The organism is Lachnospiraceae bacterium (assembly GCA_025758065.1).
Classification (GTDB): domain Bacteria; phylum Bacillota; class Clostridia; order Lachnospirales; family Lachnospiraceae; genus Enterocloster.
In genome coordinates this window covers 2418872-2649557 of the sequence record CP107199.1, presented here as the reverse complement: position 1 = coordinate 2649557, position 230686 = coordinate 2418872, and the positions used below count along the sequence as shown (strand labels likewise).

Below are 230686 nucleotides of genomic sequence, written 5' to 3'. Positions count from 1 at the left end.
CAAGACCAGTAAGAGTTGTGGACATGTCATATGCAGCTTTCTCACTGAAGCCAAATGCCTTTGCCATAGCTCCAAAAGTACCGGTAAACCGCTTTGCCATGGTCTCAGACAATCCAAACTGAGTGGCTGCATTCTGGGCAAACTTATCTACCTGTTTGCTCATCTGGGAAAATGTAACATCAACTACGTTCTGGACTTCTGCCAGATCAGAGCCTAATTCTATACAGGACTTTCCAAAGTCAAATACTTTTTTGACTGCAAAAGCAGCTGCAAGTGCTTTGCCAGCTTTTTTTGCCAGATTCTGTATCCCCAGCATCTGACTGTCAAACTCATTTTTATTTACTACCAGATCAAGCCCGATCTGGCCTACGCTGTCTGCTGCCATATATGTCACCTGCCCTTTTCGTTAAGACAGGCACATCGGCACAGCGTCTTAGATCTTTAACTCAAATATTTTCCTGCATTCCTTATTTTTACATTTAAAAAAGATGCCCTTGCATTTGGCATCTTCTGACTTCATTGCATTGACCGGATACCCGCAATACGGGCACCGGACTTTTTCATGCTTTACTTTTTCAATTTCAACCACCTCCGCATAATGCAGCGAACATCCTTTCCAGACCTTCCATTTCCCTGTCATAAGCCTCCGGAGTCATCTGCTCCATCTGATGTTTACGCCAGCTGTCATGGATTCTTCGCTGATCAGTGGTAAAATGTTTGATCACATTATCATCTGTTTCAGAACGTATCGCTACCACCCGTCCCAGGGGAGTTTCCGGTCCAAGTCCGACCAGCAGGGAACGGAACTCATCCCAGCTGACCGTTTCAAACTCTTTCGTCCTTATACGCAACCCGTACTGCGTCATGAAACTGGAAATGATCAGGTCCCAGTCTTCAAACAGGTCGTAGTACGGGTCAGCGCTCTCCCTGGCCTGTGATATCTCCTGTGATCAGCTTTATGGCCTCCTGAATGACAGTCATCCAATCTGGAACCAGCAGTTTCAACGAATCAATTACCTTTCTGGATTTTTCTGGAAATACCAGTTCGTATAATTCATTCATATTTTCTTCTGAAGTTCCACCATTTCTTGTAACATTAATTACTTTCATCATGGTAGGAGCATCTGCATTTACCTCCAGTTTTTCTCCATTGATCATCAGGCATGGATTCCCATCAAATGTAAGCTTATCTGTAATATCTACTACTTTTGCCATTGCTCATTGTCTCCTTTTACGCTGCCACTACCGGTGTATAGGTTGGTTTTCCATAACAAGTAACCTCAAACTCCAGGGCATCGATATTCGTTGTATCACCGCCTCCTGGGGTAGTCACATTTACTACTACATCACAAGCCAGCTTAGCCCCGGATGTCATGGTCCACTCAAACTTGGTCATTACATCCTGGCCAAATTTCCATGCAAGGCCTGCGATATAATCATTTCCGGCATCACCTACGGAACGCTTTCCCTTAAAAGCAAAGCTGAGTTTTTTGCCAGTCATAGCAGATTTGGCCCAGCCTTCTGCGTCCATGGCATACCATTCTTCTGTGGTACCGTCAATGGTTGGCGCAAAGTTCTCCAGATCCGCAGGCATTACCATATCGCCGTCCACGCTGTCCATACCCTTTGTACCAAATTTAAACACGTTATTGTGTACAGGATATACTTTTCCTCCTACTTCACTCATTACACATTCCTCACTTTCTTTGATAGATAAGATCCAGCCAGATCACATATTCATATACCCCATTATCATCCGTTCCTACGTCCTGGGGTTCAGGAACCATTAAACGAAGATAATTAATGTGGGTATCTCCTATGTCCAGACTGGATATGCTTCTAAGTTTCTCAAATAGTTGATAAGCAGCTTCTTCACTTTCCGGTTTGTCCCTGTTCCAATGGACCAGAAGAGAGAGCTGCTTTGTATCATAGGTAGTGTATTCCAGGCCACCTAAAGCAATATTGGGTGGTCCGGATCCACTTCGGTTATAAATACCTATGGATTTCTGCTGTTTATTATCCAGCTTGCCGATATAAACATGGCTCTCTTCTGCAATTCCAAGAGAAATGATCCAATCCTGTATGTCCGTTAACCGCAGCATCATACGCCACCCGCCTTTTTATAAAACTTCTTAAAAGCTTCCTTGCAAAAACCGGAGCTGACACCTCCCGGAAGCCATGGCTCAAACCATTTACCGCCTGCAAAAGGATTTTCATACTTCTGGAACTGATATTCCGGATGGTAATACAGCCGCCTTGCATATGGCGTGCTGGATACCAGGCTTACTTTTCCGCTAGAAGCTTCACTGGTGTCCACGAAGGTGCTTTCATTCTGCAGGTTGCCAGTATCAAACGGCATGACCTGTGCCTGTACCACTTCCGTATGCAGCGCTTCCGCCGTCTGCTCCAAAGCAACTACTGCTGCACGGGTCAGTTGGCTGATACGGGGCATGTTCAGCTTTATAGTTGACTTTACCTGCATCAGATCACCTCCAGACTGCAGTAATTTACCGTACCGTCCGGATTCCTGTTCTTGCATCCCTGCTCGATCCGGCGTTCTTCACCAAATACCGTTACTGTTCCGCCACTTAAAGACGGCATATCCGGCGCGATGTCTCCTGTAAAAAGAGCAGTACCAGTGATCTGCACCAGCTTCTTTTCCGCTGTCAGAATGGTCTTGGCTTTATCCTGGAAATTACACATCAGATCCGCATCCAGGCTGTACTTCGGCCTTCCCTTATTATCCAGTTCTTCCGATTCCAGATGAACATGCACAGGCGTCTTACAGAGCCGCTTTGGCACTAAACATGGATATTTCATAGTCTCACCTCGCTAAACGGCAGCAAAGGCCCGTCTGGCACAGCATAGCGTATACATCGCGCTTCATGGCAACACCTTTATCTGTAAACACGTTCCAGGAATTACCAAACTGCATGGACACACCGTTGATGCTGTAGCTCTGCAAAACCGTGTTGATCTCATCTGCATTTTCTGTCTCAAAGTCAGCCTGCTGGCAGACCACTTCCCGGATCAGGTCCTGCTGAAATGGTGTCAGGTTAGAAAATCCCTGACCTACGATACGGTTGTAAGTCAGGGAATCAATATGGCGGCTGGCCTGGCGGAGAGCCTTTTTAAGCTCATCCGTTGGCACAGCACTGCCTTCATATTCGGTCTGGTAATATTCCGGTGTTACATACGGCTCATAAGCCATAAGACCACCTCCGATCAGGCTCCGGTATACTCTGTAGTATCCACATCTACGTAGATGCTGTCTACCTTACCATCACGTCCATTCGGGAATACAAACACATCAGACAGCGAACGGTTCTGATACAGGTATCCGTCACCCTCTGTATGTGCTCCTGGTTCAAAGTAGTAGATGCTGGAGATCTTCGGAACGATCTTGCAGGTCTGACCGCACGCTACCAAAACATTGATCCTGTGCGCTCCTGTTACAGCAGCTACATGGTTTTCGGTATCCTCTGTCACCTTTTTCAGTGGTGCAAAACCGCCGTTTTCCGGCTCCCAGTCAAAGGCGTCATAGAAGCGCTCATCATCCACCACTTCCATGATCGGCACACCGTCAATATCGGTTACACGGGTCTCAATTCCCATGCCGCCCTCTGCGACCTGGGTCATCTCGATCTTACGTGTAAATTCGGTAGACTGCTCCAGGGCATCCATAATGGCACTGGATACATACATCATCAACGTACCATTTGCTTTGTATCTTCTCAGCTTCCCCTTCGCCAGGATATCCTTCAGCATTCCGAATACTTTTGCCTTGGTATAGGTAGCAGCTGCTGTAGCACTATGGTATCCCTCTGCCTTCTGTGCTGCCTGCGCTACCTTTGCAAAGAACAGCGCATCTGTTTCCGGAACGACCTGGGTCTGCTCAAAGGTGCGGGAAATGTTCTGGATGGATGCAGTCGCATTGGTCTCATCCACATCTGCCTTATCCACCAGGAAAGAAATGTCACGGTCATGGGTAAGGGTAAACGGTACATCCTTCTGGGTATAATCGCCCTTATTCCAGCCGCCATTTCTGTTGTGATTTTTATATCCGGAAGTGGACATCTGGGTAAAGTGGAATGTCTTGGCATCTAACCACTTTACATTACTTGTTACAAAGGGAGAAGTTAAAGTCCCCTGCATGAGGATCTCTAATAATTCAGGCTCCCATACCTGTGCATAGTTTAAATTTGGCATATGATCACCTTGTCCTTTCTTAAATCATTTGTTAGTTGTTCCAACGGTTCCAGCGTTTAGCCGGGACACCTGTCTGCTGGGTCTGTGTTGCCTGCTGTGCCTGACCCGCACCGGCATTCCCGCTTGCAGCTCCTACCTGTACAAAACCAGTAGTACCCGCGGCCTGTGGCTTCAATCCCGGAACGTCTTCCAGGACTTTATTCAGGGCTGCTTTTAAATTCTCTTCATTGACCTTTCCGTCCTGTCCTACTGTCTGACTGAGATCTGCCATTTTGAGGATGTATGGAATTGTCTTGGCATCAATACCCAGGCTTACTGCAGCAAGTATAGCAGCGTTCTGGATCTGTGCCTGTTTGGCTGCCTCCTGTGCCTGTGTCAGCTGGATCTGCATAGCTCCCACATCTGGAGTATTGGCGGCTTTCTGCTGCTTAAAAGCTGCGATCGCCTGCTCTACTTCCTGTTGGGAAAGTCCCTGCTGCTTAAAATAAGCTTTCAAGGCGGTATCTTCCTTAGCTGCCAAAGTGCCGTCAAGCATCTGCTGAATCTTTCCATAGTCAATCGCCGGAGCTGCTCCCTGCTGATTGCTCTGATTCTGCTGTGCTGTCGGTGTCTGCGCTTGGGCTGTACCTGCCGCCTGTTGTGTCTGCTGTCCCTGGTTCTGATTTGTTTCTGCCATGTTAATAGTCTCCTTTCCATTTTGGGAGTGTCACTCCTGTTACTGATCCATTCTCATCGGTGTCACCGGCCGCGCAGAGTTTAATGCCATGCTCGCGTTTGGGCATAAAAATAACACCCAGGACTTACCTGCGTGCTTACTGCTCAATCTTATTACATTTGGTACAACGTCTTACATAACCGCCATACGGACCGGAAGCCCGGCTCCAATGTTTTCGGTAGTGGTGGCAGCACTCTTTCTTTTTGAAAAACCTCTGCCTGATCCATGATAAAAGTCCCATAAGATCACCTTCTTTCATTTGCGACGTCGCAATTATTCTTAAAAATGGGTACAAAAATACCACCGGCCTACTGACTGGTGGTATTTACTGACCTTGTTCCCAAGCCCAATTCTTCACTTTTTTAAACGCTTCTACAGCTTCCTGTGGAACACCTTCAAGCTCGCCATCATGAATACATTTTGCATACGGCTTATAAGTTTCCATCGCCTTTTGAATCTCCTCCGGATACTTGCGAATTACCATGTTTCTTCCCTCTTCGATGTTTTACCATATATTCAGCTTCAACTTCATCATACCTATCAATCCAGAACATTTGATCTGCGTAACTACTTATGTCGCTTACATTGTACTCCGTGATACCTGCTCTGTCAATTGTCTTCTTTGCTTCTTTACAAGCATTCTCTATATACTTACCATAGTTTTCTCTTGTAATTTCACCGTATCGTTTTCTAAAATTTTCAGCCTGCTTCATATGCCACATCTCATGAAATTCAACATTTCCTTGATCTTTAATCACTTTACTGTCTGCAATCTGAGGGATATAGAAAACTACATTTTGTATGGCGTCATACTTCCCATACGCTGTAGGCATTTCATCTGGCGAAACTATAATAATTTTAGGCCTTCTCTCCAGCGAAACTTCCCACTCTTTTAAAGCCTGCTCCGTTCTCTGATTCAATGTATGCAACGCACGAGGTTTTATATTCGTCTGATTGGAAATGTAAATCTCTGAATAGCTTTCAACTCGCTTAATGTTTATTTTCTGCTGCTGTTTAATAAATATTGTTGATGCTTCACCTCTGGTAACTGGTCTGTACGCCTGGTCTTTCCACTCTTCCGCTTTTATCTGGTATTCTTTTTGATTCTCCTTATCCAGCGAATACTCTGCCAGTCTCCCATACTTTTCCACCTGGCGCTCTGCATACTGTTGCCTGGCTTCCTGCTGGTTCTGAAGTCCAATCTCTTCCAGATCTTCTTTAGTCCAGGTATCATCTGCGGTAGAAATACCAGGGAAATATGTAGTATGGCTGTCCTTGCATCTTGGATGATAAAGCCCTTTGCTGATTGCATAACTCATCAGCGGATATTTCTTCCCAGTCTCCGGATCCACGCCGTCCTTGCTACCACCGCTCCACACATCATCGATCAGGACCTTACCAACAAAAGGAAGGCACTTAGGACACGGGTTTCCACGCTTGGCCATGATAACTGTTGTAACTCCCCACTCCTGACGTTTTTCGCCCTCTCCCTGCAGGTAAGCTCTTTTACTGGCTGTCCGGATCGCCATATCTGCATAGTCTGAAAGCGTATGTCTGGCACCGTTGGCATACTCCACGCAGTTAAGACCACGGGACAGCATATCTTTGGTAGCCATGTCCACAGCCTTTTCATAGGTCCCGGCACCTGTATTGGCATATACCTGGGCATTGAAGATCGCTTTTCGGTAATCATCGTTAGCCTTGCGAAGCACCGCTGTTTCCACTTTCTCCATATCGTCTCTGGTGGCTTTGATCAGCGCTTCCAGTTTACGGTCATTCAGCTTAAAAAACTCTGCCGTAGCTCCCGAGCCAGTTTTCTTAGCCCCCTTAAAGCCTTTCTTAATCGCCTGAAGTATACGCCTTTCCTGCTGCATACCGCCTTTTGACCGTGACATCCGGATCAGACTGTCAATCTGGTCATTAATACTTTTAAACTGCTTGCTGTATTTCTTCTGGTTACGGACTTTGTACTTTTCCAGGGCTTTTAGCTGCTCTGTCTGCCACATAGACCAGTTATAACCTTCTTTGGTTTCCTCTGCCCGATGCCGATCCATATTCCGGATCATAGAAGCTATCAGCTCATCCTCTATCTTCTGGAAAGCTGCAGCAAGATCATATTCATTCTTCCTTGGCATCAGTATTCACCCGTTTCTGAATATTAGCTGCAATCCTTGCACAGCGCTTTCTGTTTATGCAACGGATATTATTCTGGCAGTTGGGTGCTCTCATAACGCAGCTATACTCGATTTTCTCTAACTCCGGTTCAAAATCCGGACAGTATGCGCAAAAGTCCTGCAATAATAACGTAAATCCTGGAATATCCATACTACTATCTCCTGTTCGCATATACCTTATAGCCTTGTGCCTTAAAGTTACGGGTAAGATCTTTAAGCTGAGTCATGCTGCTACAACGGTCCACCCTTAATTCTGCATAGCCTTTTTTCTCAATCGCATATATTCCAAAAGGTACCTGCTCACTGGCTATTTCCAGCAGCCCCTGATACTCCTTCTGGCTCATTCGGTAAACCCGGTTCATTACCTTCACCTGCATTGCCTTCACCCCCAAGATTGACATTAAAAAGCCCGGCAGCCATATTGACTCCCGGTTCTTCTACCTCTGTAATACCCTGTTCTGCTTTCAGACGTGCTATTTCTTCCTGTTTCCACTGATCATCTCTGGAATCTCCATACAGTTCTTCCACTTGGGCTTCCACACTCATCAGTGCGACGCCAGGCCGCGCTTTTGCCATTGTCTCAACCTGACTTTCAAAAGAAGGATTTGCGTACTCACCGAACGGAATATCCACCTTTACCTCTTCAATTGGATTTTTTAAGAGAATATTGTAGGCATTAATGGCAGCACTGACCAGTTTCGGAAGCTTCTCCTGCAAGGCTTCCACGATAGCATTCCTGGTGTAAAGAGTTGTCTTTTCCTTCTCTCGCTGTGCTTCTGCATTATCCAGCTTCTTAACATCAATTCCCAGTGTACTTGGGCTGATGATTCCCTGCAGGCAGAGATCCAATGCGGTCACATAAGAGGCCAGATAACTGTCATGAGGGATTGTTGGCTGATCTGTCTGTATCTTATTTTCAGCCTTTTCTGACATGTCATTGTCACCAGCAAAAAAGCGGCAGTCAAAAGAATTAGCCTTGAGTGGTGCGCCGGTCTCTGGGTTTTTAGGAACCAGGCATTCAGGGATGTATGTCTTAGCCCTTCCTGCTCTTAAAGCATCCATCCACTGGGACCATACCTCATCCAGCGCGTCGAAGCTGTCCAGTTTACCATCAAAGACTGATCCACCTCTGCCTTCATACTTCGCTGATTCGTATACGTTGATCGGTACTGCAAGGATCATCTGCTTATCAAATGAAACATCCTGAAGCGCTTCTGTTTCCCTAAGAAGGGCTTTATTCACAAGCGTATTGCCCTGATACAGTTCATTGGTTATATAACCATATCCGTATCTTTCATTTAATACATAAGTTTTTCCACCGCTTTTGTACAGCGTCTTAAAGATCACTTCCTGTATACGGTCACGTCTGCGTATGATCTCGATCCGTTCTCCCGGATACCATTCTAGGATAGGGAATTCACTTGCCTGCGTATCAATAGTCACTTTAAATGCACCATCTCCGATACAAAGGATCTCTTTTAAGGCTTTTTCCATTTTCTTACGGAAATCATTTGCCTGTGCTATGCTTTCCCACAGCTGTTCCTGCTGGTCACTGTCAAAATCAAAATCATTCATATCCGCCATGGTAATAGCTGCCAGTGTGCGGACGATCAGCCCTGGAAGGCCTGTATGTACCTTACGCATTTCCAAACCAGGCGTACACTTACTTGCCCAGAACTTATATTGATCAGCACAATCATGCACTTCCCTGTACAGCTGCTCCAGCTCATTACTGTCACCTCTGTACCAGATCCGGTTGCGGATCGCACTTGTCTCAAAGTCTAATAATTCGTTGATCTGTATGTTATATGGACTGGCTGGAATCACGTTCAACCAGCTTCGTATCCCCCGCTTGATATTCTCATTCATTTGTTCCAACCACCTCATTTCTTATCCTCCTCAAACCCGATCATGTTGCGATACGGTATCCAGCTGTACTGTCCCGCATTGATCGTATGGTCATTTCTGTCTTCCGGCTTATCCTTGTCTTCTTCCCAACTATATTTTTCAAGCTCAGCCAAATGTTCTGGGCACTCATCAACCACCAGGTAACAATCCTGCTGGATCCAGCCAAGCTGCAGTTTGATACGGTCCAGGATCTCCAGTTTCTTGTAAGCATCCCAGAAGTTATAAATGCAGCCATTCAGACGCCTGTATTTTTTAAGCTCCGTCATGGTTGCCTGGTCAGCATTGTCTATGTATACATCTTTTGCAAATCCCCACTCCTTCCGGCAGCGTTCCAAAAATCCCACAAACTTTACAGCCGTATCGCTGGGAGCAATGGGATTTTCCAATTCTGCATTGTTGTAAACCTTTTCTGCCAGCGTGATCAGCCGTCTGTCTTCTGTAATTCCCTGAAAGATCATTGAGATCGTATCTGGTGACTTGCTGGAATAAGCTGTATCCAGTCCGCAGGAAAACTTCTTCCAACGGATCCGGCCCACCTTTACCTCTGCTCTTACCCAGGCAGCAGTGACAACATGCTTTTTTCGGTCGAAGTTTGGAAACACCAGACCAGTTGCTTTTCCGCGCAGCCCCTGGATCTTATTCTTCCAGATCTTTGTACCCTTCGGTGTATTAGCCAGGATCTTGTCCAGCTTTTCCTTAGGCAGACCCAGATTATGGGCAAAAGAAAAGAACCAATGCACCCAGCCGTGCTTTGGCTCTTCTTTCAATTCATCTTTGATTTCCTGTGGTGTTTCCTCTTCCCACTCTGGCAGAGGCCGGGAGCAGTTGATGTACTCTTTATACACCGGTAATGACGGATCATCCGGATTAAGCGTAGCCATAAGATAATCACAACGCATGGCAGCTTCTCGTACAAAGTCTATATCAGCTGTGTTGATCTCATCAATATACAGGCAGCCATACTGACCACCCAGAGCCTTCTGCCATTTCTTCTTGTCACCGTAGCCCATCACGTATATGACTTTATCACCACCGGAAGTATGGAACAGGATATGGGGGATCTTATCGTCTTTGGTTCCGTTACCATTGTACTCAACGAGGACACCAAAATCATCCATGATGCCAAGATCTTTGTTGATGATGTTCTTCTCAGCGGTACCGGTATCCTTGGCTGCTATGATGTGCAGCTTCTTGGGAGACTCTGCCACTTTCAGCATGAACTTAAACAGCCCTACTGTGGTTTTTCCGGCCGCTGTTGTCCCTTCCAGGAACTCTACCGGCGCATCACATCTGAGAAAGGCTTTGTATTTATCTGATAACAACAAACGTTCTGCACTCACTATCCATCACCACGCATCTGCCGGATCAGGTCATCCAGCTTAGTCTGCTCTGCTTCCAATCCTGTAACTTCCAGCTTATCCTTAAACATGCCAAGATGCCGTCCCAGAAGCTCCAGAGCCTTTTCTTTATCATTCAGTTTGAGTTCTATACCGTTCTTTCCTTCTTTGATCCCGGCAATAGCCTTGATCTGATTCTCTGATAGCTTACTGGTGTCCGTCAGGATCACGTTTCCATGAGAGATCTGTACAAAGTCTGTAGCCTTGGCAAAGGCGATCGCAGCCAGTTCTTCAATCACGCGGTCCTGTGTGACCTCCGTCCGTTTCTGGCGCTCCTGCATGCGTTCTGAGATATAAGCCGCAACCTTAGCATTTCTTAGCAATCGACTTGCATTAGCCGCTGCTATATCATCATTCTTCACTCTTGGATAAGCGACCTTGTAAGCCCGCGTGGCATTCAGGTCAATGAGATATTCATCTGCAAAAATCTTCTGTTTTTTTGTCATTTGGGGCTCACCTCGCTTTCTTTTACATGCTAAAAAGAGCCCCGGTCTTTTCAACCAGGACTCTCAAAGGAAAAGGAAATACTGATAGCAGCAAAAATCATCGGAACGGAAGGACTCGAACCTTCGCTTAGGACACAAGCCATTGCTCTCCCAACTGAGCTACGTTCCAGGGGGGAGGCAACAAGCTTTCGCCTGCTGCCTGGTGGGGTTTAACGTAAGCCGCCGGCCGTATGCCTTTGGCTTCATGGTACACTATAACATTTTGAAAACGAACAGTGCAAACAATACGAACAAATTTTATTTTTCTTCCATAAATCTGATGTATTCCATTCTCACACCGTCTGCTGTAGCTTTTCTCCCCATTCTCACCGCTACTTCACTCCAGGTAAGCTCTTCAAAGATCTTATACCTGATAATGCGCTGCATTCTCTGCGGAATCGTATTCAACCACGCTTCCACATCATGCTTGATCCGTTCCGCAGTCTGCAACCGTTCTTTCAGGATCTCTTCCATCCGGTCCAGCTCATCTGGATCCTTTACTACAGGATATGCCAGACCTTCGATATGAAACGTCTGCGGTGTGTAAGGGAACTCATGCGAAGACCCTTTCACTGCATCCTGCTCAATCCTCTTCCTGGCTTTCTTAAACTTCAAGATCTCCTTTTTTGTATCTTCCACCTGGGCGCATGCATCTATGTACTGCACCAGAATCTGCTTGTCCAACGGTATCACCTCATTCCTGCTCTTGGTTTGTATGTACGTTCTCCCAGAAGATATTCCTCTTCCTTCCTCTGTTGACCTAGAAGCTGCCGTAACCGGTTTAAGGTATCCCTGTTCTTCTAATCCTCGAAAAACTTCACCAGCTTCTCGTTCATCTTTGCCATATCTTTATTAATTCGCCTGGCTCTCCTACTCTGTTGAAGCCTTGTCGCAACCCGGTTACGCTCGTTCCGGTCCTTGGCAAATTCCATTTCATGAAGGAAGTCCTGAAGACGTTTTTCCTCCTCAGCGACCTTATCACAAGCATACTTGTATTCCAACACACATTCATCATAGTAGCTTAGAAACTCTTCCAGGGCCTGTGCCGGTGTCTTTCTCTTACTCATCTGGTACCCTCCTGAATTTTGGATCTGGGCAGAGGCTTGTCCCGGCATAGGCTGGCATCCTGGCTGACCAGGTTGTAGGCTTCGGTCCATTGATTATATCCTTATCAGCTGCGGCTATGGCACTGCGCCTTTGTAACTGGTTTGCTTTCCTCTGGGCATCTGACTTTACTAATCCCATTGTATTCTCTCCCTTCTTACGCATGGCAGCTATCACATACTCCACGTTGGGATTTACTCGTTTCCACATTACGCGGCTTTGCCGGTATGTTTCCGGTCTTTTCTTTCCAAGTACAGCTTTACCAGCGTGTAGATCTGGCGAAGGAACAGGCTGTCTTCTGTATGGCTTATGTTCTGGATGATATACTGCTTTACATGTTTGTTATTCATAGACTATCTCCTTTAAATTTCAGTTTTACTGACTACCACATGTAGTATTTTTCCATTTCTCATAACATTTTTTACATCCGTAGGCAGGGAATTGTGCTATTTCTCCACTTTCAATATCTGTTTCAAAAAAATCGGTATCCTGTTCATAATTACCGCAAAGTGATTTTCCTCCTACAAAACAATGAAACTTTGCAAGAGGATGTACCCAGTTTGGCTTACCCACTAAAACTCTTTCTCTAACTGGCAATTGCCATACAGGCATCATACTACCCATAGTATTTTTCATAAATCTTTCCTCCCCTGATAGTTCCGAAAATCTTAATTCACGCAGTTTTTACAATCTAGTTCCATACGCCACCTCCTCGCACAATCTTAATTTACCTTCCTTGTGTTTCCACAACATTTAATATTTTTTCAACTGCCTTTTCCCAAAATTCCCGGGCAAAATCTTCAACTGTACAAACAACATCTTCGTCTAAATCTATAACGGTCGCATCATCGCATTGGCAGCTATGACAACCATTTTCTTGCAGAACTTCATCCGCTATTTCTCGGACAGTTTCTGCTGTTCCGCTGAATTCGCACCCCAACGAACAAAACTCTCTTAGTTCTTCCATATCCTTTTTTGATAATTTTGCCACTATTATTTCTCCCTCCAAATTCTTATTTATTACAACAAATATCATTCGTCCTCCAGCCATCTGTTATCCAAATAGCAGAATCCGTATACCGCCGCCCCTATAACAATAATCCACACTATCCAGAATCCAACTATCATCGCCGTACTACTGCTTACCATATAATCCACTGCACCGTCTATTGTGTCTGCCTGAATAAATGAGCTGCCATTGCTTATCGTGTTGTCTTTCAGTTCCGTATAAATAACACCATCGTAGGCGGTGTCTATGACATAATATTTATATCGCATACGGCTTGATTTCTTCTGTGTGTCGAGATGATAGTCTCCCGGCATGGATATTGTGCCGTATGGAAACTCTACGCCAAGAAATGATACCTTTTCACTGTGTTTTTCCCAACTATCGTAATAATCCCATGAATAGTAGACCTCTGTTGTGTAATATGTGTGGGATTTTCCGTTTACCGTGGTCGTATGCGCTACCTGTCTGGTGTGTCGGTTGTAATGTTCCTCCTGGACTTTGATATAGGCATACTCGCCCTCAATATCAGAGTCAGTAACCGGATCCACAACAGATATAGTTCCTTTCACAAACGCATTTCCGACATTGGTTCTCATGCCATATTGGAACTGTTCTGCATCATTATCGATCTTAATTGCCTGATAGTATTCCTCATTTTTGTTGTCACATGAGGAAGAAATCTTTTCACTAATGAAAAAACCACTCGTAAGCATGATAAGGATAATGACGATACTAAACATGAGTTCTCGAACCGTCAAATCCCAACCACTGCCGGAGTAGATTATCGTGCTCACTTTTCTCATAGGCTTATTCTCCAAACAGATTGCTTACCGATTGCCTGTCCTCTGCACTGTATTCCAGATATGAATAATTGATAACCTCATATCCCATCATACCTAAAATCTGTTTATGAGGGAATTTACGCACATATTTCTTGTATGCCCGGACTTCATTGTTGTAAGACTGTCTGTACTGTGCAATCAGATTTTCAGTCGTAGACAATTCATTCATAAGCTCTTTGTAATTTTCATTCGATTTCAGTTCCGGGTACTGTTCTGCAACCGCAGCAATGGAAGTTGTGACATTCTCAATATCCACGCCGCCATTATTCCTTGCATCAACAACTGCCAGAAGTGTATCCGCTTCGTGTTTGTCGTATTCTTTCACACAGTCTACCAGATTATAAACTAGGTCTGTTCTGCGTTTCTCCTGCGTCTGCACATCAGAATCTGCCGTAAGAACCTGTTCCTCTAATGAGATGGCTCTGTTGTTTGTGGTCACGAAAATTCCTGTAATCAGTACTACAAATGCGACTACAATTCCGGCAATAATCCATGTTCCTTTATTCTTCATTGATCTTCTCCTCCATTTTCTTAATTTATCCAATCCATTCTCCATTACTGTTATATTGCCAGCATTGCCCAGAAGCGTATTCAATCCACAGATTGCCACCAATTCCCCACCATGCTTTTACCGGCTCTCCAGCTGTCCAGATATCGGATGCCTCTTTATGTAGCTGGTAAAACAGACTTGTCAAATGTTCCATTCTTTCTTTTTCAGCCTTAAATTCAGCAATGGTTGCTGTTCCTTTAATTACCGCATGCATGCTGCAGCCTCCTTACTCAACTTTCTCAAACCGCCCCATGTAATGGCCTTTCCAGTCAGTGCTTACATCTGGCTTTTCTTCCACCTCTGCCCCGTATGGCTCAGGAAGTGGCAACCAGGCAAGCACTTCTGTCAATGGATAGCTCAAATCTTCCTGACTGCAGTCATCTGCTACGCTTGTCCATAAGCACTCATCATCCGATTCAAGATCTGAATACACCCATGTATTGTCCTTTTTTAGCTAGCCCATGGTGACATAGTTTTGTTCCGGGTGTTCTTCTTTTTCCTCGTCCGGAACACTTTTATCACCAAAATCACTGATCCACCGATGTCTCTTTACTACTACCTGTACCCATTTATCTTCTTCCGGAAGTCTCTCTTCCACCGGGATCCATCTGTGCTTCTTCTCTTCTGCATTCAGCTTTTGCACCAGTTTTACAGCTTCATTCTGTGTAAAGTCATTCAGACGTTCTACAGCATCCGGGTGTACGCCTGTATCTTCATATGCCATCAGCTTAAATAAAGCACCATACAGTTTCTCTGCCACATTTTTAGAAAGCACCTGGCCTGCTCTAAGCTGTTCCCACTTGACACCCTTCAGGCACCAGTTACCCAGATCATCCTTTTCTGTTAATCTTTTCATTTTCTTTCCCTTTTCTCACACACTCTCTATGCATGTGCAATACCGTCCCTCTCTTTGTCCTGATCCACTCTGCATCCCCATTGATCACCTTCTGGCAGATGCAGCAGACCGGTACAGATATCTTTTTGCTGTTATTCATTTTTCCCCTTTCCTGCTCCTGGCTTCCAGCTGATCCAAAAGATCCTGTATCTGGTGGACTATCAGCGGACAGGAATGATATCGTTCCATCAGGAACCGGGCCTGCTTTACGATCTCATCCCATTCCTCTGACTGCCAGGATGGTACTGCTTTGCTGTAGCGCTTCCAGAAGCCATTGTATACGTCATAATAAATCCCTTTGACCTGCTGGTCTGAAAGGATCACCACATCATCCAGTGTCATATCTCCTCTATCCTCACATAGATCCCTGGGATCTCTGCCCAGAACTTCTCTGCCATCTCTGCAGCTACCAGGGCATCATCTTTCCAAAAGCCGCAAGCTGTCATGCAGTCTTTTAAAAGCTTCTGGAGATTGTCTGTATCTGGCTTTGTGATCCGGTATTCACCGTCTGCATGTTTCCCCTTAGGGAAGCACCATTTGACCATCAAACGTATTCCCTGATCAAATGGCTGCTCCGGTCTGTGTCCGGCCAGATGCCCCATCAGTTTCTGCCTGGCAGCTTTCAGATCTGCCGGTTCGTAAAAAACAGGCTTGCCTTTTACCACATGTACCTGCTTCTCCTGGTGTGTCACTGTCGGTGGCACCATTGCCATAAAAAATGCTACCCCCTGTGTTCTCCACTTCTCACATGTATCATCCAAGCATCTAAATTCTGCTCTGTGATTGCTTTCACCATTGCTGCATATTCCTTCCCGTTCATCGTACCACTCACATGTGCTGCAATATTTTTTTCGTTCCATATTACTTTACCTCTTTAAAGTTTGAAATTGCAGTTTTGTTTTTCGTTCTGGCCTTGTCATCGGGGAAGGGGAAGGGAACGGGCGGGCTCTGCTTTCAGCCCGTCCATTCCTACCCCCGTGACCACGCGATTGCGGGGAAAATATTTACCCTTTAGGGTACAGTCTTCCCCGCACTTTCCCCGGGGAGGGAAAGACTGTATTTTCAGTCTTCCCCGCACTCGCACCTCATTGCGGGGATGTCTTATTTTTATGTCTTCCCCGCAAAATCCTTCTGACGGGAAAGACTTGATTTTTAGTCTTCCCCGCACTCCGCTTCTTTGTGGATCACACCATCTCGGATGCTGTATCCACCATGTTCATTCACCCTGTCACGGGCTGTTCGCTCCGATACACCCAAAAATTCTGCTACTTCTTTCAACGTGGGGGCATCACCGAAACTGCCATTTTCAACTGCTTCTTCCAATGCTTTTCTTCGTTCTGTCTTCCGATCAGCGGCGCTTTTTTTATTTTTTTCTGCTCCTTTTTTCCACGGTGGTTTCTCCGTCTCTGGCTGGATATCACTCAAGATCCCTACCTGATCAATGGTATGGACCGGATAATTGAACCACGCATTGACTGCCGGAAACTTCGGGAACTCTCTTAAAGTGCCTTCAATACGCCACGCTGTAACACTCCTGGCCCTTATCCTGGCTGCTTCCACCATCTTCTGAAGGTTTGCCCACTGCCACACATCCAGCTTGTTTTCGCAGTAATTGAGCATCTGGTAACTGCTGCAAAGATCATCCTGGGACAGGTCATCTTCCCATTTAAAATGGGAGTCCAGATACTGTTTGCACGCTTCACATACAGCTTTATTCTCTTCCTGTTTCAGAGCCTCTTCGGACAGTTCCAGCTCGATCATATCCAGCATTGCATCTGGATCGCGGGCAAATACACCGGAACCGGAAGCACGGTCCATGGACTTCTTGCTGCCCTGGCTGCCTTTTGAATGGTGATGGCAGTAGATCACGGCCACGCCCAGCTCCGTGCAGACCTTATCGAACTGATTACAGAAATTGGACATCTGGTCTGCACTGTTCTCATCACCTGTGATGACCTTGTAGATCGGATCGATGATGATGGCAATGTAATTCTTCTTGGAAGCCCTGCGGATGAGCATGGGCGCCAGTTTATCCATGGGCCGGGACTTGCCTCTTAAATTCCATATATCAATGTTATCCAGGTGTTCCGGACGGATCCCCATCGCCTGGTAAACATCCCTGAAACGGTGCAGGCAGCTTGCCCTGTCCAGTTCCAGGTTCACATACATCACACGCCCCTGTGAGCACTGCCAGGACAGCCATTTACGGCCTTCTGCAATGGCAATGCACATTTCTATCTGTAAAAAGGATTTACCCGCCTTAGAGGGCCCTGCGATCAGCATCTTATGTCCCTGGCGCAGCACCCCTTCGATCAGACACGGGGCCAGTTCCGGCAGGCTGTCCCATACATCTTCCAGGCTCTCCGGATCCGGCAGGTCATCATTGACTGACTCGATCCATTCCTTCCATTCAGCCCAGCTTTCCTTTCCGATGTTGGTGTCGATCAGGAACTGCTTATTCTCTCCACGCAGCACACCTGGCATACGGGACAGTCTGGACGGGTTCCGGTTCTGCTGGTCGATCTCCAGGCCGTTCTTGCGGCAGATATCATAGAGATAGTCCACACGCTTGCGGTATTCCCCATAGTCTGCGGCATCTACTTTTACAATGGCATGGAGGCTCTTCTTTCCGGAATGGACCAGGCATGCCACAGGAAGTTCCAGTTCCCGGATCAGCGCATGCTGCTTGTCGATCTCCATGCTGTCTGACTCTACCAGGGCATAACGGAAGTCTGTCACGTTGTCGTTCCTTACTCCCTTTCCATCCAGCGGGTTAAAACGGATCCAGGCACCAGCCTGAGGATCATAATCCCCCAGGACACTGCCGATATCACCGCCACAGGCAGAAAGTGCTTCTATCAGCTGTCCTGCAGTGCGGTCAAAGGATCCCTTATCTGCAGGGAGCCATTTATCATCCTTCTGCCAGCTCTTTACCACATAGCCTACATTCTCCCCTGCTTCAAACAGGGTCTCCAGATACCGGATCAGTTCCTTGGCCGGGTCAAAACGGGCCGGTTCCCGTACCTCTTTTCCCTCCACCCAGTTCCTGTCAATGAACACGCCTTCCTCACTGGAAATGGTATCTTCCCAGCCCAGGGCATGCCCCGGATCATAGGGCGGCGTCCACCCCTGTTCCCTGGCATACTGGACGATCGTCCCACCGGTCACGGGGGATCCGTTTCCCTTAAATCCCTTCCATTTTTTCTGGCATTCCCCAGGATGATACCTGCCGGGATCTCTCCGGCTCCAGTTGTCCCACACATCCACGCTGTATCCTTCCAGGTCCAGGGCCATGCCGATATTCAGCCACTGCTGGTAATCCAGTTCAGCCGGCTCTATATGATCTAAGACCTCCAACAGGTCATACTGGCTTCTTTCCATTTCCTGCTTACTCCTTAATTTTCAGGTACATAATTTCTTGGGTCCACACCTCTTGGGGCTCCTCTCCAGCCGCACGCAGCGATCCGGTCGATCATGTTCTTTCCTGCCTCAAACGTCCATGTCCCTACATGCTGGAAACCATATTTTTCCAGGCACCGGATCTGTTTCGGTGTGGTAAGCCCTTCCTCCTGCCGTTTATGCAGGCGGTCCAGGATCAGGTTTGCCTTTCCTGCATTGTCTATCTCATCCGGAAGGATCCCTCTCTTTTCCAGCTCCTGTTTCTGTTTATCAGAAGGCGGTGCCATCTCCCAGCCAAAAGCCGGGACATAACCGGACAGGTCTTCCGCCTGTATGCTCATCTCAAACTGTAATGGATCCACCAGTTTCTTCTTTCTGGTACGCATCTCCTGGAGCTGTTTTGCCAGGGATTCTTCCCTTTCTGCGATCACATCTTCCGATGCTTTTCTCTCAGCCTCTTCCAGATCCATAGGGCATCCGGCTGTTCCTTCCAGGTTCTCCGTCATCTTTCGGGCTACTTCCTTCTTCTCACAGATCAGGTCCGCCGGATGGCAGAGTTCATGGCGTTCTGTATGCCAGAGGAAATCCAAGAGCAATAGATGGCTCTTTCCTTCACACAGTCTGGTCCCGCGTCCTACCATCTGGCTGTAAAGACTGCGCACCTTTGTTGGACGCAGCACGATCACACAATCAACGGACGGGCAGTCCCAGCCTTCCGTCAGCAGCATGGAATTGCACAGGACGTTGTATTCTCCTTTATCAAAGGCTTCCAGGACTTCTGCGCGGTCTTTGCTCTCACCATTGACTTCCGCAGCTTTAAACCCCTTTTCATTCAGGATCTCTTTGAACTTCTGGCTGGTCTTTACCAGTGGAAGGAACACGATCGTCTTTCGGTCCCTGCAGTATTTCATCATCTCGTCCGCGATCTGGTGCAGATACGGATCCAGGGCTGTCGCAATGTCACCGGCTTTAAAATCACCGGATTGGATGGATACCCCGGACAGATCCAGCTGCAGCGGGATCGTCATGGCCTTGATCGGGGATAGATAACCCTCCCTGATCGCTTTCGGAAGGGTATATTCATAAGCCAGGCTCTCAAAAAATTCTCCCAGGTTACGCATATCGCCACGGTCAGGCGTTGCAGTCACTCCCAGTACTTTTGCAGACGGGAAATGCTGCAGCACCTTCTGGTATCCGTCTGATATGCAGTGATGGGCCTCATCAATGATGATCACATTGAAATAATCCTCTGAAAACTGGGACAGGCGTTTTTCACGCTGCATGGACTGTACAGAGCCTACTGTGATCCGGAACCAGCTCCCCAGACAGGTCTGCTCTGCTTTTTCTGTCGCACATCCCAGGTTCGTGCTCTTCTTGATCTTATCCGCAGCCTGTTCCAGGAGCTCGCCCCGGTGCGCCAGGATCAGTACCCTGTATCCTTGACGCACACAGTCTTCTGCGACTTTTGCAAACACGATAGTCTTTCCGCAGCCGGTCGGCAGTACCAAAAGTGTCTTCAATGTACCCTTATCCCACTGCTCAAATACGGCTGCTTTCGCTTCTGCCTGATACGGTCTCAATTCCATTTAGAACACACCCGCCTTAAACTGCTTTGGTTCATACTCCAGATAACGGCTGACACGGTTATTCCTGCGCTTATTGCCGTTCTTGTCCACATATTCATTGATCATGACTTCCACCTTGCCGGTAGAGCATGGCACTTCATTCCAGTTAGGCCGCAGTGCTTCCCCTTTCTTCTTCTGTCCAATGCATAAGAAGAACTGGCTCAGTCTCCACTCTGCCTTTGAGTTCAGGTACAGGCTGTCAAATACATGGTGTTCCTTGCCGTCCTTATCCTTGATCAGAAGGTCCAGGTTCGCCACGTTACAGGGTGCCATCTTCTCGCTTCCTCCGAAATGGGCGCGTTCCATGGATGCCACTGTAAATTCATAAGTCCCTTCCGGAAGGGGCTCAGTCCCTTCATTCTCGATTGCATCATCCCAGCCGATCTCTTTTCCTAAATCTGCCATTTCTTTCATCCTCCCGATTAATTAAATACTAAAGAATCCTTTTCTTTCATTTCCCTGATCGCCGCATACACCTGGTCCCAGGCACCTACCAGAACGCCGTCCACAAAGCCCGGATTGACCTCTTCATACATGTAAAGGGGCGTATCCACCGGTACATATCCCTTGGCTTCACATACGTTCTGTATATCCCATTCGCACACATCATTGGCGATCATCAGGTCCCGCAGTCTCTTTGGGAGACGTGGATCCAGTGCCGATCTTCCATCCGGCTTTACATCCCCTTTGCTGCCCTCCACAGGCGCAATGCCTTTCTTTTCTTCTGCAGGTTTTTCATTGCCCTTGTTACTACTGGCTGTCTCCGGATGTTTTACCGTTTCTACCGGTCTGACAGGTGGTGCTGGCTGTGTCTCCTGTATAGGACCTGGCTGTTTTACCTCCTGCCTCTCCTCTGCCCGGGCTGCTCCCGGTTCCAGGATCTGCCGGATGCTCTCATATGTAAAAGGCACTTCATCCGGAAGGCTGTAGCGGTTCTTTGCGTCCCAGCAGCTGTGGTGGGTGGTATACATGACACGTTTTCCACCCTGGGCTTTATTCTTTCCCTTCTGGACTCCCTGGCCGTCCACGTTCACCACCATGGTCTTATAATTTGCAAACAGTACCATATCCGCCCACTCTTTTACCATGGGCGCTACGCCTTTACTCAGCTTCATCTCCCAGCGGTCATAGGCTCCCAGCTCATCCGGCTGTTCAAACTTCCGCATCTTTGCATGGGCTGTAAGGACCACGTTTACCCCCACCTTGATCACTTCTGTGAGCAGGTTTAAAAGACGCCCAAATTCTTCCTGGACATAGGTATACCCTTTTCCATATCCAAACTCCTCAATGCTGCTCTTGTGGTTCTTATCACATATCTGGGAAATGCAGAGCATCTCAGCCCAGTCCGCCGTATCAATGACCAGGGTCTTGCAGATATCCGGATGGTTCTTTACATACATGACCTGCTCCATGAGCATCATCCAGCTGCTTGGCTCTTTGGTACGCGCGATATCCATATCCCTGGTGGAACCTTCTGTATCAATGAACAGCGGATCCGGGAAGCAGGAAGCCAGTGTAGACTTCCCGATCCCTTCCGGACCGTAGATCACGGTCTTCTTTGCTCCCGGCTGTTTTCCTCTGATGATCTCCATTTAAAAAACACCTGCTTTCCATTCTTTCTTTTCTTCGGTATGGGGCTGTCCTGCCACATACCCGTCTTCGATGATAATGCTGCACTCGTCCCCCGTAGATACCCTGGTAGCGATCGCCTGGAGACCTTCTGCCTCCAGCCACTTTCCAAACTCCTGCAGGGTATGCAGGTCCATCTGTTCCAGTTTGTCCATGAGCACAAAGCCACAGTTCGGATTTAACCGGCGTACGATCGCGGTAGATACCTTAAGCTGTTCGGATCCGGACATGTCGTCCCATTTCTGACCATTGTAGACCAGTTCCCCATCCTCAACCGTCAGTCCTGGAAGCGGCAGATCTGCTTTCTTTAACAGTTCCAGCTTTTTATCCCGTACCTCCTGGATCTTTCCGGTCAGTGCATTGTACTGTTCCCGGTATCCTTTGGCATCTTCTTCTGCCTTGTCTTTATCCAGGTTGGCCCGTACTTTCCGGTTGGTCTCTTCCACTTCTGCAATGTTTCGTTCCAGTTCTGCGGTAGACTCATCCTGCAGGTTCTCACTGGTCGACCGGGCGATCTTAAGATCCGCTTCCAGCTCTGCCTGCTTCCTTAAAAGCTCCTGGATCTGATCCGTGACACGCTGCATCTCCTGCTCCAGCTGGTGGCGCCTTTCACGTTTTCTCTGGTTTTCCCCGTTCTGTGCCAGGATCTCCTGCTGTTTGCGGATCAGTTCCGCTGCTGAGACTGGGACTGTTGGGACATCCGGATAATAAGGCTGTTCTTTTGCATACTTCTCTTTCTGGTCTGCCGTGCGCCCCACATAGGTACGCTCACTATAAAGTTCCTTTTCTTCCTTTTCCAACTGGGCCAGCTGGTCTCCCACACCGATGATGTTTAACAGGATACCTGCCTTTTCCCTGTCAGAAGCCTCCATAAATTTCGGAAGATCCAGTGCCAGCTGTTCCACAAACTCATTCAAAAGCTGCTGCCCGGCCTTCTGTCCCTGTGGATCTGTTACCTTTAACGTGCTGTTCTTACCCTTGCGTTCCACTACCAGACCATTGCTCATGACTATATGAAGGTTTGGCGGGATCACGGAGCCTTCCCTCTGAGCCTTGGACGGACGGTATTTGTCCCCGCCTAAAGCCCAGGCGATCGCATCCAGGACAGAGGTCTTGCCCTGGTTATTGTTTCCACCAATGATCGTAAGCCCATTTGCTGTCGGTTCGATCTTTACTGCCTTTACACGCTTGACGTTCTCAATCTCAAGCTTGTTAATTTTCATTGCCATCTTGCATTTCTCCTTCTCCCTCCGTATAATGAGGGTGTACAATTTTTTTGTTACCGGACCTTCCGCAGTTGCCGCTGCCTGGGTCCTTTTTTATGTAGCCTCTGCATGCCTGTAAGTGGCTTCTCTCCATGCACCGGTTCTTCCTGATGCAGGTACCGCACTGGTCTTCCCGCACAGCCATCACAGCACCTGGACCGCAAGCGCAGCCCCAAGCATCATGAAGACTATCACCCACATGCCACCGGCTATAAATGTCTCCGTGATGCCTACCCAGTCCACAGTTTTCTTCTTTGGCCTGGTTGCCTGTACTGCTACATAGGAAAGCTCCATGTCTGTCTGACCGTCATAGTTCTTGATCTTTGCCATTACTTCTCTCTCCTTTCCAAGCTCTATTCATATCCTGGCACACTGGATCCGGTAATCTGCTTTAACTTCTCCGGATAGATCTTGTACCGCCAGGTCTTAGTCCCTGTCTTTTGGGGACTTAATACCATTCCCAGGTCCATACTTCCATTGCGCATGTACTTTCTTACGGCCGCTGCCGACAGCCCCAGGAACGGAGCTGCATCTTCTGGTGAAAGATATCGTTTTTCCATGTAAACACCTCCTACTCCAACAGCTTCTCAATGGGTAAATGAGAACCGTTAATATGCTTGTTTTCCTTATCTCCCTAGTGCTATACTTTTCTTACAGGCTCCCGCCAGAGCCAAGTACAGATAAGGGAGAAATTTTTATGTTTAAAAATATTTCCGCATTAGAAAAATCCATGCGGTCCATTCTAACCACATTGAATGAGTCTGGTTCTGTTCCATATATTGAAAATAATCAAGACCTGGCATATTCTCTTTTCTGCTGTTGTGAAAAAAAGTACATTTTAAATCTTGAATACGGTCAGAATGCCAACCGTGACTACATCTTTCAAGCAACCGGAAATGTTCGTGTTTCAAAAAAGGGCTTGGAATTTATAAAAGAAACTTCTTTCTCCCATTTGTTCTTACGTAACCTATTTTCTTTTTTACACGGGGCTTTCGGTTTTCTTTTAGGTATTGTCAGCGCGCTCATTATCGCATTCCTTACTCGTCACTTTGGACTGACATAACTCTTCTTTGTGGAATCGCCCCTGGGATGGTGGCTCCAAACTGGATACTCTCTCCTCCCTTTACCGACAATGTTTCTTTGGTAAAAGGCAACTGTAAGATTGCTTCATCGCCTTCTGCCGACAATGAGATGCTGATTTTTTCAGTTTCTGGAGCTACTGCCCGAATAAATTCTCCGATATTTTCTCTGGAAAATTTTATTTTTTCTTTCCCATCCAGGGTTTCGCCCAAGATTTTTTTAGCTTTTTCGAACCACTCCGACGTCAGAATAAACTCGTTTATTCTTACCATGTAGTTCTTTTTTCTGATTCGAATCATACTCCTATACTCTTTTTTCTTTCCCAGAAGCAATCGGATCAATATGTTCTCTAATATCTTCGTTTTCCTCGCCTCCTCTCTTATTCCAGCAGGTCCTCGATTGCAACACCTAAACGATCAGCTACTTTTTTCAAGTTCCTCACCGTCGGACTTACTGAATTCCACTTACACACGCTACCGATAGCTAATCCACAATCTTTCTCCAGTGCATTTATCGAAGTCCCAGATTTCTTTGCCTCACGGCAAACATTGTCGTAAATCAAAATCTCGCTCAACTTGTTCACCTCCTGTCCTATAAAAAGAGTTCTGAAAAAATCACTCAAATATGTTGACTTGCTTCTGAAAATATCCTATAATCAAATTGTCAAGTAAGTTTATCGAAAAATTCAGAGGCATTATTTATATCTCCGTATTTTGCGATTTTTTCAGAACCTTATGGTTACATTATACGCGATTTATTCAGAATGTCAACAGGAATTTTTGCGATTTTTTCAGAGATTAGAAAAGGACGCAAAATAGGCATGAAAGAACGAATTAAAGAATTATGCAAAAACAAAAAAATATCTATGAATATGCTCGAACAAGAATTAGGATTCGGGAAAGGCTATATAAGTAAGTTGGGGCAAAGCACGCCTAACGCGGCAAAAATCAAAAAAATAGCCGACTATTTTGATGTGACAGTTGATTATCTCATGACAGGGAAAGAAGATGCTACGCAAGAAAAAGCCCCAGAGCTTACCGCCCGGGACGAAAGAGATATTGCAAAAGACCTGAACAACATTATGGAAAAGCTTACATCTGGCGAATCTGGACCAGCCAGTTATGACGGTGAACCTCTGGATCCAGAGGCCGCCGCTCTTTTTAAAGATGAGCTGGAAATTGCCCTTCGCAGACTGAAGCTGATTAACAAGGAAAAATATACTCCCAAGAAGTACAAAAAGTAGGTGGGCATTATATGGAAGATTTAATGCGGGTCAAACGGCTCGTTGCGTACTGTACCAAAAAGTGCGGTACATCTGATCCTTTTGAAATTGCAGACCATCTGGGGATTCTTTACCAAATTGGAAACTGTGAACATGAAGGCTGCTACATGTTTTTAAAAAACCACAGATATATTTTTTTAAGTAATCGTCTGGACCGGACTGAGTTGAACTTAGTCATGGCCCATGAATTAGGCCATGCTCTTCTGGACCGAAAGGCCAACTGCTATTTTATCCGGAATAAAACGTTGCTCCTAGTCTCCAAATTAGAGCGCCGGGCCAATCTCTTTGCGGCTTATCTACTAATATCAGATGATATGCTACAAGATTATACCGGATACACTCAGGATCAATTCTGCCAGTGTACGGGATACCCTAAAGAACTTATTGAATTAAGGTTAAAATAGCCTATGGCATTTTAATAAAACAAAAGAAAAGAGGGAAAATGTATGAAAAAAGTAAAGTTATTTTTCGCTGTCGGTGTTGCATCTGCTGCCCTTTCTATGACCTCCTTTGCAGGAGAATGGAAACAGGATGCTTCTGGTTGGTGGTACCAAAATGATGATGGAAGTTATCCAACAAACACCTGGAAAGAAATAAATGGAAAACAATATTATTTTGATAATAACGGTTACATTTTAACCAACACCTCTACCCCTGATGGTCAGAAAGTCGATGCCAGTGGTGCACTGATAACCCCACTTTTTAGTTTTGATACAGATGATGCCAAAATTACTTATACCGGTTGGAAACTTGCATCTGATTATGATGGCTATAGTTGCGTTATACTGTATTATGATTTTACAAATAAAAAATCTGAATCCCAGAGCGCACTCTTAGCTGATTATTACATTACAGCATTTCAAAATGGTGTTGAATGTGATACCACATGGCTTTCATACGATAATCGTGACGAAGCATTAGACAACTATTCAAAAAAAGTTACTCAGGGAACTACTATAAAAGTTGGAAAAGCTTATCGAATAAAGGATAAAACACCTTTAACATTAGAAATTAAAGAACTTTTTAAATGGAATAATCCCAACGTTCAAACGGTTACATTAAACATTGGCTAAAAATGTTATGCCTGGTAACAGTAATATCTATACAGGAAAGGATGTGCCCACATGCCACTCTTAAAAAACGATCAGTATACATCTGAAGACTACTGGAACCTGCCGGAAGGTACAAGAGCCGAACTCATTGACGGAAAACTGTATGACATGGCACCACCCAGCCGGATCCACCAACAGCTTGTTATGGAACTGGCCGGAACTATCCGTGAATATATAAAGAAGAACCATGGCAACTGCCAAATATACCCCGCCCCATTCGCTGTCAACCTTGACGCCGATGATAAAGACTGGGTAGAGCCAGATATTTCCGTGATCTGTGATCCAAATAAGCTCACTGATCGGGGATGCTCCGGAGCTCCTGACCTCATTTTCGAGATCGTGTCCCCATCCAGTCGCAAACTGGACTACGGGATAAAAAACGGCATTTATTCTCAGTCTGGTGTCCGCGAATACTGGATTGTGGATCCTGCGAAAGAGCGTGTTACTGTTTACCATTACGAAGATGATGCGGCTCCCGTAATCTACTCCTTCACGCAGGATATTCCGGTCGGAATCTATCCGGGGCTGACGATCAAAATTAATGAGCTGTTGGAAAACTACTAAGCCACCTAAAAATGTTTAAACGGAGGGTATGATGGACATCAATGAATATATTTCAACTCGACTTGATCCGCAAATTAAATGGTATGATGAAAAATCAGTACACGCGCAAAAAAGATATAAACAATTTCAAGTAGTCGAAATCATTCTTGCCGCGTTCATACCTCTATTGTCCGGTTACACCTCATTGTGTGATTTAATACCTATAATCATTGGTATTCTGGGTGCAATCATTGTGATTATCGAATCCGTTACAAAACTGTACAAGTATCATGAGAACTGGATTCAATACCGTTCCACCTGCGAAATGTTACTCTATCAAAAGCATTTGTACTTGACACGTTCTTTCCCTTACAATCCCAATGACGAGACTGTTGATAATATTTTTATCAAAAATGTGGAAGAGATCATGTCCGCAGAAAACCGCCATTGGAAAAGCATCAACACTGCAGAAAAAGGTAACTCAAAGCAGGATGCTAATTAATACGCTCATAAGTCTTTTCAAAAATATCCGGCTTGCAGGGATATTTTTCCCCGTTTACACCAGTAATGATCCAGTCTCCCGGGGATGCTTTCATATCGCCTTCTAATGTGTGAATTATTTCCTCATGATCGATTTGATAAGCATCAACGATTACTGGTTTTTTACGAAATTTCATATTTAATCACCTCATAATAATTGAAAGGAGAACCAAATGCCAACTTTATACGATTACAGATTATTTATCAGCCACGCATGGAAATATGGTGCCGATTACGACAATCTTGTTAAATTGCTGAATAATGCCAATTACTTTTCATATCGCAATTATTCAGCCCCACGTGAGAAACCTCTGTTCCCAGCAGGAACACCAGCCACAAATGCTGAAATCAGAAGGCTTATCACGCAAAAAATCGCCCCATCTCAAATAACAATCGTCATTGCAGGTATGTACACTTCTTATCGCGAATGGATGCAATATGAAATTGATGAATCTGTGCGAATGGGCAAGCCAATTCTCGGCATCCGTCCATGGGGCAATACTATGATGCCCGCATATGTATCTTTGTATGCCAATGAGACTGTTGGATGGAACACAGACTCCATCGTTTCTGCTATCCGCAGGCTCGTATAATTTATTATCTATACTTATAATATCATATCATTTAGTTATATACAACAATTTGTAAAGTAAATGAAAAACCGCCCGGTATTGGCGTACCGAACGGCTTTCACATAGATTTTCTCTTACCAGATTGCTCCGGTTATGATTAATCCAGCTTGAACACCTGAATTATATCATCTCCAGGGCGTCTGCGCAAGGGGCGTCTTTTTTGTACCCATTTTTACCTCAAAACAGAGGAATCCATCATTGCGACGTCGCAATCCAATCAAAGGAGAAATGATATATGCCAAGAAGAAAAAAGCATAGCCGCCTTCCCAACGGCTACGGCTCCATCCGCTACCTGGGAAAGAACCGGAAGAACCCATACGCAGTCCATCCGCCTGCAAATATCGATGGTGACCGCCCTGCAGCCCTCTGTTACGTTGATGACTGGATGAAGGGCTTCATCATACTGACCGCCTACAAAGCCGGTACTTATAAGCCTGGCATGGAAAAGGATCTGGAAGTATTATCTGAAGACAAAAAGGATCTGGATACTCTGGTCCAGAAGCTCATGGCAGACTACAGCCTGATCAAGGGTGTAACTCCACCAGAAAAGCCTAAGACATTTGCTGATGTTTATCAGCTTTTCTATGATTCCAAATACCATGCAGGAAGCACATTCTCACAAAGTAGCAAAGATTCCATGCGTGCCGCTTACAAAAACAGTGCTGTTCTGCATGACCGCCCCTGGAATTCTTTAAGAGCGATTGATTTTCAAACCGTTCTTGACAGCTGTCCTCTGAAGCGTAGCAGCATTGAATTAATCTTAAATCTTTTTCGCCAGATGTGTGACTTTGCTGTTGATATGGATATTTCAGACAAAAATTATAGTCGTAATCTTACGATAAACAAAGATGAGGATGATGAACATGGTATCCCATTCACACCACGAGACTTGATGACCTTATGGTGTCATTCTGATAATGATGTAGTAGAACTGCTTCTGATACTCTGTTATTCTGGCTGGCGTATCAATGAAGTACGAAAATTACACATTGACCTGGAAAACGGATATTTTGAAGGTGGAATAAAAACAAAGGCTGGAAAAAATAGAATCGTCCCCATTCATTCTGCGATCTATCCACTGGTACAGCACCGGTACAAATTATATGGCACCCTTCTATCACAATCTGCCCCAGCTTTCAGGCAGAACATGTATCAGGTTTTAGCGCAGCTTGGAATAGAAAAACATACTCCTCACGATTGCAGACACACTTTTTCCAAACTTTGTGAAGATAGCCATATAAATGAGAATGACCGAAAGCGCATGCTTGGACATTCTTTTAGTACTGATGTAACAAACCGTGTTTACGGCCACCGTGATTTAAAAGATTTGAAAATAGAAATTGAAAAAATTGATAAAGAATGTTTTGTGACTTTATTGTGACCAATAGACCCAAAGAATACTTCTTTTTTCTAAAGAGTTCTAAAGACTGGATATTGAAGAAAACCGCATAAAACCTTGCTTTTTACGCGATTTTCATTCAATTCCGTTTACTTCAAAACAGTAAAGTTTTTAAAATTCATTAAGGTTGCATATCCCTTTAGTATCTTTAAATTTGCAGATTAAATATTCACAATTTTATTTTTCTAAGTCACAAATTTTTGTCACTTTTTCGTCATTCCATTTTCTCTAAAAGTGCTATAATACAGTCAGTGCAAAAAAGAACTTCTTCATAAAAGCTCTCGAATCTACACAGCTACACAGATAGGAGGCAATCGTTATGATAACGTTAAAAGCAGAAAAAAGAGATCCCCAGGTAAAGGCAAAAAAATTAAGACGTGAAGGTTTTGTTACCGGTGTTTTATATGGTAAGGAAATGAAAGAAAATATCGCGTTAAAATTTGAAGAAAAAGAAGCATTGCGTTTTATGAAGGACGCAAAAGAAGGGGCACAGGCTGCTCTGGACATTGAAGGCGAGACTGTAAACGCCATGGTTAAAAATATTGATTATGACCCAATGCTTAAAAAGGTATTGGCTCTGGACTTTCAGGCACTAGTTGCCGGTGAAGTAGTATCCGCTACTGTTCCGGTGCATTTTCTCAACGAAGAGATCGTTCAGGGTGTCTTTGAACCGGAACTTTCTGAAATTCATTATAAAGCAGACCCGGCTCATCTTCTGGATCCTGTTGAGATCGACCTGGCAAAACTTCCGTCAGGTACAAAGAACATGTACGTAAAAGACCTGAAACTGGAAGAAAAAGGGGTAAATGTTTCCACTCCTGGTGATACCCAGCTGTTCCATATTGCTGATTTTGTCAAGACAGATGATGATGAAGAAACAGATGATACTGCCACAGCTGATAAAAAAGCTGCTGCCAAATAGAAATACGGATAAAAATTTAAAAGAGAAAGAAAATGACCATCGCCATTTTCTTTCTCTTTTTGTTTCTGTGAGTTTTTTATTTTATATGCAATTCTTTTTATTTTTCCATTTCCGCTTCAAAAATCATATCCCAGGAATCCCTGATATCATCCATCAATCGTAAAACTGCCAGGCAATCCTCTTTTGTATACCGGTCACTGGTACACATGCCCCGGCTGACACAGCGGCTGGTCTCTGCGATCTCATATTCAAAACCATTGATCTTAAATGGCTCTTTTACAATATAAGAAGTGCCATCTTTTAACTGTACTGTAAATTCCTGTAAAAACTGGAAATCTGCTATTGTAATAACGCCTTCGCTGCCTTCGATACGGGCATTACGATCCAGCTGCTTTCCAATAGCCTGGATGCAATGACCGCTGCAGCCGCCTGGATATTCCAGTTCTATTTCGCTGTAATCATCCGTTCCATATTCTGTCATATGGACTTCTGACTGAAAACCTTCCGGTGCTGTTTCTGTGATCATATGGAAAAATCCCAGATTATAGATGCCAATATCCAACAAGGCACCTCCGCCCAGTTCTGACTTAAATTTCCGCTCTCTCCTGGCGCCTTCTGCCACAAAACCAAACTGGGAAGTGATCCGGTTTACCTCTCCGATCACACCATCCCGAAGCATGGCACGAAGCTTATCGTAGGCAGGTAGAAAACGGATCCAGAAAGCTTCCATAATAAACAGGCCCTTTTCTTCTGCCAGATCAAACAGTTCCTGCGCCTGCTCTGTACTAAGGGTAAATGGCTTTTCGCAAAGAACATGTTTTCCTGCTTCCAGACACATACGGCAGTTTTCATAGTGAAGATTATTAGGAGTAGCGATATAAACTGCTTCTACTTCACTATCTGTCATCATTTCCCCGTAACTGCCATAAACCTTTGGAATCCCGTATTTTTCTGCAAAAGCTTTTCCATGCTCCAGATTACGGGATGCACAGGCTATCAGCTTTTCAGCTTCCGGATCCATATGGTTTACTGTGTCTGCAAATTTTCTTGCTATCGTTCCTGTTGCTAAAATTCCCCATTTCATAAATAGTACCTACCAATTCTTCTTTAATTTTGTATTCCAGCTTACAGAGTATGGATTCCACTGGCTGGCCTTAAGGTTTTCATACAGTTCTGCTCTTTCACCGGAGCTGTCACCTGTAGCATCCTCATATCCTTCCAAATAACTATCTACAAAATCATCCCATGAACCAAAGCATTCCTGGATCTCCTTTGCCACTTCCAGTGCCTTATCCAGTGCTTCTTTTTCTGTATAATAATCTGCCAGATAATAAAATCCCAGATTAGACTCCACACGGCTGTAATCCCAGGCAGAACCACTGTCTTTTGCAGAATCAAGAAGTTCTTCCAATGCTTCATCTGCTGATGCCCTGTCTGTAACCCCCCAGCTCTGCTTTAACATCTTTCTTGTCTGCTCTCTGGTGGTTTTATCCAGTTCTGCTCCGTTTTCCTCTTTTCCATCCAATTTCAGGCTGCCTCCAAATGCGCGGATATTTCCTGCATTATGCCTTGTAAGGATAGCACAGGTGGCATTGATCCACTGGATTGTCTTATTGTTCATATAAGGATTAGCTGTCTTATTCAGATACTGCTGTCTGCTGCTGATGGCGGAAAAATCAGAATCTGCGCTTTCTTTGCTCCCACCTGACTTTTTTGCAGCAGATGGAACAACAGCACCTCTCTCATTAAAAACATATACCTTACCATCGATCTCCCGCTCGCAGTTCTTTAATAAATGTCCATCCTCATCCAGATAGAACCACTGGTTTCCAGATTTGCGGAAGGCATTTACCACTCTGGTACCATCATCTTCATAATAGGCATAGGTATCGCCTTCTTTCTGCCAGCCGGCAAATGCAGTCACAGGACTTATCACTGCCAGACTACAGACCAGAAGCATCATACCTCCTATATGTCTGAAAAATTTTCTATCCATAAAATCTCTTCCTCTCGTTTATCCTCAAACACAGTATAACACAGGCTATCCTATTTTCCAACTTACACATTTCTGACGAAATTCTTTCAGTTCGTTCTTTCTTCGTTTATGCTTGTGTATTTTTTATCAATCTTTTCCTGAAAAATGTAAAAATGCTCTGTCTTGAAAATCTTATAAAGTAAGAGTATAATCGGGGATGTTGCGGATTTTTTCGCAATATCTCCCATTTTTAAGAATTTTTATTAATGAATCTACAAAAGAAAAGAGAGAATTGTTATGAATCAGAAAAAAGTCACTCTTCGCGGAGAACTTGCCCTGCTGATCGTTATCCTGATCAACAGCATGGGCGTTGTTTTAATGCTGCGCTCCGGCTCCGGCATTTCCGCTATTTCCAGCGTCCCCTATGCCTTTTCCCTTGTATTTCCGGCTTTGACCCTTGGAACCTGGACCTATATTTTCCAGGGGCTTCTGGTTTTAAGCCTGATGCTCTTAAAAAAGAGATTTGTTCCCAGCTATTTGTTCAGCTTTGTAGCAGGGTTTGCTTTTGGAAAAATGGTAGATATCCATGAAGTCTGGATCAACACTCTGCCTCTTACCATTCCCCTCCGGATATTTTATTTTGCAGCAAGTTATCTGATCCTCTGCTTCGGTATCGCCCTTTCTAACCGCTGCAAACTCCCGGTCATCCCAACTGACCTGTTTCCAAGAGACCTCTCCGGGATCATCAAACGCCCTTACCCAAAAGTCAAGATCACCTTTGACGTAACCTGCCTTTTTCTTACCGCCTGTATGACTTTCCTCTGCCTGGGACATATTTCCGGCCTTGGCATTGGTACTGTAGCCGCAGCTTTTACCATGGGAAAAACCATTGGACTGATCGGGGAAGCTATTGATAAGAAAGTGGAATTTGTGTCTGTATTAAGTAAATAAAACCTGTATGTACATACAGAAAAAGCCACCTGCTCTGGTGGCTTTTCCTATTTGAGGCAAAAAAGGCCCCAACCATCAGGTCAGAGCCTTCATTTCTTTAAATTTTGTCCGTTCCATGTTCTCTCTCAGAGCCATCCGGATATCTGCCAGATTTTCTTTTACCAGCCTTTTTTCTTCTACCAGGCACTTTCCGGATATATATACATCCCGTACATTAGACGCAAAGGCACTGTAGACCAAAGCTGAATAAGGATCATATACAGGAAACATATTAGAAGAATCTGTTTCGATGATCACCAGATCCGCCTCTTTTCCAAGTTCTAAAGAACCGGTCACATCTCCCAGTCCTAAAGCTTTTGCGCCTTCAATGGTTGCCATTTTTACAATCTCTTTTGCAGGAAAAGCGCTTCTGTCCTTTAAGGTGTTTTTGTGGAAATTTTCACACATACGCATCTGGGTAAACAGATCCAGCGTATTTCCGCTGGCAGGTCCATCCGTACCAAGACCTACATTCACTCCCAGACTGCGAAGCTGCGCTACCGGTGCCACTCCTTTTGCTGCCTTAGTGTTGGAACCAATACAGTGGGCTACATTGGTTTTCGTTTCCGCCAGCAGCCTGCAATCTGTCTCTGTCAGGCGGATACTATGGGCTGTCAGCGTATGTGCTCCTAAAAGCCCCAGGGAATTAAGGTACTCCACAGGGCTCATCTGGTATTTTTCTGCCAGATACGTTATTTCATAATCCATTTCCGCAGTATGGAGGGTAAAAACCGTATTTCCCTTTATATCCTCTTCCAACGCCATTTTCATATGTTCTCCACTGCAGGTAGTAGTTCCATGTGGGGTCAGTGCACCTTTCACTCTTGGATGGTTTCTGTAAGTCCGTATTAGATCCACCCCCTGTTCCAGAGCTTCCTCTGCACAAGATGAATCACATGTGGCATCTTCCATAACTGTCTCCCCTGCAATTCCCCGGATACCCATCTGATCCATGACATGGGCTACTTTTTCCTCAAAATAATACATATCCAGAACCGTAGTCACACCGGAAAGCAGCAGTTCACAAATGCCATATCTGGCAGATGCCGCTGCCAGCTCCCCGTCCATTGCCTGAGATTCCATAGGAAGCAGAAATACCCGCAAACGATCCTTACAGTCATCCCCCAAGCCTCTGAAAGGAATCATCCCCAGATGACTGTGGGTATTGATCATTCCCGGCATGATGATCCCTCTTCGGGCATCCTTTTCCTGCCAGATTTCTCCTGCCCGGGACAAAACTGCCTTTCTATCCATCAGCCCACTTTCAGGTCCTACTTCCACAATTTTTGTTCCGTCTATTATCACATAACCATGATCCCACACATGCATCTGCTGATCCATGGTCACTACAATTCCATTTTGAATGATCGTTTTCACTTTCAGATCCTCATTCCATTTTTATCAAAATAATTCTGGATTAAAGGCACTTTCTCCTGGGTCTTTACCTCTAACAATCCGAAATCCGTCAGCTTCAGTCTTGGCGATACCGGAAGGCACAATGTAGACATGGACATGATCACATTATTATTGTCATAGCCCAGATCTTCCATAGCCTTTCGCACCTGCCCCAGCTGTTCTCCCAGAACAGACATCGGCTGATCCGATAAAATGCCCCCTATAGGAAGAGCTGTCTGCGCCGCCAGCTTTCCACCAGCATACACCACATATCCTCCCTGAAGCTCTCTCACCTTTTTCTGGGCAAGTTCCATATCTTCCTCGCTATTTCCCACAACAAGAAGATTGTGGCTGTCATGAGACCAGGTAGTTGCTGCTGCTCCCGGCGTTTTTAAGGTGCCTTCTACCAGCGCTTTGGCTATATTTCCATTTTTTCCATGACGCTCATACACTACTGCCAGGGACAGTCCTGCTTCCTTCCAGCAGATATATCCGTTTTTAACAGATAATCTCCGTGTAACAGGTGTTGTGGCAGTGCCAAAATCCGATATTTTTATCACATTTACCTCTGCAAAAACAGCCGACCGATTTTCCACTTTGATCTGAAAATCCTCTTTTACAGCCGACCGGCAGTGGACCGAATGATAAAAATGCTCCGGGAAATCTCCCACAGAAAAAACCTTTTCTACTTGCTTTTCTGTCAGCTTTCCCGCCTGTATTTCTGCCTGTTCTTCTTCCAGTACACCTTTTTCATATACGCAGCTTCCACTTTTAAATACCATGACCGGCTGCATTTCTTCAAGAGATTCTAAAAGAGCAAAATCTGCAATCTTTCCCGGTGCGATCATTCCCCGGTCATCTAAATGCATCCTCCTTGCAGGTGTCCATGTAGCACAGTAGATTGCCTTTTCTACAGGCATACCAGCTTCTACAGCGTTCTTTACAATCCCATTTAACTGACTCTCTGCCAGCTTATCTGCCATGGTGTCATCAGTGACCAGAGCTACATTTTCATATAATACCTTATCACAGACAACCTTTACTACTTCCGGCCGCAAAGACTTAAGCTGCAGCTCCAAAAACATTCCAAGATCCGCTTTTTCTAATACAGTCTGAGTTGTCTGCTGAGTGTGGTCCGCATCCACCCCCTCATAGATAAAGCGGTTTAAGTCTTCCCCGGAAAGTCCCGGACAATGGCCTTCAATACGCATCAAAGGCGCCGCTTGCCTGCAAAGCCGGATCATCTCCCTTGTCTTACTGTACCCTTCAGCACAAAGATCCTTAAAGTTCATTATCTCTCCCAGGCAGAGCACCCCCGGAGCCGAAGCTATTTTCGCTGCATCCTCAGGATAAAGAAAGGCTCCCGGTGTCTCCAACATTTCATTAGTAGCCGGTACGCTGGAAGGGATCGCCCAGAAAATATCCTGTTCTGTTTTCTGGCTCATAAAGCTTTTTATGCCTTCCACGCCAAACACATTAGCTATTTCATGAGCATCTGCCACAACAGTAGTCACACCATAGGGAAGTGTGACTCTGGAAAATTCCACCGGTGTTGTCATAGAGCTTTCAATATGCATATGGATATCGATCAGACCAGGGATCATATATTTTCCTTTGGCATCAATGGTCTTCACCCCAGGATAAACAATTGCAGGGGAAACGCAATAAAACTTTTCCCCTGCAACTGCCACATCCCGCTTTTCAAAACACTGTCTGTAGGTCATAAAGACATTAGCGTTTTTAATGATAAGATCAGCGGTCATATATTCTCTCCTACTGGTTGATAGTTCTATTCCACTGGTCGATCCAGTTGTTTAAGATTGGGTTTACAAAAGAATAATCTACGATTTTTGCGTTATCAGCAGTTTCCCCATAGGTCATATCTTTTGCTTCTTCTTCATTAAAATCAACCTCTGTGTTTGTAGGAGCTTCATTTAATGCCTTACCAGTCTTAGTCTGCAGCTCTGGACTGATACGGTAATTTAAATATTCATAAGCCAAATCTATGTTCTTACAATTCTTGGTAATGTTAATGGTATTAAAGTTTGCATAAGTTCCTTCTGGAGTTACGTATACCAGATCAGGATTTGCTGCTTCAATGGTAGGAACACCGAAATCACCTACAACAGCTGCTGCTACTTCACCTGAAGTAAACATGTTGATCAGGTCAGAAGATTTTGTATAAGTCTTAACAAGATTTGGCTTTAACTCTGCCAGTGTCTCAAAGGCAGCCTTACCTTCATCCTCTGCCACAGGAGTACCTGCGTGATCGCCTGCTACATAAACCATAGCAGGTCCAAAGGTAGTTGTGATCTCAGGAATAGAAACCATTCCTTCCAGACGTGAATCCCACAGATCATCAAAACTCTTGATCTCAAAACCGGTCAGCTCCGGATTATAAATGATACCAATACTGTTAATGGTATATGGAATGCCCTGGCCATTTTCAGCCAGTTCTTTTGCAGCTGGGATCAGGTTCTTGGCATTTGGGATCTTACTTAAGTCAATGGTATCAAAAAGTCCTTCATCTACGCCCTTTGCAGTCATGGCCTGAGAAAGCTCGATCACATCAATAGAAGATTCGCTGTCTGCTGCCAGCTTGGTATAACGGTCATTGGTACCACCTGTTTCTGTTACGATCTTGCAGCCAAATTCCTGCTCAAACGGAGCATATACCTCATCCTCAGAAATATCTTCGCTCAGCCCATATGTAGAAAGGACCAGTTTTCCATCTCCCTTAGACGCCTCTTTGCTGTCAGCTTTAGAATCTGCTTCCTGTCCCTTGTTATCTGCTGCCTGATCAGAACCAGATGCCCCGCCGCAAGCAGATAACATCATTGCTGCACAAAGTACTACTGCTAATCTCTTTTTCATAATGATCTCCTTCTTAAAATAAATTCTTAATATATAAATATTTTAATCTCTCTGATACCGATCGCCGGGTGCTTTGCACTCCCGCAATCCTTATTTATCTTCTGACCAGGATCAGCTTATCCTCCGGAAGATACAGACGGAGCACATCTCCCTCTTTAAATACATGGTCTGTACCCATATTTACCTTTAAAATCCCGGCTGCAGTCTCCACTTCATACTGATAGCTCTTTCCAAGGAATGTGCGTACTCCTATTTTGCCGCCAAGTACATTTTCAAAAGCAGTCTCATCTGCCAGACAGATATCATCTGGACGGATGGTTGCTGCATATTCTTTCCCTTCTAAATCCATAGCTGTTTTAAATGCAGTTCCATCTACCAGAGTATATACGTGGTCTGCCTTTTTCTCCACATCCAGAAAATTCTCAAATCCGATAAAACGGGCTACAAACTCTGTTGCAGGTCTTCGGTAGATATTTTCCGGAGTGTCATACTGCTCGATCACACCGCCATTCATAACTGCTACTTTATCAGAAATTGAAAAACATTCCTCCTGGTCATGGGTTACAAATAACGTTGTAATACCTAACTTTTTCTGCAGGCGTTTGATCTCCACACGCATAGAGAGACGCAGCTTTGCATCTAGATTGGATAATGGCTCATCTAATAAAAGAAGCTTTGGCTCAATGACTAAGGAACGGGCCAGTGCTACTCTCTGTCTCTGACCACCTGACATCTGTCTTGGGAAACGGTTCGCCAGATCACTAAGGCCGCATACCTCCAGAATATCCTTTACTTTTTTATCAATCTGTTCCTTATCCATTTTTCTGGTGCGAAGGCCGAAAGCCACGTTGTCATACACAGAAAGATGTGGGAACAATGCATAACTCTGAAATACCAGTCCAAAGTTTCTCTTATGGACTGGAACCTTTGTCATATCTTCCCCATCCAGCAGAAAACTTCCACCCTGAGGATCAATAAAACCAGCTACTACCCGGAGTGTTGTGGATTTTCCGCAGCCGCTGGGACCAAGTAAAGATACCAGCTCTCCCTTTTCCACATCAAGACTCAAACCTTTTAAGATCTGTTTTTTCTTATCGTAACTAACATCAATGTCCTTTAAACTCATAAATGCCATTTTTATTTTCTCCTTTATCTGCCTGACCGGCACCTGTAATAACCTGTAGCTTATTTTGCCAGAGCTGCGATCCCCAGTGTACGGTCTACAATGACCATGATAATAACCGTTGCTGCCATTAAAAGTACAGATACAGCAGAAACCGTAGGATCATAATTATATTCAATATAATTCATCAGGGTTGACGGGAATGTGGAAACGCCAGGGCCTGATAAAAACATGGATACAGGGATATTATTAAAGGAATTGATAAATGCCAGCATAAACGCGGAAGAAATGCCGCTTGTTATATTAGGAAGCACTACCTTAAAAAAAGCAGCTGTTTTAGGACAACCAAGACTCCATGCTGCCTCTTCAATAGAAAAATCAAACTGCTCCATAGAAGAACCTACAACACGGATCACATATGGCAGTGTTACCATAAAATGACCTACTAAAAGCCCTGCAAATACCGGGATTCTTAAGGTTAAGATCAGGCACTGGTACATAATAAAACCGATAACGATCCCCGGCACAATAGTAGGGGACAGGAAAACAGATTTTAAAAATCCTCTTCCCTTCATACCAGATCTTGCCAGGGCATAAGCTGCGGGGATACCCACTAAAAGGGAGATAAAAGTTGCCAGAAATGCCACTTCCAGGCTGGTAATAAAAGACCGGCGGAAGGATTTTAAGGCAAATACATTGGCAAACCATTTTAGTGAAAAAGACTCTATCGGGAATGTAATGGCGCTGCCGCCTCCAAATGCTGTTACAGTAATGATAAACAGCGGAATGGCAAGAAATGCGAACACCAGCACTGCCCATATGGTCAAAAATTTATTTTTACGCATAATCCTCACCTCTTTGATCCAGTTTAGCTGCCAGCGCATTGAAGCCCCGGATAACAGCCAGTGTTACAACTATCATGATCAGTGCGATCACAGAAGCACCTGTCCAGTCACTGACAGACATTGCACGCTGGTAGATCAGGGTCGCCAGTACCATGTTGGAATTGCCTCCTAATAACTGAGGTGTTGTATAAGCAGTCAGCGTTCCGGTAAATACCAGGATACCTCCTACAATAATGCCCGGAAGACTCATAGGGAAGATCACCTTCATAAAGGCTTCCATGCGGGCCGCCCCAAGACTTAAGGCTGCTTCCATCATGTCATCATCAATATTTTCCATAACACCTGCTACTGTTACGATCATCAGCGGAAGAAACAGATATACAGAACCGATAATAATAGAAAAATCGGTATACAATAATTTTAATGGCTTTGGCACCATTCCCAGTCCAACCAGCACTTTATTGATAATGCCATTGCTTCCCAGAATATTGATCCATGCAAAGCTTCGTATAACAGAGTTGGTCATCATCGGGAAAATGGACGCTGCAAGGAGTATACCTCTCCATTTCTTGCTGCACCGGCTGATAAAATAAGCTGTGGGGATACCTCCCGCCATACAGACAAAAGTAGTGATCACTGCAATCTTTACCGTACGGATAAATATGTTTCTGTAATACTCATCCTGGAAAAATCCCACATAAGCATCAAACGGATATGCCCCGGAAAAGATGCTTGGAAACAATACCCGTAACAATGGGATCGCCAGAAATAAAAACAGTATCATCAGTCCTGGTATGAGCATAAACCATGCACTGCTCTTTTTCATTGCTTTGTTTCTCCTCTCTGATAAATATTAATTAATACTACTAATAAATATTTGTTTCTTAATGAAGTATGCTTATATATTTTACATTCATTATAAAAAGTGGTATGCTATAAGTCAAATATATATTTTCTATATTTTTTATGCAGTAAAGCTATGATATAAATCAGGAAAGGACAACTATGGAATTAAAAGAAGCCCGTTATATTCTCGCTATTGCAAAACACCAGAGTATCGGAAAGGCTGCGGAATCCCTGTATATCTCCCAGCCCTCTTTAAGCAAATATTTAAAAAACCTGGAGGAACGTTTAGGAGCGCCCCTATTTGACCGCCGGGAAAATCACTACTATCCCACTTACATGGGTGAACGTTATCTGTACTATGCAGAGCGCATTGCTGCCTTTGGTGATCAGTGGAGCCAGGAATTTGATGATATTGCCCACCAGGAAAAAGGACGTTTAAACATTGCTGCCCCTATTATGATGGGTACAACATTGATCGAACCATCCCTTATGGGCTTTCACAAGCGGCACCCTTATGTCACCTTAAATATTATGGAAGCCATCAATTTCGTAGCAGAAAACAGTCTTGGGGACAACTCCATTGACCTGACTATTTATAATGTACATAAATTTCCGGAAAATATGGATTATCAGATATTAAGAAAAGAAGAGATCGTGCTGGTCTTAAACAAAGACCACCCATTATGTAAAAAAGCCCAGACCAAGGAAGGCTTCCTCCATCCATGGCTGGACTTAAAAATGCTTGAAAAAGAAAACTTCATCCTTCTATATCCGGACCAGAATACCGGCGGCATCGCACAGTCTTTATTTAAAGAATATTCCATGGAACCAACAGTACTCCTTCACACCCGCAACAGTGCTATGTCCATCCGCCTGGCGATCCAGGGACTCGGAGCTGCCTTTGCCCCAGAAAGCTATTTTCGGGAAGAATCCCGCTTTTTTCCTGAAGGATGCTGCTTTTCCATTGGTACAAAACCGGTGCTCACCACTTCCATTGCTGCATACCAGAAAAAGAAATATCTTTCTCAGCATGCCAGAGACTATATGGAAATCCTGAAAAACTATGCTGCTTCCCTATCAGCTTCAAAATAGCCACCAGTGTACCCCCATCCATTCACTGATCGTCCATTTCAATAATGCTGAAGTTAAAAGATCAGAAAGAAATATGGATTTTATTTGTTCCTGCATAGATCCATGCTGCAAAGGCGACTGTAGCCGGAACACTTAATACGATCCCGAAACTGCCGGAAAGTCCCTGCATCAGGGCAATACCGATATTATTAGAATTGATGATCTGAAGATAAGGAAGATGATAGGCATAATCCATGATCAGCATTGACACACTGCTGCCTGCAAAAGCTAAGATCAGCGTATTGGAGTCTGTTCCCATCATATCCCGGCCTACGCGCATTCCTGCTCTGATCAGCTGCATACGGGAAATATCAGGGTTCTGGTCATAAATTTCTTTCATGGCACTGGATATGGACATGGCTACATCCATAACGGCTCCTAATGTACTGATAAGAAGACCTGAAAATAAAAGACCGCCTACCTGTATATTATTTGTTTCATAAAGGGTGAGCAGACTTTCTATATCTGATACATTCCACCCTGTAATTCCTGATAATTTTGAAAATACAGTAGCTGTGATCCCTGCGATCAGGACTCCTGTTATAGTCCCCGCAACTGCACAGACTGTCTTTTTCGAGGCACCTCCAATAAGGTACATGGTCACTGCTGTTGTGACTGCACATATAAATACGGCTGTCCAGAAGGGAGAATATCCCATGTAGACCACTGGAAGATAGATAAAAAGAATGGCTCCAAAAGTAAATATCAGTCCCAACGCACCTTTTACGCCCTGCATACCGCCAACCAGGCACAATACCAGAAGGTAAAGAATCACAAAACCGATGATAACTTCTTTCCGGTCCATGGAATATACGCTTGTGATCACAGAATCCCCTGCAACGCTCTGGAGAACCACTACCCGCATTCCTACTTTACAGGCTGCACCAAAAAGATAGCCTGCACTGCTGGTAGTTGTAAGTTCCTGTCCCTTTTTCACTCCACTCGTCATCTTTACGACTACAGACTGCTGCCCCACACGCATTCCGTCTTCCTGGATGTTGTCCTCCAGGATACGGATCACTTTCCCTGTTTCAAAAGTCTGTCCTGTACGGTTGACCAGCTGTGTCTTATTCACCTGATTCACTTTTATGACTGCCAGTGCCATGATAAGCATGATCACTGTCATAACTGCGTATTTTTTTACCTGTTTTTTTAGTGCCTGATCCATTTTCACTGCCCCGATCTATCCGATCAACGTCCCGCAAGGCTTTCTTTCAGCCTCCACGGGACGGAATTTGATCTCCTATGTCTTTGTCTTTGATGTCTTGTATGCCGTTTTAAGGCTTATCTGTTTATTATCTGCTTATTATTATCTGCTTACTGTCTTGTGGATGGTAAAGGTATTATCAATATTTTCTACCTTTCCTTCATCTGTGATCTGGTAAGTAGTGATCTTGAAATCATCCTTTGTCAGATCGATCACAGAGTAGCTTGGCAGCCAGTTCTGGCTTCTTACTTCAATGTAATCCTGCTGTGAATTAATAAGCTCATAATACTTGGAACCGGAAGCAGAGTTTGCTGTCATATAAAGGGTTCCTTTTGGATTGGTCACAACAGATTTTCCGGAGCTTTCAATGGTATAGCACTTATTATCTGCTGTAAATGCATCCTTTGCCTCCACTGCTGCTGTATCAGATGAAAGAGGATTTAAAGTAATACTGTCCCCTGTATTTTTGTTGTATGCATGATCCCAGTCATAATCCAGGCCTGTCTCATCCAGTCTGAACTCATAAGAACCATGTGTTTTTCCATCTCCATAAAGGATCTTGGAACGGCTGTATGTATGGTCATGTCCCTGAAGAACTACATCAATATCATATTTATCAAAAACAGGTGTCAGCTGGGTACGAAGGATCATGCCGTCTGTATCGGAGTGATCCAGTCCGGATCCGTAGATATCCTGGTGGATCGTCACAATACGCCATTTAGTATCCGGGAAGTTTTCAACTGCCTTTTTAATAGCCTGCTCATGCTCTGCCACATTGTAGTTGTTGGTATTTAATACGATGAACAGTCCCGGGCCATAGCTGTAGTAATAATCTCCCCCTGCTTCTGTCATTCCCAGATTGGTAGGATTCGGGTTATTAAAATGGTAACTGTAATCCTTGTTTAAAGAATCATGGTTTCCAATGGTAGTTGCCACCGGAATGTTCTTTAATGCATCAGCAGAAAGATACGCTGCATACTCTTCTTCCTTTGGCTTTCCTGTTTTATTAACCTGGTCTCCTGCTGAGATCACAAAGTTCAGATCCGGGTTCTGTGCAAGAGCTGCATCTAAGGTACGGTCCCATGCAAAACCGTCATTACGTGCTGCTGTGTTAGCCACACCTGAATCTGCACTTAATTTTCCTTCTCCCTGAGGCTGTCCCTTAGAAGCACCAACCTGTGGATCACCTACATAAAGGATCTTTACATTTTCAAAGCTTCCTGTTTTGTAAACTTCAGCAGGTGTTCTTACACCGCTTTTCTCTACAGAGTAATAATAGGTTGTATTCTCTTTCAGTCCGCCTACTGTTACATAATTGTAGCTATAAGCCTTTCCTCCTGTAAGAGATGTGTCTACATTACTTGCAGTTCCCTGACAGGCTTCAAGGTTATCTTTATCTGTTCCAAAATAAACCACTGGTGTTGGCTCATTTCCTTCACTGTACCATGCAAAATTCAGTTCAGATGCTGCACCGCCTGGAGTTAATGACACCTTGGTAAAATCTGTGGCTGTCTGATTCCAGTCTGCCACCCACTGCTGCCATGCCTGTGATCCTCCGGTTACGGAAGAGTCATTATAATGTGTGGTAGCAGCCCATACCTGCTGTCCTCCGATCACCAGTACACCTGCTAAAAGTCCTGCTGCAATTCTTCTCTTTCTCATATACATTCCCTTTCTTTTTATATTGCTTTTTGTATTGTTTTTTATTCTGATCATGATTTCAGTATAAAAAAGCCATGTAAAATCTACTACCATGGGAATGTATAGAAAATGTATGATTTTTGCAAACTAATCAGATTTTTCCAAGTTTCTTTGCTGTTTCCCACAACTGTCTGCAGGATTCCTGATAGGTTCCAAAATTTTCCAGACAGCAGATCACCTTTTCGCAGCTTTTTAATACTTCTACTGCTCTTTTAAATGTTTCCTCTGAAACCGGCTCAAAGGCTTTTTCACCAATGACCTGGGAAGCCAATGCCTCTGCTACCGGATATTCCCTGTCGTTCTCCCATAATATGCCTGCCGCAAAGGGGATTCCCTGTTTTTGCAGCTTTCTGTATATCTGGATCCCTGTTCCATTTCCACCTATAACAAAAACTTTCGGCTCTCCTTTTACAGCTTCTAACTCCACACTGCCATAATCGGAAAGATAAGTACCTTTTTCAATCTGAAACAGCTCTTTTATATGATCCCCACTGAAAACTTCCTCAGGAGTACCAAAATATCCAATAGAATTATCCCCTTTTACACAGATAATATGATCCGATATCTTCTGGGCCAGATCCAGTTCATGAAGGGACATAAGCACTGCCACATGCTTTTCCCTTACCATATTTTTAAGAAGATACAAAAGCTCTAATTTATGGCGGATATCTAAAAATGCCGTTGGCTCATCCAGCACAATGACCTGAGGCTCCTGACAAATAGCTCTTGCAAGAAGGACCCTCTGTCTCTGGCCGTCACTGACTGCCTCAAAATCCTTCCCCGCCAGATCCAGTCCCCGAACCAGTTTTAAGGAATCATGCACCACCTGCCAGTCCTTTTCTGTAAGGATGCCCATTTTCCCGGTATAGGGGTAACGACCCATGCTCACCACTTCTTCGCAGGTCATGCGTTCTGTTTTTACCCGTCCGGTCATCATTACAGACATACGAACAGCTATGTCTCTTTCCTTCATGGCTCCCATAGTGGTTCCATCCAGCCACACTGCCCCTTTTATCAGCTTTAACTGACCGATAATACTCTTTAATATAGTAGATTTTCCGGCACCGTTTGGGCCGATCAGGGTCAGTATTTCCCCCCGGTCCACATGAAAATGGATCTTTTCGATCAGTGGCAGGTCATGATAGCCTACACTCACGTCTTCTGCAGAAATATAGGTCATACTCTTTTCCTCTGCCATATCCTATCTCCTTCTCCCTTTTCCCTGTACCATCATATAAATGACCACCGGGGCTCCAAATACTGCTGTTACTGTGCTGATGCTTAATTCAACCGGTGAAAATAAGGTTCTTGCAATACGGTCGCAAAAGCTGCAGAACACAGCACCTCCTAAAAAGCAGGCCGGTATCATAATAACAGGCTTTGTTGTCTTAAACAGGCTTTTTACCAGCTGAGGCACTGCAATCCCCACAAAGGACACCGGGCCTGCAAATGCAGTGACACAGGCAGAAAGAATACTGGAAACCAGGATCAGAGCCAGCCGGAAAGCCTTAATATCCACTCCCATGCTGGCTGCATAAACCTCCCCCAGCTGGTAAGCCCCTGCAGGCTTTGCCAGAAAAAGGGCGCAGACCATACAAATAAAGATCACTGCTGCCATTACAGAAATATTATCCCAGGTAATACCGGAAAAGCTTCCCAATGACCAGTTATGCAGGTTTACAATATTGGAATCATCTGCAAAAGTCACTGCCAGATCCGTAACAGCAGAACAGATATAGCTGACCATAATACCACAGATCACCAGAATGGACATGTTGTTTACTTTGTTGGAAATAAGGATCACAAAGCCCATGGAAAACATAGCCCCTGCAAAAGCTGCCAGGATCAGCACAACTGAACCAGCTACCAGGCCTTTTCCCAATAAAAATATCATCACCAGCGCCGTCATAAGTTTTGCACCGGAAGAAATCCCCAGCACAAAAGGTCCTGCAATGGGATTTGCAAAGAAAGTCTGAAGGAGAAAACCAGATACTGACAATGCGCCGCCAAGAAGCATAGCTGCCAGCACTCTGGGAAAACGGATATCCCAGAGTATCCTTGACTGGCTGCTCTCTCCCGGCCCTTTGACCAGCAGCTGCAGCACTTCTTCTGGCTTCACACTTACGCTTCCGGAGTAGATGTTCCAGAAAAACAGAAGGACTAATGCTGCAAACAGGATCAGAAATCCCCCTGTTATATTTGCCCGCCTTTTTTTCATACCAGATATTTCCCTGCTTTTCAATCTGTGTTTCCCCTTTCTGTATACTTCGCTTTTCTGTATGCTCCGCCAAACCTGCATCCGGTCTTACCTGAATGTGCATCCTTAAACTCTATATCAGGCTATGTTATCTTAACTTGTGGATATAATGCATCTGCCCAGGATCCGGTTCTTCCTCTGTAAGCATCTTGTGGATATCCTGTATCATATTTCCCAGTCCCATAGTTTCCTGGAACAGGTTCTTTCCAGTACACCACACATGCCCCTCTTTTACAGCCTTAAAATCAGCAAGCAGGGGGCTTTTCGCCATAAGTTCCTTTAATGCAGATAATTCCCCGTCTATGGTACTGTTATAAATAATGTAGTCCGCATCTTTTGCCTGATCATAGAAGGCCTCCATTTCCATGTTCATGGTAGAAAGGGCATTTTCCTCTTCTTCTGCATTCTGTGGAACATAAGTACCTCCGGCCATCCGGATCATCTTTGCCACATAATCTCCCGGCTTTCGCACATTGACACTGCCTTTGGAAGTGATGTAGAAAAAAGCAACTGTTTTTCCAGTATCCTTCTGGTCAGAAATACCTTCCAGATTTTTTATTTCAGCTTCAAATAACTCCTCTGCCAGCCCTTCTTTTCCAGTAAGAACGCCGTACAGCTTCACCCATTCCATGCGTCCTAAAGGGTCAGCCTCATAGCTGGAACGCTCTACTAAAACCGGCACTCCCAGATTTTCCAGCTGCTCCTTTACCTTAGGACAGTGATAGATCATAGTAGACTCAATGGCAAGATTACAGGACTTATCTACAATGTACTCATAGTCTGGCGCACTGTATTTGCCTGCATACTCCATTTTTCCTTCTTCCATGGCCTTTTTCGGCTCTTCTAAATACCAGCCGGAACTTTCTGTACCTGAAAGAGTGATCTGATCCACTGCATCCAGATGACAGAAAAAGTCCATGGCAGAGGTTGCAGCCAGATACATATTGTTTAATGGTCTTACAAGAAGTGTGATATCTTCCGGCAGGCCATCTGGCACTGGCTCTTCTTCTGGTACTACCAGAAATTTTTCATCTTCCCCAATGGTGATCAGGGCATATCTTTCTTTCCCATAGTAGGCGACAGAAAACTGGCTGGCATATTTTAAATCAAGGGTATCTGTTGGCGCAAGACCTGACCAGGATACATCACCGGCTTCCCCGCCTTCTTCCCCTGTGTCCTGCAATTTAACAGCACTCTCTCTATGCTCTACGGCTCCTGTATCCGTTATCTTTCCTGCTTTCTGTCCGCATCCAACGCACATCCACAGTATCAGCACTGTTACAGCCAGCAAAAACACGGCTCTGGCTTTTTTTCTGTTAATCTGTTTTTTCATCTTCATTTTTCCGTTATCATCTCTGTTGCTTCTGCAGCCATGAAATCAATATTTGTTACTGTGGCTTTATGCTTTCTGAATCAAAAGTCAGTGTATATTCGATCTCATGAGGCGTACTCATGGCAATCGTATCTGCGATCACCTTCTGTTTGTAGTCAAATACAGTGACCGGGATCTCAAAAGCTGAATTGCCCTCTGTATTCACAGGCTCATATTTCTCATCACCGATCTTCATATAATCATAATGAGAACTACTCCAGGTGATAATGGCAGCTGCCTGTCCATTTTCAATCGTTAATGCTGCCGGAGACTCTATTGTAGTGCGTCCGGAACCGCCCTCTAATGTTACTTCTATTGTATAATCCCCATCTTTTAATCCCAGGCTTTCTACAGTCTTTGTATTTCCTTCTTTGTAAGCATCTGCAGGAAGGGAATCAGCCCGGACCACCAGGGTGCGGTCATACCAGGTCTCTTTCTTTTTACTGTAAGCAGCACATTCAATTCCCTTATCCAGGGCTTCTACCGGGATCTCAAATACATTTTTTCCATCCGCACTCTCTTCTGCCTGAATGTAATCTGCTTCATCAGCTTTTTCTGCATCTTCCCCGGTCCCCATAAATACTTTTCCATAACCGGAGCCGCTTAATGTCATGCGGACAGTCATTTTTCCATCTGCTACTGTAAGCTCTGCCTCTGTAATGTTAAACATAGAAGAGCTGGAGTCCACTTCTGCCGGATAAACACCATCTTTTAACGCACCGGCTTCTACCGGCACCATACCTTCTTCTACTACCTGTACTGTAGGTGATGTCTCTTTTTCCTTCTCTGAACCTGGATCCTGAGATATTTTTCTCTCCTCTTTTATATCTTCCCCTGAATCTGTTTTGCTGCTCTGGGCTGTTTCTGCCTGTTCACTTACCGCCTGCTCACCAACTGTCTTAGAAGCCTCTGGATTTACCGCTTTCTGTCCGCATCCGGCAGACAGTCCCACTAAACTAATGATCCCGGCACATAATACATATTTTTTTATCTTCATCTGATCCACCATCTTTCTCACTGTATGAACTGGTCACCAGACCTGTCGGCCCGGTCCCCATATATATTTTATGTTCTCCCGGAATCAGCCGCAAGTGCAAGTACATGAAAGGCTCCGGGAGGGCATTTTTAATAAAAGGCAGTCAGAGTCTTCTCTGGCCGCCTTTGGGGTGTTTTCATTTTGCATCCAACTGCAAAAGCATTATTTTGCAAGACTGTCAACAGCTGCCTTTGCATGCTCTACAAACAGCTGCTGGATTGGCTCTAACTCGCCTAAGCCTCTTACAAGGCATTTTACTTCATAACCAGCTTCTTCAAAAGTGGTCTTCCAGGAACCTTCTTCATCACCTGCCATATCATTATTTGCATGGTCGCCTGCAACGATCATTAATGGCTCTAACACAACTTTCTTATAGGAACCTTCTTTTACCTTTGCAAGTACATCATCCAGACTTGGGGTTGCTTCTACAGTACCTACATAGTAATGCTCAAAGCCTTCTTCTGTAAGCATATCCTGCATCTTTGCATATACCTGATTGGATTCAGCCTCTGTACCATGACCCATGAAGCAGATCGCAGTCTCACCGTCATCATACTCCTTAGTCGCATCTGTGATAGCCTGGATCACTGCCTTAAAATCAGCATCAGAAGTAAGTAATGGCTCACCTACAGCTACCTGTTCAAAGGAATCGGCATTTTCCGCTATCTCATTTACCAGATCTGTATACTCAAGACCATTCATCAGGTGGGTTGGCTGGATAACAAGGGTCTTTACACCGTTCTTTACTGCACGGTCAAGAGCCTCTGTTACATTATCAATAACAACATTATCTCTCTTCTTTACATGGTCAATGATGATCTGGCTGGTAAAGCCTCTTCTTACAGAAAAGTCAGGCTGTGACTTTTCAATGGCATCCTCAATAGCGCCAATGGTTAAACGGCGGCTGTCATTGAAGCTGGTTCCAAAGCTTACAACTAAAATTTCCTTTTCCCCAATCTCATCCTGGTTTCTTGCGTTGTCCAATGCTGCATCTCCTGTATCGTAGTTTTCTTCATCCTCTTCTTCAGCAGCTGTTTCCTCTTCCTTTGTTTCTTCTGCTGTAGTTTCTTCTTTTGATCCTTCGGCACTTGTCTCTGCTGCGGAAGCTGCTGTAGTTTCTTTTGCGCCTCCTGAGCATCCTGCTACGGTACCTGCAGCTACTGCTGCCGCTGCGAAAAGCAGCATTGCTTTTTTCAATTTCATTTTCATTTTCCTCCTTGTCCTAAGACACATAATAATTATGTATCGGTCCGGGAAAAATCCCGGCAGGGCGCAGGAGTCCATTTTCCTGTTGTGAGTCAGAAATCCTGATGAAAATGGTATGTTACCAGCATTATAAAACTGAAATCTGATACATACGACCATCTCCAGGACCGGCACGATCAATTACTCGTGACCCGGAATGAACCTTCTCCTGTACCAACAAATGGCAGGTTTCCTGACTTGCTGCTTTCCACATATAAAACTGCCTTCCCGGTTTCCCAGTGGCGGATATTTATCATCTCTATCCACGTTTTATATGAACAGATACGGAAAAATACATTTCCGGATCCCCTTTACAGCTTACAGTGACGAGATCGCGCAGGCACTTCCCCTGCTTCCCTTTTACCCCTTTATGAATGGAATGTACTCTCGGAGTCTTTCATGCACTTGCCTTTGCGGCCGATTTTCCGCCAGTCGCACCCGAATTTTATCACCGTACGCACCGCGTACGCCTCAAAAATTTGGGCACAACTGACAAAAAATCTTCTCGCAAAATCAAGTACAAAAAGATTCCGAGAGTACATTGGACAGAAATCATATAACTGTCCATTTATAAACGGCACCATTTGCTCTTAACTCGATATGGAATTATCCTAACACCTAACCATCTAAAAAGCAACGGAAAATTATTTTTAAGCTTTTATGATCCTTATACCCAGGAACAGATCAGGCTCATATTCCCTTCAAACCGGCAGTTTCCAAACCCAGCCGGAATAATAAAATGATCGCCCTTTTTGATCATTTTACCGTTTATGCTTCCTTCTCCTTCGATCACACTGACATTTACAAAACCAGCTTTAAAAACATGATCCCAGTTTCCGTGGATATCATATTTTTCCACTGTGTAGTAAGGGCATGTTTCCAGGTGTTCCAGATTAACTCCTTCCGTATGGGTAAAGCTTCTCTGGTCTTTTGCAGGCTGGAATGGGGTTTTGATCACATCCAGGCTCTGTTTTACATGAAGCTCTCTAAGCTTTCCGTTCCATTTACGGTCATAATCATATACACGATAGGTAATATCACTGGACTGCTGGGTCTCTAAAATAACAGTTCCCCCTTTAATGGCATGGACACAGCCGGGATCGATCTGGTAAAAATCACCTTTTTTAACAGGTACTTCCCTGATCAGGTCTTTCCACCGCTTCTCTTCTACCATCTGTTTTAATTCTTCCTTATCTTTAGCATAATGGCCAATGACGATCTTCGTTCCTGGTTCGCTGTCCAAAATATACCAGCACTCTGTTTTTCCCAGAGAACCATTTTCATGCTCCCTTGCATAATCATTATCCGGGTGAACCTGAATGCTTAAGTCTGATCTTGCATCAATGATCTTAATAAGGAGCGGAAATTCTTTCCCATACTTTCCATCCTCATTTCCAAACAGCTCCGGATGGTCTGTCCACAGCCTTGACAAATGTTCTCCCTTATAGGTTCCCTCTGCAATGGTACAGTCACCGTTTTTATGGGCACCAATACCCCAGCATTCCCCGGTACTGTCGCCTGGTATCTCGTATCCAAACTCGTCCCGAAGCTTTTTTCCTCCCCATACAGCTTCCTTGAAAACCGGTTTCATAAATAATAATTCCTTCATTATGTATATTCCCCTTTCTGATCTGCCGCCACCTGTGGCAGCTGCCCTCACAATCTCTTAACTCATTATAGCCCAAATGCACCTGCATGTCCATTTGACATTTTTCTGCTTTTGCTTATAATAAAGATACTTAATATCTGACAACAAATGAAGGGGTATAACATGGAATTACTACAGTTACGATATTTTCTGGTAGCGGCCCAGTATCAGCATATGACCAAGGCTGCCGAACACTTACAGATCGCCCAGCCGGCCCTCTCCCAGGCCATACACAGGCTGGAGGCAGAGCTGGGGGTTCCGCTGTTTGAAAGAAAAAACCGCAGTATTGAATTAAACGAAGAAGGGAAATTTTTACAGAAACGGCTTATTCCTTTATTAAGCAGTCTGGACCGGCTGCCGGAAGAGCTGCGAAAGGGAAAAGAAGCTTCTACCCATACAGTCCACCTGCGGCTGCTGTCTGCCTCTGCTCTTATCACCAATAAGATCATTGCCTACCGTAATCTCCGTCCGGACGTAAACTTTCAACTGTACCAGACACCCGGACAGGAAGATGATTATGACGTATGTGTAACAGCCCGGAGAGCGGATACTGCCCCAAAGGAAAATGATCCCGCTACGATCATGCTGGAAGAAGATCTGTATCTGGCCGTTCCTGTCCATTCCCCCTATGGTTCCAGGGAATCGATCCGTTTAACAGACACGAAAGATGCAGATTACATCTGTCTGGGTGGTTCCAAACCCATCCGTCAGATCACAAACAGCTATTTTATGGAAGCAGGATTTTCCCCCCATATCATTTTTGAAAGCGACACCACAGAATCTGTGCGCAACCTGATCGCAGCGGGAATGGGCATCGGTTTCTGGCCTGCCTGCTCCTGGGGGCCTCTTACCAGTAATTTTGGCAGTTCTCCCGGACATTTTCCGGTAAAGCTGCTTCCGATCACTGACCAGAAATGCCGCCGGCAGATCATCCTGACCTGTTCGGAAAAAGGAAAGAACAGCACTATTGTAAAGGATTTCTGTAATTATCTGGTAGAGCATAATAACTGGATGTAAGTCAGGAGGCTTCTTTATTGATACACAGAACGCACAAAAAGGCACGTCATATCTGGCGCGCCTTTTTATGTCTGCGTTATTTTCTGCATGTTTCTGTTAAAGTCCATGGTATTCACTGCCCTTATGCTGACTGGCCTTCAGCCTGCTTAATGCACGCGCCATGGATGCCTTTGACATATAATACTCCCTGATGCTCTGTTTCTGCCGAAGCTGTTCTTTTGCCCGTTCCAAAGCCTGCTTTGCCCTGACTTCATCTATATCTTCCGGCCGTTCTGCCGTATCAACCACCACGGTCACACGGTTATTTGCTACCTGAACGATCCCCAGGCCTACTACTGCATGGTGATATTCCTGTTCTCCCGGAATCCGGAATTTAAGTTCTCCTTCCTGGATTGCAAGGATCATGGCCTCTCTGTGGGGAAGGATACCTACCTCCCCGTCATGGGCCGGAACAACTAACGCTTCACAGTTTCCATTATAAAATACATGGTCACTGGCTATGACCTTAAGCCAGAATGTTGTCATATAACGCTCCCTGCTTTCGCTTTTTCCACTACTTCGTCAATGGTTCCCACATTAAAGAAAGCTGCTTCCGGATATTCATCCATTTCCCCGTCAATAATAGCTTTAAAGCCGCGGACTGTTTCTTTTACCGGCACATATTTTCCAGGAACACCGGTAAAGTTTTCTGCAACATGGAATGGCTGGGATAAAAATCTCTGGATCTTTCTTGCACGGCTTACAGTCAGCTTATCTTCTTCAGACAGTTCTTCCATACCTAAAATAGAAATGATATCCTGAAGTTCTTTGTACTTTTGCAGCATTTCCTTTACTTTGTTTGCTACTTCATAATGCTCTTTTCCTACCACATCTTCCTCAAGTATACGTGAAGAAGACTCAAGAGGATCTACAGCCGGATAAATACCCTGTTCTACGATCTTTCTGGAAAGAACTGTAGTTGCATCCAGATGTGCGAAAGTAGTTGCAGGAGCCGGATCTGTTAAGTCATCTGCAGGTACATAAACTGCCTGTACAGAAGTAATAGAACCGTTCTTTGTAGAAGCAATACGCTCCTGAAGACCGCCAAGGTCGGTTGCCAGGGTTGGCTGATAACCAACTGCAGAAGGCATACGGCCAAGTAAGGCAGAAACCTCTGAACCAGCCTGGACAAAACGGAAAATATTATCAATGAACAGCAGCACATTCTGGTGCTTTACATCACGGAAATACTCTGCCATGGTCAGTCCTGTTTCCGCCACTCTCATACGTGCGCCCGGGGACTCGTTCATCTGTCCGAATACAAGGGCTGTTTTCTTTAAAACACCGGACTCACCCATTTCTGTCCAAAGATCATTTCCTTCACGGGAACGTTCTCCAACACCGGTGAAAATAGAATATCCGCCGTGTTCTGTTGCAATATTGGTGATCAGCTCCTGGATCAGTACGGTTTTTCCTACACCGGCACCTCCAAACAGACCGATCTTACCGCCCTTTGCGTATGGGGCTAACAGGTCAATGACCTTGATGCCGGTTTCCAGCATCTCCACAACCGGGCTCTGGTCTGCGAAGCTGGGTGGATCTCTGTGGATGACCCATTTTTCTTCCCCTTCCAGGCTTTCACCGCCGTCTAAGGTATCTCCAAGTACGTTAAACAGGCGTCCCAGTGTTTTTTCACCAACAGGAACTGCAATTCCCTTTCCTGTTGCTACTACTTCCATATCTTTACACAGTCCCTCACTGGCAGCCAGCATAATGCAGCGGACTACATCCCCGCCAATATGCTGCGCTACTTCCATGACACAGCGCTTTCCATTGTTCATTACAGTCAGCGCATCCTGGATATGAGGAAGGTTTCCATCTTCAAAAGCCACATCTACTACAGGTCCCATTACCTGTACGATCTTTCCTTTATTCATGGCTTCCTCCTTCTTTTATTGATTACGAAAAACAAATGTCTCCTTGTTTTTCCCTGAACGCATTATCGTTTCTTCTTCCGCTGTGCTCTTGCACCGCCTACTACCTCTGTGATCTCCTGGGTAATGGCAGCCTGACGCACACGGTTATATTCTATTGACAGATCATTTAACAGCTCTGCTGCATTATCACTGGCAGACTGCATGGCCATCATGCGGGCATTCTGCTCACTGCAAAATGACTCTACCAGGGCGCCAAAGATAAATCCTGTAACATAGTTTGGCACCACATGATCCATAACTGCTGTTGGTGACGGAACCATCTGGATCTCTTCCTGGTGGATATCTGCGGGAATCGCCACATTGCTGAAATCCTCTTTTTTAAGAGGAAGCAGCTGTTCCATCTGTGCTTCCACCTTCATACTGTTTATCATCTGGGTATAAATGATCCACACTTCATCCAAGCGTCCTTCCATATAGTCTTCGATCAGGGAAGATGCTATAAGACGAGCCCTGTGCATAGTAGGATTCTGAACGGTATAATGGAATTGTTCTTCCACCGGCATATGGCGGGCAGCAAAATACTGCCTTCCTAACTCTCCCACCACATACAAACGGTTATTTTCGCTTTTTTCCAACCATTCATGAGCCAGCTTCAGCACATTGTGATTGTATGCACCTGCCAGTCCCTTATCGCCGGTAATGACCACCAGCCCCCGGATACGGTCCTCTTCTTTGATTTCTTTTCTTGCATTAAAGTAAGGATGTTCTGTATCTCCCATATGGCGCAGGATACGCCGGATCAGACTTTGCAGTGTGTAAAAATAAGGTTCTGTATCTTCCAGAAGCTTCCGGCTCTTTTTTAACTTCGTCGAAGAAATAAGGTACATGGCATTGGTGATCTTACGTGTGTCCTGAATACTTTTTATTCGGTTTTGGATCTCTCTTGCGTTTGCCATACTGCCTCCTTAAACTCCTTTGCAGCTTTTAAGATATCTTCTGTCAGTTCATCACTTAAAGCTTTCTTTTCCGTGATCTCATTTACAAGCTCCGGATGCTTATTTTCAAACCAGCCTAACAGATCCATCTGGAATGTTTTAATCTTCTTTACATCCACATCCAGCATCAGTTTATGGGTAGCCGTACATAAAGTAATGACCTGCTCGGCCATGGAAAGAGGACGTCCAAGAGGCTGCTTTAACAGTTCCATCAGACGTTTTCCATAAGCTAACTGCTCCTTGGTCATCTCGTCCAGATCAGAGCTGAACTGGGTGAATACTTCCAGTTCGCGGTACTGTGCCAGGTCTACACGTATGGTTCCGCTTGACTTTTTCATAGCCTTTGTCTGCGCAGCACCACCTACACGGGACACAGAAAGACCTACATTTACTGCCGGTCTCATTCCTGAAAAGAACAGATCGCTTTCCAGAAAAATCTGTCCGTCTGTAATAGATATTACATTGGTAGGAATGTAGGCAGATACATCTCCTGCCTGGGTTTCAATAATAGGAAGCGCAGTGATAGAACCGCCTCCTAACTTGTCAGAAAGGCGGCTGGAACGCTCCAGTAATCTGGAATGGAGATAGAAAACATCTCCCGGATATGCCTCGCGTCCCGGAGAACGTTCAAGCAGCAGGGACAATGCGCGGTAAGCCACAGCATGCTTGGAAAGATCATCGTAAACGATCAGCACATCTTTTCCCTGATGCATGAAAAATTCAGCCATCGCAGTTCCCGCATAAGGTGCAATATACTGTAAAGGCGCCGGATCACTGGCTGTAGAAGCCATCACAATGGTATAATCCATGGCGTCATTTTTCTTTAATGTATTTACCAGCTTTGCAATGGTAGATGATTTCTGGCCAATGGCTACATAGATGCAGATCACATCTTTTCCCTTCTGGTTTAAAATAGTATCTATTGCAATAGAGGTCTTGCCGGTCTGTCGGTCGCCAATGATCAGCTCACGCTGTCCGCGGCCAATAGGGAACATAGAATCAATGGCCAGAATACCGGTCTCCATAGGTACACCTACTGATTTACGTTCTGCGATCCCCGGTGCTTCCTGCTCCACAGGAAGATAATCCTCTTCCTTTGCCGGTCCCATTCCATCAATAGTCTCGCCTAACGCATTGACTACGCGGCCTAAAAAAGCGCTTCCTACCGGAACTCCGGCTCTTTTCTTTGTTCTGGTAACCTTTGTCCCTTCTGTGATGCCTGTATCTTTTCCAAAAAGGATACAGCCGATCTCATTTTTACGGATGTCCTGGACCATACCCTTGACACCGTTTTCAAATATAACGATCTCTCCGTACATGGCGTGATCAATGCCATAGACAATGGCGATACCGTCACCAACCCAGATCACAGAACCTGTTTCGTTGATCTGGCCTGCATGGGCATCATAATCTTCGATCTCACCTTTGATGATAGAGATGATCTCCTGAGAACTGATCGTACTCATAGTAATAACTCCTATCGTTTTCCATTCACATCATAAACATGTATTAAGCCCCAAACAGCTGCTTTAATTGTGCCTTAAGGCTGTAGTCATATTCCACATCTTCTGCTTTTAAGATAAAACCACCTAAAAGCTTCTGATCCTCTTCCATTGAAAGCTGCACCGTTTTTTTATGAAATTCCTTACAGAGAAATGACTGGATGCCTTCTAACTGTTCATGATCCGGTTCAGTGACATAAATAAGTTTCGCTTTTAATATACCAGATGCATCCAGTACACATTGATTCCAGACTGTGAGAATATCTTCTATCTCTCCAATACAGCCGGACTCACATGCTTTCTTTAAAAAAGAAGATATAAGGGGAGAAAAATCCGGTTCTTTCCATATTTTTCCAATTATATTTTTCTTTTTTTCTGCCTGTACCGTTGGATCATTTAAAAGAGTGGTAAGCTGTGGATTTTCTTTAAAAATACGTCCAGTCTCCTGTACCATGTCTTCCGGTATCTGTAATTCATAGAGAACCTTTCCGTATATTCTTGCCTGCTCAGTCATGTTTTTCACCTGCGCTTGCTAAAAATGTCTGGTAGCGTTTTCTGTCATTTTCCGGGCTGCTCTGCTCTGACAGCAGTTTTGCAGCTGCCGTCATTGCCAGACCGGTAACAGAAGCCTGAAGGTCATTTAATGCTTTTTCTCTTTCCAGTTCAATGACCTTTTTCGCCTCATCTGCCTTTTTGGCAGCATCTGCATCCGCCTTCTTTAAGATCCTGTCATATTCCTCAGAGGCTCTCACCTTTGCTTTAGTAACAATATCATCAGCTTCTGCTTTCGCATTTTCAAGGGAAAGCTCATATTTTTTCTTTAAAAGATCTGCATCCCGGCTGGAAACAGCTGCCTCATCTAATTCTTTTTCCACCATCTGCTTTCTCTCTTCCAGGATCGCCATGACCGGCTTCATAAGGAAATGCTTCAAAAACAGATATAAGACCAGAATGTTGATGATCGTAAAGGCAATATTCCAAAAATTGATATTTAACATATATAACTGCCTTTCTTTTCTGCGATGCCGCTTATTTTTCTTTTGAACTTTTTGGGCTCATTATTTCAAGAATAAAATGATCAGCAGACCGATTACAAAGCCGTAAATAGCAGTTGCCTCAGCCAGCGCGCATCCAAGAAGCAGTGCCTTTGTGATCTTGCTGTCTGCCTCAGGCTGTCTTGCAATGGCATCTACTGCTTTAGAAGTAGCCATTCCGATTCCCAGTCCTGCTCCGATTCCTGTAATTACTGCAACTGCAGCTCCAAGTGCGATTAATCCTGACATGATGTTTTCTCCTTTTTGTTTAAATTTTTTTGTTTGTCTGGTTTGTTTACTCAATAGCTTCTTTTATATATAAAGATGTAAGGAATACAAAGACATAAGCCTGTATCACTCCATCGAATATATCAAAATACCCGCTGAAAGGCAGAGGCACTACTAAAGGCAGCAGATATTTGATCAGCGCCATAACAACTACCGCTCCCAGCACGTTTCCAAACAGTCGCATGCAAAGGGACAAAGGACGGATAAATAATTCCAGCACATTAATGGGGGCGATAATGGGGATGGGCTCTGCAAAGCTTCTGATCCAGCCCTTTACACCTTTCTTGCGGATCCCGGCTGCCTCTACTAATACAATACTCATTACCGCTAAAGACGCAGTCACATTCAGGTCTTTTGTGGGGGATTTAAAACCTAACAGACCAATCATATTGGCAATGGCTATGTAGATGACCACGGTGATCAGATAAGGGATATAGTCTTTTCCTTCTTCTCCTAAAAGATCCAGGAAAAAGCGATATAAAAACGAAAATCCGCTTTCTAAAGCTGCCTGTTTTCCACTTATCTTTCTGACCCTTAAACCGTGGACCCAGACCAGGGAACCGGCCATGATAATGGCCATGATGATCCATGTGACCACCACCGATTCCAGTACATCGATCCCGCCAAACAAAGGAATGGTAAACACTGTATTGCAGTTTAATTCCTCCATCAGGGACTCTACCAGCTTGTCCAACTTTTTCACACTCCTTTCCAGCATTCTGATGATTTCTTGTTCTTTTTGTTTCGTCCGTTATTATAGTCACTGGTTTTTTCCTTTTCAATTCTGAATTTCTTATTATTTCATAACATAAACATTATCAAGTGAAATTTTGCATAATTATTGTTTATAATTTTTTTATTTTTTGGAACATTTCAGAATATATATTTCAAAGATGTTAAAATTTTCTCAGGCATAATTTTAAATGGATACAAAAAAAGCTGTTTCTATTTCCTCACTTTTTATGTGAGGACAATAAAAACAGCTTATCTCTATTTAATATCTTTTATTAGAACAGTCCCGGGAACAGAGTCGCCGGAATAGCCAGCCAGAAGTTTGGGAAGATAACTAACAGCAATAATACTGCGATGGAGGATAAGAAATAAGGAAGAGTTCCCTTAAATGCATCCTCGATGGTAATACCACTGATAGAAGAAGCGATCAGCAGGCACAGACCATAAGGTGGGGTTACCAGGCCAAGAGCCAGGGTAACAACGATGATCAGGCCAAGGATGATCGGGCTGATCTGCAGTGAAATAGCAGCCGGAAGAATGATCGGAACAAACAGGATCATTGCCGGTACAGCATCCATGAAAGTACCTACAAACATAAAGAATGCAACTACTACAAGAAGGAATACCAGTCTTCCGCCTGGCATATTAGCGAAGAAGTTCTGTACAACTACATTCAGCTGATAGTATGCTAATAACTCGCCTAATGCATTTGCTGTAGCCAGGGCGAACAGAGACAGGGAAGACAGCTTCATAGTCTCGATCAGGATGCGTGGCAGGTTCTTAACCTTAATGGTCTTATAGAAGAAAATACCAACTAATAATGCATATATACATGCAAATGCTGCAGACTCAGTAGGTGTAAACAGACCGCTGACAATACCGCCGATCAGGATGATAGGTGTAAGCAGTGCAGGCAGAGACTGGAATGTTCTGCGGCAGACTTCCTTAAATGGAACTCTCTCACACTTAGGGAAGTTCTTTCTCTTGGAATAATATTTAACAACTGCCATCATAGCCAAACCAAGTAAGATACCCGGAACCAGACCTGACATAAACAGCGCACCTGTACTTACGTTAGCAATACCTGCGTAAACGACCATGGTGATACTTGGAGGGATAATGGAACCTAATGTAGAAGATGCTGCGGTAACACCAACAGATGTTCCTTTGTCATACCCCTGCTTCTCCATTGCAGGAATAAAGATCTTACCAACACCAGCAGTATCTGCCTGGGAAGAACCGGAGATACCTGCAAAGATCATAGATACAAGTACGTTTGAATAAGCAAGACCACCACGAAGGTGTCCAACTAAAGAGTTGCAGCAGTCGATCAGTTTTTCAGTGATCTCACCTTCGTTCATCAGGTTTGCTGCAAGGATAAACAGCGGAACAGCTAACAGTGTGAAGCTGTTCAGACCATTAAACATCTTCTGGAATACAACTAAATTGGGGATCTGTCCCAGGGACGCGATACCGGTAAAAGATACAACACCAAGTGCGAATGAGATCGGCACACCAATGGCAACAAAAACGATAAACATTACTACTAATAAAACACCCATTACTTGTTGTCTCCTTTCGTAATAGCACCGATTTCTTCAATGATCTGCGCGATCAGGTAAATAGTAGAAGTCACGCCACAGATTGGAAGGCAGGTCCATGTAGGTCCACGCTTAAAGGACGGAATATTGGTCCATGTGTAGTTCCAGAACTTCTGTGTTAATTTATAACCATAATAAGCCATTAATACAGCAAACACCAGCATAACAAGAGAGATGATGATCGCTAATACGCTCTTAATTTTCTCATTTTTCAGCATATCGCTGACGGAAGTAAACGCGAAGTGACGTTTTTCATATACCATAGCCCCTGCGCCCATAAATACAGCCCAGATAAAGGAATACATAGATACGTCCTCAGTCCAGGTTGCTGCGATGCCTATATAACGTGATAGCATCTGGAATACTACTGTAAGAAGGAAAATGCAAAGGAAGAATCCTCCTACAGCAATCTGGATCTTCTGCATCCATTCAATTGCTTTCTTCATAATGTGTTCTCCTTTCAGGAAATCCTAACACCATATTAACACTCTTTTTAACCTAACATCAGCCATCCAGTGGCCCAGATGGCTGATATCCTCCGGATCAGGAACACCTGATCCATTTAATAATTCAGTTTCTTTCGTAAATCTGTATTCCGCTTTGCTGGAAGATTATTCTGCTGCTGCACGGATCATCTCTAACTCAGCTGTCATGTTGTTATCAGCTGCGAACTTATCCTGGATCGGAAGAGCCAGTGCCTTGAATGCGTCGATATCAACATCTTCAAAGTTGGTAACTTCTGCGCCATCAGCGATAACTTTCTCTTTGGACTCTTTGAACATACGGTAAACTACCTGACGCTCTTCTTCTGTACAAGCCTCAACAGCCTCATCGATCCAGCCCTTCTGCTCATCAGTCAGACCGTCATAGAAAGCTCCGTTCATCAGTAACAGACGGGTTGTGTAGTCATGATGTGTTTCAGAGATGTAGTGACCGTTTGGTGTCTTGTGATGCTCTTTTAACATAAAGCTAGTGTAATCGTTCTCAGCGGAATCAACAACGCCCTGCTGTAATGCCTGGTATAACTCGCCCCATGCTACAGATGTTGGGATAGCACCGCAAGCCTTCCAGAAGTCCTGCTGTACCTGGGAAGACTGTGTACGGATTGTCATGCCCTTTAAATCCTCTGGCTTGGTAACTGGCTTTTTGCCGTAGTAATCACGAACAGAGGAACTCCAGTAAGCCATAATACGGAAATTATTTCCGGTCTTTTCCTTAACAACGTCTTTCATCTTGTCACCGAATTCGCCATCTAAGCACTTCTCCCAGTGATCAAAGCTGTCAAACAGATATTCCAGTGAGAAGATATCTACTTCCGGAACACCGATAGCTGTCATGAAACCTGGTGAAGCAACTACCATAGATGCAGCGCCCATTTCCAGTTTCTCGATCAGCTCGTTCTCGTTCTCGCCTAAGGTTCCCTTATGAACAGTTACAGCGATCTTTCCGCCGGAAACATCCTCAACTACCTCTTTGAACTTGTCCATACCATAGGAATATGGATTATCTAAAGAAGTCTGGTTGGAAGCGATGATCAGATTTAACTCTGGAGTTACATCGGATTTTGCTGCCTCTGTTTTTTCTTCTTTTGCATCTCCTGCTGCTGCGGTTGTCTCACTAGCTGCAGCTGCTGCAGTTGTTGCTGCAGGCTTGGATGATCCACATCCGGCTAATGATGAAACCATCATAACGCCTGCTAATACTAATGCTAACCTTTTTTTCATACTTCTACTTCCTTCTCTCTTTTATTTTTACAGCCACTTACGTGTCTGCAAATCTCGCACCGCCATCGCATTTTTAATAATTTTTACCAAATTTTGTCGATTTGGCGTCCATTCTTTTGTGCTATTATTTTTTGCAATCGGTTGTGTTAAGAATATGTAAAGATATTATCATACTTTTTTGTTAATTGCAACCGATTTCAATCAATAAAAACCAACAAAATACAGTCTTTGTATTTGTATATAATTAACAAATGTTGTATACAAGTTAAAGGCTGCCAGGAAATATACTTACTATTTTTTCCCAACAGCCTTTTTTATTTTAACATTTTTTTGAATTGTAGAATTTCTAACATTCCAGTTTCTCTGAATCTCTGGATTTTTTCATTTTTGTTACTTTTTACAGTCTCCCGGTTTTACAGTCCTGTATTCTATCCTATTTCTTTAATCCATAATGATCAGCCAGCTTCTGCAATGCAGGCAGTGCTCTGTGGATCATTTCATTTGATACGCAGTATGCCATGCGCACATAGCCTGGACAACCAAAGCTGGTTGCAGGTACGATCAGCAGGTTAAATTTCTTCGCTTCTGCTGAAAACTCTGCGTCATCTCCTGTCGGCGCCTTTACTAACATATAGAATGCACCTTCCGGCTTCACACATTCAAAGCCCATAGCTTTCATAGCCTCATATAAGAGCTTACGGTTCCTGTCATAAAACTCTACGTCTGTCTTTACATCCAGACAGTCAGCTACAACCAGCTGGAACAACGATGGCGCATTGATATAACCGATGCAGCGGTTTGCAACCACCAGTGCATTGATCATGGTATCATATTCTGCGATCTGGGGACTGACAGCCATATATCCAATACGCTCACCGGACAGAGACAGTGACTTACTGAAGGAATAAACTACGATGCAGTTTTTAATATAGTCAGGTGCAAATGGAAGTTCACAGCCATCATATACCAATTCGCGGTATGGCTCGTCAGAAAGAACATAAATAGGATGCCCGATGCGTTCCTCTGCCTTTTCCAGCATTTTCTGTAAACGGATCAGCGTTTCTTTATTATATACAACGCCAGATGGGTTATTGGGGTTGTTGATGATCACAGCTTTGGTACGCTCTGTGATGTACTTATCAGCCTCTTCTACATTTAACTGGAACGTCTCATAATCAGCCGGAACTACCTTTAAATTGCCGCCAAAGTTCATAACATAGCTGTTGTACTCACCAAAGAACGGAGCAAAGCAAAGAACCTCGTCCTCCTGCTCCAACAGACAGCGCAGAACACAGTTGATGCCGCCTGCAGCACCTACTGTCATGATAATATCCTCTTTTGTAAAAGAAGAATCATATTTCTTATTTAAGTTTGCTGCTACTTTCTCCCTTACCTCCGGATAACCGGCATTTGGCATATAGCAGTGTACGAAATTGGCATTTCTGTTCTCAAGAATATCATAAATGCTCTTTTTTACCTCTTCCGGTACAGGAGCTGCCGGATTTCCAAGGCTGAAATCATATACATTTTCAGCACCAACTTCCTTTGCCAGCTCAATACCTTCTTCAAACAGTTTTCTAATAGTAGAACTTCCTGCTACCAGTTTCTGCATATTCTTTGAAAGAACCATCTCTCTACCTCCTACAGCGATCGTGCCTTTATCCCTTTGTATCCGCACCGGCTGTTCTTTTTATTAACCAAAAGTGTAACACAATAACTTATCCAGCGCAATGATTTTACAAAAAAATATTTTGTCACTGTAAAGTCATAAAGCAACCGCATTTCTCAGTTTATCATTACCTTTTCTTAAATCCCTTTGTATGTTATACTCACTAATAAAGGTTCCTGCTTTTTACCCAGGTAAAAGCATATATTCCCTGAACCTGCGCATACCATGATCTGGAGGTAATACCTTTATGAATACCGACTCATCCCAATTTATCACCGGCCGCGAAGTTACAGTGCCTGATATGTTAAATGCCCGTGACAGGCGCCACGCCATCCAGCAGGAACTGATCCGCACCCATGGTGCCACTGTCATTTCCTTTACCTTAAATATTCCCGGTCCCGTTAAAATCTTTCCCTTAGGGGAAATGACCTTTGAAGAAGGAGTACGTCTCATTGACTCCCAGCTTCACGCCTGGAAGATCCCGGTCCTGGAAAAACGGACCATCCGGGACTTTACAGGAAATGAACAGTTCTGGTCTGTAAAAGGAGATGACCTTTTTATCAAAGAAACACTCTGCCTCTTAGAAGACAGCTTATCCTTTGGACGTCTTTTCGACATTGATGTGATCCGGACCGATGAAACTAAAGTTTCCCGCACAGAGCTGGGCTTTCCAGGCAGAAAATGTCTTCTTTGCAGCAACGATGCCTTTGTATGCAGCCGTTCCCGCACCCATACAGTAAAAGAGCTGTTGGACAAAGCCTGTGAACTGATGAAAGACTATTTTGAAGAAAAGCAGGCCAAAAAACTGTCCTCACTGTCTATGCAGGCACTTCTTTACGAAGTAAGCGCCACTCCAAAACCCGGACTGGTAGACCGCAACAACACCGGTGCCCACAAAGATATGGATATCTTCACCTTTGAAGCCAGCGCTGTTTCCTTAAACCACTACTTTGAAAAATTCGCCCTCTGCGGCATGGAAAAAGAACATGAAAACGGCCACGAACCATTTTCCCGCATTTTCGCAAGGCTGCGCTCCTTAGGCATACAGGCAGAAGGTGCCATGATGGCTGCCACCAAAGGTATCAATACCCATAAAGGCCTTATATTTTCCCTTGCCATACTGAACTGCTCCTTGGGATACATGTATGCCAATCACATTCCATACTCACCAGATATGCTGCTTTCCATCAATCAGAAGCTGGTGGCTGACGTTCTTAAAGACTTCAGGGAGATCACTGCAGAAAATGCCCGTACCAACGGTGAACGCCTCTACGCCCTTTATGGTATGAAAGGAGCCCGGGGTGAAGCCCTTTCCGGTTATTCTACTGTACTGAAAACAGCTCTTCCGATCCTGAAAGAAGAGCTGAAAAAAGGCCGTTCTGTTAACGACGCCGGTGTGATCACACTGCTGTCCATTATCGCAACCTCTGAAGACACCAATATCGTAAACCGTTCTTCCTACGAAGAAATGAAAGAGCTTCAGGCCCGCATCCGGAATGTGTTAAAAGAAAAAGCCCATGATACTCATGAGCTTCTCTCTTATGCAAAGGAACTTGACGCTGAAATGATCCGCCGCAACATCAGCCCCGGCGGCAGCGCTGACCTTCTGGCACTGACCTATTTTATTTACCTGTATGAGCAAAATTAACAAAGAAGATCATATAATGGATAAGAAGCAGGCAATTTCAATGGATGGTGTCATGGACATGCATACTGTTCTTTGTCAAAAATCCTGATACACCGCCTGCAGCCAATAAAACAGCTATGGCCTTAAGCAATGTTTTCGTTTTTCTTTTCATAAACCACTCCCTCCTGTATCCTAAAACTTGTTTTTACAGGATACCGAGAGGGTGGTTTTTCTATTCTTTTTCACCAGGCCAACAGTGGCAGTTTCTTCTATTATCTCTTTCCAAAACGTTTCTGGATCAGGCGCCTGAGATGCTTTTAAAAGCCAATTATTTAAAATTGTCTGATCATCTTCTTTTTTCACTTTGCTTATTATCTGCTCTGTTAAAGTACCTTTTGATTTTAATATCGTCAAAATAGAATTAGCTAGTCCTTCTGTAATTCCCTGACGCCTTCCTTCTTCCTTTCCAATTCCGATACCGACTGACAGTAAACTCACTTTTACCGCCTCCCATTCTTCTGACTGTTTTACTTCTGTTACAATTTGATCTAATTCTGTTATCCGCTCGTCTTTTACAACGATATCTGGATTATTTAACGTAGTATTCTTCATATACTGCAATAAGCTTACCAACACAGGTTCTCCATTTTTGCTGGTCATATTCAAAAATATCTTTTTTGTTCCATCTTCCAGACGCAGATTTTTTACTTCTTCACATTGTTCTGTAAATGTATATTTTGCAAGATCTTTACAAAAAATATCATCTTGCTATTCTCTGAAAATTTTCTATTTCCACACCTCTTTTGCAATTTCTTTCACCAGTTTTAATTTTGCCCACTGCTCTTCTTCTGTCAGCTTGTTGCCGATCTCGCAGGAGGCAAAACCGCACTGCGGGCTTAAGTATAAACGGTCTAATGGCACGTATTTTGCAGCCTCATGGATCCTTGCGATCACATCTTCCTTCTTTTCTAATGCTGGGGACTTGGTGGTTACAAGTCCCAGAACTACCTTTTTGTCGCCGGAAACCTTGGCTAAAGGAGCAAAACCACCGGATCTTTCATCATCGTATTCCAGATAATAGGCATTTACATTTTCTTCACCAAAAAGCAGGTCAGCTACTCCGTCATATGCACCGGAACTGAAAAATGTAGAATGATAATTTCCGCGGCATACATGAGTATTGATCACCAGGTCAGCTGGTGCCTGAGCCACAACTTCATTGTTTAACTGAAGGAGCAGTTTCTTATATGCTTCCAGTGCCTCTCCCTTTCTGCCTGTTAATGCAACTGCCAGCTTTGGATTTACCATTCCGCCCCATACACAGTCATCAAACTGAAGGTTACGACAGCCAACTGCGTAAATCTCATTGACAAATTCTACATATGCCCCTATCACATCTTTTGCAAATGCTTCTTCGCTCCCATAGATATCCAGTGTAGTTCCAAGAAGCTCGGCACCTGTAAAGTAAGCATAAAACTGTCCAGGAGATGGAATAGTCTGCTTTGCTACTGTATTTTCATCTTCTAAAGCCTTTACAAACTTAAAATGCTCTACAAATGGATGGTTCTTTACAGAGATCTTTCCTACCATGTAGGTATCATCAATCATAGCAGCCTCTGCATCGAAAGTCGTATTGCCTTCTACTGTTTTTCTGTGTTCAATGCCCTGAAATCCCCACATGAAATCAAGGTGCCAGGTAGATCTGCGGAACTCACCGTCTGTGATCACATGATATCCCAGCTTTTTGATCTTTCCTACCAGGTCACGGATGCAGTCATCTTCTACTGCTGTCAGCTGTTCTTTTGTGATCTTTCCTTCTTCAAAATTTTTTCTTGCCTGTTTTAATACTTCTGGTCTTAAAAAGCTGCCTACATAGTCATAGCGAAAAGGTGTCTTTAAATCTGCCATTGTTTTATCCTCCGTTTTTATCATCTTATAGATCCATCCAGCATTTTGATCTGGTCTGTATCTTTTTTTATCTGAGGATAGTTTAACAGTGGTTTCCATTTTGGGATAATACTTTATATTTTAGATTATCCATAGTTTTAACCTATGGATACATATTTCTTCAACGCTTCAATATAAGTATCTGCATAACGGCTGAACAAAATATTTTTCTTTTTTACCAGGCCGATCCGCATCTGCACATCCATAGCCAGCGGCCTTGCAATGATCTGGGAACCGTTCAGTTCTTCGCTTATGACACCGGAACATACGGTAAAACCATTTAAACCAATGATCAGGTTAAACATGGTCGCCCGGTCCCTTACCTGGATATTTTTAGGCATGTCCAGCATACTTAAAAATTCTTCTGCATAGTAAAAAGAATTCCGTTCCCCCTGTTCATAAGTAAGATAGGGATATGGCTTCAGATCTTCTAACTGTATTTTCTCCTTCGCCGCCAGAGGATGTCTGTTGCTGATAAATACATGAGGCTCTGCTGTAAATAATTCTTCAAAGATCAGACCATTCTTTTTGATCAGCTTTGTCAGCACTTCCTCATTATGTTCAGACAGATAGATCACTCCCAGCTCACTTTTTCCATTTGCCACGTCATCAATGATCTCACCGGTCTGGGTTTCCCTGAGAATAAAATCATATTTTTCCGCATCATAAGCCTGAACCACATCTACAAAAGCATTTACTGCAAAAGAATAATGCTGGCAGGAAACAGAAAACTTGGGCATCCGCGCTTTTCCAACGCCGAAATGCTCTTTCATAATATCTGCCTGCTCCAACAGCATTCCCGCATAGGACAGCAGTTCTTCTCCTTCTCTGGTAAGGACCACACCTTTTTTTGATCTTACAAAAATGGTCACTCCCATTTCTTTTTCCAGGTTATGGATCGCTGCACTGAGGCTTGGCTGGGATATAAAGAGTTTTTCTGCTGCTTCTGTGATGTTTCCGCACTCAGCGGTCATTTTTATGTATGCAAGCTGCTGCAGTGTCATGGATGTACTCTCCTTTTGCACTCTAATGTACTCTCGGAATCTTTTTGTACTTGATTTTGCGAGAAGATTTTTTGTCAGTTGTGCCCAAATTTCTGAGGCGTACGCGGTGCGTACGTTGATTAAATTCGGGTGTAACTGGCGGAAAATCGGCTGCAAAGGCAAGTGCAGGAAAGACTCCGAGAGTGCATCTATACTCTCAAGGTCTTTAAATATTCCTTCTGCTCCGGCGTAATACGGAAGCTATCCCTTGCCTTCTGGATGGTCTTATTGTGGGTCCACGGCTCTAAAACCGGATTCTGAAGATAAGGGACTGCCGCATCCCACTGCTTTGCAAGGGCTGTTGCAAAGAACCATGCGATCATCATATTTACATAATACTCTTCTGACCGGACGGATGCAGGCATTTTAAGATATTCCGGTCTGAAATCTTCATCCAAAAACCAGCGCATCAGCATTTCCATGCCAAAACGACAGATATAGGTATGCTTAGAGGGGATCCACTGCTTTATTTTTTCCAACAGCTCCTGCTTATGGTCTTTAAATACCTTTGGTGAAAGGCCGTCACAAACAGCCCAGTTATCAATATAAGGCAAGAAAGCTTCTACTGCCTGTATGCAAGCAGCGTAATCCTTTATTTCTGCGATCAATAATCCATGAAGCATATACTCTTCATAGTAGGTATGGGGCAGCTGCTTTAAAAATACTTCTGCCTCTGCCTCCTTTTTATATTCTTTGGCAAACTTTTTAAGGACTGGTACCCGGATGCCGATAAAATGTTCTTTTGGCAGTTCTGGGATCAGCCCGCTGTGAAAATCCCTGTATGCCATATCTTGTAATTCAAATAAGCGTTTCTGAATGTCTGTCATATTATTAACCTTTCGGAGATAACGTAGCTTTTATCTTCTTCATTACGAAAAGATAAGATACACCTGTAAACAAGCCGGCACTGATCCATGCAGCCGGGTCGCAGAAGCAGGAAAGTGCATAGCTGTGGACTCTCATGGCGATCATTGCCACCAGCATTCTTGCCACCAGCTCTACCACTCCTCCCATCATAGGCAAAAATCCATAGCCACAGCCCTGCATGGTATTGCGGAAAATAAAAATCGTACTGAGGGGAATATAAAACAAAGTGCATATTGTAATATAGGTTCTTGCCCATGGCATCATGGCTGTAAGATCCACGTCTCCGGAGAAAAACAGCCCCAGTGTGACTCCTAATAAAAGAGAAACAGCCACTGCAGATACCACAGAATAAATAAATTCAATAATAAGAGCCGCTTTCACACCGGCACGGATGCGCCCATAATCCCCTTTTCCATAGTTCTGTCCGCTGTAAACTGCCATGGTCTGTCCCATTGCCACCATCCCCTGGGTCAGAAGGCTATGTACCTTGCAGGCTGCAGTATAAGCTGCCACTGCTTCTGAGCCAAACAAATTAATGGCTGACTGCATGATCATAGTGCCGGAAGAGGTAATGGCAAACTGTAAAGCCATAGGGATACCCATCTGCATCTGGTAACGGGTATCACCGGCAGTAAGACGCCAGTGTTTTTTTTCCGGCACCAGGGCAGGAACCTTACAATATATGTATACAATACATAACAAAGCGGAGATAGCCTGTGACAGATTAGTAGCCCAGGCAGCTCCTGCAACTCCCATTTTCAAAACAACAATAAAGAAAAGATCCAGACCTACGTTTAAGCAGGCGGAAAATACCAGGAAAAATAAGGGCGCTTTACTGTTTCCAACTGCCCGTAAATAGGAAGAAAACAGATTATAAAATACATTGGCGATCATTCCCAGACTGATCAAAGTGATATAAGTATAAGCCATATCAAAAATATCATCGGGAGTGTTCATCAGATGCAGCAGCGGATCCATAATAGCACAACCTAAAACTGTAAGTAAAATGGCTCCTATAATGGATAATAAAATACCATTGGTAACGCTTTGTTTTACTGCATCCTTTTTTCCTGCGCCAAATCTCTGGGCCGTTAAAACAGAGAAACCGGCAGTGATCCCCTGGGCAAAGCCATTAAGCAAAAACATAATCGTTCCCGTGGAGCCAACTGCTGCTAAGGCATCTGCTCCAACAAAGCGGCCTACAATGATGGTATCTGCCATATTATAAAGCTGTTGGAAAATATTTCCAATTGCAAGAGGCAATGTAAACATAAAAATAACTGACAATGGGTTGCCTCTGGTCATATCCTGTTCCATAATCTTCTACCTTTCACCTTCAAGACTGATCATTTACATTTTACTGTGCACATTATATTAGCACAGTGTCTGCCCGCTGTCATTGGTTTTTTCTCTTTTTTTCGTATATTTTTCCTCTTTTTGATCCATACTGTCTAATGTACTCCCGGAATCTTTCTGTGCCTGATTTTGCGAGAAGATTTTTTGTCAGTTATGCCCAAATTTGTGAGGCGTTGGCGTTGCGTCCGCTTCTGAAATCCGGGTACGACTGGCGGAAAATCGGCCGCAAAGGCAGGTGCAGGAAAGACTCCGAGAGGACATTCTACGTATAAGGAGGTAAACTACCATGAAAAATACGGCACTTGACGCTGTAGCTCTCACCTTATCTATCATCGGAGCTGTAAACTGGGGGCTGATCGGTCTTTTTAAGTTTGATCTTGTTGCATTTCTATTTGGAAGCATGACATTATTATCGCGGATCATCTATACTATTGTGGGCATATGTGGTGTATATCTTATCAGTTTTTATGCAAAAAAAGAATAAGGGGCCATTTCTGACCCCTTTTCCTGCATTTATCCTTTTATCCTTCAATCTCTGTTCTTTTATGTCTTTATCCGTTCATTCTCTTATTATAAGCATCTTTCAGGCTGCATTTTAAGGTAATTCCTAAATCCGCAAATACTTTATCCAGTCCCGACATAACTGCTTCTACTTTTTCAGGATAAGCATTTTCTCCCACATGGCCGATACGGATCACTTTCCCTGCAAAAGCACCAAAGGAACCGGCTAACATGATATTGCATTTTTCCTTCATAGCCGTAAGGATAGCTGTGTCTGTGGTCCCTTGCGGAACATTAAATACAGTGACTGTATTGGAAAAACCGGTCTCCTGATATAATTCCAGTCCTGCTTCCACTACCGCAGCTCTTACTGCTTCACCGATCTTTCTGTGACGTTCTAACATGTCCGGATCATTTTTAATATTATCAAAAGCCTGACGCAGACCATAGATATCACTGATGGGCATTGTATATGGAAACCACTGCTTCTCATAATAGCCATCAAACGCCAAGATATTTGCATAAAAAGATGCAACCGGTGTCTTTCTGGAGCGCATTGCCTTATATGCATCATCACTGATGGTCACAAAGCTTAATCCCGGAGGTGCTGAAACTGCCTTTTGGGAGCCGCCGCAGAGAAGATCGATCTGGTAATCATCCACACGCATTTCTTCTCCGAACATGGCAGAAACCGAATCCACCAGAGTCAGGATACCATATTTCTTTAACAGCGGACAAAGCTTTGAAACATCATTTAACATACCGCTTGGGGTATCGCAGTGTACTAAGGCAGCATATTTAAAATCATGGTCTTTTTCCAGATATTTTTCTAATGCCTTTACATCAAAGGCGTTATGGTAGTCCGTGGAATAAAGGACTGGTTCTCCACCATACATGGTCACGAAACCGGCAAATCCCTTTCCATATTCTCCATTATCCATTACCAGCACCCGGTCACCTTTTTCTGTGAGAGTGGCACAGGCTGCTTCCAGTCCTAAAATGCCTTCCCCGTCCAGGATCAGGGTCTCATTTTTTGTATAAAGGAGTTCACTGATCTCTTCACAGGTCTCCTTATAAAAATCGTAAAAATCCGCATCCAGGTCTGGATTAGTGCAGGCAAGCGCACGGGCCTGCCGTACATTTTCCCTTACCTGTGTGGGGCCAGGTGTCATGATATCGTACATAGCAGTGTCTCCCTTCTCTTATATATGTTCTCTCGTACGTATATACTTCTTTCGTATATATTTCTCCCGAAAGGTCCGTCTTATTTAAGAATAGGACGAAGTACCTTACGAAGCTGCTCTACACATATAAGAACGATCACTGCTGCTGTACCGATCTGCACCAGATTTCCGGGAATAGAAGCTACAGGAGCAAACAGATTGTGGTAAATGATCACTTCTGCAATATAATAACCTGCTACTTTGATCACACAGGCTGCTGCAATGGCTGCTGCATCTCTTGCTGTACTGTGGTGACCTTCTGTCATGGCACCTACTACGTAACCCATAGCACCTACAATGATAAATGTAAATGGCGCCCATGCAGTCCAGCCGGATAACAGGTCAAATAATCCCATACCAAAAGCACCTGCTAACATACCAGTGCGCTTTCCTAACAGGATCGCACAGATAAATAAGGGTACATTTCCTAAATGGATCAGCCCGCCGTTTGCTGCAATAGGCAGTCTTACATTTACAAATGCTGTAAATACATAGGTCAGTGCAATAAACATTGCATCTAAAACAAGTTCTTTTGTGTTGTATCCGCTTTTTGAAACCGCAGCTGTCTGTTTTGTGTTCATACTCATCATCCTTTTCCTCTCTTCCTGACGGGTTCTCAGGGCCCTGGGAGAATGACATCAGGCTTTCTTTTTCTTTTATTTTGCCTTATCAGCTTGATATAAGGATAAAGGATAAATGGGCTTTTTAAAACATCCAGTTTCTAACTAATTGACCAGTCCAGTTTTGTTGCTTAACCCAACAGTTCCCGAACCATTTTTCCGTCAAATACCACTTTATCCACATGGTTTACCTCGATCTGATAAAGTGCATTGGCAGCAATATGCTCTGCTGCCTGCTCCAGATCACGGATGCCGGTAGTATCAGAATAACGGCGGACCACTTCATCTAAGGCTTCCGGAAGGATCACACATTCTTCTTCCTTCATGCTCATCCTCTTCAGTATCTTCGGAAGAGCAAATTTTGTGAAAATGATCTTCTTTTCATCTTCTGTATAATCCGGAATATCGATCACTGCAAAACGTGACATCAATGGCGCACTGATGAGAGAACGGTCATTTGCTGTAGCAATTGGGTATACACCGGCTGTAGGCACCATACACTCCATATAATTGTCTGTAAATCCAAGATTATCCAGTAAGGTCAAAAGCACATCGGCTGGATTGCCGTTTCCTTTGCCGGAAGCAGCTTTGTCTAATTCATTGATGATAAATACAAGATTAGACTGGCCGGACAGTGAAAATGCCTCCATAATGATACCCGGCTTTGCATTTGCATATACACGGGAACTTCCTGTCAGCTGTTCCGGATCATTAATAGAGCTCATATCCAGAGTGGTCCACGGCAGTTTCAGGATCCTTGCTACTGCATAAGCGATCTGGGACTTTCCTGTTCCTGCAGGTCCGATAAGAAGAATACCATAAGCAGGCAGTGTATGGGTACGGTTGATCTGGATAATAGTTTCGATGATACGTTGTTTTACCCGTTCCATTCCGTATAATTCTTCATCCAGGATCCGTCTTGCTTCATCAGGATCAATGGCCTCGAAATAATTGCTCTTCCACTGGATGTTCATCATAATAGATAAAGCTCTCTGTGCATGCCGGCGTTCTTCCGGTGAGACCTCATGGGAATTGGCAACTGCCAGGTTTCTTCTTGCCCAGAGACGGATATTGTCAGGAAGTGTCCTTCCTGCGCAGGTCATAAAGTCCGTAATACTCTGCAGGCTGGTCAGCTTCATATGGTCGCCATCTTTTTCTGCATCTTCTTCCCTGCTCTCTTCTGCCGGTGCGCTGCTGGCCTGAAGACGCCCGATCATGTACTGTAAAAATCCGTCCTCTGCGGAAAGCTTGGTACCGCCTCCAAAGGCGATCTCGCGGATCTTGTATACAGCATACCCATCTGCTTTATTAGAGCCGGAAAGGCGCACATTGATATGGCTCTCCCCCAACCATTTAAGAAGGCTTACAAAGCGTGCATCTACTTTTAAGATATCAGCACTGACTGTACCACCGCCTTCTGTCTGAAATTCAAACGCTGTTTTTCTGACCGGGTTTGTAAATACACCCCAGGAATGGTGCTCCCATTTTCTGCTGCTGTTGTCAAGGACCAGGATCGGATGTTCTGGGGAAGCCTCAGTTTCATTGGATCGGATCACTGTGTATGTACACTCCGGTGCTTTCTTTTCTTCTTTTGGTTCATCATTAAAATCAAAAACTGGCATTTTTTTCTCCTTACAGTTAAAATATACTCTTGGAATCTTTACTCCCATTTTTTACAAACCTGTTTCCAGTTTACCACGGTTTTATCATATCAACAACACCTCTTTTTGACCCTTCCTGTAAAGCAAAGACACAAAAAACAGCCCAGGATCAGTCACCCTTCTTGCACAGTAACGTAAAAGCACCCCTGAGGGTGCTCCTACTCTAAACCGTATTTTTCTTTCAGCCTGTCACGGATCTGGGGAAATCTTTCCGGATAGGCCATATGGGTCTGATGTTCTCCAATGATATGCTCCATCCATACCATATTGTACCAGCGGTCAAATTTATAGCCACATTTTTTAAACTCACCTACCATGCGGTATCCCATATGGGCATGGAACCGGGCGCTGTTTTTGTCCAGATATCCGTCTTCTTCTTCAGGATAGCCGATGCAGGCTTCCATATTCAGAATGCCCTGCTCTTTTAAAACAGTTTCCAAAGCCTCATGAAGCTTTCTTCCAACGCCTTTGTGCTTTACATTTTCATCTACATAAATAGAAGTTTCCACAGCCCAGTTGTATGCGGCCCGTTCTTTAAAAGGACTTACATAGGCATATCCAAGTATCTTACCTGCTTCTACTGCTTTCAGATATGGGAAGCGTTCTAAAACATGGGCGATCCGTCCTTTGAATTCTTCTACAGACGGAACTTCATACTCAAAAGTAATGGCTGTTTTTTCTACGTAAGGAGTGTAAATTGCCAGCAGTTCCTCTGCATCATCCACAGATGCCACCTGGATCTTTACATTTTCATTTTTCTCTCTCATGCTTTTTGCCTCCTGTATTCCGATATGTTCTCCCGGAATCTTTCTGTGCTTGAATAACAATACCACTTCTTTTCTGGCTTGAAAACCCTTTTTTTAACTAGTACATCGTTTTCAAAATAACTATACCACTCACTTGTCTGCGAATCTGATTGCACAGGCCTAAAAGCCTCAGCGTAGCCCGCTACGCCTGCGTTTTTAGACCTGCACACTCAAATCCGCATCCTACGTGATTAGTACAGTTATTTACGAAACGATGTACTAGTTTTTACTGCTCTTTTGATAATAACCTTCCTGTCTTTATTTTCTAATATCCAGGCGCCATTTCCACCGGTCTCATAAAAAGAAATATTTTGTTTCTTCATCTGTTCTGTAACTGCGGGAGATGGATGACCGTAGGAATTATCTTTTCCATAGGAAATAAATGCAGCCTTTAAAGGCATTTTCCCTAAAAAGCCGGGACTGGAAGAGCCTTTAGAACCATGATGGGCAGTTTTCAGGATCTGTACATGTTTTAAATGTTCCTGCTGGATACTGCCTTTTATTTCTGTCATTTTTAAAAGTTCTGTTTCTTCTGATATTCCCATATCACCGGTAAACAGTATATGCAGATCTTTATAGTGGGTACAAAGCACCAGTGAATGAGCATTGCGCTCTTTTTCTGTTTCTTTTTCAAAAATACAGGTAAATTCCATTTCTCCGGCTTTTATCCTATCTCCCTGATGCATGTAATACGTCCTTCCCCCGGCTTCTGCCTGCATCTGTTCCAGCTTACCGTAAATATCTCCTCCCTTTCCCCCGGCAGGCAATATTAATATGTCTATAGGCATTTTCTGTTCTAAAAGATATAAAAGCCCGCTTATGTGGTCATTATCCCCATGACTTACAATGGCTATGTCTAATCGTGAAATACCTTTAGATTTAAGGCATGGCTCAAGGGTTCTGCTTCCCAGCTTCTTTTTATCAGAACTTCCGCCATCTATAAGGATACTGGTCCGGCCAGACCTGAGAAGAAAGCCATCTCCCTGACCTACATCCAGACAGAGAAGTTCAAACCCCTTAACCGGACGGGGAGAAAGAATAGTAAAACCAATGAGAACTGATATGATCAGAACAACAGCTGCAAATACTGCTCTTCTTTGTCCTTTTAGCTTTCTTCCCATAAGCCATTTCAATGAAGCTATCCCTATTCCCCATACCACAATATAACCCATGATCTGTCCCGGACCAGGACGTCCCGTTATCCTCACTGCTCCCGGCAATTTCATGGAACATCCACATATCCACTTGTAATAGACAAGGATCACATGTCCCACCTTGGCAGCGGTTTCTGCTGCAAAAGGCCAGAATCCCCCGGTAAGCAATATCATGATACCTGACAGCATTAAAAAAGCTACAAAGGGCAATACCAGAAAATTTAAAAACATCCCATACAAAGGATACTGGTAATAATGCCAAGCCATAACAGGCAGAAGAATGATCTGCACCCATAAGCTGATCACTACTATCTTTTTCCAGTTTTTCCCAATATTAAACTCCCGGATCATCCATTGTCCCGGTCCGGAAATTGCCAGAACTGCTGAAAAGGAAAGCTGAAAACCACTGTGAAAGATCAGATAGGGATTTTTTCCAAGAAGACTTAAAGCTGCAAACCCCAGGGCTGAAAGACTGTCATAGGTACGCCCCCGTTCTGCTGCCAGCCACAGGCAGCAGATCATAAGGACTGCCCGGACAGCAGACCCTCCAGAACCTGTAAATATGCCATAACTGATCACAAAGCTGCCGCCTAATATTCCCGCAGCTTTAAATCCGCCTATCGTCTTTCTAAGGAGCAGATATATCCCTCCGCCGATCAACGACAAATGCTGTCCGCTCACTGCCAGCAAATGAGCGATCCCGCTGCTGCGGTACAGATCCAAGGTATCTGCTTCCATAAAAGAAGTATCTCCCAGCAAGACCGCCTTATAAATACTGCTGTCTTCCTTTTCACAGTATTGTTCCAGAATGCGGCTGCAATATTTTCTGAACCTGAGGATAACACGCATAAAGGGCCGGTCCGCCCCCCAGCTTTCCTTTAAAGCTTTTATATATCCGGTACACACCACTCCCTTTGACCGGTAATACAGTTTTGCATTAAATTCTCCCGGATTTTTTTCAGATTCCGCCAGATTTAATGAACAGGCTATTTTCACTTTTTTTCCAGGAAGAAGACTCTCTTCCCAGTTTTCCAGCTCTCCCGGCACTCCATATAGCTGTACCGGAAATTGAAGGGTCAGCCACTGTATCTTTACTTTATTTACAATTATTTCCAGTTTTTCGCTTTTTTCCCGTACATCCATTACCTGTCCGGTCAGCTGCACCACATCCCCAAATTCTGCCTGTGCGATCCGGTCTTCCTCCCGGTCCATCTGGTTTCTGAACTGTACTCCTAAAAAACTTCCTGCTGACATTCCACTAAAAATAAACATAAAAATAAGCAGAAGTATCCTGTATGTGACACTCCTGCCTGAATTTCCAGCCAGATCCCGGTTCTGGTCTCTTCCCAGATACCGGTCCTGGTCTTTTCCCAGAAAATGCCTGGCAATAAGCGCTGCTAAAAACAGCGCTCCTGCAAACCAGAAACATTTTCTGTATACAGCCTCCTGTAAACACAGGGCAAGCACCTCTCCAAGTACAAAACCTGCGGTTATCACCACAAGGGGCCGTTTCATATTCTTTTTTCTCCGGTTTATCTTATTTTTTATTTCTGCTCAATATAATCTGTATTCCGCTCAAAAGCAGTATTTAAAGATACCACTTCGCGGAACATTACATCCTGTGAACCATTTACCATGATCTGTACCTTGGAAACAGAAGTCTTATCCACCAGCGAATTAACAATTGCGTAAATAGGGATGTATTCATTTACACTCTGGCTGCTATTTAAAAAGGCAGAATCAAAATTGATATAGCACACATTATCTGTCACTGATACACTGAGTATCTTACAGTCAGAAGGAAGTACCGCCTGATGGCCATTGCCTGACGGTCCTGCGATCAGCTGTTCCACGATCAGCTGTTCCATGGAAGTATTTATATTATGGGCCACGTCCCGCTTTTCCTCTACCAGTTTATCTCCTGTACTGTTAGCAAAATACAAGGTCAGTTCTGTTTTCTCGTAGGCATTTACATTACTTGTATTGATAATGAAATCTCCTGCTGAGATAAAGCCCACAGGATTTCCCTGACGGTCCATAAGAGGCTGGTCTCCACGGTAAATACTGATATAATCGATCCCCGGTATCTGGGTCATTGTCCTTGCCAGAGCTGCACGGCACAGGATCTCCTGTTCCGGCTTCATAGATATATAGCTGCCGTCAAAATACAGATACAATACCTGTTCATCAATCCTGCAGGTTTTAAAAGATACCTTTTCATTTACAGCAGGCTGACAATCCAGATCTCTTGGTACATGGAGCAGCTGGTCCATCAGTTCTTCTGCCAGATCTGCCTGATCCTTTGTTTCTGTTTCATATTCCTGTGCCACCAGCTTGGTCAAAGAGGAATTCAGGTAATATATGAGATATTTTCCTGAACCTGGGTCAGGTTTTGGCTCTGCCTTTGCACCGCACCCGGAAAGAACTGCCATGGTGACCATAAGGATCCCCAGAAATACACCCAGAAGAAACTTATCTTTTCTATGTTTCATGAACGTTCCTCCTGTCTTGATACATAATTTAAAGGAATACGCATGCTGAAGGTAGTCCCTTCTCCCTGCGTACTTTCCACATCGATCACACCATGATGCATCTGTATTACATTTTTAGTAATAGAAAGCCCCAGTCCGGTACCGCCAACCTCTCTGGAACGTGCTTTATCCACACGGAAGAAACGCTCAAAAATGTGATCTACACTGTCCTCCGGTATACCAATACCAGAATCTGCAACCTTCACGTAAAAGTATTTATGGTCAGCATCCAGTGTCACCCGCACCCATCCGGAATCCACATTATATTTAATTGCATTTTCCACCAGATTGGTCACTGCCAGGTTCAGCTTCACCTTGTCTACATCTGCTGTAACTTCCCTGATGCTCTCTAAGATCAGTTCCACATTGCTGCGCTTGGCAATAGGCCGCAGTCTCTTTAAGATCATTTCCAGTTCGTGATTAATATGCACCTGTGAAATTTTCATCTGGCTTTCTGCTGATTTATCCATGCGGACTAAAGTAAGCAGATCTTCTATGATCTGGCTTTCCCTGTCGATCTCATCAGAAATATCAGACATAAACTCCCGGTACAGTTCCACCGGCACCTCTTCCATTCCCATAAGGGAATCTGCCAGCACACGAATGGACGTGATCGGTGTTTTTAACTCATGGGACACATTGGAAACAAACTCCTGACGGGACTGGTCCACAGCCTTCAGTTTGCGAAGGGACTTCTGCACAGCATGGGACATCTGTCTTGTTTCGCTGTAAGCATCTTCCCTGATATCTGCATCCAGATCCCCCTGTGCCACCCGGTCAAAGGAACGCAAAAGCCGCTTAAAGGGCTTTACCAGGAAGTAAGCTGACACTATAGAGAAAAGAACTGCCATTAAAGCCATACACATGAAAAACAGCTGTGCGCTGCTTTTTACACGCTTGGTCACGGAAGCCACATTTTCCATGGAAGCTGTCACTGCTATCACTCCCTGGATTTTTTTATCATCAGCCGGATTATAAACAGGAATGGTCTGATAAAAATAACCGGCATCTTTATTAAACCTGTTGCTTATCTCTCCCTTAAAACAGCGTATGACTTCTTCAGATATATAATATTTTCCTGTTGACAGATTAAAGGTATCTGTCATGATCTTATAACTGCTGTTGACGATAACAATACGTCCGTTATACAGATCTGCGATCGTCTGCATCTGAGCATCCAGGCTGACATTATTGGTCTTATCTGCTGTCAGATACCCTGAACGGGTCATTCGGTTGCTTAAGATCACACACTGATTCTGTATCTCAATGCCTCTGGCCTCTATCTGGTTCTGTTTAAAAGAGCCTATGAGTATCCAGGTCTGCAGCAACAGCGGGATGACCGCCACTGCGATCATTAAAAGCGTCATGGGGACAGTAATGCTCTGTCCCCTTGTTTTCAGCTTTTCATACCATTTTTCTTTATTCAACTGTTTGCTCCTATTCCAGCTCCTTTAACTTACCGGAGCAGGCTACTGCAAGGCTTCCTGGTCCAATATGACAGGCAATGCTTAAAGAAAGAGGTGCCATGGTGATGTCTGCTCCCGGATACTGCTCTTTTAAAGCTGCTTCCAGCTCTTTTGCATCTTCTTCATTGCAGGTATGGGCAATCTCCAGGTAAGTATGTTCTGCATTCTTGTCATGGAAACGCTCATCCAGATCCTTAGCAAGGGCTGTGAGCATAATGGACCTTGCCTGCTTTGCAGTACGTGCCTTTGAAAAAGCATCTAACTTTTCGCCCTGAATGGTCAAAACAGGCTTAATACGCAGCAAAGTTCCCAGTGCAGCTGCAGCCGGAGTGATACGTCCACCCTTTTTCAGATATTTTAAAGTGGTAAGGGTAATATAAATACTGCTCTCATACTTAACCCGCTCTAAGATTTCTTTGATCTGTGCTGCCTCATAGCCCTTTGCAGCCAGGTCTCTGGCATCTAATGCAGACTGCTCCTGAGTAACGGAAATACGCTGGTTGTTTACAACCTGTACCTTGCCGTCATAATCATCTGATAACATAATAGCAGTCTGGCAGGAACCGCTTAAACCACCGGACATAGGAATATAAAGGATCTCATCATATTCCTTTAACAGCTTATCCCAGAAGTCAGTTACTTCTCCCGGTGATGGCTGGGAAGTGGTGATATCTGCTCCTTCTTCCATCTGTCTGAAAAATTCTTCATGGGTCAGATTTACACCTTCATAAAACATTTCCCCATTGATCATAAAAGGCATAGGCAGCACGTAAATCCCTAATTTTTCTGCCTGCTCCTGTGTAATACCGCTGTTGCTGTCCGTAGCGATCGCTGTTCTCATATCTGTCTCCTTGCTATTTATCATTTCTTATCTTCTTTAAAAGCATTTCCTTCCTGGTAATGCTCTCTGGCTAACTGCATGCCGGACTGGTAATGCTGTTCCATGAGTATTCTTGCTTTTTTATAATCCCCGGACTGGTACACCTTAGTGATGTTCCTGTGCTGTGCGATCCCCAGTTCCCTCTCTTCTTCTGTACGGATGGCAAAACGGATCAGAAGAGTCCGGATAAAATTGTATTGTTTATAAGTTTCTTTCATAAAACGATTACCGCAATAATCAAAAAAAACTTTGTGATAGCGGAAATCTGCCTCAAAATATTCTATTGATGTTTTAGCTCTTGCCATTTCTTCTTCATACATCAAAAGCTTTTCCACCAGAGTTTTCTGATCCGACTCTGTTCCGGAAAGCATCACCGCTTTACTGGCTAAAAAAGTGATAAAGTCATTAAGTTCGTTGGCATAGGAATAATCGAAGGTGATAAGCTGTGCTCCGCTTTTTGATACTTCCTGAGTCAGTCCATCTTTTGAAAGTCGGTTGATGGCATCACGCACTGGTGTGGATGAAACCTGAAACCGCTCCTGAAGTTCCCTATTAGTAAGCTTATCGCCCATTAAAATCCTGCCACACAGAATATCTTCCTTCAAAATATTATAGATCTGTTCACTAAGTGTCTGCTTGACAATTTTTTCGGGCATAGCCTCGCCTCCTTTTTTCTTGGTTTTGTTTTTCCTGTTTTCCTTATTCTGTTGTATTGTTATCAGTGCATCACAAATGGACACATTCATATTTTCATGATACTACACTTTTTACAAACGGTCAAAATATATTTACCTAACTCCCGGCCCTGCACAGTCTCTCTTTTATTTTGCATAAATATTTTCAAAATAGGTATTGACTTTTATGCAAAATAGTGTATTATATGAATTACAAGATACGTGATGCATCACGCATCACGCAATAAGCATCATCTACAGAATCAGCCGCCAGCGGTTCCTGCAGATGTATGATCGTGAAAGACATGTCAGAGGGCCCTGACAGTTTGACGCAAACGTAAACTTATACATCACAAAAGGAGGTGTATCTCATCAACCGAATACTCCACATGATCATCAAACTTGTGGGAGCTGTCAACGATCTGTTATGGGGAGATTTGATTATTCTGGAATTCTCAGGGGGAGATATCCAGTTTGGACTTTCACTTCTGGTACTGATCCTTATTCCAGCAGGATTATACTTCACCTTTAAAACCAGATTTCTTCCATTCCGCCTGTTCCCGGAAATGATCCGGGTCACATTGGAAAAAGATGAAACAAAAAAAGACGAAAACTCTATATCTGGTGTTCAGGCACTTATCGTTGCTACTGCTACCCGCGTAGGTATGGGAAACTTAGCCGGTGTTGTTGCTGCTATCTCATTTGGCGGCGCTGGAGCTGTTTTCTGGATGTGGCTGACCGCACTCATTGGCTCTTCCAGCAGTTTTATCGAATCCACGCTGGCACAGATCTACAAAGAAAAGGATCCTCTCTACGGCGGTTATCGCGGCGGTCCGGCTTACGTAATGGACCGTATCCGACTGGTGACAAAAATCAAACGAGAAGATGCTTTCGTAAAGAACGTAAAAGAAGAAGCCGAATATGTGGCAGATGATGAACAGACTTATTACACCCGTGGCTGTAAATACGGTCTCTTAGGGACCGCATTCGCACTCTCCGGACTGCTTTGCTGGGCTGGTATCAGTCAGGTGATCGGAAACTCCGTTACCACTTCCTTCCAGAATGCATTCGGTATCCCGCAGGTTGCAACCGCTCTCGTACTGGTAGCTATGTCCGCAGTCATCGTTCTTCGCAAAAATGCAACTGTTAAGGTTTTAGACATGGTAGTTCCTGTTATGGCAGGTGCTTACTTCTTAGTAACTCTGTTCGTTATCTTCAAAAACATTACACTGCTTCCATCTGTTATAGGAAACATTTTCTCCCAGGCATTTGGTATCAGACAGTTTGCCGGCGGCGGACTTGGTGTGATCGTTATGAACGGAGTAAAGCGCGGACTTTTCTCAAATGAAGCAGGAAGCGGTTCTGCTCCATGTGCTGCAGCGGCAGCAGAAGTCAGCCATCCGGTAAAGCAGGGTCTCATACAGGCACTTGGCGTATTTATAGATACGTTAGTGATCTGCAGCTGTTCCGCATTCCTGATGCTTTTAGCTCCGGCTGAAAAAATCGAAGGTCTTATGGGAATGGATCTTTTACAGGCAGCTATGAACCATCACCTTGGATATGCAGGTGTTGTATTTATCGCAGTTGTACTTTTCCTGTTCAGCTTTTCCACTTTCCTTGGCATTCTTTATTATGCCCGCTGCAACGTATCTTACGTTTTCGGTGATACATGGACAGCTCAGACAGGATATAAGATTTTTTTACTTATCATGCTCTTTATCGGCGGTGTGGCAGCCTATGAATTTGTCTGGGAACTCGGCGACCTTGGCGTAGGCCTTATGACAGTATTTAATATGATCGCGATCGTCCCACTCTCCGGCCAGGCCATCAATGCCTTAAAGGATTACGAAACCAATTATAAGAAGAAAAAAATATAAAATATAATAAAAGCGTAATGTTGCGCTTTAAAACAAAAAACTATATAACAAAACTATATAATAGGAGGATTTTTTAATGGAGAAGAACATGGATATGATGAAATTTGCACCGGAGCCTTTCAAGATCAAAATGGTAGAAAACATGGCACGTTTAGACAAAGAAGAGCGTAAACAGGCGATCAAAACTGCTGGCTACAATACATTCTTGTTAAAGTCTGAAGAATGCTTTATCGACCTTTTAACTGATTCCGGAACCAATGCAATGAGTGATCATCAGTGGGCTGGTCTTATGTTAGGTGACGAAGCTTACGGCGGATCCCGCAACTTCTATCACCTGGAAGAGACCGTTCGTGAACTGTTTGGCTTTAAATATGTAGTTCCTACTCATCAGGGACGCGGTGCAGAGAACATTCTTTCCTCTCTGACTATTAAGCCAGGCGACTATGTTCCAGGCAACATGTATTTTACTACTACCCGCTTCCATCAGGAACGCAATGGTGCTACATTCCGTGATGTTATCATTGACGAGGCTCATGATCCAAGTGCGATCCTTGACTTCAAGGGTAACATTGACTTAAATAAATTCCAGGCACTGATCGATGAAGTTGGCGCAGAGCATATTCCTTATATCTGCCTGGCTGTTACTGTAAATCTGGCAGGCGGACAGCCTGTTTCCATGGCTAACATTAAAGCTGTTTCTGAACTGGCTCATAAATACGGGATCAAGGTTATGTACGATGCTACCCGCTGCGTTGAAAATGCATACTTCATCAAGACCCGTGAACCTGGCTACGAGAACAAGACCATCAAAGAGATCGTTCATGAAATGTTCTCCTATGGCGATGGCTGTACAATGTCCGGCAAGAAAGACTGCTTAACCAACATCGGCGGATTCCTGTGTATGAACGATCATGACCTGTACGTTCGCGCAACCGGAATGGTTGTACAGTTTGAGGGAATGCCTTCTTACGGTGGTATGGCAGGAAGAGATATGGAAGCAATGGCTATTGGCCTTCGTGAATCCATGAACTTTGATTACATCAGCCACCGTGTAAACCAGATCCGTTACCTTGGAGAAAAATTAGACGCTGCAGGTGTTCCAATGGTTAAACCTTACGGCGGACATGCGATCTTCGTAGATGCAAGGGCATTCTTAGATCACTTAAATCAGGAAGAAGACTTCCCGGCTCAGGCACTCTCCGCAGCTATCTACGAGTTCTCCGGCGTTCGTACAATGGAGCGCGGCATCATCTCTGCAGGACGTGACCCACATACCCGTGAAAACCACGTTCCGAAACTGGAAACTGTTCGTCTTACCATTCCACGCCGTGTTTATACATATGCTCATCTGGATTACGTTGCTGACGCTATCATCGGTCTGTATGAAAGAAGACATGACATCAGCGGTCTGAAATGGGTTTACGAACCAGAAGTTCTCCGCTTCTTCACCGGACGCTTCGAGCCAAAGAACGGCGAACTTATTAAGGGATTCTAATGAAAATGCACGTAACCACCTCTTATTTATAGCAGTTACTCCTAAAAAATCCGGGGGCGGCCCAAATGGGCTGCCTCCGGATTTTTGTGTCTTATGCTGTTTTTTTCGGCACTTCCGGCATCCATCTGCCATCTGTTCCTACGAAATATCCATCAGGTGTATATTCATTGCTGTACATTGCACCTTCCGGACGTTCTGCCTGTCCTGTTAGATTAAGGTAATACCAGAAACCGTTGATCAGGTTCCAGCCTGCTGCCATAGAGCCTTCACCAGGTATCAGATAATACCAGCGGTTTCCGTAAAGGAACCAGCCAGTATGCATCCGGCCATCTTCATTAAAGTACCACCAGTTACGTCCAAGTTTCAGCCATCTGCTCTCTACATATCCCTGAAGGGTTCTGTATTTCCAGCTTCCGTCTGTCATCTGGATCCATTTTCTGGCTGTTTTAATTGCATTGCTGCTTGTTCCACGGTATGTTGGGAAGCCGATGCAGGTGATATTTCCACTCAGGCTGCTGATATTGTAATCCCTTGTTGCAAAGGTATAAGTCTGTCCTTCTTTATCTGTTACTTCAAAAGTATATCTTATGAAGGTATCATTTCCCATACCGCCTGTGAGATAGAATTTTTCACCACTCATCCAAAGATGCCAGGTATTGGATCCGCCTTCTGTGGCAATATCCAGTCTGTGAAGATTTCCTGCACCCATAAAGCCATTTTCATCTTTATACTTATAGGTGTACTCTGAATCTTTTTCATCTTCCACCGGTCCGCCCAGGATAAATGTATCATCTCCATTTCCTGTCTGGATGTCTGTAGGAGCCATGGTAGTGGTAACATTTATCAGATTATTTCCACCTGGAACTCTTACTTTCAGTCCTGCAGGCGCCTTTGTGAAGTTTAAAACAGCATTGTTTGCTCCACCAATTACCTGGATACGGTCTGCAAAGAAGTCGATGATCTCATCTGCTTCTGTGGTAGTAAGTCTGACTTCACCTGGTGTAGTGATGTTAATGTCCTGGCTTCTGTCACAGCTTTCCAGCTTAATATCTGCAGAAGAATCTTCACGGTCAGATGTTTCCACACCCAGATTTCCCATGGTGTCCTTTACAGTTACGATGATCTTTGCCGCACCTCTTAAAAATGTATTAGCTGCATGGATAGTTCCACTTACAGTAATGTTTCCATTTTCTGCTGCCTGGATGCTTACATCCTCACCTGCTGTCAGTGTGCCTGTTACAGTGATGCTTCCCTTATCTGTTACAGAAATGCTTCCTGTTACATTTCCGGAAAGATCTTTCACATTTGTGGTCAGGTCTGCATTATCTGCTGTAATATGAAGGTTATCTGCTTCTAAAACTGCTCCGTCAGATGTGGTCACATCTCCGTTTACATCCAGGTCTGTGCAATATCTGCCTGTTACCCCTGAAGATGGAGAGTTAAACTTTCTCATTGGTTCCTGCTATATGAACCTGAAGCAGGAAAATGAGGCAGAAAGTTATCTTTTAACTGCCTTAAACGGAACCAGCTACCTGCCGGAAACCAACTTCTATCTGGGTGCTATTTCTATGGATAAAGAGGACTACGAAAAAGCGATCCCTTACTTCACCACCGCCATAGAAGGCCAGTGTTTCACAGATTTCTCTACCTACAACCGGGGTATCTGCTATCTGAATACCGGACAGACTGCCCTGGCAAAGGAGGATTTCCAGTATGTAACAGAACACAGTGAAGACACCAGTCTGGTTTCTGACTCCAAGGATGTTTTAAAGACGTTATGATATTAAGGGCAAAAGGTATTTTGACCCTTCTGATACCGAATTGCTATACGCTTTGCACTCCCTGATACTAAATTGTTACATGCTTTGCACTCCCACAATTCTAAAAAAATCCGGAAACACTCCTGCCTGGACTGTTTCCGGATTTTTATTTACGGCAAAGGTGCCAAAAGGCGCGCCTGCTTATTTTAAATTCAATTACTTTCTAAGGATCAGTGACTTACCAGTCATTTCTTTAGGCTGCTCCATACCCATTAATTCGATCAGGGTCGGGGCAATATCACACAATGCGCCGCCTTCACGAAGCTTCATGTCAGCGTCTGCATTTACCAGGATAAATGGAACCGGATTAGTAGTATGAGCGGTGTATGGTTCACCTGTTTCATAATCTACCAACTGCTCTGCATTACCGTGGTCAGCACAGATGAACATAACGCCGTTTACTTCCTTTAAAGCCTCTACAGCGCGGCCTACACACTCATCTACTACTTCAATTGCCTTAATGGCAGCTGCTTCTACTCCGGTATGGCCAACCATATCCGGATTAGCAAAGTTAATGATGATCACATCATATTTACCAGACTTGATGGCTTCAGTCAGCTTGTCGCATACACCGTAAGCACTCATTTCCGGCTTTAAGTCGTAAGTAGCAACTTCCTTTGGAGAAGGAACCAGAATGCGGTCTTCCCCTTCGTTTGGCTCCTCTACGCCACCGTTAAAGAAGAAGGTAACGTGAGCATATTTCTCAGTCTCGGCGATTCTTACCTGCTTCTTGCCGTTTGCTGCCAGGAATTCACCAAAGGTATTGGTAATGGATTCCTTCTTAAATGCAACCAGCTTATTGGTAATGGTCTCATCGTAATCAGTAAAGCATACATATACCAGATCTAACTTCTTCTCTCTTGGAAAACCGTCAAAATCATCATCGCAGAATGCATGGGTGATCTCTCTTGCACGGTCCGGACGGAAGTTGAAGAAGATAACAGAATCGCCATCATTGATCGTTGCCAGTGGCTTTCCGTTTTCAGTCACTGTAAATGGTACAACGAACTCATCAGACTTTCCTGCATCATAGGAAGCCTGGATGCCTTCTGTTGCACTTACTGCTGTATTTCCTTCACCCTTTGTAAGCGCTTTGTAAGCTAACTCTACACGGTCCCATCTCTTATCACGATCCATTGCATAATAACGGCCCATAACAGATGCCACTTTACCTGTGCCAAGCTCCGCCATCTTTGCTTCCAGCTCAGTAACAAATTCCTTGCCGGATTCCGGTGGTGTATCACGGCCGTCTAAGAAGCAGTGTACATATACCTTTTCCAGGCCATTTCTCTTTGCCAGCTCTAACAGGCCGTAAATATGATTTAAATGGCTGTGTACACCACCTGTAGATACCAGGCCAAACAGGTGCAGGGCAGAATTGTTTTTCTTGCAATTTTCTACTGCTGTTAAAAATTCTGGTACGTTAAAGAAATCACCATCGTTAATAGCCTTGGTAATTCTGGTCAGCTCCTGGTATACAACACGGCCTGCGCCCATGTTTAAATGTCCTACCTCGGAGTTACCCATCTGTCCTTCCGGAAGTCCTACTGCAAGGCCGCTTGCCTGGCCTTTAACAAATGGACACTGGCTCATTAACTGATCCATAACAGGAGTTTTTCCTTCGCATACTGCGTTGTGCTCACAGTTATCATTCAGTCCATAGCCGTCCAGGATCATTAATACTACTGGTTTCTTGCTCATATTTGTTTTCTCCTCTTAAATCTGCCTTTGTACAAAGACTTTATAAAATGGATACAAATGCCCTGAGACCCGTTTTCACGACCCCAGGGCTAGATTCCGCAACCACCCGGACAACGTATTTTCTTACGCGGTTTTGCCACACAAGAAGCATCGGATATCACTCCAATGTGAAATCTGCTCCAAAAAATACTTGCAAGCAAGCCTGACGTTCCTTTTCGGGTCAAATTTCCTGCTGTCCTGAGTAATTATCTGTTGTAATTAACAATTTTTCCAAAATCTGGCTTTAAGGAAGCACCGCCTACCAGACCGCCGTCGATATCTGGCTGTGCAAACAGCTCCGGTGCACTTGCTGCGGATACAGAACCACCGTACTGGATACGGATGGCCTGTGCAGTTGCCTCATCATAGATCTCGCCGATGCATGCACGGATTGCTGCGCATACTTCTTCTGCCTGCTCTGTGGTAGCTACCTTACCGGTTCCAATAGCCCAGATCGGTTCATAGGCGATAACAGCTGTCTTTGCCTGATCTGCTGTTACATTTAAGAAAGCGATTTTGATCTGCTGACGGATCCAGTCAATGGTAATGCCCTGCTCTCTCTGGGTTAAAGACTCACCGCAGCAGACAATAGGAGTAATTCCATGCTCAAAAGCCTTTAATACTTTCTTGTTCACTGTCTCATCTGTTTCTGCAAAGTACTCTCTTCTCTCAGAATGGCCGATGATAACGTACTTAACGCCTGCATCATTTAACATATTAGGGGAAATCTCGCCTGTATAAGCACCCTTTTCCTCAAAATACATGTTCTCAGCACCAATCTGGATGTTGGTTCCCTTTGCTGCTTCCATTGCCGGGATAATATCAATAGCCGGTACACAGAATACTACATCTACATCATCATTTACTACTAATGGTTTTAATTCATTTACAAGAGCAACTGCCTCAGAAGGTGTCATGTTCATCTTCCAGTTGCCTGCGATGATCTTCTTTCTTGCCATAATGTTCTGTCTCCTTTATACACAAATACGCATATACAACACGATTCACAGGCGGTCTGTTTTATCCCCAGTTATTTTCAAAACAGCCGCCTGCAATATCAATTGTCCTTATTTATCATCTGCTGCAGCTACGCCTGGCAGTTCCTTTCCTTCCAGGAATTCCAGGGAAGCACCGCCGCCGGTAGAGATGTGGCTCATCTTATCAGCAAATCCTAACTGATTTACTGCTGCTGCAGAGTCACCACCGCCGATAATAGTGGTTGCATCCGTATCAGCTAAAGCCTGAGCTACTGCAATGGTTCCCTTTGCAAGAACAGGATTTTCAAATACGCCCATCGGTCCGTTCCAAACAACAGTCTTAGCGTTCTTAACAGCCTCAGCATACAGCTTTGCACTTTCTACACCGATATCCAGACCCATTTTGTCATTTGGGATAGCGTCTACAGAAACATTCTCTACAGGGATCTCAGCATCAATAGGATCCGGGAAGGAAGCTGCTACTACAGCATCTACAGGAAGTAAAAGCTTCTTACCAAGCTTCTGCGCCTTTTCCATCATTTCCTTGCAGTAATCTAACTTAGTATCGTCTACTAAAGATTTACCGATCTCTTTGCCTTCAGCCTTTAAGAAGGTAAATGCCATACCGCCACCGATGATCAGTGTATCGCACTTTTCAAGGAGATTGGAGATAACATTTAACTTATCAGCAACCTTAGCGCCGCCTAAAATAGCAACGAAAGGTCTTACTGGATTTTCAACTGCATTTCCTAAGAAATCGATCTCTTTCTGCATTAAGTAACCAACTACGTTGGAGCCACCCTTTGCAGTGATGAACTTGGTAACGCCTGCTACAGAAGCATGTGCTCTATGGGAAGAACCAAATGCATCGCATACATAGTCATCAGCCAGATCAGCCAGTTCCTTGCTGAACTCTTCGCCATTCTTAGTCTCTTCAGCGCCGCGGAAACGTGTATTCTGCAGAAGAACCACATCGCCTTCCTTCATAGCCTCTACAGCCTTGGTAGCTGCTTCGCCGGTTACATTGTAATCAGATACGAAAACAACTTCCTTGCCTAATTTCTCAGACAGTCTCTTTGCTACAGGAGCTAAAGACTCACCTTCGTTAGGACCATTTTTAACTTTTCCTAAGTGGGAGCACAGGATAACCTTTGCACCATCATTGATCAGCTTCTGGATAGTTGGCAGAGCTGCTACAATACGGGTCTCATCTGTGATCTCGCCATTCTTTAACGGTACGTTGAAGTCGCAGCGGACTAAAACTCTTCTTCCCTTTACATTGATATCATCAATAGATTTCTTGTTTAACATTTTAGATATCTCCTTTCAGTAAACTGGCAAACTTGTAAATGTATTTCACGAAAAAAGGGCCCGGTCCTAAAGACCGGACCCCTTATGAGTCTTTAAAATCTGGATTATGCTAACTCAGCGAAGTACTTGATAGTTCTTACCATCTGGCTGGTGTAAGAATTCTCGTTGTCATACCATGAAACAACCTGTACTTCATACAGATCATCAGCGATATGGGAAACCATAGTCTGGGTTGCATCAAACAGAGAACCAAATCTCATACCGATAACATCAGAAGATACGATCGGATCCTCGTTGTATCCGAAGGACTCAGATGCAGCAGCCTTCATAGCAGCATTGATCTCTTCCTTGGTTACGTCTGCCTTCTTAACAACAGCTGTTAAGATTGTGGTAGAACCGGTTGGTACAGGTACACGCTGTGCGGAACCGATCAGCTTGCCGTTCAGCTCTGGGATAACCAGACCGATTGCCTTAGCTGCACCAGTAGAGTTAGGAACGATGTTAGCTGCGCCTGCACGTGCTCTTCTTAAGTCGCCCTTTCTGTGTGGTCCGTCAAGGATCATCTGGTCGCCGGTGTAAGCATGAATGGTGCTCATGATACCGCTCTGGATCGGAGCGTAGTCATTTAATGCCTTAGCCATAGGTGCTAAGCAGTTGGTGGTGCAGGATGCAGCGGAGATGATGGTATCTTCTGCTGTCAGAGTCTTCTCATTTACAGAGTAAACGATGGTCTTTAAGTCGTTTCCAGCTGGTGCTGAAATAACAACCTTCTTAGCACCTGCATCAATATGAGCCTGTGCTTTTTCCTTAGAAGTATAGAAGCCAGTGCACTCTAATACTACATCTACGCCAAGCTCGCCCCATGGAAGGTCAGCAGCCTTTGGCTCTTTGTAGATAGTGATCTTCTTGCCGTCAACTGTGATTGAATCTTCTCCAGCCTCTACAGTGTGCTTGCCTTCACCAATGTGTCCAGCATATCCACCCTGTGCTGTATCATACTTTAACAGATGTGCTAACATCTTAGGATCGGTTAAGTCATTGATTGCTACTACCTCGTAACCCTCTGCTCCGAACATCTGACGGAAAGCCAGACGTCCAATACGTCCGAAACCATTAATTGCAACTTTTACTGCCATGATTCAATTCCTCCTAGATTGTTAAAAAAATATTATTTGTTAAATATTAATCAACTGTCTACATTGTACTCAATTTTATCCAAAATAGCAAGTCTTTTTTTCGTTTCTACCATTCTGACTATTTTCTCTCATAAATTCCAGTAATTTTCAGCGGATTTTTATTTCGTTACATTTCAGCCATCGCTGGTTTGAATGGGAAAGTGTGTTTATTGTCGGGTACAGACTTGTTATTACCGTCATTTGTAATTATAATGTGAGAAAATAAAGATTCTGAGAGTACATATAACAAAAAAGGAGACTTATCACTATGGATGCTATTTATGACTACCATCTCCACACAGAATTTTCTGCAGATTCCGAAACCCCGGTACGGGATCAGCTGGAAAAAGCCATTTCCCTGGGGATGAAAGAAATCTGTATTACAGATCACCATGATCACGGAAGCCAGTTCTGTCCTGATGACTTTACTTTAGATCTTCCTACTTATATAGAAAGCTTACGCAAAATAAAGGATGAATACGCAGACCGGATCCGTTTAAATATTGGAATCGAACTGGGTCTGCAAAACCATGTGGGTGATTATCTCCATGATTTTGCAAAAACCTGGGGGAAAGAATTTGATTTTGTTATTGGTTCCAGCCATTTTGTAGACCAGATGGATCCTTATGAAAAAGCATTCTGGGACCGTTTCGGAGAAAAAGAAGGTATGGAAGCCTTTTTTAAGGTATCTCTGGAACGCATAAAAAAACTGTGTGATACTTTTGACTCCTATGGACACCTGGATTATTCTTTAAGATATGCTCCCCATAAAAATGAGTTTTATTCCTGGAAGGATTACGAATCCTATATCCGTCCGATTTTGAAGCTGCTCATTGAAAACGGAAAATGTCTGGAGTGTAATACAGGCGGTATCCGATACGGACTGGGAGATACCAATCCATGTGCTGATGTTTTCCGTTTCTACAAGGACCTTGGTGGAGAACTGATCACTATCGGTTCTGATGCCCATACACCAAAAACTCTGGGCATCGGCTTTGAACAATGCCGCGAAATGTTAAAAAGCTATGGTTTTCGCTATTATACCGTATTTCATGAAAGAAAAGCAGAGATGCTCCCGCTGTAGGGGCATCTCTGCTTTTTATGCAGCCAGACTTCCAGTACATCGTTTCGTAACTGTGCTGGCATATCCATTAATCTGCCTTCATCTGCTCTTTTACATCTTCTTTTAACTGTTTCCAGGCTTCTTTATCTTCTACATAATATTTTGGACACTTTTTTCCATTTATATCATAATGGCGTACTACATCGGAGCTTTTTAATTTCAGCTGCCTGCAAAGCCAGGCAGTCAGCTTTACCACTGATTCATAGGAAGCATCGTTAAATTTGCCGGTATCATCTGGATGACATACTTCTATAGAAATGGTATCATCATTTCTGGGGGCATTTGCATAGGCTGTCTCATCAATAGGAATGCACTGTATTACCTCCCCATCCAGCCCTACTACGAAATGGCTGCTGGAAGAAATCCCCTCTTTCTGTGCATCCTGGTCTGCCAGGCTGTCAAAATAGTTTCTGGTAGCCTTTGCACTGGTTCCCGGATTTCCCACATAATGGATCACTATATTTTTCACCTGCTTGCGGGTCACATCCGGACGTGAAAAAATATTTTTCCGTAAAAAATCCTGCTGTACCCAGTCAGGAACTTCTACTGCTTTCAGATCAACTGTATTTTCAGGCTCTCTTCCCCATATATAGTAGCCGCTGCCAAGACCGGAAAGAATGCCGATCATCATTGCCATAAAAACAGCTGCCATGGGAAAAGTTATCGCCTTTCGTTCTCGCTTTTCCAAATTATCTATCCCCTGTATCTTATTTTTTCCAATATAACATTATTCCCCGAAAAACTCAATGAAGAACTTCTTAAGGACTTGCAGTAAATTTTATGAAGAGTATACTATTTTCTGCAACTTTTTTCCCATTCCATGCGTCTAATAAGTGTAAGACACAAAAAGACGTACTGATACAGTTATTTTGAAAACGATGTACTAGTACATCGTTTCGTAAATAACTGTACTAATCGCGTAGGATGCGGATTTGAGTGTGCAAGTCTAAAAACGCAGGCGTAGCGGGCTACGCTGAGGCTTTTAGACCTGTGCAATCAGATTCGCAGACAAGCGAGTGGTATAGTTATTTCGAAAACGGTGTACTAGTACGCAGATTAAAATTGGAAAGGAGAATGCGTCATGAACCATTCTGATCAAGCAGAAAAAATCCGGCTGCAAACGGAAAAAATGCTCATTGACCAATATGAACGTTTTTACCGGCTGGCCTACAGTTATGTACATAATGAAGCAGATGCTTTGGACGTTGTCCAGGAAAGCGCCTGCAAAGCCATTATCCAGTGCAAAAAATTAAAGGATACTACGAAGCTTCTTCCATGGCTATGCCGGATCGTAGTAAACACAAGCCTGGATCTGCTGCGAAACCAGATAAAAGAACAGCCTGCCGAAGAGCTTCCTGAAGCTGCAGCAGAAGATAAATACGAGGAATTGGATCTTAAAAAGGCTTTGAACCGTTTGGAGCCCGAGAACCGCACCGTCATCATCCTGAGATATTTTGAGGATATGAAGATCGAGGACATTGCCCTTGTGGTCGATGAAAATGTAAATACCGTAAAGACCCGATTGTACCGGTCATTAAAAAAACTTCGCATCCAGCTGGATGATACAGCAGCTCTGTAAAAGAAAGGAGACCATATTAATGAAAAAACAGGATCGTAATTCAGGATATTTTGATAATTTAGATAATTTAGATAAACTTGAGTCTTTAAAGCAGGAATACAATGAAATCCCGGTTCCTGATGCTGCAAAAGCCCGGATCTTAGCCGGGATCAAAGAAGGGAAGCGTAAACACAGCCCATTTCTTCGCATTTTACGCACAACCGGCACTACTGCCGCTGCTGCTGTGGTCGCTCTTGCTATCATTACCAACGTGAGCCCAACTATTGCCAATGCCATGACAAACCTGCCGGTGATCGGTGCCATTACAAAAGTAGTTACTTTACGTACATATGAAGATAAGACCAATCATTTTGAAGCCAAAGTAGACATCCCGGAAATTGACTCCGCACCAGAAGCTGTGAACCGCTCTATTGGGGATTATGCAAATGAACTGATCGCCCAATACGAAAAAGAGCTTCGGGAATCCCAGGGAGAAGGCAGCTACTCTCTCACTTCTACTTATAAAGTAGTAACTGATACAGATAAATATCTGTGCCTGCGCATTGATACCACACTTGTAATGGCAAGCGGAACAGAATATACCAAGGTATTTACCATTGATAAAACTACCGGAAATATTGTTCCCCTTTCTGCTCTTTTTAAAGACAGACCGGAAATGCTCACTGCTATCAGCGACAATATTAAAGAACAGATGAAAGCACAGATGGCGGCAGACTCTTCTGTTACTTATTTTATTGAAAGTGATATGCCTGAATGGGATTTTAAGGAGTTAAATGGAGATGAAAGCTTTTACTTTAATGAAAAAGGTGAACTTGTGATCACTTTTGACGAAACAGAAGTGGCACCTGCTTACATGGGAGCTGTTGAATTTACCATTCCACAGTCAGTAACAGGAAATTTTAAATAAATGCCGGTAAACATTGCGGCCGGCGAAAAACCGGCCGTAACAGCAAGTGTATGAAAGACTCCAAAAGGGCATCATACTTACGGAGGAAAAGGGATTTGAACCCTTGCGCCGGTGTTACCGACCTACTGGTGTTCGAAGCCAGACCCTTCAACCACTTGGGTATTCCTCCTGTTATTGCTAACTATACAAGTATACAATATTTTTCCGGTTTTGTGTAGTAGGCAAATCATTTAATTTCTTCTATATAATAGATGTAATCCAGAGAACGCAGTGCTTCAATGATGTCACTGTGTTTTTTTTCTTTCTTAAGTTCCTGGCTGTCTACAGTCAGGGAAACTGTATACACACTGAGTCCGGAATTTAAATAAGCCGGATTTGCCTCAATATCATCAATGCGGATACCAAGTTTCCGGATCGTTGCCACGAAATCCTGAAGCTTAAAGCTGCTCTTTAATTCCAGATGTACTTCAAAATGGTTAGAGCGGTCTTTTAAATAACGCTCTGCTGATGGGAACAGTGAAATACCGCAAAGGAGAGCCATGAAAATAGCAAACGCTGAAATATACATTCCTGCACCAAGCATCAGTCCCATAAAGCCGCATGCCCAAAGAGCTGCAGATGTAGTCAAGCCCTTGATCTGGTTCTTAGAGCTGAAAAGAATGGAATTTCCGCTTATCATGGCAATGCCTACAACAGCTGCCCCGGAAATAACAGGGATTACAAAAGAAAATTCCCTGGCCAGATACATATCTGTCAAAACTGCTGCTGTAGCAGATACACTGACCAGCATAAAAGTCCTCATACCTGCAGAATGACGCTTGCTGGACCGTTCACAGCCGATCACAGCCGCCAGTGCCAGTGACAAAATGATCCTGAAGATCACCTGCTCTCCCACGCCTTCCATCATCCATCCTTTTGTCAGTTCTGCTGCTATATATCCCATATTAATACGTCCTCCTTGCTCTTAAATGATTTCTTAATGCCCCCACTGCTTCGTACTGTTCATTGGCAGCTTCTAAAAATGCCTGTTCCTCTGGTGAAATAGTTTCTTCTGTCTCCGGTATTTCCTGCTGGATCTCGTGGATCCGCCTGATCAACAGCTCCAGGCGGGTCACCGGATCCTTTTCTTTAGCCTCCTTTGGCAGTTCAATATCCCCATAGGATCCGGACAGATATAAAGATATCTTGGCACAGGCGGGACCAGTAAGCTCATACAGCACACTGGATGCCAGAATAACAGTCTGCAGGTCAATGCCCATCTGTCCGCCTAAGGTTCTTGCCCCAAGAGCTGCCAGACCAATCGCTACACCTGCCTGGGGAACCAGTGCCAGACCTAAGTAATTACGTACCTGTTTTTTCTTATGTACTGCCATACAGCCTAAATACGCACCTGCATATTTCCCTATGATACGTGTAAGGAAATATGCTACTCCGATCACTAAAAGAGAAGCCCCATCTTCTCCTGCTGACGGATTAAGAAGTGCATCCAGCCTGAAAGAAAGACCTGATCTGACGAAAAACAAAAGCAGAATGGGCGGACTGAAATAATTCAACTGCTTAAACAGCTTATCATCATCAGATAAGTTAATATAAATGGTTCCCATAGACATACATCCCAGAAGTGGTGATACATCAGCCAGAGAACAGATCCCGCAAAAAGCAAATAGCGCTGCCACAGATATGATCAGGCGATTATCTTTATATTTTTTCTTTGGCATCATGCATTTTAGCAGCCATCCAAAAATACCGCCAAGTACCAATACCGCACCGTTAACAAAGATCGGCTTTAAAATATTCCCCACCTGGAAGCCGCCCCCTGAAAGCGCCGCCAGTGCAATGGAGATAGCTGCACTATATTCCACAAGACCAACTACATCATCTAAAGCCACTACCTGCAAAAGAGTATCTACAAAATCACCTTTTGCCCCAGTCTGGCGGATCGTCATGATAGTAGATGCAGGAGCTGTGGCTGACGCCAGAGCCGCCAGCACAATAGAAAATGACAGATTCAGATGAAGAACTCCATAAACCACTGCAAAAACACATACCGATGCCAGCACTGCTTCCATGACCGTGATCACAACCACCTTCCAGCCGTTTTTCTTCAGAACCGAAAAACGGAAAAACTCACCTGTACTGAAAGCAATGAAAGCCAGTGCAATATCTGATAGAAAATCCATGCCATCTATGACCTTTACCGGCACCATATCCAGACAATAAGGTCCCATAAGGATTCCTGCCAGAATGTACCCCGTTACATTCGGCAGCTTAAATTTTCTGGTGATACGGGTCATAAGATATCCTGTAAACAACATCAGCGCAATGGTGATGATCACCACTGATGCCTGGGATGTTGCATGGTAAAATAAAAATGACTTCATGTTGTAACCCCCTTGTTTCCCCTTGTATGTCATGTTTCTATATGATATACTTTTTTACAATAAAATCAAATTATTTTATTTTTATGTATGATAATTTTTCTTTATAGGAGAATCTATGCTTGGTTCAAAAATAGAAACACTTTTAGCTGTAGCTGAATATCAGAATTTCACAAAAGCTGCTGCTTCTCTTTCTCTGACCCAGCCAGCGGTCAGCCACCACATCAGCCAGCTGGAGGAGGAACTTGGCGTTACCCTGTTTGTACGTGGAAAAGGTAGTTTAATGCTGACTCCGGAAGGGGAGATCGTCTTAAAATACGCACGAAGGATCAAAGCCTTATATGGAAAAATGGAAACAGAGATCAACAATTCCCGAAAACAGCTGACCAAGGTCCGCATCGGCATCACACACACCTCCGAAAGTAATCTGATCACGGAAGTGCTGGCCCGCTGCAGCAATGCTGATAATAATTTTTCCATAACGATTATTACTGATACCATAAATAATCTTTATGATATGTTGGATAATTATGAGATTGATCTGGCCATCGTAGACGGCACTCCAACCGGGCATTCCCTCTGTTCCCTGATGCTGGCTACAGATTATCTGGTGTGTGTTATGTCCATCCGTCATCCTTTGGCTAAACGTGCCATGGTCACTTTATCAGAATTAAAGCAGGAGCGGATGATCCTGCGCCTGCCTACCTCTGATACTCGTATACTTTTTGAGTCCACCTTAAAAAGCATCGGTGATTCCATTGACAACTTTAATATTACTTTGGAAGTTGACAACATTGCTACTATCAAGGATCTGGTACGAAAGGGACTGGGTGTATCCATTCTGCCCCAAAGTGCCTGCGCCAGAGAACAGAAGAAGGGAAAAATGGCAGTTTTGCCTATTGAAAATCTAAGCATGATGCGGGAGACCAAAATTGTATATAAAAAAGATTTTATCCATATGGATATCCTTCAGGAGATCACCCGGGTGTATCATGAAACAGCCAGAAGTTATCAGTGACTAAACCTACATTTCACCTGATGGTAACATCCACGTAATAGACTTTTTTACATTTTCATAGGCAATAGACTTTTTACATTTTATAGTTTTACAAATCAATGAAACCTGTCTTTCGGAGTTGAACTGAAGAAATAGTGCTAAGCCATGGACTAAAATCTATGGCTCAGCACTTTTTTAATATCGGTATTACCCATAAAATAAGAGGTTAATGGAAGTCCGGTATGATCGGAAAAAAACTTTATAAAAGAAGAATTCCGTGATAAGTTTATATATTTTCGGTCAGATATTTTTGCAACTCTGAAGTCACGTATGAAATCAAATATCTCTTCGGTACCATACTGGTTTTTTAAGATGTGTATCTGTAAGATCCTGGTCAGCAGTACCGCAAGGTAACAAATGAGGAAATGTCCGGTGATCGTTTCCTGTTTTTGTAAATATACAGGTCTTGCATCAAGCTGGGATTTCATGACACGGAAAGATTCTTCAATGCGCCAGAGATTATGGTAGGCAGCATACACCTTGGACGCAGCCATGTGGATCTCTGAAGTAACGATCATGTTATAACCTGCAAATTTGCGGGCATTCTCAATGGATTTTTCGTTTATTTCAACTTTTACAGCACCCTCTGTTTCTTCTCCCTTTTTATTAGTGGGAATAAAAGAAACATATTTAGAACTATCGCCATATTCGGATCTTTTTGCCTGACTGGCTTTGAGCTTCTTTGCTTTCTCGACCTGCCGGTTTATTTCATATTTCTGTTTTGCGGCAAGTTTTGGATTGAATGTTACGATCCGTTTTTCTGTAAGTTTTACTGTTTTTTTATGTCCAGCGGTATCTGTGTAGGAATAAGAAAAATCATCTACGCATTCCTTGATACGGTACAGTATCTCTCCTCTTTTGTTCTTAACGTCTGCATAGTCATTTTCAAGCAGGACCCATGTTTTTTCCGTCTCAGGAAGAGTTTTTACAGATTTGGAGAAGATGTATCCATCGCCAGCTTTCAATGCGTGTGCGATGTTATTAAAGCAGTTAAGTCCCTTATCCGCGATCTGGATCGTTCTGCCGGATATGTGACTGCGTTTTTTAAGATCATCAATGATGTTGCGTATAACGGGTTTTTCACTTTCATTCCCAGGATACATTTTCATACCGATAGGGATCTGGTTGGCATCCAGGAGCAGGCCCATACCGACGATCGGTTCCCTGCGGTTTTCTTTTGAGGGGCCTTTCAGTCGGAAATCATCTTCTTTATCAATCTCAAAGTAAAAGTTTGTACAATCAAAGTATGTGTGGACCGTATCAAGCGGATATGTCTGATTGATCTGGTGGTTATAGATCTCGATCACCTTTTCGTATTCGGAGCCAATGTACTCCAGACCGGAATACAGCTGGTCCAGTGAAAAATCGTGGTTTTCAAAGAGATTTGGGATAACCTCATCATAAGTTTTTGATTTCGAACAGGGATGGACTGTTCTTGCATAAATTAAAGCAGACATCATATCAAAAATGTTAAATCTGAAATTAGTTGCCGTCTGCATGAGATCAATAAACCGCTTACAGCCGAGAGAGTCATTGATATTTTTTAAAGGAAAATACCCCAGATGTTTTTCGGGAGACACATCGGAGATCTGTTGTTCTTTTTCTGCCTGTTTTTTCTGTTTGCATTTCTGATTAAGTTTCTGGACCTCTTTGGTAAAAACAGCAATCGGATCCTCAATGCCGGTAGCCTGAAGTTCGTGTACATACCCCAGAGGTTTGTAAGAACGATGAGCACCGCATTTTCGAGTAGGATCATAATAACTTTCGTAGATCTGTAAATAAGTACCCTTTTTATTGTTTGTTTTCTTTAAGAAATAAGACATATAAATCACCCTTCTCCATTATAACACTATAGCACTATATATGCAAAGGGTAAAAACAAACTTTGTCAAATATTTTTAGCAACAAAAAAACCAGCAAATATGTCGGTTTATAATAAAAGGGGGATTTTATTACTCCCAAAAGTAATAGTGCTAAATCCTAAAGACGGGATTCTGCCCCAAAGTGCCTGCGCCAGAGAACAGAAGAAGGGAAAAATGGCAGTTTTGCCTATTGAAAATCTAAGCATGATGCGGGAGACCAAAATTGTATATAAAAAAGATTTTATCCATATGGATATCCTTCAGGAGATCACCCGGGTGTATCATGAAACAGCCAGAAGTTATCAGTGACTAAACCTACATTTCACCTGATGGTAACATCCACGTAATAGACTTTTTTACATTTTCATAGGCAATAGACTTTTTACATTTTATAGTTTTACAAATCAATGAAAACGTTGTACAATAGATAGACTGGCTCTTTAAAGCGTTTAAGTGTGTTCAGGTACTTTTACGCTTTTAAAAACCGGAAATGAAAAATGACTGGAGATAAGTTATGATCGTTCATATAATCGAAGCTTTTTACCGTTTTCTGTGGGGTGATCTATTCACTCTTAAATTCGGGGCATTTTCCATGGGAATCCCCCTGCTTGTACTTCTTCTGATCCCAACAGGCATTTACTTTACCTTCCGCACAAATTTCGTATCCGTACGTCTTTTCCCGGATATGGTGCGCTCATTATCAGAAAAGAAAGGAAAGGACAGCAGTTTGTCACCGCTGCAGACCCTTTTTGTATCTACTGCTACCCGGGTTGGTATGGGAAATCTGGTAGGTGTAGTGGCTGCTGTTTCTGCCGGAGGTGCAGGTGCTGTGTTCTGGATGTGGCTGACTGCCATTTTAGGTTCTGCCACTGCTTTTATAGAAGCAACACTGGCCCAGATCCATAAGGAAAAAGATCCTTTATACGGCGGTTATCACGGCGGACCTGCTTACTATATCCACTATTATGCAGAAAAAATGCGTGGACAAAAACTGCGCCATTCTGTAATTGCTGTTTTATTTGCCTTTTCCGGCCTGTTATGCTGGTGCGGTATCAGCCAGGTGATCAGTAACTCCGTTGCTTCTGCCTTTGAAAATGCCTTTTCCATACCACCTATTATCACTACTGTGATACTGGTGATCTTATCTGCTGTGATCGTGCTTCGGAAAAATGCAACTGTAAAGGCACTGGACATCATTGTTCCGGTAATGGCCGCTCTCTATTTTATTATTACTGTTTTTATTATCATAACCCATATTGGACAGCTTCCAGGGGTATTTTCCAGAATTTTTAAAGAAGCTTTTGGTCTTCGTGCTGTAGCCGGCGGTGGTTTTGGCGCTGTGTTGATGAATGGTGTAAAACGCGGACTTTTCTCCAATGAAGCTGGCTCTGGTTCTGCTCCCTGTGCAGCCGCTGCTGCTGATGAAAAGGAACCTGTAAAAATGGGACTGATCCAGGCTTTAGGTGTATTTATTGATACCATTGTGATCTGCAGCTGTACCGCCTTTATCCTGCTCCTGGTTCCGGATGAACTTACATGCGGACTTATGGGAATGGAACTTTTACAGGCTGCCATGAACTACCACCTTGGAAGCTTCGGTGTGGTCTTTGTAGCTGTTATCCTGGCACTGTTCAGTTTTTCAACTTTTCTGGGCATCCTCTTTTATGCCCGGTCCAATGTATCCTATCTTTTCGGAAACCGCTGGCTTTGGCAGACTCTTTATAAAATTTTAGCTCTGGTCATGCTCTTTGTGGGCGGCATCCAGACGTATACTGTAGTATGGGACCTGGGAGATGTAGGCATCGGGCTGATGACCATTTTTAATCTAGCTGTTCTTATCCCGCTTTCCGGTGAAGCATTATCTGCACTGGCAGAATATGAGAAACTGCGTACACACCAATAATGCGTACGCAGCTTTTTATAGAATTCCCCTGTATCTATTTTGAAATTTGGCCGAAACGACCATGATCATCAGATACTTAATACAAATAGATTTTGTCATTCAGACAAAGATGGTCCACAAGATATGGACCTGACTTTTTAACATTATACACAGACTGTATAACGACGGATCCTGATCTTGAACATCAGGATCCTGTTTTTTCTAATAGCTGTTTCAGATATTCCGGATCGTCCAGTGCCCGCTGCAGGTCTGACGAACGGCCAGATGCCAGAAGACTGGCATATAATTTATTCAACCTGGCCATTTCTGCTCGCCCTTCTGCTTGCCCTTCCGCACGTCCTTCTGCACGTCCTTCCTCAAGACCTTTCGCACGCCCTTCTGCAAGGCCTTCTTCTCTGGCTTCTTCACGGATTTCATCTGCATGTTCCTGAACATATTCTTTCATATACTGTTCAAACATCATATAGCGTTCCCCCATCTTCCGGCTTCTTTTGACCCGGCGCATGGAATCCTGAAGCTGTTTTACCAGTGTATCTTCATATTCAGCTTCACTTCCTGCCAGATCTGCCTTCACAAAATCAAGCAATGCTGTCAGTTCTTTTGGTACTTCTCCGCGGTTTTCTCCGTTTGTGTTCAGAAAAATAGTGCAGACTCCATCTCCAAATGCATTCCCGGTTTCTTCACAGTATTTGCGGATGGTATACCGGCACTTTTTTTGACCAAGGGGATCAAAGTCGCAAATGAAAATGACATATGCATCTGCCAGTTCGCTGTAACTTCTTCCTTTTTCCAGCATTTCCATATCCATCTGGCTGTGATAATAGCGGCTGCGCCTTTCCAGGCTGTCTTTTTTTACCAGCTGCATCTCAATATCATAATGCGTCTGATCCTCATCCTTTGCAAATACATCCATGCGGATGCTTTTGTTTTCCGGATTAAAGAAGAAACCATGTTCCCTGCTGATCTCTACTCTTCCTATTTTCATTTCCAGCACGCGCTCAAGGAAACACCTGCAGTTTTCCGCATCCATCATAACAGCTGCGAACATAAAATCGTCGTGAAATACCAATTCTTCCAGTGCTTTTTTACCCATTTTCTTCCTCCGTGATACAGAGGAATCCTATAAGGATAGATTAGCACAAATCCCCCTCAGGTGCAATGTTTTTTTCAGAGTACCTGCTGGAAATGATTTCAGAACACCCACCGAAAAAATCCCAAAGTGTTTCTTCACAGTATTTGAAAATACTATATAAGCAATTTGCTTTTTTCTTCAACTGCTTTTTGACCAAGGCAAAAACCATCCTCCTTACTCCATGCTGATACAATGTGGGCCACCTTCCCATCTCCTCTTTTATTGGAACGCATGGTTTTTCCATCGATACAGATGATCTTCTTCAGCAGTTCCCCATCGTCCTGATTTAAACGATCCTGCTATTTTCCATAGAGCTGCTGCAGGATTTCTGGTGATATCATTCCCATTACGCGTCTTATTGTATCATGAGATGGTATTCCGTTTTTTAACTCTATATATTTGCGAAGATAATCCTGATAATTTTCTGCAAATAATGCCATTTCTACCCAGTCATCTGCATTTGCTAATGTTGCAAACAACACAATAACAAGAATATCCTTTAATGTATGACGAACTTTTCTTTGCTGGCGATCATCTTCAATATATTCCATCCAATCTAATAATTCTTGCATATACTAACACCCCTTTTCTTTTAATTTTAACAAAAAAGGGGGCGTGTTCACAATTTATTTACTCATGCGTTTGTCGTGCTTTCGCCTCACGACAAACACACGAACGATCATCTGACATCAATTCTGCTTTCTGTTATTTTTTAAGCTTCTAAAAGTTCTTCTAGATACTGAATTTGGCGTAAGCTAAGTACAAACCTTTTATTTCTCATCGACAACTTATGTCTTGTTATTTGTGCCGGTTTCAAACATCATGCGTAAAAGTAACATTGTGAGCTTAGATGCTCTATATGCTAGAGGCGACGTGGATACGCCTGTAAGAATAAGGATTGCCTGAAGTCAGGTGGAAACTTAAATATCAAACTTCTTAAACTGGAGTCAAAAGACTCCTCAGAAGCCCCCACTTCAAATTTCATCAGAAATTAAGTGGGGGGTAATTCACGTACATTAATTTCATCAAATCAATTTCATAACTTCATTTTTCTTTGTTGCAATAGTACATAACCCTCAAATAACGCAAGATCTTCTTTTGTTGTAATTTTAATATTTGTCTGATCTCCATACGCCTGATACAATCTATCTCCAAGAGCATACATCAAAGAAGTTGTATGCGGTTCGACCTTTTCAATTAAGCCTTTCTCTTTTGCCCTCTTATACACATTCAGAAGATAATCAAATCTGAACCCATAAGGACATGCGATCTGAATATATTTATCCCTATCAACCCAGGTCTTGCTAGTAGCATTTTCGTCATTACTTCCTAACAACTGATAACATGGCGTAGCTGTAATAGCTGATCCTTTATCTTTCATCACACGGATCACATCATTGACAATTTTATCCGATGTAAATGGTGCTGCTCCATATTGTATCATAACATAATCATCAGGCTTGATTTTGTCCTTTAAATTATTGATACCGCCCATTACAGAATCTTGAAAAGTATCTCCGCCATCTGCAATCCACTTTACTTTGCTCAGACCATATTGTTCGATCATTCCCGTAAGATACTCTTTCCATTTCTTATGGCAAACAACCTCTATAGCGTCTATCTGAGGATTGTTCTGAAAAATTTCAATTGTGTATGCCAAAACTGGTTTTCCAAGTACTTCAACAAACTGCTTCGGACGCCCTGCACCCACACGAGAACCAACTCCACCCGCAAGAATTATTGCTGTGACCATTATTCCTTTTCTCCATAACTTTCCAATGCGAAGTCAATAAATCTCACCAAATTTCTGTAAGATGGCAAGAAGAAAAAACTGTCATCATCGCCAACGCTACCTTTATAAAGCCCCCAACAGAACCAATAAAACGCTGAAATAGGGATAAATGCAATATAATACCGATGTTCATCTTCCGTTAACGTTCTACCAACAAAAGCCTTTAGGTATCTCTCTATCTGCTCATCCGACCAATCATAACGACATAAAATACATCCAATATCATTCGCCGCATAGTTTAAACCAGTGTATTCCCAATCAATCAGGTATATTTCTCCTTTTTCATCATAAAGATAGTTTGGTTCATATGTATCATTGTGGCAGAGAACTAAACCATACCCTAATCTTTTAGCATCGGCCTTTAACAATGGATATAGCCTTTCTACTTTTTCAACAAGATCAGCAAACTCTTTTCGCAGATTTCCTTTTGTTGCAGATGCAATGTCCATCAATTTTTTACCTTCTGCAACATTATCAAAGATTTTTACGCTTTCATCTGGTTCGACCTCATGCAAACGATGCAAATACTTCATTGCAACTGTCAGCTGTTCATTTGATTTTTCAAAGTTACAGTTTTTGGCATTCTGAACATAATGTGAAATCTTCCATCCTGCCATTTCCATATGTATCACGGATTTATCAATACCTATCTTTTTTGCTGCCAACTGTGCAAAAAGTTCTGATTGACGATCAGTCAAATTTCCTGCTGTTCCACCCGGATGACGATAGACATACTTTTCTCCATTGCACTCAAATGCAAACGAAATATTGGTAAGTCCTGCATTAATCACAGATATATCAATAATTGAATTAGGATTGCATTTTAAAGTCTCGCAGATATTTGTAATTATTTCCGAATCAACATTCAAAAGAAACTCCGAATCAAACGTTCGTAGATCGTCGATGCTATCAAATTCCAAAATTGCATTTGGCGAAAACTCTTTTTTATAAAATGTGAGCTGACGCATATGTTTTGCATAAAATTCTTCCCAAAACATTGAAGCGACACCAAAGTCATTTATTTCAGATTCCATAAGTTTCCGAAATATTTGGCTAAACCCCTCATTCATATATGCGTGTCCAACCATGGCTAGTGAGTCTTTTCCACCTATAGTTAAATCGGTGATCGCATCTGCATCTGAACACATAACTCCAAATTCCCGGAATTTCCCAGTCTGATATGATACTGCACGGTATGAACGGTTGTCCGAATTTTCCTCAATAAACGGGTTGGTGACAAAATAATGATCAGCACAACAAATAAATGAATTTGAAAGGTATTGTCTAACCACATAAAGTGAATAGAGATTTCCCTTCTTGCCAAACTCATTATTTACAACTAAATGAACACCATACTTCTGCTCCAAATAGAAAAATTTTTCCTTCATATAGCCAATAACTATATAAATGTCTTCTATTCCTGATTCTTTTAGTTGCTCTATCTGTCTTTCTATGAGAATTTCGCCCTTTACCCGAAACAAGCCTTTGGGTTTTTCATATGTAAACGGAGCAAAACGATCAGATTTTCCTGCTGCTAGTATAATCGCATTTTTCATTTTACCTTCTCCCTATCAACGCTTTTACTTTGAACATTAAAGTTAAAGCTAGATACAGAAGCATGGGAGGTTCTCTTTTCCTTTGGTGGCAATGTCATATAATCATTATAGACATATTTCAAAAAAGCATCATAGTTCTTTGTTCCGTAAAATTTATGTCCCTCAAAATCATACTCCGCTCTATCCAAAAACCAACTCTTTGGCATTCCATATCGTATTTTTGCTGGATGTGCATTTTTCATATAGAGTTTCCCAAATGTCGGAAACAACAAGGTTCTCACTCTGTTTGGTGTACTATTATTGCTTCTGCTCGCCATCTTTTCAACTCTTCCATATATCCACTTGACCGGAATCACCGAGAGAAAGCTATAAATTGCTTTTTTCATGCCTGTCTCATTAACTTTTCCTACACGAGAATACAATATTTTCCTTAAAAAGAAGCACCATAAATCTTGTAGTTCCATTCCGAGCACACTTTTGGGGCAATCATCAAGAGCAAAAATGTCTACACAGACGCCGTTTTTTCCTTTCATGTGTTCCTGTCCTGCTCGGACAAATGAAGTTCCGGTCCTACGCAATTTTCCATATTGCCAAAGATATTCTGGATCATTATAGTGATCTTGAAAGTAGCAAACAGAAGCATCCATTTCATCCGCAACTGCCCTGAATTTCTCATACTCTTCCCGAAGCATTGCAATATCTGAATCGTCATCCCATGGAATATAACCTTTGTGCCTAACAGCACCTAGTAATGTTCCGCAAGTAATGCAATATTTAATACCATGCTTTCTACAAACACGATCGAACTCAATTAGTAAATCTAATTCTAACAACTGCATTGTCCTGAATTCTTCCGGTGATAATTTTCTTGGCTCTGCCATTTTTCAGTTTCCTTTCCAACTTTAATCAAGCCCACAACAGAAAATAAAATCTGCTGTGGGCTCATACACACTATCTATTCTTTTTAAACCAAAGCCTTAGTATTTGTCATTATCTCCGTAAGAAATCATAGATGACGGTTCAGATACATCCACACTTTTCCTGGCCGGCTGTGGTGCTGGATCCGCAGAACCATCCTTTAATGTGAATTTACTTACCAAATCCTTTAAGAGCTGTGCCTGGCTGGAAAGCTCCTCACTGGCTGCAGCACTTTCTTCTGCCGTTGCAGAATTGCTTTGTACAACGCTGGAGATCTGGCTGATGCCCTCATTTACTTGCTTTACAGAAACTGCCTGTGACTCGCTGGCAGAAGAGATCTCCTCAATGGTCTGTGCTACTCCCTGAACGCCTTCGGTCAGCTGCTGCAATGCCTTAGCCGTGTCATTTGCAATCTTTGTACCACGGTCAACTGCGTGAAGAGAACCTTCAATGAGAGCAGAAGTATTCTTTGAAGCTTCTGCTGATTTTCCTGCAAGATTACGAACCTCGTCTGCTACTACTGCAAATCCTTTTCCTGCTGCTCCTGCACGGGCTGCTTCTACGGCTGCGTTCAAAGCAAGAATATTAGTCTGGAATGCAATATCCTCAATCGTCTTGATGATCTTTCCAATCTCACTGGAGCTGTTGCTGATGTCCGTCATGGCAGAAAGCATCTCCTGCATACGCTGTCTGCTTTCTCCTGCCTGTTCTCTTACATTATCAGCCATGTCGCTGGCTGCCTTTGCATTTTCAGCATTTTTTTCAACATTATTGGAAATCTCATTAATGGTAGCTGCCAGTTCTTCCACGGAAGAAGCCTGCTCGGTAGCACCCTGGGATAATGCCTGTGCTCCGGAGGATACCTGATCGGAGCCTGCTGCCACCTGATCAGCTGACTGGGTAACACTCGAAAGCGTACTGCTTAAATTATCTCTCAGAAGAACCATAGAGTTATAGATCGCAACAAAGCTTCCTACATAATCCTTTGACATAGAAGAATAAACATTAAAGTTTCCGCGGCTCATCTCTGTAAGGATATTTGTCTCATCTGCCACTACCGCGTTCAGGAACGCTGCTACAGACCGCAAATCATCGGAAAGCTTTCCAAGCTCATCTTCTGCCTTGTACTCGATATCAATATCCATATTACCGCGTCTCATTTTTTCCATAGCTTCCTGCAACTGTTTTACCGGCTCTACTACGGAACGTATCAGGATCGTTGCCATAATAACGGTAAGGATCAGTGCAACGATAACAATTATGATCCCTACAATAAACAGGATGGTTCTGGTCTTCATGGAAGAATTGTAATCATTACCAACAAGGTCTGTCACCTGATCGCTAAACTGATCCAGAATTCCTTCCAGCTTGGACACTTCCGGGTCAAACTCATTGATAAACGTGAGCCTTGCCTGCTCTTTCGCACGGTCAGAACCAGTGGACAGATACTCTAAGACCTTGTTTGTGACCTCAGAAGTTACCTGAAGCTGTGTATGAAACTGGTTTACCAGTGTCATATCTCCATTATAACGCTCCATGAACCAGCCTGCGTTCTCCGCAAGGCCGTCTCTATACGAATCAACGTTTGAAAGATATGTTTTTGTGGCGGTGGGGTCATCATCAATCATAGCCTGCGTCAGATTCTGGATTGTTGCCAGCATATAGATTTTTACCTTGTCTACACGTACGATCGCTTCGTGGTTATTTTTATAGAACTGGTTATACTGTGTGCTGATGTTGATCATTCCATAAAACAGCGCGCCAACTGTTACAAAAAAACAGATGACTACTGCTCCAAAAGCAATCGTGATTTTTTGCTTCATATTACGGTTCTTCATGTTCCTTCCCTCTCTTTGTTATTTCTTTCGTGGAATATTGTGGAATTTAATCCCTACTTTTATTATTCGGCAAGTAGCGAAAAATCATAAGGGATATTTGGTTTTTCATTTTTCTTTTCTATGGTTCTTTTTTCCTGTTTCTTCCAGTGTTTCTTTCCATCCTGCAGACTCTTTTTTATTATGAGCATCTATAAATGCACAAAAATCTTCAAACGATACTGGCTTCGAGATCAGATAACCCTGAAGGAAATCACAGCCCATATCCGAAAGTTCTTTCGCCTGGAGCTGGTTTTCTATCCCCTCAGCCGTGATCTGAATCCCATATTTGTGAAAAAAATATATGATCTCCGAAATAAGGTCTTTTGAAAAACTTGTTGTATCTATAGTCCATGTAACTGCCTTGTCTATTTTCAACACAGAAAACGGCATCTGCATAAGCCGCAGGAGATTTGACTCTTCTTTTCCAAAATCATCAATAGCTATGTGGCATCCTCTTTTCATCAGTTTTTCTGCCAGCTCAATGACTTGCTGCATATTCTGTATTTGATTACTTTCTGTGATTTCAAAACATATAACAGATATATCTGATGTACATTGATCTAGCATGGCAAAGATTTTCTTTTCTGATTCCACGCTGGAGCATGTGACCGGGGACAGATTTACATTTATTCTTTCAATGTTTCTTTTTTTCAGCTCTGGCAGCTGTTCTAACACTTTATTTAAAACCCACAGATCAAAACAGCTGACATAGCCCATTTCCTCTGCTTTGCGGATCACCTGTTCAATATTCTGATGGTGGCCATCATCATATCGTAAAAGTGCTTCTGCAACATTCAGTTTCTTTTCATTTAAATTGTAGATCGGCTGATAAAAAACCTTAAGATAAGGCAATGCACTTTCAAAATAACTTTGCATAATTTTTCTCTTTTCATCCATTTGCAAGCTTGCTTTTTACATAGTCCTTGATCATTTCTCCGCTGTGTCTATCATCTGGTACTGGCATCTGGATCCGGTCACAGAGAGAAAGCCATTTGTCCAGCGTGAGGACTTCATTTTCCTCCTCTACATAATACAGATCTGTGGGAAGGATATCCTTATAAATTGCTGCTGACGGAGAATTCCATTCCTGATATTCCTGCTCTGTAAAACGGATATCACAGTTTTTTTCTCCTTCTGTAACTTTCCTAAATCTGCTGCCTAATACGGTCTTTTCTTCTTTCCGTTCCTTTCTCCAAACCACTGTTCCATCCAGACAAAACTTTAAATAGGTTCCTGATCCCAGATCATCTGCGATCACTTCATTTTCGGATACTGCATATAGCTGTATTTCGTTGCTGTCAATATATAAAAGCTCTTCTATTTTTCCCTCTTCTCTGGTTTCTTTCAGGATGCATCCTGTTCTGGCATCGAAAAATACCAGAGTATCACCACAAACTGTAACCGAAGTGATTTCCCTTTCCGGATCTGCAAAACTGCACCAGGATACTTTTCCTGTATCCGTGTTCAGGATCAGCCATCGTTTTTTATAAGTCTGCGGACATAAAATGTTTCTGCCTATAGAAACAGCCCCGCCAAATACCCCCGGAATACCACGTACTTTATTCTTGTCCACCATTGTATAGGTCACATGCCCGGAAGTAAGATCGATGCAAAGGATGCTGTTGTACCATGCAGGCATACAATATAGTACATTACCTCTCTGAAAGCCTTTCAGGAATAACGGCTGTTCTATAAAATGCTCTGCATCACGGATCTGTACGGACTCAAACTGATCCTTATCTATATGGTAAATGGCCAGGTTTCTGGCAAAATATGGGACAAGATACAGTCTGTCTTCTACCCGTACAACAGAACGGAACAGGTCTCCCTTAAATGCCAATTCTCCCGGAATCTTTCCTATGCAGGAAAGTCTGTCCATTTGTTTATCATAATGAAACAGCAGGTTTACTTTTCCGTGAACAAACCACACTTCTTTTTCATCTTCCCAAAAAGCTCCCGGCCAGCATGGTATCTTACATTCCTTTTCTCTTACCCGGGAATCCTGATATAAAACCGGTTTTCCTGTTTCCCAGAACAACTGGGCTACAGAGCTGTAATCCCCGTAATAGCAGTCGCAGGAAGCAATGGCAAGATCAAGATCGTATCCGTTGTCCAGGATTCCCCAGCCTTCTTCTTCATAAGAAGCCAGAAGTTCTCTATATTTCTGTAAAAGCTGGGGCCGCATCACCTTCAGTGTCTGTTCATACAGTGGGTGAGGACGCAGCCACAAAGCAAGGTCTTTTCTTGTTTTAAAATAAAGTAAGACTTCTTCTATTTTTTTCATCATATCCGGCTGGTTTAAAAGTGCCTCAATGGAAAGACCGTAAAATACTGTCTTTTTCCTGGATCCGTCAGGACTGTAAAGACATTCCTGCCATTTTTCCGGAAGAGATCCATCTTGTCTTTTCGTATCACGAACACGTTCAATCTTTGGTGATCCAAAGTTTTGTACCTTCTCTTCCCATTGTTCTGCCTGAACTCCTTTAATCCAGGAACACAGGATATTGATAAAAAGCTCCCTCTCCTGCTCTGTTGCCGTAACAATACAGTCTGCATTAACAGGCCCCGATAAAGTCACAAAACCGGCGCTTCTCTCCTGACATTTCACAGACTCCACATTATCTGTGCTTGCTGTGGTATAATAAGGAAGATATACCAGCTGATCTGCATATTTCTTCAATCTGCTGCTATAAAAATCAGGATGGACACTGGTCAATATATTGTTCTGGTCATATGGATTGTGGATAAACACCGCATCCGGTTTTTTATCTTCCAGGCGGAATGTGCGGTAATCTGTGACAGGAACATCTGGTGGATACTGATCTCCCTCGTAGTGTTCTACTGCAAGATTTCCTTCCTGGTCTTTATCAAAATAGGGGATCGGTACAACATAAGCATCACAATCCGGATCCTTATCTGCCGCTTTCCAGACGGTTTCCATAGAATCCCACATAGACACTTTATATGGAAGAAAGACAAAACAGAGACGGTCTGTTTCAATCTCGTTCTCTATATGGTCATATAAGAGTTTCAATTCTTTCTTTATTTTTTTGTACAGCTTCGCCATCTGTTTTTTACTGTGAAGGTTCTGGCTCATCTCATAAAGATCTTCACAATATACTTCCAGAAGGGGGACCAGATCTGCTTTTCCCACATTTTCCAGCTCTGTTCCCAACCAAAGGGCTGTTTCCTGAGATTGCGAAAGCGCATCGATCATCACTTCTTCTGTATTCTGGCCAAATCCCATGTACACTCTTTCATTTGCTCGCATTAAAAGGGCTGCTGTCTGTAAAAGTCTTCTTTTTTCTCTTCTTTTGATGGACATTTTTACGGTTTCCTCCAAAAATGATCAGATATCCCATTTCATAAAATTTTATCGGCGTTTTCTTTTTTTTTATAACTGTTTTATCAATTCACTGTTTCTTTTTTGAATTTCCCTTATCCATTTTCAACCACCGCCGATAAGGTTTAAAGAAATACTATTCTGATTATTATGAAAAAAGGCGGTGTACAATATGAGCAGTGGTATGGACAGCAGTATTCTGGATACATACCTTTATGAAGAAAACAATCTTTTAGACCAGTTAGACGAAATGCTGGTTGCTGATGAGAAAAACGGTGATTTTTCCGCCGATGACGTAAATGAGATCTTCCGTATCATGCATACGATCAAAGGCTCTTCTGCAATGATGGAATTTAATTCGATCTCCACGATCGCCCATCATATTGAAGATGTATTTTTTTATATCCGTGATAAAGGGATAGAAACTCTGGATCCTGAGCATAAGAAAGAGCTTTTCAACCTGATGTTCCGTTCAGAAGATTACTTAAGGAGCGAGATTGAGAAGGTAGAACAGGGCGTACCTCTTTCTACTGATATTGATGCGTTCTCCAATGAGATCAATTCTTTTTTGAAGAAGATCAGTGGTACTGCACCTGCACAGCCGGAAGCTTCACAGGCTGCACCTGCAGCTTCTGGTGCTGCTGCTCCTTCTTCTCTTCCTGATGATAAGGATGCAGCCTGCTTTTTCCATGTTTTTCTGGAAGAAGGCGTGGGAATGGAGAATCTGCGTGCTTACATGATCGTAAACGCAGTAAAGGAATGTGATGTAAACTTCCGTTTTTACCCCAGTGATATGGAAACAGATCAGGATACTTCCCAGACGATTGCAGAAAATGGATTTTTCCTTGCCTTTAACTCCAGGGAAGATGCTTCCAAAGCTGAAGGGATCTTAAAGACACAGAACCATATCCGTTCTTACGAGCTTGTAGATGACCCAAAAGCAGCTCCGGCTCCGACAGTCGAAACAAAAAAAGTTTCCCCTTCCAAATCACCTGCATCAACAGCTTCATCCCCGGATACAGCTGCAAAAAAAGTGGCTCCGCAGCTTACTCATACCCCGGTCAAGCAGAATCTGATCAGTGTCAACCTGATGAAGCTGGACAGCCTGATGGATATTGTTGGTGAGATCGTTATCACAGAATCCATGGTCACATCTTCCCCTGAATTAAACCTGCTGCCAAGGGACAACAGGGATAATTTTATGAAATCAGCACGCCAGCTGCGTAAACTTACCAATGATCTGCAGGATATTGCCATGTCTTTACGCATGGTCCCGATTTCCGGCGTATTCCAGAAAATGAACCGTATTGTGCGTGATATGAAGCAAAGCCTGGGAAAAGACGTCCGTCTGACCATTGTAGGTGAAGATACTGAGGTAGATAAGACGATCGTAGACAATATACAGGATCCTATCATGCATATCGTGCGTAACAGCATGGATCATGGGATTGAAGAAACAGCCCAGGAACGTATTGCTGCCGGTAAGGATCCCCAGGGCGAGATCGTTCTTTCCGCTTCCCATACCAGCAGTGAGGTTGTTATCTCCGTTAAAGATGACGGATATGGCATGGATCCCCATAAGATTCTTGAAAAAGCCCGGTCAAAGAACATGCTGACCAAGCCTGATTCTGAATACAGCCAGAAGGAGATCCTGGGGCTGATCATGCTTCCCGGATTTTCCACCAATACAGCGGTAACTGAATATTCCGGTCGTGGTGTTGGAATGGATGTTGTGAAGAAAAATGTAGAATCCTTAGGCGGTATCGTTTCTGTATCCAGTACCTACGGAGAAGGAACTACTATTTCCATGAAGATCCCGCTGACTCTGGCTATTGTAGATGGAATGAAAGTAACGGTAGGTGATTCTATTTTTACTATACCTATCGCCAATATCCGTCAGTCCTTTAAGGTAAAAGCAGATCAGGTGATCAAAGATGAATATGGCAATGAAATGGTAGAACGTGTTGACCATTTTTATCCTATCGTCCGTCTCCATTCCTTCTATCACCTTCCAACTGAGGTTACCCAGATGGAAGACGGTATCCTTTTATGGGTGGAAGCAAATGACCGTTCTTACTGCCTGTTTGTAGATGATCTGATCGGCGAGCAGCAGGTGGTAGTAAAGCCGCTTCCTGCTTTTCTCAGTGAATTTAACCTGAAAGACCACGGCATCACCGGCTGTACCATTATGGGTGATGGCAATATCAGCATCATTCTGGATATCCTCAGCTTATATTCCATAGCTGTAGAGAATGCGTAAACAGGAGGTTTTAAAATGGCTGAAGTAACAGAAACAAATATCCAGACAGACGTACCGGCTGAAAACCAGTCCGTTGAACGCTGTCTTACCTTTGAGTCGGGAGATATGACTCTGTTTTTAAGTATCAATAACGTAACGGAGATCATCAATGACTGTGCGATCACTCATCTTCCACTGGTACCTGATTATATTAAAGGAATCATCAATCTGCGTGGTCAGATCCTTCCGGTAGTAGATATACGGCTCTATATGGGCAAGCCTGCTTTGGAATATAACAGTAAGACCTGCTTTATCGTTTTAAATGTAGACGATCTTCCTGTATGCATCGTTGTGGATTCTGTGCAGCAGGTGATCGATATTGATCTTCAGGATGTACGTCCGATCCCTATCAAACGCAGACAGAAGCTGTTAGATGGTATGATCACACTTGAAAATGGGACTGTGCTTATGTCTTTTGACTGCAAGTCCCTGGTCAGCTCTTAATGTACTCCCGGAATCTTTTTGTACTTGATTTTGCGAGAAGATTTTTTGTCAGCCGCAAAGGCAGGTGCAGGAAAGACTCCGAGAGTACATCCGATTCCTAAGGAGGTCATACAATGCTTACATTAAGTGACGGGGATTTTAACCGTCTTTACACTTATATCCAACAGCACTATGGCATCAATCTGAGCCACAAAAAACAGCTGATCACCAGCCGTCTTACTAATATGCTGCAGCAGAAAGGGTTTCATAGTTTTACAGAATACATAGATGAGATCATCTCAGGTAAAGATCCTGAGATGGTTTCTGTTATGTTAAACAAGCTGACTACCAACTATACCTATTTTATGCGGGAAAAAGAACATTTTGACTTTCTCCAGAAGCAGATTCTTCCTGAGCTTGCAAACAAGCATTCCCGGGACCGTTCTATTGCGATCTGGAGTGCCGGCTGCTCCTCCGGTGAAGAACCTTATAACATTTCTATGTATCTGAAAGAATATTTTTCCGCTATTCCCGGAAGCTGGGATACACGTATCCTTGCTACGGACATTTCCCAGCGTGTTCTGGATTCTGCCATGGATCCCAGATATTCCCTTGAAAGCTTAAAAGAGCTTCCGCCTTCCTGGCAGGAACGCTATTTTGTTCCCATAGGATATAAAACCTATACTGTTTCAGATGCTTTAAGAAAAAATGTGATTTTTCGTTCCTTTAACTTGATGGATCCCATCCATTTCCGCAAAAAGTTTGACCTGATCTTCTGCAGAAACGTGATGATCTATTTTGATCGTCCTACGAAGGCGGCACTAGTAAGGCGCTTTTATGATGCTACCGCTCCGGGAGGCTACTTATTTATCGGACATTCTGAAAGCCTGGATAAGGAAAACTGCCCGTTTTCCTATATTGAACCGGCTATTTACCGAAAGATCTGATCCCGTAGGTTATCTCATACGTTATTACAGTTATCTTATTAAGGAGGCATTATGATCATGGATCATAAATTAAAATTAATGGTGGTGGATGATTCACCCTTGTTCCGCACCTGGCTGATCCGTTCTCTCTCTGAGGATGACCGCTTCCAGGTTGTAGGATATGCTATAAATGCCTTTGATGCCCAGGAAAAGATCCCCAAGCTGCAGCCGGATATGCTTACCCTGGATATTGAAATGCCGGGAATGTCAGGCATTGATTTTTTAAAGCAGCTGCTTCCTGTCCACCCTATCCCGGTGATTCTGGTATCTTCCCTGAACCTGAGGGTTTTTGATGCCCTGGAAGCAGGAGCTGTGGATTTTGTACGGAAACCGGATGAAGCCAATGGACTGTCTAAAGAGATCTTTCTTTCTACACTCCGCTCCAAACTTGTGGTAGCGGCTGCTTCCCACGTACACCTTCCTTCTGCTCCTGCAGACCCTCAGGCAGGCGGTATCCGCAAGGTTTCTTCTTTACCTCCTGCCAGAAATACTTTCCTGCAGAAACCAAAGATTCCTCTGGGTGCTTCCCCTGAAACAGTGATCGCTATCGGAGCATCTACAGGCGGTACAGAAGCCATTCTCGAGGTAGTAAAGAATTTTCCTGCAGATACTCCCGGAGTTGTTATCACCCAGCACATGCCTGCCGGTTTTACAGCCATGTATGCAGAGCGCTTAAACAGGATCTGCAAAATGGAAGTACGGGAGGCGAAAAACGGGGACCGGATCCGCAAAGGTCTCATGCTTTTAGCTCCCGGAGGTCTGCAGATGCGTGTGGTACCTCTTGGAAACTCCTATGCAGTCAGTGTACAGGAAGGAGAAAAGGTAAACGGACACAGACCTTCCGTGGATGTGCTTTTTGACTCAGTTGCATTACATGTGCGGGAACACGCCATCGGCGTTCTTCTCACAGGAATGGGAGCAGATGGAGCTGCCGGTCTTTTGCGCATGCGCAAAAACGGCGCCTATACAATTGGTCAGGACAAAAACAGCTGTGTTGTATACGGCATGCCTATGGAGGCACATAAGATCGGCGCTGTATGCCAACAGTGCCCTTTAAGTACCATTGGACAGACTGTGCTGGCCCGTGTATCCCTTCGTTAATATATTTAGAAATGAATGGATAAAAAATGAAAGGTGTAAATTCAAAGAACCAAAAGAAATATATGAATAAAACATTGAAGCAGTTCCGATTTGCGAAAAGGGTGATACAGCTGTCTATCACCGGTACGGTTTCAGTGATCACTGCCAGCCTGAGCTTTTATTTCTGCCCGGGCTTTTCTTCCCAGGTCGTAGATGAGGTCAGATCTGGCATTTACTTTGTACAGAATGCCAGCCACCGTAAATTTCAGGAGCTGGAAGACTTTTTTAAAAAACAGAACCAGACAGAACAGGAAGCACAACCAAGGACAGAGCTTTCAAAGGATACTTCCGGAACACAGGGAGTCCCAGATACATCTTCTATCACCTCAAAGACCTCTCCGGTAATCCTTGGTAAAGCAGAAAACCTGGATATGGAGGCAAAACCGGGATCAGACGGCAATTCTTTAGATGCTGCCATCCTGGATACCTGTATGGGACCGATGTACTACTATAATCAGGGAGATACCCGCTGGAGCAGTTATCTCTACGGCGGTTCAGATCCCATGCTCCAGTATGGATGTGGTCCTACTGCTGCTGCCATGCTCATCTCCAGCTTCACAAATGGCGGAGAAGCCATTACCCCGGTAACTATCGCAGACTGGTCTGCTGCCAATGGCTATTATGCCCCCCAGAGCGGCTCCTATCACAGTCTGATCCCATCTGTCCTTACTGCCTATGGCTTTCAGGTAGAATCTGTAACAGACCATTCTCCCCAAAACGCAGCTTCCCTTCTTTCTTCCGGTCATATCCTGGTCGCCCTTATGGGTAAGGGAAGCCTGACACAAAACGGTCACTTTCTCCTGATCACAAAACTCCTTCCTGACGGAAATGTTTCTATCGCAGATCCTAACAGCTTTGATAACAGCACCTGCGAATGGGAGCTTCCTCTTCTCATGGAAGAGTTGAAAAAAGTCTATGACAGCGGTGCCCCGCTCTGGGCCGTTTCCATGGCTGCATCAAACTCTTCCCTCTCCTGAGGAAGGAGGATGCCCCTGAACATCCGCTCCAGGTCTTTTCTGCCCATCGCCATAGCCACCCGCAGAAGGATCACCTTGTCTTTTATATCTGAATAATCATAAATCTTCCCTAAAAACTGAACTACCTCTTCTGCGCCGACATTGCTCTCTGTAAAACAGTTGATCAGAGTCAGCAGCGCATTCATATCTTTGTGGTCAGTATTCAGTACGATCACACAATAGCGGACCGCTTTCTGGTAATCTCCCAGCTTCCTGCAGCCTTCTCCCAGACACTCATACATCTGGATCAGCATGGAAGTGGTAAAGATCCCCCTGTTCACTGTTCCATAGGTTTCCAGCTTTGCTATAGCCAGTTCATACATCTGTACCGCTTTTTCATATTGCCCCTTTCTCCAGTACCAGTCCCCCATAACACAGTCAAAATCAGGCTCTTTCGGAAGCTTTTCCACTGCTTCTTTGTAAATAGCTTCCACCTCGGCTTCCAGTGCGTTCAGGCACTGGGAGACCCTTAACAGGTTTGTATAGGTATAAGAACTTCGCTGATCATATACCCCCAGTTTTTCCGGCATGGCTGCCACCGCCTTTTTGTATGCATCCCTTGCTTCTTCCTTTTTTCCGCCTGAAGAATAGGTATCTCCCAGATATCCAAGATAATCACAATTTTCAGGCTCCTGCTTCAGGATCTCCAGGATAATGTTCAGATTCCTTTCAAATTTGGACTTATCCTTCTTCTCCTGTTCCTGGTAACCGGTATGGAGGAAAGCCAGCTGCTGTGTAGCATCTGTCAGATGCAGTCCGGATCTTCCTTTTCTGACCAGGTGTTCATGTATTTTTCCTACATAGCGCAGCTCCGGCCGGTTTACAAAGAATCGGATCATAGTACCGCCGTTTGTGATATTGTTATTTTCATCCAGATTTGCGATCCCTGTAAGAAGGCCGTCTACATCTTCTCCCACATATTCCAATATCTCCGGAATCTTCGCTGTTTCCTCCGGAGTAAAGCTTTCATCTGCATCAAGAAAGGCGATCCAGTCTCCTTTTGCCTGGTCAATGGCAAAATTTTTGGCAGCAGCAAAATCATTGATCCATGGGAAAAAAAATATCTTTGCCCCCATTTCCCTGGCAATCTCCACGGTACGGTCACTGCTGCCTGTATCTACTACGATCTGTTCACACATAATATCCTTCCCCCAGGAAAGGGCGCGGCGGATATTTTTTTCTTCATTTTTCACGATCATACACTGTGATATGGTTTTTTTCATCATCCGTTACCTTCTTTTTAAGTTCTAAAGGACATATTTAAAATCATAACCACCCGTCCAACGGGTGGTTTGCACTAGGGCTATAAGCCCTTGTTACTAGGCCAGCGTCTCAAGGCGCTGGCTTTCTCTTTAGACTGTGGGAATTCTGTTTACACAGCCTTCCCACAGCTCCGTTCAAGCCATATTGCTCTTGACTCGTCGCTACCCCTTAAAGGGTATTGTTACTACTTGGCATTAACCCTTAAAAGGGTCTTCATATTCCTTTACACTTAGCTTATCCATTGCTATATCATGCTTTTCCTGCTCTTGGATATATTTTTTTATTGTAGCCTCATTTAATCCTACTGTGCTAACATAATATCCTTCTGCCCAGAAATGACGATTTCCAAATTTATACTTTAAATTTGCGTGTTTATCGAATATCATAAGCGCACTTTTCCCTTTTAAATATCCCATGAATGATGATACACTTATCTTTGGCGGAATACTTACTAACATATGGATATGATCTGGCATTAGATGACCCTCAATAATTTCAACACCTTTATAACTACACAATTGTTTTATAATATCTCTTATATCCGCTTTGTATTGATTGTAAATTATTTTTCGTCTATACTTAGGTGTGAAGACGATATGATATTTGCACATCCATTTCATATGCGCAAGTGAATTTTCTTTCTTCGCCATAAATTACCTTTCCTTTCTGCAATACAGCCTGAACAACTCTATTGTAAACGGAAAGGTGATTTTTTGTATAACAATCGACGCGCACCCGCATAGCGGGTGGTTTATTGTTTCGCCCATCTCCATTTTTCGGAACAACGAAAAACTCCAATGGGCTCAACAGACTAAAGTCCATAAAAAGAGGATCTGCGCAAAGCAGATCCCCTAAAAGATGCAGAATCAATTTCAAGATTACTGCAGCATGCTTAATACACCCTGAGGCATAGCGTTGGACTGGGAAAGCATAGACTGAGCAGCCTGTAAAAGAATGTTGTTCTTTGTATAAGCTGTGATCTCATCTGCCATATCTGTATCACGGATACGGCTTTCCGCAGAGGTAATGTTCTCAGAAGTAACCTTCAGGTTGTTTACCGTATGCTCCAGACGGTTCTGGGCAGCACCAAGCTGTGCACGGTAAGTAGATACTTTCTCAATTGCAGCATCTACAGATGCCATTGAATTGAATGCCTCAGTTGTGTTAGATACCTTAAGATCATTAACCTTTAATTCTTCAGCTGTCATATTCTGCTGTTCAACGGTCATTGCGTTGGTCGAATCTGCACTAGCACCGATAAAGAATGTAAGTGGGGTATCCTTCTTTGCAGGCTTTAAAGGTGTCTCACCGTTGAACGCTGTAGTAGTAGCGATACGAGTAATCTCTTTGTTCAGTGCATCAAGCTCAGCCTTGATGTTGCCTCTTGCAGTTGAGGTATAAGTACCGTTTGCTGCCTGGGTAGTCAGAGTCTTCATACGCTGAAGCATGGAGTGGGTCTCTGTCATAGCACCTTCTGCTGTCTGGATCAGACCAACTGCATCGTTTGCGTTGTTTACAGCCTGGTTTAAACCATTAATCTGGGAACGCATGGTCTCGGAAATAGCCAGACCTGCTGCGTCATCGCCTGCACGGTTGATCTTGTAACCGGAAGACAGCTTCTCTAAGTTTTTGCTCAGTGCGTTCTGGTTGATACTTAAGTTTCTGTAAGAATTGATCGCTGCAATATTATGCTGAATTACCATAATGAATTCCTCCTTTTATAAAAGAAAATATGGCAGTGGACTCCTTTCCTCTGTCTTCTATTGTCCCAAGGGCCCATTCTGGAACAGCAGAATTTTCTTTCTATATATATATCGTCTTATGTAAAAAAAACATAAGCCTGTTTTTCATTATTTCTTTCATTTTTATTTTAAAAGTTCAAGTATGGTCTGAGGGAGATTATTTGCATTTGTAAGCATCATATTAGAGGACTGTAGGACGATGTTACTGCTGGTATATTTTGTGATCTCCTCTGCCATATTGGTATCACGGATCTGGCTTTCTGCCGCCTGCATATTTTCACTTGTAACACTTAAGTTATTGTGAGTATGCTCCAGATGCATATAAGCAGCTCCAAAGGATGCCCTGACTTTAGAAACAGCCTCTATCGCGTTTTCAATGTATCCCACAGATTCTTGTCCCTTTTCTACTTTAGAAAAATCTGTCTTATCCAGCTTAAGCTCCTTTTTTCCTATATAATAGCGTTCTACATCCAGAACTTCTCCAGTCTGAGCAGAACCGCCGATCTGGAGCGGGATCGTATCATCCAGCTTTGGCGGCTGCCAGAGCGTTGTATCTGTCTTGGCATCTGCCCTGGAAAACAGGGAGATTTCTCCAAATTTAGTGGTAGAACCAATCCTGTCAATCTCCTCAAGGATCTGGTCTTTTTCCATGTTCAAGGTTTCCCTGTTGGATTGATCGTAAGTTCCATTTGCAGATTTTAAAGCCAGAGTCTTCAGTCTCTGGAGCATGGAATGGACCTCTGTCAAAGCGCCATCTCCTACATTGGTAAGTCCGATGCCGTCATCAATGTTTTTCATCGCCTGGTTCAGGCTGTTGATCCTGCTGCGCATACCTTCCGAGATCGTCAGGCCAGCTGCATCATCTCCTGCACGGACGATCCTAAAGCCGGAAGACAGCTTTTCAAGGGACTTTTTCAGCTTTCCTGTTTCGATCCCCTGATTTCTGGCAGCATTTATGGATGCTATGTTATTCTGCACCTGCATGATGTTTCACCTTCCTTTGTATCTTCTATGAATATCATTAAATAACCATTTGTTTTTATTATCGGCAAAATGCCTTATTTTATTGATACCAGGGTCAAAAGGCCGGAATTGCGGGAGTGCAAAGCACGCAGCAATCCGGTATCTGTCTGTCAGATCAGCGTACCCGTATCCTTACCCATATTCATCATCATCTGAAGACGGAGGATCTGCACCATATTAGACCAGTCTTCCCCGGAAAGGTTCTCTCCCTTTCCTGCTGCCAGAAGTGTACCAAGGCTGCCGGCGCCGGACAGACCGGCATTTCCCGCAAAGCTGCCTAAAAGACTGCCTGCTGTCAGGCTGCTTGCCGTGAAATTGCTTCCTGTAAGGCTGTTCACTGCTGCATTTACGGATGTTTTACCATATGTTCCGGTGCTCACCGTACGTCCTGCCAGGATCGTATTGTTTCCCGTATAATCTGCCATGATCTTTTTTACATAATTCTGGGTTTCTTTATATGGTGGGATGCCTCCGTATTTGGTCACACTGCCCGGTCCAGCGTTATAGGCTGCCAATGCAAGGCTTACGTCTCCTCCGAACCGGTCCAGATTTTGTTTTAAGTATTTTGCCCCTCCAAGGATATTTTGTCTGGCATTGTAAGGATCGCTTACTCCAAGAGAACGGGCTGTTCCCGGCATCAGCTGCATCACGCCCATAGCCCCTGCTTTGGATACAGCCTTTGGATTAAACCCTGACTCCGCCTTTGCCACCGCCCTGAGAAGTTTAGAAGGGATCTGATATAAAGCAGAAGCTTCTTCGAAAATAGAATCCATATCTTCTTTTATGGTATTCAGCCCATTTTTCAGTATCCCCTGAAATTCCTGGACCGGTGTTGTCTTTTGTGTCTGATCTGCTGCCTGTGCAGCTAACTTTACTCCATCTCCTGTTATCGGTGCTAAACTCATATTTTTTACTCCTTTCGGCCTGCGCCGTCTGCTCCAAGGTACCAGCCATCCTGAGAACAGTTTACTGCCATAGATCCATCGTTATTTAGATAATACCAGATATTTTTATCATACAGCCAACCGGTCTTCATATCCCCATCCGGGTTTAAGTAATACCATTTTCCGTTTCCTGTGTCCACCCATCCGGTCTTCATACATCCATTTCCGTCAAAATAATACCATTTTCCACCATACGGGAACCAGCCCCTGGTACGGTTTCCTTCAGCATTAAAGTAATACCATATACCTCCCACCAGCTTCCAGGTATTGACTGCCAGAGTCCCATCCGGCATAACAAAGTTGTCTCCCTTTAGAGAACCTGCTATGCCGGGACCAGTACTGCTGCTCTGGGAAGTTGCTGCATGTTTTTTTTCTTTCTCCTCTTCCTCACTGTCATCTACATCCTGTTCCTTTGATGTAATAAATTCCCCTTCTTTTAAGTATTTTTTCTGTTCTGCCGTAACCGGGACCGCTTTTACCTGATAATAGTAGATCTTGTCCGGATCTGTCATGTACTCCTTTAAGCTGACAGAGTTATCTGTAACTGTCATCCGTTTTACCACTTTATCATTTCCATATAAAGTCAGGGTATAGCCCGGAGCATAGTCTACCTTCTTCCACACTGCCTTTTCTGAGTCAAGTGAGCTCCAGCCTGCTAAAGCTGTGTCACCCAGAACAGTGACCGGCGTATAGTCCACTTTTACCTGCATGGTGGTATTATCCAGGGCTTTCGCCGATACAAAATCCGCCCCGGTCACACGGCATTTGGATCGTCCAAGGGACACAGGAAAATACTTTCCCTGTGCAGCATCCACAGTGATCTCCATCCGTACCTTTTTACCAGGTTTCCAGTTTTCATATTCTGTTTTGTAATAAATATCCCCAATGGATACCCCTGATCCGTTGATGGTGATCTGGGGCTGTGGTATTTCCTCCGGATCTCCATAAGTGGTGTTAAATTTAATACTCATGGTCTCGATGATGCTGCTGTCTGCCCCATAAGCTGTATACACTGTATACATATGAAAGATTCCCCCTGGCACAGACGGTAAGCTTCCTGTTCCAAGCAGCAGTCCTGTTCCGGCACAAAGGAGTATTTTTCTGATCATTTTCATATCCATTCCTCACATATCTTTACCTGTACCAGATTCCGTCCTCATTAACATAGAATCCATTGATATACTGGTTTTTTGCCATTTCACCTGAATCCGGCCAGAAATAATACCAATTCCCGTCAACCTGATACCAGCCGGTAGCCATAACTCCGTCAGCATCCAGGAAATAAGTTTTCCCTTCACGGATCAGCCAGCCGGTAAACATGGCTCCCTGAAGGCTGTTGTCCAGTGTGTTTAAATAATACCAGGAACCATTCTGTTCCAGCCAGCCGGTATATAAGGAGCCGTCTTCTCTGAAAAAGTAATAATCCGCCCCTATGATTTTCCAGCCTCCATAAGCCATGGTTCCCTGTATATGCCCATTTTCCGTAAATGGCCAGAAATAATACCACTGACCATTGATCTTTGCCCATCCGGCCGCCATTTCCCCAGTATCATACAGGTAATACCAGTCATTTGCTGGCTTCTGCCAGCCGGTGAGCATCGTGCCATTGACATCAAAATAATACCAGTATCCGTTGACCGACTGCCATGCACCACGGCATATAGAGCCATCCGGAAATCTGTAATTCCATATATTGTCTTTTTTTACCCAGCCTACTGTATCTGTGGTTCCGGACTTTGCCGAAGGATTTTTTGTCTGCTGGCCTTTACCATCTGATACATACCGGTCTGTAATGGAAAGCTCCCCGGATTCTATCCATTCACTTTTTCCACCATATTTTTTTTGTGAATCCGTTCCCGGTACCGTGCGCACCTTAAAGGTATACTCTCCTGTTTTTGTCATATATGGATAAAAATTATACTGGACTGCACTGGTCTGGGAGACGCTGTAAACTTTCGATTTTCCTCTGTAAAGCTGTACCTCGTAATAACCGGAGGTGTTATCCGGCTTTTCCCATTTAGCCTGTCCCAGGCTTTTTTCATTCCACCAGGCATCTTCCGGAGCAGCATAGTCTCCTTTGATCCCGTTTATCCGCAGGGTAACTACAAGATCATCCCCGTCTCTCCTGGCAGACACAAAGGTTCCCCCGCTGATCTTTACATTGGCTTTTTTATAGCTGGAAACAAAATAATCTTCGCTGACATCTTCCGGTTCCAGGGTGACTTTCATCTGAGGTTCTTCAGAAGCCTTCAGTTCATTGGAGCTTTTGTCTGTCCATTCTGCCTCGGAAACGCTGTATTTACTTCCGCCTGCATCTACTGCTACTTCCCCATCTGAAACCGTGGTCGTTTCCAATTTTATATCCGGAAGCTTGCTGCCTGCTTCCAGCTTGGATGTAACACGGATATTTACTGTTTTTATCTCTTTTGCTGCTGCAAACGCATCTATCTTTCCCCATTGGAACAGCAAAACTCCTGAAAGGAGGAGCAGAAGCATTTTATGTCTGTGTCTGAACTTTCTGTCAGGTATTTTCGGATTTTGTTTCATTCTCTTTTTCCTCCGATGACGGCACATATCCTAAAAAATAAATGTAGATTTCTATGATCGCCTGATATAATTCTTCCGGCACAGCCGCTCCCAGCTGTAATCTGCTTAAAAGAGTTGCAAGGGAATCATCCTCATAAACAGGAACTCCTGACTTTCTGGCTGCTTCTGTGATCTTTTCTGCCATATATCCCATTCCAGAAGCAACGATCACCGGGGCGCTGTCCTTTTCCGGTGAATATTGAAGTGCAACTGCTTTTTGTTCTAATAACCGCTCAAACGCTGACATTGATTCCATTCTCCTTTTTTCTAATCTTTGGGAAAACATCCAGAAGACGGTAATGAGCTTTTCTTTCCTGTACCTGCATCATTTTCACGCGCATCCCGTTTCTGGCACATATTTCCTGAAGCTTTGCCTGTATCTCTCCGGCACCGGCAGAAAGATTTTTAGGAATTCCCAATTCCATGGATATTTTATGATCCTGGAGATCTGCCAGAAGCTGGAAATCTCCCACCCCCCTGATCTCAAAGTCCACCAGAAGGCGTATTTTCCTGCCTCCATCTTTCTCTTCTTCTTTTTTCTCTGCATCCGGATCGATCCAAAATTCAGATACAGCTTCTTTTCCCTGATATTGAAAAGGAAGGATAAAATGATTGACAGGCATATATACGCTTTCGTTTACCAGCATCCCACGCATCAGCTGGTAAAAATCCTGTACCTGTTCCAGCCCGGCTTCTCCTTTTGCTCCTCTTTCCACAAGTGCGCCAAAGATATCTCCATAAATATTTCCTTTTTTTCCTTCTGAACCGGTAAGTACAGCATACAGTTCTTCAGGCTCTGTTTCAAAAAAACGTTTAAAATCCCTATTAGCTGCCATTTGTTCAAAAAGGCTCCTGAGAAGGACACTGCTTCCGTTTTCATAACGTGCCCCATAAAGGATCAGCTGGATCACGCTGCTTCTTACACTGCCATAATCATGGGTACGGGAAATATATTTTGAAAGAAAGGGAACCAGCTTCTGAAACAGAACCTGGGCATTTTCTTTCGTTTCCCCATTTTCTGCCTTCCAGTCCAGCTGATCCAGAATTGATGCATATTCCTGTCTTGCAGAGGTGTAAAGCATTCCTTTTATTTCATCTGTCAATTCCTGCATCTGCCCTAAAAGATGCTCACCGCTGGAATAATTATTGAATACCTGAAGGAATTTAAGGGCTGTTTCCTGCAGGCCTCTGTTTCCTTCCTGCTGCAAAAGAGTTCTCAGGTTTTCAAAGAAAGTACCGGAAAATTTAGTCTGTCCCTGCATTTTTAAAAAATCCAACAGCTGGCCAGGATCTTCAAACCTGGCAGAATCCAGCAGCTGCTGCACCATTTTTCCCAGGTCTTCATCACCTTTAGCGATAAAGGCTCCATCCCGGAACAGGATCCGGCCCAGGGAATCCTTTATTTCATTTTCCTGCCCCAGCTTCTGAAGAAAGTCAGTATAATTTCCATTATAATTGCGGATGCTGAAGCCACTTTCATTTTCCTGGTCACCAGCGGTACCGCTTTTCTGTCCATCTGCCCGCACTACACGAGATGGGTCAGAAGGATTCTGGATCTGGGAACTGTTCAGGGCGCTTTGCTGCTCCTGGCCTGTATGGACATTTCTATTATCTATATATGTAGAAGGATCTGTTACCTGTAATATATTAGACATGTTTTATTCCTTTTCTTTTTGATTCTATATATTATAATAATATGAGTTTATCCTGCATACTTCCATATGCATATTTAGTCGTCGTTTTCCCGTTTTTTATAATTATTATTTTTCTTATATTTTCAAGAAAAAAGGCGATAATTTACATAGATTCAGTAAGCATGTGAAAATCACAGGATACTTTTGTGGTCCTGCCGTTTTATTTTAAGGTGAGGAGTAATTGTATGAAAATTCAAGATTCTATCCAGGAGCAAATACACATGGAACATGTATCAATGAGACAAAGCAATATTGCTTTGTCTGATAATATTTCTACAAAACCGGCTGATCTTGACCGAGCCAGTTTTGAATATACTGAAGGTATTTCGGCTGATGAAACACTTTTTGCACGATCTCTGGCTCACAGCATTACAGAAGATGTCTGCCGCGAGAAAGGCGTTTCCGTTGAAAAGGTTGCCCAATTAAAAAAACAGGTTGAGGAAGGAACCTACGAACCGGATCCCATGGCCATTGCAAGGGCCATGTATAATCTATGAGGGCGCCTGAAAGCCTGATCCCGGTATTAGAACAGCTGTGTACTGTATTAGAACAGCTATGCCAGGTTGAGGCTGATAAACTAACCGTTATTTCAGCTGATCATCCCGATCAGCTGGAATCTCTTTTAAATGATGAAAACATGCTTTTACTGCAGCTGCGCGGACTAGATAAAAAACGAAGTGATCTTCTTCGCAGGTCGGGTCTTGAGGGTCTTACTTTCCGCCAGATCTTGATGCAGGAGGACAGCGAGGAGGCTGTGGCACTTCTCTCTCCGATCTTGGAACGGTTATCCAGCCAGGCTGAAAAGCTGAAAAAAGTAAAAGGTGGCACAGACCGTCTGATCCGGATCCGCATGAAGCAGTTAGAACAGCGCCTTTCCGGTGCGAAGCAGAGCGATCCTCATGTTTATGACAAATATGTCTGATAAAACTGTGGGGACTGCAGGATATTTATATTTTGGAGGTAATAATACTTTATGGTAAGAGCAACTTTTTCCGGTTTTAATACCGCTCTGTCCGCTCTCCAGGCCAACCAGAAACGTCTGGATATTACAGGACAGAATTTGTCAAATATGAATACTGCCGGATATACCAGGCAGCAGTTAGAGGCATCCAGCCTTAATTATACGAATCCTGTTTCCCATTATTCTAATGGGAATGAAACTGCAGTAGGCTTTGGGGTAAGCATGGACCGGGTCTCACAGATCAGAGATCCTTATCTGGATATCCAATACCGCAGCCAGTCTGCTGACTGCAGCTATACCAATCGTTTACAGACTGCCCTTAATTCCCTGTCAAAGGTACTGGATGAAACAACCATTTCCGGCATCCGTAAGGCATTTGATGATGTCCAGTCTACCCTTACAAGCATGCAGGATCCTGCAAAAGTGGCTGATCCCATCTATGAAAGTGAGCTGCGCTCTAAAATGCAGTCTGTATGTAATCTTTTTAACCAGGCATCCAGACAGATCTCACAGGCTGAACAGAATGAATTTCAAAGGCTCACAGGGGAAGGCAGCAGTGAACAGGGCGATGTGCAGAAGATCAATGACATTCTCCGCCAGATCGGTGACCTGAACGTGCAGATCAAACGTAACCAGGTTGCCGGTCATCCTTCCCTGGAACTGCAGGATGAACGAAATCTTCTTCTGGATGAGCTTTCCGGTTATATTCCTGTTGAAACCAGATATTACAAGGATGATGCCCATTCCGGGAATAACGCCTATGACTATGATGCAAATGGTGCTGTGATCGGCAAAAAGGACTGGCCTGATGACCTGGAAGTGAGCATGAATTATATTGATGCCCAGGGAAAGAGCCAGAAGCTGATCCTGGTAAACGGATCCGACCTTGGTACTAACGGTCTCACAAAAAACTACGGTCAGTTAAGTGTGTTAAAAGGCGATCACCAGACAGCTGCTTCTGTTTCTGATCCTGCAAACATTTCCATCAAGTTTGAAAAAGCCCCCAGCTATAAAGGGAATGGACAGGCTGCAAATGATATATACGCAGAGTTAAAAGGCATCCATTTTGAAGGCGGCTCTCTTCAGGCAAGCCTGGATATGCTCCAGAAAACAGGTACCGGCAATGTGATAAATGGATCTACTGCTGTGGATGATGTCCGTGGATACCAGTATTACTCAGAAAAACTGGATCAGTTAGCTTTAACTTTCGCAAATTCCATGAATGACATAAACAATGGCAAAAACCACACGGATAAGAATCTTTTATCTAATTCCACCAATGACTCAACAACTGGTATAACAGCCGGAAATATCGGTATCAGCAAAGGCTGGACCAGTGGAACGATCCATATTTCTACAGACGGCACCAACCGCACAGATACAATCCTTGATATGATCGCAGCTATGAAGGATACCAAGAAATTGAACGGAAAAACATTTGCTGATTATATGAATAACCTTTCCACCCAGCTGGCATCTGATTCCAGCTCCAACCAGACTGCATTAAAGACGGGCACAACTGTTTTAAACAGTATCCAGGACTCCAGAGACTCTCTTTCCGGTGTCAGCCTGGATGAAGAAGCAACCAATATGATGGCCTACGTTTCAGCCTATAATGCTGCTTCCCGTCTGATGACTGCCCTTGATGAAGTGTTGAATACCCTGATCAGTAATACTGGTGCATAAATATAAGGAGGATTAATAAATTATGAGAGTTGTACGTTCATCTGTTTACCGCAGGTATACTTCTTCTTTAAATGATCTTCAAAGCAATCTGAATAAAAGCATGAACAAGGTTTCTACCGGCGCTGCTTATGAAACAGCTGCTGATAATCCTCTTGCTTATTATCAGGGAAAGAAAATGGATCATTTATATCAGGATGCAAAGAGTAAAAGTTCTATTTTAGGTGATATTAAAAACCGTCTGTACCAACAGGAGCAGGGCGCAAGGGATATCCAGAAAACTTTAAGCAACAGTAAGACTTCCATGCAGTATGTGCTGGATTCCTCCCATAACAGCTCAAAAACTTCTGTCCAGACAAAAAGAGATGCTCTTCTTCAGGATGTGCAGAGCATGGTCAGCAATCTGAACAGCCAGTATCAGGATTTTTATATTTACGGCGGAAATGATATTACAACAGCTCCGTTTTCTTTAAGCGGAGATGGAAAAACCCTTACTTATACCCATGAGTATTCAGACGGTACCACAAAGACGGTCAATATGACCATGGCTTATGATAAAGATAAAAATACTTACAGTTATAATTTAAGCGATGATGACCTGAACAACCTTGTGACAGCTATGAGAGAACAAGGCCGGGTAGATATCGGTTATGGCGATATTTCCAACCGCCAGTCTCTTTTAGATACCTATACCGGAGGACTTAATATGCTAAGCTTTTGATCTCCAGGATACTGTCCAAAGAGTACATGGCACAGCAAACATTTCTGGATCAGGAAACAGCTTTTGTGATCCATTTTCTGGCAGCCCTGACAATAACGGACTGTATACACTTCAGAGAGGAGAATTTGAATTTCGTGTGGCATCTGGCAATCTGGAATACATACCAGCCCTGGAAATGACCATCATAACCTCTTACCCTGAAGTAGAATTTATATATACCGGCACCCCCAATTATGTTCCACCAAAAAAAGAGCCAGATCCCCCTGCTCTTAATCTTACCATATAAAAACTGACCCCCGGAGGCTTATACAATCATGAAGATTGATACAAAATATTACGGCGAGATGGATTATACCAAAGATGAACTGGTTGTATTTCCAGATGGTTTATTTGGTTTTTCCCAGTACCATGACTATCTTCCCCTCTCTATGGAGGAGGATGACAGCTCCATGCTGATACTCCAGTCTGTAGACGAACCGTATGTGGCATTTTTCCTCATTGATGCAGCCACACTCTTTCCTTCTTATTCACCGGTTCTTCTACCGGAAGAATTATCCTTTCTGGAAGTAGATTCCAGTGATGAATTATCCTATTATGTCATATGCACTGTAAAGAAGGATTATCTGGATGGAACCGTCAACTTGAAATGTCCTCTTGCCATTAATCCGGATACCCGCAAAGGGATCCAGGTGATCTTATCCAACGCTGACTATGATTACCGCCATACCTTACGTTCTCTTCTTGGTAAAGAGATAAAGGAACAGGACACTAAAAAGGAGATAAATAGCCATGCTGATACTGAAACGTAAAAAAAATGACAGTATCCTGATCGGGAATGACATACGCATCACTGTACTTGACTGCGACAATGGATCTGTCAGCCTGGCTATAAATGCCCCGAAGCATATTTCTATTTTGCGGGAAGAATTGACAGAAGCAGAACGCAGCAACCTGGATGCCTTATTATCTGATACAGATTCACTGCGCTCTATTGAAAAAGGACTGAATTCTTATATGAAGAAATAGACCATGTACATCATGTACGTTTAGAAAGTGGATTTTAAAGATGGTATATAACCTGTTTCCTGAAACAGAAGTGATACTTAATAAAATGGGAGAACAGATCAAAATGGCCCGTATGCGCAGGAATATTCCTGCTGAGCTTATGGCAGAGCAGGCCGGGATCAGCAGGTCTACCTTACATAAGATAGAAGCCGGAAGCCCTTCGGTTTCTCTTGGCAATTACGCATCTGTACTTCATATGCTGGATCATATGGAAAGCGATTTTCTTTTTATTGCAAAGAATGATGAATGCGGGCGGAAATTACAGGATTTAAGCTTAATGACCCGCAAACGGGTGAATGCTGATAAAATGACTCTTATCGGCTAAACCAAATATCATATAGCTCTTTCAGCTGCCGGCGTACGAGAGAAAAAAACTCTCTCAGACGCCGGTAAAATAATGCTCTTTTTTCCATGCGGTTTTCCCACTCTTCTTCTTTCAATATGTCTGATCTAAGATCCAGCGCCTGTTCATCTGTTTCCGGCCCAAATTTCCCCGTCATGCCATAGAATACATTTTTCTCCAGTATATCAAATACCTGTAATTCTTCTTCCTTTGTCTCCATGCTGGCACATTCTTCCCGTGTTCCAAACCACATATAGCTTAAATGCAGAAGCTTCTGCGCCAGTATATTTACTTTAAATTCCTTTAACCGGTCCTCAAGATCCTGAAGCTGGTTTTCTGCTGCTGTTTTTCTGTAAAATACATATAAGTCTGCCAGGTGGCGTATCTGCAGATGTCCTGTTACATATAGGTAAGAAGACTGCACCATAAGGTATACCAGCTGGTCTATGATTTTCCATTCATAAATGTAGTTTTCATTTTCTTTCAGGAAAGTACGCTGGAGCAGTTTTCCCATCCCCTTCTGGTATACCTGGGTTTTAAAAGGAAAAGTATCATAGATTTCAACAGAAAAGCGGCCTGGTATACGCATCTTTTCACCCACTCCCGGATAGAGAGTATCCGTTTCGTAGCCTATATTGACCAGATAGCCTTTTGCAAAAAGATAATCTTCCGGGTCAAGAAAAAAAAGCTTCAGAGAGCTTTCCCCCGCCATTTCCTCTCTTGGATACAGCTGTCTGCGGCTGCTGGAGGAAAGGACGAGTACCGGGATTTTTTTTAATTCCAGAAGGACCAGTATCTCCCGTTCTCCTTCTGTGCAGCTTTCGTTGAATTTCAGAGTATCACTGTAGCGCTCATAAAAGCGTGTTTTCCACCGTTCCGGTATTTTTTCATTATTTCCCAGGATTGCAAGATAGATCAGGTTTGAAATTTTATTATAATCTGCAACCCGGAACAGCTTTTCCCAGTCCAGATTTCCATGAAGCGGCTTTAAATCATCCTGGCGCATAACAAATGCAGCCATATTTACCAGTATGCGGCCTTCATAAAAGTTTTGATTTTCCATTTAACTTCACCTGTTTTTTGATATTCTTCTGTTAAGTCCCCCATCGATCCTGCGTATCTTATCTAAAAGCTTTTCTGTGCGGCAACGCAGATCTTCAATACGCTTCTCCAGCATTTTTTCCCGCTCTGTCTTTCCTTTAAAACAGCTTTTTACATTCTTTAATGGACCTTTAGCCAGATCTCGTAGATACCGGGCCTGAAGGCTGTTTCCCACAGTCTGCAGGATGATCTGTTCTTCACAGTCTGCATGGCGCTGCAGCTGTTCTCCCCTCATATCTAAAAGAAGAGAAGCGGAGACTGTGTCGCCGCGCTCCACTGCCTCCGCCAGTTCTTCCGTCAGACTACAAACTTCTCTTAATATATTATATCTCCTTTGAAGATATACCAAAATTGTTTCCAAGTCTGCGCTCATATATTCTCCTTTAACCGAAAACACTTCGTTCTCTCACAATATGCTGATCGCCGGAAATCTTTCCTGCCTGGTTAAATGCATCTCTTAATTCAGAAAGTATGTGGCTGATCCTTGGAATCTCTTCTGCCCTGCGTTCCCTTCCTGTTTTAACACGGCTGATATCATAGATCAGGTACTCATAGATACGTTTCAGATCCTTACTGATGGGATACTGCATATCCAGTATCTGTATTAAATACCGGACGATCCGTCCTGCTTTTTCGAGACACTCTTCAAAAGTCTCATATTTTTTATCCTCAAGTGCGATTTGTGCCATTTTCAGACGCTTCACTGCTTCATCATACAATAAAAGCAACAACTCCAGATTGCTCATAGAATAGATCGTACTTTCCTTGTACTGCTTAAACTTTTCATACATGTTTCCTTACCCCCATCAGCCACCTAACTGTGACAGGTAGCTGGACTGTGAATTCATCTGATTAATCAGCCTTTCCATCTGCGTAAACTGGCTGATATAACGGTCCTGCTCAGTTGACAGCTGGGACTGCAGGTTTGTGATGGTTTCCTGCATATCCTTTAATTCTTTATAAATACTGTTGTTAGTCAGGGTCAGGCTTAGTTTTTCAGATCCTGCCTCTTCAATAAGCACACCATAGGAATTTCCATTCCTGCTTGCATATCTGGTGGCATAAGTAGAAAGAGTACTGTCTATGGTGTTTACAATACCATGCGTGCCTGTGAACAAGTCTGATACCTTTTCCGGATCACTGTCCATGGCCGTTTTAAACTTTTCTTCATCAAATACGATCTTTCCACCTGCTGTGTAATCATCTGAGAAGGAAATTCCGATCTTTTCAAGATCGTCATAAGAAACACCATTTATCATCATTGAAGAGAAAATGCCCTGGGTAGCATTGTCCAGATCTTTTAAAGCGCTGCTGTTGTACAGAATACCCTCTTTTGCCTTCAGTCATGTGATGTTGCGGTGTACATAAAATGCGCCGCTTCTGTATACTTTGTCCCTGTAATCCTATAGATTCTATATACATATTTCGGCGCAGCATGAAAATTTATAAGATATAGGAACTGCCGTCTGTTTTCTGCTTTTTCTTGCCATTTAACCCACCATCCTTTCTTCATTTTTTGTAGCAATCTGTTTTGCCAAAAAGATTGCTTTCTGATATTCATCCTGGTAATTAAATTCAATATGCAGTTCATCTTTACCCATTACCCGTATGCTTCGGATAAGCTGCATGACTGCCCGACGGTCAATATCCTCCATAGTAGAAAATTTCATAAAATGGTTGATCCAACGGTTTCGTTCGCTTCGGTTTTCTAATACATCTGTAAGTTTTTCGTTCCATTCAGCGATTGCTTTTTGGAACAGTTCAATATCTGCATTGTATTTTCGCTTGTAAGAGAGAAATTCTTCCTTTGTCAGAATTCCACTTACCAGATTTTCATAGAGTTTTGCCTTAAAGCCCTCGGTCTGTGCCACACGCTTCTCATTTACTCTGATCTGTGCGGCATATTCCTGCGCCAATTCCCGGTTAATCCGTTCTTGACTGATACTGGACAGCAGGGCATCCAGAGAAGCAACATTTTCAATATGTCCTTTCAAACTGTCCTGTACACATTCAATCAGATCCGACTCTTTCAGCATGACCGACGATGTGCAGCCATTCTTTTTGCCGGTCGGGCAGTAATAATAGTGATACTCTTTATCTTTATAGCGGTTCGTCTTGCGGGTCATACGGCAGCCACAGCAGCCGCAGATCAAAATGCCGGAAAACAGGTAAACCTTATCCGATTTGGGAGAAGTCCTTGTGTCAATCCTGCGGAGCCTTTGCACCAGATCAAAATCGTGCTTTTGTATGATTGCCTCATGGGTTCCCTCCACACGAATCCATTCCGAAGAAGGTTTGTCCTCACGCTCTTTTAATTTGAAATGGGGCGTTGTCTGCTTGCCCTGGACCAGTGTTCCGGTGTAAGTTTCATCTTGTAAAATGCGGATGATTGTAGTTGCAGACCATTTGCAATCCTTTCGGTCTGTATAGCCACCTTTTGCATGAGGCATTCCGTGATTGCGCTTATACGCCAACGGTGAAAGAATTCCTAATCGGTTCAGTTCATCCGCTATATGGGAAGCGCTGAATCCTTCCAGCCGTTTTCTGAAAATATCCCGCACAACATTGGCAGCATATTCGTCTACTTCCAGGCTCTTGTGTTTATCGCCGGCTTTCACATAACCATAGATGGTAAAAGCACCCACAAAATCCCCGCTGCGCCGTTTTACTTCCAGGGCGCTCCGTGTCTTAACGGAAATATCCCGACAGTAAGCCTCATTCATAATGTTTTTGACAGAAACTGTGAGATCATCGGCAGCGTCATTTTCCGTATCTACATTATCGTTAATTGCGATAAAACGCACTCCATAGGCTGGAAATACTCTGCGCATATAACGGCCTGTTTCTATGTACTCACGACCTAAGCGGGAGAGGTCTTTGACAATCACGCAGTTAGCTTCGCCTTGTTCGATCATCCGCATCATTTCCTGAAATGCCGGGCGATCAAACAAAACTCCACTATAACCATCGTCAATTTTTTCTGCCACAACCTCAATTTCCGGGTGTCGGGCTATGTAATCATCGATCAGGCGCCGCTGATTGGCAACGCTGTCACTTTCTACTGTTTTATCATCCGTATAAGAAAGACGGATGTACTTAATCGCTTTGTAAACCTGCATAAAAAAACACTCCTTTCGTTGCACAGAAAAATCCCCGCAATTCAAGAAGTGTGGTTATGCCATATTCAATTCCTTTTCCGATTCTTATTCTACCATGCTTTTACGGAAAAGTCAGCCCCTTTCTTAAAATTGCGCCTATCGTAAAATACCCTTGATACATTCTTCCAGGGTAGCTCCTTCAGCAGAAAAGCTGGCCTGTACAGTAAAACGGCCACACTTAAAATGGTATGGATTTTTTATCTGCTGAACAAATTCTGCAATCCGTTCATCACGGGAAAGTTCTTTGTTGACAGAGACATCCCGAATGTCTACCAGCGTACCCACTTCACTGACAATGGTGTTCAATTCCATAGTATCAACTCCCTTCTGAAAACTGTGTTATCAAAACCACATGAATAGGTCGGATCTATGGTTATTGCACACATAAATCCGGCCCATTATATCTGATTTCGATTTTACTGCCGTATTTGCCACGCACCCCGGCAAGTCCTTCTGTTATAAGGACGGGGCTGTTACAGGCTGCGGGTAGCGTCACCGCATCATAGTCCCACATACGCCGCCGCTTTGCCAGAGCAAGCAAACGCCGCAGGAACTCTCCCCAAGTCTTTAGGAAGCTGTGAAGAAGTACCATTATGATCTGTGTCGTTATCGCGTCCGGCTTGCCACAGCCGGTTTCGTAGGTTGCGTTTATCGCTCGGACAGCTTGGATTCATCACCTCCTTAGGCTGCCTGTCACCGCGCCGCCCCATCTGCCGCTCGGAACACAGAATGAAGTACCTGTAACAGCGTATATTCGGTTGTCAAGGAACAAGCAAGGGGCATGGCAGACAAATTGATATTGCAGTTGGGGTGGGAGGATGTATATGCTTCCTTACCACACCCGTCCAGCTTGTCCCACCGAATATGTCCCTCTACTATTCAGTACATTTTTAGGGGCAAAGTTGCCGTCTGTTATAAAATTTCTTTGAAATATTTTTCCAGACTACGCAATCCGGCTTCAATAGAACGGGTGATCCGGCTTTTGTGTGTTCCTTCCGCTTTGGCAATATCTGCTTTGCTCATGCCAAGAAAAAAGTGTGCATAGATCCGTTGGCGCTGCTTTACCGGAAGTTTGGAAAGACCTTTATAAATCAACTCCGTCATTTGACGCTGTTCCCAAATTTCTGCCGGGTTAAGAGGCTTTTGCAATATCTCACGCTCAATACCTTCGTCTCGATCCAGAGAGTAAAATGCTTTATAGCGGTATGTACGAATCCGATAGGCTTCTTCCAACAACATATATTCCCGAAGCAACAAAGCAACTTCATCCGGCACCTCAACGATCATGTCCTGTGTATAATACGGGTAATAATCCCGAAGATTGATTTTCTTCATAGTAATTTCCTCCAATTTCGATGTTTGAGTTGATGGCAAAAATCGAAACCAGAGGGTGGGCTGCGGCAGCGATAAGGTCTAAGTCTCTTTCTGATTAAAAAAAGGGTACAAAAAAGCGCGCCCGTACAAAGAACAGGCGCGCCAAAGCAACAGTATGAAATTTTTCCGGGAGGTTGACAGCGAAAATGCTCAAACTTTGTCGAAACCAAAAACGCCACAATCCATACGAGCTGGACTACGACGTATAGGTGACTGAATGTAAAGCAGTTTATCTGCGGATCTGTGTTGCATAGACGCATAGGCATTTCCTCCCATCAAGGAGGGGCCTGAATCGGCTGCTTGATACCTCCTTGGGAGAAAATTATATCGATTATGTTTCCTGTATCAGTCCGCAGACATTCGCTTTTTACTCTTTATATTCGCAATTTTCTACATATTCTGCTCCTTAGAATATATGCTGCAAAAAGCAAGCCCACAAGGGGAACCGACACCTTGTGGGCTCATATTATAGTTGTTCAAATTTATAGCCGATCCCGGCGACACTCTCAATGTAGTTTGGAAGATCCGGTTCAAAACGCAATTTCTTACGCAACTTACTCATATGATTATGAATCGCTTTTCTCGAATAGAAATCACAATCCTCTTTCCAAACCAAATCGGTAATCAGTTCGTAAGTAAAAACACGTTTGGGATTGGCAATGAGCAATGCCAGTATATCAAACTCCTTACTTGTCAAGTTGATAATCCGTTCCCTAACCCTGACAGTGCGGTGTTCCAGACATAGATAAAGCTCGCCTTCTTGTATTTCTGTAAGAGGATTCTTCTCTGCTGCGGAGAAAGTGTGACAGGAATTGAATACTGTTCCATGACTGACTCCTTGTTCCAAAATATATTGCATTAGAGCATTCTTTTGTTCCTCGTTAAGAAGCAGAAATAACTTTTCACCAATCTTCTTGCCGGATTCTTCAATATCAAAAACAACTAATGTCCCATCACATCATCACCTCCATATTTTGATAAATTTATTGATTAGAGCTCAATTCTTGCTTTCGATGGCTTATCTTCCCAATAGGTAACTTTAATCGTTGTTCCCTTGTCAGGAACGTTGTTTCCTGCACCAATCCATTTTCGGCAGATGTAATCTTTACCGTCTATCGTATATTTGACCTTGATAGTATGCGGAAAGGCTGCGCCATCCATCGCATGAACGCGGGCAGGTTTACGATTCACTTTTAACCACCATTGTTTTGTAACTGAAATTACAGTTCCCATTGTTTCTTTTTCCATAAGTTATACCTCCAATGATATTTTTGATTGATGATACCTATTTTCTATTCAGCCTTTTCTTTGTTTGTAGTAAAAGCGGAACGCTGCTGCGCCGGTGGCCGCCAACTGTACCAGAATCAGCACAGCAAACAGACCGAAGCTCTCATAGTAGAACAGTTATTTTAAAAAAATATAGTCTGTTCAAATGATGCCATTTATTGTATTCTAAATTTGTAGGTAAGCTGAACGGGTAACTTACCAAGGGATAGCGGCAACAGATGTCTATCTAACCATACTACCATTGAGATCGAAAAGTATGAATTGAAGAGTACAATAATAGGGTTGATTGAGGATCAACTTTTATTTTTTGTACCTTCATGTTAGAAGCCGTTGTGGACTATTACCTAAAAATAATAGATATAACACAAAGAGAATTATTCAATCTGTCCAAGCATAACAGGAAGGAAAAGATTGAAATTCCATAGGTAGTGGCTTCGTTGACGCGACTAAGTTCAATACGGAAAAATCGGTCTGCAGGTGTGTCAAACAGAAGACACTATTTTTTTATATCTGAGACCGATTGTTTCCGATACAATTTATGGAACATTCAGCACATCATGGACAAACCAAGTCTGAGCCGTGACCATAATGGCAAATGTGCAAATAGCAAAGAGAAGTACTTCAGCCACAGCATTGACACGGCTGGATTGAAGTTGCTTTTTCAGATTGGCAGGCAAGATTCTTGACAGCAGACAATAAACTAAAAATCCAATACAGGCTCCAGCGGTATTTGTCATCAAGTCATTGATGTCGGAAGAACCCCAGCCAAACATCTGGACAATTTCAACAGCCAAAGAAAACAGAAAGCCAGTCAATGCAACCGTCTTCATGTGATGATATTTCTTGTACAGCAGCGGCAGGAAAAATCCCAACGGGACAAACAGAATAATATTCAGAATGGTATCAATTGGCCCAGTTATCATACCGATAAATGGAGTCCAAGAAATGTTCGGGCGAAAGGTCATTGTGCTTGTAAAGCCGATGCCTGTGACGGTCAAAAGTCCGAATAAATAATAACCAAAAACAAACACTGCAGCGGTATGGAGAAAACTTTGTGTTCTCCCCAATTTTTTGAGCCACAAGAAATACAGTACGAAGACTGGAACCATAAACACATACCCACTAATTGAGCGGATGAGAATATCAGAAATTGGTATCATTATTATCTCCTTGTCAAATTCAAATTTATTGCCCATTCCAGCATTGAGCATTTTCTCATAAAGCAAACAGAATACTGTCATTAGTAACGACGGTATTCCCATAATGCTAATCGTAAGTCTAATTGTTCAATGTCGATTAGACATTCACTTTTGCATTTTGGACAAAAGAGAGGAAAATTTTTAAGTACGGTATCTTCCCGAATTTTGTCGCGTGTTTTATTCCCGCAGACTGGGCAGCGGATGAACTCTGTTTTCTCCATATTGTTCACTCCGAATTGCGATCATTCTTTTTCTTATCCCGATATTTCCGTATGAGTTTATTACGGATAGGAACGCCAACACCAAGCAAAAGCACAACTACCAAAATTGTAAAATCCATACAATCACCTCACATTTCTTTGTTCTTCATAATCCGAATGGACAAGAAGATTGAAACCGCATACATCACAACAATAGCAAAAACCGCAAGGAAAACGAGAAGTATCGGAGAAGATTCAACGACTGAAATAATTGAGTTCCCGATAGCTGGCATTTTAGAGAGAAGAAGTAAAGTCACCAAAAAACCGGCCACTGGAATATACATAAATACCCGTCCTTTGATTGAGCCGTACTTGTAATATCCCGGAATCTGGAACACGGTATAGAGTGCAAATAAGAATACTCCTGCAATAGCGGCAGTTACAATATCAAATACGCCAACTGTTTCACCCAGCACTTTCAAGACAAGCGGCTGTGCAATCAAAGAAATAATCAAGGAAAGAAGCCCCATTGCAAGGACAAAAACATAGCGTCCGATCACAAGCTCGCTTTTACGAACAGGTAAAATACCAAACAGACGATCCATGCTGTTTTTTTCTGTGATGGAAAAGGTATATCCCGTCGTCATGGCAATAAAGCACATAGCAAATGATACCCCTGTCAGCAAAGAACGATTGATTGCGGCAAACACAATCGGCAGGAGCAGGGTAAAGCAAATCGTCTTAAAATATGGTTTTACCAATGCAATATCTAATTTTGTGGATTTCAAAATATTACTCATAATCGTCACCTTTCTTGCTTGTAAACACTACAATTTCATCAATGGTGGCAGGATCAACGGTCAGGTTAGGGAAACCGCTAATATCTTCGGTTTTCATCAGAGCCTCAAATCCCGTAGGGAATGTACGAATACCAGCCGCCTTATTTTTCAGATCATCGGACAGTTCCTCAATTCCACCTTTTACAATGCGGAACATATCTACAAAATCATCTTTGCTGCCAGTAAAGTACAGCTCGCCATAACTGATGTAGGTAATATAATCGGCTGCACGCTCCAAATCGCCTGTGATATGGGTGGAGAACAAAACACTATGCTCGCCATCTTCAATATACTCTGAAAGAATTTTCAAAAGTTCATCTCTGGAAACCGGATCAAGTCCACTGGTCGGCTCGTCGAGGATCAGCAGTTTGGCGTCGTATGAAAACGCACAGGCAAGCATTAACTTCATCTGCATACCTTTGGAAAGTTCTTTTACCTTTTTGGTTGGTGCAATGTGAAATTTCCGTAACATATCCGCAAATTTCTGGCTGTCCCAATTTGGATAAAATACCGAAATGGATTTTTCAACCTGCGACACTTTCCAATCATCACTGAAATAATTTGTATCGAAAACAACGCCCAGCTCTGATTTTACTTTTTGTTCTTCTGCGATATTATCCAGCCCCATCACTTTGACTGTGCCACCGGTGCGCTTGAGCATATTCAAAATCAGTTTGATTGTCGTTGTTTTGCCAGAACCATTCGGGCCAATCAAGCCCATAATATATCCCTTTGGCAAAGTAAAGCTGATATTGTGAAGCTGAAAAGAATCAAAAGATTTCGAAAGATTCGTTACCTCTAAATAATTAGTCATCTGTTTTTACCTCCGTTAAAATGTCCAAAAGGCGATGTAATTCCTCTGTGGATAGATTTGCCATTCTTGCAGCTTTTATTGCTTCGGTGAGATTGTTTTCTACTTTGCAAATAAGCTGCTCCTTAATCAGTTCTGAACCAGACCCCATTACGAAACATCCACGCCCCTGCACATTTTTAACAAAGCCCTCTTGCTCTAATTCTGTGTATGCCTTTGTCACTGTTAAGACGCTGATCTTTAAGTCTTTGGCAAGTGTTCTAAGGGAGGGCAAAGTTTCTTCGGCTTGAAGCTCGCCAGATAAAATAGCCGCCTTGATCTGCTGTTTAATCTGCTCGTATATGGGGACGCCAGATACATTTGAAATAATCAGTTTCATTTCTGCATCCTCCGTGTGTTTTAACTGTTATGCTGTTGTGTATAACAGTATAACACAAACGCGGCTAAGATGTCAATACATGGAGCTAAACTTACTGGCAAGCAATGCAATCTTACGTAAGATTGCGTATTTAGCAGAAATCCCGTTCCCGGAATTCCTGCTAAATGCTTGTTGGTGACATATCCCCAAACCCCTGAGATCATTGCGGGTGGCAATGGCTGCGCGTTCCGTTGGAACGCTGAAAACGAAAAGCTGACAAACCTTATTGACGTGATTTTTCTGTGCTGCGCTGCGGTAGCGGTGGGGAAGAAATCTCTAATAGATATTCCACATTAGCCCGAACATTATGAAGTTCTTTCATATCATTTTTGGCCTGCTTATAGGCAGAATAGGCTTTCCGTTTTTGTTCCAGAAGATCGGTGTATTCCTCCCGGAGAGATTTAACAGAGGGGAGCTTTTGGATTCCTAGCTCGTCAAAATGATTCTTTGCCGCCTGGTGCAGCAGAATTTCAGCCTCATGTACTATTCGGTATTTTTTGCTGTACCCGGCTTTGCGATATTCTACATAGACAGCCCGCGTTTTCGCATAGTTTACGATCTGCTTTTGTAGCTCGGCATTGGCGTTCATTCTTGACTCTAAATCTTTAATTTGAACGGATAAGGTATTGAAATTAGTGGTAGCGGCGTTGGCTTTTTCCAGAAGATCCTCATAACCCATATCGCCATGTTCTTTTAAGTAGAGCACTGCCTGGGAAAGCTGTTTTAAGTTGAACACTTTTGCCCAACGCTCATAACCGGGACCTTTGCCGGAACGGATTGCAGCCTCTATATCTACCAGCAATCCAACTTTGGAAACCGGTTTTTTTGAAAAAGTATGGCGGGATTTTACTGTCCGTGTACCGGCAATTCGTTCTTTGATGGCCTGTTCTGTATAATCGCCTTTGAGCGTATCGCATCGGGTATAATTTTCTTGTCCCGGAACTCGGAACCGAAGATGTTTTCTTTCACGGTTAACTTCAATCCCGGCAGCCTCCAGCTTCTTTAGAAGTTCCTCAAAATCTTTTGGCATTTCCTCTAATGCAGCATCAATAGCAATACGTATCTGCTCCTGAAAGGAAGGCTGCTTTTTATTTCCCAGCCATGTGCCATAATGCTCCCGGCTGGGTTTCGGATTTTCAACAATCGAAAGTCCATGCTCCAAACACAGCTTGTCATTCATTCGCCGGATTGCCCAGGTAGAGCCCCAGAAGTTGCGAAATTTTTTCTGACAGTCCAGTGTAGTAGAGTTGATAATGATGTGATTATGGACATGGTGCTTATCTACATGGGTACAGACGACAAAGGCATGTTTTCCTTTTGTGAGTTTTAGCGCCAGCTCCCTGCCGATCTGATTGGCTTCTTCCGGCGTAACTTCGCCGGGCTTAAATGCCTGACGGAGATGGTAGGCGATCACATCATCCGCCCCCTGGTTTCTGCCGGTCAGATTTGCATACTGTCGTTTAGAAAGAAGAAACTCTGCATCAGCAAGCCGGGTATCACACTCATAGCCATAAATGAATTTTCCAAAATCGGTTTTCTGCGGATTTTCTACATAATCAATAATATCTGCAATCGCAGTAGAGATATTCCGACCTTTTCCTACATGCAGAGGCATCAGTCTTGTGGTCGCTATTTTCGTCACCTCCTTAACTTAATTTCAATCAGAGAAGTTATAATTGCAGAAAAAGAGCGGGGCTGCCTATGCGCCCCGCCAAATCTGCTTAACCAAATATAAAATCCTTTAAGGCACTGTTTGCCCCGCCAATGATCCCTACCAGCCATGCAGCCGCCAGAGGCAGACCGTATGGACTGATAAGAAAGGCGATCATAAGCCATGCAAGACCCGGCAAAAAACCTGCGACAAAGAACAGCACCAATGCCGCCAGAAAGATGATCCCGGAAAGAATCCCAAGTACCGCACCGGAAAAAACCACTAAAAATTTACATACCAGATAAAGAATCCCCGTAACCAGCATAAAGGGAAGTGCCAGTAATTTACCTATCAAACGCATACGCTTTGCCTCCTTTCAGAAGGGCATCTGCCCTTATAAAAATTTTACCGTGACGGCAAAAAGAAAGCAACGGCTTTCCGGTTGTTTATGAAATGTTTGCAAATCCCCGGATTAGTTTATCCATGCCATCCCAAAGGCTGTCCAGACGGGTGCGGATGTCCTCTATATCTGCGGCATAAATACTGCCGGTCTCATTGGCCCGTCTGGTATATTGGTTTAAGTTATTGGAACAAATGCGGAGAAGTCGGATCATTTCTTGAATGTCTCCCATATCAAGGTGAATGATGTAACCGTCTACGGCCATCTTTCGCAGATATGCCGACAGGTTGGTAATGCCAAGTTCCGCCATGCGTTCTTTTACCAGTTCGGCCTCCGCTTCGGACATGACAAATTCGACGCGGACGGATTTTTTGTTATGCCTGCCCTTCATCGTTCCAACCCTCTTTTATGAGATGAGACCTCCTGTGTTGAAACCACCGTCTTTGCTCTTTTGAGTTTTTCCCGCAGGGTGGTCTTTTCCAGCTTATCAAGATATTCCTCCAGATTTCCGGCTGTCGCATGATAGCTGCGTTTGAAGCGTTCCCGTTTTAGGATCATCATCAGCTCCGGCTCATTTTCCGGCAGATAAGTCATTGTTTTAGGGACTCCATGCTCTGGCATAAGCCGGTTCATAAGCTGTCTCCGTTCCTGATAGGGAATCGTGATAACATTTCCATCCTCAAATGCAACGGCTACATTTCCGATTGGACAGGTCAGCTTTTTCATCCGTTCCACATGTTCTCTGTAATTTAGCGGATAGAGATCGCCAAATATTTTTCCGTCCCTGACTTCTTTCGAAGAGATGGCATAAGCCAAAACTGGATCATTTGTCTGTTCATGGTAAAACCGCCACACTTTATTTTCATGGCTTCCATCCAGATAAACTTCCCGTTCGCGCAGGGTATAGGTTCCGCAGGAGCGTGACATCCAAAGAAGCTGTTTATCCTCTGAACGTTCTGACACAGCCAGTTTTGAGATTAGTTCTTTATCCAGGTCAAAGTCCTCTTTATAATGTTGGGTATGAAGATCTACGATACGGGAAAGAGCACCCAGAAGATCTACATCCTCAAATCTTACCTCGGCCATCAGCGTTCCCTTTCCGGCACAGGAGGGATCATCTGCCTTGCTTCGTGCTCCGGTTTGTCTGCTTTCAGACGGTCCATCAAAGATGGCTTTGCTTCCGGCACCAGCTCCCGGATTTCTTCATCCGTCTGTCCATCTGTCAGATCCGGACGCACAGGTGGTTCGTTATTTAGCCTGCCATCCAGCATATTGTAGTTGCCGGTCTGACCTTCCTCATAAAGTTCTGCATTGCGCAGATAACTCTCCGGCGCCTGAAATGGCTGTCCGGCAAACAGAATTTCTCTTTGGGTGGTAAACTGTGCAAGGACCCCATTTTGCAGTCTTGCAAATTCTTCATACTGGCGCAAGGTAAGCCCTCGTTCCAGCATTTCCGTCTGGGTATGCGCCCAGCCTTCTCCATAAAGAAAATAATACATGTCGGGCTGATCACAGACAAAACACAGGGAACCGTCCTGATTGTCATAGTAAGATGGCTGCATATCCTGGTAATGGCAACGTTCCTCACGCCCCAAATACACACGGTTGTCCGCACCCAGCATAGCGACCATACCCGCGTAATTACTATGGACCGCAGAGCGGATTTCTACCAGCGGATCTGTTTGAGAAGGAATCTGTCGGCCCGGAATCTCGTTTTGTTTTTCCGCTGCATCATTTCTTGGTATTACTTCTTCATGGCTGCGCGCATCCAGTTCCGGTTGAGATGTTCCTTTCCGAACAGCGCCGGGTTCCGGTTCTTTTTCTTTCACATAGTATCGGACATTTGCTGTCGTATGCTCGTTGGCTTCCTTTGCATAGTTTTCAGCGTCGGCTTTGCTATCAAACTCCAACGGTTTTCCATTTTCCTTGCACCAGCTTTGTGCCGGTCCGAAAATAGAAGTGCTGCTTCGTACTGCCCATACACCATAGGTCCGTTTCCTTTCCATTCCGCATCCCTCCTTATCGTTCCTGCTGTTTGGAAGTTTGTTGCTTTTTTACTGGGTCTGCCGGTTTTGTTGCCTTTAGCTGCTGACGGAGAGAATTCTTATGCTCCGGTTCGGAATCTGTGATGTTGACATATTCGCCAATGATACAGAGCGCTTCTCCATAACTGCCGGAAGCAAATACCCGGTCAGACATTTCTTTTGCCTGTTCTTTTAGACCATGCTCCCGCAAAGTACGGGAAGCAATACCAAGCAGATTAAAAATGTTCCCATCTGCTCCGATCAGAGGGCAGTCCGGTTTATCTGCCAATGGTTCCGGTGTTTCTATAAATCCGCCTAAATAATTCGGCACAAAGTCCGACAGCCATGTGCCGCCATAGACTTCATGGGTCTGTAAACGCCACAGGGCAAGTTTCCCTATATCCAGTTTCACATCATCAAAAGGGTAAAGCAGACAGGTCAGTTCTCCGTGCTGAAAAGCAAACACATTTTCAAACTGGCTGCCATCTTTCAATATGCCTGCATTTGTCAGCATTTCGTTGATCCCGTCCACCCATTCTGTCAGATCTCCGCCGCAGCCCTGTAAAATCAGTCCTTCCTTATCCGGCATACGGCGAAGATCCTCTGCAGTAATCGTGTTGATATTCAAAAAATCGCCTCCTATCGTTTTTGTTAAAATATAAGTTTTGTCCGCAACTTAACCTCATTTCAAAGCACCGGAGTATTCTTATACAGCTCCCTTAAAAACAGATGCGAATAGCCATTGAAAATCAAGGACTTTTGGGGCTAAGTTGCGGACATATCATGGTTGGTTTTGCCGCTGCCGGCGTTTGCGTTTCCGCTCGGATTTCCGTCTTGCATAGACCCGGCAGGCATCGGAGCAATATGCCTGGCTGGTTATAGGAAGATATGATTTTCCACACACAGGGCATATTTTCTGTCTCATGGAGGTGTCCTCGCCGGTAATGGCTGATTCCAGTGCTGCATCCACCGGCAGCACCGCTTTTTCAAAGTACCGGCAATAAGCACCGGTCCACCATTTATTCAGCATGTAGCAAGGGCTGTCCAGGGGAAGGCAGATCTTATCCTGAGAGTCATAGTTGGCGCAAAGCTCTGTAACCAGCTTTCGGATTGCAGACTGCTCCGAGCGTTTTAATTCCCTCTCTGCCATAATGCCTACCTTTCCGGGTCACTGCTTTGTCTGCCGCCGGAAATTCCGGTTGCATCAGTAACATTCCTGGACTGTGAAAGGGCATCGGCGATAGAGTTCCGCTTTTTCTGTTTTGGTTCATGGTAAATAAAAAGTTCGTTTTTTCCCGGTACATACAACAAGCCATTTTCTTCGCAGCGGAAAATATCACATTCTTTGTCAGTTGAAACAGCATAAAACCCTCTATAATCAAAGGGTACCTTTTGCCGCTCCTGATAGGTACACAGCCCTAAGTTGGGGTCACTTGCCAGCCGTTTCGATATGGCGAAAAAGTCGCCTTCTTTTTTGTAAAATTTTCGTATGGGCGTGAAGTGATAACCTCCATATTCAAAGGTTTTTCGATCAATCATTTGCGCCTGCCTTTCTTTACGGGAAATTCCAGCTTGAAATTCACATATTTACCGCCGGTATCATCCAGGATCACTTCCGCATCATAGGTCCTTCCTGTTTTTTCACTGTAAAGCCCGGACATAGAAATGCGGCCCTCTTTCAAAAGAGCCGCTGCCACAGACTTTGTGATAGATTTTTTCTTGCTGGAAAAGAAACGGTTATCTTTCCAAAGAGCAAAAGAACATTCCCTGTTGCCGCAGAAAAAACCTTTCTTTCCTTCAAATACCGGGGCACCGCAGCGGGGACATACCCCCACGGCTTCGTGTGCAGTTCCTTTGGAAGAAGGAAACAGATCCGCAAAACGTTCTTCCGGGGTAGTATGTTCTTTTACCAGCGTCCGGCTCATATCTGCAATCTGATCCATAAAAGATGTTGCCGACAGTTCGCCATGTTCCACTTGTTTCAGCATGGATTCCCATTCTGCAGTTAAGATGGGAGATTTGATATTGTCCGGCAGGACTGCGATCAGGTTCTTTCCTTTTTCCGTAGGAATGAGCTGCTTTTTCTTTCGCTGTACAAATCCGGCAGAAACCAGCTTTTCCAGTGTTGCCGCACGGGTAGCCGGAGTACCCAATCCTTTACGCTCGGCATCTTCCGGCATATCTTCCGCACCGGCAGTCTCCATAGCGGACAGCAGTGTGTCCTCCGTATAATGTTTCGGCGGTGAAGTTTTCCCTTCACGGAGACTTGCTGACACAGTTTCAAAAGTCTGTCCTTCCTTCAGCACAGGGAGAGCGGCATCTTCATTTTCTCTGTGTTCCGTTTCACTCTGCCTGATACTCATACGGTGAATCCGTTCCACCTCTTTCCAGCCGGACTGTAAGATGGTCTTTCCTTTTGCCGTAAAAGTATATCCCTGGCAGTCTAACATAGCGGTGACCGCTTCAAACCGGTTTGCCTGCGTTGTGGCACAAAGCAGTCTGACGGCAAGCAGGGTAAGCACATCCCGCTCCCCGGAAGGAAGCTCCGACAGGTCTGTCCGTGCAATCTCCACAGTTGGGATGATGGCATGGTGGTCGGTCACTTTGCTGTCGTCTGTTACCCGGTCAATGTCCGGCTCTCCGGCGCAGCCTTTTCCAAAGGGCATATTGTCACGCAGCCATAGGATCAGGGAAGCGGCGGTTGCCTGCATGTCCTTCGTCAAATACTGGCTGTCCGTTCTCGGATAGGTTGCCAGCTTCTTTTCATAGAGAGATTGCACATAATCAAGGGTCTGTTGAGCCGTATAGCCATAAATACGGTTACATTCCCTTTGCAGAGTTGTAAGGTCATAAAGGCGGGGAGGCTGTATAGTTTTTACCTGCTTTTCCGCAGAACGCACAAAAGCGGAGTTGTGGTCACAGTCCATACGGATTTTTTCAGCCTCGGATCGTTCCGTCATTTTTTCGCCGGAAGCAGTAAAACCTCCGCAGGTGATTTCCGGCACATAAAAAGGCTTGCTGATGAAGGATTCAATATCCGACTCACGCTGTACCAAAAGTGCCAGCGTCGGTGACATAACACGGCCGACATTTAGTGTGACACCATACAGGACAGAAAAAAGCCGGGTGGCATTGATCCCGATCAGCCAGTCGGCTCCTGCCCGGCATACTGCCGCATCATAGAGTTTATCGTAATCACTGCCGGGACGGAGATGGTCAAAACCCTCACGGATCGCCGCATCCTCCATACTGGAAATCCAAAGGCGTTCCATAGGCTTATTACATCCGGCATATTCATAGACCAGACGGAAGATCAGTTCTCCTTCACGCCCGGCATCCGTAGCGCATACCACAGAATCAACCCGTTTGTCCTTCATCAGCCGGCACAAAAGGGCAAGCTGCTTTTTCTTATCCTTTGGAACTTCATATTTCCAGTTTTCCGGTAGGATCGGAAGGTCCTCATACCGCCATTTGGCGTACTGTTCTTTGTAAGCCTCCGGCTGTGCCAGTTCCAAAAGATGTCCCACGCACCAGCTCACCAGATAACCGGAACCTTCGAGATAACCGTCTTTTCTTTCCGTTGCGCCTAATACTGCTGCCAGTGACATAGCAACAGAGGGCTTTTCTGCAATCACAAGTTTCAATTTTTATTCCTCCTTCATAGTTTCACATTCTTTATCCGCAAGTTTTCCGGTTTGCATAAGACACATCAACATAACGCCGGAAGCCATTCCTCCGGCAAAGGTAAGGAAATGTGAAATCAGGTTCCACATAAGCATTCCTCCTAAAAATGGGTAAAGAAAAACGCCCACTTCAAAGTGAGCGCATCAACAGGTATCTATTTTGTTTTTGGTTTCAAGTGATCCGGCAGGACGATCTCTCCAACCGGGATTTCCCGCAGTTCCTTTTTCATCCGATGGGTGAAGCGGATCGTCTTTGCCGTACCGCCGGTTTCCCGTCCGTCATATACAGCGATCACTCGGTCGGAGTGCTCCACCATATAGCGGTTTCTGTGGGAGTAGACGCTTGGGAGATATTTTTCCTGTATGACAACAACATCCGCACAAGCCTCCAGCAGTTCACGGGTTCTTGTTTTCTTATTCAGGCTGTCCAGACGTTTGCGGTAAGGGATCACTGCGATCAGCTCCAGCGCCGGATTAGTCTGCTTTCTTTCCAACACCAGCTCTGCAAAATACTGATCCACGCCATCTGCAAAGCCACTCATAAAACAGGTAAATCCATCTGTAACGGCAGCATCGATCTCATGTTCCAAAGCGGCTTTTATTTTGTTGATCTCATTCTGCGGCAAATCCCTGTGTCCGGTAACACAGCAAGTCTTTCCTTTCATCGGTCATCCCTCCATCTGATAGGTAAATTTCTTCACTTTTCACATAGTAATAGATTTTATTTATCAAGTCAACGATAATACCCTTTTTCTCTTTGCGGATAATAAAGGGGTGTAAGGTACAATCTATTACAGAATGGGAGGTGAAGGCGATGTATGAAGATTTTGTCCCGGAACGATTAGCGAAGCTGCGGACACAGAAAGGAGTTTCCGCACGCGATATGTCTTTATCGTTAGGTCAGGCAAACAACTACATCAATAATATTGAGAATAAAAAGTCACTTCCCGCTATGCAGTCTTTTTTCTACATCTGCGAATATCTGGGTGTGACTCCGCAGGAATTCTTTGACGAAGGAAATACTTACCCGGAAACCTTGAAGGAATTCATTGCAGAGGCAAGACAGCTTGATCCTCAATCCATGCAATATATCCTTGGTATTATGAAAGAACTCAATAGCAGAAAGTAGGCGGTCACGGTAATGGCCGCTTTTTTCGTGACTTTCTTTATTATATTTTATAATGTTCTCGAAATGTCCGCTCCCTATACCGATAAGTATTCAAAAACTGTTCCCCAAACAGCCTTTTTCTATTCGCCGGTACTGCCAAAGCTGCCGGTTCCTCGCTCTGTTCCCAGATCTGTTACAAAATCCGCAATGACAGTCGGCGTGATCACAAGCTGCCCGATACGGGCTCCCTTAAAAAGAGACTGCGCCTGATTGCTTACATTGCTGATGATCGCATGGATCTCTCCTCGGTAGCCGGAATCCACAGGCGGCAGTTCACAGACCAGACCTTTTACCGCCATACTGGTACGGGGAAAGATATATCCCGCATACCCATCCGGTATTTCCAGTCCAAAACCCAAAGGAATTTTGGCGATTTCTCCGGGCTGTAAGGTGCAGTCATAGGGCAGATAAACATCTGCTCCGGCATCATTGCCATGAGGACGGTAAGGACGCTGGTGCTCCGGCACGCCAAAATCGATTAGTTTTATTTTCATCGGCAGCCTCCTTTCCAAAGAGCGGGATAGTCTTTTTCTAAAATATCCTCTGGCGTCATATCTGCCTGCAGTTTTCGCCCGCAGGTCATTTTCCCTTCCAGACATCGATCCAACTGACAGAAAGGCCCGGTCAGTGACGGGGCAAACAAGGCAGGGCTTAGGTCATAAAGTTCTTTCCAGACCTTTAACAGCACGATCCTTGTTTCATCTGTATTTCTTCGGCATACCCGCTGGCCGATGATATGTTTCCACTGATAAGGGGTGGCGCTGATGAGCAGTACATTCCGTAATCCCTGGGGCGTGGCATAGCCGGCCGCATCGTGCCCGCTTCCGGCAGTGCACAGGGCTTCATAACATTTCATGCTTTCATTACAACTTTTTAAGTACAGCTCCTGTACCACAGCCGGAGCCGTCATAATAGAATACGGGACAGCGAAATCCGCCTGTCCCGTATAGTTGCTGTACTGCAGCGATGCACTCATAAATTTTACTTCGTTCTGGTGGCGGGTGATCTGCGCCAGAAAACGCCTGCTGGCGCCGACAATGGCTACCGTGATCACCGCAAATTTCTGGATGGTAGGATGGGGAAGCGCCCCCATAGCTGCTACTGTCTGAACGCTGAATGATTTTTCGTAGAGCTCCATCAGGTCGTCCATTGAGGCAATCTTATGTCCCTGCTGGGTAAGTCTTGCCGCAAAGACCATGTTTTTTTCTGCTTCCGCTACCGCCTGGCAGTTCAAAATTTTTACTTCAATCTGTTTAATTGGTATGTCCCTCCTTTACAATCGCTTTCAGTAAGAACAGATAGTTAAGACTGTCTGTGATCTTTTCGTCCCATGTGTCCATCGGATAAACTGTTTCCTCGGCAAAGCACATATCGTATAGAGAAACAATATGCTTTGCCAGCATACCGGCAAGGGCACGCTGGGGCGTTGTGTGCTGTAAAGCTGCCGCTGCCTTAAATGCACCCAGCCGGTCCGGATCATCCCCGGTGTATTCTTTGGTTTTCCGTTTCAAGGTATCAGCACAGAGCCGCACCTGTTCGTCAAAAACGGCATTGACTTCATTTTGCGTAATATAGCATCCCTCCTTTGAAAACAAGAAACCGGCTATTCTAAAGCATCTTAGAATAGCCGGCAAATAAATGGATATGTAATTGTTTATAGTGTATTGATCTCTTTTTCCAGTTCCTGGACCGCTGCTATGACTGTCTCAAATGTCGGAATATCCCCATACAACATATCCTGCATAGAGTTATAGTCCGTTTCCAATGCTGCGAACCGATATTCCGGCGGGAGTAATTTTAATGTGCCCGGCACAGCCTCCGGGTACTTCGCCCATGCTCTGGGATAGAATTTCATTTTGAAATCTACAACTTTCTTCAGGAGATCCAGCCTGGAAAAAGCAGCTTCTTTGACCGGTGTTGCAGCCATGCGGTAGAGATCATAATAATGTCTGGAATACCGCTGCGGCATTTCCAAATGTTCCGGTCTGTTCGCTTCATGGTGCAGGATTGTGGCTTTTTCCCAGAAGGTCCGTTCCGGGGCAACGGTAAGGATTGCGGTTTCTTTTTGCTCAAAAATCTTCGGATAATATTTTGCCGCGTATGGTTCGATCAGCGCTGTTTTTGCAGGAGTCCACGCTGCCAGCGCACCAATCTCTAAACGGATCACCTGTAAAGTCGCCGTATTCGTAAAAAGGTGCGGATAGGCGAAAATGACCGTCTGTTTATCCTTTTCATCTATGTAGACATTTGCTTCACAACCGATTTCCTGGGATAAGCCGGCTTTGACTGCCGGGCAGAATGTTTCGGACAGAAATACCTCTGCACGCACATTGGCTTCTTTGTTAAAAGCATCCTGTTTTGTATTGGAACGTTTCTCCCATGGTTCATCTTTGCCATATCCCAATACACGCCAGTCCAGAATCAAATCAATATCTTCTGAAAACCGGCTGATCAGGTGAAAGGCTTTTGAAAGGCTGGTACCGCCCTTAAAGGTAATGGACTCTTTCCATGGTGAGCGGTGAAATAAATAATCCAGCGTAAAACATACCCAAAAGTCTTTTTCCACGATGGCATCATTCAGCCCCATTTTATCTGCTGTATTTCTGAACAGTTCCCTGCGGTCGTTATCTGAAAGTCTTGCTATATTTCTCATTGTACCTTTTCACCTCCACAAATCTGCCGTATCGTATCGTAAACCCAATCCGTAGACTCTGTTGCTTCCTTCAAACAAGCCTGTTTATCTTTGTCTGTCAGTTTTTCGGAAAGCATCTGTATGACTTCTGGCGTAACATTCGATTTGCCAAGCGTTTTTAATGCCTGTATAACCAAACTTGTCATATAGGACAATCCGGTAATCTCTTTATTGGTCCGGTGCTTAAATTCCAGCTTTGTAGAGTTCCACTCGTAGGTCTTATATGGACCATCGCTGATATAGGACCATACTGCTGTTACCTGTGTTGAAAGACCTAACAGGTTCAATGCTGTATTCCCACATGGGGCAATCGTCCAGTGATAACTTCGTGCCAATGCGTTCGCCACCGCTTCCGGGTCTGCCGCCACATATTCATCCAGAAGTTTGCTATATTTTGGTTTTTCATAAACACCTTTCAAAATGCGGCGAAGCATACCTGCCTGTGTAAGCCGGTTTAAGTTCCGTCTTATGGTTTCCGTATCGGCAATATCCGCAAAATCAGAACTGATGAAAATAGTTCCTTCCGCCGCTGCTTTTATCTGCTCCTGAATCTGTTTGGAATAGCCATTTGCCATATTGCTCACCTCCTTTTGTCCCGAATATTATATATTATTCGGGACAAATTTTCAATAGGCTTCAAGAGTTTTAGCAATAGTATTCCACATAGAACAGAATTTATACATCAGTTTCAAATTCTATATCAGGAGATGGGAACTATCGTATTCTCATTTTGTCCCGAATATTGTGTATTATTCGGGACATTTTAAGCACTCGGCAGGTAGATCCAGTCGTGCATCAGGCACACGCTGGGTTCGTCCTCCCTTGGAACCAGACGGTAGGTACATTCCCCATAGACCGTGCGTTTGTCCTCGATCTCCATGCCATAGGCTTTATAAAAGCGGTATTCCAGATTGGAGATGATACAGCGCAGGGTTTGCAGAGCCTCCCTCTGAGCTGATACGATCAGGTCACGGTCAATGCTGCGCTTCAAAAACAGCAGCGACTTGTAAAGCTGTACCTCTGTGCGGTAAGGGCGGCAGTCTTTCGTTTCCAGCCATCCGCAAAAAGCGACCGGTCCGCTCTGGATCACACTGCGGTCCGGGTGATAATACTCGTAGCAGTCCAGGTTTGCCGTATTCAGAAGATAGAGCATTTCCCGGACTTCATTTTCCGGCATGTCGTAAAACCGCAAAAGTGAGCGGTAAAGATGGACATAGCCGGGAATGGAAATAATGGTATTTACCATAAAATAAAATCCTCCTTGTAAACAGCAGGTGCGGGAGCTTTTGCCCCCGCACCGTCTAAAATCTATATTTCGTTATCTACTTTCACGAGTTTTCCCATGACAAGGAAGCGTCCTGTGCCGCCCGGCGTACAGGTAGAAAGGGTCAGTACCTTATCGCTGCAGGTCACAGTCACATCACTTTCCACCGCAGAACGTTCCTTCATAGCTGTAAGCCAGGTAGTATAAGCACCGTCATCCTTCCAGGAAAGCTGCCAGGGAGAAGTTTCACTGCCGGATTCTTCCGGCTTTGCTGCAAAAGCCGCAAAGATCTCCATGACATAACCACCCTTCGGAGTAACGAGATACATCTGCCTGTGAGCATCAAAGTAACTTTGTTCATCGTACCGGTTCAGCAGCGCAAACATGGAACCATCCCGCATATTATGACCATAAATGATCGTATTGCGGTCTGAAAAATCTGCCCGGTTTTCATAATCGGCAAACAGGCAGCCAACCTTGTTATAGGTTCCGTCATAAAGATGGTTCAGGTAATATTCGTTGTTGTCGGTCTGCGTTACCGGATAATTGAGCACCGTATCAGGAAGGGAAAGCCATCCGATGATGTCCGGTCCATTTTCACGGAGCGTTTCAAAGTCTACCGAAGGCAGGACAATATCGGCATCGTCCCGTTTTGGTTCTGTCGGATCGGGTGCCGACTCCGGGGAAGCTGTCTGCTCCGGTACTTCCACATATCCGGCAAGATCTCGATAGGCATCTTTACTCTCAGCATACTGGTTCAAGTCACGGAACACCAAAAAACCGCTGCCAAGAGCCACCAGAACGCAGAGTGAAAGGACAGAAACCCCGACAGCCGTTCTTTTCAGGGAAGTCCTGCTGTATTTTCCCTTTTTGAAATAATACACAGCAAATACGCTGCCGCCGATCAGTGCGGCTGCCAGCAGTCCGCCATACAGGAAAATATACGGATCATCCCCGGTCTGCGGTACCGGCTTTTGAGGGGTGGAAGGATTGGAGGGAACAGAAGGCTTTTCCGGGTTCTTTGGGTTATCCGGCTTTTCCGGTTTTTCATTAAAGAACTGGACCGTAGATGTCTGATCTGCCTTGATCTCCACCGTAGCGGCATCAGGAATGATGTAATCCTTGCTTGCCCGGTTTGCAACTTCTGTTACGGTATAAATACCGACACGAAGGCCCTTAACTTCAATCACGCCGGATTTTGGAGTGGTGAATGTCTCGCAGTAGGAGCCGTCCGCACTCTTAACCTCGATGGCAAAACCATCTTTGCGCCCGTCGCTGGAATCCTTTGTGATCTTTAAGTTGCCGCGGTAAGCCTCATTGGTAAATCCGTGCCCGGCTTCTCCATTTTCCACAACTGCGACCTGTCCATCTTCTGTGATGGAAAAATAGTAAGCGTTTGAGTCAGGCTGATAGCCCTCCGGCGCTTTGCTTTCTTTGATAAAGTAGCCGCCAGCCAGAAGGTTTTCCGCCGTATGATAGCCTGCATCGGTTTCTTTCAGCGTACCGATCTTTTGATCGTCAGGATCATATTCCTGGTTGGCGTTGGAATCCGCATACAGGTCGAACACTGCACCGGGCAGGAAGCGCAGGAAAGAATTCTTGTCTTTCTTATCCTCCTTTTCCACAGGGGACGGTTCCTCCACAGCTTCGGTTTTAGTTACCTGCACACTGCCGCGGATCAGGGTGTTTTCCACACGGATCTCGATATGCTGTCCGTCTGCACCGATATATACATGGTGCTGCTGCGGGCTTACCGTATAAAGGTCAGGGGCAGAGATCTCCTTGACGATCCAGTGTCCGTAAGGAATGTTCTCAAAGGAAAAACTGCCGTCTTTTCCGGTAATAGCAGTAAGCAGCGCATTTTCTTCAGTAAATTCTTCGGTATCAGGTCTAAACAGACCCATGAGCGCACCGGCAAGCGTGACATCCTCGCCGCCTTCCGGGTTTTCCCCGACTTTTACACCGTCTACACGCCCACGGAGAAGTTCATTGGAAACAGCCTCGCCTTCATTGACAAGGATCTGTACCAGGGCGGTTTCCTGACCAGCATACTCAAAGACAACCGGATATTCCTGATTCGAAAGGATATAGGCGCCGTTGGTTGTGCGTTCCTTGACATAATAGCTGCCAAAAGGCAGGTCGGAAGCGAAGGAAGCGCTGTAACCGCCGGATTCCTCAGACGAAACAGAGACCACTTCCAGAAGTCCACCTGCCGGGATTACGCTGCCATCTGCCGCCGTCAGGTCTGCGGAAGCATAAAGTCCAAAGGAAATATCCTTATATTCCTCGTTCATGCCAAGACCGAACAGGTCATCGGTCTCCATTGCCTTGAAAAGTGTGACATCCACTTTCTGGCGTTCGTCATAAAGACCGGCCGCTGTCTGTGTAACCTCTACGGTCTCACCCGCATAGGTCAGTTCCACATATTCCGGTTGAGGATTCAACACACAGCCGGAAGGCGCCTGACGTTCCTCCAGACGATAACGGCCAAGATAGAGAGACCCGCTTTTCGCTGTGCCGTCCTCGCCGGTCGTAAGTGTTTCCACAACCGTATCTTTTTCTGCCCGCAAGGTACCGTCACCGGTATAAATATCTTCATCTGCGATCACATCATAGACCGCTCCAGGAAGTCCGGCAACCTCATATACCGGTTGGTACAGTCCGTCGTTTTCCTGGACAGAAGCAAATACTTCTCCGGTCTTTGTGATGGTAAGCTGGCCTTTCTGCGGCATATTGTACTGAGTGACCGTCACAACCGCCTCGCTGCCGTCAATGGTAAACGGTACCGGCTGATCGGAAAGCACATAGCCATAAGGGGCAGCCACCTCATAAAGTTCATAATCCCCGGCGGCCAAAGGCTCCGGCAGCATCAGCCAGCCCTCGTCAGAAACATAGAAGGTATCCAGTGTTTCCGGGTTCGGATAGTAGACGGTCTGGGTGATAAATTCCCCGGTGGAAAGATCCTTGATCTGAAAACCGGTTCCGGTCACAGGGATAATCTTTCCGGTCTCTGCGTCACATTTTTCAACTTTCAGACGGGCTGTGATGGTGCGGTTGTTCAGGATATAGCTGTAAGTCTTTCCGTCAGAGGAAATGAATACCGTAAAGTCCGGGACAAAGGCTTTGCCTTCCTCGCCTGCGATCTGATGGACCGTATAATGTCCATAAGGAAGCGGTTTACTGGAAGCAAAACCATCCGCATCCGTGGTAAGAAGGTCACGTTCACTTTCCTTTGCCGCGTCATAGCTCCCGGCTGCCTTTAAGTAAACTTCAAAGACTGCGCCTGCTTCCGGGCGTTCGATGATACCAGCATTGGGATCGTCGGTATTTTCGCCCTCAGGCACATCCGGGTCCAGGTCATCGGTGTGCTTGACAAGCTGGATATTTCCGTAAATAACCGTTTCCGTCACCTGATTTTCTGTGGTATTGAGTTCCACTTCATACAGGGAAGGGGATGCACCCACTTCATAAATGGTTTCATTCAGAAGATACCCGGTGCTCGGTTCGATTTCCCGGATCGTCCAGCCATCCCCGCATACATAATAGCGGGTCATAAAGCTGCCATCCGGTCCGGTAGTATAAGTGTCGATCAGTTCGCCATCACGGAAGATCCCATAGGCCGCCCCTGCAAGCGTGGCATCCCCCTGAGCATTTCCGGTGTCAGCATCACTCTTTACCACATGGACGCGAAATTTCTTCAGAATATTGCTGAAATGTACCGAAGAAGTCTGCCCGCTTTCAATGGTCACGTACTGTGCGGAAGGGGTCACATAGCGGTCCACCGGAAGTTCTTTTACCAGATAGGTTCCCGGCAGGAGCTTCTTTTCAATCTGGCCGTTTTCTCCGGTCGTAACTTCCTCATTGACTTCATTTCCCAAAATGTCCGTACCGGAGATATGGAAGGTGATACCGGAAACAATGCCGTCCTCACTGGTCTTGACAAGTTTTGCGGTACCGTAAGTTTCCGTTTTGAATTTTACAAAGAAGGAAACCGGATCGCTGGCGCCGGTCATCATGGTCTGGTAGCCGGGTCTGCCCCAGATCAGCATGTCGTTTGCCACCGGGATATTCTTTCGGAATTCAAACAGCACCGGGTCCATCATCATCTGCCTGCTGGTAAAGGTGTATTCATTTCCGTTTCTTGTCACAGAAACGCCGCTGCCTTTCAAAGCCTCCAGATCGATCTTCAAGTTATTGGTATCTGTGACCGTCAGGGTATAGACCTTTTTTTCTACATCCCATTTCAGTTCCAGTTCCGGTGCTTCGCTTTTCTTAGAAGAAGTAAAGGAAGGTACTGTGGAATGGGAAGCGACCTGTGCAAGAATCCAGTCATAGGCTTTTTCTGCCGGTCGTCCGGCGATCACGCTGAAATACTGGTCGGCGTCTGCGTGGCCGTTTCCGTGGCGGCTGTACGGATCGCTTCTAAGTTGCTGCTGGTATTCCCAAAGGATGATCTGGGTTGCCATCTTATAGTCATCCTCGTTGATTCCGGAAACAGGGAGCGCCGCACCGGGTTTCCAGCCATAGATCGCAGTCAGGGTGATCCCCCTCCTTGCCTCGGCAGGAAGCAGGTTCAGGTATTGGCTGTTGGTCCCGCTTTCCGAAACATAGGTATTTTCCGAAGTATGGTAAGGAATCCCGCTCTCCACACAGTAAACCTGGTGGCTGATCCCGTCAGAATCCGTCAGCATATAGTGCCGGTAAGCATTGCCCCCGGAACTGGTGTGTACATCGATGGTTCCGTCTGCATGGTATGCAAGATAGGTGTAAGGCGCCGGGGCACGGTAGTGGTTCCCATCAGAGCCCACATACTGGTCGCCCAGCCAGGAGCTTGCCGTCTGTCCGACAGACATGGCAAAAGCCTGAGCCGGAAGAAGCCCCAAAATGCTTGCCATACAAAGCAAAAACGCCAACAGCTTGCGAAAGCCGCGGCGTCTGGTTATGATATGTTCCATGAAAAAATCCTCACTTTCATAAAATCATAACCACCCGTCCAACGGGTGGTTTGCACTAGGGCTATAAGCCCTTGTTACTAGGCCAGCGTCTCAAGGCGCTGGCTTTCTCTTTAGACTGTGGGAATTCTGTTTACACAGCCTTCCCACAGCTCCGTTCAAGCCATATTGCTCTTGACTCGTCGCTACCCCTTAAAGGGTATTGTTACTACTTGGCATTAACCCTTAAAAGGGTCTTCATATTCCTTTACACTTAGCTTATCCATTGCTATATCATGCTTTTCCTGCTCTTGGATATATTTTTTTATTGTAGCCTCATTTAATCCTACTGTGCTAACATAATATCCTTCTGCCCAGAAATGACGATTTCCAAATTTATACTTTAAATTTGCGTGTTTATCGAATATCATAAGCGCACTTTTCCCTTTTAAATATCCCATGAATGATGATACACTTATCTTTGGCGGAATACTTACTAACATATGGATATGATCTGGCATTAGATGACCCTCAATAATTTCAACACCTTTATAACTACACAATTGTTTTATAATATCTCTTATATCCGCTTTGTATTGATTGTAAATTATTTTTCGTCTATACTTAGGTGTGAAGACGATATGATATTTGCACATCCATTTCATATGCGCAAGTGAATTTTCTTTCTTCGCCATAAATTACCTTTCCTTTCTGCAATACAGCCTGAACAACTCTATTGTAAACGGAAAGGTGATTTTTTGTATAACAATCGACGCGCACCCGCATAGCGGGTGGTTTATTGTTTCGCCCATCTCCATTTTTCGGAACAACGAAAAACTCCAATGGGCTCAACAGACTAAAGTCCATAATCATAACCACCCGTCCAACGGGTGGTTTGCACTAGGGCTATAAGCCCTTGTTACTAGGCCAGCGTCTCAAGGCGCTGGCTTTCTCTTTAGACTGTGGGAATTCTGTTTACACAGCCTTCCCACAGCTCCGTTCAAGCCATATTGCTCTTGACTCGTCGCTACCCCTTAAAGGGTATTGTTACTACTTGGCATTAACCCTTAAAAGGGTCTTCATATTCCTTTACACTTAGCTTATCCATTGCTATATCATGCTTTTCCTGCTCTTGGATATATTTTTTTATTGTAGCCTCATTTAATCCTACTGTGCTAACATAATATCCTTCTGCCCAGAAATGACGATTTCCAAATTTATACTTTAAATTTGCGTGTTTATCGAATATCATAAGCGCACTTTTCCCTTTTAAATATCCCATGAATGATGATACACTTATCTTTGGCGGAATACTTACTAACATATGGATATGATCTGGCATTAGATGACCCTCAATAATTTCAACACCTTTATAACTACACAATTGTTTTATAATATCTCTTATATCCGCTTTGTATTGATTGTAAATTATTTTTCGTCTATACTTAGGTGTGAAGACGATATGATATTTGCACATCCATTTCATATGCGCAAGTGAATTTTCTTTCTTCGCCATAAATTACCTTTCCTTTCTGCAATACAGCCTGAACAACTCTATTGTAAACGGAAAGGTGATTTTTTGTATAACAATCGACGCGCACCCGCATAGCGGGTGGTTTATTGTTTCGCCCATCTCCATTTTTCGGAACAACGAAAAACTCCAATGGGCTCAACAGACTAAAGTCCATAATCTAAAAGGACAGCCTTATTTGCTGTCCTTGTCGTCAAAATCATCCTCGGAAAGATATTCCGGTTCCCCGTATGCCTCATCCGGGTCAAAGCCTTCGCCATAACCGTCATCCTCAAATTCCGCATCGTCCTCGGCCTGCTGTTTCGGACGCACGATTTTTACATAGTAACCGATCCCGCCGACCGCAAGTAAGGCAGCAAGGATAAACAGGATCGTGCCGACGCTGCCGGTTTCTTTCTTCGGCTTTTCCGGTTCTGCCGGTTTTTCAGTTTCCGCCGGCTTTTCTTTTCCTTTGCAGCCATTTAAGTCATTTTTGCAGACCGGACAGCCGGTATTAACCTTTCCTGCCTCACATTTTTCTGTGCAGTTACAGCTTTCTTCCTGGGGGATCATGCTCATGCTGCCATTGTTCTTTTCTGCAAGTGCCATCAGGTCGGACTCTGTGACGCCGTTTAAGAAGTAGACATTGTTATCTTCCCGTTTCCCGTCGATCACCAGATAAAAGACATTGCCCGCGTCCGTAGTGATGGTGTAAAACTGTTTTTCCCCATCCGTACCGCTGATGTTGTCCTGTACCGTTCCGGTGCCTTCCGGGGTAAATGCACCTTCCGGGATCGCAGAAATATTTTCCTGCTGTCCGGTACTGTTATCTGAACCGGAAGAATTTCCGCCGCCGGAAGGGGTTGCAGCGTTTGAGCCGGAAGGTTTTTCTTCCTTAGGCGGTTTTGTCTGTGTACCGGACGGACTCTGGGGTGCTGTCGTAGCAGGTTTCTTTTCAGGAGCCGGTTCTTTGTAATACGGATTATCCAGCTTTACCACATCAGAACGGTTGCCGGCATAATCTTTTGCGTATATGCTTACCTGTTTTTCTGTTCCGGCATAATCTTTCAGTGCGACCGACGCTTTCCCGTCGGTGAGGGAGTTGATACGGTTTTCATCAACAAAGACCGCCTCCACGCCGGATAGATCGTCACTGCTTTCTATTTTCAGGGCATCGCCCTCCATGGAAGCAGTCAGCGTTGGCGGTGTGGTGTCTTTGGAACCGCCGGCATGAGCCGTTACAGGTAATGCGCTGACACTTACAAGAAGCGTAAGCGCCAGCAGCAGGGAAAGTTTTTTAAGCCTCATGCACATCCTCCTTCTCCTGCGGTAAAACAGTTTCCGAAGGGGCTGCCTGCTGTGATTTCAAAAAATCCGCAAGCTGCTGGGGCGTCAGTTTGAAACTGCGCGCCACCGCTACATAATCGGTATTTTCCAGCTCTGTTTTCTGTTCCTCCAGCTTATGGAGCTTTGCCTGCATTTCCGCAATCTTTGTTTTGGTCTTTTCAATTTCCTTTTCCAGTTTTTCAATTTTAGGATTCAATTTATTACCTCCAATCTGTTAAGGCAGACGCCCAAATGTATAAAAATGCTGCTGCCAGTAGCTTGTATTGATGTTTGCATAAGAAATCGGGTCTCCACAGTGGATCATCATTCCATTTCCCACATAGATCCCTACATGGCTTGCGCCGCTGGTGTTGTAGGTCCCCTGGAAGAAGATCAGGTCGCCCGGTTTTGCATCCGCACTTGATACCGGCGTACATACACCTAAAAGACCATCCGCGGTCAGCCTTCCGAAATTCCAGCCAACGCCGCAGTTGTTGATCACCCAGGACACATAGCCGGAACAGTCAAAGGAAGTGGAAGGGCTTGCGCCTCCCCATACATACGGATAGCCAAGATATTTTTCCGCCTCGGCCATCATTGCGGCAAACTGTTCATCCGCAAGGGCTTCCGGTGGAATATCATAATCGAAGTAGTTTCCTGTGCCGCCTGAACCAACTTCCGGCAGGTGCCGTTCGCTGGTATCGCCGGTATCGGCAAAATACAGGGGATTCAAATACTGGCCGTCAACCAGGACTTCTAAGTGCAGGTGGGCCCCGGTAGAATTTCCGGTATTCCCGACCTTTGCAATCACATCCCCGGCTTTGACCTCCTGCCCGGCAGAAACAAGGATCTGGGAACAGTGCCCGTATTTGGTCGTCAGGGTATGTCCTTCGTATGCCTCGCCTTCAATAGCGACACACAAGCCATAACCGCCGGCATTTCCCGCAAGGGTGACCGTTCCGTCATGCCCGGCAAGGATCTCTGTGCCCTCCGGCATCCCGATGTCCACACCGGTGTGATAGTTCTTTTCCCCACTGATGGGATGTACCCGGTAGCCGTAATAACTGGTCACATAAGGGAGCCAGTTGGTGCCAAAGACATTTTTGACATACTGGCGGTTTCCTTTTGTCTGCAGCAGGATCTCGCAGATCTCTTTCTGGTCTGCGTTCATCCGGGAAACGACCAGGTTTTCTAGAGGTGTGACTGTGAGCTTGACATTTAAGATGCGCCATTCATAAGGCACTTCCTCCTGGGTTTCTTCCCCGGTTTCCGGATCAACGGAAGTTTCGGTGCGGTAACGGATCTCGGTTTCTTCTGAAAAGGACAGGGTATATTGTTCCTGGAAAAGCTGCCGCAGCACGCTTTCCACTTCATCGTAAGTAAATCCCTGATAAGCAGAAGTCAGATACCCCATCAGCACATACGGGTCATGCTCGATTGCGCCCAGGTTATACCGGTATTCGTCATAGCCGGGGCGGTCTGATTCCACCCGGTCTATTTCCATTTGCAGATCCGTTTCCCATTCGGTATAGGTAAGCTCCGCCTGGTTGATGTCCTGATCATCTGCAAGATAGGTAGAAGCAGCCAGACTTCCCAAACCGCCGGTCCCGATATTGGAGAACGTGGAAAACAGGGATGTGATCAGGAAAATTACCAAAAGGAGAAGCAGGAGGACAAGGCAGATTACAGGGTGCCGTTTGACCGCATGGACAATACCGACGCTGACCCTCTCTGTTGCGACTGCGGCATTTTTTGCCTGTTTCCCGGCTTCACGGGCAGCCTTGGCATACTGCCTTTTCAGTTTTTGTTTCTGCCATATCCGGGCAATCGCATGTTTCTTCAGCTCCGGGTGGTCGCTAAGAGCCTGCCGGTAAGCAAGTCTTGCGTTTGCTTTTGCTGATTTTTGCTGTAATTTCGCTGCCTTTCGGTAGGGGGCAGTTTTATGCCGGTGATATGCCGTGCGAAGCCCTGCCTCGCCCACAAGTTCAGAGCGGTGGGCTGCCTTGATGCCCACATTTTCATCCTCTGCCTCATAAATCTTTTTATGAGCGTAACCAATGGCAGTATTGGCGCCCGCCTTGACCGGACGCAGGGGTACAGGTCCTTTTACATGGACCTTTTGGGATTTGACCTCCTTTTCAAATTTTAAGTGTTTTTTGGCTTTTCCGGTCTCCGGGTCGGAAACCGTCTCCATGCGCAGTTTCTTCCGGGCAGGTAGACGATTTTGCGCCTGCTCTGCTTTTTGTGCAGTCCGTTCCGCCTTCCGTCTTGCATGGGTGAGCTTTTTATCCTTTGTCTCCAGCGGTAGTTCATCCGCAGTAAATTCCAGCTTGGATGTTTTCGGCGGTTCGCTATCCATACCCTTTTCCTTCTGCGCTGCCTGTTCCTCCGCCTGTGCCGCTTCCTGAAAACGCTGCTGATATTTGTTCCCATGCTGGTGTGTCCGGTAACGGTGTTCCTGACCGGATCTGTCTGTGCCGTTCGGTGGGGCTGAGCCTTCGGAAGAAGGAGCATATTTTCCGGTATCATGGTCTGTCACATCCTCTGTTACAAAAGAACGCCTGGAAGCCTCCTGCCGGAAATTGCTTCGCACGTTGTCCTGTATCGGGGGCGCTGTCCTGGTAGCATCCGGTGTCTCAAAGTGTTCCGAAAAACCATCCAAAGCGGTTGCATACGCTTCGCCCTGTTCCAGCAAGGACGCCGGTGTTTCCGGTGACAGATGGGAAAATTCCGTCTGTACAGGGATGTCCTGCCTGTGTGTCTTGCCGTTGACAGAAGAAGGGGTGTCCCGTGCCCTGCGCAGGTCAAAATCCTGTTCGGTCTGCCTGGCTGCCGGTTGATCCTCCCCGTGGGAATCACGCACCGGCATCCGGGTATCTTTGCGCCTCCTTTGAAATTCCCTGTCGTGTGCCATTGTTCTCACCTCCGATCCATTTTAATTTTTGTCTCACGCTTTGGTCCCCGCTACTTCATCCGGTCTTGTGGTAAGCACGCTGTACAAGAGTGTGTCCTTCGGGAAGTGGTCCACAAAAGGGATGATCACATTTCCAAAGAACAAAAGCCCCTCGCCGGGACCGGAATGGGTCACATACGAAAGCTGGTGCGGGGAGATTCCCAACTGCTTTGCCAAAATCTGACGGTCTCCCTGGGCCTGGTTGAGCATATAGATAAAGTCCGAGTTCTCAAAAATATTTTCGATCTCACGGGAAGCCAGAAGGTCCTTGACATTCTGCGTTAAACCTGATGGAATTCCGCCCCATTTACGGAAGCGTTTCCAGATCTCCACGCTGAAACTTCCTGTCTGCCCTTTCAAAAGAAGATGGAATTCGTCGATATAGAACCAGGTTGTTTTATGTTTGGAACGGTTGGCCGTGACACGGTTCCACACCGCATCCTGCATGATCAAAAGCCCGATTTCCTTTAAGGCTTTTCCCAGTGACTTAAGCTGGAAACACAGTACCCGGTGTTGATCCATCTGGATATTGGAACGGTGGTTGAACACGTTAAGGGAACCATTGACATAGATTTCCAGCGCCGTTGCGATATTCTGTGCCTCCGGTTCAGACTGTTTCAAAAGCAGCTCGTAAAGATCACCTAAGATCGGCATATTTTCCGGGCACGGGTCCTGCAGGTATTCCCGGTACACCAGTCTGGTACAACGGTCGATGATCGTCCTTTCAATGGGGGAAAGTCCTTCTTTGCCGCCGATGATAAGGTCACACAGCGACAGGATAAAATCACTTTTCAAAGTGATCGGGTTTTCATCATCGGAATAGTCCAGATTGATGTCCATCGGGTTGATGTAGTTCGTGGAAGTAGGGGAAATATCAATGACCTGCCCCTGGGAACCGAACTGCTGTACCAGCGGCCCATACTCATTTTCCGGGTCGGCGATAATGATGTCGTCCTCCGTCAGAAGGAACACATTGACGATCTCACGCTTGGCAGAGAAAGATTTGCCGCTTCCTGGGGTACCGAGAAACAGCCCATTGGGGTTTTTCAGCGTTTTTCTGTTCGCCATGATCAGGTTATTGGAAAGGGCGTTCAGGCCGTAATACAATGCCTCGCCCTCCTGGAACAGTTCACAGGTGGTAAACGGTACAAAGATCGCTGTGCTGCTGGTCGTAAGCCCGCGCTCAATCTCAATCTGGTTCGTACCAAGAGCAAGCGAGGACATAAGCCCCTGTTCCTGCTGGTAATCCAGCCGTTTTAAGGCACAGTTGTATTTCTGTGCCACACCCGAAGCGGCAAAAATATCATTGAACAGCTTTTGGCGTTTGGCAGCGATATTTTCCACCAGTACCGTCACAAGGAACATGCGCTCATTGCGGCTCTGTAAATCCTGCAAAAGATTTTTGGCTTCTTCTCCATAGGTGGCAAGGTCGGTGGGAATGATGTATAGTGATAGGTAATTCTTTGAAATTATCTCCGAATTTTCCCCCACTCCACACCGTGCGTGCGAGCTTTCCCCGCACACGGCGCTCCAACAAAATCTAGTTTGCGTTAGCTACTATTTCTAAATTTCCTGCTGATAGTCTTAAAGAATTAACCTTTTTCAGTGCCTTGTCATCAAGTTTGAGAATATCAAGATATTTTGCAATCGTATCTGCTTCTGTAGCATGGATAAGTTTATGTACATCCGCTTTTACCCACATGAGGTTTTTATATTCGTCCGTACCACCTAGCTTTTGGGGCTTTTTATGATGACATTCCATGTCAAATATACAGAGTGGTTCTCCTGTTATTGCACATTTTCCATTTTGTCCTGCCATAAGTGAAATACGATTATCATTGTATTCCACAGATTTTCCGTAATCTTTTGCTTCCAAAAGATACTGAATTAAGTGTTGAACGGTAGACAGATTTTTGTGTATAAGCTGTCTGCCTTGTGGAGTATATTTATTAACCTCTCGTGTGAACATTCTCGGAGAAACAAACCTACAGCCATAAATCGGGAAGATATGTACACCTGCCACGACTTTCGGCTTTCCGTTATAACTACCATAGAATTTCTGATACGTTTTGGATTTTGGCACTTTTTCAGGCAATAGCGATTTATTATTTTTAATTCGCTTAACCTTTTTGGTTTTCACTCTAAGCCTATGCTTCAGGCTCTTGCTGACAACGAAATTGATTTCTCGAAAATCACGACTGCACCCTGTAGCGGAATTATAATAATTGTGCATACCAAGAATCATTGAATTAAGCTGGCTTACTTGGTGGGGTGATGTATCGTGCTGAATTACTTTGATTTGCTCTTTGAGCTTGGTTTTCATTGTCTTTTTCGCTTTTTCCGAAATATTACTTTTAGACACATACTTCTTACCCTTTTTCGTCACATACAATGCAAAGCCAAGAAAATCCGTTTTCTTTTTGCGAACATTTGTGATTTTGGATTTTTCCGGACTGATTTCAAGCCCCAGTCTTTCCCAAAGCCATTCTTTTACAGCAATGAATATCTTTTTTGCTGTTTTGTAATCTCTACAGAGAATCTTAAAATCATCGGCGTAACGCACGAAGAAAAATTCTTTGAGGTTGGACTTTTTCAAGGCTTCATATTTGTGACTGTGCGTATAGGGATATCTTGTGCTTTTGGTTTCCCATTGGTCACTCAACCACCAATCGAGTTCGTTCAGAACAATGTTTGAGAGCAACGGGCTGATGATACCGCCCTGTGGCGTTCCTTTATCTGGTCTGCCAATTCCCTTAATCTCAGATTTCAGTATTTTGCCGATTATGCAGATGAGACTTTTGTCCCGTATGCCCATTGCCCACATTTGCTTGAGCAGCTTGCCATGGTTTACATTGTCAAAGAATCCCTTTATATCAACATCTACAACATAGTGCAGCTTGCTGACATTCATCAGAGATTGTGCCCTTGCAATGGCATGGCTTGCCGACCTATTTGGTCTAAAACCATAACTGTGAGCATGAAACCTTGCTTCACATATCGGTTCTAATACTTGGATAATACATTGCTGTATAATCCTGTCGTCCATACAGGGAATACCTAACGGACGCATTTTACCAGGCTGTCCGACCTTTGGAATTTCTGTTCTGCGAACACTTTTGGGGTGATAGTTTGCAAATTTATTTTGAAAGTATTTGACAAACTGTTCTTCCGACCACCCTTTATACTGTGTAATTGTTTTGCCGTCTGTTCCCTTAGTCATTGAGCCTTTGTTGTTTTTGATATTTCTGAACGCTAAAAGTATGTTGTTCTCACTGGTAATAAGGTGCATTAGATTATGGAATGATTTTCCTTTGCAGGATTCTTCATATAGCTTATCCATAACATCCTGCATATCGTAATATTCGGCATTTCGCAGTTTTTGCTGCTTTGGTTGCCTCTCTAAGTTCGTATCGACAGTCAAGTCAACCGCCTCCTTTCGGACTTGGTTTCTATTAGTCATACAAGAACCTTGAAAGATTTAGAAATAATGATGAAACTAAATCCTGTCTTGGGGCTGTTGCTCCTTTTCCCATTACAGGAAATATCAATGCTCGTGCCCCTGATTTCACTGTGATAAAGATAGATTATCCCGATAGCGGAAAGCCTATTGGCTTGCCAGTATTTGCTACTGGCTTTCGATTTTTTCTATCACTACAACATTAGACTGCTGAATCCTTACCATTTGTATTCACAGCTTCCCACGTTCCGATATTCCTATCTGTTCATATATCCGTAGGTGCTTGCTATGAGCCTGTATGCTTAATTGTGCCTGTAACACAATAGGGTATTTCATAACATGGATTCTTACTTTACCCCACATACCCCGTGACCACGGTTTATGCATTTCTACATAAGCTACGTTTAGACCCTTACTTTCGCAAGTTCGTCAAACTTATCTCTAAATTATTCTCACCATAGATATTTTATAGACCTCCGGCATATAGGATACACCGCCCACCGCTGGACAGCTTTCGTGACATTTTCATGCCTTACGGTATCTCTCTGCCGACTTCACCTAGCTTCATACTGCGCATTTCAGCAGTTAGCACAGCATGTAGGAGTATTAAGGAGAGCGTTTCGGGACGTTACCCCCTCATTCCACTCTTTGGAATATCAGTTCTCTATACAAAAGTTTTGTATATGCCTTGTTTCCTGCTTATGCAGTTATCAAGAAACGTGTCGCACCCATGTCATACCCGGATCGGACCGCTTTCTTTTGTTCCTCAATGGTCATTTTCTGCAGGTCCGACATTTTACGCTTGATGTTTCGGATCGCCTGCGCCTGGTCGATAGACTGGATATGCAGGTTGACGGTCACGGCGTCGTTTAAGTCAAGAAGATCCGCTAAAAGCCGGTCGGTAAGCTCCGGCGCCAAAATCTGCAAAAAGGAGACAGCACCGGAATGATCGCCTACCCGGAATGTCTTTCCATCCTTTGAAAAAGACAGCCCGGATGGGGAAACGAAGTCTTTGGTAGAAAGACCGGTCTTAGGCAGATCCGACCACTGGAAATGAAACTTTTCCTGACCGTCCGGGTGAAGCTGGCTGTGAAGAAGCTCCAGACGTTCCAGTCCGTTTAAGGATCTTGCCTGGACTCCAAGGGTCTTGAAATTTGCCAGCACATCCGTTTCAATGCGTTCCAGACGCATTTTCGCAGTACGCAGGTCATCTGCCTCGATCCCAAAGGTAATGTATTTACGTTTGGTGAGACCGTTATTTCCTTTCTGCAACTGGTTCTTTAACATATCCCCGTATTCCCTGCGGATTCCGTCATACTCGTCGCCGCGGGGAGGGATGTCAATGCTTCTGGTAAAATCCTGCATATTGGCCCGCTGGTTGATAAAGGTAAGCTGCACATGGATCGAGGCGTCGAAGTAATTTAAGAAATCGCAGTAACCCTCGAAGATCTGTGCTTTATCATCTGCCTGTGCAAGCTGATAGTTAATATCAAAAAACTGCACCGTTTTGGTGTAAAGGGTATCAGTCAGCCGGCAGATCCCATCCCGGTACATTTCACGGTAGGGAATGCTCTGCTGGACCGTCTGCGGGGCATCTGCTTTCAGCCCGGCAAAAAAGCCGCCTTTTTTAGACGGCTTGGAACGGGCAGACTTAGTTTTGCCCTGCTTTGCATCGGCTCTGGTCTTTTTGGCCTGCCTGATGTTTTTTTGCAGACGCTTTTCCTGAGCTTCCTGCTGCTTGTTTTTTGGCAATCTTTGTAACCTCCTTCTTTGACATAGATTTATACAGGTTATCCGTCCTGTATGGACGGTCCTTCGGCCAGAGCTTATAACGGAGCCGGTTCTTCAAAATCTTTTCTGCCGGCTGCCCGTCACGCTCATACATGGCGAAGAAGAAAAAGGGCATCATCAGCCCGATCATCAAAAGTACAGCCGCCGAGTTCCCGATCGCCCCGCGGGTAAAGAAATACACCGGAAGGCCGACAAGCCCGGCAAGGCTGAAACAAATAAGCTGGCGCTTCGTCAGATTGAAGGCCAGCTTGGTCTTAACTTTGGTTAAATCCTTTGGTACAGGTACATAAGGCATCTATACACCTCCCATCGTAATATAGTTTCCGGTCCATTAGCGTGCACCAAAATCGCGTACCGCTTTCTCCGCAGCCGGACATTCCCGCACTTCCTGAGCCGCATTTTGCAGCCGTGCCAGGACAGAAACAGCCGGTCCTCTCTGACACAGGTATTCCTGGCTGTCTCGGATTCCGGCAATATTTTCCCGAATATCCATATCCACGTCGAACACATCCGAAACTGGCAAAAGCCAACGGTCTGCAAAGTATTTCAAAGGATTCTCAAGCGCCAGCACATCATCCAGCATTTCATCCCCGAACTCAAACTTTGTTGTCAGATAGGAATACGCCTCCTGCATGGCTGTAATTTCAGCAGCTTTTTCAATTAAGGATTCCTTATCCTTTGACATAAGGCTTTCCCGGTAGGCAAAGTAATTCTGTCCCAGTCGTTTCATCAGGAGCGTATATTTGTCCTGTGCGGAAGGCTCGCTTGTGAAATGTTCAAATTTTTGCTCTGCATCAATTTCTTTGAGAAGATCGCAGATCGGGAAACTGTGTTCATGGTTATTTTCTTCCCAGCACCATCGGGCTACATCCAACGGGTCCTGAAAAGAAAGAAGTGCCTCTACTTCCGCCGGAGTAAATACATGCTCAACCTTCAGATAATAGTGGAGTTCCGAAAGTCCCTGCAACTCGTAAATGCTGCCGATGTTCTGTGCATCCAGCATATCCGCATGAACCTTCAAACACTCGTCCAGCCGTTCCATAAGCAGCCGCTTTGCATCTTGTTCTATCAAAATCACCCCTTTCGCTCCGGCATAGTCAGCGTACAGTTCACTTCATTGCCCCATACATCCCAGCCGGGAGTCTTTTGTCTTGCAAACAGTTCCACTCTGGGCTGATCGCCCATGAGTTTTACGATCTTATCCCGCACCTCGTCCGGTTTCTTGCTGTGCTGCTCAATATGGGAGATCACAAACTGATGGATTCCCGCACACTGGCGTTTCGGACGGCCTCTGGTTGCCAGCAGGCAGACCTCCGCGTTTGAGCGGGTCCAAAAGCCCATGCCATAAAACCAGCTATCCGCTTTCCGGTTCTGTTTGAGCCATAGAAAAGCCAGCGTTTTATATTTGAACCCCCAGGCGTCGATCACCCGGAAGGCTTCATTGAGCTGTGGGAAGGTCGCCCACAGAAAGAGGGCGCTGTCTTTTGCGGCAAGTTCCGATACCGGCAGGGCACAGATTTCTTCAATGCTCATTGTGGGGTAATGGTTTTCCGCAACGCCGCTTCCATGTTTCCTGTCATAATGCCAGGGCGGATCGGCATAGATAATGCCGTACTGTTTCGTTTCCGGCATTAGCGAGCCTGCTCATTCTTAGATGGGGCAGGTTTAGTCGGCTGTTCTTTGACCTTACCGGCATTTTCCTTCAATGCACCGGTCAGGGAAGGCTTTTCCGCAGCTCCCTTTGTTGCTTCAAGAGTTGCCTGCAAATTTTCAATAGCCTGCCCGTACCCATCGATCAGGGCATCGTTGAGCTGCTTGCGGAACTCTGCCGTAACCGGCCAGCAGACATCTTTCCAGTTGCCTCCCTTATCCTGGGTTGCGGGCATATTGACATACAGCCCCTTTTCACTGGAACAGATACGGAAACCGTCAATCTTAAAGCATCCGCCAATCGTAACATTGGCAAACGCCAGCAGGTTTCCCATTGGGGCGATTGGACGCACGCGGACATCCAGCTTCATGCCGTTTGCCATTTCCGGCGTCTGTGTCTCCGGCGCCATTTTTTCTGTATTGGTTTTACTCATATATAAAATCCTCCTTTTTAGAATTGGTTTTGTTCATGCTATCTTGCATTAAATATGGATTTGGATAACGAACCTGTCTTAAACAGGGCAAAGGCCAGCAGCACCGTATAACCCGCCGTTCCCCAGATCGCGCCGTGCACATCGCCGGACGATGGGATAGACTGGACCAGCACTGCATAAATGGCAACACAGATCAGGATCAAAAAACCCTGAAAACCCAGGGCAAAAAGGGAACGCAGATACCCAGTTCCCATTTGTCCCCATTCCCGGTTTGCCATTGTGGAAAACGGGATCGGTGCAAGGCTCACGGTTAAATAAATCTCGATCATACGGCCATATACAATGACAAAGATCACGATGGACAGTACCCACATACACAGATTGATGATGTTGGTTTCCAGCCACAGCCCAATCAGTTCCCACATTCCCATTGCTTCAAGCTGGGTTTCCAGATCAGACAACGCCGCCTGCACATCCAGGTTCCCGTTTATGACACCGGCACTTTGCGACACCACATTTTGGGCCACATCAAAGACCGCCATCACAATCGTAAAACAGTTGGTGAGCAGGTAAGTGGCAACAAAAGTCTTGAAAATCCACTTGAAGATGTTGAATGTATCGAATTCGTGCATGTTGTTCTTTTCGAGAATCATCTGGATCAGTTCATACACAAGAACAAAGGTAAGGATCATGCCCGCAATGGGAATGACGACGGTTTCCGAAAGATTCTGGATCATGGAAAACACGCCGCCATTCCAGCCCTGCGGGGTCTGTCCTACCTGATTTGCCACATCCGCAACCTGGTTGTTGACGGAGTTGAAAATACTGGTGTACTGTCCGGTGATCGCATCGATCAGGCCCTCTTTAATCCAGTCTGTTATCCATTCAAACAGACTGCCCATAAGTCAGCCCTTAACCGAACAGGCCGGAAAGCAGCGGGATCAGCGTTGCACCAACCAGAGCGATACCTCCGCCTGCCATAAGCTGTTTTATACCCAATTAGGTGTAAAACTCTGCTCGATGGCGGGCGGCGGCGTACAAAAAATCTATATGGTGTTTTTAAGAGAACCGTCCCGGCGGGACAGGTCAGGCAGTGACCTGTTCCACCTCTGGGATGGGTTTGAGATTAAAATGAATTTCGATAGAAATGTGTCTTGTTTTATCTTCGTCAATGCGCTCATGCACGACGATTTCTTTGATTAAGCGGTTGAGGGTGGCTACGTCCAGCTCTGTGATATTGGCGTATTCCTGAATGGCTTCCACCCATTGTTTTGCGTCATTGGCAAGCTGGACTTCATCGGACAGCCGCTTTCTGCCCTCGGACACTTTTGCTTTAAGCTCCGCTTGCTCGGTCTGTGTCTTTTCCAGCATGGTGTTGAAATTCTGTTCACTGATACGCCCTGCAATCATATCCTCATAAAGCCGCATTACCATTTTGTCCAGAACCTCAATCCGTTCCTCGTCCCTTGTGAGGGAGCGTTCCATTGCTTCCCGCTGTTCCCGCTGCTCGGCTTCACAGGTATTGGTCAAGCGGTCGGCAACCGCTTCCCCGTCCATCAGGGCGGCTCTGGCACATTCCCGGATTTTCCGCAGCACATGGCTGTAAAGGGTGTCATAATCAATCCGGTGCTGGGTGCAGTGGTTCTTTCCAAAGGCATTGTAGGTTTTGCAGGAGTAAATCTGCTGGGGATGTTTTGCGTTTGTGTAGCGTATCGTCAGTGACTTCCCACACTCACCGCATTTTATCAGTCCGGCAAACAGGCTGATTTCATTGGTCTGCCCCGGACGCTGGCGGGATTTCAGCTTGTTCTGCACAATGTCAAAGCTCATGCGGTCAATCAGCGGTTCATGCTGTCCCTCCACCACAATCCAGTCCTCCGGCTTCTTTTCCCCAATCGTGCCGATTTTGAAACGGTAGTCCTTTTTCTGGGAAGCAATCGCCCCGGTGTAGACGGGATTCATCAAAAGGTCTTTGATAACGGAGAAGTCCCACATATACCGCCCGTTTTCCGGGTCTTTCTTTTCCCATTTGGTGCGGGTATTGCGAAGCCCCCGTTCCCGGTTCCACCATGTGGGGCAGGGGATTTTTTCTTCCTCCAGCCGTCTGCGGATATAGTTCGGACCATGACCGTTTAGGGCATATCCGAAAATCAGCCGCACAATCGGGGCGGTTTCCTCGTCAATGAGCAGATGGTTTTTGTCCTCCGGGTCTTTCCGATACCCGAACGGGGCAAGACACCCGGTAAACTGTCCTTTCTGCGCTTTCAGAAGATAAGAGGAATGGACTTTCTTGGAAATATCCTTGCTGTACATCTCGTTCAGGATATTCTTGAACGGGGCAATATCGTTGTTATCACGCAGGGTGTCGATACCGTCATTCATGGCGATATAGCGGACACCGTTTCTTGGGAAAAAGTCCTCAATCAAATGCCCGGTTTGCAGATAGTTACGCCCCAGTCGGCTGAGGTCTTTCGTGATGACAAGGTTGATTTGCCTGCGCTCAATGGCTCTCAACATTCTCTGTAAATCAGGACGCTCCATATTAAGACCTGTGAAGCCATCGTCCTGATAGACTGCCACAACCTCCCATCCCTGCTTTTCGCAGTATTTTTCCAGCATATCACGCTGGTTTGCGATACTGGCACTTTCGCCTTGCAGGTCATCGTCCTTTGACAGCCTGCAATAGACCGCTGCACGATACCCTCCGGCAAGTGCCGAACCGATTGTTCTGTATTCCATTTCGTTCATCATAGCCATTTACCCACACAATCCAGACGGTATCTGGCTCTTTTGAACCTCATCTTCATTATAGCTCATATCTTTCCTTTTAGCAAGATATTCTTTCGTATTTGTCTTACCGTATTTCTGGGAAATCAGGCTGACGAACACATCGGTTGCGTCCAGTTCCCCGTCAAATACCGTTGTAACATGAATCTCTGTTTTGTTTTTTGCCATAGGCAGTTATCCTCCATACATGAAAATAGCCAGACAGAGGGTGTCGGCAACGAAGTCCGGCAACGGGCTTCAAAAGACCTTGCAAACAATCTCAATCTGGCGATGGTTACTATTTATACTTTTCTTTTATTTTTCTGTTGTTTTGGTTGTTATAAGGGAGAAAAGCCCGCAGTTATGGGGTTTTCCCCGGCAACCGGCTCGGCAACGGGATAGCAACAGGGGATGCAACGGGCTGTCATTTTCAGAATGGAAGCTCCATCTGTTCTGTGACCTCCACAAAACCGTCCATCGTTTTTTCAGACGGGTTGCCGGAGTCCGTTGCCGGGTTTTCACGCTCCCAGCCCTTTTGTCTGCCATATTCGGAAAACATTCTTGGGTTTGGGAAGTACCGCCAGCCGGAAATGCACTGGTTCATAATCTCGTTGATTTCCCGGATTTCCCATTGCTTCGGCTCGTCAAAGACATGGTTCAAGGCTTCCTTGTAGAGCTGCTTGGAGCAGACCATGCTCCCGGTGTACTTATCAAGATACGCCTGTATCATCCCGGCTTTGGTGTCCTCCGGCATAAAATCCCTCTGGTGTTCTTTGAGATACCGCTGCATGGCGGGGCTGAAAGCCAGCTTGAACCTGCCGCTTCGGTAAATCTCCATCGCTTCCGCCCACATCTGCTCGATATAGGCTCTGGAAGCAGCTTCGTCCTCTAAAATGTGAACCTCGGCTTGCTCCGGGTACACCATGACGGGGATAAAGCGGCGGTTGCCGGAACGGTCAAGGGGCAGGAAGTCAAGGGCATTGGAAGTGCCGCCAAACACGCACTGACGGGGGCGGTCTGCCGGGTGGGTTTCATAGGGTATCTTGTAAACCTCTTTCTGCCGGCTTAAAAATGACTTGATTTCCTCAATGCTCTTGGCGTTTGCGGTTGCCATCATTTCCGACATTTCGATAATCCAGTGACCTTGCAGCTTGCGGTACACATTGTCATCGTCCAACTTCCGCAAATCATCGGAGAACCACTCGTCCCGGACTGCCAGCAGACGGAAGAAGGTGGACTTGCCAGCCCCCTGACCGCCTACCAGACAGAGCATGATTTCAAACTTGCATCCGGGCTGAAAGGCTCGTGAGATTGCACCCAGCAGGAATAGCTTCAACGCTTCATAGGTGTAATCGTCTGCGTCAGCCCCCAAAAAGTGCCGCAGGCAGAAGCGGATTCGCTCTGTCCCATCCCACACAAGGGTATTGAGATAATCCCGGATGGGATGGTACTTGTTTTCATTCGCCACAATCCCGATGGCGTTATCAATCTTTTTCTCATTGGTAAGCCCGTAGGTTTCTTCCAGATAGAGAAGCAGATACTTCATGTCCGTATCGTTTAAGGCGGTGCTTTCCCTGTGGAAACCGATGGGCTTTATGATGTCTTTGCGGTCGGTCAGGATGTTGTAGGCGATAGCCCCGGAAAGCAGCGGGTCACGCTGGAATACAGTCAGGCAGTTTCGTATGCTCTGACGGACACCGCCTTTCTCGGTAGTTTCCAGCCCCGCCTTGATTTCCTCAATGCTCTGGGGCGGCTGCATGGCGTTTATGGTGTTTTTTAGTTCTTGCTGCGTCTGCGGCTGCAAGCTCTGCCATTCGCTGTTCAAGCTGTATCACATCCTTTCCGTAGTCCGTAATCAAAGCCGCTTTTTCCTCGGTTTCCCCGAACAGCAGCACATCCAGCAGATATTCCACATGGGCTTGCTTCTGTAAGGCTTCCACAAACCGGGGATGAAAGGCTTCCTCCGGGGAGTGTGGGGCATAATCTTTTCTCCATTCCCGGAGTAGGTGGAGATAATCGGCAAGGATACGGAAGCAGCGGTTCTTTGCTTCCTGAAACTGTTCCTCCGGGGATTTCTGCCGGGGCTTGGGCTTTTTTGCCTTTCCCGGCGGTTTCCAGTCCTCATAGGAAAGCCCGAAGTCCTGTGCCAGTTGTACGGCGGCTTCTTTCTTTCCCAGCCCATACAGGGCGGCGGCAAAATCAATCACATCCCCATCTGCACCGCAGCCGAAGCAGTGATAACGCCGATCCAGCTTCATGCTTGGGGTTTTATCGTTATGGAACGGGCAGCAAGCCATCCCGTTCCGACCTATATGGATTCCATAATGCTCCGCAGCCTGTCTTGTTGTGACGGACTGCTTCACAGTTTCAAATACATTCAAATCTATCCCTCCTTGAAAAAAAGAAAAGCACCTGACATTCTCAATCTGAAAATGGCAAGTGCCTGTTAAAGTTCCATATCCTGTTGTTTGTGTTTTGTCTGCACCGGGGCAGTTCTTTGTGCTTTTTTCTCGTCAGCCTTATCCTGCAAGACTTCTTTGATAGGCTGTTTCTTGGGCGGCTCTTTGCTTTCTTCTGTGCCGGGGGTGGCTTTCCGTACCCAGTAGCGAATGTCCCGCAGCTTCTTCAAATCCTCCTGTACCTCGGTCAGCGGTGTTTTCAGGGCTGCAATTTCTTCCAGAAGCGTTTCCTGCTCCTCTTGCAGCTCCTTTTGGGTACTGTCCTTATCGTCCGGGTGCTTGGCAAGGTAGGCGGCGGCTTTCTCATACCGGGCAACCTCCGGGTGTTCCTGTTTGAATTTTTCCTTTGTTTTCTTAAAAAATATCTTCTGGTACTTCTCATAGACAGCCTTACATTCTTTGCAGTCTGTCCGGCTGGCAAGAATCCCGTCAATCACTTTGCTTCGGGCTTCCTTTGGCTTCATCTGATTGCGGTAATCTGCGGCTGATTTCCCGGAGGATTCCAGAAATGCTTCTAAGTCCTCCACAGTGGAAAGCCCCTTTTGCCGGAGATAGGACAGGGCTTCGCTGACTGCCTTTAAGTCCTGTGAAGTCCCCCGGTTCTGTCCAGCCCTCGTCCAGTCCTTCCGTTCTTCCTTTCGTATCTCCATGTACTTCATCAGCAGATTGGGAAGAAGTGTCGCTTCCTCCGCCGCCTTTTGTGCAAGCAGTTCTTTTCGTTTTTCTCCCAGCTCGGTAATCCAGCCTTTGAGGTTTTGGATAAGCTGTCGGATGGACTTCATCAGATTGTTGGCAGCTCTGATTTCCCGGTTCAGGTTGCCGATGTTCGTCTGGATACCCCGCTTTTCCATCTGCCGGACAGCAGCTCCCTCATGGACAGTAGGGATAATATCAAGCCCCTGTCTGGCATAAGAACGCAAGTCCACACGCTCTGGGCGGTCATTGGCTTCCAGATAGCGGTTCTGGATGACCTCCCATTCATGCCGCCAGATTTCGCAATACTTCTGGTCGTTCCAATCCACCGTATCCTCCTTGTGGCTTTTCCATCTGCCGGACGGAAGTTTTATCCGTTCCCCGTTTTCGTCAAGGTCATAAACCTTGCGGCTCTTGGGAAGCCATTTTCCATGTTCGTCCATTGCCCTCATAGTGAGCATGACATGGGCGTGGGGATTGTGTCCCGGCGGATGGGGGTCGTGGATGGCAAAGTCAACGATCATGCCTTTGGAAACAAACTGCTGTTCACAAAACTCCCGGACAAGGACAGCGTACTGGTCAGGCGGTATCTCTCTGGGGATGGTAAGCACCCACCGCCTTGCAAGCTGGGAGTTCCATTGCTTCTCCACCGCTTCGGCGGCGTTCCATAAGGTATTGCGGTCTGCATACTCCGGCGGAGCATTTGCCGGGAGCAGGATTTCATTGTGGACGATACCACGCTTTTCCGAGTAGTGCTTCACTTGCTGGTCGTATTCACAGAACAGCTTTTCGCCACTCTGGTAAGCAGCGGCGGCAACCGCAGACTGTCGCTGGCTGCGCTGCACAATCGTGATTTCGTTGTGTGGACAGGGCATTTCGTGTCCCTCCTTTCGGTAATTGGTGGATGGGGTGGCGTTTTACCACTTCATTTTGGGCAGAAAAAAAGCAGGAGATCTTTTTCAGATTTCCTGCTTAATGTGCCGCTGTGTGGGCGGCGAGTATTTAGTTGTAGTAATATATCAGCTTGAAAAATCAAAACTGAAAACGAGTATCTTCTTTGAATTTGTGTCGTCCGGGATTCCCTTCGCTTCGATAAATTTTGTGTCGTTTCATATCATAGATGACTGACCAGACAGTATCTTTACCAGTACTTCTGTCATACTGGCAGAGAAAACCATAATCCCCAGACAACAATTTTTCTGCAAATGGAAGATTGAAACCTCCATTTTTTCTGTTAAAAGCTGAATACAATGTTTGATACCGTTCTTCTGCAAACCAATTATCAATTTTATCGTTGTTATAGCCTATCATTTCTGGAAAATGGAAAGTGTTTGTTGCGCAGACAAAAGAAAGATTGTTATTCAATGTCTTTTCTACTTTTATCTGTTCCGCATTACATTCTATAACTGTTATCGTCCCCATTGCATCAGCTAAGGTTAAAGTTTGCGCTGAAGCAATCGGTAGTTGATATAAACAGGAGACAGCTTCCGATACATTTTTACATTTCTCCAGCAGGTATCTGACAATCATACCTGCGTTAAATCCCGGTTTGCATTGGTTAGGATAGACGGATGTTAGACCAACCGCTAAACCATGTTCATTAACGCCATCTTCAATCTCAACAAAAGCAGTTGTATTTCCTGTGAAAGAATAAACTCCATCTGTCAATTTATAAACTACATTCTGATTTAGTCTTTCGATTTCTGTCAGAAAATCACTGTTTCGTCCCAGAAGAATTTCATGCTCCGTTGTAAAAGCAAAACAAGAGCAATTACAAGATGGCGGCATAGAGTACATACTAAATAATACAGCTTGCAGAATACGGACATCACATTGTTGTCCATCTGCCAGACCTTGAATTTCTTCCATAATCTCATGGTAATACTTTTCATAAATCGGAAGGCAGGACAAAGCATAGTCAATCCGCTCCTGTGTGATTTCAAATGGTATGTTCTCCAAAATTATATTTTTGTGTTTTAACAGTAAGGAACCCCACCGAAAACCAGCTTCGTAGTGTGTTCCCCTAAAATGTGCATGATACATTTTTACACGCTCCTTATTGATTAGGTAAAGAGCTACCGGTAACTCTTATCTAAGGGTAACTGAATAAAAATTTTAAGTCAAGCCATATTTTACTTGTCGGCTGGGAACAGCTTGCAGCGCAAGGTGTCCCCAGAGGGCAGGTCCACAAAAGGGTAGCTGGCGGCAGCCAGCGCAGGGGAAGCGTAGCGTCTCCTGTTTGATTTGAAGCAGACCATGACTGCGGAAAATCACAGCCCTCCGGCGAGGAGCCTTCGGAGAACGCAATGCACCAACCTCTGGGTGGTGTATAATTGCGCCCTTAGTAAACTAAGGGGTTTCCGGCTTCTCCCGTTCCAGCAGTTTTTTCAATAGTTCCTGCGTGTCCTGCCTGTGAAAAATGAGTTTCAACAACATCATGACATCATCATCTGTCAGGCGTTCCGGCTCTTGCAGAAAACTTTCCAGCATACCGCCACGGGTACAGAGCCGGTGCGTCCGTTCCTTTCGGGTAAGCTGCTTTAACTGGTGCTGCAATGCCTTTTCATCATTGATGGCTTTCCGCAGTTTCTTTTCGCTTTTCTCCATCTCCCGGTTGAGCCTTTCCAGCTTTGAGGTATCAGGCAAGGGCAGCGTCCTCCTTTCCCGGTATCAGCACATAAATCCTGTTTGGTTCTCCAACGCCCTGACGCACCCGCATGATAAGTCCGGCGGTTTCCAGTTCATTCAAAGAACGCTTGACCGTCATGGGGCTGCGGGACAGGACTGCGGCAATGGCTGTGACAGGGAAGCAGACAAACAGGATTCCGTTCTCGTCCTCCTGCCCTTTGGAGAGCATAGCGTCCAGCATCCGGCAGTACATGACCTTTGCGGTGCTGCTGACTGGAAATCCTGTCAACGCCCTGGGAAAAGGCATACAGGGCGGCAAGGGTGTGTCTATCGTCATAAATTCAAAATTCATTCGGTGTGTTCCTCCTTTTTCTTTGCTCGTTTGGATAAATAACGGGGGCAGTCAATCACAACCGCCCGGAAGCTCTGCTTGCACCCATGCTGGCATTTCCGGCATAATTCGTTGTAAGTGACACGCCCCCGGTCATTGAGGTAAAAGGAAAGCTCCTGTTTCCTCTTTTTGCTCATTCTCGGCATATTGCGCTTCCTCCCGTTTTTGTGTATGGTTTCGGGGCGATTTTCGGAAAAATTACAGCCATAGAGCCGCCTAAAATCTCCCGAAGTATCAGCGATAGGGTAGACTATCCCCCTATCAGATTGTCGTGTTTCGGTATCATTTCGGTGTCAGTTCGCCAGTTCTCCCCGGTGTCGTTCCTCCCCTGAATCTCACAGCGGCGTATCGCTCCCTTTGGTACGCTCGTTTCGGTCAGGGTTCCTCCACATCCCTGCCAAAAGTCATGGCACTACATCGCCGGGGAAGCATATCCCACACAGGCTGGTCATTCGATTGGAATAATCCATCGATGAACTACCTGTATCATAGAACATTTTTGTGCCCTGTGCCGTATGTCCACAAAGTAGGAATTAGGAGTAAAAATCAGAAATTTCCACGATTGCGGAAAGTGTGATATAATCCAGTTAAGCGGCAGCAATGAAACCGCCGGAAAGGAGTGTGCGCCCATGAAAGGAGCAACAAGCATACAGGAACGCCTTTGGGAACTCCGCAAGGACAAAGGCTTAAATCTGGAAGAACTATCAAAGCTGACGGGTATTTCCAAATCTGCTCTCGGAAGTTATGAAAAAGAGGATTTTAAGGAAATCAATCATGGCAACCTTATCACGCTGGCAGACTTCTATGGGGTTTCCGTTGATTATCTACTGTGCCGGACAGAGAACAGGGAGCAGATCAACACGTCATTGACGGAGCTGCATTTGAATGATGAGATGGTTGCTCTCCTGAAAAGCGGTCGGATTAACAACCGTCTGCTCTGTGAGCTTGCCACACATAAAGATTTTATCAAGTTTCTTGCAGACATTGAGATTTATGTGGACGGGATTGCCACCATGCAGATTCAAAATCTCAATGCACTTGTCGATACCGTCCGGCATGAAATCATTGAACGGTATCGCCCCGGCGAAGATGACCCGCATTTGAAAGTGCTGCAAGCCGCCCATATCAGCGATGATGAATATTTCAGCCACATGGTTCTGGATGACCTCAATCTCATTATCCGGGATATTCGGGAAGCTCACAAAAAGGACAGTGAGAGTGCGCCCCAGACCACCGTTGCCGATGAACTGAAAGAAAATCTGGAAGCGGTCGAAAATTTCAAGGGCAGTCGGGATGAAAAGCTCGTTGTCCTTTACTGCAAGCAGCTCGGTATCAACTATAAAAATCTGTCAGATGAAGAATTTCGCTGGCTCATTCGGATTCTCAAAAAATCAAAGAAAATGGGAACGCCTATCAGCCAAAGGAAAAAACGGTAAAGAAAAACCGCTGTTGCATGGTTTGTTAGCTTCCATGTAGCAGCGGTTTTTACTGTGGTTATTCAGTTGAAAATCAGAACGATAAACTGGAAGTTATCGATTTCTTTGTGCGCTGTATCTAACGGACAGCACAATGCTTACTGATGCGGTAATGACCTTTGCAAATACGGCGCTCCACCAAATCGTGATTTGACCGCCAAACACCGGCGGCAGCATCAGCATCAACACCAGCATGATGATGGGTTCGATAAAGGTCAGAACATAGGACAGCACACTTTTTTCGGTTGCGTAGAAAGCCGCCGCGGAAACTCGTGTGATGGCGTCAAACGGAACCGACACAAGGAAGATCGGCATGACCTTTATGACCCCTGCGTTTACCTCGGCAGATGAACCGAACAGTAGTCCAATCTTTCCACGGAGCAGGTAAATCAGAATCGCACTGATTACCGCCAAAACCATGGAAAATTCATACGCCAGCGTTTTGGTTTGTTTGAGCGATTTTTCTTCGCCTGCTCCGTAGAACTGACTCATGAGCGGCTGGCTACCATCACCGACACCCTGCAAAAGAAGATAAACAATGCAGATGATATAGGAGATACAGGCATAGGTGGCGATAGCCTCCTGTCCGCCATAATAAACCGAAAATCGGTTGATGATCACAAGAGAGATATTTGGGGCAAGGGTCAAGCCAAATGGAGCAAGTCCGATTTTTAATATCTGAAATGCCGTTTTCGGGGTATCAACAGGTGCGATTTTCAGAGTGAGGTTCTTTTTGATGGCGCAATACACGAGTGCAACCGCCATGGTAACTCCCTGCCCAATAATGGTCGCCAATGCCGCACCGTACATGCCCCGTCCAAGAACCCACACAAAAGTATAGTCAAGAGCAACATTGGTAGCAAAGCCGCAGATCATAGCGATCATTGCCCACAAAGAACCGCCGTAATTACGCATAAACGGAACCAGTCCGGTGCCGAACACCTGTAAAATCGCTCCAAGGGCAATTACCTTGATATACTCATTTCCCAGAGTAAGCAACTCGCCCGATGCACCAAGGGCAGAAAGGATTTTCTCTGAAGTGAAGAAAACGGTGACAGTCAGGACAGCGCTGAAAAGAAGCATCAGCCATGTTGCACCGGCAACGAACTCCCGTGCTTTTTTCTCATTTCCTGCTGCTTTCAGAATGGAGTATTTGACTGAACCACCCATTCCGATTCCTGTCCCTACGGATTGCAGGACCGCCGTGATGGGATATGCAATGTTGATTGCGGAAAGTCCGGCATCCCCGATTGAGTTGCCTACAAAGAAACCGTCAACGATGGCATACACCCCGGAAAGCGCAAAGGATAACACGGACGGAATCACATACTGAAAGAAAGTCCGCTTGTTATTCACTGCCCAGACCTCCTCTCAGCTCTCTTTCAAAGAGAAGATTGAAAAGGTCAAGAATTTCACACATGGCTTGGAGCCGTTCGTTCCCGATTGTTCTATAAACCTTCTCCTCGGCTTTTCGTAAAGGCGCAATCATTCTGTGGGCGTATACCTGTCCGCTTTCAGTCAAGACGATCCGCTTCTCACGTTTATCGCCCTCGCTGGCCTCCAACAGTAAATAGCCCTTCTTTTGAAGTGCGCTCACGACCGTATGAACCGTCTGTTTTTGCATACCGAAATTCTCTGCGATCTGCTTTTGCGTCAGTTCTCCCATGGATTCCAGCGCATACAGCACCATCATTTCCGGGTATCCGACGCCAAGTACTGAAGCTGCTTTTGTATATAGCGCAGTGCTTTTCGCCCACGCAACGTTAAAATGATTGTTTTCCATAAGTCCTCCTCTTACAAATAGTATTTACAAATACTATTATAGTATATTGTAAGGACTATTGTCAAGGGCGTATGGAGCAAAAAATTCTTATTTGTCATAATCATTCTACCATACCGTTATGAATAAATCATCTCTTGCAAAATAATTTCTTCTGCCCGGTTGTGAATGTTATTGCAACGCCGCACCCATTCCATTTGTTGGGTTCGTTTCAATTCCTCGGTCACGCCCTCGGCATCTTTCATCTGCTCCATGATGGTGTCTAACCGTTCCTGTGCCTGTTCGTTCAGGTCTGCAAGGTATGTCCATAACTCCCCTGTCAAGGTCAAGGTGTTCAATTTGGCTGGGTGGACTTCTCTTAAATACTCCCGGTGCATCCGTCCGTACTTTCCGATAGGGCGATGTTCCTCCGGCAGCTTCAAATCTGGGATATAGTAATCTCCGACAAGGATATAATCAATTCCGTTTTCCGTTATTCTTGGTTTCAATTCGCTCATGCTCCTTACCTCCTGTGGAAGCAGGCTCGTCTGATACTAACTCAATCACATCGGTAATCTCACAATTCAGCGTTTCGCAGATACGGGCTAATGTATCCATGCTGATGTGCTTTCCCTCTTTGCTCATGTTGGCAATCATATTCGTTGTCATACCAGCAGCAAGCCTTAAATCTTCTTTTCTCATATCACGCTCTAACAGTGTATGCCAGAGTGGTTTATAGCTGATGTGCATATTGCTTTCCCGCCTTCCTATCCATACCACCGGGGCGGCTGCCCCGGCAGGAACTTTTCTCTTATTATAGCACCAATCTTGTGAAATCACAATTTATTCTTGTGGACTGCCGCTGATACCGTCTGGATTGTGCTTTTCCTTTCTTTTTGTTCCCTTTAATTAGCCATGAACTGCTTGATCCCCTGGGATTTTGCACCTGGGTTATCATTTCCGTAACCTTCGAGAAGGTTTACAACACCCCATGCGCCCAGACCTGCGCCCAGGGCGATCACAAGGATCTTCAAAGTATCAATCGCGCTTGCAAAAAATGCCATAATGTTCCTCCTTTAATTTCAGAAATTTTAATTTGTGATATGGCCGTATCAGGCCGGAAACAAAAAAAGCCGCCGCACTGTTTTTAGAAAAAATCTGTTTCAAACAGCACGGCGGCATGGGGCAGGAAAAATCCTGCGGTTATTTACTTTTCAGGGAGAATCACGAATCCTCAAAAAATCCTCCTTTCATCGTGACAAAAACAAAGCCTGCCAGGGCGTCATGCTTTGACAGGCAGGAACAACTTTATAAAGTCTGGGAAGCCAGATCTTTGGCTGTGACTTCATAATTGCGGTATCGTTCACCGGGACGCATCGGCATCCGGGTAGAAAGAAACTTTTCGATATTAAAAGCGTTCTTCTCATTAAAATCGGAAAGCAGTTTGTAATTTGGGTGTTTGGTTATATCGTATTTCCGGGAGAGGAACGGCCGCACACCCCTGATCTGCAACAGACATTTACCCCCGTCCATGACTGCCAGTTCATCCACCGACATCAGATCTTTGCCACATTGTCAAGTGATGAATTCAAGAAAACGGCAGCCGCAAAGAAAAATCTTTGTGGCTGCCGTTTGATGGTGTATAAATAAAGTTGACAGCCTATTCTCAAGGATTTCATAGTATAATCAAGAGAATAAGGAGGTGCCCAACTATGGCACGAAGTCAACGTAAGTACGATCATGAATACAAAGTGCAGGCAGTTAAGCTTGCAAAAGAAATCGGTGGTGCGAAAGCCGCTAAAGAATTAGGAATTCCTGAAGGGACTATCCATACCTGGCTTAAAGCCGTAAGAACCGGACAACTGGATATTGGAGAAGGTGCCCATACTCCAGAATCTGCCATGAGCCTTGCGGAGGAATTAACCATGCTTCGAAAACGCGTGAAAGATCAGGATAAAGAAATTCGTCGTCTGAAAGAAGAAAACGAGTTTCTGGAAGAAGCCAGCGCTTTTTTCGCAGCGAGCCGTCGGAAGTCTCTAAGACCGAAAGAATGAAATTCATTGCGATTAAGACTGACGATGGCACCATCAAGGGAAAACTGGCTTTTTACTGTCGTATGTTACATGTGAGCCGCCAGGGATTTTATAAATATCTGTCCGTAAAAGACCGTCCGTGGAAATACCAGACGCTTGCAGATACCATGCTTGAAATCCATGCTGAGGATGTCTGCAACGACACCTATGGACGTGTACGTATGTTCCAGGCATTAACTCTTAAACGACCTGATGGCATTCCTATCCCCAGTGAGCGTACCGTTTATAGAGTCATGGAAAAAATCGGTCTCAGTCATCGTCCTAAGCGTAATCCGAAAGGAATTACGAAAGCAGACCGTGAGGCTCGTAAATCGGATGATCTTCTTAAGAGAAATTTCACATCAGAAAAGCCTCTTGAAAAATGCGTGACAGATATCACCGAAATCAAAGCAAAAGATGGAAAACTCTATGTTTCGGCAATCTTCGATTGTTTTGATTCAGCAGTACTGGGGCTGGCAATGGAAACCACGATGAAGGCAACGCTTTGCCAGCATACGGTAGAAAACGCTTTTATCGCATATCCTGAAATTCAAGGAGCAGTGCTTCACTCCGATCGAGGTAGCCAATATACCAGTGAGCTTTACCGCAGCACCCTGAGAAAATATGAAATCATCCAAAGTATGAACAGTGCCGGTGGTCGATGCCATGACAATGCCCGTTGTGAAAGCATGTGGGCGCGTCTAAAGACAGAATTATTGTATGACCGATACAACAGTGAAAACCTGACTGTGTCCGAACTGAAGTCTCTAATCTGGAGATACTTTATCAGTTATTGGAACAATCGGAGGATTTGCACCACCAATGGTGGTCTTCCTCCCATGCTCAAGCGACAGAGATACTATGATTCTCTGCGTATAGCAGCATAGTCCATGATGTCCTTGAGAAAAATGTGTCAACCAATCTTGACAACATCAGTTCTAATTGGCGGCTTGAAGCAAAAAAATCCCCGGTTGTACCAGGGAAATAAAAACTTTAGTATAGCCTAAAAGAGAAAGCTAGCGCCTTGAGGCGCGGCCAAGTAGAGTGGGCTTAAAGCCTGCGTCCCGAGCCACCCGTTTTACGGGTGGCAGCGACTCCTTGTCTGTTTATCTTATACTTGTCAATTTATATTATCCAATAATGTGAATTATAATATGACAGTACGGATGCATATTATAGAAACATAACTTTGAAAGAATCAAGCATAACCTGTGGAGTGACTCTTCAACGGATAAACTATTTTCACTTCATACAGTTCCGACATATGGAATAAGGAACACCAATCGCCCTCAATACAACTTTCTTTCTATTAGTTAAAAATGCACATAATCAAAAAAGAAAATCGACTTATTTTAGACAAATTCATTGACAAGTTCTGCTTTAGGTGATAAAATAAAAGTGAAAAGTCGAAATTTATATTGTTGGGAGGTAAGACCGATGATTTGTTTTAAGGTTAAGTTGCCTAACTTAATAATGGAGCATTTTTACCGACGCTGCCAGCTTTGGAGGCTTAGAATTAAAATTGTTTCTATTTGCGCATAAGTTAGGCATGATTATTTGTCTACTTATGCGCTTTTTTATTTGAATTTTCAGTATTAGCAGAAAGGAAGTGTTATACATAGATAACATATGGCTTATCCTTTTGCTTCTATTAAGTTTTTTTATGATTTTTAAGCCGGAACTTTTATGGAAAATTGAACACTTCTTTTCTGTAAAAGGCGGTGAACCTACAGATTTATATCTTGGTTTGATGCGGGTTGCTGGAGTATTCTTTTTTATTGCATCCATCATTTGCATTATTGTTTTGGTTTTAAATGAAAAAGCTAACACGTAAGATTGTTGCACTTACTCTTTCCTTGGTTATGTGCATAAGTTTTTCTAACACTACTTTTGCTTATGCCGACAACGAGAATATCAGTTCTTCTGCTGAAGCAAGCAAAGTGAATTGGTGGAAGATTGGCTGGATTATCCTTTCAGATTATGTGGAAAAGCTTATCGATCTCGATGGACAGAGTGAAAAGGATAGTAGTTGGGCCTATCTTGTTTCACCTAGCATAGAATATAACACGGGTGATATGGGGCCTGAGGTTTATTTTCGTCCAGAAGTAGATAACAGCGTTGGTTCTATCCGTATGCATGGACATAGGATTATCTTTGTCGATATTTTTACACAGATTGCACTCATCTTGTCAGATGCCTCTGGTGATACGGTAAGTCAAGCAACTACTGGTACAAATCAGTATATGTTTTATACAAAGAAAGCAGGAGACAGTTCTGGTACATGGAAAGCACAGTTTGTTTCAACTGAGACATACAAATGGCAGTTGTATTATGCCCATTATTACAATGCCAATGCTCGTTCAAGTGTTCCTATGACGGAAGATGGATTTTACTTTGGGGATAATAACAGAGTTTATCAATTCTCTGTTGCAGAATCTTACAGACTTAATTCTCTTCCTCCAGAGGTTGTTGATATGACACAACTTAATGCTCAATTTATTAATCCTGCTGATGGAAAAACTGTAGATTATCTCAAAGACTTTAATGCTGGAGATCAAGTTCATTTCTCTGATATAATTATTGACATTAGTTATGATGCGACTGAGGATGCGACTACATTTTATTTTACCGAGGATACTTATGAGGAAAACATAGGATGGAAATTTGCAGGAAATCTTCTTGACCAATATTCCGCTGGTGATGTTCTGAATCTAACTTTTGATGTGTTGAATGTCGGAAACTATCAGGGCATTACTTTTGAAAGCCTCGACTACTTTGAAGCAGCTTACGCGCATAATAACGGTGCCGCTTATCCCAATATTCAAGATTACCAATAATTTGATTTTGACATAAGGACTTATAGAAGAGGGCGTGTTGCGGATAATTTTCTGCAACGCGCCCTTTTTAGTATGCTTTAGCAAAATAAAGTTATCCCTTTTACTCTGGCCAAAGGAATAACTTTATTGCCTGATAGCATTAAAAGAAAATTGTTGTATCACTTTTGATATAAATTAAAAGTATTTAGCGTCTAAATTCTACCTTGACATTTCCCCAACAAAATTGTAAATAATCTTAACCTCCTGTGTCCTCTGACCATCAATCTTCTTGATTTCTCCAATCAGAATCCGGCTAATGAGCCGGTTCAGCACCGCCTCGTCCAGTTCCTCGATGGCGGCATAGCGCCGGATTTCCTTGATAAAAGTGCGGACTTCGCTTTCTTGCGCATCGGCACGACCTTGCATCATTGCCAGGTCATGCAGGCGTTTCTGGTTGGATTCCTGCTCCTGTTCCAGCGCCGCCGTCAGCTTCACAAACCGCTGCTCGGTCAGGATGCCTTTGGCCTTATCGGTGTACAGGCTCAGGAACATCCCGTCAATTTCCTGATTTCGGGCTTCCAGCCGCAGGCGTTCCTTTTCTGTCTGGGAGGCGTCCACCAGATACCGGTGCTCCATCCGGCGGCTGAGCCGCTGGTAGAACGCATCGGCATCCTTCATAGCCTGCGCCGCCAGTTCCTGAATGTCTTTCAGCACCAGATTGTATAAATCCCTGGCCTCGATCTTGTGGCTGGAACAGACCTTGCAGCCCATGCGGTTGTAGGTCTGGCAGATATAGTACGCCTTGTCAATCGGCTCCCGCATTTCGCCGGTGAAGCGGTTCTTCCCGGTTCGGCCCACTTTCTCATACCGCACCTGCATGGACTTCCCGCAGGTGGCGCAGTAGACCAGACCGTGGAACAGATTATAAAAGGGGCAGGAATTCCCCTGAATGGTCGGCCTGCGGTCAATGAGTTCCTGCACCTGTTCCCATTCCTCCGGCGTCACAATGGCCTCATGGCAGCCCTCGATCACTTCCCACTGGTCACGGGGAATAATGTCATAGGTGTTGGAGCGGATGCCTTTCTGATGCGTCCGAAAGACCAAATGTGCGCCCTTATAGAATGGATTTCTCAGGATGTGACTGATTCTGGCTCCGCCCCAGAAATAATAGTTGGCGTCAAACTCCGTGTTGGCTTTGACATGGGTGATTGGGATTTTTTCTTCCATCAGACGTTTGGAAATCCTCATGCAGCCCAGCCCGTCAAGGGCATAGTCATAGATTTTGCGGATGATTGGCGCTGTCTCAGGGTCAATGATGAGATGCCCCTTGTCCTCCGGGTCACGCATCAGGCCGAAGGGCGGCGTCCCTCCGCAGAACTTCCCCTGCCGGGAGCGGGTGGTGATGCCTGCCAGCACCTTTTTAGAAATATCCCGGCTGTACATATCGTTCAGGATATTCTTAAAGGGCGTAATGTCCATCTCCTGACGGGTCAGGCTGTCCACGCCGTCCGTGATGGCGATATAGCGTACATTGTGTTTGGGGAAAAAGATTTCGATATAGCTGCCAGCTTCAATATAGTTCCTACCAAGCCTGGATAGGTCTTTGGTGATGACGCAGCCGATCTTCCCCGCCTCAATGTCAGCGATCATGCGCTGGAAGGCAGGGCGGTTGAAATTGCGGCCCGTATAGCCGTCATCCACATAATATTCATACTGGAACATTCCATGCTTTTCAGCAAAGTCCCGAAGCATGATTTTCTGGTTGCTGATGCTCATACTCTCGTTGTCGCCGCCGTCATCCAGAGAGATGCGGCAGTAGAGAGCGGTGATTTTCTCATAGACTTGTTTTTTCCTGCTCATAGCGTTCTCCTTCTATGAACAGGGACACGATACCATTATAGTACCATGTCCCTGCCCCTGAATCAACCGTTTTTACGCAGCGTTTTCGGCCATTTCCCGCTGCTGACGCCATTCCTCGAAGTGTTCGCAGGTCTGACGCTCAATCAGCTGCTCAAAGGCTTCCCGCATGGACTTCTCCCCGGAGAACTCCCGCACCACCACAAAACGGACTTTATTTTTCTGCTGTTTGCTTTTTTCCATAGGCTACCTCCATAGAGTAGCAGGCCAGACGGCAGCACTGGCAACGAAGTCCGGCAACGAACCTCTGAAAACCTGTAAACTACCGTCTGACCTGCAAATCTTACTTTATCAATTTTCTTGAAAAATCTCGTTGTTTTCGTTGCCGGAGATAGAGATAGATATTAGAAAATACCTTATTTACAGGCTTTTTCCGTATCCAGACCGGAGAATCCCCGGCAACAAACCCGGCAACCAAGTGGCAACCATCCCGGCAACAGACCGCTAATTTTATGCGATCCACTCCTTCGGCAGTTCCAGCTGGCAGCATTCTTCCTCGGTCAGCTCCACAAATCCATCTTCGTTGCCGGGCAGTTCGTTGCCGGAAACGTCCCGTTCCCAGCCCCTCTGCCTGCCATATCCGGTGAACATCCGGGGATTGGAGAATGGTTTCCAGCCCGTCACCACCGTGTTCATGATCTCGTTGATATTGTGCAGCTGCCACCGCTTCGGCTCATCGTAGGTGTGGCCCAGCGCCTCCTTGAACAGCTGTTTGGAGCAGACCATGCTGCCGGTGTAGTGTTCCAGAAAGCCCTGTATCTGTCCGGCCTCGGTGTCCTCCGGCATGAAATCCTTCTGCACCTCCACCAGCTGGCGCTGGATGGACTTGCTGAACTTCATAGAGTAGTGGCCGCTGCGGTAAATCGTCATGGCCTCCGCCCAGACCTGTAAAAGATAGGCTCTGGAGGCGTCCTCGTCCTCCAAAATGTGAACCTCTGCATTCTCCGGGTAAATCATGATCGGCAAAAAGCGCCGATTTCCGGCCCGGTCAAGGGGCAGGAAGTCCAGTGTGTTGGACGAACCGCCGAACACACACTGCCGCAGCCGGTCTTTGGGCTGGGCCTCGTAGGGCGTCCGGTAGGTTTCCTTCTGGCGGCTGATAAAGGAGCGGATTTCTTCAATGCTTTTGGCGCTGCTGGTAGCCAGCATCTCCGACATTTCGATAATCCAGTGTCCTTGCAGCTTCAGATACACCCTGTCATCGTCCAGTTTTTTCAGGTCGTCACTGAACCACTCGTCCCGGATCGCCAGCAAGCGGAAGAAGCTGGACTTGCCAGCCCCCTGACCGCCCACCAGACAGAGCATTTCCTCATATTTGGAGCCGGGGCGGAATACCCGCCGGATAGCCCCCAGCAAAAAGTGTTTCAGCATTTCCTCCACATAGTCGCTCTCGTCCGCACCTAAGAAATGATGGAGACAGGAGCGGATGCGGGGCGTCCCGTCCCAGACAAGGCCGTTTAGCACGTCCTGTATGGGATGGTAGCAGTTCTCATTCGCCACGATGGAGAGCGCCGCCGTCATCTTTTTCTCACTGGTCAGGCCATAGGTCTGCTCAAAATAGAGAAGCAGATATTTCACGTCCGTATCCGTCAGGGCACTGGTATTCCTGCGCCAGCCTAAATCCTGTACAATGTCCACCCGGTCAGTCAAAAGGTTCAGGCGGATCGCCCCACGCAGGAGAGGGTCATGGCAGAACACCGTCCGGCAGTTGCCGATGGTGTTGGCGGGCTGGCCCTTCTCGGTGACGGACAGGCTTTCCCGCACCTCATCAACGCTCCGCTCCGGCGCTAAGGCTTCGGCTGCGCTCATGGCGGCCTGCCGGGTGGCTAGCGGTAAACTCTGATATTCGCTGCTCAATCTTCCTCACCTCTTTTCCATACTCAGCGACCACGGAAGCACGTTCCTCCATGCTGCCGGACAAGAGAATATCCAGCAGATATTCCGTGTACGGTTTCTTTTGCAGGGCCTCCACGAACAGCGGATTCCACGCTTCATCCGGCGTCTGCGGGGCGTATTCCTTCTCCCAGCGTTCCAGCAGATGCAGGTAATTGCACAGCACCCGGAAACATTTCTGCTCCGCCTGCCGGTAACGCAGTTCCTCGCTGATTTTTCGCTTGACCGGCCTCCTGCGGGGCGGGTCATGGCCTTTGGCGTCATAGTGGACAGAGAAATCCTCCGCCAGCTTCAGCGCCGCCTCCTTACTGCTCAGACTAAACAGACGGGCGGTAAAATCAATCACATCCCCATCTGCCTGACAGCCAAAGCAGTGGAACCGATGGTCAATCTTCATACTGGGATGTTTGTCATCATGGAAGGGACAGCAGGCCATGCCATTCCTGCCAACCTGCACCCCGTAATATTCCGCAGCCTGCCTTGTGGTGACAGACTCCTTCACCGCTTCAAATATATTCGATTTTCTCACCTCCAGGCAGAGAAAAAAGCACCCGTTTCCGCAGAAAATCAGGTGCCTCATAACTCCATATCGTGTTTCTTTTTCGGAGCAATCCGCCCCTCACGTTCCCAGCGTTCCCGGTTATCTCGGTCAGCGTTCAGCCTGCCTTTCGCCAGCTTCTCCCGGATGGATTCTCTGGCCTTCTCCTTAATCTGCTCCTTACCGGCCTTCTTGACCTCCGGCTGCATGAGAGTTTTCTGGATTTTTGCCAGGGCGTTCTGCATGACCCGTTTGATTTTGGTAATCACTCCATCCAGACGGGCGGCAGCGTAGTCACGCTCCTTCTTCGGGGCCTTGCGCTCCGGCGAAAGCACCCATTTTTTCGATTCTTCCACCAGACGAATATCTTCCTTGTGTGTCTCCTGCCGGACGGTATCGGTCACCACCTCCACCGCCTTGTCATAGGCCGCATCGGAAACATCATCTAACAGCGTCTCCACGTCCTCGATTTTGAGCGTCAGTTCTTCCAGCTTCTGCTCCTGCGCCGCAAGCTGCTCCTTCTGCTTCATCAGGATATAATCCTGTTTTTCCAGATAGTCCCGCCCGCCGTAGGACGGCTCCTGATCCAGATGCAGCCCATGCCGTCTGGCGATGTCAAACAGGATCGTCCGGCAGACCGCATCAAAGGTCTGCTTGCGGTTGTTGTTCCGGCCTTTGGGCTTCTCCGGGTTGGGGAGAGGGATGCCAAGTTCTTCCAGCGCCTTTTCCTGCTGGGGGCACAGTTCCCCATAGCGGTTCTCACAGTCAAAGACGTGCCGCTCATGGATGTGGGGCGTCCCCTCGTCCAGATGGAGCGCCCAGTCCAGGATGTGGATATGGGAACCGAAGCGGCGCTCAAATTCCTGATAAAACTCATTGACGATGGAAAAGAGCGTATCCGGCGAGACGGATTCTCCCATCGTGCCGATCTGGTAGATACTTTCCTCCGGGCAGGTCTTGTTGTTTTTCAGCAAGTCCTCCACAGTGCGGTTGCGCTCGGTGTGCCGGGTTTTCTCATTCCGGGCGTTCTGAGCTTCCACATAGCCGCCGTAATGCTCGTAGTAATACATCCGCTCGATTTCCTCAAAGCTGAAATCCGGCTGCTCCGGGTTCTCCCGGAACTCATGGGTGGTAAAGCCCCGGTAGCAGTCCCAGTAGACATTTTGCCTTGCCCGTTCTGCGTCAATGTGTTCGCTGTTCTCCACATCGAACCGGCGGTCATTGTGGCGGGGATTATAGGTGCCATGCTTGCCGGAGCGTCCATTGTGTCGTGTCAGTTTCAAACAGATTTCCTCCTTCCTGCGAAGATGTTCTGGGGCCGGGGAAGGGGCGGCGAAGCCGCAAATCCTGCGAATTTTGCGTCAGGTAATACCCAATACAAGTTGACGCAGGCATCAACTTTCCCTGGGCAAGGCGTTTCACCCTTGACCCGATGGGGCGGCTGCCCTCAACCTGCCAAGGCACTTCGTCCTTGACCCGATAATGGCTGCCGCCCTTAACCTGCCAATGGGCGTTGCCCCTTGACCCCAGCAGTGCGCTGCCGCCCCTGCACCCCGCCACAAAGGGCTGGCCGCCCTCTGTACTTCCGCACCGGCGAAGCTGGCTTCCACCGCAGGAACGGTGTTTGCCAGTTTCACCGGCTCCGTATCCACACATTTGCGCCCATAGGCGGGGAGTGGATACGGAATACGCCTGCGGGGATTGCCGGTCAAAACATCGGGTGCAGACCCGTCATTTTTCCCGTAAACACCCCGATTTTAGGCGATTTTTTCTTCCGTTACCACCACCTGAAAGCCATGCTCCTTTGCGTACTCCCTTGCGGCGGCTTTCCGTTCTTCGCTGTACGGAGGCACCAGCCGGATCGACAGCCGGGACTTGTCCAGCACATAGGTCACGCTGCCCTCCGGCGTGCTGCGCTCCAACCGGCACAACAGTGGGTACTTCCGGCTGAAATCAGCCAGCCTGCGCTTCAAGCTGGCGTTGAAGGTGTAGACGCTGGCAAGGTTCTCCGCCTCGTTCCAGTTGATGATGGTTTCTTTCTCATACTTAGACAGCTTCTTCATACAGATTCTCCTCATAATCGGTGTAAGATTTCAGCACACGCAGGTTGCGCTTGAGACGGCGGTACTCGTCCATCTCCATGCGCAGATGGTGATAAAAATCCTCGTACCAGCTTTCGTTCATCTCCGTCTCCACCTTCCGGGCCAGCCCCAGCATCCGGCGTTTGGCCTCCGGGTCAACCGTCAGAGCCGTCAGCCATTTCAGCCGTGTCACCGTATTGTGGTGGCTGAGACAGCCGTAAGCGTAGAGAATCTTCTTTTCTTTCATACTCAGTGTCATAATGATTTCCTCCATTTCTTTGCTGCGGAGCCATGCGCCCCGCATGATAAACTTGTTTCCTGTCCGCCGGTCTGCCTGCAAGCCGCTCCTGCCCGGAATTTCTCCCGGCGTATCGGCCTCTTTGGTGTGCTCGATTTCTGTCCTGGCGTCACTTCCCCGGAGGCCATACCCCTTGCAGCCGGTCATTCGATTTTCAAGGTTCTGTGCCTGTCTGCAAGAACCAGTTTACCGAAAAAAGAGGCCCTTTCCCGTATATCCAAAACGTCGGAAAAACGCTCGAAATCCGCATATTTCCACGCTTATGGAATCGTGCTATAATGGGTGTAATCACTGAAAAAGATAACGAGAGAGGGGGCTTTGGATGTACGCAAAGCTGACAATCCCGGAGCGGCTCAAAGACCTGCGGGTGGTGGACAAGCACCTGACGCTGGAACAACTGGCGGAGCAGACCGGCCTGTCTAAATCCGCGCTGGGAAAATACGAAACCGATGACTACAAGGACATCAGCCCGTTTGCGATTGCAACGCTGGCGGACTTTTACGGCGTGTCCACCGACTATCTGATGGGGCTGACGGAAAATAAAAATCACCCAAACACAGAACTTCAATCTCTGCATCTGAGTGATGATATGGTGGAACTTTTGAGCAGCGGCAAAATCAACAACCGGCTTCTCTGCGAACTGGCTGCCCACCCGAATTTCCGGCGGCTGATGATAGATATGGAAATCTGCATCGACCAGATCGCCAATATGCGGGTGGAGCAGATGAATCTGGTGTTGGAGGCCACCCGGCAGACCGTCATGAGCAAGTATGCGCCCGGAGAAGATGACCTCTATATGCGGACGCTGGAACTGGGGCAGGTGCAGGAAAGCGATTTTTACAGCCATGTCATGCACGATGATCTGGACAGCATCGTCCGGGACATCCGGGAAGCACACCGCAAGGACAAGACCACCGCCGACCCGCAGCCCACGCTGGATGACGTCAAGGAAAAGTTTGAACAGGCGCTCGAACAGGGCAGCCAAGAGGAAGTGGTAATCCACGAATTTTGCGACAGAATGCAGATACCCTTCGAGAAGATTTCCTCAGAGGACTTCTCTGCATTTTTGCGGATACTGAGCCTGTCCAAAATGCTCAAAAATCCCAACAACATGAGAGGAAAGGCCAAGCCGCAGCCGTACTATGCGCCCAAGCGGAAGAAACGCAGATAACAGGAAAGCCGCCCAATCTGTACCGTTGGACGGCTTTCGACCCGTTTGTGGGCGGAATAAAATATGTGGTTATACATCCGTTAGCTGACCGTTTTCATCAGCTTTTTCATAAACTTCCAGAGACGGATGCCATCTTTGAGGCCCAGCCGGTAAAAGAAGCACTCGCTTTCTGCACCAGAATCGAAAATAGAATCACAGTAGTGTCTTACAGCGTCCTTCTGTTCCTCAGACAATGCGCTGATTGCTTTTTCATACTCGTTTTCCAAGCGAAGGCAGTCCTCTTTTTTCTCCGTGCCGGTTTCTGCCTCCCGCCACTTAGCAAACTGGCTCTGCATCCGCTCCTGAATCATCAAATCAACCAATTTTTCTATATCTGTACCCATAAGCGCCCCTCCTTATGCTGGGCGGATATAATTCCGGTATGTTTCCAGGACGGAATCTGACACACCGCTTTTATATACTTTGCGGATGTCGGAGATTTCCTCTTGCTTCAGCAGTTTCAGCCATTTCAGCAGCTCAGCCCTGCCGTTGGCAAAGTTACAATAACGCCCATCGGCGTATTCGATACGGTATCTCATAGACAGGCACCTCCTTAAACAAAAATCATCTCAGAGAGGATGATTTCCTCTGCTCGGCTGCGAATGCTGTTCATGCCCCCGACCCACGCAAGCTGGTCACGGGCTTTCAGTTCCTCGGTGACACCCTCCGCCTCCTGCATCTGCGAGACGATACACGCCAGCCGGTCAGCGGCCTGTTCGTTCAGGTCAGCAAGATATGTCCAGAGTTTTCCCGACAGAAGCAGGGCATTGTACTGGCCGGGCCGGTGTTCTTGCAGAAACGCTTTGTGCATCCGGCCCCACCGCCCAATGGGGCGGCTTTCCTCCGGTAGCTCCAGATCGGGGATGTAGTAGTCTCCCACCAGCGTGTAGCTGATTCCGTTTTGATGGATTTTCTTTGGTAAATGCTCCATGTTCGACCTCCTGTATTCAGTTATTTCAGAATCCAGTTGATCGTGTCCCTGTTCATGATAAATTCAAGGCAACTGAACTCTTCACGAACAAGTATGGCATATCCTTTCCCAGCTTTTGAAAATTTTGTCCGTGGGATTCCTGATTGCCCTTTGTGACACTGGTGTTATACAGGTCGATGGTCTCTTTCCCCAATAGGGAGTTCCAGCTTTTTAAGGTGGTTTCTTCTTTGCCTCCTAAGAAAAGGGAGGCGTCACAGTTACCGATGATGGTGTCCATGTTGTCTTTATACAGGGCTTTGAGTTGGCTTTGCGCCTGCAGCACCAGGCAGGCAGAGATCTCACGGCTTCGGATGGTCGCCATAAGACGCTCCAGGTTCGGGATCTGCCCGATATTTGCCGCCTCGTCGATCAGGCAGCGCACATGGATGGGAAGCCTTCCACCATATACATCATCCGCCCGCTCACACAAGCGGTTAAACAAAATGGAATAGATCAGACTGATCAAAAATGCAAAGGTCCCGTCCGTGTCACTCATAATAAGGAAAAGAGCAGTCCGTTCATCTCCCAGCATATCCAGATCCAGTTCGTCATACATGGTAATTTCCCTGACTTCTTTAATGTCAAAAGGAGCCAGTCTGGAAGCACAGGAAATAAGGATCGACTTGGCTGTTTTTCCGGCAGCGAGCTTATATTTCTTATATTGACGCAGGGCAAAATGATCCGGGTCTTTCTGTTCCAGCGCGTCAAAGAGAAGGTCAACGGCATTTTTGAACGACTCATCATCCTCACGGACTTCCATTGCGTTCAGCATTTCTACCAGTGTGGCAAAATTCTGTTCGTTTGCCGGAGCCTCATAATAGATATATCCGATCAGTGCCGTATAGAGCAGGGTTTCTGCCTTGACCCAGAAATCGTCTCCGGCTTTTCCTTCGCCTTTGGTATTGGCGATTAGGGTAGTGACGATCTTCAGAATATCTTTCTCGGAATGAATGTAGGCGAACGGGTTAAAGTGCATACTTTTCTGGAAATTGATCGTATTGAATACCCGTATTTTATAGGACTCATAGATGATCTTTCCTTTTTCATTACGCACAGGCTTTCCGTCCTTGTCCAGCTTTGGTGTGCCTCGCTGCAACATCTTTCCGCATTCCACAAGGACTGTACCTTTCGGATCGGTGACGACGTAGGAACTGTGCATTTGCATCAGATTGGGCTTGATGAAAAAGCGCGTTTTTCCCGAACCTGATCCTCCGACTACCAGTACATTTTTATTTCTTGCATTGGCCGGATTTTTGGGCCTTCCGTTTAACATCAGTCCTTCACTTTGGGTAAGAATGATATTGTTTTCCGGATTTGGGTCCATAAACGGGGCAATATCGGCTTTATTTCCCCATCTTGCAGAACCATATTCCACATTTTTGCGGTATTTCTTAGCGTCTTTCCCTCTAAGATAGACTGCCAGCCGCATAATGGCTGCACCGCAGAAACCGATCAGCCAGTCCATTGCCGCCCCCGGCCACATACTCTGAAACGCAAGGGCAAAGCCTTCGGACAGTCCTAACAGCTTTTGGGAAGCGTCTGCTCCGGGAGCCAGCCGCACCGCTTCGCCCAGCTTGGCAAATACCAGAAGGAACAGAACATAAGGCAGATGGAGAATGACCTGTTTTTTCAATGTTTCTGCATCAATCTTCATCGTTCCGGTCCTCCGTGTTCTTTGTTCTTTACACGGTCACGGCCAAGCGACTGTGCCAGTTCTTTGAACTTATGAAGCTGTATAAGCAGCGACGGTCTGGTGCTGCGTGTAAGGTCTTTCTTTGTATATTCCTTAAAAGCTGCCGTCAGTGCATCCGCCTGGTTTGCCTTGAAATATACCGTCCATTTTGGGGGATCGGTCCCAAGTTCCTTTTCTATATGGTAGCGTACCTGATGTTTTCTGGCATACCGTTCAAAAGAGCGGATTCGCCCTGAAACTTCAATGGTATTGGCTCCGGGGTCTTTATAAGTCAGCCGCTTCATGCTGTTGCGCCCGACTTTTGGCATTGTGCGTTCCTGTTCCATCTTTTGGAGTACCGCAGCAATAGCCGCACGCAGTACCCGCCCTGACAGTTTTGCTGCCTGTATAGAAACAGAAACCGTTCGTTGTTCGAGTTCTTCCTGCAAGAGCATCCTCCTTTCTGATAAAATCGGTATTTATAATATGGAAATAACTTTTTACCGGCTTTCCCCAAGAACCTGCTGTCGGGAAGCGTGTTCAAAGGCTTTTGCTGCCTGATCGACCTGAATTTTAGCATGTTTCAAAAGCGTCTTGATGATCGTAGCCGGGCGTTCCTGTTCCTCCAGATGATCGACCATCCCTTTGCACTCATCCGGGAGGTATGCCGCCATATCTTTCAACACATCGGAAAAGTTACCCATAAAGCCCCAGCAGCTATCCGACAGCTCCCCGTTTTTATAAAGCTCAAACCCATAACATTCGCCACGCAGATAGGAATCATAAGCGGCGACTTCGCTGCGCATCAGTGCGTCCGCTTTCTGCCGGATGGCGCCGGTCATCTTGTCAGCGTCAAATTCCTTTAGGGCATCTTCTTTGGAAACATAGATCCAGCCGACCTGTCCGCTGTCCCATTCTGCATGAGGAGCCCTGCCTGAGAAACTTTCTGTACTCATGGCAAGACCTGAGTGGTCGTAGAGATAGAGGGGGAGCATCAGATACTTTTCCGAAATTACTTTCTGCATTGCTTCATCGATCGCCCGTTCCTCTGTCTTTGGTCCATGCCGGAAACGGCTGCTTACAATGTTTACCATCCGTTCATAGCGTTTCATGCCGGCTTCATCATGTCCTACGGTATCTAAATACATTTCCCGCAGGAAGTCATCTTTGTCCATATGGTTGTGATGGTCGCCCAGCGCATAGCGGGGATGAAAGCATACCATCGTCCCAAAATGTTCATCTACCTCACGGGGAGAGATCAGAATATCGTCCGGCTGCACCATAAGGGCATAAGGTTCATTTACTGCCATTAACATAATTGGCTCCTTTCTTTCTACAAATCCGGGCCGGAATGGTGCATCATCGGTTTTTCCCGGTGCTCATTGGTTGCAGGCTGCTTGACTGCAATGATCTCGCCGGCAAGCCTTGCAAATTTTTCAGGGTACTTGAATTGCTCCCCATATTTCTCCATCAGATCCGGGGAAAGGTCTGTAAAATTTTCCTCGCCAAGACCAACGATCAGAAAATTCCCGGACACAATATCATAGATGTGGCCGTCATCATCAAAGAGAGCCCGGTTCAGAGGCAGTCCCATCAGCTTGCCTTCATCATTGCAGATCAGAGCCACCGGGTCCTCATACGGATAGACCGCCTGAATGTCTCCACCCACTGCCGCCTGCAAAGATTTCAGACCGCTTTCAATCTCCGCAGCATAAGGGGACTTGCCCGGCTCTACCATTAACACTTTCGTAATTGTATATCCTCCTTCTTTTTCATTGCCGTACCGGGAGTGGTTGGCGTTTTTTCCTGAGTTTTTGCCACAGAGAGCTTCCCCAGGACGGAAGGCTTCTCCTGGTTTTCGGGTGTAAAAATACCGCCCTCCGAAACCTCGGCGGCGGCATGTTCCGTTTTGGCCTGTTCCAGTCCTTCAACCGTATAGCCAGGTAAAAGAGTACCGTGAACCATAAAATGGTGCTCATATTCTTTCGGGATCGGCGGGGAAATTTCCGTGAATAAATGGGAATAGGCTTTCTTTCGCCCGTCCAGGTATTTTATGGCTGCGTTCTTATCTGTATATCGTTTCTGGTTTTGTCCGGCAATCTTTGCTCCATATCCCTGCTTCGGGGAATGAATACGGACTTCCCATGTCACATACCAGGCAATCGGAACACTCTGTTTGGTTTCTCTGTCATATTTCGTATCTTCCCAAATACTGCAGGTCATCTGATAGACCCGGTTGCTGATTTTCTGATCCGCCCTCCAGTTATCGGTGTCTTTCCACTGGTTGCCGGTATGTTCGATCTCCGGTGTACGAAGATATTCCAAAGCCCGGTTGATCGTCTGTGTTGCCGCTGCCTGCTGTTCCCACTGTTTTGCAGCAGCCACCACGATTTCATAGGCTTTCTGCTCCCCGTCAATACTTCCCTGGCGCATGGCTTCCAGGCTATCGGTTCCCATTGTGATCAGAGTAGAAATATCCACATTTTCACAAACTACGCTGTGTTCAATTTTAAGCTCTGATCCCGGCGTCAAGTGGTCGCCATACCGGTAGGCATGGTAATCCCTGTTTTCTTCCAAAATGCTGTTCACCTCCTGCTATATTTCCGACTCATGGTTTTTTCTGAAAATCGTCTGTGCCGGTGATTTTTTATCTGCCGGTCTGTTTGCCGCAAGCTGATCCATCACGGAAGGACGGCCGACGCCGAACATGGATAGCTGACCGTCCGCTGCCTCACGAAGTTCAGAAACAGAGAGAGGAAGCGTTACATCGGCATGGGTCAATAGCTGTTCCCGTTTCAAATCCTGAATGATCTCGTCAAAAACAGCGTTGATCGCACGGCGTTCTTCCCCCACAGGAAAGGCTTTCAATACCTCCATTTCTCCGTCTTTACCGGAAACCAGGGTAAGGGCACAGTCGGCATGGCCTGCCAGATAATCCGATGTGTAGGGCAGTTTGTCCTTGATATAACAGGCAAAGGCTCTGGCTGTCATTTCCACATTGCTGTCCCAATAACCGCCGTCTTTTTCACATTCTTTTCCCATGCGTACCGAATTACGGTAAAAATCAGTTTCCGTCCGTCCAATCTGCGGAGCTTCCTGCGCCTGCATCCTGGAAAGCATACGCTCAAAAATTTCCAGCCGTTCCCGTTCACTTTTGGGAATTACCCGGCCGGTAACATTCTTCTTAAATGCGCTGATCTGTCCCACAGAGCCGGGTTCGCCGGACAAAAATGCTTCCCGCAAGACTGCGTAGGTTTCCATCTGTTCCTCATTGCCATACCGTTTCAGAGAGGCAAGAACCGAGGAATCCAGCCAGCTTGCCGCATTTTTCCGGGTGCGTTCTGTTTGTGCTTCCGTGCGCTTTGCTGCCTGTTCCGGTGTTTCCGGTTTATACTTCATGGTGTCAATGAGTTTTTGGAACGGCGCATAGAGGCGGGGCTGTTCTGACAGCATCCCTTTTGCGCCCATCTTTGTACCAAGATAATCGTCAAGTCCATGCCACCATTCATGTGCCAGCGAACCGGCCCCGTGCATTTTCGTAAGATTGATGACTGTACGCAAAGGTTCATAATGAGCCGCAGCATTGCCGCTGCCTCTTGCACCAAAAGCGATAGCAAGCGTTCCCTGATAAGCAATATCTTTATCGCTGATCTTAAGGGCTGACGCCAGATCCTTTAGTGCTTCAAATCCCATGTTAAGGGAGGTCTGACGGTCGTTCTGGTTCATCCAGTTTCCAAACTCGCCGCCGCGGAATCCAAATGTATCAAGATAATGCTGTCCGGTGATCTCCACGCCATTCCGATAATCCGGGCCGGTACGTTTGACATGGGCGAGCTGGGGAGGGACAAACCGGATCTTCCCATTTTTGTTCCTGCCTTTGGCAAGTTCCTGCACCCATTTCAGGGCAGCTTCTTTGGTCTCAAAATTGGTCCGCAGGATCGAATAGCCTTTTGTCACATAGTAGGTACCGGGTTTCCAGTCCTCATTTTTAGAATAGGTATGTTTCCCGTCGTTGAAGTGGATCGCATAACCTTTCGGTATTTTCTGCTCTTTGGAAACACAAAACTGTTCCTTTTTTGCTTTCTGAGTAAAGTTGCGCTCAAAATATTCAGCCGAGCGGATCAGCATAGTATTGGATAATTTGTTTGTAATCACGGGATTGTCCTGACCCTTTTTCGTTGCCCGGTAATGGATTCCGCTTACCCAGCCCTGTACCTTTTCTAAATATCCATTGTCAACGAAAAAGCGGTCATAGGCTCTCATGGCATCCTCCACAGTACGAACATCTGAAAGCACTGTCTGCAATTCCCGGACTGTTTTTATATACTCCTTTTGCCTCGCAGTCCGTTTTTCCGGGGTGTCATCCGTGCGGTAATACTGAGGAGAGGCGTTTAAGCCGTCCCTTGCTTTTTTGATAAAATAGACCACGCCAAGAGGAATCCCTTCCTCCAGCATGGCTGCATAGTCCGGCTTTTTCCAGACATTATCCTTTTTCACAAATTTTTCGGCTTCGCGCTCATTCATGGCTTCCAGATCATCCGCATACAGCCCGCGGTCTTTCCACAGGTCTTTTTTCGCACCGCCGATCTTTTCACCGAAATCTTCATGCACTCCTGCCAATCTTCATCACCTCCAGTCAGTGTAAAATTCTTATCGCTCCGGGGCAGGGCGACGTTCTTCGTTTTTGTGAAGTTGTGGGAGGTTTCCTGTGAGCCGGTCAGTTTCCCTGCGGATCAGTTTGTCCAGAGCGCCTAAATCCTCTGGTGCAATGGCAAACTCCCGGTAATTTTCATACCACAGGCCCGTAGAGATTGCCGCGATGGGCGCAATTTTCTCCGAACCGGATGGAAGAAGGCGATACACAGGGGCTTCGTCATAAAGAAGCATCTGCTTTGCCGTTCCCTGTGGTATGCGGTACTTATCCATATCCGGGTTCTGGGCTGCCTCCATATATTGCATATTCAGGCGTTCTTCTAAATCCTGGGGCATATAACGAAATGCCTGATCCATCCACTGTCTGAACATCGTGGAATAGTGGTACTGCCATTCCGTAACTTGATTCGGGGCATAAGAAAATCCCCAACTTTTCAGAGCATCTTTTTCGTAAAGCTCCATTTCAGTCCATTCTTTCAGGCTGACCGTAGCCGCTGAACCATCTTTGCGTTCGACATTGACGCCGCAGGGATAGAGGATATTTCTTTTTATATCCTGCCGCAGCGTGTCTAAATCCATCATCAGGACATCTCCGTACAAGTGACCGCCCTCTCTGCGATCCGTATGAAACAGGAAAACCCTCGCTCCGATAAACTCCGTTGTTGAGATCATTTGATGAAGATCCGCCGTAGAACAATAAGCAAACAAAGCGTCGGAAAGCCACATGTGATTTTTCCCCATGATGGCAATGGAATCAGCCCCGGTATTTGTCGCCAGAGAACGCATATTAAATTCGCATTCCCTAAGAAAATCTCCGGCAAAAATATGGAGCTCATACGCAAAGATGGATAAGTCTGTATCACGGATCAAATGAATCTGCGGTAGTGGTTCCTGATTCAATCAAATTCCTCCTTTCATGTGAAGCAGCTCTTTGACCTGCTCATTTTCCGCAAACGGCTGGCTATCTGTCTCCGCCATTTAATCAATCCCTCCCATCTGCCGGTAGCTGCCCGCCGGCAATCTTGCCGACAATCTCCGGACCGGTTTCATAAATCTGCATGAGGCGTTTTGCTGTGCCGCAGGGCTGTGCAGCTCCGCTGGTCCAAAGACGCACTGTGGATGGGGCAACATTCATCAAAAGAGCAAAGCCCTTTTCGTTCATGTCCAGCTTTTTCATCAGCGATTTAACCATATCGGGGCCGTAGTCTGGACACCGGGAAGCCTCGGCAATCATCTGCAAAGCGGTATTTTCAATTTTTTTCATTTTCAAATCCTCCTGTTATTTGTTTTCCAGCCTTATGCCGGGGCAAAGCTGATCTGGTTGTGTTTCATCCTTTTGGCAAAATCCGGCAGCGAATAATTTACCCCGTCAATTTCTGCATGGGTGTCATCCAGACGATGACAAACAGCAAAGTGCCTGTCCCCGTTTCCATAGAACAGGCAGAGTAAACCATTGTCGGGAATGGAAAACAGCGCTTTTCCGGCGCTGTCTGTAAAGCAGATATGTTGAGATCCATTCATGTTGAAATCCTCCCTAAATTGAAACAGCCGCCTCTTTTGGGCGGCGTTGGTGCTGGCTGGTTTGCAGTTGTTCCCGAACCTCCAGCAATTTTTCATTGTAATCTTTTCCCATCCGGGGAGGGTTGACACTTACCCGGATATGACGGAAACGTTTATCCTCGTGGAGCATGGTCTTGATTTTCCGGGCATTGACAAATCCGGCAAGATCGTGGTCCATATAAAGGGTAACACGCCGGATCTCCGGGTGGCGTTCCAGAAAAGAAGTCAGCGCCACATGGGAAGTACCTCCCAAAGACAAGCGGTAACCATTCCATTTCCATCCCTCCAGCTCTTGAAGTGTCGCATGGGAAAGCGCATCAATAGGAGCTTCAAAGACTGCCACATGCCGGCTGCCCGGACTTTGCGGGGGATAACAAAAGTTATATCCTTTGTCGCTGCCATAGACATCCTTTTTGAGATTGCCGCTGATACTGCGCATACAGGCAAACTTCGCTTTCCCGGAATCATCTTTCCCAACAAACACACAAACCGGTTCTCCATGATACCGGGCTTCGTAAAAAATCCCGGCTTGTAAACACTGGCGAATGACTTCTGAGCTGATCCCCCGTTTCTGCAAATAGGAGACCGCAGCGGTCGCGCAACGTCTGGCCCAGGGGAGAGCGAATGTTTTCTTTTCCGGCTCTTTTGATACCTGTATTTCTGCCGTACTTCGGTAAGCCGGTTCCTGTGGGATTTCGCCACCTACCAGAGCATGAACCGCATCCACAAGACCATATCCCCGAATCTGGATCAGGTAGTCCAGCGCATTGATACTCCGTCCGCGGCTGTTCCAGTACCAGTACCTTTTCCCGGTCACATATACCAGACTGTCATGCTCCTTATGCCGGAAATTAGGTCCATCCTGTTTCAGCACGCCGGGTTCATGGAATTGCAGGTAAGTAAACAAGTCAGCTTCCCGCGCTGCCTGAATCTGTTCTTTGGTTACGCCGGGCATAGTACCGGCACAGTGTTTCTTTTCATTGTGCTTTGCCTCCTTCCTGTGATGAAATGAAAAAAGACACCCAAAGGTGCCTAACAGCCGTACAGGTCGTGATTGACCTCGGCACGGTAATAGCTGTCCATTGTAGCCGGGGCATTATACAGCGCCGCCAGCAGATACGCTTTGATGTTTCCGACCTTCGTTGTGTTCTTGTCGATACAGTCAAAGACATACTCTAAGTGGCCGGAATTGATCTTCAGGAACCGGCTCTTGACGATCTCCCTCGGAAAATCATCTCCGGCAATGCGAATGTAAGGGCGTTTCGACAAAATCACTTCAAGCATAAGTTCAAGGGCTTCATCCAAACGTTCCCTGCCATACCGTAAGACCAGTAAGTCATATTCAATATTTTCTTTGATGATTTCACGATAGGCTTCTATCAGCTCTATCCGATCCATCCCATCCGTGCGGTTTGCCGCTTCCGGCTCTGCCGGATAGATTGATGGATAAGTTATTGATTTATCTTTTTTTGATTTTTTTGTTTTTAATGGATTAGTATTTAATTGTGCCGGATTTTCCTGTTCAGGTTCCGCCTGTTTAGGTTTTGCCTGTTCTGGTTTTACCTGTCTTGGATTTTCCCGTTTAGGTGAAAGCCCTGTGTTTTCGGTACTTACAGGCTGCTCATGGATCGTATATTCAATGTCTCCCAACTGCCCGTTATCATAGCGGAGGCGCTGTCTGGTGAGATAACCATGCCGCTCCAGTTCCTTCAGGGCAGTAGTGATAGAATCCACACCATCCTTGCAGATATGGGCGAGTCCCTTTGTGGTATAATCCCAATCTTCCGGCAGCGACAACATAAGTGATAAAAGCCCCTTTGCCTTTAAGGACAACTCCGTATTGCGCAGATGGTGATTGCTCATTATCGTAAAGTCCTTTGTTTTCTCTACACGGAATACTGCCATTGTACCGCCTCCTTTCTTCGACTATTCCGTTACAAGGCATGATCCCTGCGGTCATAATGGAGATGACCGTCAGAGACCTTCGCATGGTTTTTCAGTTTCACTTCGCCCCGTTCCTGGCTCTCTAAAAATTTCTGATAGCCGGCATCTGTAAGGAACAAGCGCATCTTATCGCCTTTGTCGCCAACAGGGGAATCGTAAGACAATACATCAAAGACGATCATGTGCTTTACTTCTGGATCAAAGCGTTCAAGTGCCATGATGTCATGCCCCTTCAATTTTTCTGCCCCTGATTGTTGTCTGGCCTCGGCGATCTTTTCTCCAATCGTCCGGGCTGGATAGGGCAGACGGTAATTCTTCTGAATATCTTTTACCAAGTCCATGCACTCTGCATTTGACAGAACACGAAGTTTTGCCATAAGACCTTCTGCCGCCTCCCGCTGTTCGGAATTATTTGAATACCGCACGGTCATATAAAGTTCATTCAGGATCTTTGTCTGATAATCGCCCTCCACTTGAAAGAGCAGCTTTTTTTCCATTTCGTTTAATTCCATGTGGATCTCCTTTCTCTCGAAAATGAGTATGAAAAAAGGGCGTCCACCTATAAAAGTGAAACGCCCACGGCAACCAGCGGTCAGACATAAAGCCGGACCGCTGGCACTATTAAATTTTGTCGTTAATAAAACAGCCTCCTTTTTTCTTTATAGTTTTCGTCAATTTTCAACTTGGAAAAGGAATTGAATAAAAGACGACAAACGCTCAAACCCCTTGAAAATAAAGGCTTTTTCTGTTTGTCGTTATTATACCGTAACGGCATACACACGCCACTCTCCTAATAGAAAATGGTGCTGATATCAAGGATGTCCAAATGCGTCTTGGACATGCTGACATCAACACCACCTTACAGATCTACACCCACGCCACCGAAAAAATGGCAGGACGAAGCGTAGAGATTTTTGAAAAAGCTGTAAGCCTTTGACAACATCTGAAAAAAGTGTTGTCAAATCGTAGTCAAGGGCACTTTCGTAGTCACCCAAAGTGCCCGAAAAACCTTATTTTACGCGGACCAACTTGGCTATTGTTTCACAGTTTGCAGTTGCCGGAAACATATCAACAGCTACTGCCCTTTCCAGCTTATAACCTCTTTCCTGTAAGATCACCAGGTCTCTTACCAGACTTGTGGGTTTACAGGAAATATATACCAGATAATCTACACCAAAATTGATAATACGGTCTAACGCCTTTGGATGGATGCCGTCTCTTGGCGGGTCTAAAATGATCAGATCCGGCTTCTCCGTTATCTCATCAATAACTTTTAATACGTCTCCGGCAATGAATTCACAGTTATGAAGACCGTTTGCCTCTGCATTTTCCTTTGCTGCGCCTACTGCCTCTTCTACGATCTCCACACCTACTACTTTCTTTGCCACCGGAGCAATGATCTGGGAAATGGTTCCTGTTCCGCTGTATAGATCAAAAACCACTTTATCTTTTGTTTCTCCTACATAGCCTCTTGCTGTCTCGTAAAGCACCTCTGCTCCCAGGGAATTGGTCTGGAAGAAGGAAAACGGGGTGATCTGGAATTTTAAGCCTAAGAGTTCTTCATAGAAATAACCTTTTCCATAGAGAACGGTAGTCTCGTCACTCTGTACCACATCTGCCAGCGTATCATTGCGGATATGAAGGATGCCTGCAAAGCTTCCTTCCATTTTAAGGGCTAACAGCGTTTCCTTCCATTCTTCCAATAATACCTTTTCTGCTTCTAAGGACTCCGGCATTCCTGCTGCGCCTGTCTGACCTGAAGTTACCAGTGCTACTAAAATCTCACCTGTTTTTACAGCCCTGCGTACCAGCAAATGTCTTAAATATCCTTCATGCTGTAGCTTTCTGTAATATCCCATACCTTTTTCTGTAAAATATTCTAAGGTAGCCGTTAATATTTTCCTGAAATCTTCATGAACAATCTGACACTGTGGAGTATTTACAATATCATAAAAACTGCCTCTTTTGTGCATTCCAAGTGCCAGGGGACCTCCTTTGTATTCATCACCAAAGGAAAATTCCATTTTGTTTCTGTAACAATCAGAAATAGGACTTCCTTTAATGCCTTCAAACTCATAAGACTTGCACACACTGTCTAAAAGTGCCTTGATCTGTTCTTCTTTTATCTTTAACTGCTCTTCATACGGAAGACTCTGGTACAGACAGCCGCCACATACGCCAAAATGTGGACAGGCGTCTTCGCTTTGCTCTAATGGTGATGCTTCAAGAACCTCTAAAAGCCGTCCTTCACATTTTCCATTTCTCTTTTTGTTGATCACAAACCGTACCTTCTGCCCTGGAATGGCATTTTTTACGATCACTTTTTCCTCTTCTACATGAAGAATACCTTTATTAGGAAATTCTATCTTTTCTACAACTGCTTCATAAATCTCGCCTTTTTTCACGTTTTTGCTCCTTGTTTTTGTTTTCTATCTTTTATCTATATCTATCACTTATGTATCATAAAAGTGGCTGGATGGCAACCTATGATCTATACCCAATAAAAGCGTGTCCCTGTTATATGAGACACGCTTTTTAAATCATAAGCTTTCAAACCTGTTACGGCTTCTTTCTTAATTATTCAGCCTTTTCCTCAGCCTTCTCTTCTTTCTTTTCGCTTTTCTTCTCTTCTGCTTTCTCATCCTCAAAGAAATCATCGTCAAAGTCGTCATCGAAATCATCTTCAAAATCTTCCAGATAATCCGGAGTAAAGAAACGGTATACTGCATATGCAATACCTGCAACTGCTGCTACTGCGCCAATAATAGCCAGTACCCAAAGGATACAGTTTTTCTTCTTTTCATCTTCTTCTCTCTTGTGGATCAGATCATTGATACGGCTGGTATTCATCAGTTCTTCTACACGGCTTAAAGCCTCTTTTCCCATGGTATCCCATCTTTCTCTGTCAAATCTGTTCATAGCAGGTCCATCCTTTCTGCATTTATTATCTTTTTTAGATCATTGGTAAATGTCACCTGGGGTGACGCTTGTTTTTTCTTTGTACTCAGTATATCACAGAAGTTTCTTTTTTACTACTATTTTCAGATACATTCCAGCTTTGCAAAACCAGCTAACATTTTTTTCTGACCGCCCTTGTCAAACTCTACTGTAACTTCGTAATCTCTGGCTCCATCTATAATCTCTTTTACGGTTCCTTCGCCGAATTTTGCATGTTTTACCCGGTCTCCTTCTTTATAAGCAAGAGATGCTGCTTTTTGAACTGTAAATGTCTTTCCAAAGCCTGGCTTTTTCTTGGGTTCTAAGCTTTGCATACTGCTGCCAAAGCCGCCTGTCCCAGAGTTTTTAGCGTTTTTGTAACCTGCTCCACTGTTTCCTGGCGGTGATGTTGTTTTAGAAGCGTAGGCATTATACCCCATTCCAAACCGGCTCACACCGCTTTTACTGCCCTGATCCCAGGGAAGACCAAAATCGCCAGGATCATCCTGTTTGCTCTTTCCAAAAACCGGCTGCAATTTATCTGTATCCAGAAGATTTGGCGGGATTTCGTTAATAAAACGGCTTGGCTTGGACCACCTGGTCTCTCCGTTTATCATACGCTGTCTGGCTGCTGTGAGGACCAGCTCTTTTTTTGCGCGGGTGATACCTACATAACAAAGCCTGCGCTCTTCTTCCATTTCTGTCTTATCACCGGACATAATAGACATCATTCCCGGAAACAGACCATCTTCCATGCCTACCAGATACACCTTTGGAAATTCCAGTCCCTTGGCACTGTGAAGAGTCATTAATGTTACTCTGTCCTCTGTATCATCTACATTATCAATGTCCGCAACCAGTGCAACCTGCTCCAGAAATTCATCCAGCGTCGGATGTTCGCTGTCTTCTTCATAGGCAGCTGCCTTGTTGATCAATTCTTCAATATTCTCCAGGCGGGTCTGGGCTTCGATCTCTCCCTCTTCCTGAAGTTCTTCTTCATAGCCTGTATCTTCCAGAATATGGTCGATCAGGTCTTTCATAGAATATTCCTCTGAATAAGCCATTGCCCTGAAGGCTTCCATCTGGGCAATAAAACGGCTGATCTTTTCCGCTGCTTTTCCAATACCAGGAATCTGTTTTGCCTCTTTTAATGTATCATAAAAACTCATACTATGTTCGGACGCAAAAGCAGTCACTCTTCCAATGGTAGTAGTTCCGATCCCACGCTTTGGCACATTGATAATACGGATCACAGACAGATCATCCACACCATTGGCAATCGTCTTTAAATATGCCAAAATATCTTTGATCTCTTTTCGCTGATAGAAATTCACTCCCCCTACCAGTCTGTATGGGACATTGTAGAAAATACACCGCTCTTCTAGCAATCGCGACTGTGCATTGGTCCTGTAAAGCACTGCCTGATCCTGATAGGAATATCCGCTGTCACGGATCTGGCGCACTACAAAATCCGCCTCATCCTTTGCCGTGTCAAACTGTTTAAATAAAATCTTATCCCCTTCGCCGTTGGCAGTCCAAAGTGTCTTATCCTTACGTCCAAAATTATGACGGATCACCTCGTTGGCTGCATCAAGGATATTCTGTGTAGAACGGTAATTCTGTTCCAGCTTGATCACCATGGTTCCCGGGAATGTATTTTCAAAGCTTAATATATTCTGGATATCCGCACCTCTGAACCTGTAGATAGACTGATCATCATCACCCACTACGCAGAGATTACGGTACTTGGAAGCCAGAAGACTTACCAGCTTAAACTGTGCCATATTGGTATCCTGGTACTCATCTACCATAATATACCTGAAACGTTCCTGATAATAATCCAGTATCTGCGGGTTATTCTGGAACAGTTCCACAGTCTTTACGATCAGATCATCAAAATCAAGAGCATTATTCTTCTTTAACTGCTTCTGATATTCTTTATAAATCTCCCCGGTCTTCTTTTCCCTGAAATCTCCCCCTGCATTTAACAAAAACTCCTCCGGGGTGATCAGCTTATCCTTGGCAGAAGAAATAGCTGCCAGAACAGACCTTTCTTTAAACTGCTTTGTATCAATATCCAGTGTCTTAAAAACCTGGCGCATCAGGGTTTTCTGATCATCACTGTCATAAATGGAAAAGCTGGTAGTATATCCCAGGTTTTCAATATGGCGGCGCAGAATACGCACACAGGAAGAATGAAAAGTGCTGACCCATATACTTTCTGCCCCAAAACCAACCAGGTTATCCACACGTTCCCGCATTTCACCTGCTGCTTTGTTGGTAAAGGTGATAGCCATGATATTCCATGGATTCACCCCGCATTCATCGATCAGGTAAGCGATCCTGTGAGTCAGGACTCTTGTTTTTCCAGAACCGGCGCCCGCCAGTATAAGAAGGGGGCCATCTGTATGTAAGACTGCCTCCTTCTGTTTTGGATTTAATGTATCATAAATGCTCATATTTTTTGTACCGCCTTTAGTATCACTTGTTTTTCTCTGGGCTCATTTTACCATAGACCTATAAATCCCGCAAGCAGACTTACTAAACCAGCTGTCTGTGCCTTTTCAGAGCCATGTTCCACAAAAGCCATGTTCCAGGCATTTTTATGCAGTCTGAAACATGGCTTTTTGATTTTAATATTTCTGAGATACCAGGGTCAAAATTTAACCTGCTTAACCCTTTACAGCGCCTTCCATCATACCAGCCTTCTGGAAACGCTCCAGGATCAGATACAGTACAATAATAGGAATGATGACTAATGTTGTACCTGCAAGGATAACAGGCCATGGAGTAGATAAACCTTCACTGACCGGCAGCAGGGAAATAGTTACCATCAGTGTGTATTTTGCCTGTTTTCTTAAATAAAGTAATGGCCAAAAGAAGTCGTTCCATCTTGCAATCAGTGTAATTGCACCCCAGGAAGCCATAGCAGGCTTGATAACCGGGAGAATAACCTTCATGAAAATGCCAAAATCACTGCAGCCATCGATTCTTGCCGCCTCTACCAGTTCATCCGGCACATCTGTGATATACTGGTTCATGTAGAATATACCAACGGCTGTGGCTATTCTCGGAATGATCAGTGACCAGAGGCTGTTGATCAATCCCACTTTTTTCATAATGATAAACAGCGGTACAGAACCAACTTCCGGAGGCACTAACATAGTAGCAATTACAAAATAGAATAAAACTGTTTTTCCCGGAAATTTATACTTCGCAAAAGCAAAACCAGCCAGTGCGCAGAAAAACAAAGATGTTACAGTACCCATAATGGTAGTAAATACACTGTTAAATGTATTCTGGCCTACAGGGATCATTTCAAACAACCGCTTGAAATTGCCCAATGTAGGATGGGTTACAAGAATTGAGTTAAAGCCTGTAATACTTTCAGAAGTATCTTTAATAGAGATCAGGCACATCCACACAATAGGGAACAGACATATAATGGTGATCAGCACCAATACCCCATATGTGATCACAGAAGACATTGCTTTTTTATGATTCATGTCAGTTCTCCTTTCCTAAATTTCTCCCTGCTTATGACGTACGATAAACTGGATCACAGAAATAACGATCAGGATCAGGATCAACACTACGCCAATAGCAGATGCATATCCCATGTTAAATACATTGAAACCAGATTCGTACATATACTGGAACAGGGATGTATTGGATGTACCAGGACCCGGAAGAATATATGACTCATTAAACAGCTTCCACATATCTACCGTTAAGGTCACTGAACAGAAGAATAAGATATTTTTTAAAGAAGGCAGTGTAATATACCAGAACTGCTGGATACCATTTGCGCCGTCCACAGTTGCTGCCTCATAATAGTCCTTTGAAATATTTAAAAGGCCTGATAATAAGATCATGGTAAACCATGGAGTATATCTCCATACATTTAACATAATGACCGGGACCTTAGAATATGTGGTACTTGTAAGCCACGGGATCTTGCTGCCACCAAACATGGTAAGCAGTTCATTAAATAAACCAACATTTTCATCAAACAGCATGCGGAAAATAAGTCCCATAGCAATCGCTGCGCAGATATTAGGCAGAAATGTCGCTGTTTTAAAAAACGCCCTTGCACTGTTGCTTTTTAAAAAACGGCTGTTTAACAGACACGCGATCAGCAGTGCGCAGAATAAAATAAAGACGAGGCCAGTCAGCCAATAAACAACTGTATTTCCCAGGGACTCCCAGAACATGTTGTCAACCATCATTTTTTTGTAATTGCCCAGACCACTAAACTGCGGATCTCCTATTCCTTTCCAGTCAGTAAAGCTGATATAGAATGTCCAGATGGTAGGAACCAGCTGAAATACGAAAAACAGGATAAAAAAGGGCAAAATAAACAGATAGGGAGCCTTATACTTTTTCAGTGTCTTAAGCATGCTCTACCTCCTCCTTCAATAACACCAGGCGGTCTTCTGTAAGTAAACCGCCTGGCTGCTTATAAATAATCTTCTGGATTACTGAACGATCTCAGCTTTTCCGATCTTAGCTTTTAAGTTCTTGTCCATGTTTGCAATCGCTTCATCCATGGTCTGGTTACCTGCAACGTAATTCTCTAATTCTGCAGAAATGATCTCATCTGCCTCTGCATCCTGTGGAGTTACAACCAGGTTCTCTGCACCATTTTCCAGGCACTTGCCTTCCATTTCACGGAAGGACATTCCACCATAAAACTCAGATGGTTCTTTCCAGAAATCAGACTGTAACAGTTCTTTGGAAACTGGGTTGGAATAAGGAGCATTCTGTGCTTCCATAGACTTAACCCACTCTTCTTTTGCTTCTCCATCAAAGGTAAAATCATACCACATCATACGGAACAGTTCAGAATATGGATTGTCACCCTTTTCAATGATGGCCATGTACTGTGAAACAGGAGCACCTGCTTTATTTACGCCTTCAAATTCAGGTGCAGACATAACTCTCCAGTCACCCTTGGTAGCTTCGCAGTTCTTACGCATGAATTCATCCCAGAAAGCGCCGATACAGAAAGTTGCAACCTGCTTTTTGTTGATTGCGTCATACAGAGCAGGTTCCATAATAGTTGTCTTTAACAGAAGTCCTTCTGTATTCATAGTATCCAAGGCACCTAATGCTTTTTTGGTTCCTTCATCAGAACCGATCACAACTTCGCCGTTCTCATCCCAGATCCTTGCGCCTGCAGATGGCATTAAACCACGGCGTCCCCAATATCTCCAGGTCTTGCTGGTTGGATCAATATAGGATAAGTAAACTTCTCCGTTGCTCTTTTCCTTTAACTGACGTCCTGCTTCGATGTAGCCGTCCATGGTCTTCATCATCTCCGGATCAATGCCGTACTCATCAAAAATAGCCTTGTTATAGAACAGAACCTGAGGTCTTACAGAATCAGGAAGCGCATAAATATGACCACCGATAGTAGCATCTGCGGTTGCCCCGTCTACCATTTTGTCAAGGAGTGGGGTCAGATATTCTGTTTCATCCTTTAATAAGCCTGCTTTTGAAAGATCCTGTATAGTAACCGGGTCTAACATAGCTGCATCCGGAAGATCATCGGTAGCACCAGAAAGCGCAGTCATAGTGATCTTCTCACGGATATCAGCAGTGCCTTTTGTCTGTACAAATTCAATCTTAACATCCGGAGCAATATCTCTGTGATTATCCAGCCAGGTTTCAAACCACTGCTGTCTGTACTGCGGATTTCCCATTGCATATACAGTTACAGTACCAGCCGGGAATACTTTCTTTTCCTCAGAAGCTTCCGCGCTGGTTTCCTCTGTCTTACCTGCTTCCTTGGACTCAGCTGCCTTTGTGTCAGCTGCAGCACCGCTATTATCCTTTGTGCCGCCGCCACAGGCTGTCAGCGCTCCTGCTACTGCAACTGCAGTCAATGCCATTACCATTGTTCTTTTCTTCATGTTGTTTCCTCCTAGTATAATAATGGTGTAGTCAATCAAGACTACTTGGTTAATAAGTTTCTATAAATCAGATAACAGAAGAAGGGATTCCTCCTTCATCAGATGTTATCCATAATAATTATCATGTCTGACGGTTCCTGATAGACACTAGATAAAACATAAGGTATTATCTCTTAGGATAGGACAAAGAATGTTCGCCTCCTTGGGAAGTCACTTCTGTGACTGATACCTACAAGAAAGTCAATTAGTCCATTCGACAGGGTTTTATGTTTTAGCTGGTTGGGAGCCGGAAGGCAATACCCGAATAACGCGCTAGGTTGTGTACCTGCCAGATTGGAAATGGATTCCTATCAGAAAGGAGCTATCGCTCATGTCAAACAAAGTTATTTTTAATCTTGATGAATTATTCATCTCTGTTGGTATTGATGTCGGTGCTGACTTCTCATGGATGTCTATCGCACTTCCAAACCAACAATTCGTAGGAAAACCTTACAAAATCCTGCATAACAGTATTGATTCCCTTACAACCGCTGTTTCTAAAATAAAAGAAGCAGAAGAGTTGTATTCTTTGGAAAGTCGCATTTTCCTCGAATCCACGGGAATTTATCATTACCCACTCTTCTGCTATCTTCGTGATAAGGGTTTTAACTGCTCCGTTATTAATCCTATCATCACTAAGAATAGCACAAACATCAACATCCGAAAAGTGCATAATGATCGTTTTGATTCAAAAAAAGCTGCTTTGGTTGGCTTGAAACCGGATTTAAAGGTTTCACTTATGCCATCAGATCTTGCCCTAAACTGCCGTAACCTATGCCGTGAATACTACGATTTAATGGATAATCGCAGTGCCTATGTGAATAAGCTTCAGGGTGAATTACGCATGGCGTTTCCACAGTATCTTGGCATCTTTTCCAAGGTTACTATCAACACTTCTCTTACATTGTTAGAAACTTATACCTCTCCATCAGCTTTTCTTGAAGCAGACAAGCAAGAGATTATTGATATCATCAAATCAACAGCTCGCTTTGGGCTTACATATGCTCAGAATAAGTATAATGCCATCATTCAGGCGGCAACTGATGCAAATCAGTTTGGCTACATCATAGAAAGCAACATCAAGCGTATCCGTCTTTATATCAGCTTCATACGTAAATATGATGAAGAAATCAACGATATTCTTGAATCGCTTCATAAGCTTGTTGATTCAAATGAAGATACTAAATTTGTCAAACAGGTTCATTTGATTGAAACATTCAAAGGTGCTGGTTTCTTGTCTGCTGCAACCATCATGGGCGAAATTGGTGACTTTTCTGCTTTTTCAAAACCAAAACAGCTTTTCGCTTATTTTGGTCTTGATCCTGCTGTGAAACAATCCGGCAAATTTGAAGGCACCAAGGTTCAAATGTCTAAGCGTGGTTCTTCTATTGCCAGACGTGTGATTCACACATTATCCTTGCAAAGTATCAGTATTTCCCGTAATGGAAAAGCTAAAAATCCAGTTCTTCGTGAATACTATCTCCAGAAATGTGATTCAAAACCAAAGCTCGTAGCAATGGGAGCCGTTTCACATAAAGTATGCAACATGATATTTGCAATACTAAGAGACAACAAACCTTTTGAAATCATCACTCCACAAGAGCACATCAAACAATACAATGCTGCTAAATGCGATATAGCTGCATAAAATACTGTAAATCCAACGAATCAATCTCTTGCAAAAGAACGATATATTCACCAAGGGGGCAGCCTACCCTTTTTTTAAGAAAATTTTTTTCCATTTTCTATTGACATTTATTAGCTGGACTTTTTATCTGATGTTCTCCAAAATCTCCCTGTGCCTGATCTGTGAGACTTTGCAGAAAGATCCCGGGAGAACAATCTTTTTCATAAATTTATTCTCTGGCAGCTTCTACTGCTTTTCAGAAAAAATGCGGTTTAATAAATTTCCCTGTTTACCAAAACTACATATTCATCATAGCCTTTATATCATTCCATGTCCAGTAAATCTTTGCAAGTATGCAAAAAATAACATCCCCCTGCGTCCCCGGTCACTCTAATGATCTGCACATCAGGGGCTTAAAATAAACAATTCACTTTTGGGGCCATCTACACGCTTTTTACATATTATTTATAACAATATTTCTAATATTATCAGAAATATTGTTATATGCATTATAACATTACTCCCTATGTATGTCAAATAATTTTTGTGCATTTTATGCATTTATTTTTTGTGTATTTTGTTTGTTTTGTGTATTTTATTCTATTTATTTTATTATTCTTTCAGTTCTTTATTCATTTTTACTTTCTTTTAATATTTTAACTTTTCTGTAGCTGCAGACCCATATATCCTCATTTTTCTTAAATACCCTCAGGAAATCATCTGTTTTCTCTTGTCATATAGTTTTCAATACTATATGCATGAAGCAATTATTAACTGTATTACCGCCTGTTTTTCTTATGTTTTTACGGCTTTTCTTCATTAATTATAGGCTAATTTATTTTCTATTCTTTTTCTTAGTATCATTTCAGTATCAGAAAACAAAGAAACGCACCCGATCCAAGCCAGAGGATTTTCGGGTGCGTTTTAGCTTCTCTTATTTATTTTACAGTTCCAACGCCACTCGCTCCGTTGAGCTTGTCCAGGTATGATTAAACCGCTCCACACCATTCCCGATCAGAGCGCTACTATAGATCCAGGCATCTTCCGGAAGGAACGGCCGGAGCTTCTTTGCGTTCTCTCCGCTCCTGAGGCTCCTCAGTGCTTTTAACTGCTGCTTCCTAACCTCTGCCTCACTGATCCCGCAGAACTGCCCGCATTGTTTCATGGTCAAGTTATCTTTGTACCGGCTGCGGATCACATCCGGCTGCTTCCCTGGCAGACTGTCCACACACTGCCATAAGATAGAGCAAAGTTCTTCCTGTTCCAGGCGGTCAAGCAGCTCCTCACATGGATCCGCGGCAGAGGCCGCCAGTTCTCCCAGTGTGGTATCTTCTTCCCCTTCTGCTCCCTTTATAGGTGCGTCCAGGCTCTTCACCGCAGTCATACAGGCATCATACTGTATTTCCCTTAACTGTTCCAGGGTAAGCCATAAAGAGCGGCATAATTCGGCTTCTGTGGGCTTGCAGCCCTGTTCTGCCTGGAACTCTGTGCAGAACTTCCGGTATTTTCTAATAGCCTCCTGGCGGCCTGCAGACAAGCGCAGAGGGCTTCCGGTGTTCTGTATATACTTCTGCATCCTCTGCCGGATCCAGTGGCTTGCATAGGTGAGGAACTTAACGCCCTGGTCTGCTTCATAGTGATCTATTGCATCATACAGTGCTAAAAAGCCCTCCTGTTCCAGATCTTCCAGTTCTCCCTGACCATGGTACTTATAAGCCATAGCGTGGATAAAATCCTTTACCTGGTCATACAGGACAGCCATATTGTTACCTACGTTCTCACCGGCCCGGATTCTGGCCGCCAGCTGCTCATTTGTCATTGCCTGTTGCCTCCCGGATTATTTATCTAACTTCCTTGCGATCCAGTGGCCCAGGAAGGTTCCTGCTGTGATCACAAGCAGCTTTATGATTAACTCCATACTGTTTTTCCTCCAAACCTTAGCAAATCTTAACATTTCGGTCAGAGCGGCTCGTACTGCAGTACGAGTGCATAAAGCCCGAACCTTAACAAATGTTAACATTTCACCTTTCAAAAAGCCCCAGATCATCTGCGTGGGACGTCTGGGGCGCTCTCTTATGCTGTTTTATTCGCCTGATAGTAAATTGCCTTTGCTTTATTCTCTAACACAAATGCGTCATAGCAAATACGGCCCTCTACCAGTGATCCGGAAATGCCTGGCGGATCTTCATGGATCTTGTAATCTTCCAGTTTTGTAGGTGCCACCGTTGCCACTGGATGAGCCAGCATAAAGCCGAAATCTTTCGGAAGCCTTGCCGCTGGTACTTTAATCACGTTTGCCCCGTCCAGGTTCGCAATCACGCCTTTAAGCCTCAGATCATTACCGATATTGGTTTCCATGATAATATCCTTACAGCGCTTCATTAAAACGAACACATCCGGAGTAACAACCAGCTGGCGTCCGTCCTCCGGCACATCTGCGTTATCCAGGGCGTTTCCTGCGTTCAGAATCTCTGTATAGATATTTTCCTCTGTCAATGTCACAGGCGTTGGCTTATGGCCCGCTCCGGCAGTCATAACACCATATACATAAGTATCAACTTCCGGAATAACAACTTGCCTCTGCTGCCTGGCAAGGGCAGAGGCTCCATTTAATACGTTGCCTGTTTCGTCCTTATCCAGCTTATCAATTGCAAATGTGAAAGACCGATCTTTCTTTAAGGTAAATTCTTCTGTAGTCGCGTCAAGATCTGCCACTGTTCCATATCTGGAACCCGTAAAGCCTGCTACTGGATTACGGCTGTAGTCTTGCATAGCCGAAGTAGTAACCTTATAAACTTTTACCGTATGCGCACCAGTCCAGGAAAAATCCTGGTTAGTAAGAAGGGATTTTTTACTTTCCTTTGTGAAAATCTCATCTACATACGGCAAATACCTTGTAACTAAATTAATTGCCATACTTTTACACCTCTTAATAATCTAACCCCATAGCAGCGCGCACCGGATCGCTCCCGGTCTGTCCTGGTGCATTAGCCCCACCAACCTGAATAAAGCCCGTTGGCTGTTTTTCTTCCTGCTTGCCACTGCCATAGATTGCTTGTAACTTATCCAACTTTGCTTTTAAATCATTTTCGTCTGTACAGGTGATCACCTCCGCCAGATCGGCAGACATTCCGCGGGCACTGAGCTGTTCTTTTACAAGCAGCTTTCTTTCCCTTGCTTCCAATACAGCCAGCCTTTTGTTATATTCGGACTCTGCCTCTTTGGAAGCCTGCGCCTTCATCCTTGACATTCTGGACTGGATAAAGCTGTTGACTTCATCCTGAGTAAACAACTTATCTTTCCCGTTGCCCTGTGCATTTGTATCTGTCCCCATGTTACCGGCCTGGGTGCCCTCGTTTGTGTTATATTCCATGTTATTACCTTTCTCCGTTTTACGCCCGGACGGCTCTTTGATCGGGCAGCTTTACCCCGCCGCCCATAGGGGAAAAGGAGATTTTTAACCATGCCAGCACCAAACTACCGGATGATCAGAGCAAACAAAAAGCGCAGGAACAGGTAAAGCCATTTCTGGCCTATCCTATTCCCGCGCCTGTCTTTCAAAGGCTTCCCTGCAGCTATGCACACCGCAGAGGGTACTTTGCAATATTCTGTTTGCCTATGCTTATTATACCAGACATATAACAGAGGCTTCAAGCCTTTATTTAATCTTTTCCCAAACTTCCTTTACAGCTTCTTTTTTAACGTCCTGGAATACAAGGCGCTCCGCTTCACTAAGCCATTCTTTTCTTTTAACCTCATCATCTGTTATTTCCGCCATTCTAAGTAAAGATTGTATTTTATACTGTCTACTGTTCTTCATAGTGCTATTTCCTCCATTTTCGCAATCGTTTATTCCTTCATCCTGTTTTATTACTGCTAACATTGTATTGCATGCAAGTATAATTGCATTTGCAACTTTTGGGTCAACTTCCCCATTAAGCAGCATGTTAGATATTCTATTTAAAGTTCTTTTTATATAGGTTCTGCTTGTTATTCGTATTCTAAAATTTGCCATTTTCTTCCTCCAGTGTTTGCGACGTCACAATTATTCCATTATGATATAAGCCTTTAAAAAATGCCCTTTCTGATCCCTGGAAGCCTTCCAGCTCTTTACATATGGCTTAAGCCTTTCCAGGACCTTCCGCAGCTCTTCCGGCCGCTCATACGAAACTTTGATCTTTATCATGCTTTTGTTCCTCCCGTCCCAGTTCATAACCCCAACAAAAATATATTCTTGCTCACTGCCTCTATGTACTCTTCAATCGCATCCTGCAGTTTTTCATATTTTGCGAGCACATCCGGGCTCATGTTCGGCTGGTTCTCCAATTTATCCTCATAAATTTTTAATAATTCCTTATTCAACATAACTATTCCCTTTCCTTCTGATCCAGGCAGTTGGTAAGGCTGCCAGATCGGTTATTATTGTAAAATGCCACACTATCGCAGTGGCCAGCGGCTCAAGTCTGAAACTATATCTTTTGTAAATCTATGTAAAGGCCGTTCTATGCTGTTTTCTTCTTGCTGCGTATCTCCGCCACCTGATCCAGCATTAACATAACGCCACGTAATGAAGGACAATCCGAAAAACGCCGTGTTTCTTCCCTTTCTTCCTGGTCTAAGTCCAGATATGTTGTGATAAAATCGACTGTCTTATCCAGTAAGGGGCAGTCATCATTGATTACAATTGCATCCGCAGCAGGAGAATAAACCAGGCGTACCCAGTGATTTGCCTGATCCGGCCAGTATTCCCTCCCAACTGCTACGATTCTATATTTTTCATCTAATAACTTCATAAAACCTTTCCCTTTCCGCCGGGCCGTGGTAATATAGTTATGTGGTTCATGGCTTCGGCTATAACTTGCCCTGTAGGGTGTTGGCGCATCTTACAGGGCCCCTTTTCTTTTAGTTACCAACCCATATTACTTTCAATGCTGTACAGGTAATATGCTTTTACCATTTCCACAGCCTGATCTCTGGTGAAGCCCTCCGCCTCTGTCATTTCGACCAAGAGGCGGTGATCTTCCAACCACTCCCGATAATTCTTAGTGTTTGCTGTTCTGTTCCTGTCTCTAAATGCTGTTGATGTCATTTTCTCCTGCCTTTCCGTTTTGATTTTATATATTGAAACATCTTTGCCTTTGTCTGTGCCTTCTTCTTTGGCAGCTCATAACAACCAACATCATAGATCATTCTGCTGCCGTTTTCGGTTCCTGTTCTTGTTTTATCGCTCATTTTTACACTCCTTATAAAACGAATGTCCTACATGTCCGTCATGTCCGTTATATCTCACATCCCGCATAAAATAAGGCTTTAACCAACGGACATGTAAAACTATAAATAATACTACTCATGTCCGTACTTGTCCGCGGACGTGTCGGACATTGCGGACGTGTCGGACATTGCGGACGTGTCGGACATGTCAAACGGATTTGCAGAAACAAAAAGCATCTTACGCCCTTTGCTATGGTCATCATCATTAGAATGAAACTCTATGAAGTCCCACTCAGCTAACTGTTTAGCAAATTTCCGAACTTCTTTTCCTACCTGTCTAGAGTCATCATAAATCTGAGCGCCTTTATAATACTTACTTGCATTAATAAGCTCCTGCGCTGTTCCTTCCCAGTGGCCGTTAAACTGATCTACAATTTTTATAATGGTCTGCACAACGTGACTATTTCTATACTCACATTCCAGGCGCATTGCTTCCATTTCTCTATGTGTGCCCAGCTTATTCCACCGGAACGCCTCTTTGTCAAACTCTATCTCATAACATTGATCTTTTAAGTCTCGACCTGTTATGTACAGTTTCGCAGTCTTATCTTCACGGCTCTCCTTTTTAATTACCATTGCTACATCAATAGAGCCCATTGTACCAGAAGAGCCAGACAGCTCATTAAAAGGATCATCTGGATGCTTCATCTTGGTTGTATGAGTTACCAAGATAATAGCAAGCCCTAATTCATCCGCTATAGCCTTAATAGATCCATAATCTTCGTAATCTCTTTCGTATGGATCCACGCTCTTCTTTGCAGGTGGTCGGATTTTTTTAAAGACATCCACCACCACAACCTTAAGCCCTGGAAAATCTGCTTTTGCCTGTCTTAAATCTTCTTCAAAACCTTTTCCCATTATTCCGGTTGTTGTTACAATATGAAGATTATCCGGGGCCTCTGCCCCTTGCAAGATCTGATCTATTCTGTTCTTTGGTCTGCGCCTGGTACTCTCCAAGTCCAAATACAGGCAGTCACATTTCTGTGTCTTAAATCCCATGAAATCAAATCCCTGGCAGATGCAGAGGCACATTTGCAGGCACATATACGATTTAAACGACTTAGGCGGGGCACCTAACAGCGTTAGACCCAAAGGTAAGAATTCATCCACAATAAACTCTAACGGCGGAATATCAAGGCCCTGCAACTCTTTAGCGCTTATCATATCGAAATGATCTCTAGGCCTTGCGGGTACTATCGCGCCGTCTGCGTTAGTAGTTGTCCTATGGTATGGTCTTTCTGTCTCCCATCCTCTGTAAATCGCCGGGAATACCTGGTGTATTAACTCCTGATCCGTCAATGGTGGATTACAGCAACTACTGTTTTCTGCCGTAACTGCTGCCTCAATAGCCTCATTAGACAGCCCTTTAGCCTTAAGAGAGCCAATTAAACGGATCAGTGCGTTTGTTCGTTGCCCTTCCGGTATTGCATCCCCTTTAGGTGCTGCATTCCTGGCTTTGCTTTCACTTTGATTGATAAAGTCATATACTGTCTCATCTGCTGCGGCAATCTGTAATGCTGTAAGCCATTGATAACTATTGCCGTTTGGGTGTATGCTTGGCGGTGCTACTATATAGCCACCTTCTCCACGCACATCTACACCAGGCAGCAGGTTTGTTTTATTACGACCATTACCATAGAAAAGCATATGCAAGCCGCCTCTGCCCGTCCTGGCTATTGCAGTCTTGGGAAAGTCTCTACCATACTCCTTCAACCATTGCGTTGCAGCCCGTTTTCCGTCTTTCCCTTTGTCTTTGTCCACATCCAGATCAATAACCAGCAAGTTTCCTGAAGCTGCGCCGGTTGCTATTCCTATGTTGTATGGTGCTGCAGTCCACCAGCTTTTTATTTGCTCTACGTCTGTGGTTGCACTCTTGAAGCCGTCCGGTGTTGCCGGTACTTTTGTATGTGGCTTTAGTGGAAATACTGCAAGGCCTAAAGCCGCATATTTTAAAGCCCATTCCTTAAAGTCTGGCTCTTTGTTGTCTGTCATTCTTTAATACCTCATCCAATTCCCTTTTACTAGCTGCGATCTGCTCTCTAAGCTCTTGGCGGCGTCTCCTGGTAGGTTCATAAGCCTCCGGACTTTCCGCATTATCTGGCAACTCCGAAAGTTCTTTGCAGAGCCTTGTATAATCCGTTATCTGTTTTGTGATGTCCGTTGCTGCTCCTTCCGGATCCAGACCGACACGCTCAAAGAAATACTTACGCGGGATCCTTCCGTTTCGTATTATGTAGCCCTTGGCTTTCAGCTCAGAGTTTAATTCCCTGATGATCGAATAGCTGTGACTTGCGGAATAGCCCATAATTTCGCCGACTTCTTCCGCTGTAAGAAATTGTCCCATAATTTTGCTCCTTCCTGTAATTAGTCGGGCTTCCCGCCCATTTCATGCCCGCCAGCACTTTTTTAACTACTGTTCAATGATTTCTGTTACCTCAACGCCCAGGATCTTGGCAATCTTTCCGGCTGTTTCTGGTCTAACTTCTCCACGCATAACCCTGCCGAGTGTACCGCGCGGAATTCCTGCAGCAACAAGATCTTTAGTTCCCATGCAAGCCTTTGCTCTTGCAAGCAAATACTTTTCTTTACTGATTTTCATACTTTTACCTCGCTTTTCTAAATCTTTTTGATTTACTCTTATACGATAATACATCATTTTGATTTAGTCAAGTATTTATTAAATCTTTTTGATTGATTTTTACTGATATGCATGTTACTATTGGAATAAAGGAGGTTCACCATGACATTAGGCGAAATAATTAAACAAGCTCGCATAACTAAAGGCTTGTCACAAAAAGAATTGGCAGCGCTTTTAGGCACTACTCCTCAAAATCTTGCTCAATATGAAAATAATCGGAGAAGGCCCAAAATTAAT

Annotated in this window: 248 protein-coding genes, 2 tRNA genes, 4 pseudogenes and 1 riboswitch (2 of these 255 cut by a window edge); of the genes and pseudogenes, 44 read left to right on the top strand and 210 right to left on the bottom strand. The window is 44.8% G+C overall.

The genetic code is table 11. The features are described 5' to 3' along the window. From OGM16_12350 to OGM16_12170, 37 genes are all read right to left on the bottom strand, one after another. Positions 1 to 385 carry the 5' end (the start) of a hypothetical protein gene (locus tag OGM16_12350; protein ID UYJ45605.1) on the bottom strand. The gene continues 2807 nt to the left of window position 1, outside the view, so only the first 385 of its 3192 coding nucleotides appear in the window; it begins with the start codon at positions 383 to 385; its stop codon lies beyond the left edge, outside the window. Between the two features lie 196 nt (positions 386 to 581). Further along, positions 582 to 902 (bottom strand): bacteriophage Gp15 family protein, encoded by a 321-nt coding sequence (locus OGM16_12345; GenBank protein ID UYJ48455.1) that lies wholly within the window; start codon positions 900 to 902, stop codon positions 582 to 584. 13 nt (positions 903 to 915) lie between these two features. Further along, entirely contained in the window at positions 916 to 1215 is a 300-nt protein-coding gene (locus OGM16_12340; protein UYJ45604.1) for a hypothetical protein, read from the bottom strand. A 16-nt stretch (positions 1216 to 1231) separates the two neighbouring features. After that, positions 1232 to 1687, bottom strand: coding sequence for a hypothetical protein (locus OGM16_12335; protein ID UYJ45603.1), 456 nt, complete (start codon positions 1685 to 1687; stop codon positions 1232 to 1234). 10 nt (positions 1688 to 1697) lie between these two features. After that, positions 1698 to 2105 (bottom strand): minor capsid protein, encoded by a 408-nt coding sequence (locus tag OGM16_12330; protein UYJ45602.1) that lies wholly within the window; start codon positions 2103 to 2105, stop codon positions 1698 to 1700. Next, on the bottom strand, positions 2102 to 2482 hold the full coding sequence (locus OGM16_12325) for a minor capsid protein (GenBank protein ID UYJ45601.1): 381 nt from the start codon (positions 2480 to 2482) through the stop codon (positions 2102 to 2104). The genes OGM16_12330 and OGM16_12325 overlap by 4 nt, the downstream gene beginning before the upstream one ends. Beyond that, a complete protein-coding gene (locus OGM16_12320; GenBank protein UYJ45600.1) occupies positions 2482 to 2820 on the bottom strand; it encodes a hypothetical protein in 339 nt (112 codons plus the stop codon). The genes OGM16_12325 and OGM16_12320 overlap by 1 nt, the downstream gene beginning before the upstream one ends. A 4-nt stretch (positions 2821 to 2824) precedes the next feature. Then, positions 2825 to 3211 (bottom strand): hypothetical protein, encoded by a 387-nt coding sequence (locus OGM16_12315; protein UYJ45599.1) that lies wholly within the window; start codon positions 3209 to 3211, stop codon positions 2825 to 2827. A gap of 14 nt (positions 3212 to 3225) precedes the next feature. Then, entirely contained in the window at positions 3226 to 4209 is a 984-nt protein-coding gene (locus OGM16_12310; protein ID UYJ45598.1) for a phage capsid protein, read from the bottom strand. Between the two features lie 31 nt (positions 4210 to 4240). Further along, on the bottom strand, positions 4241 to 4885 hold the full coding sequence (locus OGM16_12305; protein ID UYJ45597.1) for a hypothetical protein: 645 nt from the start codon (positions 4883 to 4885) through the stop codon (positions 4241 to 4243). Positions 4886 to 5355: 470 nt separating this feature from the next. Further along, the gene (locus OGM16_12300; protein ID UYJ45596.1) at positions 5356 to 7059 is read right to left on the bottom strand and encodes a phage minor capsid protein; all 1704 of its coding nucleotides are present in this window, start codon (positions 7057 to 7059) and stop codon (positions 5356 to 5358) included. After that, positions 7043 to 7249, bottom strand: a complete 207-nt coding sequence (locus OGM16_12295; protein ID UYJ45595.1) for a hypothetical protein — start codon at positions 7247 to 7249, stop codon at positions 7043 to 7045. The genes OGM16_12300 and OGM16_12295 overlap by 17 nt, the downstream gene beginning before the upstream one ends. Before the next feature lie 149 nt (positions 7250 to 7398). Then, positions 7399 to 8985 (bottom strand): phage portal protein, encoded by a 1587-nt coding sequence (locus tag OGM16_12290; protein UYJ45594.1) that lies wholly within the window; start codon positions 8983 to 8985, stop codon positions 7399 to 7401. Beyond that, on the bottom strand, positions 8982 to 10346 hold the full coding sequence (locus OGM16_12285) for a terminase (protein ID UYJ45593.1): 1365 nt from the start codon (positions 10344 to 10346) through the stop codon (positions 8982 to 8984). Before OGM16_12285 ends, OGM16_12290 begins: the two co-directional genes overlap by 4 nt. Beyond that, positions 10346 to 10849, bottom strand: a complete 504-nt coding sequence (locus tag OGM16_12280; protein UYJ45592.1) for a terminase small subunit — start codon at positions 10847 to 10849, stop codon at positions 10346 to 10348. Before OGM16_12280 ends, OGM16_12285 begins: the two co-directional genes overlap by 1 nt. Before the next feature lie 100 nt (positions 10850 to 10949). Then, positions 10950 to 11018 (bottom strand) — tRNA-OTHER (locus OGM16_12275). Positions 11019 to 11146: 128 nt separating this feature from the next. Then, on the bottom strand, positions 11147 to 11572 hold the full coding sequence (locus tag OGM16_12270; protein ID UYJ45591.1) for an RNA polymerase subunit sigma-70: 426 nt from the start codon (positions 11570 to 11572) through the stop codon (positions 11147 to 11149). 116 nt (positions 11573 to 11688) lie between these two features. Beyond that, positions 11689 to 11955, bottom strand: a complete 267-nt coding sequence (locus OGM16_12265) for a hypothetical protein (protein ID UYJ45590.1) — start codon at positions 11953 to 11955, stop codon at positions 11689 to 11691. Continuing rightward, on the bottom strand, positions 11948 to 12133 hold the full coding sequence (locus tag OGM16_12260) for a hypothetical protein (GenBank protein ID UYJ45589.1): 186 nt from the start codon (positions 12131 to 12133) through the stop codon (positions 11948 to 11950). The genes OGM16_12265 and OGM16_12260 overlap by 8 nt, the downstream gene beginning before the upstream one ends. 68 nt (positions 12134 to 12201) lie before the next feature. Next, positions 12202 to 12342, bottom strand: a complete 141-nt coding sequence (locus OGM16_12255) for a hypothetical protein (protein ID UYJ45588.1) — start codon at positions 12340 to 12342, stop codon at positions 12202 to 12204. 25 nt (positions 12343 to 12367) lie between these two features. After that, complete coding sequence (locus tag OGM16_12250; GenBank protein ID UYJ45587.1) at positions 12368 to 12628, bottom strand: hypothetical protein; 261 nt, start codon at positions 12626 to 12628, stop codon at positions 12368 to 12370. A gap of 91 nt (positions 12629 to 12719) precedes the next feature. Next, positions 12720 to 13028, bottom strand: coding sequence for a hypothetical protein (locus tag OGM16_12245; protein UYJ45586.1), 309 nt, complete (start codon positions 13026 to 13028; stop codon positions 12720 to 12722). Beyond that, positions 13025 to 13804, bottom strand: coding sequence for a hypothetical protein (locus OGM16_12240; GenBank protein UYJ45585.1), 780 nt, complete (start codon positions 13802 to 13804; stop codon positions 13025 to 13027). The genes OGM16_12245 and OGM16_12240 overlap by 4 nt, the downstream gene beginning before the upstream one ends. 4 nt (positions 13805 to 13808) lie before the next feature. After that, a complete protein-coding gene (locus OGM16_12235; GenBank protein ID UYJ45584.1) occupies positions 13809 to 14354 on the bottom strand; it encodes a LemA family protein in 546 nt (181 codons plus the stop codon). A 25-nt stretch (positions 14355 to 14379) separates the two neighbouring features. Further along, the gene (locus tag OGM16_12230; GenBank protein UYJ45583.1) at positions 14380 to 14607 is read right to left on the bottom strand and encodes a hypothetical protein; all 228 of its coding nucleotides are present in this window, start codon (positions 14605 to 14607) and stop codon (positions 14380 to 14382) included. A gap of 12 nt (positions 14608 to 14619) precedes the next feature. Next, on the bottom strand, positions 14620 to 14826 hold the full coding sequence (locus OGM16_12225; GenBank protein ID UYJ45582.1) for a hypothetical protein: 207 nt from the start codon (positions 14824 to 14826) through the stop codon (positions 14620 to 14622). A gap of 21 nt (positions 14827 to 14847) precedes the next feature. After that, the gene (locus tag OGM16_12220) at positions 14848 to 15249 is read right to left on the bottom strand and encodes a DUF551 domain-containing protein (protein UYJ45581.1); all 402 of its coding nucleotides are present in this window, start codon (positions 15247 to 15249) and stop codon (positions 14848 to 14850) included. Further along, complete coding sequence (locus OGM16_12215; GenBank protein UYJ45580.1) at positions 15224 to 15388, bottom strand: hypothetical protein; 165 nt, start codon at positions 15386 to 15388, stop codon at positions 15224 to 15226. Before OGM16_12215 ends, OGM16_12220 begins: the two co-directional genes overlap by 26 nt. Then, complete coding sequence (locus tag OGM16_12210) at positions 15385 to 15630, bottom strand: hypothetical protein (protein ID UYJ45579.1); 246 nt, start codon at positions 15628 to 15630, stop codon at positions 15385 to 15387. The genes OGM16_12215 and OGM16_12210 overlap by 4 nt, the downstream gene beginning before the upstream one ends. Then, complete coding sequence (locus OGM16_12205) at positions 15627 to 16001, bottom strand: RusA family crossover junction endodeoxyribonuclease (GenBank protein ID UYJ48454.1); 375 nt, start codon at positions 15999 to 16001, stop codon at positions 15627 to 15629. Before OGM16_12205 ends, OGM16_12210 begins: the two co-directional genes overlap by 4 nt. A 439-nt stretch (positions 16002 to 16440) precedes the next feature. Beyond that, the gene (locus OGM16_12200; GenBank protein ID UYJ45578.1) at positions 16441 to 18669 is read right to left on the bottom strand and encodes an AAA family ATPase; all 2229 of its coding nucleotides are present in this window, start codon (positions 18667 to 18669) and stop codon (positions 16441 to 16443) included. Positions 18670 to 18683: 14 nt separating this feature from the next. Then, on the bottom strand, positions 18684 to 20273 hold the full coding sequence (locus OGM16_12195; GenBank protein UYJ45577.1) for a DEAD/DEAH box helicase family protein: 1590 nt from the start codon (positions 20271 to 20273) through the stop codon (positions 18684 to 18686). Further along, a complete protein-coding gene (locus OGM16_12190) occupies positions 20274 to 20717 on the bottom strand; it encodes a DUF669 domain-containing protein (GenBank protein UYJ45576.1) in 444 nt (147 codons plus the stop codon). Positions 20718 to 20734: 17 nt separating this feature from the next. Next, positions 20735 to 21904, bottom strand: a complete 1170-nt coding sequence (locus OGM16_12185; protein UYJ45575.1) for an ATP-binding protein — start codon at positions 21902 to 21904, stop codon at positions 20735 to 20737. Next, positions 21905 to 23170, bottom strand: coding sequence for an AAA family ATPase (locus tag OGM16_12180; protein UYJ45574.1), 1266 nt, complete (start codon positions 23168 to 23170; stop codon positions 21905 to 21907). Between the two features lie 180 nt (positions 23171 to 23350). After that, on the bottom strand, positions 23351 to 23536 hold the full coding sequence (locus OGM16_12175; GenBank protein UYJ45573.1) for a hypothetical protein: 186 nt from the start codon (positions 23534 to 23536) through the stop codon (positions 23351 to 23353). A gap of 23 nt (positions 23537 to 23559) precedes the next feature. Next, positions 23560 to 23766: a hypothetical protein gene (locus tag OGM16_12170; GenBank protein UYJ45572.1), complete on the bottom strand. Its 207-nt coding sequence runs from the start codon at positions 23764 to 23766 to the stop codon at positions 23560 to 23562. Positions 23767 to 23903: 137 nt separating this feature from the next. On the opposite strand from OGM16_12170, the gene OGM16_12165 reads away from it, so the two are divergent. Next, positions 23904 to 24269, top strand: a complete 366-nt coding sequence (locus OGM16_12165; protein ID UYJ45571.1) for a hypothetical protein — start codon at positions 23904 to 23906, stop codon at positions 24267 to 24269. Here OGM16_12165 and OGM16_12160 read toward each other — a convergent pair. Beyond that, positions 24244 to 24585 (bottom strand): hypothetical protein, encoded by a 342-nt coding sequence (locus OGM16_12160; protein ID UYJ45570.1) that lies wholly within the window; start codon positions 24583 to 24585, stop codon positions 24244 to 24246. The genes OGM16_12165 and OGM16_12160 overlap by 26 nt on opposite strands. An 80-nt stretch (positions 24586 to 24665) precedes the next feature. Next, a complete protein-coding gene (locus tag OGM16_12155; protein ID UYJ45569.1) occupies positions 24666 to 24860 on the bottom strand; it encodes an XRE family transcriptional regulator in 195 nt (64 codons plus the stop codon). A 246-nt stretch (positions 24861 to 25106) separates the two neighbouring features. On the opposite strand from OGM16_12155, the gene OGM16_12150 reads away from it, so the two are divergent. From OGM16_12150 to OGM16_12130, 5 genes are read left to right on the top strand one after another with little or no spacing between them, the layout of a single operon-like run. Then, positions 25107 to 25529 carry a helix-turn-helix domain-containing protein gene (locus tag OGM16_12150; protein UYJ45568.1) on the top strand — a complete coding sequence of 141 codons (423 nt, stop codon included), beginning with the start codon at positions 25107 to 25109 and terminating at the stop codon, positions 25527 to 25529. An 11-nt stretch (positions 25530 to 25540) separates the two neighbouring features. Next, positions 25541 to 25972 (top strand): ImmA/IrrE family metallo-endopeptidase, encoded by a 432-nt coding sequence (locus tag OGM16_12145; protein UYJ45567.1) that lies wholly within the window; start codon positions 25541 to 25543, stop codon positions 25970 to 25972. Between the two features lie 42 nt (positions 25973 to 26014). Further along, entirely contained in the window at positions 26015 to 26641 is a 627-nt protein-coding gene (locus OGM16_12140) for a DUF5067 domain-containing protein (protein ID UYJ45566.1), read from the top strand. A 51-nt stretch (positions 26642 to 26692) separates the two neighbouring features. Continuing rightward, positions 26693 to 27244 carry a Uma2 family endonuclease gene (locus tag OGM16_12135; GenBank protein UYJ45565.1) on the top strand — a complete coding sequence of 184 codons (552 nt, stop codon included), beginning with the start codon at positions 26693 to 26695 and terminating at the stop codon, positions 27242 to 27244. 28 nt (positions 27245 to 27272) lie between these two features. Further along, the gene (locus OGM16_12130; GenBank protein UYJ45564.1) at positions 27273 to 27725 is read left to right on the top strand and encodes a DUF4231 domain-containing protein; all 453 of its coding nucleotides are present in this window, start codon (positions 27273 to 27275) and stop codon (positions 27723 to 27725) included. Here the strand turns inward: OGM16_12130 and OGM16_12125 are convergent. Further along, positions 27718 to 27900, bottom strand: a complete 183-nt coding sequence (locus OGM16_12125) for a PGDYG domain-containing protein (GenBank protein UYJ45563.1) — start codon at positions 27898 to 27900, stop codon at positions 27718 to 27720. The genes OGM16_12130 and OGM16_12125 overlap by 8 nt on opposite strands. Positions 27901 to 27936: 36 nt before the next feature. Between OGM16_12125 and OGM16_12120 the strand changes: the two genes are divergently transcribed. The 3 genes from OGM16_12120 to OGM16_12110 all read left to right on the top strand — a co-directional run bounded on the left by OGM16_12120 (position 27937) and on the right by OGM16_12110 (position 30716). After that, entirely contained in the window at positions 27937 to 28356 is a 420-nt protein-coding gene (locus OGM16_12120) for a TIR domain-containing protein (GenBank protein UYJ45562.1), read from the top strand. A 274-nt stretch (positions 28357 to 28630) separates the two neighbouring features. Further along, positions 28631 to 29776, top strand: a complete 1146-nt coding sequence (locus tag OGM16_12115) for a tyrosine-type recombinase/integrase (GenBank protein UYJ45561.1) — start codon at positions 28631 to 28633, stop codon at positions 29774 to 29776. A 337-nt stretch (positions 29777 to 30113) separates the two neighbouring features. Next, positions 30114 to 30716 carry a 50S ribosomal protein L25 gene (locus tag OGM16_12110; GenBank protein ID UYJ45560.1) on the top strand — a complete coding sequence of 201 codons (603 nt, stop codon included), beginning with the start codon at positions 30114 to 30116 and terminating at the stop codon, positions 30714 to 30716. A gap of 97 nt (positions 30717 to 30813) precedes the next feature. Here the strand turns inward: OGM16_12110 and OGM16_12105 are convergent, their stop codons facing one another. Together OGM16_12105 and OGM16_12100 are read right to left on the bottom strand one after the other, a co-directional pair. Next, on the bottom strand, positions 30814 to 31800 hold the full coding sequence (locus OGM16_12105; GenBank protein UYJ45559.1) for a Gfo/Idh/MocA family oxidoreductase: 987 nt from the start codon (positions 31798 to 31800) through the stop codon (positions 30814 to 30816). A 9-nt stretch (positions 31801 to 31809) separates the two neighbouring features. After that, positions 31810 to 32712 (bottom strand): DUF1266 domain-containing protein, encoded by a 903-nt coding sequence (locus tag OGM16_12100; GenBank protein ID UYJ45558.1) that lies wholly within the window; start codon positions 32710 to 32712, stop codon positions 31810 to 31812. Positions 32713 to 32988: 276 nt separating this feature from the next. Between OGM16_12100 and OGM16_12095 the strand changes: the two genes are divergently transcribed. After that, positions 32989 to 33642 (top strand): DUF6198 family protein, encoded by a 654-nt coding sequence (locus OGM16_12095; protein UYJ45557.1) that lies wholly within the window; start codon positions 32989 to 32991, stop codon positions 33640 to 33642. Positions 33643 to 33717: 75 nt separating this feature from the next. On the opposite strand, the gene OGM16_12090 is transcribed toward OGM16_12095, so the two are convergent. The 6 genes from OGM16_12090 to OGM16_12065 form a co-directional block, all read right to left on the bottom strand. Beyond that, positions 33718 to 35058, bottom strand: coding sequence for an amidohydrolase (locus tag OGM16_12090; GenBank protein ID UYJ45556.1), 1341 nt, complete (start codon positions 35056 to 35058; stop codon positions 33718 to 33720). A 2-nt stretch (positions 35059 to 35060) separates the two neighbouring features. Further along, positions 35061 to 36839, bottom strand: a complete 1779-nt coding sequence (locus OGM16_12085) for an amidohydrolase family protein (protein ID UYJ45555.1) — start codon at positions 36837 to 36839, stop codon at positions 35061 to 35063. A gap of 10 nt (positions 36840 to 36849) precedes the next feature. Continuing rightward, a complete protein-coding gene (locus tag OGM16_12080) occupies positions 36850 to 37950 on the bottom strand; it encodes an ABC transporter substrate-binding protein (protein UYJ45554.1) in 1101 nt (366 codons plus the stop codon). Positions 37951 to 38044: 94 nt separating this feature from the next. Next, positions 38045 to 39085, bottom strand: a complete 1041-nt coding sequence (locus tag OGM16_12075; protein UYJ45553.1) for an ABC transporter ATP-binding protein — start codon at positions 39083 to 39085, stop codon at positions 38045 to 38047. A gap of 50 nt (positions 39086 to 39135) precedes the next feature. Beyond that, positions 39136 to 39918: an ABC transporter permease gene (locus OGM16_12070; GenBank protein ID UYJ45552.1), complete on the bottom strand. Its 783-nt coding sequence runs from the start codon at positions 39916 to 39918 to the stop codon at positions 39136 to 39138. Beyond that, positions 39911 to 40744, bottom strand: coding sequence for an ABC transporter permease (locus tag OGM16_12065; GenBank protein UYJ45551.1), 834 nt, complete (start codon positions 40742 to 40744; stop codon positions 39911 to 39913). The genes OGM16_12070 and OGM16_12065 overlap by 8 nt, the downstream gene beginning before the upstream one ends. A gap of 179 nt (positions 40745 to 40923) precedes the next feature. On the opposite strand from OGM16_12065, the gene OGM16_12060 reads away from it, so the two are divergent. Continuing rightward, positions 40924 to 41856 (top strand): LysR family transcriptional regulator, encoded by a 933-nt coding sequence (locus tag OGM16_12060; GenBank protein UYJ45550.1) that lies wholly within the window; start codon positions 40924 to 40926, stop codon positions 41854 to 41856. 61 nt (positions 41857 to 41917) lie between these two features. Here OGM16_12060 and OGM16_12055 read toward each other — a convergent pair whose 3' ends face one another. The 8 genes from OGM16_12055 to OGM16_12020 form a co-directional block, all read right to left on the bottom strand. Continuing rightward, on the bottom strand, positions 41918 to 43063 hold the full coding sequence (locus OGM16_12055; protein UYJ45549.1) for a YibE/F family protein: 1146 nt from the start codon (positions 43061 to 43063) through the stop codon (positions 41918 to 41920). A gap of 141 nt (positions 43064 to 43204) precedes the next feature. Next, entirely contained in the window at positions 43205 to 44764 is a 1560-nt protein-coding gene (locus OGM16_12050; GenBank protein UYJ45548.1) for a metallophosphoesterase family protein, read from the bottom strand. Between the two features lie 130 nt (positions 44765 to 44894). Beyond that, positions 44895 to 46001, bottom strand: a complete 1107-nt coding sequence (locus OGM16_12045; GenBank protein ID UYJ45547.1) for an ABC transporter ATP-binding protein — start codon at positions 45999 to 46001, stop codon at positions 44895 to 44897. A gap of 3 nt (positions 46002 to 46004) precedes the next feature. Further along, a complete protein-coding gene (locus OGM16_12040; protein UYJ45546.1) occupies positions 46005 to 47021 on the bottom strand; it encodes an iron ABC transporter permease in 1017 nt (338 codons plus the stop codon). Between the two features lie 127 nt (positions 47022 to 47148). Further along, complete coding sequence (locus OGM16_12035) at positions 47149 to 48393, bottom strand: ABC transporter substrate-binding protein (GenBank protein UYJ45545.1); 1245 nt, start codon at positions 48391 to 48393, stop codon at positions 47149 to 47151. 55 nt (positions 48394 to 48448) lie between these two features. Next, a complete protein-coding gene (locus OGM16_12030) occupies positions 48449 to 49429 on the bottom strand; it encodes a hypothetical protein (GenBank protein UYJ45544.1) in 981 nt (326 codons plus the stop codon). Positions 49430 to 49630: 201 nt separating this feature from the next. Next, positions 49631 to 50671 (bottom strand): sirohydrochlorin cobaltochelatase, encoded by a 1041-nt coding sequence (locus OGM16_12025; GenBank protein UYJ45543.1) that lies wholly within the window; start codon positions 50669 to 50671, stop codon positions 49631 to 49633. Between the two features lie 207 nt (positions 50672 to 50878). Beyond that, positions 50879 to 51117, bottom strand: a riboswitch (cobalamin riboswitch). Between the two features lie 263 nt (positions 51118 to 51380). Continuing rightward, positions 51381 to 52322, bottom strand: a complete 942-nt coding sequence (locus OGM16_12020; protein ID UYJ45542.1) for a class I mannose-6-phosphate isomerase — start codon at positions 52320 to 52322, stop codon at positions 51381 to 51383. Positions 52323 to 52484: 162 nt separating this feature from the next. Between OGM16_12020 and OGM16_12015 the strand changes: the two genes are divergently transcribed. Then, positions 52485 to 53378 carry a LysR family transcriptional regulator gene (locus OGM16_12015; GenBank protein UYJ45541.1) on the top strand — a complete coding sequence of 298 codons (894 nt, stop codon included), beginning with the start codon at positions 52485 to 52487 and terminating at the stop codon, positions 53376 to 53378. Between the two features lie 96 nt (positions 53379 to 53474). On the opposite strand, the gene atpC is transcribed toward OGM16_12015, so the two are convergent. The 12 genes from atpC to OGM16_11955 form a co-directional block, all read right to left on the bottom strand. After that, the gene (gene atpC, locus OGM16_12010; protein UYJ45540.1) at positions 53475 to 53903 is read right to left on the bottom strand and encodes an ATP synthase F1 subunit epsilon; all 429 of its coding nucleotides are present in this window, start codon (positions 53901 to 53903) and stop codon (positions 53475 to 53477) included. After that, a complete protein-coding gene (gene atpD / locus OGM16_12005; GenBank protein UYJ45539.1) occupies positions 53900 to 55294 on the bottom strand; it encodes a F0F1 ATP synthase subunit beta in 1395 nt (464 codons plus the stop codon). The genes atpC and atpD overlap by 4 nt, the downstream gene beginning before the upstream one ends. A 62-nt stretch (positions 55295 to 55356) precedes the next feature. After that, positions 55357 to 56250, bottom strand: a complete 894-nt coding sequence (atpG, locus tag OGM16_12000) for an ATP synthase F1 subunit gamma (GenBank protein UYJ45538.1) — start codon at positions 56248 to 56250, stop codon at positions 55357 to 55359. Further along, positions 56217 to 57755 carry a F0F1 ATP synthase subunit alpha gene (gene atpA / locus OGM16_11995; GenBank protein ID UYJ45537.1) on the bottom strand — a complete coding sequence of 513 codons (1539 nt, stop codon included), beginning with the start codon at positions 57753 to 57755 and terminating at the stop codon, positions 56217 to 56219. Before atpA ends, atpG begins: the two co-directional genes overlap by 34 nt. A 43-nt stretch (positions 57756 to 57798) precedes the next feature. After that, a complete protein-coding gene (atpH, locus tag OGM16_11990; protein UYJ45536.1) occupies positions 57799 to 58305 on the bottom strand; it encodes an ATP synthase F1 subunit delta in 507 nt (168 codons plus the stop codon). Next, complete coding sequence (gene atpF / locus OGM16_11985; GenBank protein UYJ45535.1) at positions 58298 to 58789, bottom strand: F0F1 ATP synthase subunit B; 492 nt, start codon at positions 58787 to 58789, stop codon at positions 58298 to 58300. The genes atpH and atpF overlap by 8 nt, the downstream gene beginning before the upstream one ends. A 60-nt stretch (positions 58790 to 58849) precedes the next feature. Continuing rightward, positions 58850 to 59074: an ATP synthase F0 subunit C gene (gene atpE / locus OGM16_11980; protein UYJ45534.1), complete on the bottom strand. Its 225-nt coding sequence runs from the start codon at positions 59072 to 59074 to the stop codon at positions 58850 to 58852. A gap of 46 nt (positions 59075 to 59120) precedes the next feature. Continuing rightward, positions 59121 to 59807, bottom strand: a complete 687-nt coding sequence (locus tag OGM16_11975) for a F0F1 ATP synthase subunit A (GenBank protein ID UYJ48453.1) — start codon at positions 59805 to 59807, stop codon at positions 59121 to 59123. A gap of 313 nt (positions 59808 to 60120) precedes the next feature. Continuing rightward, positions 60121 to 61407 carry a TRAP transporter large permease gene (locus OGM16_11970; protein ID UYJ45533.1) on the bottom strand — a complete coding sequence of 429 codons (1287 nt, stop codon included), beginning with the start codon at positions 61405 to 61407 and terminating at the stop codon, positions 60121 to 60123. After that, positions 61407 to 61892 carry a TRAP transporter small permease gene (locus tag OGM16_11965; GenBank protein UYJ45532.1) on the bottom strand — a complete coding sequence of 162 codons (486 nt, stop codon included), beginning with the start codon at positions 61890 to 61892 and terminating at the stop codon, positions 61407 to 61409. The genes OGM16_11970 and OGM16_11965 overlap by 1 nt, the downstream gene beginning before the upstream one ends. A 165-nt stretch (positions 61893 to 62057) precedes the next feature. Further along, on the bottom strand, positions 62058 to 63170 hold the full coding sequence (locus OGM16_11960; protein ID UYJ45531.1) for a TRAP transporter substrate-binding protein: 1113 nt from the start codon (positions 63168 to 63170) through the stop codon (positions 62058 to 62060). A 433-nt stretch (positions 63171 to 63603) separates the two neighbouring features. Then, entirely contained in the window at positions 63604 to 64800 is a 1197-nt protein-coding gene (locus tag OGM16_11955) for a pyridoxal phosphate-dependent aminotransferase (protein ID UYJ45530.1), read from the bottom strand. Between the two features lie 286 nt (positions 64801 to 65086). Here OGM16_11955 and citG point away from each other — a divergent pair, with 286 nt between their 5' ends. Then, complete coding sequence (gene citG, locus OGM16_11950) at positions 65087 to 66487, top strand: triphosphoribosyl-dephospho-CoA synthase CitG (protein UYJ45529.1); 1401 nt, start codon at positions 65087 to 65089, stop codon at positions 66485 to 66487. 171 nt (positions 66488 to 66658) lie between these two features. Here the strand turns inward: citG and OGM16_11945 are convergent, their stop codons facing one another. From OGM16_11945 to OGM16_11925, 5 genes are all read right to left on the bottom strand, one after another. Further along, a complete protein-coding gene (locus OGM16_11945; GenBank protein ID UYJ45528.1) occupies positions 66659 to 67126 on the bottom strand; it encodes a hypothetical protein in 468 nt (155 codons plus the stop codon). A gap of 126 nt (positions 67127 to 67252) precedes the next feature. Then, positions 67253 to 68374, bottom strand: a complete 1122-nt coding sequence (locus OGM16_11940) for a 5-methyltetrahydropteroyltriglutamate--homocysteine S-methyltransferase (protein ID UYJ45527.1) — start codon at positions 68372 to 68374, stop codon at positions 67253 to 67255. A 137-nt stretch (positions 68375 to 68511) separates the two neighbouring features. Further along, positions 68512 to 69417 (bottom strand): LysR family transcriptional regulator, encoded by a 906-nt coding sequence (locus OGM16_11935; GenBank protein ID UYJ45526.1) that lies wholly within the window; start codon positions 69415 to 69417, stop codon positions 68512 to 68514. A gap of 188 nt (positions 69418 to 69605) precedes the next feature. Further along, positions 69606 to 70283, bottom strand: a complete 678-nt coding sequence (locus tag OGM16_11930) for a DNA alkylation repair protein (protein ID UYJ45525.1) — start codon at positions 70281 to 70283, stop codon at positions 69606 to 69608. Between the two features lie 4 nt (positions 70284 to 70287). Further along, complete coding sequence (locus OGM16_11925; protein UYJ45524.1) at positions 70288 to 71640, bottom strand: MATE family efflux transporter; 1353 nt, start codon at positions 71638 to 71640, stop codon at positions 70288 to 70290. Between the two features lie 325 nt (positions 71641 to 71965). On the opposite strand from OGM16_11925, the gene OGM16_11920 reads away from it, so the two are divergent. Further along, positions 71966 to 72163, top strand: a complete 198-nt coding sequence (locus OGM16_11920; protein UYJ45523.1) for a DUF378 domain-containing protein — start codon at positions 71966 to 71968, stop codon at positions 72161 to 72163. Positions 72164 to 72230: 67 nt separating this feature from the next. Here OGM16_11920 and OGM16_11915 read toward each other — a convergent pair whose 3' ends face one another. The 9 genes from OGM16_11915 to OGM16_11875 form a co-directional block, all read right to left on the bottom strand. Next, positions 72231 to 73364, bottom strand: coding sequence for an alanine--glyoxylate aminotransferase family protein (locus tag OGM16_11915; protein UYJ45522.1), 1134 nt, complete (start codon positions 73362 to 73364; stop codon positions 72231 to 72233). A gap of 80 nt (positions 73365 to 73444) precedes the next feature. Then, the gene (locus OGM16_11910) at positions 73445 to 73915 is read right to left on the bottom strand and encodes an ECF transporter S component (GenBank protein ID UYJ48452.1); all 471 of its coding nucleotides are present in this window, start codon (positions 73913 to 73915) and stop codon (positions 73445 to 73447) included. 239 nt (positions 73916 to 74154) lie between these two features. Next, positions 74155 to 75645: an AAA family ATPase gene (locus OGM16_11905; GenBank protein UYJ45521.1), complete on the bottom strand. Its 1491-nt coding sequence runs from the start codon at positions 75643 to 75645 to the stop codon at positions 74155 to 74157. Between the two features lie 197 nt (positions 75646 to 75842). Continuing rightward, positions 75843 to 76451 carry a GNAT family N-acetyltransferase gene (locus OGM16_11900; GenBank protein ID UYJ45520.1) on the bottom strand — a complete coding sequence of 203 codons (609 nt, stop codon included), beginning with the start codon at positions 76449 to 76451 and terminating at the stop codon, positions 75843 to 75845. 239 nt (positions 76452 to 76690) lie between these two features. Further along, the gene (locus tag OGM16_11895; GenBank protein UYJ45519.1) at positions 76691 to 79159 is read right to left on the bottom strand and encodes a DNA internalization-related competence protein ComEC/Rec2; all 2469 of its coding nucleotides are present in this window, start codon (positions 79157 to 79159) and stop codon (positions 76691 to 76693) included. A 29-nt stretch (positions 79160 to 79188) separates the two neighbouring features. Continuing rightward, positions 79189 to 80076, bottom strand: coding sequence for a GerMN domain-containing protein (locus OGM16_11890; protein ID UYJ48451.1), 888 nt, complete (start codon positions 80074 to 80076; stop codon positions 79189 to 79191). Between the two features lie 56 nt (positions 80077 to 80132). Continuing rightward, positions 80133 to 81602, bottom strand: coding sequence for an ATP-binding protein (locus OGM16_11885; GenBank protein ID UYJ45518.1), 1470 nt, complete (start codon positions 81600 to 81602; stop codon positions 80133 to 80135). 10 nt (positions 81603 to 81612) lie between these two features. Then, the gene (locus OGM16_11880; GenBank protein UYJ45517.1) at positions 81613 to 82482 is read right to left on the bottom strand and encodes a DegV family protein; all 870 of its coding nucleotides are present in this window, start codon (positions 82480 to 82482) and stop codon (positions 81613 to 81615) included. A 20-nt stretch (positions 82483 to 82502) separates the two neighbouring features. Then, complete coding sequence (locus OGM16_11875; GenBank protein UYJ45516.1) at positions 82503 to 83177, bottom strand: GntR family transcriptional regulator; 675 nt, start codon at positions 83175 to 83177, stop codon at positions 82503 to 82505. Between the two features lie 407 nt (positions 83178 to 83584). On the opposite strand from OGM16_11875, the gene OGM16_11870 reads away from it, so the two are divergent. Both OGM16_11870 and OGM16_11865 read left to right on the top strand, forming a co-directional pair. Next, complete coding sequence (locus tag OGM16_11870) at positions 83585 to 85072, top strand: alanine:cation symporter family protein (GenBank protein UYJ45515.1); 1488 nt, start codon at positions 83585 to 83587, stop codon at positions 85070 to 85072. An 88-nt stretch (positions 85073 to 85160) separates the two neighbouring features. Then, complete coding sequence (locus tag OGM16_11865; GenBank protein UYJ48450.1) at positions 85161 to 86567, top strand: tyrosine phenol-lyase; 1407 nt, start codon at positions 85161 to 85163, stop codon at positions 86565 to 86567. A 91-nt stretch (positions 86568 to 86658) separates the two neighbouring features. Here OGM16_11865 and OGM16_11860 read toward each other — a convergent pair whose 3' ends face one another. Then, positions 86659 to 88020 carry a hypothetical protein gene (locus tag OGM16_11860; GenBank protein UYJ45514.1) on the bottom strand — a complete coding sequence of 454 codons (1362 nt, stop codon included), beginning with the start codon at positions 88018 to 88020 and terminating at the stop codon, positions 86659 to 86661. Positions 88021 to 88033: 13 nt separating this feature from the next. Here OGM16_11860 and OGM16_11855 point away from each other — a divergent pair, with 13 nt between their 5' ends. Further along, positions 88034 to 88348 (top strand): hypothetical protein, encoded by a 315-nt coding sequence (locus OGM16_11855; protein UYJ45513.1) that lies wholly within the window; start codon positions 88034 to 88036, stop codon positions 88346 to 88348. A 195-nt stretch (positions 88349 to 88543) separates the two neighbouring features. Here OGM16_11855 and gpmI read toward each other — a convergent pair whose 3' ends face one another. The 4 genes from gpmI to gap form a co-directional block, all read right to left on the bottom strand. Then, entirely contained in the window at positions 88544 to 90088 is a 1545-nt protein-coding gene (gene gpmI, locus OGM16_11850) for a 2,3-bisphosphoglycerate-independent phosphoglycerate mutase (protein ID UYJ45512.1), read from the bottom strand. 245 nt (positions 90089 to 90333) lie between these two features. Beyond that, positions 90334 to 91086: a triose-phosphate isomerase gene (gene tpiA / locus OGM16_11845; GenBank protein ID UYJ45511.1), complete on the bottom strand. Its 753-nt coding sequence runs from the start codon at positions 91084 to 91086 to the stop codon at positions 90334 to 90336. Between the two features lie 108 nt (positions 91087 to 91194). Next, positions 91195 to 92415, bottom strand: coding sequence for a phosphoglycerate kinase (locus tag OGM16_11840; GenBank protein ID UYJ45510.1), 1221 nt, complete (start codon positions 92413 to 92415; stop codon positions 91195 to 91197). A gap of 104 nt (positions 92416 to 92519) precedes the next feature. Next, positions 92520 to 93551, bottom strand: a complete 1032-nt coding sequence (gap, locus tag OGM16_11835) for a type I glyceraldehyde-3-phosphate dehydrogenase (GenBank protein ID UYJ45509.1) — start codon at positions 93549 to 93551, stop codon at positions 92520 to 92522. A 307-nt stretch (positions 93552 to 93858) separates the two neighbouring features. Here gap and OGM16_11830 point away from each other — a divergent pair, with 307 nt between their 5' ends. Next, on the top strand, positions 93859 to 94674 hold the full coding sequence (locus OGM16_11830) for a histidinol-phosphatase HisJ family protein (protein ID UYJ45508.1): 816 nt from the start codon (positions 93859 to 93861) through the stop codon (positions 94672 to 94674). Between the two features lie 67 nt (positions 94675 to 94741). On the opposite strand, the gene OGM16_11825 is transcribed toward OGM16_11830, so the two are convergent. After that, on the bottom strand, positions 94742 to 95365 hold the full coding sequence (locus tag OGM16_11825; protein ID UYJ45507.1) for an N-acetylmuramoyl-L-alanine amidase: 624 nt from the start codon (positions 95363 to 95365) through the stop codon (positions 94742 to 94744). Positions 95366 to 95794: 429 nt separating this feature from the next. On the opposite strand from OGM16_11825, the gene OGM16_11820 reads away from it, so the two are divergent. Further along, positions 95795 to 96292 (top strand): sigma-70 family RNA polymerase sigma factor, encoded by a 498-nt coding sequence (locus OGM16_11820; protein ID UYJ45506.1) that lies wholly within the window; start codon positions 95795 to 95797, stop codon positions 96290 to 96292. Between the two features lie 19 nt (positions 96293 to 96311). Next, positions 96312 to 97199 carry an RsiV family protein gene (locus OGM16_11815; protein UYJ45505.1) on the top strand — a complete coding sequence of 296 codons (888 nt, stop codon included), beginning with the start codon at positions 96312 to 96314 and terminating at the stop codon, positions 97197 to 97199. Between the two features lie 80 nt (positions 97200 to 97279). On the opposite strand, the gene OGM16_11810 is transcribed toward OGM16_11815, so the two are convergent. From OGM16_11810 to OGM16_11800, 3 genes are all read right to left on the bottom strand, one after another. Then, positions 97280 to 97368, bottom strand: a tRNA-Ser gene (locus OGM16_11810). Between the two features lie 57 nt (positions 97369 to 97425). Continuing rightward, positions 97426 to 98142 carry an MgtC/SapB family protein gene (locus OGM16_11805; GenBank protein ID UYJ45504.1) on the bottom strand — a complete coding sequence of 239 codons (717 nt, stop codon included), beginning with the start codon at positions 98140 to 98142 and terminating at the stop codon, positions 97426 to 97428. Position 98143: 1 nt separating this feature from the next. Then, the gene (locus tag OGM16_11800) at positions 98144 to 99580 is read right to left on the bottom strand and encodes a cation:proton antiporter (protein UYJ45503.1); all 1437 of its coding nucleotides are present in this window, start codon (positions 99578 to 99580) and stop codon (positions 98144 to 98146) included. 115 nt (positions 99581 to 99695) lie between these two features. Between OGM16_11800 and OGM16_11795 the strand changes: the two genes are divergently transcribed. After that, positions 99696 to 100595, top strand: coding sequence for a LysR family transcriptional regulator (locus OGM16_11795; protein UYJ45502.1), 900 nt, complete (start codon positions 99696 to 99698; stop codon positions 100593 to 100595). A gap of 149 nt (positions 100596 to 100744) precedes the next feature. On the opposite strand, the gene OGM16_11790 is transcribed toward OGM16_11795, so the two are convergent. Next, positions 100745 to 102457 (bottom strand): IS1634 family transposase, encoded by a 1713-nt coding sequence (locus tag OGM16_11790; protein UYJ45501.1) that lies wholly within the window; start codon positions 102455 to 102457, stop codon positions 100745 to 100747. Between the two features lie 213 nt (positions 102458 to 102670). Here OGM16_11790 and OGM16_11785 point away from each other — a divergent pair, with 213 nt between their 5' ends. Together OGM16_11785 and OGM16_11780 are read left to right on the top strand one after the other, a co-directional pair. Beyond that, positions 102671 to 102805 carry a hypothetical protein gene (locus OGM16_11785; protein ID UYJ45500.1) on the top strand — a complete coding sequence of 45 codons (135 nt, stop codon included), beginning with the start codon at positions 102671 to 102673 and terminating at the stop codon, positions 102803 to 102805. A gap of 205 nt (positions 102806 to 103010) precedes the next feature. Continuing rightward, positions 103011 to 104399 carry an alanine:cation symporter family protein gene (locus tag OGM16_11780; protein UYJ45499.1) on the top strand — a complete coding sequence of 463 codons (1389 nt, stop codon included), beginning with the start codon at positions 103011 to 103013 and terminating at the stop codon, positions 104397 to 104399. Between the two features lie 184 nt (positions 104400 to 104583). Here the strand turns inward: OGM16_11780 and OGM16_11775 are convergent, their stop codons facing one another. The 8 genes from OGM16_11775 to OGM16_11740 form a co-directional block, all read right to left on the bottom strand. Beyond that, positions 104584 to 105492 carry an Rpn family recombination-promoting nuclease/putative transposase gene (locus tag OGM16_11775; protein UYJ45498.1) on the bottom strand — a complete coding sequence of 303 codons (909 nt, stop codon included), beginning with the start codon at positions 105490 to 105492 and terminating at the stop codon, positions 104584 to 104586. Between the two features lie 338 nt (positions 105493 to 105830). Then, on the bottom strand, positions 105831 to 106103 hold the full coding sequence (locus tag OGM16_11770; GenBank protein UYJ45497.1) for a transposase family protein: 273 nt from the start codon (positions 106101 to 106103) through the stop codon (positions 105831 to 105833). 464 nt (positions 106104 to 106567) lie between these two features. Next, positions 106568 to 107284 (bottom strand): 2-C-methyl-D-erythritol 4-phosphate cytidylyltransferase, encoded by a 717-nt coding sequence (locus tag OGM16_11765; protein ID UYJ45496.1) that lies wholly within the window; start codon positions 107282 to 107284, stop codon positions 106568 to 106570. Beyond that, on the bottom strand, positions 107284 to 108879 hold the full coding sequence (locus tag OGM16_11760) for an NTP transferase domain-containing protein (protein ID UYJ45495.1): 1596 nt from the start codon (positions 108877 to 108879) through the stop codon (positions 107284 to 107286). The genes OGM16_11765 and OGM16_11760 overlap by 1 nt, the downstream gene beginning before the upstream one ends. Next, the gene (locus OGM16_11755; GenBank protein ID UYJ45494.1) at positions 108876 to 109760 is read right to left on the bottom strand and encodes a LicD family protein; all 885 of its coding nucleotides are present in this window, start codon (positions 109758 to 109760) and stop codon (positions 108876 to 108878) included. The genes OGM16_11760 and OGM16_11755 overlap by 4 nt, the downstream gene beginning before the upstream one ends. 96 nt (positions 109761 to 109856) lie before the next feature. Beyond that, on the bottom strand, positions 109857 to 111635 hold the full coding sequence (locus tag OGM16_11750; protein ID UYJ45493.1) for a methyl-accepting chemotaxis protein: 1779 nt from the start codon (positions 111633 to 111635) through the stop codon (positions 109857 to 109859). Positions 111636 to 111740: 105 nt separating this feature from the next. Beyond that, positions 111741 to 112550: an EAL domain-containing protein gene (locus tag OGM16_11745; GenBank protein UYJ45492.1), complete on the bottom strand. Its 810-nt coding sequence runs from the start codon at positions 112548 to 112550 to the stop codon at positions 111741 to 111743. 13 nt (positions 112551 to 112563) lie between these two features. Continuing rightward, positions 112564 to 114999, bottom strand: a complete 2436-nt coding sequence (locus OGM16_11740; GenBank protein UYJ45491.1) for a hypothetical protein — start codon at positions 114997 to 114999, stop codon at positions 112564 to 112566. A 190-nt stretch (positions 115000 to 115189) separates the two neighbouring features. On the opposite strand from OGM16_11740, the gene OGM16_11735 reads away from it, so the two are divergent. The 5 genes from OGM16_11735 to OGM16_11715 all read left to right on the top strand — a co-directional run bounded on the left by OGM16_11735 (position 115190) and on the right by OGM16_11715 (position 120842). Further along, a complete protein-coding gene (locus OGM16_11735; protein UYJ45490.1) occupies positions 115190 to 117277 on the top strand; it encodes a chemotaxis protein CheA in 2088 nt (695 codons plus the stop codon). A gap of 15 nt (positions 117278 to 117292) precedes the next feature. Then, the gene (locus tag OGM16_11730) at positions 117293 to 117760 is read left to right on the top strand and encodes a chemotaxis protein CheW (GenBank protein ID UYJ45489.1); all 468 of its coding nucleotides are present in this window, start codon (positions 117293 to 117295) and stop codon (positions 117758 to 117760) included. A gap of 113 nt (positions 117761 to 117873) precedes the next feature. Beyond that, the gene (locus OGM16_11725; protein UYJ45488.1) at positions 117874 to 118686 is read left to right on the top strand and encodes a protein-glutamate O-methyltransferase CheR; all 813 of its coding nucleotides are present in this window, start codon (positions 117874 to 117876) and stop codon (positions 118684 to 118686) included. 57 nt (positions 118687 to 118743) lie between these two features. Further along, positions 118744 to 119826 (top strand): chemotaxis response regulator protein-glutamate methylesterase, encoded by a 1083-nt coding sequence (locus tag OGM16_11720; protein ID UYJ45487.1) that lies wholly within the window; start codon positions 118744 to 118746, stop codon positions 119824 to 119826. 62 nt (positions 119827 to 119888) lie between these two features. Next, on the top strand, positions 119889 to 120842 hold the full coding sequence (locus tag OGM16_11715; GenBank protein ID UYJ45486.1) for a C39 family peptidase: 954 nt from the start codon (positions 119889 to 119891) through the stop codon (positions 120840 to 120842). Here the strand turns inward: OGM16_11715 and OGM16_11710 are convergent. The 9 genes and pseudogenes from OGM16_11710 to OGM16_11670 all read right to left on the bottom strand — a co-directional run bounded on the left by OGM16_11710 (position 120779) and on the right by OGM16_11670 (position 130094). Continuing rightward, on the bottom strand, positions 120779 to 122107 hold the full coding sequence (locus OGM16_11710) for a glycosyltransferase (GenBank protein UYJ45485.1): 1329 nt from the start codon (positions 122105 to 122107) through the stop codon (positions 120779 to 120781). The genes OGM16_11715 and OGM16_11710 overlap by 64 nt on opposite strands. Positions 122108 to 122338: 231 nt before the next feature. After that, positions 122339 to 122794, bottom strand: a complete 456-nt coding sequence (gene tnpA, locus OGM16_11705; protein UYJ45484.1) for an IS200/IS605 family transposase — start codon at positions 122792 to 122794, stop codon at positions 122339 to 122341. 228 nt (positions 122795 to 123022) lie between these two features. Next, a complete protein-coding gene (locus OGM16_11700) occupies positions 123023 to 123847 on the bottom strand; it encodes a flagellin (protein UYJ45483.1) in 825 nt (274 codons plus the stop codon). Between the two features lie 162 nt (positions 123848 to 124009). Further along, entirely contained in the window at positions 124010 to 124870 is an 861-nt protein-coding gene (locus tag OGM16_11695) for a flagellin (protein UYJ45482.1), read from the bottom strand. A gap of 464 nt (positions 124871 to 125334) precedes the next feature. Continuing rightward, positions 125335 to 125682, bottom strand: a pseudogene (locus OGM16_11690) (lytic transglycosylase domain-containing protein). Positions 125683 to 125819: 137 nt separating this feature from the next. Further along, positions 125820 to 126968: an N-acetylmuramoyl-L-alanine amidase family protein gene (locus tag OGM16_11685; protein UYJ45481.1), complete on the bottom strand. Its 1149-nt coding sequence runs from the start codon at positions 126966 to 126968 to the stop codon at positions 125820 to 125822. A gap of 19 nt (positions 126969 to 126987) precedes the next feature. After that, complete coding sequence (locus OGM16_11680) at positions 126988 to 128400, bottom strand: N-acetylmuramoyl-L-alanine amidase family protein (GenBank protein ID UYJ45480.1); 1413 nt, start codon at positions 128398 to 128400, stop codon at positions 126988 to 126990. Continuing rightward, on the bottom strand, positions 128375 to 128686 hold the full coding sequence (locus OGM16_11675) for an EscU/YscU/HrcU family type III secretion system export apparatus switch protein (protein ID UYJ45479.1): 312 nt from the start codon (positions 128684 to 128686) through the stop codon (positions 128375 to 128377). Before OGM16_11675 ends, OGM16_11680 begins: the two co-directional genes overlap by 26 nt. Beyond that, positions 128673 to 130094 (bottom strand): hypothetical protein, encoded by a 1422-nt coding sequence (locus tag OGM16_11670; GenBank protein ID UYJ45478.1) that lies wholly within the window; start codon positions 130092 to 130094, stop codon positions 128673 to 128675. The genes OGM16_11675 and OGM16_11670 overlap by 14 nt, the downstream gene beginning before the upstream one ends. Before the next feature lie 224 nt (positions 130095 to 130318). On the opposite strand from OGM16_11670, the gene OGM16_11665 reads away from it, so the two are divergent. The 7 genes from OGM16_11665 (at position 130319) to OGM16_11635 (ending at position 134888) form a co-directional block, all read left to right on the top strand. Beyond that, a complete protein-coding gene (locus tag OGM16_11665; protein UYJ45477.1) occupies positions 130319 to 130630 on the top strand; it encodes a flagellar biosynthesis anti-sigma factor FlgM in 312 nt (103 codons plus the stop codon). After that, a complete protein-coding gene (locus tag OGM16_11660; protein ID UYJ45476.1) occupies positions 130627 to 131055 on the top strand; it encodes a flagellar protein FlgN in 429 nt (142 codons plus the stop codon). Before OGM16_11665 ends, OGM16_11660 begins: the two co-directional genes overlap by 4 nt. A 51-nt stretch (positions 131056 to 131106) precedes the next feature. Next, complete coding sequence (flgK, locus tag OGM16_11655; protein UYJ45475.1) at positions 131107 to 132780, top strand: flagellar hook-associated protein FlgK; 1674 nt, start codon at positions 131107 to 131109, stop codon at positions 132778 to 132780. Between the two features lie 22 nt (positions 132781 to 132802). Further along, entirely contained in the window at positions 132803 to 133498 is a 696-nt protein-coding gene (locus OGM16_11650) for a hypothetical protein (GenBank protein ID UYJ45474.1), read from the top strand. A gap of 314 nt (positions 133499 to 133812) precedes the next feature. Further along, positions 133813 to 134307 carry a flagellar assembly protein FliW gene (locus tag OGM16_11645; protein ID UYJ45473.1) on the top strand — a complete coding sequence of 165 codons (495 nt, stop codon included), beginning with the start codon at positions 133813 to 133815 and terminating at the stop codon, positions 134305 to 134307. After that, complete coding sequence (locus OGM16_11640; protein ID UYJ45472.1) at positions 134288 to 134524, top strand: carbon storage regulator; 237 nt, start codon at positions 134288 to 134290, stop codon at positions 134522 to 134524. The genes OGM16_11645 and OGM16_11640 overlap by 20 nt, the downstream gene beginning before the upstream one ends. Positions 134525 to 134564: 40 nt before the next feature. Continuing rightward, complete coding sequence (locus tag OGM16_11635) at positions 134565 to 134888, top strand: helix-turn-helix domain-containing protein (GenBank protein ID UYJ45471.1); 324 nt, start codon at positions 134565 to 134567, stop codon at positions 134886 to 134888. On the opposite strand, the gene OGM16_11630 is transcribed toward OGM16_11635, so the two are convergent. From OGM16_11630 to OGM16_11510, 25 genes are all read right to left on the bottom strand, one after another. Beyond that, positions 134878 to 135969, bottom strand: a complete 1092-nt coding sequence (locus OGM16_11630) for a nucleotidyltransferase family protein (protein UYJ45470.1) — start codon at positions 135967 to 135969, stop codon at positions 134878 to 134880. The two genes, OGM16_11635 and OGM16_11630, sit on opposite strands and share 11 nt — an antisense overlap. 6 nt (positions 135970 to 135975) lie before the next feature. Next, the gene (locus OGM16_11625; GenBank protein UYJ45469.1) at positions 135976 to 136380 is read right to left on the bottom strand and encodes a hypothetical protein; all 405 of its coding nucleotides are present in this window, start codon (positions 136378 to 136380) and stop codon (positions 135976 to 135978) included. A 10-nt stretch (positions 136381 to 136390) separates the two neighbouring features. Further along, on the bottom strand, positions 136391 to 136798 hold the full coding sequence (locus tag OGM16_11620; GenBank protein ID UYJ45468.1) for a flagellar protein FliS: 408 nt from the start codon (positions 136796 to 136798) through the stop codon (positions 136391 to 136393). A 15-nt stretch (positions 136799 to 136813) separates the two neighbouring features. Further along, positions 136814 to 137302, bottom strand: coding sequence for a flagellar filament capping protein FliD (fliD, locus tag OGM16_11615; GenBank protein UYJ48449.1), 489 nt, complete (start codon positions 137300 to 137302; stop codon positions 136814 to 136816). A 195-nt stretch (positions 137303 to 137497) separates the two neighbouring features. Then, a complete protein-coding gene (locus OGM16_11610) occupies positions 137498 to 139126 on the bottom strand; it encodes a recombinase family protein (protein UYJ45467.1) in 1629 nt (542 codons plus the stop codon). A gap of 135 nt (positions 139127 to 139261) precedes the next feature. Beyond that, complete coding sequence (locus OGM16_11605; GenBank protein UYJ45466.1) at positions 139262 to 139477, bottom strand: hypothetical protein; 216 nt, start codon at positions 139475 to 139477, stop codon at positions 139262 to 139264. A gap of 600 nt (positions 139478 to 140077) precedes the next feature. After that, positions 140078 to 140500 (bottom strand): sigma-70 family RNA polymerase sigma factor, encoded by a 423-nt coding sequence (locus OGM16_11600; GenBank protein ID UYJ45465.1) that lies wholly within the window; start codon positions 140498 to 140500, stop codon positions 140078 to 140080. A gap of 505 nt (positions 140501 to 141005) precedes the next feature. Continuing rightward, positions 141006 to 141398: a winged helix-turn-helix domain-containing protein gene (locus OGM16_11595; GenBank protein ID UYJ45464.1), complete on the bottom strand. Its 393-nt coding sequence runs from the start codon at positions 141396 to 141398 to the stop codon at positions 141006 to 141008. A 131-nt stretch (positions 141399 to 141529) separates the two neighbouring features. Then, positions 141530 to 141787, bottom strand: a complete 258-nt coding sequence (locus tag OGM16_11590) for a sugar ABC transporter permease (protein UYJ45463.1) — start codon at positions 141785 to 141787, stop codon at positions 141530 to 141532. A 575-nt stretch (positions 141788 to 142362) separates the two neighbouring features. Continuing rightward, on the bottom strand, positions 142363 to 142986 hold the full coding sequence (locus OGM16_11585; GenBank protein UYJ45462.1) for a VanZ family protein: 624 nt from the start codon (positions 142984 to 142986) through the stop codon (positions 142363 to 142365). A gap of 80 nt (positions 142987 to 143066) precedes the next feature. Continuing rightward, positions 143067 to 143246, bottom strand: a complete 180-nt coding sequence (locus OGM16_11580) for a cysteine-rich KTR domain-containing protein (protein UYJ45461.1) — start codon at positions 143244 to 143246, stop codon at positions 143067 to 143069. 128 nt (positions 143247 to 143374) lie between these two features. Beyond that, positions 143375 to 144025, bottom strand: coding sequence for an ABC-2 transporter permease (locus OGM16_11575; GenBank protein UYJ45460.1), 651 nt, complete (start codon positions 144023 to 144025; stop codon positions 143375 to 143377). Next, complete coding sequence (locus tag OGM16_11570; GenBank protein ID UYJ45459.1) at positions 144018 to 144878, bottom strand: ABC transporter ATP-binding protein; 861 nt, start codon at positions 144876 to 144878, stop codon at positions 144018 to 144020. Before OGM16_11570 ends, OGM16_11575 begins: the two co-directional genes overlap by 8 nt. Beyond that, the gene (locus OGM16_11565; protein ID UYJ45458.1) at positions 144871 to 145254 is read right to left on the bottom strand and encodes a GntR family transcriptional regulator; all 384 of its coding nucleotides are present in this window, start codon (positions 145252 to 145254) and stop codon (positions 144871 to 144873) included. The genes OGM16_11570 and OGM16_11565 overlap by 8 nt, the downstream gene beginning before the upstream one ends. 262 nt (positions 145255 to 145516) lie before the next feature. Next, the gene (locus OGM16_11560; protein UYJ48448.1) at positions 145517 to 146926 is read right to left on the bottom strand and encodes a relaxase/mobilization nuclease domain-containing protein; all 1410 of its coding nucleotides are present in this window, start codon (positions 146924 to 146926) and stop codon (positions 145517 to 145519) included. Positions 146927 to 147014: 88 nt separating this feature from the next. Next, a complete protein-coding gene (locus OGM16_11555) occupies positions 147015 to 147305 on the bottom strand; it encodes a CD1845 family protein (protein ID UYJ45457.1) in 291 nt (96 codons plus the stop codon). An 85-nt stretch (positions 147306 to 147390) separates the two neighbouring features. Next, a complete protein-coding gene (gene mobC, locus OGM16_11550) occupies positions 147391 to 147735 on the bottom strand; it encodes a plasmid mobilization relaxosome protein MobC (GenBank protein ID UYJ45456.1) in 345 nt (114 codons plus the stop codon). Next, positions 147732 to 148430, bottom strand: a complete 699-nt coding sequence (locus OGM16_11545; GenBank protein UYJ45455.1) for a hypothetical protein — start codon at positions 148428 to 148430, stop codon at positions 147732 to 147734. Before OGM16_11545 ends, mobC begins: the two co-directional genes overlap by 4 nt. Beyond that, positions 148430 to 149350 carry a DUF4316 domain-containing protein gene (locus OGM16_11540; GenBank protein ID UYJ45454.1) on the bottom strand — a complete coding sequence of 307 codons (921 nt, stop codon included), beginning with the start codon at positions 149348 to 149350 and terminating at the stop codon, positions 148430 to 148432. Before OGM16_11540 ends, OGM16_11545 begins: the two co-directional genes overlap by 1 nt. Before the next feature lie 13 nt (positions 149351 to 149363). Further along, a complete protein-coding gene (locus OGM16_11535; GenBank protein ID UYJ45453.1) occupies positions 149364 to 149996 on the bottom strand; it encodes a hypothetical protein in 633 nt (210 codons plus the stop codon). A gap of 153 nt (positions 149997 to 150149) precedes the next feature. Continuing rightward, entirely contained in the window at positions 150150 to 150518 is a 369-nt protein-coding gene (locus tag OGM16_11530) for a cysteine-rich VLP domain-containing protein (protein UYJ45452.1), read from the bottom strand. Positions 150519 to 150523: 5 nt separating this feature from the next. Next, entirely contained in the window at positions 150524 to 150907 is a 384-nt protein-coding gene (locus OGM16_11525) for a hypothetical protein (protein ID UYJ45451.1), read from the bottom strand. Beyond that, positions 150904 to 153012 carry a DNA topoisomerase 3 gene (locus OGM16_11520; GenBank protein UYJ45450.1) on the bottom strand — a complete coding sequence of 703 codons (2109 nt, stop codon included), beginning with the start codon at positions 153010 to 153012 and terminating at the stop codon, positions 150904 to 150906. The genes OGM16_11525 and OGM16_11520 overlap by 4 nt, the downstream gene beginning before the upstream one ends. Before the next feature lie 3 nt (positions 153013 to 153015). Next, a complete protein-coding gene (locus OGM16_11515; protein ID UYJ45449.1) occupies positions 153016 to 153141 on the bottom strand; it encodes a DUF3789 domain-containing protein in 126 nt (41 codons plus the stop codon). Between the two features lie 65 nt (positions 153142 to 153206). After that, positions 153207 to 153716 carry a DUF1273 domain-containing protein gene (locus OGM16_11510; protein UYJ45448.1) on the bottom strand — a complete coding sequence of 170 codons (510 nt, stop codon included), beginning with the start codon at positions 153714 to 153716 and terminating at the stop codon, positions 153207 to 153209. A gap of 149 nt (positions 153717 to 153865) precedes the next feature. On the opposite strand from OGM16_11510, the gene OGM16_11505 reads away from it, so the two are divergent. Then, a complete protein-coding gene (locus OGM16_11505; GenBank protein ID UYJ45447.1) occupies positions 153866 to 154180 on the top strand; it encodes a helix-turn-helix domain-containing protein in 315 nt (104 codons plus the stop codon). A 119-nt stretch (positions 154181 to 154299) separates the two neighbouring features. Here the strand turns inward: OGM16_11505 and OGM16_11500 are convergent, their stop codons facing one another. The 30 genes and pseudogenes from OGM16_11500 to OGM16_11355 form a co-directional block, all read right to left on the bottom strand. Then, positions 154300 to 154713 carry a deoxyuridine 5'-triphosphate nucleotidohydrolase gene (locus OGM16_11500; GenBank protein UYJ45446.1) on the bottom strand — a complete coding sequence of 138 codons (414 nt, stop codon included), beginning with the start codon at positions 154711 to 154713 and terminating at the stop codon, positions 154300 to 154302. Continuing rightward, entirely contained in the window at positions 154710 to 155417 is a 708-nt protein-coding gene (locus tag OGM16_11495; GenBank protein ID UYJ45445.1) for an FAD-dependent thymidylate synthase, read from the bottom strand. The genes OGM16_11500 and OGM16_11495 overlap by 4 nt, the downstream gene beginning before the upstream one ends. A gap of 55 nt (positions 155418 to 155472) precedes the next feature. Further along, a complete protein-coding gene (locus OGM16_11490) occupies positions 155473 to 155814 on the bottom strand; it encodes a hypothetical protein (protein UYJ45444.1) in 342 nt (113 codons plus the stop codon). 59 nt (positions 155815 to 155873) lie between these two features. After that, entirely contained in the window at positions 155874 to 156872 is a 999-nt protein-coding gene (locus tag OGM16_11485; protein ID UYJ45443.1) for a nucleotidyl transferase AbiEii/AbiGii toxin family protein, read from the bottom strand. After that, on the bottom strand, positions 156869 to 157486 hold the full coding sequence (locus OGM16_11480; protein ID UYJ45442.1) for a DUF6088 family protein: 618 nt from the start codon (positions 157484 to 157486) through the stop codon (positions 156869 to 156871). The genes OGM16_11485 and OGM16_11480 overlap by 4 nt, the downstream gene beginning before the upstream one ends. 188 nt (positions 157487 to 157674) lie before the next feature. After that, positions 157675 to 158157 carry a hypothetical protein gene (locus OGM16_11475; protein ID UYJ45441.1) on the bottom strand — a complete coding sequence of 161 codons (483 nt, stop codon included), beginning with the start codon at positions 158155 to 158157 and terminating at the stop codon, positions 157675 to 157677. Between the two features lie 62 nt (positions 158158 to 158219). Next, the gene (gene srtB / locus OGM16_11470; protein ID UYJ45440.1) at positions 158220 to 163130 is read right to left on the bottom strand and encodes a class B sortase; all 4911 of its coding nucleotides are present in this window, start codon (positions 163128 to 163130) and stop codon (positions 158220 to 158222) included. Between the two features lie 215 nt (positions 163131 to 163345). Further along, positions 163346 to 163801, bottom strand: coding sequence for an IS200/IS605 family transposase (gene tnpA, locus OGM16_11465; GenBank protein ID UYJ45439.1), 456 nt, complete (start codon positions 163799 to 163801; stop codon positions 163346 to 163348). 365 nt (positions 163802 to 164166) lie between these two features. Next, entirely contained in the window at positions 164167 to 164622 is a 456-nt protein-coding gene (gene tnpA / locus OGM16_11460; GenBank protein ID UYJ45438.1) for an IS200/IS605 family transposase, read from the bottom strand. Positions 164623 to 164811: 189 nt separating this feature from the next. Beyond that, positions 164812 to 165924 carry a DUF4366 domain-containing protein gene (locus OGM16_11455; protein UYJ45437.1) on the bottom strand — a complete coding sequence of 371 codons (1113 nt, stop codon included), beginning with the start codon at positions 165922 to 165924 and terminating at the stop codon, positions 164812 to 164814. Beyond that, entirely contained in the window at positions 165914 to 166159 is a 246-nt protein-coding gene (locus OGM16_11450; protein ID UYJ45436.1) for a DUF4315 family protein, read from the bottom strand. The genes OGM16_11455 and OGM16_11450 overlap by 11 nt, the downstream gene beginning before the upstream one ends. 18 nt (positions 166160 to 166177) lie before the next feature. After that, positions 166178 to 168856 (bottom strand): peptidoglycan DD-metalloendopeptidase family protein, encoded by a 2679-nt coding sequence (locus OGM16_11445; protein ID UYJ45435.1) that lies wholly within the window; start codon positions 168854 to 168856, stop codon positions 166178 to 166180. 33 nt (positions 168857 to 168889) lie between these two features. After that, a pseudogene (locus OGM16_11440) lies at positions 168890 to 170344 on the bottom strand (ATP-binding protein). 91 nt (positions 170345 to 170435) lie between these two features. After that, the gene (gene ltrA / locus OGM16_11435) at positions 170436 to 172235 is read right to left on the bottom strand and encodes a group II intron reverse transcriptase/maturase (protein UYJ48447.1); all 1800 of its coding nucleotides are present in this window, start codon (positions 172233 to 172235) and stop codon (positions 170436 to 170438) included. 846 nt (positions 172236 to 173081) lie between these two features. Beyond that, a pseudogene (locus OGM16_11430) lies at positions 173082 to 173906 on the bottom strand (conjugal transfer protein TraE). A gap of 97 nt (positions 173907 to 174003) precedes the next feature. Continuing rightward, positions 174004 to 174438: a PrgI family protein gene (locus OGM16_11425; GenBank protein ID UYJ45434.1), complete on the bottom strand. Its 435-nt coding sequence runs from the start codon at positions 174436 to 174438 to the stop codon at positions 174004 to 174006. 36 nt (positions 174439 to 174474) lie between these two features. Beyond that, positions 174475 to 175221, bottom strand: a complete 747-nt coding sequence (locus OGM16_11420; protein UYJ45433.1) for a hypothetical protein — start codon at positions 175219 to 175221, stop codon at positions 174475 to 174477. Beyond that, positions 175218 to 175775 carry an MT-A70 family methyltransferase gene (locus tag OGM16_11415; protein UYJ45432.1) on the bottom strand — a complete coding sequence of 186 codons (558 nt, stop codon included), beginning with the start codon at positions 175773 to 175775 and terminating at the stop codon, positions 175218 to 175220. Before OGM16_11415 ends, OGM16_11420 begins: the two co-directional genes overlap by 4 nt. Continuing rightward, entirely contained in the window at positions 175775 to 176227 is a 453-nt protein-coding gene (locus OGM16_11410) for a SpoVG family protein (GenBank protein UYJ45431.1), read from the bottom strand. The genes OGM16_11415 and OGM16_11410 overlap by 1 nt, the downstream gene beginning before the upstream one ends. Before the next feature lie 38 nt (positions 176228 to 176265). Beyond that, positions 176266 to 177129 carry a CD0415/CD1112 family protein gene (locus tag OGM16_11405; protein UYJ45430.1) on the bottom strand — a complete coding sequence of 288 codons (864 nt, stop codon included), beginning with the start codon at positions 177127 to 177129 and terminating at the stop codon, positions 176266 to 176268. A gap of 10 nt (positions 177130 to 177139) precedes the next feature. After that, positions 177140 to 177223, bottom strand: a pseudogene (locus tag OGM16_11400) (Maff2 family protein). Positions 177224 to 177313: 90 nt separating this feature from the next. After that, on the bottom strand, positions 177314 to 178984 hold the full coding sequence (locus OGM16_11395; GenBank protein ID UYJ45429.1) for a recombinase family protein: 1671 nt from the start codon (positions 178982 to 178984) through the stop codon (positions 177314 to 177316). Continuing rightward, positions 178985 to 179182, bottom strand: a complete 198-nt coding sequence (locus OGM16_11390; GenBank protein ID UYJ45428.1) for a hypothetical protein — start codon at positions 179180 to 179182, stop codon at positions 178985 to 178987. Positions 179183 to 179423: 241 nt separating this feature from the next. Continuing rightward, complete coding sequence (locus OGM16_11385; GenBank protein UYJ45427.1) at positions 179424 to 180752, bottom strand: virulence-associated E family protein; 1329 nt, start codon at positions 180750 to 180752, stop codon at positions 179424 to 179426. After that, positions 180730 to 181374, bottom strand: coding sequence for a CHC2 zinc finger domain-containing protein (locus OGM16_11380; GenBank protein UYJ45426.1), 645 nt, complete (start codon positions 181372 to 181374; stop codon positions 180730 to 180732). The genes OGM16_11385 and OGM16_11380 overlap by 23 nt, the downstream gene beginning before the upstream one ends. A gap of 65 nt (positions 181375 to 181439) precedes the next feature. Next, complete coding sequence (locus OGM16_11375; protein ID UYJ45425.1) at positions 181440 to 183020, bottom strand: MobA/MobL family protein; 1581 nt, start codon at positions 183018 to 183020, stop codon at positions 181440 to 181442. A gap of 157 nt (positions 183021 to 183177) precedes the next feature. Next, the gene (locus tag OGM16_11370) at positions 183178 to 184188 is read right to left on the bottom strand and encodes a C45 family autoproteolytic acyltransferase/hydrolase (GenBank protein ID UYJ45424.1); all 1011 of its coding nucleotides are present in this window, start codon (positions 184186 to 184188) and stop codon (positions 183178 to 183180) included. Positions 184189 to 184494: 306 nt separating this feature from the next. Continuing rightward, positions 184495 to 184791 (bottom strand): DUF3847 domain-containing protein, encoded by a 297-nt coding sequence (locus tag OGM16_11365; GenBank protein UYJ45423.1) that lies wholly within the window; start codon positions 184789 to 184791, stop codon positions 184495 to 184497. Continuing rightward, on the bottom strand, positions 184784 to 185125 hold the full coding sequence (locus tag OGM16_11360) for a DeoR family transcriptional regulator (GenBank protein UYJ45422.1): 342 nt from the start codon (positions 185123 to 185125) through the stop codon (positions 184784 to 184786). The genes OGM16_11365 and OGM16_11360 overlap by 8 nt, the downstream gene beginning before the upstream one ends. Further along, on the bottom strand, positions 185122 to 185310 hold the full coding sequence (locus tag OGM16_11355; protein UYJ45421.1) for a hypothetical protein: 189 nt from the start codon (positions 185308 to 185310) through the stop codon (positions 185122 to 185124). Before OGM16_11355 ends, OGM16_11360 begins: the two co-directional genes overlap by 4 nt. Before the next feature lie 483 nt (positions 185311 to 185793). Here OGM16_11355 and OGM16_11350 point away from each other — a divergent pair, with 483 nt between their 5' ends. Then, positions 185794 to 186600: a helix-turn-helix transcriptional regulator gene (locus OGM16_11350; protein UYJ45420.1), complete on the top strand. Its 807-nt coding sequence runs from the start codon at positions 185794 to 185796 to the stop codon at positions 186598 to 186600. Positions 186601 to 186693: 93 nt separating this feature from the next. Here the strand turns inward: OGM16_11350 and OGM16_11345 are convergent, their stop codons facing one another. The 6 genes from OGM16_11345 to OGM16_11320 form a co-directional block, all read right to left on the bottom strand. Continuing rightward, entirely contained in the window at positions 186694 to 187995 is a 1302-nt protein-coding gene (locus OGM16_11345) for an MATE family efflux transporter (protein UYJ45419.1), read from the bottom strand. Continuing rightward, positions 187988 to 188422: a MarR family transcriptional regulator gene (locus tag OGM16_11340; GenBank protein ID UYJ45418.1), complete on the bottom strand. Its 435-nt coding sequence runs from the start codon at positions 188420 to 188422 to the stop codon at positions 187988 to 187990. The genes OGM16_11345 and OGM16_11340 overlap by 8 nt, the downstream gene beginning before the upstream one ends. A 116-nt stretch (positions 188423 to 188538) precedes the next feature. Further along, complete coding sequence (locus tag OGM16_11335) at positions 188539 to 188916, bottom strand: TnpV protein (protein UYJ45417.1); 378 nt, start codon at positions 188914 to 188916, stop codon at positions 188539 to 188541. Next, positions 188876 to 189148 carry a helix-turn-helix domain-containing protein gene (locus OGM16_11330; GenBank protein UYJ45416.1) on the bottom strand — a complete coding sequence of 91 codons (273 nt, stop codon included), beginning with the start codon at positions 189146 to 189148 and terminating at the stop codon, positions 188876 to 188878. The genes OGM16_11335 and OGM16_11330 overlap by 41 nt, the downstream gene beginning before the upstream one ends. A gap of 155 nt (positions 189149 to 189303) precedes the next feature. Beyond that, positions 189304 to 189462 (bottom strand): Maff2 family protein, encoded by a 159-nt coding sequence (locus tag OGM16_11325; protein UYJ45415.1) that lies wholly within the window; start codon positions 189460 to 189462, stop codon positions 189304 to 189306. Between the two features lie 244 nt (positions 189463 to 189706). After that, on the bottom strand, positions 189707 to 189955 hold the full coding sequence (locus tag OGM16_11320; GenBank protein UYJ45414.1) for a type IV secretion system protein VirD4: 249 nt from the start codon (positions 189953 to 189955) through the stop codon (positions 189707 to 189709). A 155-nt stretch (positions 189956 to 190110) separates the two neighbouring features. On the opposite strand from OGM16_11320, the gene OGM16_11315 reads away from it, so the two are divergent. From OGM16_11315 to OGM16_11305, 3 genes are all read left to right on the top strand, one after another. Further along, entirely contained in the window at positions 190111 to 190452 is a 342-nt protein-coding gene (locus OGM16_11315; protein UYJ45413.1) for a transposase, read from the top strand. Then, positions 190449 to 191357 carry an IS3 family transposase gene (locus tag OGM16_11310; GenBank protein ID UYJ45412.1) on the top strand — a complete coding sequence of 303 codons (909 nt, stop codon included), beginning with the start codon at positions 190449 to 190451 and terminating at the stop codon, positions 191355 to 191357. Before OGM16_11315 ends, OGM16_11310 begins: the two co-directional genes overlap by 4 nt. 927 nt (positions 191358 to 192284) lie before the next feature. Continuing rightward, a complete protein-coding gene (locus OGM16_11305) occupies positions 192285 to 193307 on the top strand; it encodes a hypothetical protein (protein UYJ45411.1) in 1023 nt (340 codons plus the stop codon). A 198-nt stretch (positions 193308 to 193505) separates the two neighbouring features. Here the strand turns inward: OGM16_11305 and OGM16_11300 are convergent, their stop codons facing one another. The 7 genes from OGM16_11300 to OGM16_11270 form a co-directional block, all read right to left on the bottom strand. Beyond that, a complete protein-coding gene (locus tag OGM16_11300) occupies positions 193506 to 195146 on the bottom strand; it encodes a recombinase family protein (GenBank protein UYJ45410.1) in 1641 nt (546 codons plus the stop codon). Between the two features lie 72 nt (positions 195147 to 195218). Further along, on the bottom strand, positions 195219 to 195386 hold the full coding sequence (locus tag OGM16_11295; protein ID UYJ45409.1) for a hypothetical protein: 168 nt from the start codon (positions 195384 to 195386) through the stop codon (positions 195219 to 195221). Between the two features lie 267 nt (positions 195387 to 195653). Further along, positions 195654 to 197012 (bottom strand): virulence-associated E family protein, encoded by a 1359-nt coding sequence (locus OGM16_11290; GenBank protein ID UYJ45408.1) that lies wholly within the window; start codon positions 197010 to 197012, stop codon positions 195654 to 195656. After that, a complete protein-coding gene (locus OGM16_11285; GenBank protein ID UYJ45407.1) occupies positions 196972 to 197676 on the bottom strand; it encodes a CHC2 zinc finger domain-containing protein in 705 nt (234 codons plus the stop codon). The genes OGM16_11290 and OGM16_11285 overlap by 41 nt, the downstream gene beginning before the upstream one ends. Continuing rightward, on the bottom strand, positions 197673 to 198917 hold the full coding sequence (locus tag OGM16_11280; protein ID UYJ45406.1) for a plasmid recombination protein: 1245 nt from the start codon (positions 198915 to 198917) through the stop codon (positions 197673 to 197675). Before OGM16_11280 ends, OGM16_11285 begins: the two co-directional genes overlap by 4 nt. Positions 198918 to 199391: 474 nt before the next feature. Further along, complete coding sequence (locus OGM16_11275; GenBank protein ID UYJ45405.1) at positions 199392 to 199697, bottom strand: molecular chaperone; 306 nt, start codon at positions 199695 to 199697, stop codon at positions 199392 to 199394. Further along, positions 199681 to 200160 (bottom strand): hypothetical protein, encoded by a 480-nt coding sequence (locus OGM16_11270; GenBank protein UYJ45404.1) that lies wholly within the window; start codon positions 200158 to 200160, stop codon positions 199681 to 199683. Before OGM16_11270 ends, OGM16_11275 begins: the two co-directional genes overlap by 17 nt. Before the next feature lie 175 nt (positions 200161 to 200335). Here OGM16_11270 and OGM16_11265 point away from each other — a divergent pair, with 175 nt between their 5' ends. Beyond that, complete coding sequence (locus tag OGM16_11265) at positions 200336 to 201184, top strand: helix-turn-helix domain-containing protein (GenBank protein UYJ45403.1); 849 nt, start codon at positions 200336 to 200338, stop codon at positions 201182 to 201184. Positions 201185 to 201264: 80 nt separating this feature from the next. Here OGM16_11265 and OGM16_11260 read toward each other — a convergent pair whose 3' ends face one another. The 15 genes from OGM16_11260 to OGM16_11190 form a co-directional block, all read right to left on the bottom strand. Then, positions 201265 to 201567, bottom strand: a complete 303-nt coding sequence (locus OGM16_11260; protein ID UYJ45402.1) for a hypothetical protein — start codon at positions 201565 to 201567, stop codon at positions 201265 to 201267. A 12-nt stretch (positions 201568 to 201579) separates the two neighbouring features. Then, positions 201580 to 201762: a hypothetical protein gene (locus OGM16_11255; protein ID UYJ45401.1), complete on the bottom strand. Its 183-nt coding sequence runs from the start codon at positions 201760 to 201762 to the stop codon at positions 201580 to 201582. A 14-nt stretch (positions 201763 to 201776) separates the two neighbouring features. Next, positions 201777 to 202154: a TnpV protein gene (locus OGM16_11250; protein ID UYJ45400.1), complete on the bottom strand. Its 378-nt coding sequence runs from the start codon at positions 202152 to 202154 to the stop codon at positions 201777 to 201779. 52 nt (positions 202155 to 202206) lie between these two features. Beyond that, the gene (locus tag OGM16_11245) at positions 202207 to 203847 is read right to left on the bottom strand and encodes a type IV secretory system conjugative DNA transfer family protein (GenBank protein ID UYJ45399.1); all 1641 of its coding nucleotides are present in this window, start codon (positions 203845 to 203847) and stop codon (positions 202207 to 202209) included. Next, a complete protein-coding gene (locus tag OGM16_11240) occupies positions 203844 to 204320 on the bottom strand; it encodes a PcfB family protein (GenBank protein UYJ45398.1) in 477 nt (158 codons plus the stop codon). Before OGM16_11240 ends, OGM16_11245 begins: the two co-directional genes overlap by 4 nt. A gap of 45 nt (positions 204321 to 204365) precedes the next feature. Further along, on the bottom strand, positions 204366 to 205181 hold the full coding sequence (locus OGM16_11235; GenBank protein ID UYJ45397.1) for a hypothetical protein: 816 nt from the start codon (positions 205179 to 205181) through the stop codon (positions 204366 to 204368). A gap of 17 nt (positions 205182 to 205198) precedes the next feature. Beyond that, positions 205199 to 205603, bottom strand: coding sequence for a DUF3846 domain-containing protein (locus OGM16_11230; protein ID UYJ48446.1), 405 nt, complete (start codon positions 205601 to 205603; stop codon positions 205199 to 205201). Next, entirely contained in the window at positions 205603 to 206442 is an 840-nt protein-coding gene (locus tag OGM16_11225; GenBank protein ID UYJ45396.1) for a hypothetical protein, read from the bottom strand. Before OGM16_11225 ends, OGM16_11230 begins: the two co-directional genes overlap by 1 nt. Positions 206443 to 206460: 18 nt before the next feature. After that, positions 206461 to 208389, bottom strand: a complete 1929-nt coding sequence (locus OGM16_11220) for a hypothetical protein (GenBank protein UYJ48445.1) — start codon at positions 208387 to 208389, stop codon at positions 206461 to 206463. Positions 208390 to 208515: 126 nt separating this feature from the next. Beyond that, entirely contained in the window at positions 208516 to 209418 is a 903-nt protein-coding gene (locus OGM16_11215; protein ID UYJ45395.1) for a hypothetical protein, read from the bottom strand. An 82-nt stretch (positions 209419 to 209500) separates the two neighbouring features. Then, positions 209501 to 209782: an XRE family transcriptional regulator gene (locus tag OGM16_11210; protein UYJ45394.1), complete on the bottom strand. Its 282-nt coding sequence runs from the start codon at positions 209780 to 209782 to the stop codon at positions 209501 to 209503. Positions 209783 to 209814: 32 nt separating this feature from the next. Beyond that, a complete protein-coding gene (locus OGM16_11205; protein UYJ45393.1) occupies positions 209815 to 210039 on the bottom strand; it encodes a hypothetical protein in 225 nt (74 codons plus the stop codon). Between the two features lie 13 nt (positions 210040 to 210052). Further along, complete coding sequence (locus OGM16_11200) at positions 210053 to 211033, bottom strand: DUF3991 and toprim domain-containing protein (GenBank protein UYJ45392.1); 981 nt, start codon at positions 211031 to 211033, stop codon at positions 210053 to 210055. Positions 211034 to 211110: 77 nt separating this feature from the next. Further along, entirely contained in the window at positions 211111 to 211983 is an 873-nt protein-coding gene (locus OGM16_11195) for a helix-turn-helix domain-containing protein (protein ID UYJ45391.1), read from the bottom strand. A 29-nt stretch (positions 211984 to 212012) separates the two neighbouring features. Then, positions 212013 to 212534 carry a DUF5720 family protein gene (locus tag OGM16_11190; protein ID UYJ45390.1) on the bottom strand — a complete coding sequence of 174 codons (522 nt, stop codon included), beginning with the start codon at positions 212532 to 212534 and terminating at the stop codon, positions 212013 to 212015. Positions 212535 to 212833: 299 nt separating this feature from the next. Between OGM16_11190 and OGM16_11185 the strand changes: the two genes are divergently transcribed. Then, positions 212834 to 212959, top strand: a complete 126-nt coding sequence (locus tag OGM16_11185) for a hypothetical protein (GenBank protein UYJ48444.1) — start codon at positions 212834 to 212836, stop codon at positions 212957 to 212959. Positions 212960 to 213032: 73 nt separating this feature from the next. On the opposite strand, the gene rlmD is transcribed toward OGM16_11185, so the two are convergent. From rlmD to OGM16_11155, 6 genes are all read right to left on the bottom strand, one after another. Then, positions 213033 to 214427 (bottom strand): 23S rRNA (uracil(1939)-C(5))-methyltransferase RlmD, encoded by a 1395-nt coding sequence (rlmD, locus tag OGM16_11180; GenBank protein UYJ45389.1) that lies wholly within the window; start codon positions 214425 to 214427, stop codon positions 213033 to 213035. 172 nt (positions 214428 to 214599) lie between these two features. Further along, entirely contained in the window at positions 214600 to 214941 is a 342-nt protein-coding gene (locus OGM16_11175; GenBank protein UYJ45388.1) for a DUF4366 domain-containing protein, read from the bottom strand. A gap of 122 nt (positions 214942 to 215063) precedes the next feature. Next, complete coding sequence (pcrA, locus tag OGM16_11170) at positions 215064 to 217418, bottom strand: DNA helicase PcrA (protein ID UYJ45387.1); 2355 nt, start codon at positions 217416 to 217418, stop codon at positions 215064 to 215066. A gap of 213 nt (positions 217419 to 217631) precedes the next feature. Continuing rightward, positions 217632 to 218465: a carbohydrate ABC transporter permease gene (locus OGM16_11165; GenBank protein UYJ45386.1), complete on the bottom strand. Its 834-nt coding sequence runs from the start codon at positions 218463 to 218465 to the stop codon at positions 217632 to 217634. A gap of 15 nt (positions 218466 to 218480) precedes the next feature. Continuing rightward, positions 218481 to 219359: a sugar ABC transporter permease gene (locus OGM16_11160; protein ID UYJ45385.1), complete on the bottom strand. Its 879-nt coding sequence runs from the start codon at positions 219357 to 219359 to the stop codon at positions 218481 to 218483. A gap of 78 nt (positions 219360 to 219437) precedes the next feature. Next, positions 219438 to 220874, bottom strand: a complete 1437-nt coding sequence (locus tag OGM16_11155) for an extracellular solute-binding protein (protein UYJ45384.1) — start codon at positions 220872 to 220874, stop codon at positions 219438 to 219440. Between the two features lie 370 nt (positions 220875 to 221244). On the opposite strand from OGM16_11155, the gene OGM16_11150 reads away from it, so the two are divergent. Continuing rightward, positions 221245 to 222561, top strand: coding sequence for an IS110 family transposase (locus OGM16_11150; protein UYJ45383.1), 1317 nt, complete (start codon positions 221245 to 221247; stop codon positions 222559 to 222561). Between the two features lie 922 nt (positions 222562 to 223483). On the opposite strand, the gene OGM16_11145 is transcribed toward OGM16_11150, so the two are convergent. From OGM16_11145 to OGM16_11090, 12 genes are all read right to left on the bottom strand, one after another. Beyond that, entirely contained in the window at positions 223484 to 224359 is an 876-nt protein-coding gene (locus tag OGM16_11145; protein ID UYJ45382.1) for a sigma-70 family RNA polymerase sigma factor, read from the bottom strand. A gap of 254 nt (positions 224360 to 224613) precedes the next feature. Continuing rightward, positions 224614 to 225456, bottom strand: coding sequence for a hypothetical protein (locus OGM16_11140; GenBank protein UYJ45381.1), 843 nt, complete (start codon positions 225454 to 225456; stop codon positions 224614 to 224616). Positions 225457 to 225469: 13 nt separating this feature from the next. Further along, positions 225470 to 225913 (bottom strand): hypothetical protein, encoded by a 444-nt coding sequence (locus tag OGM16_11135; protein UYJ45380.1) that lies wholly within the window; start codon positions 225911 to 225913, stop codon positions 225470 to 225472. 285 nt (positions 225914 to 226198) lie between these two features. Next, a complete protein-coding gene (locus OGM16_11130) occupies positions 226199 to 226555 on the bottom strand; it encodes a hypothetical protein (protein UYJ45379.1) in 357 nt (118 codons plus the stop codon). A 30-nt stretch (positions 226556 to 226585) separates the two neighbouring features. Beyond that, positions 226586 to 226726 (bottom strand): hypothetical protein, encoded by a 141-nt coding sequence (locus OGM16_11125; protein UYJ45378.1) that lies wholly within the window; start codon positions 226724 to 226726, stop codon positions 226586 to 226588. A gap of 23 nt (positions 226727 to 226749) precedes the next feature. Beyond that, complete coding sequence (locus OGM16_11120; protein ID UYJ45377.1) at positions 226750 to 226905, bottom strand: hypothetical protein; 156 nt, start codon at positions 226903 to 226905, stop codon at positions 226750 to 226752. Positions 226906 to 227042: 137 nt separating this feature from the next. Further along, positions 227043 to 227333, bottom strand: coding sequence for a hypothetical protein (locus OGM16_11115; protein UYJ45376.1), 291 nt, complete (start codon positions 227331 to 227333; stop codon positions 227043 to 227045). Positions 227334 to 227446: 113 nt separating this feature from the next. Then, a complete protein-coding gene (locus tag OGM16_11110; GenBank protein UYJ45375.1) occupies positions 227447 to 227629 on the bottom strand; it encodes a hypothetical protein in 183 nt (60 codons plus the stop codon). Then, positions 227626 to 227772 carry a hypothetical protein gene (locus tag OGM16_11105; protein ID UYJ45374.1) on the bottom strand — a complete coding sequence of 49 codons (147 nt, stop codon included), beginning with the start codon at positions 227770 to 227772 and terminating at the stop codon, positions 227626 to 227628. The genes OGM16_11110 and OGM16_11105 overlap by 4 nt, the downstream gene beginning before the upstream one ends. 111 nt (positions 227773 to 227883) lie before the next feature. Continuing rightward, positions 227884 to 229803 (bottom strand): bifunctional DNA primase/polymerase, encoded by a 1920-nt coding sequence (locus OGM16_11100; protein ID UYJ45373.1) that lies wholly within the window; start codon positions 229801 to 229803, stop codon positions 227884 to 227886. Then, positions 229775 to 230155 carry a hypothetical protein gene (locus OGM16_11095; protein UYJ45372.1) on the bottom strand — a complete coding sequence of 127 codons (381 nt, stop codon included), beginning with the start codon at positions 230153 to 230155 and terminating at the stop codon, positions 229775 to 229777. The genes OGM16_11100 and OGM16_11095 overlap by 29 nt, the downstream gene beginning before the upstream one ends. 66 nt (positions 230156 to 230221) lie before the next feature. Beyond that, entirely contained in the window at positions 230222 to 230410 is a 189-nt protein-coding gene (locus tag OGM16_11090) for a helix-turn-helix domain-containing protein (GenBank protein ID UYJ45371.1), read from the bottom strand. A 141-nt stretch (positions 230411 to 230551) separates the two neighbouring features. Here OGM16_11090 and OGM16_11085 point away from each other — a divergent pair, with 141 nt between their 5' ends. Next, positions 230552 to 230686, top strand: partial view of a helix-turn-helix domain-containing protein gene (locus OGM16_11085; protein UYJ45370.1) — the 5' portion only. The gene runs 432 nt beyond the window's last position; only the first 135 of its 567 coding nucleotides appear in the window; the start codon lies at positions 230552 to 230554; the stop codon falls past the right edge of the window.

Excerpts from the sequence above, each read along its gene's own strand:
- OGM16_11500 (UYJ45446.1), bottom strand. The coding sequence starts at position 154,713 with ATGAAAATAAAACTAATCGATTTTGGCGTGCCGGAGCACCAGCGTCCT.
- OGM16_11230 (UYJ48446.1), bottom strand. The coding sequence starts at position 205,603 with ATGGTAGAGCCGGGCAAGTCCCCTTATGCTGCGGAGATTGAAAGCGGT.
- OGM16_11295 (UYJ45409.1), bottom strand. The coding sequence starts at position 195,386 with ATGGAAAAAAGCAAACAGCAGAAAAATAAAGTCCGTTTTGTGGTGGTG.
- OGM16_11755 (UYJ45494.1), bottom strand. The coding sequence starts at position 109,760 with ATGGCAGAGCCAAGAAAATTATCACCGGAAGAATTCAGGACAATGCAG.
- OGM16_11120 (UYJ45377.1), bottom strand. The coding sequence starts at position 226,905 with ATGTTGAATAAGGAATTATTAAAAATTTATGAGGATAAATTGGAGAAC.
- OGM16_11330 (UYJ45416.1), bottom strand. The coding sequence starts at position 189,148 with ATGCACATCAGCTATAAACCACTCTGGCATACACTGTTAGAGCGTGAT.
- OGM16_11205 (UYJ45393.1), bottom strand. The coding sequence starts at position 210,039 with ATGAATGGATCTCAACATATCTGCTTTACAGACAGCGCCGGAAAAGCG.
- OGM16_11565 (UYJ45458.1), bottom strand. The coding sequence starts at position 145,254 with ATGAAACTGATTATTTCAAATGTATCTGGCGTCCCCATATACGAGCAG.
- OGM16_11160 (UYJ45385.1), bottom strand. The coding sequence starts at position 219,359 with ATGCTTAAGACACTGAAAAAGTATAAGGCTCCCTATCTGTTTATTTTG.
- OGM16_11145 (UYJ45382.1), bottom strand. The coding sequence starts at position 224,359 with ATGACAAATGAGCAGCTGGCGGCCAGAATCCGGGCCGGTGAGAACGTA.
- OGM16_11720 (UYJ45487.1), top strand. The coding sequence starts at position 118,744 with ATGGATCATAAATTAAAATTAATGGTGGTGGATGATTCACCCTTGTTC.
- OGM16_11475 (UYJ45441.1), bottom strand. The coding sequence starts at position 158,157 with ATGGTAAATACCATTATTTCCATTCCCGGCTATGTCCATCTTTACCGC.
- OGM16_11900 (UYJ45520.1), bottom strand. The coding sequence starts at position 76,451 with ATGAGAGAGAAAAATGAAAATGTAAAGATCCAGGTGGCATCTGTGGAT.
- OGM16_12315 (UYJ45599.1), bottom strand. The coding sequence starts at position 3,211 with ATGGCTTATGAGCCGTATGTAACACCGGAATATTACCAGACCGAATAT.
- OGM16_12260 (UYJ45589.1), bottom strand. The coding sequence starts at position 12,133 with ATGGGATTAGTAAAGTCAGATGCCCAGAGGAAAGCAAACCAGTTACAA.
- OGM16_11625 (UYJ45469.1), bottom strand. The coding sequence starts at position 136,380 with ATGAGCGCAGACTTGGAAACAATTTTGGTATATCTTCAAAGGAGATAT.
- OGM16_12235 (UYJ45584.1), bottom strand. The coding sequence starts at position 14,354 with ATGAAGAATAAAGGAACATGGATTATTGCCGGAATTGTAGTCGCATTT.
- OGM16_11945 (UYJ45528.1), bottom strand. The coding sequence starts at position 67,126 with ATGACCAGCAAAAATGGAGAACCTGTGTTGGTAAGCTTATTGCAGTAT.
- OGM16_12025 (UYJ45543.1), bottom strand. The coding sequence starts at position 50,671 with ATGAAATTGAAAAAAGCAATGCTGCTTTTCGCAGCGGCAGCAGTAGCT.
- OGM16_11875 (UYJ45516.1), bottom strand. The coding sequence starts at position 83,177 with ATGCCCGAAAAAATTGTCAAGCAGACACTTAGTGAACAGATCTATAAT.
- OGM16_11350 (UYJ45420.1), top strand. The coding sequence starts at position 185,794 with ATGAAAGGAGCAACAAGCATACAGGAACGCCTTTGGGAACTCCGCAAG.
- OGM16_11370 (UYJ45424.1), bottom strand. The coding sequence starts at position 184,188 with ATGTATCATGCACATTTTAGGGGAACACACTACGAAGCTGGTTTTCGG.
- OGM16_11600 (UYJ45465.1), bottom strand. The coding sequence starts at position 140,500 with ATGAAGAAAATCAATCTTCGGGATTATTACCCGTATTATACACAGGAC.
- OGM16_11135 (UYJ45380.1), bottom strand. The coding sequence starts at position 225,913 with ATGGAATATAACACAAACGAGGGCACCCAGGCCGGTAACATGGGGACA.
- OGM16_11310 (UYJ45412.1), top strand. The coding sequence starts at position 190,449 with ATGAAATTCATTGCGATTAAGACTGACGATGGCACCATCAAGGGAAAA.
- OGM16_11530 (UYJ45452.1), bottom strand. The coding sequence starts at position 150,518 with ATGGCAGAGAGGGAATTAAAACGCTCGGAGCAGTCTGCAATCCGAAAG.
- OGM16_11320 (UYJ45414.1), bottom strand. The coding sequence starts at position 189,955 with ATGTCGGTGGATGAACTGGCAGTCATGGACGGGGGTAAATGTCTGTTG.
- OGM16_12110 (UYJ45560.1), top strand. The coding sequence starts at position 30,114 with ATGATAACGTTAAAAGCAGAAAAAAGAGATCCCCAGGTAAAGGCAAAA.
- OGM16_11105 (UYJ45374.1), bottom strand. The coding sequence starts at position 227,772 with ATGAGCGATAAAACAAGAACAGGAACCGAAAACGGCAGCAGAATGATC.
- atpA (UYJ45537.1), bottom strand. The coding sequence starts at position 57,755 with ATGAGTACGATCAGTTCTCAGGAGATCATCTCTATCATCAAAGGTGAG.
- OGM16_11455 (UYJ45437.1), bottom strand. The coding sequence starts at position 165,924 with ATGAGGCTTAAAAAACTTTCCCTGCTGCTGGCGCTTACGCTTCTTGTA.
- OGM16_11305 (UYJ45411.1), top strand. The coding sequence starts at position 192,285 with ATGAAAAAGCTAACACGTAAGATTGTTGCACTTACTCTTTCCTTGGTT.
- OGM16_11700 (UYJ45483.1), bottom strand. The coding sequence starts at position 123,847 with ATGGTAATTCAGCATAATATTGCAGCGATCAATTCTTACAGAAACTTA.
- ltrA (UYJ48447.1), bottom strand. The coding sequence starts at position 172,235 with ATGGATAAGCTATATGAAGAATCCTGCAAAGGAAAATCATTCCATAAT.
- OGM16_12325 (UYJ45601.1), bottom strand. The coding sequence starts at position 2,482 with ATGCAGGTAAAGTCAACTATAAAGCTGAACATGCCCCGTATCAGCCAA.
- atpF (UYJ45535.1), bottom strand. The coding sequence starts at position 58,789 with ATGTTAAATATCAATTTTTGGAATATTGCCTTTACGATCATCAACATT.
- OGM16_11540 (UYJ45454.1), bottom strand. The coding sequence starts at position 149,350 with ATGGAAAGGAAACGGACCTATGGTGTATGGGCAGTACGAAGCAGCACT.
- OGM16_11760 (UYJ45495.1), bottom strand. The coding sequence starts at position 108,879 with ATGAAAAATGCGATTATACTAGCAGCAGGAAAATCTGATCGTTTTGCT.
- mobC (UYJ45456.1), bottom strand. The coding sequence starts at position 147,735 with ATGAAGGGCAGGCATAACAAAAAATCCGTCCGCGTCGAATTTGTCATG.
- OGM16_11110 (UYJ45375.1), bottom strand. The coding sequence starts at position 227,629 with ATGACATCAACAGCATTTAGAGACAGGAACAGAACAGCAAACACTAAG.
- OGM16_11910 (UYJ48452.1), bottom strand. The coding sequence starts at position 73,915 with ATGTTTATTGCACTGACCTATGTATTTACAGCATTTGTAAATGTAAGA.
- OGM16_11840 (UYJ45510.1), bottom strand. The coding sequence starts at position 92,415 with ATGTTAAACAAGAAATCTATTGATGATATCAATGTAAAGGGAAGAAGA.
- OGM16_11610 (UYJ45467.1), bottom strand. The coding sequence starts at position 139,126 with ATGCAGGTTTACAAAGCGATTAAGTACATCCGTCTTTCTTATACGGAT.
- OGM16_11965 (UYJ45532.1), bottom strand. The coding sequence starts at position 61,892 with ATGAAGAAAGCAATTGAATGGATGCAGAAGATCCAGATTGCTGTAGGA.
- OGM16_12145 (UYJ45567.1), top strand. The coding sequence starts at position 25,541 with ATGGAAGATTTAATGCGGGTCAAACGGCTCGTTGCGTACTGTACCAAA.
- OGM16_12100 (UYJ45558.1), bottom strand. The coding sequence starts at position 32,712 with ATGGATAGAAAATTTTTCAGACATATAGGAGGTATGATGCTTCTGGTC.
- OGM16_12210 (UYJ45579.1), bottom strand. The coding sequence starts at position 15,630 with ATGACACTGGATGATGTGGTGATCCTTTCAGACCAGCAGGTCAAAGGG.
- OGM16_11745 (UYJ45492.1), bottom strand. The coding sequence starts at position 112,550 with ATGCAAAGTTATTTTGAAAGTGCATTGCCTTATCTTAAGGTTTTTTAT.
- OGM16_12170 (UYJ45572.1), bottom strand. The coding sequence starts at position 23,766 with ATGGAAAAACGATATCTTTCACCAGAAGATGCAGCTCCGTTCCTGGGG.
- OGM16_11575 (UYJ45460.1), bottom strand. The coding sequence starts at position 144,025 with ATGAGTAATATTTTGAAATCCACAAAATTAGATATTGCATTGGTAAAA.
- OGM16_11445 (UYJ45435.1), bottom strand. The coding sequence starts at position 168,856 with ATGGCACACGACAGGGAATTTCAAAGGAGGCGCAAAGATACCCGGATG.
- atpC (UYJ45540.1), bottom strand. The coding sequence starts at position 53,903 with ATGACAACATTCTGGCTTAAGGTCATAGCCAGTGACCATGTATTTTAT.
- OGM16_11940 (UYJ45527.1), bottom strand. The coding sequence starts at position 68,374 with ATGGCAGATTTAAAGACACCTTTTCGCTATGACTATGTAGGCAGCTTT.
- tnpA (UYJ45484.1), bottom strand. The coding sequence starts at position 122,794 with ATGGCGAAGAAAGAAAATTCACTTGCGCATATGAAATGGATGTGCAAA.
- OGM16_11665 (UYJ45477.1), top strand. The coding sequence starts at position 130,319 with ATGAAAATTCAAGATTCTATCCAGGAGCAAATACACATGGAACATGTA.
- OGM16_11570 (UYJ45459.1), bottom strand. The coding sequence starts at position 144,878 with ATGACTAATTATTTAGAGGTAACGAATCTTTCGAAATCTTTTGATTCT.
- OGM16_12200 (UYJ45578.1), bottom strand. The coding sequence starts at position 18,669 with ATGGAAAGAAGCCAGTATGACCTGTTGGAGGTCTTAGATCATATAGAG.
- OGM16_11340 (UYJ45418.1), bottom strand. The coding sequence starts at position 188,422 with ATGGAAAACAATCATTTTAACGTTGCGTGGGCGAAAAGCACTGCGCTA.
- OGM16_11895 (UYJ45519.1), bottom strand. The coding sequence starts at position 79,159 with ATGAAACGGCCCCTTGTGGTGATAACCGCAGGTTTTGTACTTGGAGAG.
- OGM16_12070 (UYJ45552.1), bottom strand. The coding sequence starts at position 39,918 with ATGCGTAAAAATAAATTTTTGACCATATGGGCAGTGCTGGTGTTCGCA.
- atpH (UYJ45536.1), bottom strand. The coding sequence starts at position 58,305 with ATGACTGAGCAGGCAAGAATATACGGAAAGGTTCTCTATGAATTACAG.
- OGM16_11855 (UYJ45513.1), top strand. The coding sequence starts at position 88,034 with ATGAACCTGAAGCAGGAAAATGAGGCAGAAAGTTATCTTTTAACTGCC.
- OGM16_11865 (UYJ48450.1), top strand. The coding sequence starts at position 85,161 with ATGGATATGATGAAATTTGCACCGGAGCCTTTCAAGATCAAAATGGTA.
- OGM16_12150 (UYJ45568.1), top strand. The coding sequence starts at position 25,107 with ATGAAAGAACGAATTAAAGAATTATGCAAAAACAAAAAAATATCTATG.
- atpG (UYJ45538.1), bottom strand. The coding sequence starts at position 56,250 with ATGGCAAACGCAAGAGAGATCCAAAACCGAATAAAAAGTATTCAGGAC.
- OGM16_11630 (UYJ45470.1), bottom strand. The coding sequence starts at position 135,969 with ATGGAAAATCAAAACTTTTATGAAGGCCGCATACTGGTAAATATGGCT.
- OGM16_12165 (UYJ45571.1), top strand. The coding sequence starts at position 23,904 with ATGTTTAAAAATATTTCCGCATTAGAAAAATCCATGCGGTCCATTCTA.
- OGM16_11210 (UYJ45394.1), bottom strand. The coding sequence starts at position 209,782 with ATGAAAAAAATTGAAAATACCGCTTTGCAGATGATTGCCGAGGCTTCC.
- OGM16_11255 (UYJ45401.1), bottom strand. The coding sequence starts at position 201,762 with ATGAGATACCGTATCGAATACGCCGATGGGCGTTATTGTAACTTTGCC.
- OGM16_12045 (UYJ45547.1), bottom strand. The coding sequence starts at position 46,001 with ATGGCAGAGGAAAAGAGTATGACCTATATTTCTGCAGAAGACGTGAGT.
- OGM16_12215 (UYJ45580.1), bottom strand. The coding sequence starts at position 15,388 with ATGAATAACAGCAAAAAGATATCTGTACCGGTCTGCTGCATCTGCCAG.
- OGM16_12190 (UYJ45576.1), bottom strand. The coding sequence starts at position 20,717 with ATGGCAGATTTAGGAAAAGAGATCGGCTGGGATGATGCAATCGAGAAT.
- OGM16_11485 (UYJ45443.1), bottom strand. The coding sequence starts at position 156,872 with ATGAGAAATATAGCAAGACTTTCAGATAACGACCGCAGGGAACTGTTC.
- OGM16_12300 (UYJ45596.1), bottom strand. The coding sequence starts at position 7,059 with ATGCCAAGGAAGAATGAATATGATCTTGCTGCAGCTTTCCAGAAGATA.
- OGM16_12130 (UYJ45564.1), top strand. The coding sequence starts at position 27,273 with ATGATGGACATCAATGAATATATTTCAACTCGACTTGATCCGCAAATT.
- OGM16_11245 (UYJ45399.1), bottom strand. The coding sequence starts at position 203,847 with ATGAAGATTGATGCAGAAACATTGAAAAAACAGGTCATTCTCCATCTG.
- OGM16_11325 (UYJ45415.1), bottom strand. The coding sequence starts at position 189,462 with ATGGCATTTTTTGCAAGCGCGATTGATACTTTGAAGATCCTTGTGATC.
- OGM16_11960 (UYJ45531.1), bottom strand. The coding sequence starts at position 63,170 with ATGAAAAAAAGGTTAGCATTAGTATTAGCAGGCGTTATGATGGTTTCA.
- OGM16_11905 (UYJ45521.1), bottom strand. The coding sequence starts at position 75,645 with ATGCCAGTTTTTGATTTTAATGATGAACCAAAAGAAGAAAAGAAAGCA.
- OGM16_11785 (UYJ45500.1), top strand. The coding sequence starts at position 102,671 with ATGGCAGTTTTGCCTATTGAAAATCTAAGCATGATGCGGGAGACCAAA.
- OGM16_11740 (UYJ45491.1), bottom strand. The coding sequence starts at position 114,999 with ATGTCCATCAAAAGAAGAGAAAAAAGAAGACTTTTACAGACAGCAGCC.
- OGM16_12160 (UYJ45570.1), bottom strand. The coding sequence starts at position 24,585 with ATGATTCGAATCAGAAAAAAGAACTACATGGTAAGAATAAACGAGTTT.
- OGM16_11410 (UYJ45431.1), bottom strand. The coding sequence starts at position 176,227 with ATGAGTAAAACCAATACAGAAAAAATGGCGCCGGAGACACAGACGCCG.
- OGM16_11765 (UYJ45496.1), bottom strand. The coding sequence starts at position 107,284 with ATGGTCACAGCAATAATTCTTGCGGGTGGAGTTGGTTCTCGTGTGGGT.
- OGM16_12245 (UYJ45586.1), bottom strand. The coding sequence starts at position 13,028 with ATGATATTTGTTGTAATAAATAAGAATTTGGAGGGAGAAATAATAGTG.
- OGM16_11815 (UYJ45505.1), top strand. The coding sequence starts at position 96,312 with ATGAAAAAACAGGATCGTAATTCAGGATATTTTGATAATTTAGATAAT.
- OGM16_12075 (UYJ45553.1), bottom strand. The coding sequence starts at position 39,085 with ATGGCATTTATGAGTTTAAAGGACATTGATGTTAGTTACGATAAGAAA.
- OGM16_11830 (UYJ45508.1), top strand. The coding sequence starts at position 93,859 with ATGGATGCTATTTATGACTACCATCTCCACACAGAATTTTCTGCAGAT.
- flgK (UYJ45475.1), top strand. The coding sequence starts at position 131,107 with ATGGTAAGAGCAACTTTTTCCGGTTTTAATACCGCTCTGTCCGCTCTC.
- OGM16_12290 (UYJ45594.1), bottom strand. The coding sequence starts at position 8,985 with ATGAGGTGGTTGGAACAAATGAATGAGAATATCAAGCGGGGGATACGA.
- OGM16_11660 (UYJ45476.1), top strand. The coding sequence starts at position 130,627 with ATGAGGGCGCCTGAAAGCCTGATCCCGGTATTAGAACAGCTGTGTACT.
- OGM16_11390 (UYJ45428.1), bottom strand. The coding sequence starts at position 179,182 with ATGGCAAAAAACAAAACAGAGATTCATGTTACAACGGTATTTGACGGG.
- OGM16_12065 (UYJ45551.1), bottom strand. The coding sequence starts at position 40,744 with ATGAAAAAGAGCAGTGCATGGTTTATGCTCATACCAGGACTGATGATA.
- OGM16_11860 (UYJ45514.1), bottom strand. The coding sequence starts at position 88,020 with ATGAGAAAGTTTAACTCTCCATCTTCAGGGGTAACAGGCAGATATTGC.
- OGM16_11635 (UYJ45471.1), top strand. The coding sequence starts at position 134,565 with ATGGTATATAACCTGTTTCCTGAAACAGAAGTGATACTTAATAAAATG.
- OGM16_11935 (UYJ45526.1), bottom strand. The coding sequence starts at position 69,417 with ATGACACTGCAGCAGCTTGCATACATAAAAATGACCGCTGAGTGCGGA.
- OGM16_12050 (UYJ45548.1), bottom strand. The coding sequence starts at position 44,764 with ATGAGAAAGAGAAGAATTGCAGCAGGACTTTTAGCAGGTGTACTGGTG.
- OGM16_11265 (UYJ45403.1), top strand. The coding sequence starts at position 200,336 with ATGTACGCAAAGCTGACAATCCCGGAGCGGCTCAAAGACCTGCGGGTG.
- OGM16_12240 (UYJ45585.1), bottom strand. The coding sequence starts at position 13,804 with ATGAGAAAAGTGAGCACGATAATCTACTCCGGCAGTGGTTGGGATTTG.
- OGM16_12195 (UYJ45577.1), bottom strand. The coding sequence starts at position 20,273 with ATGGAATTGAGACCGTATCAGGCAGAAGCGAAAGCAGCCGTATTTGAG.
- OGM16_11140 (UYJ45381.1), bottom strand. The coding sequence starts at position 225,456 with ATGGCAATTAATTTAGTTACAAGGTATTTGCCGTATGTAGATGAGATT.
- OGM16_12335 (UYJ45603.1), bottom strand. The coding sequence starts at position 1,687 with ATGAGTGAAGTAGGAGGAAAAGTATATCCTGTACACAATAACGTGTTT.
- OGM16_11825 (UYJ45507.1), bottom strand. The coding sequence starts at position 95,365 with ATGGCAGCTGTTTTTATGGCAATGATGATCGGCATTCTTTCCGGTCTT.
- OGM16_11100 (UYJ45373.1), bottom strand. The coding sequence starts at position 229,803 with ATGACAGACAACAAAGAGCCAGACTTTAAGGAATGGGCTTTAAAATAT.
- OGM16_12140 (UYJ45566.1), top strand. The coding sequence starts at position 26,015 with ATGAAAAAAGTAAAGTTATTTTTCGCTGTCGGTGTTGCATCTGCTGCC.
- citG (UYJ45529.1), top strand. The coding sequence starts at position 65,087 with ATGAATACCGACTCATCCCAATTTATCACCGGCCGCGAAGTTACAGTG.
- OGM16_11750 (UYJ45493.1), bottom strand. The coding sequence starts at position 111,635 with ATGAAGAACCGTAATATGAAGCAAAAAATCACGATTGCTTTTGGAGCA.
- OGM16_11650 (UYJ45474.1), top strand. The coding sequence starts at position 132,803 with ATGAGAGTTGTACGTTCATCTGTTTACCGCAGGTATACTTCTTCTTTA.
- OGM16_11675 (UYJ45479.1), bottom strand. The coding sequence starts at position 128,686 with ATGTCAGCGTTTGAGCGGTTATTAGAACAAAAAGCAGTTGCACTTCAA.
- OGM16_11770 (UYJ45497.1), bottom strand. The coding sequence starts at position 106,103 with ATGCAAGAATTATTAGATTGGATGGAATATATTGAAGATGATCGCCAG.
- OGM16_11795 (UYJ45502.1), top strand. The coding sequence starts at position 99,696 with ATGCTTGGTTCAAAAATAGAAACACTTTTAGCTGTAGCTGAATATCAG.
- OGM16_11595 (UYJ45464.1), bottom strand. The coding sequence starts at position 141,398 with ATGCAATATATTTTGGAACAAGGAGTCAGTCATGGAACAGTATTCAAT.
- OGM16_11800 (UYJ45503.1), bottom strand. The coding sequence starts at position 99,580 with ATGAAGTCATTTTTATTTTACCATGCAACATCCCAGGCATCAGTGGTG.
- OGM16_11130 (UYJ45379.1), bottom strand. The coding sequence starts at position 226,555 with ATGGCAAATTTTAGAATACGAATAACAAGCAGAACCTATATAAAAAGA.
- OGM16_11790 (UYJ45501.1), bottom strand. The coding sequence starts at position 102,457 with ATGTCTTATTTCTTAAAGAAAACAAACAATAAAAAGGGTACTTATTTA.
- OGM16_11505 (UYJ45447.1), top strand. The coding sequence starts at position 153,866 with ATGTATGAAGATTTTGTCCCGGAACGATTAGCGAAGCTGCGGACACAG.
- OGM16_11710 (UYJ45485.1), bottom strand. The coding sequence starts at position 122,107 with ATGATGAAAAAAACCATATCACAGTGTATGATCGTGAAAAATGAAGAA.
- OGM16_11335 (UYJ45417.1), bottom strand. The coding sequence starts at position 188,916 with ATGAGCGAATTGAAACCAAGAATAACGGAAAACGGAATTGATTATATC.
- OGM16_11235 (UYJ45397.1), bottom strand. The coding sequence starts at position 205,181 with ATGTTAATGGCAGTAAATGAACCTTATGCCCTTATGGTGCAGCCGGAC.
- OGM16_11735 (UYJ45490.1), top strand. The coding sequence starts at position 115,190 with ATGAGCAGTGGTATGGACAGCAGTATTCTGGATACATACCTTTATGAA.
- OGM16_11090 (UYJ45371.1), bottom strand. The coding sequence starts at position 230,410 with ATGAAAATCAGTAAAGAAAAGTATTTGCTTGCAAGAGCAAAGGCTTGC.
- OGM16_11915 (UYJ45522.1), bottom strand. The coding sequence starts at position 73,364 with ATGTACGATATCATGACACCTGGCCCCACACAGGTAAGGGAAAATGTA.
- srtB (UYJ45440.1), bottom strand. The coding sequence starts at position 163,130 with ATGGAACATATCATAACCAGACGCCGCGGCTTTCGCAAGCTGTTGGCG.
- atpD (UYJ45539.1), bottom strand. The coding sequence starts at position 55,294 with ATGAATAAAGGAAAGATCGTACAGGTAATGGGACCTGTAGTAGATGTG.
- OGM16_11580 (UYJ45461.1), bottom strand. The coding sequence starts at position 143,246 with ATGGAGAAAACAGAGTTCATCCGCTGCCCAGTCTGCGGGAATAAAACA.
- OGM16_11250 (UYJ45400.1), bottom strand. The coding sequence starts at position 202,154 with ATGGAGCATTTACCAAAGAAAATCCATCAAAACGGAATCAGCTACACG.
- OGM16_11930 (UYJ45525.1), bottom strand. The coding sequence starts at position 70,283 with ATGACAGACATTCAGAAACGCTTATTTGAATTACAAGATATGGCATAC.
- OGM16_11775 (UYJ45498.1), bottom strand. The coding sequence starts at position 105,492 with ATGGGTAAAAAAGCACTGGAAGAATTGGTATTTCACGACGATTTTATG.
- OGM16_12060 (UYJ45550.1), top strand. The coding sequence starts at position 40,924 with ATGGAATTAAAAGAAGCCCGTTATATTCTCGCTATTGCAAAACACCAG.
- OGM16_11515 (UYJ45449.1), bottom strand. The coding sequence starts at position 153,141 with ATGTGGAACCTGATTTCACATTTCCTTACCTTTGCCGGAGGAATGGCT.
- OGM16_11695 (UYJ45482.1), bottom strand. The coding sequence starts at position 124,870 with ATGCAGGTGCAGAATAACATAGCATCCATAAATGCTGCCAGAAATCAG.
- OGM16_11375 (UYJ45425.1), bottom strand. The coding sequence starts at position 183,020 with ATGCCCTGTCCACACAACGAAATCACGATTGTGCAGCGCAGCCAGCGA.
- OGM16_11290 (UYJ45408.1), bottom strand. The coding sequence starts at position 197,012 with ATGAGCGCAGCCGAAGCCTTAGCGCCGGAGCGGAGCGTTGATGAGGTG.
- OGM16_11620 (UYJ45468.1), bottom strand. The coding sequence starts at position 136,798 with ATGTATGAAAAGTTTAAGCAGTACAAGGAAAGTACGATCTATTCTATG.
- OGM16_12105 (UYJ45559.1), bottom strand. The coding sequence starts at position 31,800 with ATGAAATGGGGAATTTTAGCAACAGGAACGATAGCAAGAAAATTTGCA.
- OGM16_12095 (UYJ45557.1), top strand. The coding sequence starts at position 32,989 with ATGAATCAGAAAAAAGTCACTCTTCGCGGAGAACTTGCCCTGCTGATC.
- OGM16_11555 (UYJ45457.1), bottom strand. The coding sequence starts at position 147,305 with ATGCGTTTGATAGGTAAATTACTGGCACTTCCCTTTATGCTGGTTACG.
- OGM16_11155 (UYJ45384.1), bottom strand. The coding sequence starts at position 220,874 with ATGAAGAAAAGAACAATGGTAATGGCATTGACTGCAGTTGCAGTAGCA.
- OGM16_12015 (UYJ45541.1), top strand. The coding sequence starts at position 52,485 with ATGGAATTACTACAGTTACGATATTTTCTGGTAGCGGCCCAGTATCAG.
- OGM16_12135 (UYJ45565.1), top strand. The coding sequence starts at position 26,693 with ATGCCACTCTTAAAAAACGATCAGTATACATCTGAAGACTACTGGAAC.
- OGM16_11095 (UYJ45372.1), bottom strand. The coding sequence starts at position 230,155 with ATGGGACAATTTCTTACAGCGGAAGAAGTCGGCGAAATTATGGGCTAT.
- OGM16_11300 (UYJ45410.1), bottom strand. The coding sequence starts at position 195,146 with ATGAGCAGGAAAAAACAAGTCTATGAGAAAATCACCGCTCTCTACTGC.
- OGM16_11220 (UYJ48445.1), bottom strand. The coding sequence starts at position 208,389 with ATGAATGAGCGCGAAGCCGAAAAATTTGTGAAAAAGGATAATGTCTGG.
- OGM16_11480 (UYJ45442.1), bottom strand. The coding sequence starts at position 157,486 with ATGGCAAATGGCTATTCCAAACAGATTCAGGAGCAGATAAAAGCAGCG.
- OGM16_11820 (UYJ45506.1), top strand. The coding sequence starts at position 95,795 with ATGAACCATTCTGATCAAGCAGAAAAAATCCGGCTGCAAACGGAAAAA.
- OGM16_12185 (UYJ45575.1), bottom strand. The coding sequence starts at position 21,904 with ATGGAGATCATCAGAGGAAAACAGCCGGGAGCAAAGAAGACCGTGATC.
- OGM16_12330 (UYJ45602.1), bottom strand. The coding sequence starts at position 2,105 with ATGATGCTGCGGTTAACGGACATACAGGATTGGATCATTTCTCTTGGA.
- OGM16_12180 (UYJ45574.1), bottom strand. The coding sequence starts at position 23,170 with ATGGCAATGAAAATTAACAAGCTTGAGATTGAGAACGTCAAGCGTGTA.
- OGM16_12035 (UYJ45545.1), bottom strand. The coding sequence starts at position 48,393 with ATGAAAAAACAGATTAACAGAAAAAAAGCCAGAGCCGTGTTTTTGCTG.
- OGM16_11780 (UYJ45499.1), top strand. The coding sequence starts at position 103,011 with ATGATCGTTCATATAATCGAAGCTTTTTACCGTTTTCTGTGGGGTGAT.
- OGM16_11525 (UYJ45451.1), bottom strand. The coding sequence starts at position 150,907 with ATGATTGATCGAAAAACCTTTGAATATGGAGGTTATCACTTCACGCCC.
- OGM16_12055 (UYJ45549.1), bottom strand. The coding sequence starts at position 43,063 with ATGGATCAGGCACTAAAAAAACAGGTAAAAAAATACGCAGTTATGACA.
- OGM16_11870 (UYJ45515.1), top strand. The coding sequence starts at position 83,585 with ATGATCATCAAACTTGTGGGAGCTGTCAACGATCTGTTATGGGGAGAT.
- OGM16_12040 (UYJ45546.1), bottom strand. The coding sequence starts at position 47,021 with ATGAAAAAAAGGCGGGCAAATATAACAGGGGGATTTCTGATCCTGTTT.
- OGM16_11590 (UYJ45463.1), bottom strand. The coding sequence starts at position 141,787 with ATGGAAAAAGAAACAATGGGAACTGTAATTTCAGTTACAAAACAATGG.
- OGM16_11395 (UYJ45429.1), bottom strand. The coding sequence starts at position 178,984 with ATGGCTATGATGAACGAAATGGAATACAGAACAATCGGTTCGGCACTT.
- tnpA (UYJ45438.1), bottom strand. The coding sequence starts at position 164,622 with ATGGCGAAGAAAGAAAATTCACTTGCGCATATGAAATGGATGTGCAAA.
- OGM16_12265 (UYJ45590.1), bottom strand. The coding sequence starts at position 11,955 with ATGAGTAAGAGAAAGACACCGGCACAGGCCCTGGAAGAGTTTCTAAGC.
- OGM16_11890 (UYJ48451.1), bottom strand. The coding sequence starts at position 80,076 with ATGGCAGTTCTTTCCGGGTGCGGTGCAAAGGCAGAGCCAAAACCTGAC.
- OGM16_11270 (UYJ45404.1), bottom strand. The coding sequence starts at position 200,160 with ATGACCGGCTGCAAGGGGTATGGCCTCCGGGGAAGTGACGCCAGGACA.
- pcrA (UYJ45387.1), bottom strand. The coding sequence starts at position 217,418 with ATGAGCATTTATGATACATTAAATCCAAAACAGAAGGAGGCAGTCTTA.
- OGM16_12125 (UYJ45563.1), bottom strand. The coding sequence starts at position 27,900 with ATGAAATTTCGTAAAAAACCAGTAATCGTTGATGCTTATCAAATCGAT.
- OGM16_12255 (UYJ45588.1), bottom strand. The coding sequence starts at position 12,342 with ATGAATAACAAACATGTAAAGCAGTATATCATCCAGAACATAAGCCAT.
- OGM16_12340 (UYJ45604.1), bottom strand. The coding sequence starts at position 1,215 with ATGGCAAAAGTAGTAGATATTACAGATAAGCTTACATTTGATGGGAAT.
- OGM16_12230 (UYJ45583.1), bottom strand. The coding sequence starts at position 14,607 with ATGCATGCGGTAATTAAAGGAACAGCAACCATTGCTGAATTTAAGGCT.
- OGM16_11585 (UYJ45462.1), bottom strand. The coding sequence starts at position 142,986 with ATGATACCAATTTCTGATATTCTCATCCGCTCAATTAGTGGGTATGTG.
- OGM16_11925 (UYJ45524.1), bottom strand. The coding sequence starts at position 71,640 with ATGGAACAGGATATGACCAGAGGCAACCCATTGTCAGTTATTTTTATG.
- OGM16_11165 (UYJ45386.1), bottom strand. The coding sequence starts at position 218,465 with ATGAATCATAAAAAAGCAATGTCTTCTGTGATCACATATGGGGTATTG.
- OGM16_11190 (UYJ45390.1), bottom strand. The coding sequence starts at position 212,534 with ATGGAATTAAACGAAATGGAAAAAAAGCTGCTCTTTCAAGTGGAGGGC.
- OGM16_12320 (UYJ45600.1), bottom strand. The coding sequence starts at position 2,820 with ATGAAATATCCATGTTTAGTGCCAAAGCGGCTCTGTAAGACGCCTGTG.
- OGM16_11425 (UYJ45434.1), bottom strand. The coding sequence starts at position 174,438 with ATGCCTTATGTACCTGTACCAAAGGATTTAACCAAAGTTAAGACCAAG.
- OGM16_12085 (UYJ45555.1), bottom strand. The coding sequence starts at position 36,839 with ATGACCGCTGATCTTATCATTAAAAACGCTAATGTCTTTATGACCTAC.
- OGM16_11240 (UYJ45398.1), bottom strand. The coding sequence starts at position 204,320 with ATGCTCTTGCAGGAAGAACTCGAACAACGAACGGTTTCTGTTTCTATA.
- OGM16_12030 (UYJ45544.1), bottom strand. The coding sequence starts at position 49,429 with ATGAAGATAAAAAAATATGTATTATGTGCCGGGATCATTAGTTTAGTG.
- gpmI (UYJ45512.1), bottom strand. The coding sequence starts at position 90,088 with ATGAGCAAGAAACCAGTAGTATTAATGATCCTGGACGGCTATGGACTG.
- OGM16_12220 (UYJ45581.1), bottom strand. The coding sequence starts at position 15,249 with ATGAAAAGATTAACAGAAAAGGATGATCTGGGTAACTGGTGCCTGAAG.
- OGM16_11670 (UYJ45478.1), bottom strand. The coding sequence starts at position 130,094 with ATGTCTAATATATTACAGGTAACAGATCCTTCTACATATATAGATAAT.
- OGM16_11640 (UYJ45472.1), top strand. The coding sequence starts at position 134,288 with ATGCTGATACTGAAACGTAAAAAAAATGACAGTATCCTGATCGGGAAT.
- OGM16_11125 (UYJ45378.1), bottom strand. The coding sequence starts at position 226,726 with ATGATAAAGATCAAAGTTTCGTATGAGCGGCCGGAAGAGCTGCGGAAG.
- OGM16_11645 (UYJ45473.1), top strand. The coding sequence starts at position 133,813 with ATGAAGATTGATACAAAATATTACGGCGAGATGGATTATACCAAAGAT.
- OGM16_11355 (UYJ45421.1), bottom strand. The coding sequence starts at position 185,310 with ATGCCGAGAATGAGCAAAAAGAGGAAACAGGAGCTTTCCTTTTACCTC.
- OGM16_11285 (UYJ45407.1), bottom strand. The coding sequence starts at position 197,676 with ATGAGGCACCTGATTTTCTGCGGAAACGGGTGCTTTTTTCTCTGCCTG.
- OGM16_12280 (UYJ45592.1), bottom strand. The coding sequence starts at position 10,849 with ATGACAAAAAAACAGAAGATTTTTGCAGATGAATATCTCATTGACCTG.
- OGM16_12295 (UYJ45595.1), bottom strand. The coding sequence starts at position 7,249 with ATGGATATTCCAGGATTTACGTTATTATTGCAGGACTTTTGCGCATAC.
- OGM16_11360 (UYJ45422.1), bottom strand. The coding sequence starts at position 185,125 with ATGAATTTTGAATTTATGACGATAGACACACCCTTGCCGCCCTGTATG.
- OGM16_12310 (UYJ45598.1), bottom strand. The coding sequence starts at position 4,209 with ATGCCAAATTTAAACTATGCACAGGTATGGGAGCCTGAATTATTAGAG.
- OGM16_11495 (UYJ45445.1), bottom strand. The coding sequence starts at position 155,417 with ATGGTCTTTGCGGCAAGACTTACCCAGCAGGGACATAAGATTGCCTCA.
- OGM16_11260 (UYJ45402.1), bottom strand. The coding sequence starts at position 201,567 with ATGGGTACAGATATAGAAAAATTGGTTGATTTGATGATTCAGGAGCGG.
- OGM16_11725 (UYJ45488.1), top strand. The coding sequence starts at position 117,874 with ATGCTTACATTAAGTGACGGGGATTTTAACCGTCTTTACACTTATATC.
- OGM16_12020 (UYJ45542.1), bottom strand. The coding sequence starts at position 52,322 with ATGAAGGAATTATTATTTATGAAACCGGTTTTCAAGGAAGCTGTATGG.
- OGM16_11115 (UYJ45376.1), bottom strand. The coding sequence starts at position 227,333 with ATGAAGTTATTAGATGAAAAATATAGAATCGTAGCAGTTGGGAGGGAA.
- OGM16_11685 (UYJ45481.1), bottom strand. The coding sequence starts at position 126,968 with ATGAAAATGATCAGAAAAATACTCCTTTGTGCCGGAACAGGACTGCTG.
- gap (UYJ45509.1), bottom strand. The coding sequence starts at position 93,551 with ATGGCAGTAAAAGTTGCAATTAATGGTTTCGGACGTATTGGACGTCTG.
- OGM16_11715 (UYJ45486.1), top strand. The coding sequence starts at position 119,889 with ATGAATAAAACATTGAAGCAGTTCCGATTTGCGAAAAGGGTGATACAG.
- OGM16_12205 (UYJ48454.1), bottom strand. The coding sequence starts at position 16,001 with ATGGCAATGGTGCCACCGACAGTGACACACCAGGAGAAGCAGGTACAT.
- atpE (UYJ45534.1), bottom strand. The coding sequence starts at position 59,074 with ATGTCAGGATTAATCGCACTTGGAGCTGCAGTTGCAGTAATTACAGGA.
- OGM16_12115 (UYJ45561.1), top strand. The coding sequence starts at position 28,631 with ATGCCAAGAAGAAAAAAGCATAGCCGCCTTCCCAACGGCTACGGCTCC.
- OGM16_12250 (UYJ45587.1), bottom strand. The coding sequence starts at position 12,628 with ATGAAAAATACTATGGGTAGTATGATGCCTGTATGGCAATTGCCAGTT.
- OGM16_11730 (UYJ45489.1), top strand. The coding sequence starts at position 117,293 with ATGGCTGAAGTAACAGAAACAAATATCCAGACAGACGTACCGGCTGAA.
- OGM16_11175 (UYJ45388.1), bottom strand. The coding sequence starts at position 214,941 with ATGAACAGATTTGACAGAGAAAGATGGGATACCATGGGAAAAGAGGCT.
- OGM16_11385 (UYJ45427.1), bottom strand. The coding sequence starts at position 180,752 with ATGCAGCCGCCCCAGAGCATTGAGGAAATCAAGGCGGGGCTGGAAACT.
- OGM16_12175 (UYJ45573.1), bottom strand. The coding sequence starts at position 23,536 with ATGGCAAAGATCAAGAACTATGACGGTCAGACAGACATGGAGCTTTCC.
- OGM16_11315 (UYJ45413.1), top strand. The coding sequence starts at position 190,111 with ATGGCACGAAGTCAACGTAAGTACGATCATGAATACAAAGTGCAGGCA.
- OGM16_11275 (UYJ45405.1), bottom strand. The coding sequence starts at position 199,697 with ATGAAGAAGCTGTCTAAGTATGAGAAAGAAACCATCATCAACTGGAAC.
- OGM16_11150 (UYJ45383.1), top strand. The coding sequence starts at position 221,245 with ATGTCAAACAAAGTTATTTTTAATCTTGATGAATTATTCATCTCTGTT.
- OGM16_11680 (UYJ45480.1), bottom strand. The coding sequence starts at position 128,400 with ATGAAACAAAATCCGAAAATACCTGACAGAAAGTTCAGACACAGACAT.
- OGM16_11970 (UYJ45533.1), bottom strand. The coding sequence starts at position 61,407 with ATGGGTGTTTTATTAGTAGTAATGTTTATCGTTTTTGTTGCCATTGGT.
- OGM16_11920 (UYJ45523.1), top strand. The coding sequence starts at position 71,966 with ATGAAAAATACGGCACTTGACGCTGTAGCTCTCACCTTATCTATCATC.
- OGM16_11880 (UYJ45517.1), bottom strand. The coding sequence starts at position 82,482 with ATGAGAACAGCGATCGCTACGGACAGCAACAGCGGTATTACACAGGAG.
- OGM16_11405 (UYJ45430.1), bottom strand. The coding sequence starts at position 177,129 with ATGGGCAGTCTGTTTGAATGGATAACAGACTGGATTAAAGAGGGCCTG.
- OGM16_11510 (UYJ45448.1), bottom strand. The coding sequence starts at position 153,716 with ATGAAAGGAAAGACTTGCTGTGTTACCGGACACAGGGATTTGCCGCAG.
- OGM16_11415 (UYJ45432.1), bottom strand. The coding sequence starts at position 175,775 with ATGCCGGAAACGAAACAGTACGGCATTATCTATGCCGATCCGCCCTGG.
- OGM16_11955 (UYJ45530.1), bottom strand. The coding sequence starts at position 64,800 with ATGGTTCTTTCAAAGAATATGCAGAAACTGGTAGCAGGAAGTTCTACT.
- OGM16_12305 (UYJ45597.1), bottom strand. The coding sequence starts at position 4,885 with ATGGCAGAAACAAATCAGAACCAGGGACAGCAGACACAACAGGCGGCA.
- tnpA (UYJ45439.1), bottom strand. The coding sequence starts at position 163,801 with ATGGCGAAGAAAGAAAATTCACTTGCGCATATGAAATGGATGTGCAAA.
- OGM16_11200 (UYJ45392.1), bottom strand. The coding sequence starts at position 211,033 with ATGCCCGGCGTAACCAAAGAACAGATTCAGGCAGCGCGGGAAGCTGAC.
- OGM16_11805 (UYJ45504.1), bottom strand. The coding sequence starts at position 98,142 with ATGGGATATATAGCAGCAGAACTGACAAAAGGATGGATGATGGAAGGC.
- OGM16_11195 (UYJ45391.1), bottom strand. The coding sequence starts at position 211,983 with ATGGCAGTATTCCGTGTAGAGAAAACAAAGGACTTTACGATAATGAGC.
- OGM16_11545 (UYJ45455.1), bottom strand. The coding sequence starts at position 148,430 with ATGGCCGAGGTAAGATTTGAGGATGTAGATCTTCTGGGTGCTCTTTCC.
- tpiA (UYJ45511.1), bottom strand. The coding sequence starts at position 91,086 with ATGGCAAGAAAGAAGATCATCGCAGGCAACTGGAAGATGAACATGACA.
- OGM16_11605 (UYJ45466.1), bottom strand. The coding sequence starts at position 139,477 with ATGGAATTGAACACCATTGTCAGTGAAGTGGGTACGCTGGTAGACATT.
- OGM16_12120 (UYJ45562.1), top strand. The coding sequence starts at position 27,937 with ATGCCAACTTTATACGATTACAGATTATTTATCAGCCACGCATGGAAA.
- OGM16_12080 (UYJ45554.1), bottom strand. The coding sequence starts at position 37,950 with ATGAAAAAGAGATTAGCAGTAGTACTTTGTGCAGCAATGATGTTATCT.